Below are 230,686 nucleotides of genomic sequence, written 5' to 3' on the forward strand. Positions count from 1 at the left end.
GCGATGCCGGCCATCTGTTTATCGGCCTGGAATACCAATATTGGCATAACAAATACGGGATCAAGGGTTTACACGACAATGTGCCGCAAGCTCTACTGGTTTGGAAATTCTAAGCGATTCAACGTTTCAGCCTGATCAAAGCCCGGTTGAACCGAATGCCGGGCCATTTATCTCTAGCCCGCGAGACCGCGATCAATCCCGCCCTGTCACGCAATCGCAATAGCACGCCCCGGACCGAGCATGTAAAATGCCGCCAACTTGTTACCGCTTGCGAACGCCATGCTGAAAAATCCTCAACCGAAACGCCACCGCGGCATCTACCTGCTACCCAATCTTTTCACCACGGGTGCGATGTTTGCCGGTTTTTACGCGATCACGTCGGCCATCAACGGCCGCTTCGAAACTGCGGCAATTTCGATGTTCATCGCGATGGTGCTCGACGGCCTCGACGGCCGCGTCGCCCGCTTGACCAATACCCAGAGCGAGTTCGGCGTGCAATACGACAGCCTGTCGGACATGGTCTCGTTCGGCGCGGCGCCGGCCATCGTCATGTATCTGTGGACCTTGTCCAGCATGGGCCAAGCCGGCTTGTTCGCCGCTTTCGTGCACATGGCCGGCGGCGCATTGCGGCTGGCGCGCTTCAACACCCAAGTCGAGGTGGCCGATAAACGCTACTTCCAAGGCCTGCCCAGCCCGGCGGCGGCGGCGATCCTGGCCGGCGGCCTGTGGTTTTGCGTCGAGAACGGTTACGACGTGGAAAACTTCAAGTATCTGGTATTGCTGACCACCATTACCACCGGCCTGCTGATGGTCAGCAATTTCCGCTATTCCAGCTTCAAGGAAATCGATCTGAAAAACAAAGTGCCGTTCATCGTCGCCATTATTGCGATGCTGTTCATCAGCTTCGTGATGGCCCAGCCGCAACGCATGCTGTTCCTGCTGTCGGTCGGTTACGCCGCTTCCGGCCCGATCATCACGCTGGTAATGCGCAAACGCCGGCTGCAAAGCCGTAAAAGCTAAACGATGGGCGACGCCGCCGGCGGTAACTTGCCCGGCGCCGCGCTTAACCGCCATTGGCGCTCATATCGCAAACGCCTGAAAGCCTGCTGCCAAACTTGCAGCGAAGAGCATGTCCACAACTTGCGTACCGGCATCCGCCGCTTATTGAGTACGATCGGACTGTTACGGCAAATCGCCCCTTGCCGGGCGCTGACAGCGTTACGGCAAGCGCTGAAGCAGCAACTCGACGGTTTCGACGAACTGCGCGACGTGCAAGTCATGCTCTACCAAGTAGCCGGAAAACTGCCGCAACTGCCGGAGCTGAGCGATTTCCTGGATCATCTGCACCGGCGCGAGCAACAACTATTGCAACGGCTACCGGCCTTCGTCGCCGGCCTGCGCCAAGCCAAACTGCGCCGAAAAGTCGATAAGGCGGTACGTAAATTTCGGCACGTCGTATCCTGCCAGGACCAAGTTTCCACCGCAATACTCAGCGCGCTGGACCAAACGTATGCGGAAGCGGCGGCGCGCTATGCGGCGGTTGCGGCCGACGACCTGCACAGCATCCACCGCCTGCGTATCGCCGTCAAAAAACTGCGTTATGCCCTCGCCGCCGTCGCCGACACCGTCCCGCACTTGCCGGCCGACCACGACAAACGCCTGCAAAGCTATTTGACCGCCATGGGCGACCTCCAGAACAGCGTCGTCATGCTCGACGCGCTGCACGCCTTCTACAGCGGAAATCCGCCGGAATCCGCGTCGCAACACTACCGGCAACAGCAAAACCAACTGCTTGGCGAATTTATCGCTCGCCGCGAAGAACTATTCGATTTCTGGCGCCCGGCTCCCGACCGGGCCTTTCCCTGGCGATAAACGCCGCCGGTATTGCCGCGGGCGGCTTTATAGTACAATTTCAGCCAATTTTCGGCCGCAACGGCAGCGCACGATTTTTTAACAGAACGGGTTCAACACATGGCAACGATGGATGATAGAGACGGGTTAATTTGGCTAGACGGCAAATGGGTTGACTGGCGCGACGCGAAAGTCCACGTCCTGACCCACACCCTGCATTACGGCTGCGGCGTGTTCGAAGGTCTGCGCGCCTATAAAACCGATGCCGGCACTGCGATTTTCAAACTGGCCGAGCACACCGACCGTCTGTTCCGTTCCGCGCATATCATGAACATGAAAATGCCGTATTCCAAAGACGAGATCAACCAGGCCCACCGCGACGCGGTCGCCAAAAACAATCTGGACTCGGCCTACATTCGCAGCATGTGCTTCTACGGTTCCGAAGGCATGGGCTTGCGCGCCGACAACCTGAAAGTCCATGTCATGATCGCGGCCTGGACCTGGGGCGCCTATCTGGGCGCGGAAAACATGGAAAAAGGCATCCGCATCCGCACCTCGTCTTACACCCGTAACCACGTCAACAGCACGATGTGCAAGGCCAAGGCCAACGGTAACTACATCAACTCGATTTTGGCATTGCAGGAAGCCTTGTCCACCGGTTATGACGAAGCCTTGCTGCTGGACCACGAAGGTTTCTGCGCGGAAGGCAGCGGCGAGAACTTGTTCATCGTTCGCAACGGCAAGTTGTACACCCCGGAAACCACCTCGGCGCTGGAAGGCATCACCCGCGACACTTTGATCACGATTGCCCGCGAACAAGGTTTTGAGGTGATCGAAAAACGCATTACCCGCGATGAAGTGTATGTGGCCGACGAAGCCTTCTTCACCGGTTCCGCCGCCGAAGTCACGCCGATCCGCCAATACGACAACCGCGATATCGGTTGCGGCAGCCGCGGCCCGATTACCGAAAAACTGCAAGCCTTGTATTTCGATTACGTCCACGGCCGCCGCGCCGACCACAAGGAATGGTTGTCGTTGGTTTCCTAAGCCCGCGTGTCTTCCCCGCATAGCATCTTGGTCGTCGGCCCGTCCTGGGTCGGCGACATGGTGATGGCGCAAAGCCTGTTCATCGCCCTCAAGCAACAAACTCCCGATTGCCTTATCGACGTGCTGGCTCCGGCCTGGTCGTTGCCGTTATTGGCAAGAATGCCGCAAGTGCGGCAAGGCATAGCGATGCCGCTGGGCCATGGCCAATTCGGTCTGTCCGCCCGGTTTCGCCTGGGCCGCCAACTACAAGGCCGTTACGACCAAGCCATCGTCTTGCCTAACTCCTGGAAGTCGGCGTTGGTGCCGTTCTTCGCCGGCATCCCGCTCCGCATCGGCTATCTCGGCGAATTACGCTGGGGCTTGCTGAACGATGCCCGCCGCCTCGACAAAAAACGGCTGACCATGACGGTGCAACGTTTTGTGGCACTGGGTTTAGCTGGCGAAGCCAAGCTCCCGCCGGACTGTCCGATCCCGCAATTGGCGATCGGCACAGAGCAACGCCAACAAGCCCGCGAAAAATTCCGCATCGATGCCGAAAAAAAAATCCTGGCGCTGTGCCCCGGCGCCGAATACGGTCCGGCCAAACGCTGGCCGGCCGGGCATTTTGCCGCCGTTGCCAACGCCAAAATCGGCGAAGGCTGGCAGGTCTGGTTGTTCGGTTCCGATAAAGACCGGCCGGTCGCCGACGCCATCGTTGAATTGACCGGCGGCGTCTGCCGCAATTTCGTAGGCGAGACCACGCTGGCCGAAGCGGTCGATTTGCTGGCGCTGGCCGACGCGGTGGTCAGCAACGACTCCGGCCTGATGCACGTTGCCGCCGCATTGGATAAAAAAATCGTCGCGGTTTACGGTTCGTCCGATCCTGGATTCACCCCGCCGTTAAATCCGGCCGCGCAAATTCTGAGCCTGAAACTGGCGTGTTCGCCCTGTTTTAAACGCGACTGCCCTTTCGGGCATACGCGCTGTCTAACCGAACTCGGCCCCGAGCAAGTCCTGGCTGCACTCGAAGCCGACAGATGAAAATCGCGATCGTCAAATTATCGGCATTAGGCGACATCGTGCATGCGATGGTGGCTTTGCAATTCATCAAAGCCGCGTATCCGGAGTTGCAGATCGATTGGGTAGTCGAGCAGCGCTTCGCCGGGCTGCTGGCCGATAATCCGCATATCGACCACGTGCTGCCGGTTAATTTAAAGGCGGTGAAAACCGACAAACTGCGGCTATTCGGCGAAATCGGCAAAGTCCGCGGTTACGCCGAACACGGTTACGATCTGGTGATCGACGCGCAGGGGTTGATTAAATCGGCCTTGGTCAGCCGGCTGTTGGCAGCCAATTGCGCCGGCTTCGACCGTAATTCGATCCGCGAGAAGTGGGCGGCTTGGTTTTACGCGCAAACGGTCGCCTACCCTTACGATGCCAATACGATAGACCGCAATGTCGCGGTACTGACCCGGCCGCTCGGACTCAAGGTCGGCAGCGAACAAATTCTGGCAAAACGGCCGTTTCTATTTTTTCGGCCGCCGCAAATCGAGCTGGCGGATTATTTTTCCGACACACAAGCCAATATCCTGCTGGTGATCGGCTCGACCTGGCCCAGCCGCAATTATCCGCTGGAAAAATATTTGCAGGTCATTTTCGGCGTGGAAGCCAATTTTTTGATCTGTTGGGGTAACGAGAAGGAACACTGGATGGCACAGTGGCTGGCGGAACGCAGTCTGGCGCGGGTGTTGCCGCAAATGAGTCTGAACGACTTGAAAGCGGTAATAGCCAAATCGGATATGGTTATCGGCAACGATACCGGACCGACGCACATGGCCTGGGGCATGAACCGGCCTTCGATTACCTTGTTCGGTCCGACGCCGATCAGCAGGGTCTACCAGACCAAAACCAACAAAGTGTTGAAGTCGCCGTCGCCGGTCGATCCGCTCAAACTCAACAAAAACGATTTTTCGATCGGCGAAATTCCGGTATCCGCAGTGGTGGCACTTGCTAAACAATTGCTGCCGGCGCCCGCGGCCGAAACGCCGCAGCCTTAAAGCCGTTCCAGCGCGGCAAAAGTAGCCAGCAATTCGATAAACGGCTCGTCGCGCGCCAGCACCCGCGCTATAGCGAGATGCTTATGCGCGGCGTCGCTCAAATCAAGGCGTTGTTCCTGAAACAGCAACTGCTTCTTGGCATCGGCAATCAAGCGGCACGGCGGCCGGCTTAGGTCGTTAGCCGGTTCGGCGCCGACCAACGCCAACTCCCCGCTGACCAATTCGACGATACAACCTGGCGGATAGGCGTGCAACACCTCGATCAAACCGGCCACCACGGCGGCGTCGAATTGTGCCGGGCTGGCCGCGTACAAATAACCGAGCGCATCGAGCTTGGTTTGCGCCGGCCGGTCCGCGCGATCACTAATCAACGCTTCGTAAACCGACGCCACCGCCACCAGTCGGGCCGGCAGGCCGATTTGCCCGGCGACCAAGCCGCGCGGATAGCCGGCGCCGTCCGGACGTTCGTGGTGGCCCCAGACCGCCTCCAGCACTTCGGCGGGCACGCCCGGCACGCCATGCAACAATGCCAGGCCGGCAGAGACATGTTGCCGTAGCACCGAACGTTCCGCGCCGGTCAGCTCGGCGGCTTTGCCGATAATCGATTGCGGCAGGCCGAGCAGCCCCAAATCGTGTAGAAGCGCGGCGATTGCCGTGTGCCGCAGTAGATCCGGCGCCACGGCCAGGTGCCGCGCCAAGCCCAGCGCCAGCAAGCAGACACTGACCGATTTGTGCACCAACGCCGGATCGGCCAGACTCCGCCCGGCCACCCGGTCTAGCGACACAGCGCCGTTATCCAGCGCAACCGTGAGGTCGGATGCGATTTCCGCGACAGCGCCGAAGTCGATGCCGCCACCGGCGCGAACCGTCTCCAGAACCGACTCGAAGCGGCGGTAAAATTGCGGCAACGGCCCGGATTCGGCCGCGGCCGCCAGCGCGCTGGCGGGTTCGTTATCGTCCGGTGCGGCAACATCCAAGCCCTTTGCCAAATCGATGAACACTTCGCGGCAATACTCGCGCAAGGTCTCGATTTCGGCATCGGAGCTGATCAGAAACTTGGTGGTTAAAAACGGTATGTCCCACCATTTGCGGTCGGTGCCGCACAGGTACATTCCTTGGCGAAGTTGACTGACGCAGATTTTTTTGACCATGGGAGACATTGCCTAATACAAGCCGGGCCGCCGCGAGCGGACTTCAGGAAACCACTGGGTAAGCTTGGCTGAATTTACCGTCCCGGCAGTATTGGCTCAAATCGATAGCGTAATCCTGCGGCCGGATAACCTGCTTGATCCCGTAACGGTTACCGTTCATGTCGGTGCCGGTCACCGCCAGATCGAGGATGCGTTCCGCCATCGGCTGGTTGTTATGGTCGCGGATCAGCAGGATTTTCGGCTTCAGCCGGTCGGCCTTGTTCTGTTCGACGATGATGCCGACTTCGCCACTGCTCAGCTCGACCAAATTGCCTTGCGGGTAAAACCCGATGCAGTTGATGAACTGGGTAACGAAATTGGCTTCGTAATGCTGGTTCATGCCTTTTACCAAAATGCCCAGCGCCTCCAAATGCGGCTTGCCTTTTTGGTAGACCCGGTCGCTGGTAATTGCGTCGTAGGTATCGACCACCGCCACCAAACGCGTGAACAGCGACAACGCGCTCTTGCCCAGTCCGCGCGGATAGCCGGTACCGGCCAAATGTTCGTGGTGGGCGTAGGCCACGTCCACCGCGCCGGGATAGGCGTTGCGTGCCGACATCAGCACGTTGCGGCCGTGCAGCGTATGTTGGCGCATGACGGCCATTTCGTCGTCTTCCAATCGCCCCGGTTTGTTCAGAATTTCCAGCGGAACTTTCATTTTGCCGACATCGTGCATCAAGCCGCAGAATCCAAGTTTATTTAGTTCGTCGCGCGAAAGTTTCAACTCGCGTCCGAGCAATATCGACAACACGCAGACATTCATCGAATGCTGGGCGGTGTACTGGTCTTGATCCTTCAGCTGGGTCAGCAACAGCATCGCATCCGGATTCTCCATGACTTTGTCCACCGTTTCCGCCACGGCCTGTTTCACCGCACTGACGCTGAACTGGTTGCCGAAGCGAATGTCGTCCAGTACGGTTTTGATCAGATTGCCGGTCCGGTGAAAGGTATTCGCGGTCTGGTTGAACGAACGGGCGAAACTCAGATGCTTGATGGAATCGGTGCCCCGGGTCGGAATCGCGCCGGCCGACGCCTTCTGCCACTTCACATCGATATAAACGTAATCGCAAAGATCCTGCAGCGTTTTGATATCGGCCTGGTTCTCGATCACGATGCGGTCGAACAGGAACGGCGAGTCTTGCCGCGGATCTTCCAACCGGCATACGCACATGCCGACTCTCAATTCGTAGACGTGAATCCGCAACCAGCCGTCGTCTTTATCTTTCATATCCGCCAAAACGTCCCGATGTTTCGAAAATTAATCAACCGCTAAAGCTTAATACAGTCCGCCGCCTTACCCTATAGCCATTCGCCACTTAACCCGCAAAATTGCGCCAATAACTATGCGGCCAGTCACAATTAGCGCCCGATTTTTCGGGTAGCGCCAGCGGTAATAATTCAATTGCCAGATTTTCAGAAAGGTTTACACTGCATCCGCCGACATGCAGCAACCTCCCGGCCGCCGCTGCGTACGGCGACTCGGCGCGGCATGCCTGCGAACAATAAGAATAGCGCCAGACCGGCCATTTCCGCGGAGAGAATCGTTATGCTGCTGAACCACAACGATTTCCACATCGACACCGACGATTTTTTCATTCCGGAACCGGCACCGAAACGGTTGCGGCGCCGATACCTGTTTTTTTTGGTGTTGCTACCGGCGTTGGCAGCCACCGAAACCTACGTCTTTCTGCAACCGCCGGTCTACCAGAGCCAGGCGCTGGTGCTGACCACGGCGGCGGGCGAGATCGACCAAGCCCACGCCGCGGCGGATCTGGAACACGTCAACATCCAGAAACAGGTATTGCTCGGCCAGAACGTACTGGAAACCACCGCGGCAGTCTTGAATAAGGCCGAAAACGCCGAACCCGTCGGCGTCAACCAACTCAAAGCGCTATTTCAGGTCAGTCCGGTCGCCGATACCAACCTGGTACAGCTCAGCGCCGAAGGGCAGGATCCGCATTTTCTGCAACTGGCCTTGAACACCTGGATCAGGGCCTACCAACAAACCCGTAGCGAATACATAGCCGAAATCAGCGATAAAGCCACGGCCGACATCAACGCCGAATTACAGCGCCTGGACCGGCAAGTGCAAGACCAGCGCCGCGGCGTCGAAACCTTCCGTCGCGAGCACAACATCGTCTCGCTGCAAAGCACCGATAACGAAGCCCACGCCCGACTGCAAGGGTTGAACAACGCCTTGAACGCTGCCGAGGAGGAGGAAGCCAAGGCCAAAGCCAAACTCGAAGCGATCCGCGACGCGCTGGCGGCCGGCAAGACCGTGGTAGCCGACGCCGATTCGCAAAGCCTGGCGGTGTTGACCGCTCAAGCCGAAAAGTTGCGGGAAACGCTGGAACGCCAACGCAGCCAATACACCGACGAATATATCGATTTCCATCCGACCTTGCGCACGGTGAAATCGCAATTGGCGGAGCTGGAACGTAAAATCGCCGAAAAGGAACAAGCCGCCAGCCGCTTCGCCGAACAAGAGGCCGAGAACGCCTATAACGCGGCCCGCGGCGCCGTAAAAAACCTGCGCCAGGACCTGGAGCGCCACCAACAGCGGGCGGCCGATTACACCAACCGCTTCGCCCAGCACCAAACCATGCTGGAGGAATTGGCCAAGCTGGAGGAGTTGCAACGCCAAACCCGGCAACGCCTGGTCGAAATCGAAGTCAAACAGCGGCAAAGCAATCCGCAGCTGGATGTGGTGGATTGGGCCTCGTTGCCGGATAGCCCGATCCGGCCGGATTATCCGCTGCAAGCCGCAATCGCCGGCGCGGGCTGCCTGGCGCTGGCCTTGCTGGTCGTCTGGTTACGCGATTACCTGGCTAAAGAACCGGAGCTGGCGACCATCAACAGCGTCACCGAATTCCAGCTCTACCAGCATGCCAGTCCGGAACTGGCCGAGCAGCACGCCCCAACCCACGTCGAGTTCGACGAAGTCAAACAGCTCAGGCGCTGGGACGACCCGAAACCGTTGCCGGACGATCCCTCCCATTCCTAGGCGGCACCGGCGCATCAATGCTAGAATCCGGCATTCGTTCAACTTAAGCCAACAAGGAATTTCATGAGCCTGATTACCGTAGAGCACAACCCCAGCGCAGAGCGTTTGCAGGAACTCGGCGTCGCCAGCTGGCCGATCTGGGAAAAAGAGATCTCTACCTTCACCATCGATTTCGACGAAACCGAAACCGCCTACGTCCTGGAAGGCGAAATCCTCGTCACGCCGGTCGGCGGCGAGCCGGTCAGAATCCTGCCGGGCGATTTGGTCATGTTTCACGCCGGCCTGGACAGCCAATGGGAAGTCGTCAAACCGCTGCGCAAACATTACCACTACGATTGACCCTCGCCGCCAGCAGGCATGGTTCGAAAAGGCATCCTAGGATGCCTTTTTGCTTTGAACAGGCCCGAGCGACGCTCCGCACCGGACAGGCACTCAAGCACGACCGAAAACAATGCAACAGACACCACACAATCCGGATCGCCGGCGTAGCAAAACCGTCTGGCTATTAGCCGCGGCCCTTGGCGCGGCCGGCGCCGCCTACTGGCTGGCGGATCGCCCCGGCCGGCAGCAGGAATCCGGCCAAACCGGCAAACTCGAGCCGCAGCCGGTCAGCGTCGCCACCGGACAAACCCGACGCGGCGACATGCCGATTTACCTGCACGGCCTCGGCAGCGTCACGCCGCTGCAGACCGTGACGCTGCGCTCCCGCGTCGATGGCGAATTGGTCAAAGTCGCGTTCAGCGAAGGCCGCAACGTGCGCCAGGGCGAATTGCTGGCCGAAATCGACCCGCGCCCGTTTCAAGTCCAGTTGGAGCAGGCCCAGGGCCAATTGCTGCGCGACGAGGCGCTACTGAAAAACGCCGAACTCGACCTGGCCCGCTACCAGACCCTGCTGGAACAGGATTCGATCGCCGCCCAACAAACCGCGACCCAGGCGGCCCTGGTCAAACAGTACCGCGGCACGGTCGAAATCGACCGGGCTCAGGTCGAAAACGCCAAATTGCAACTGGCTTACACCAAAATCAGTGCGCCGATTTCCGGCCGCATCGGCTTGCGCCTGGTCGACCAGGGCAACATGGTCCGCGCCAGCGACGCCAACGGCCTGGCGGTGATCACGCAAATGCAACCGATTTCGGTGGTGTTTACGCTGCCGGAAGACCAGGCTCCGGCCGCGATGGCGCGTTGGCGTTCCGGCACGGCGCTGGAAGTGGAAGCATACGACCGCGCCGGCCAGCAAAAACTTGCGGTCGGCAAATTGCTGGCGATAGACAACCAGATCGATCCGGCCACCGGCACCTTGAAACTGAAAGCGATCTTCGACAACCCGGACCATACCCTGTTCGCCAACCAGTTCGTCAACGTCAAAATGCGGCTGGATATACTGCGCGATGCGGTGTTGGCGCCGAATGCGGCTATCCAGCAAGGCGCCGGCGGCGCTTACGTCTATGTGGTCAATGCCGACAATACCGTCAGCGTGCGCCAAGTCAAAACCGGAGCGGCGTCTGGCGAAACCGTCTCGATAATAGATGGTCTGGATGCCGGGCAAACCCTGGTCGTCGACGGCGCCGACCGCCTGCGCGAAGGAGCGGCGGTCAATATTGCCGAACGGCCGGCGCCGGTGGCCGCCGCACCCCAGCCGTGAGCGAAGCCGAGGGTTTTAATCCGTCGCGCCGGTTCGTCGAACGCCCGGTCGCGACCTCGCTGATCATGCTGGCGCTGCTGCTGGCCGGCGTGCTGTCTTACCGGCTGCTGCCGATTTCGGCCTTGCCGCAAGTCGACTACCCGACGATACAGGTTACGACGCTATACCCCGGCGCCAGCCCGGAAGTTGCCACGTCGGCGATCACCGCACCGCTGGAACGCCAATTCGGCCAAATACCCGGCCTACGGCAAATGTCGTCGTCCAGTTCCGGCGGCGCCTCGCTGATTACCTTGCAATTCGATTTGAGCCTGGCGCTGGACATCGCCGAACAATCGGTCCAGGCCGCGATCAACGCCGCAAACAACTTTCTGCCGACCGACCTGCCGTTGCCGCCGATTTATAACAAAGTCAATCCGGCCGACGCGCCGATCCTGACGCTGGCGCTGAGCTCGCGCAATCTGCCGTTGATCAAGGTCCAGGATTTGGCCGATACCCGGCTGGTACAGAAAATCTCGCAACTGCCGGGCGTCGGCGCGGTCACCATCAGCGGTGGTCAGCGGCCGGCGGTCAGAATCCAGGCCAACCCGCAAGCGCTGGCGGCTTACGGTCTGAGCCTGGACGATCTGCGCCAAGCCGTCGCCGCCGCCAACGTCAACCAACCCAAAGGCCTGTTCGACGGCCCTACCCGCTCGGCCATCATCGACAATAACGACCAATTGCGCTCGGCCGCGGAATACCGCGACTTGGTGGTCGCCTACAAAAACGCCGCCCCGGTCAGACTGGGCGACGTCGCCAGCACGGCGGACGCCGCCGAAAACGCCAAATTGGCGGCCTGGGCCGACGCCGCCCCCGCCGTCATCGTCAACATCCAACGCCAGCCCGGCGCCAACGTCATCGAAGTCGCCGACCGCATCGTCCGGCTGTTGCCGCAATTGCAGGCGACGCTGCCGGAAAGCGTGGAACTGAAGTTATTGAACGACCGCACCGCCACGGTACGGGCTTCGGTGCGCGACGTGCAATTCGAGTTGATGCTGGCGGTGGCGCTGGTGGTGATGGTGATTTTCCTGTTTCTGCGCAATCTGCCCGCCACCGCGATTCCGGCCGTTGCCGTGCCGCTGTCGTTGATCGGCACCTTCGCCGCAATGCATCTGGCCGGTTTCAGCATCAATAATTTGACGCTGATGGCGTTGACCATCGCCAGCGGCTTCGTCGTCGACGACGCCATCGTCGTCATCGAAAACATCTCCCGCTACCTGGAGCGCGGCGCTTCGCCGCTGCAGGCGGCATTGAAAGGCTCGGCCCAGATCGGCTTTACCATCATCTCGCTGACGGTTTCGCTGATCGCGGTACTGATTCCGCTGCTGTTCATGGGCGACGTGGTCGGCCGCCTGTTCCGCGAATTCGCGATCACGCTGGCCGTGGCGATTCTGATTTCGGCCGTGGTTTCTCTGACGTTGACGCCAATGATGTGCGCGAAAATGCTGCGGCCGCTGCCGGCCGAAACCGGCAGCGGCCGCGATCCGATCGGCAGGACCATCGCCGCCTACGGCCGCAGTCTGGAATGGGTATTGCAGCGCCAAGGCCTGACGCTGTTGGCCGGCGGCGCCACGCTGGCGTTGACCGTCGCGCTATACCTGGCGATTCCGAAAGGCTTTTTTCCGATTCAGGATACCGGCCTGATCCAAGGCGTTTCCGAAGCGCCGCCCAGCATTTCGTTTTCGGCGATGGCGGAACGGCAAACGGCGCTGGCCGAACGGATTTTGGCCGATCCGGCCGTCGCCAATCTGGCTTCGTTCATCGGCGTGGACGGCAATAATCCGACCTTGAACAGCGGCCGGTTTTTAATTGCATTGAAGCCGCAAGGTCAACGCGACAGCGCCGCCGAAGTTATCGCCCGGCTGCAAGCCGGCGCGGCCGGCGTCGCCGGCATCGGCTTGTATCTGCAGCCGGTACAGGATATGACCCTGGAAAACCGGATCAGCCGCACCCAGTTCCAGTTCACGCTGCAAACCGTCGATGCCGGCGAGTTGGCGCTTTGGACGCAACGCCTGCTCGACCGCCTGCGCAGCAAGCCGGCGTTGGCCGATGTCGCCAGCGACCTGCAAGAGCGCGGCTTGCAAGCCTATCTGGAGATCGACCGCAGTAGCGCCGCGCGTTACGGCGTCAGCGTCGCCGCGATCGACAGCGCCTTATACAACGCCTACGGCCAACGCCTAATTTCGACCATTTTCACCCAGTCCAACCAGTACCGGGTGGTGTTGGAAGCCGCGACCGTAGAGTCCGGCGGGCCGGAACAATTGCTGCAATTGCGGGTGCCGTCCGCCAGCGGCGAACAGGTACCGCTGACGGCGCTGGCCCGGCTGTCGGAGCGGCAAGCGCCGCTGGCCGTCAACCGCCTCGACCAATTTCCGGCAACGACAGTGTCGTTCAATCTCGCGCCCGGCGCCGCTTTGGGCGATGCGTTGCGGGAGATCGAAGCCGCCAAACGCGAAATCGGCCTGCCGCTGGCGATCCAGTTCGATTACCAGGGCGCGGCCCTGGCCTTCGATGCGTCGCTGGCCGATACGCTGTGGCTGATACTGGCGGCCGTGGTCACGGTCTACATCGTCCTCGGCGTGCTCTACGAAAGTTACATCCATCCGCTGACCATCCTGTCGACGCTGCCGTCGGCCGGCGTCGGCGCCCTGTTGGCCTTGCTGCTCGCCGGCGACGATCTCGGCATCATCGGTGTGATTGGCATCGTACTGCTGATCGGCATCGTCAAGAAAAACGCGATCATGATGATCGACTTTGCCCTGGACGCCGAGCGCAATCAGGGTTTGCCGGCGCGGGAAGCGATTTTCCAGGCCTGTCTGCTGCGTTTCCGGCCGATTCTGATGACCACGCTGGCCGCGCTGCTCGGGGCGTTACCGTTGATGTTGGGCGGCGGCGTCGGTTCCGAACTGCGCCAACCCTTGGGCACCGCCATGGTCGGCGGCCTGCTGCTCAGTCAATTGCTGACCCTGTACACCACGCCGGTGGTCTACCTGAGCCTGGACCGCTGGGCCCGTCGCCTGCGCGGAGACAACCGGTGAATATTTCGGCGGCGTTCGTGCGCCGCCCGGTCGCCACGACCTTGTTGACGCTGGGCTTGGCGCTGGCCGGCCTGTTGGCCTTTTGGCAATTGCCGGTGGCGCCGTTGCCGCAGGTCGATTTCCCGACCATTTCGGTCAGCGCCAGCTTGCCCGGCGCCGCGCCGGAGACCATGGCGGCAACGGTGGCGACGCCGTTGGAGCGGGCGCTGGGCCGGATCGCCGGCATCAACGAAATAACTTCGGCCAGCTCGCTCGGCAACACCCGCATCACCTTGCAATTCGATTTGAGTCGCGACATCGACGGCGCTGCCCGCGACGTGCAGGCCGCGATCAACGCCGCCGCCAGCCTGTTACCGAGCAATCTGCCGAACCGACCGAGCTACCGCAAAGTCAATCCGGCCGATTCGCCGATCCTGATTCTGGCCCTGACCTCGACCACGTTAAGCCGCGGCCAAATGTACGACGCCGCCTCGACCGTATTGGCGCAGAAAATCGCGCAATTGCCCGGCGTCGGCCAGGTCACGGCTGGCGGCAGTTCGCTGCCTGCGGTCAGAGTCGAGTTGAATCCGGATGCTCTGGCCAAATACGGCATCGGCCTGGACCAGGTCGCCGGCACCATCGCTGCCGGCAATACCAACCGGCCCAAAGGCGCGCTGGAATCCGGCGGCCGCCACTGGCAAATACAAACCAACGGCCAGGTCGAGCACGCGGCGGATTATCTGCCGTTGATCGTCGCTTACCGCAACGGCGCGCCGGTCAGGATTGCCGATCTGGGCACTGCGGTGGATTCGGTAGAGGACTTGCGCAGTACCGGCCTGAAAAACGGTGAGCCGGCGGTATTGTTGATCGTCAACAAACAGCCCAGCGCCAATATCATCGAAACCGTGGATAGGGTCAAAACGATGCTGCCGCAACTGCGCGCGCTGCTGCCGGCCGCCGTCGAACTGTCGGTGGTCTCCGACCGCTCTCAAACCATACGCGCCTCGGTGGCCGAAGTGGAGCACAGCCTGCTGATCGCCGTCGCGTTGGTGATCATGGTCGTGCTGTTATTTCTGCGCCGCCTGCGCACCGCGCTGATTCCCATCGTCGCGGTGCCGGTGTCGCTGATCGGCGCCTGCGGCGTGATGTATTTGTGCGGCTACAGCCTGGATAATTTATCGTTGATGGCGCTGACCATCGCTACCGGATTTGTCGTGGACGATGCGATTGTGGTGCTGGAAAACAGCAACCGCCATCTGGAACAAGGCCTGCCGCCACTGCAGGCCGCGTTGCGCGGCGTCGGCGAAGTCGGCTTTACCGTGCTAGCGATGAGTTTGTCGTTGATCGCGGTGTTTACCCCGATCCTGCTGATGGGCGGTATCGTCGGCCGCTTGTTCCGCGAATTCGCCGTGACGCTGTCCGCGGCGGTTTTGGTGTCGCTGGTGGTTTCGCTGACGGTGACGCCGATGCTGTGCGCACACTGGCTGCAAGCGGAACCGCCGCGGCCGCCAAGCCGAGCGTCGGCGGCGACGGCGGAACTGTTCGGCAAAATCCGCACCGGCTACCGGCATAGCCTGGCCTGGGCGCTGCACCACCCGCGGCTGATGTTGGCGTTGCTGGCGGCCTGCATCGCCGCCAACGCCTATCTGTACGTCATCGTACCGAAAGGCTTTTTTCCGGTGCAGGACAACGGCCGGCTCAGCGGCACGATCCAGGCCGACCAGAGCATTTCCTTCCAGGCCATGCAGCGCAAGTTGCGCGATTTTGCCGAAATCCTGCGCCAGGACCCGGCGATCAACGACGTGGTCGGTTTTGCCGGCGGCATGCAGAACAGCAACAGCGGCCTGATGTTCGCGATCTTGAAGCCGCCGGAGCAGCGCGACCGCCCCATCGCCGAAATCAACCGCCAGTTGCGGGAAAAGCTGGCCGACGAACCCGGCGCCAGCCTGTTTCTGCAACCGGTGCAGGACCTGCGCATCGGCGGCCGCGGCTCGGCGGCGTTGTACGAATTCGCCTTGCAATCGGACGATCTGAATCTGCTGCGGGAATGGACGCCGAAGATCGTCGCCGCGTTGGCGGCGCTGCCGGAACTGGCCGATGTCAACACCAACCAACAAGACAAAGGCCGGCAAATCGCACTGCAGGTGGGCCGGGACAAGGCCGCCCGGCTCGGCGTCAGCCAGGCGGCAATCGATAGCGCGCTGCACAACGCCTTCGGCCAGCGCCCGGTATCGGTGATTTACAAACCGTTGAACCAGTACCGAGTGGTGATGGAACTGGCGCCGCAGTATTGGCGCGATCCGCAAACGCTAAGGCAACTCTATGTCGGTTCCGCTGCCGGAACCCAAATTCCGCTGGCGACGCTGGCCGAGTTCCGCCCCGGCAACACGCCGCTGACCGTCAACCACCAAGGCCAATTCGCCGCGGCGACGGTGTCCTTCAACCTGAAACCCGGCGTTTCGTTATCGGACGCTACCCGCTTGATCGAGCGCACGCTGCGCGACATCGGCACGCCGGCGCAGGTGCGCGGCAGCTTTCAGGGGTCGGCCAAGGCGTTTCAGGAATCGCTGCGCAACCAACCCTGGCTGATCGCCGCGGCGCTGTTCAGCATCTACATCGTGCTGGGCATTCTTTACGAAAGCTACATCCATCCGCTGACCATCCTGTCGACGCTGCCGTCGGCCGGCATGGGCGCGTTGTTGGCGCTGATGGCCTGCGATACCGAATTCAGCATCATCGCCCTGATCGGCGTGGTTTTATTGATCGGCATCGTCAAGAAAAACGCGATCATGATGATCGACTTTGCCCTGCACGCACAACGCGAACAGGGCTTGGACCCGGAACAAGCCATCTTCGCCGCCTGCCTGCAACGCTTCCGGCCGATTATGATGACGACGCTGGCGGCCCTGCTCGGTGCGTTGCCATTGGCATTAGGCTCGGGTTACGGCGCCGAATTGCGCCAGCCGCTGGGGATTTCCATTGTCGGCGGCCTGTTGGTCAGCCAACTGCTGACCCTGTATACGACGCCGGTGGTGTATTTGGCTCTGGACCGGCTGAGCGGCCGGCGGCGGAAAAATCCGGCGGTCTCAGCCAACCGGCCATCTCAGGATTTGGCGTGAGCGAAGCCTTTTTGCAATACGCCCTGGCGGTAGTATTTGCCGATGTCGATACCGTAATCCTGCGCCCGGACGATGCTCCTGATGGTTAACACCTGGCCGAGCCGGTCGAGTTCCATGTCGGCCAGATTGACCACTTTTTCCTCGACTGGCTGCCCGTCCGGATCCAGCAAAATGATGACTTTAGGCCGCAGCCGCACCAGTTCGTTGACTTCGACCACAATCGCCACCGCACCGTTGGTCATCTGCACCAGACTGCCCGGCGGATAAACGCCCAACGCTTCGATGAATTTGACGACCAGGCGCCCGTCCAACTGGCTGCCGCTCAAATCGGACAGAATGCCGGTCGCATCCAGATGGGTGCGGCCTTTCTGGTACACCCGGTCGCTGGTCATTGCGTCGTACATATCCACTATTGTCACGATCCGGGTAAACAGCGAGATACCCTTGTCCTTGATCCGCCGCGGATAGCCTTTGCCGTCCAGCGTTTCGTGGTGAGCCAGCGCCGTGTCGATCGCTCCGGTGTACATATCCGTGCTGGATTTCAGCAACTCGTAGCCGAGCGAGGTATGCGAACGCATGATTTCCATTTCGGCGTCGTCCAGTTTGCCCGGTTTGTTCAGAATCTCCAGCGGAATCAACATTTTGCCCATGTCGTGCATCATGCCGCACAGGCCGACCAGGTTCAGGTTGGACACCGAAAAATTCAGGTGCCGGCCCAGTACGATGGCCAGGGCGCAAACGTTAAGACTGTGCTGAGCGGTATATTGGTCCCTGTTTTTCAGTTGGCTCAACCACAAAAACGCATCCGGCGAATGCAGGATGCTGTTGACGCATTCGGCCACCGCCGCCTTGGCCGCCTTGGTATCGACACCCTCGCCGCGGGCGATGCGCTCCATGAAATCGGAAACCAGCACGCCCATTTCCTGATACACCGCTTCGGCGCGTTCGATCTCTTTTTCGAATACGCTCAATTTCGGCGGCGGCGGAAAATCGGCGATGCTGTCCAACGACAGGTTGTCTTGGCTGCCTTTGTACTCGACCACCTTCTTCCGGCTTTTGGTGACATCGATGTAGACGTATTCGCAGACCTCGCGCACCTTGCGGATGTCTTCTTCGGTTTGCAATTCGAACCCCTGAAACAGAAACGGGCTGTCCAGCCAGGGCCGGTCCAGTTCGATCACGTACATGCCTAGCTTGAGCTGGGCCACCGGCGTATAGACCCGCTGGTTAACGTCGTAAACGTTGACGTTACTCCGCTGCGATTTTTTCTTGCGGCGGCGGAACGGCCACCAGTCTGCTATAGCCATGGGATTCGATTCATTCAAACGTTTAGATTAAGCTTCTTTGCCGCCGGGGCGGGCCGATAAACAGGCGGCGGCCGGACAGCGGTTGGCACAATGATAGTCAGTTTCCCGCATTCGAAAATTGCCGCCGCACCCCAAGTCCGGTTTCCGCGACCCAGTTCCAACATTGGACAAACGCCTTTCCCTTGAAACCGGCCGCATCCGCACCGCCGAACCGAGGCCCTACCGGCAAACTTTACCAAGCTTTACCTAAATTAAGTTTTCCCCGGCTTGCCAAGCAAAAATCCGGATAATACACTGAAACCCGTCTGCCGCCGCAGCTTGCCACCAGCCGCTTCGGTTGGGCGGAACCGGCGAAACAGCCCCAGCCCTGCGCGGTCGCAGCCATCGCCACTGCTGCCCGGCCGGATACCGCCAACCGCCACGTTATTCAAAACCTGACCTTTACCCCACATGCTTTGGCCCGTTAAATCGAAACCTGGTTCCGCCCGCCGGCGGACCGCTATTTTGGTGTTGGCGGCTGCCGTGGCCGCCGGCGCGGCTTACCGCTATCTGCAGCCGGAACGGAAAGCTGCGGTGCCGGGCGAAACCGTCAGCGTCAGCCTGGGCGACATTGAAGAAAACGTCACGGCCCAAGGCAAACTGGAACCCAAAGAATACGTCGACGTCGGCGCTCAGGTTACCGGCCAATTGCAAAAAATCTACGTCAAGATCGGCGACGACGTCCGCGCCGGGCAATTGCTGGCGCAAATCGATCCGCGGATTTATGCGGCGCGGGTCGCGGCCGACGAAGCCAATATCAAGAATCTGCAGGCGCAACTGGCCGGCCAGCAGGCGCAAGTGGTGTTTGCCCAGCAGCAATACGACCGCAACCGCGAGCTATTACAAAGCCAGGGCGTCAGCGTCCAGGATTTTCAAAACAGCGAATTCACTTTAAAAAACGCCAAAGCTACCGCCGCCGCGATCCAGGCGCAGATCGAACAAGTGGAATCGACCTTGAACGGCGACAAGACCAATCTCGGCTTCACCAAAATCTTCGCTTCGATGGACGGCACCATGGTCGACCAGAAAGCCCGCGAAGGCCAGACCCTGAACGCCAACCAAACCACGCCGACCATTCTGCAACTGGCCAAACTCGACACGATGACGGTGCGGGCCCAGGTAGCCGAGGCCGACGTGATGCGGCTGAGCCGGGACATGGCGGTGTATTTCACCACGCTGGGCTCCGGCGAGCGGCGCTGGCAAGGCAAGGTACGGCAAATCCTGCCGACGCCGGAAGTGATCAACAACGTCGTGCTGTACAACGTCCTGGTCGACGTCGACAACCGCGACCGGCAATTGATGACCGGCATGAGCACGCAGATGTTTTTCGTACTGGGCAAGGCCGAGCAAGTACCGTTGCTGCCGGTCAACGCGCTGGGCCAACGCCTGCGCGGCGAGGACCAAGGCCGGGGCCAGGCCTACAAAGTCAAACTGGTTAGCGGCGCGGACGTGCAGGAAAAAACCGTGCATATCGGCCTGCGTACTCGCCGTTTCGCCCAGGTGTTGGACGGCCTGGCGCTAGGCGACCGGGTACAGGCCAACAGCGACAATGGCGACAAAGCCAAAAACCGGCGCAAAGATCCGCTGCCCGGCGGCGGAGTGCCCCGGCTATGAGCGCCGAACCGCTACTGGAACTCCACGGCATCCGCCGTTTTTATCCGAACGGCGACAACGTGGTCCGGGCGCTGGACGACGTGTCGCTGAGCATCTGGCCCGGAGAATTCGTCGCCATTGTCGGCCAGTCCGGCTCCGGCAAATCGACGCTGATGAATCTGATCGGCTGTCTGGACCGGGCCGACACCGGCAGCTATCGGGTGTTGGGCCGCGACGTGGCCGAGCTCGACCCGGACCAACTCGCCGCCTTGCGGCGGGAAAGCTTCGGCTTCGTGTTCCAGCGTTACAACCTGCTGAATAGCGCGACTGCCGCCGAAAACGTCGAAATTCCGGCCTTGTACGCCGGCTTGGCCAAGGCCGAGCGCCACCGGCGGGCGCTGGAATTGCTGGCCAAACTGGGCTTGGCCGAACGCGGCGAACACAAACCGATGCAGTTGTCCGGCGGCCAACAACAACGGGTCGCGATCGCCAGGGCCTTGATGAACGATCCGCCGGTGATCCTGGCCGACGAACCGACCGGGGCGCTGGATAGCCAAAGCGGCATGGAAGTCATGGCGCTGCTAAAACGGTTGCACGGCGAGGGCCGGACGATTTTGCTGATCACCCACGACGACAAAGTCGCGGCCCACGCCCAGCGGGTGGTGCATATCGCCGACGGCAAAATCGTCCACGACGGCCCGGCCCGGCGCGACGGCCGCTGGCTGGCGCCGCCGGCCCAGCGCGGTATCGGCGGCGCCGGCTTGCTGGCGGAGTTGGCCGAAGCCGGCAAAACCGCACTGCGTTCGTTGCGCGCGAACTTGTTCCGTACCGCATTGACCTTGCTCGGCATCGTGATCGGCGTCGCCGCGGTAGTGACGATGCTGGCGGTCGGCCAGGGCAGCCAGGAAAAAGTGCTGGAACAGATGCGGGCGATGGGCACCAACATCCTGTCGATCCGCCCCGGCGTCCCCGGCTTTCGCGGCGGCGGCGACGTTGCCACTTTGACGTTGGCCGACGCCGAGGCGATCGCCGAACTGGACAACGTGGCCTGGGCCTCGCCGGAGCGCAGCAGTCGGCTTACCGTGCGTTACGGCGCGGTCGATTACGCCACCAGCGTGCAAGGCGTGGCGCCGAGCATGCCGCAGGTGCGGGACTGGCCGCTGGCGCTCGGCGACTTTTTCGACGAACGCGACCAACGCCGCTACGCGCCGGTCATGGTACTGGGCGAAACGGTGCGCAAACTGCTGTTTACCGACGGCGAAGACCCGCTTGGCCGCTACGTGATGATCGGCAACATTCCGTTCGAGGTGATTGGCGTGATGGCCGCCAAAGGCGCCGACGCCCAGGGCAGCGACCGCGACGACGGCGTGTTCGTGCCGATCAGCACCGGTTTGGTCCGCCTGTTCGGCCAGAAATACCTGGGCGGCATCACGGTGCGGGTCGAGGATGTGGCCCAAATCGACGCTACGCAAAAGGCCATTACCGATTTATTGGTCGCCCGCCACCAAACCGAGGATTTCCGGATACGCAACATGGCATCGATCATCGAATCGGCCACCGAAACTCAGAATACCTTGACGCTGATGCTCGGCATCGTCGCGGCGATTTCGCTGTTGGTCGGCGGCATCGGCGTAATGAACATCATGCTGGTCAGCGTCACCGAGCGCACTCGGGAAATCGGCATCCGCATCGCCACCGGCGCCCGCCGCCGCGACATCCTGCTGCAATTCAATACCGAAGCCGCCGTGGTCTGCACCTTGGGCGGCGTGATGGGGGTTCTGCTCGGCTTCGCCGCCGGCCAGGTCTTGGCCTACTTCGGTATGGCGGTGTTGTTTTCGCCGCTGCCGGCTATCTTGGCGTTTTGCTGCGCCTTCTCCACCGGCCTGCTGTTCGGTTACTTGCCGGCGCGCAAGGCGGCGCTACTCGACCCGGTCGTGGCGTTGGCGGCGGAATGAAAAGGCAGGCACGAATCGGCGGATTGGCGATGGCGTTGGCAATTGCCGGCTGCAATTTGCAAACCGACTACCGCCGGCCGCAGGTCGACACGCCGGACGGTTGGCGTCAGGCCGCGGCCACCGGCACCGCGCCGGTCGATCCGCAGTGGTGGCGGGCATTCGCCAGCGTGGAGTTGGACCGGTTGATGGCACAGGCCCTGGCCTATAACAACGATCTGGCCGCCGCAGAACAACGCATCGCCCAAGCCCGCGCCCAGGCCCGGATTGCCGGTGCCGGGTTGTGGCCGGCGGCCGGCCTCAACGCCAGTTATACCGACAACCGCAACGAGCTGACCGATAGCCAGAAAGCCAGCGGCCAGTTCGACATTGCCTACGAAGTCGATTTATGGGGCGCCAACCGCGCCCGCCGCGATGCCGGCAGCGCCCGGATGCTGAGCCGAATATTCGCCCGCGATGCGTTGCAACTGGTGGTGATGGCCGATGTCGGCCAAACTTATTTCACGCTGCTGGCGATCCGCGAGCGCCGGCAAATCGCCAGCGATTTTCTGGATACGGCCACGGCCATTCTCGGCATCATCGAAGCCCGCCAGCGCGCCGGCGCCGCCTATGCGCTGGAAGTGGCCCAGCAAAAAACCGTGCAGGCCAACGCCCGCGCCAGCCTGGACTTGCTGGTGCAACAGCAGATTCTGGCGGAAAACGCGTTGGCGATATTGCTCGGCCAAGCGCCGCAGCAACTGGCGTTGGCGCCGGCCGCGTTCGCCGATTTACAGATACCGCAGATCGGCGCAGAACAACCGGCCGCACTGCTGCAACGCCGCCCCGACATCGGCCAGTTGGAAATGGAATTAATCGCCGCCAATGCCGACATCGCCGCCGCCCGCGCCGCGTTCTATCCGAAACTGCAATTGAGCATGAACAGCTTGCTGTCCTCGCCGCAGCCGGGCGGCGTGGCCGTGGCATTGGCGGCCGGCCTGGCCCAACCGCTGTTTCAAGGCGGCCGCCTGCAAGGCGCTTTCGACAACGCAGTTGCCGTGAACGCGGAATTGGCGGAAACCTACCGCAAGACGGTGTTGACGGCATTCAAGGAAGTGGAGGACGCCGCGGCGACCTACGCCAACTCCGGCCGCCGGCTCGAAGCGCTGCAACTGGCTACCGAACAAGCCAAGCTGGCCTTACAAATCTCCCGCGACCGCTACCGCCTGGGCGCGGTGGACTACCAAGCCCTGCTCAATGCGCAAAGCAGCTATTTGAACGCCGAAAACAGCCGGGTGCAGGCACGGCTGGAAGTACTGCTGGCGCAAGTGCTGATGTACAAAGCCCTCGGCGGCGGCTGGTCCTTGGCAGACCAAAATACCGACCTGGCCGACCGCGCACCGGGGCCTTGAACGCCCGCATCCAAGGCGGGGCCTCGCGGCGAATTGCAGAAGCCCCGGCCGGCTCCATCGGTTTAGCATCGGCGCCGCTGGCGATAAACCGGTTTAAATTTTCAGCTTGCCGAGCTTGGCTTCGAATTCTTCCAGCGTCATCGCTCCGCTTTTTGCTTCGCGTTGGTGGGCGGCGTCGAAAAAATAGGTTCTGGGTAGTTCGCCGTACCAGGCCGGATCGATTTCGTAACGCAGTTTTTCCGGGTTATCGCCGCTAAAGGCCCAATTTTCCAGGTTGCCCAGTTTATGCGTGTCGACGATGCGTTGAATCTCCGGCATCGCTTCCGCCTCGTCGGCCGCCAGCATCACGATCTTCAACGTGGGGTGTTTGTCGTGCAATTGGTTGATGACCGCCATGTCCTTCAAGCAGGACGGGCAATCCACCGACCAGATTGCCAGCATCAACGGTTTGCCGGCATTCGCCGCCAAAATTTGCTGGTAGCTGCCGGGGACGAAGGGTTTTATCGGGGTTTGGTCGGCCTGGGCAGCGCCGTTCAGGCTGGCGACAACCAAACTCAAAAACAGGATCAGGGTTTTCATCTTTACTCATCCGAAAATTCAAATTTTGGGCCGGGCACATTAGCGCCTATGGCGCCGCCATTCAAGTTGAGACTGCAGCGGCCAGCAGCGGAGTTGTCGCAATAGGTCATTTAACATAGTTTTCACAGCGAAACGACCAGACCTGGTTGCCGGATTACTCGAAATTTCCCCGATTCGGGCCACCGAACGGGCGGTCTCAGCCAGCGTTATGTGCTTGGATAACGGCGAAGCATTCACGAACAAATCCATCGCACAATAACCTGCTACCCAAGCGCAGCCACCCGATTCAGGCGGCTTAGCCAACGAATATCCTGCGACCCAGCACGCATTTTCGGCAGTATGGTCCGACGCTCTACCCCAAACGACGAGCGTAAAACCGAGGCAAACGCGGCATATCCCATATTTCCTTGATGGAATTAAGTTATTTAACATAGTTTAGTTATTTAGAAATCGAAATAACCAATAAAATCAATATCCTAATCCCTGGCGCCACTCTTGCTGCACAAAACGATTACACTTAGCCGGTTTTGTTTCCTGCCGGATTGGCAGCCTTCAGACTTTTTGAACCCATGCGCAGAAAAACTAAAATAAAGTCAGCCTTATTGTTATTCCCCGGCTTCGTCGCCTTGCCGGCTAGCCTGCTCGCAGCCGAAACGGCCACGACGTTATCGGATGTCGTGGTTTCCGATGAATCCGAAGACGGCCGCCCGGAAACGCCGTCCAAGACCGATTTCGCCACGCCCAAAACCAAAGTGACCAAAGCGGCTATCGAGAAAACCAATGCGGTAACGACGGTGGACGCGGTGAAATTCGAATCCGGCGTGTTTGCCCGGCAACGCTACATCGGCGACCAAAATGCGCCTATCGGCATGCGCGGTTCCAACCCTTACCAAGGCGGCCGGGTCATGGTGTTCATGGACGGCATGCCAATCTGGAATCCTTTGCAAATCAGCTTCAACGGTTCGCCGCGCTGGGGCTTGATCGGACCGGGCGAGGTCAAATCGATAGACGTACTTTCAGGGCCGTTTTCCGCCGAATACAGTGGCAACGCGATGGGCGGTGTGCTGAACTACAACACATTGATGCCGCAAAAGCGCGAAATCTACACCGAAGCGACCTATTTCGTGCAGCCTTACGAATTCGAAGGCACCAAAACCAATCTGCAAGGCTTTAAAACGTTTGCCTCTTACGGCGACAAATTCGGCGATTTCAGCACTTACTTCTCGTACAACCATATCGAGAACGAAGGTCAGCCGATGACGCCGCAATTCTCCGGCGATAAAGGCTTCAATCGGAACACGGCCTTGGCCGGCTTGCCGAACGGCGCCTTTCTGGAAAAAAATCCGCGAACCGGCCAGTACCGTTACAACTACGGCGACGACGGCATCCAACATTCGGTCGACGACCTGTACAAATGGAAAGGCAGTTATGCGATAAACCCGGAGTTGGAGACCAATTTCGTCATTGCCTTCCAAAATTTCGAACGGACCAATACCGGCCAGTCCTTCATCGAGCGCGCCAACGGCACCACCGTCTGGCCGGGCAGTACCGTAGCCAATTCCGGTTCGTTATGGCCGGCCTCGTTGGGCGCATCGCCGACCACGCTCGGCACCAGCACCCAAACCCGGCAAACGCTGACGCTGGGCTGGGGTTTGAAAGGCCGAATCGCCGGCGACTGGTACACCAATACTAATATTAGCTTCTTCGATATCCTGAAAGATCAAACCATCAGCTCCAACTACAATCCGCAAGACCCGAACCGGGTCATGACCGGCAGGGACAGTTCGTTCGACGATTCCGGTTGGTTCAACATATCCACCAAGCTCAATAACGAACAATTCCTGGGCCGCAAGGATTTGTCGTTCGCGACCGGTTACGAATTCCAACATGCCAGGATTTTATTGAGCCAAAACAATTTGAGTAATTACAGCAACATAACCAACGCACCTGGCAACCCACTGGTTACCAGAAGTGGCGGCACTACCGATACTCACGCGCTCTTCGGTCAATTAAGTTGGCGATTCATAAAAGACTGGGATGCCACCGTTGGCACTCGCATCGAGCGTTGGAATACTTATGATGGAATATATTTAAGTTCAACTGCACCCGCAGGAAGCGGATTGACCAATGCCCAAGCATTAGCTGGCGCTTTGAATCCGGCAGACAGACAAGTATCAAGATGGTCACCAAAATTCTCGTTGGGATATGAACCAGGTCGCTGGAAATTCCGTTATTCCGTCGGTAAAGCTTATAAGTTTGCGCTTCCCGAAGAGTTATATGGCAATTCGAACGGGGTTAGCGGTAACGGTTCGATCTCAGATTCCACTTTAAAGCCGGAAGATGGCACCCACCACAACCTTTTAGCCGAGTATGACTTCAATAACGGTTATGTGCGTTTAAATCTATTCCACGAAAACGTAAGAAACGCTATTTACAGCGTACCTGTATTAAATAGATTTATAAATCCAGCCAGCATCAATCCAAATGGAACAACCAATCTAACGTCATCGATAGGCGAAGTTGAAACAGACGGTTTAGATTTTACCGTCAATCATGATCGGATATTTGGTAGCGATTTTGATATAAAACTCAATACAACGATACTTAACGCCGAAATCATTGAGAATCAGAAGAACCCTGCTTTGGTTGGAAAACAATTTCCGTTAATGCCAAACTACAGAGCCAACCTCTTAACTACTTATCATGTCGGGAATGATGTAGACCTTTCTGTTGGTACTAGATACTCAGGAAGACAGTTCTCTCAACCAGATAATTCCGATTTGCAACTGCCCTACTACAGCGCATTTACCGAATCGGTTTACGTCGATTTGAAAGCCACATACCGCTTCAACAAAGCCGGCCACGTCTCCGCCGGTATCGATAACATCAACGACTACCAAGCGTTTTACAACCATCCGCTACCGCAAAGAACCTTCTTCGCCCAGGTCGGTTACAAATTCTAGCCCTACGCTACCGCTTGCGGAGCCGGTTATCGACACCGGTTTCGCAAGCCGAAAACTTTAATCCTCCGGCCCAAAGCACTGCTGGTAGTCCTTACAGACTTCGCAGGACGGCGCTCGGCAGACGTACAGACCCTCGGCTTCGCAGAGCTGTTTGTACAAAAATTTCTTCCATTTCATATCCTTGCTGTTGCGTGCGACCAGGTCGGGGAAGTTGTAGGCCAGCATCGCCGACAGGTCGGCGCGCGACCATAAACCCAAATCCTGCCACAAATGGTCGCTGCCCAGGCAGGCGGCGACGATCAGCGCAATCAGCCATTCGGTATCGGCGCCCGGTTGCGCGGCGAATTGGCGCAATAGCGTTTCCAGATCCTGTTTTTCCAGCATCCGGCTGAAATCCAGGTTATGGCCCGACACAGCAGTTTCGGCCAACACGTAGCCGGGGAAATGGCTGGCCAGCAACGCGGCGAATTGCTCCGGCGCCAAACCCAGCCGATCCGGCAACGCCCCCTCTCCCACCGCCCAACTGGCGATGATTTGCGCCAGCCAGACGCTGTTGGGCGACCAGCCGGCGCACGCCGCGAGTTCCTGATAAATCTGCTGCCGTGGCTTTGGGGTAACCGCTAGACTCGGAATGGTTTGGGTCGGTTCTATAGCAGGCATGCAATTCATCTTCGGTCCTCCGGCGTTTAGTGGCGGAACGGATTAGTACTCGACGCGGATGTCTTCGTCCCTAACGATCATCTGGCAAGCCAGACGCCATTCGCAGGGCAAATCGTCGACGATCATTTTCTCCAGCTCTTCGCCGGTGACCTTGCCGAGCTGTTTCAGCACCGCTTTTTCCTTCTCGGTCAACGGGCCGCCCATGCGCTGGTTTTTTTTGTCGATACTGGTGACTTTAACCAGGCAGGTACCGCATTCCCCGTCTTCGCACTCGAAGTTGATGGGGATTTTATTTTCCAACGCCAGCTTCAACACGGTCTGGGTGTGGCTGCCGGCGACGGCGTAAACGGTTTTATCCCGGTATTCCGGGCTTGAAAATGTGACTAATGCCATGTGTGGTCTCCTTGAACGGCTTACACCGGTTTGACGGAAATCTCGCCGCCCAGCACCTGCGCCTGACAGGCCAGACGGTTGTGCTTGCCGGCCATGTTTTCCCGCAGAATTTTGTCTTCCAATACCGAAGGTTCGGTCAGATGATTCCAGCCTGACGTCACTTTCATGATGCAGGTGCCGCAATCGCCCTCTCGGCAGCCGTAGGTAATGCCGGAACCGACCTTCTCGGACACTTCGATGATTCGGGTGCCGGCGGGTACGGTGACGGTGACGTTGATGTCTTCGAATGTAATGGTCGCTTTGGCCATTGAAAAAACTCCTTACGCTATTTAAGTGTCATCTCGGCAACCTCCAATCTGAGGACTGCCGTTTTGGAATCCGCAAAGATTCCCGATTCCCGCCCACTCGAAAGCCGGCGGGGTTCGCCTATCCATCCGGGGATCGGCTTAGCCGGCCTTACTGCGCCGGCTCAACGCGTGACGTATGTCTAAAACTGTTGCTGCGGTCCGGCTCAGGCCAGATCCGCAAAATTAAGCACTTTCGATAACCGGGCGCCGGTCAGCTCTTGGGCCAGCTCCAAACCGAAGGCCGTGCATTCCAATATCTCGTCGTCGGTGGGGATCAATTTCACCCGCAAGCCCGGAATCGGCACCCGTAATTTCAGGCCGCGCAGGCGGTCCTCGACCAGACGCACGCCCTCGCCGGTCCAGCCGTAGGAACCGAACACGCCGCCCAGTTTGTTCTTCAAATTGACCACTGCCAGCGACGACAGCAGGTCCCAAATCGGCTTGACCGCATCGCCGTTGATGGTCGGCGTGCCCAGCACCAGACCGTCGGCTTCTTCAATTAAATCGACGAACGGCCCCACCTCGCCGCCCTCCAGGTCGTACAGCGATACCCGCACATCCTCGACCTGCATCGCGCCCTGGTAAATCGCTTCGGCCATGCGCCGGGTGTTGCCGTAGGAACTGATGTAAAAAATCAGCAGGGTTTTCTGGTTGGGGCTGAGTTCGTTGTGCAGAGCCGGACTGGAGAGTTGCCGGTAGCGCTGGATGTAATGCTGCGGCCGGTCGCGCAGAATCGGGCCGTGGGTCGGGGCGATCAGGGTTAGCGGCAAGGGTTCGATCAATTCCAGCGCCCGCACCACGTATTCCTTGAACGGCCGCATGATGTGGGCGTAGTAATACTCGAACGAGAAGCGGAAATCGCCGACGCGGTCGTTGAACAGGCGTTTGTCGCAGAAATGGCAGCCGAACACGTCGCCGGAAAACAGCATCTTTTCTTCCGGGGCATAGGTGCATTGGGTATCCGGCCAGTGCAGATAGGGCGTGTGCAAAAACTCCAGGCGGCGGTCGCCCAGCGACACCGAATCGCCGGTCACCACCGGCGTGAAGCTCAACGTGTCCTGCTTCAGCAGGCCTTTCAACATCGTTTGGGCTTTCTGGGAAATGAACAACTGCGCCTGTGGCGCCCGCCGCATCAGCTCCGGCAACGCGCCGGTGTGGTCCGGCTCCAGGTGGTTCAACACGATGACTTTGATTTCGTTGTAGTCGGCGACGCTTTCCAGCCGGGCAAAAAAATCGGCGGCGAAGCCTTCCTTGACCGTGTCGATCACCGCGACGCCTTCGCTGCCGCGGATGACGTAGGCGTTGTAACTGGTGCCGTTGGCGGTTTTTAAAATGATGTCGAAGATGCGCAGATTGGGATCGAAGGCGCCAACCCAATGCACCCGCTCGGACAGCGGCACGGCAAGCGGAGTGCCGTCGTCGCCTTCCAGCTTGACGCCGTTCATGGCCCGCCCGCCTCGGCTCGGGCTTGGCGCGGGCAGGTTTCCAGGTCCTTGGCGTTCGCCGGCAATTTCAAGCCCAGCCAGGCATCGACTTCGTTTTCGTCGAAACCCGACAACCGCCGCTGGTCGGCTTCCATCAGCGGCCGCCGGATCAATAACGGCTGCTCGACCATCAAGGCAATGGCCTGATCTTCGTCCAGCATTTCCGGATCTATCAAGCCCTGCTTGATCGCCGGCGCGCTGCGGTTAAACCATTCCGCGACCGGCTTATCGCCGAAAAACGAACGCAGTTTGGCCTGCTGCTTGGCCCAGGGCTGTTGCAACAAGTCGTAGACCACCAGCAAATGGCCGGCCGCGCTCAATAGCTGTTTCTGCCGGGTGTTGTTCAAACATCCCGGCTTCTCGTAAAAGTGGACGGTAGCCATAGCCGTCAGTGGGCTTGCAGTTCCGCCATCACCTCGGCCATTCTTTCCGGTGGAATACCGGTCAACGAACCGGGCGGATTGACGGCGATACCGTTCGCATCCAGGATCGCGCCCTCGATCGGGCAGATGCTGGCGCATTGGGTATCCTGGTAATCGCCTTCGCATTCGGTGCATTTGTTCGGATTGATCCGAAAATGCCCGGCTTTGCTGGACATAAAAATCGCCTTGCTAGGGCACAAGGGCTCGCAGGCGTAACAGTTGACACAGGATTCTATGATTTGTAGAGCCATGACGTTACCTTTGAATTCGGTGGTGAATCATTCAGAACAATCGCTCTCCGCAGAGCTGTCGCACAAGCGCCCTCTCCTGATGGAGAGGGCCGGGGCGAGGAGAATTAAAAAAAAGATTTCCCCCCTCACCCTAGCCCTCTCCCGGAGGGAGAGGGAATGTTTAAAAGCCCCTTAACTTTGCGACATTGCCCCACCGGAGAGGAGATTCTCACTGGGTGCCTATGGTTTAGGCTGTCGCCCGTTTATCGGCACTAACCTCATCCAGCTTGCCGGCCGCGGCCATTTCCTTGTAAACCGCCATGACCGCGTCCTCGATCGGTTCCATCGCATGCTCGCCATTGGGCTGGATACCGGCTTGCTCCAGCATGTCCCAAGGCTCGTAACCGATCTTGGAGCACAGCACCACTTCGCAGCCTTCCAAAGCCCGAATCGTGCGTTGCAACACGCTTTCGCCGTCGCCGCAAGTATCATCGCCACTACAGTACAGATCGGTTTTGCGATGGCTCATGAAGCGCACGCCATCCGGCGAGGCTTCGTAGATCAAAAACTCTTTGGCATGGCCGAAGTGTTGGTTGATCACGCCTTGGCCGCTGGTGGCGATGGCCATCAACACCGGACGGGTGTTCAGCTTGGGCTCGTCGGCATGGCTGGCGGCTTTTTCGACTTTGGCGGCGCGCTTGCTGTGCATTTCCTCGGCAATCGCTTCGTGGATGACCTTGCGTTTTTCCATCGCCGATTGGTAGTCGATCTCCATCGCTTCGATCTTGTCCATCGTGAACTCGTCGCCGCGGTCTTCGCCCAGCAGACCGACCGCGTCGGCCCGGCATTGCCGGCAGTGGCGCATCATGTTCATGTCGCCGGAACAGGCATCTTGCAGGTCCATCAATTCGTCCTGGGTCGGACCGCGCTGGCCCATCACACCGTAGAACGTGCCGTGTTCGGCTTCGGCGATCAACGGCATCACGTTGTGCAGGAAAGCACCTTTGGCTTTGACGATTTTGCTGACTTCCGCCAAGTGCTTGTCGTTGACGCCGGGAATCATCACCGAATTAACTTTGACCAGGATGCCTCTGGCCGTCAGCATTTCCAGGCCTTTTTGTTGCTGCTCGATCAAAATCTTGGCGCCCTTCACGCCTTTGATGCGTTTGTTTTCCCAGAAAATCCACGGATAGATTTGGGCGCCGATTTCCGGATCGACGCAGTTGATCGTGATGGTGACGTGGTCGATGTTGTGTTTGGACAACTCCTCGACCGATTCCGGTAGGGCCAGACCGTTGGTGGACACGCACAGTTTGATGTCCGGCGCATCCTGGCTCAAACGGCGGAAGGTTTCGAAGGTACGTTCCGGGTTGGCCAGCGGGTCGCCGGGGCCGGCGATGCCGAGCACAGTCATTTGCGGGATGTTGGCCGCCACCGCCATGGTTTTCTTGACTGCCTGTTCCGGCGTCAGCAATTCCGAGACTACGCCCGGCCGCGATTCGTTGGAGCAATCGTATTTGCGGTTGCAGTAATGGCACTGGATGTTACAGGCCGGCGCCACCGCTACGTGCATGCGGGCGAAGTAGTGGTGGGCGTCTTCCGAGTAACACGGATGGTTTTCCACCTTGGCCCGTATTTCGTCGGACAAATGGCCTAATTGGTCGTCCGATGAACCGCAGGAGTGGGATGAGCAGCCGCCTGCGCTGGCCGCGGGAGTTTCGTTCAAAACTGGCAATTCCATGATCTTCACCTCGCTTAAATGGGTTGCAAGAGAGATAGCACAGGCCATGCCAGTTATTTTTTACAGACAAGCCTATGATTTTTATAGGCTTTACAATCCGACGCAGGCCAGCTTGTCGGATATATCACATGCCGATGTTTGTAAGAGCACAAACCGCCGCGCCGAATTGTCGAAATTTCGGAAAAAATGGCCGCTCGTTATCGAAAACCGCCAGGGCGGACACGGCGGCTTCGCCCTGAAAACCCTACTGTTTTTAAGTGTGAGACTATAATGCGTGTGATAGACTTCACATAAATCGACATTTTCTCTACCAGTGCAGCGGGCTGCGCCGCAGCCAACGGATAACGCGTCTTAGACCTTAAATATGGAGCTGGGCCAACGCTTATGAACAGGTTTCGTTCTCCCGCCGCGATCAGCGTTTTACGATTTTCTTTTCGGTTAGGCCTAGCGTTTCTCGCCGTGCCCGATCCGGCCACTGCTGATGTCTGTAACTGGGAAGGCGGCGACTCGGTCTGGTCCAGCGACGGCAACTGGAGCTGCGGCGCCGTGCCGGGCAACACCGACGACGCGGTACTGAATACCGACGACAACCTGAATCTGGACGTTGCCGCCGGCGTCCAAAAATTCACGCTGTCTTCCGCCAACGCCGTGCTGCAAGGCACGGGACCGCTGACCTCGAATAGCGCATTCGACTTGCAATCCGGCACGGTCAGCGCGATTCTGGCCGGCGACGATGGTGCCAATAAAACCACGGCCGGCAGCGTCACGTTGAGCGGCGCCAATACCTATACCGGAGTTACCACAATCAGCGCCGGCACCCTGGCCTTGGGCGCCAACAACGTATTCGACAACAACTCCAGCATCGTCGTCGACGGCGGCACGCTGGCAATGGGTGCGTTCAGCGATACCGTCGCCGGCGTCACGCTGCAATCCGGCACGATCAGCGGCAGCGGCGGCGTGCTGACTTCGGATAGCAAGTTCATACTGCAATCCGGTAACGTCAGCGCCATTCTGGCCGGCGACGACGGTGCCGATAAAACCACAGCCGGCACCGTCACACTCAGCGGTACCAATACTTACACCGGCGCGACCACGATCAGCGCCGGCACCCTGGCCTTGGGCGCCAACAACGTATTCGACAATAACTCCAGCATCGTCGTCGACGGCGGCACGCTGGCAATGGGTACGTTCAGCGATACCGTCGCCGGCGTCACGCTGCAATCCGGCACGATCAGCGGCAACGGCGGCGTGCTGACTTCGGATAGCAAGTTCATATTGCAATCCGGTAGCGTCAGCGCCATTCTGGCCGGCGACGACGGTGCCGATAAAACCACAACCGGCACCGTCACACTCAGCGGTACCAATACTTACACCGGCACCACCACGATCAGCGCCGGCACCCTGGCCTTGGGCGCCAGCAACGTATTCGACAACAACTCCAGCCTCGTCGTCGACGGCGGCACGCTGGCAATGGGCGTTTTCAGCGACACCGTCGCCGGCGTCACGCTGCAATCCGGCACGATTAGCGGCAACGGCGGCGTGCTGACTTCGGATAGCAAATTCGTATTGCAATCCGGCGAAGTCAACGCCATTTTGGCCGGCAGTCAAGGCGCCGAAAAAACCACAGCCGACACCGTTACCTTAAAGGGCGCCAATACCTATACCGGCGCCACCACGGTCAGTGCCGGTACGTTGGCCTTGGGCGCCAACAACGTATTCGACAACAACTCCAGCCTCGTCGTCGACGGCGGCACGCTGGCAATGGGCGCGTTCAGCGACACCGTCGCCGGCGTCACGCTGCAATCCGGCACGATCAGCGGCAGCGATGGGGTGCTGACGTCGAATAGCAAATTCGTATTGCAATCCGGCGAAGTCAACGCCATTTTGGCCGGCACCCAAGGCGCCGAAAAAACCACAGCCGACACCGTTACTTTAAAAGGCGCCAATACCTATACCGGTATCACCACGGTCAGTGCCGGTACCTTGGCCTTGGGCGCCAACAACGTATTCGACAACAACTCCAGCCTCGTCGTCGACGGCGGCACACTGGCAATGGGCACTTTCAGCGACACAGTGCTTGGCGTGACGCTGCAATCCGGCACAATCAGCGGCAGCGGGGTTTTAACCTCCAACACCACCTACAATTTGCAATCCGGTTCGATCGATGCCTTGCTGGCGGGTAACGTCGGTATCAACAAAACCACCGCCGATACGGTTACCCTGAACGGCGACAACACTTATACCGGTACGACCCAAGTCAATGCCGGTATCTTAATTTTCAACGGCAGCGGCAACCACACCCTTACCGGCAGCTATACCGGCGCCGGCACGTTGGAATTTGCCGACGGCACCAACCAGTTCGCGACCGGTGCGACCATCGCCACCGCCAACCTGATCTTGAGTGGCGGTACCAACCAGATCACCAGCGGCGCCAGCGTCACCTCTTCCAACGTGACCTTGAGCGGCGGCACCAACACCATCGACAAAGCCTTATCCGTTACCTCGTTCGCTGTTAGCGGCGGTAGCAACACCCTGAACGCGGCGCTAACCGCCACCAACGCTACCTTCGACGGCGGCCTCACCGACACTACCGATATCAATGCAAGTTACAACGTCAGCGGCACCACCACAGTCAACGGCGGCAACGTCAATTTCGCCTCATCGACTACGGCGGTATTGGGGCAGACTCTAGTGATTAACGGCGGCCAGGTCAGTTTCGCCGCGGCCGTCACCGAAGTCGACGAGTACATTCAAACCGACGGCATTTTGTCCGGACCGGGGGAACTCAGAGTGTCTTCCGCCACGTTGTCGGGCGGCTCCATGCTCGGCCCCGGCAAATTTATCATCGACGGCAACGGCGGCACCTCGACCAATCTGCTGCTGAACGGCAATTTCCAGTTGGACAACCAATCCACGTTGATTAACAGCGGCAACGTGGTAGTCGCCGCCAATGCCGCGCTGCAAGGTAGCGGCACTTACCGGCAGACCGCCGGCACCACCCGGGTCGACGGCAACTGGAGCCAGGCCCTGACCGAGATCCAGGCCGGAGTTTTTCGCGGTAACGGCAGCATCGGCGGCGACTTCGTCAACCAGGGCACGGTCGGTGCCAATGGCGACAACCTAATTTTGAACGGACCGGTCGTCGGCAGCGGCGCCTACGCCGGCGGCGTGCAGTTCAACAATAGCTTTGCCCCCGGCCCTGCGCCGAGCGGTGCCGGCATCGCCCAAATCGACGCCAGCAATGCCGACCTGGTATTCGGCAGTAGCAGCAAATTGATTATCGAATTCGGCGGCGACCAAAACGGCCAATTGGTTTCCGATTCGATCACCGCCCGCAGCATTGCGCTGCAAGGCGCGTCGTTGGACTTGCGGCGTCTGGCGAGTCAACCCAACTTCACCCCGCAGCAGTTTTTCGCCCAAACCGCCATTCTGACCACCACTACCGGTAACATCAGCGGCGCCTTCAACAGCGACGTCGACTGCCCGACCGGCTCCGACGACCTGTACGTGTTGTCCCAACAGGAAAAGCAATTTTTGCTGACCATCGTTCCGCGGTTGCCGAATCTGGTTCCGGCCGACGTGCAGTCGCTGGCCGGCGCCCTGCAACAAGCCGATTGCAACCCGAACACGCCGGCCAGCCTGCAAAACCTGCTGAACGGCCTGAAGCCGTTTCTGTCCGCGGGCACATCCGAAACCGACAAGGTCAACCAATTCGTCAATGCCTTGCGCCAGATCAGCCCAAAACAACTGGCGGCCGAGCAGACCCTGACCAACCGGGTCGGCAAACTGCAGGTTGCCAATCTCAGCCAGCGCATGGACAACCAACGCCAATTTTCCGCGGTCGGCAGCGCCGCGCCGCAAACCAACTTCTCCGCCAACGTCGGCAGCCCGGCGCCGTCGGCTCCGCCTACCTCCGGCGCATCTCCCGGCGGCGGTGGCGCCGCACCGGCAACCAGCGGCGAACGTTCCGGCCAGGCACCCGCCGCCGCACCCAGCTCCGGAGCGCTGTCGATCAATTTGCAAAGCGACCCGGACAGCCCGCCCGATCTGTTGTCGTCGTTCAAGAATCTGGGATTTTTTCTGAACGGCCAGTTCGAATGGGTGGACCGTACTTCGACGCTGGTGCAGCGCGGCTACCGCTCGGCGCTTTACGGCGTCACGGCCGGGGCCGACTACCGTTTCAGCCAACGCTTTCTATTGGGCACTTCGCTCGGATACGGCAACACCTACGCCGAAATCGCCAACAACGGCGGCGACCAGTCCATCGGCGGCTACACCGCATCGCTGTTCAGTTCGTTGAACCTGACAGACAACTGGTATATCGATGCCGTCGCCAATCTGAGTTACAACCAATACCACACCAACCGCACCACGGCCTATACCGACGCCAACGGCAATGCGGTCAACGAAACTGCGAAGAGTAAAACCGACGGCTGGCAACAACAGTTCAGCCTCTCCAGCGGCTACGATTTGCCGATGGGCGAATGGACCTTCGGTTTGCGCGCCCGCGGCGAATACGCGCATATGTCCATCGCCGGACGTAAGGAACACGGCGCCAATCTGGGCATGAATCTGGTGATCGACGACCAGAAATACGACTCGCTGACCAGCGCGGTCGGCGCGGTGGTCATGCGCAGTTTCAGCCTGCCGTTCGGCGTGCTGGTGTCGCAAGTCAACGTCGAATACGAGCGGCAATGGATAGACAAGTTGCCCAGTATGAAAACCGGCTTTGCCGACCAGCCCAACGTCAAATTCACGACCGCATCCTACGTGGTCGACCAGGATTATCTGAATGTCAGGGCGGCGGTTTCGGCGCAATTGCCTTACGGCGGCTCGGCCTTCTTACAGTACGATACGACCTTGGGCCTGGAGAATACGTCCCGCCACGCGATCAACGCCGGGGTCCGTTTCGAGTTTTGAAGCCGGGGCCGGGCAAGATGCGGTTCGCATCCGCCGGCACCTGCCGGCTGTAGCAGCGGGGTTGAGAGGAGATTTGTTTGAAAAATTTCCCCTGCCCCGTGTCGGCTAAATGGGGAGTTTGACTGCAGCGCCGGCCCTCACCGGCGTTCGTCGGCTTCTTCGCCGATTTCCCATTCTTCGGTGGCAGTCTCGATGATCTTGCCGCTGGCCGCATCGACTTCGATCTTGGTTTCGACGCCTTTGTCGTTGACGATGTCGAATTCATAGGAGGCGGCACCGTTCTCTTCCACCTCGTACTCGACTTCCTCTATCGTGCCCGGATTGGCTTTCAAGGCAATCGCGGCGGCGTCCTCTTCCGTGATTTTGGCATTCTTTTTGAAGGCCTGGCTGGCAGGATCGGCGACTTCCGATTCGCGCTCGGTTAACTTGCCGCTATCGGCGTCGCACATGAATTCCCATTCCTGGCGATTGTTGTCGCGCAATTCGAGTTCGTAGGCTCCCTTGCCAGCCACGTTCAACTTCTCGAGCTTGATCAGATCGCCGGATTTTTCTTTTTTAACGGCCTGAATACAGCTTTCCAAGCCGTGGTCGGCCGCAATCGCGCCCAGCGACAGCAAACCCAAACCGGCCAGTACCGCAGTTTTTACCGATATCTTTTTCATAACTCACCTCGCATAAAAAAAAGGAAAAATTCCCGAACAACGGGAATCATACCCTTCCGGCCGAGATCAGGCCATGGCTTTCGGCAAATTTTTTCATCGCCGACCGGTCTTCCAGCCCGAGTTTCAGCTTCAGCGAGGTCTGGCAATTGGAAACGGTCTTGCGGCTGATGCCCAATTGCTCGGCGATGTCTTGTAAAGCAAAACCCTCGGCCAACATGCAAAACACGTCGAATTCGCGCGAACTCAATGCGCTGAACGGCTCCAACAAGCGTTTGACGTGGCGGATCGCCAGCACTTGGGCGATATCCGGGTCCAGGTAATAGCTACCGTTTTGGACTCGATGGGCGATGTCGGCCAGGCGCCGGTGGTCGCTGCCGAAATCGGCAACGCCGACCACGCCGGCTTGCAAGTAAGCCAAGGCCCGACTACCGCAGGCACCGGCTACCACCAGCGCCGGGCAATCCGGCGCGATTGCCCGAATCTCGGCGATGCGCGGCATGGCGCCGCATTCGGCCCTGTCGGCAAACCAGACCACGTCCGGCTGTTGCCGACAGGCGACCGGAGCGGCGGATTCGGCCACGTCGGCCAGCACGCCCTGTGCCGCCAACGTAGCGCTATCGAAACGGTTTGTTACGGATTCTAAATCGACGACCAATAATCGGATAGCCACAACCGGACCTTGCGGATTGCGATGAAAAAAAAACCGGGACGGAAACCGCAGATGCTACCGCCGCGAAACCTTACCGGCCGGAAATCCCGAATCTGCCGGCCTCAGAACTGTAAGCCTTGACTCGGAGCGGACTAGCCGAATACTGACAAAATTTCCGAAAAATTCCGTAGGAATTCGGGACTTATCGCTCTACTCGCACTAAAACCGGGACATTACAATGTTTAGTATCGCCCGATAACGGGAAATTTTCCCGGCCAAATTTAGGCTTTATTCCCTAATAGCCAAAATTCCTCTCCGCTTAGAATGTGACCCGGTTAACGGATTGCCCAGGAGCAGTAACGACAAGGACGTTTCAGGAGTTTGTTTTTGAATTAATTGTGTTCCCTTCGTTGTTTTCAAAATCTGCGTTGCGACCCTCAGTTGCTCCGCGGATTTTTTTGGGCGTACCCGTGCGGATCAGGCCGCTCCGCCCAGCGAAAACAGCCAGGCAACGCAAACCTGCGTAACCCGCTTCCCGGCGGCTAACAAAAATAACAAAGGATGCTTGGCTTGTTGGACAAGTTCACGAAGTGCATACCCCTATTGGCGATTATGGTACTGATGATTAGCACGCCGGCGCTGGCTGCCAGCAACGGTTTCATCATTGAAGAGCTGGAGTTCAAAAACTCGCAGGTCGCCGACATCATCCGCGTGCTGTCCGAGGACGCCAAAGTCAACATCGTCGCCACTCCGGAAGCCGGCAAAAAAGAAGTCACCATCTTTCTGAAAAAAATCGCACTGGAAGACGCGATTCGCGCCATCTGCCGCATCAGCGACCTATGGTACCGCCAGGACGAAGGCGGTCCGGGCACCTACCGGCTGATGACCAAGGACCAGTACAGTATGGACTTGATGCTGGGCCAGGACGACAACATCAAAGTCTTCCAACTGCGCACGCCCAATGTCATCGCCATTGCCATGGCCATTCAAAACCTCTATGCACCGCGGGTGCGGGTCAGCTTCAACCCGGTTATGGGCAGCGGCATGGGCATGGGCATGCGCGGCAATATGGGCATGGGCGGCGCCAACCGCGGCCGCTTCGGCGGCATGAGCGGCATGAACAGTTTCGGCGGCGGCATGGGCGGCATGGGCGGCTACGGCGGCATGGGCGGATTCGGTTACGGCGGTGCCGGTGGCGGCTACGGCGGCGGTTTCCTGGGTTCCGGCGGCGTGCGCGGCAGCAATGCTTACGGCTTCAATCGCGCCTACGGCTACCGCGACGGCCGCAACAGCCAGATGGGCGGCATGGGCAACCTGACCTATCAAGACCAACTGCCCAACAACATGAGCGTCGACCAAATAGAACAGTTGTCGGCAAACTCCCAAGACGGCAAACAAATCGACAGCGAAAAACTGGCCGAAGTCGCCGGCGCCAACAAAGTCGTGTTCGTTACCGTCAACCAGGAACACAACCAACTGATCGTCAAGACCAGCGACCAGAACATCCTCAAATCCATCGGCGAACTGGTACAACAGATGGACATTCCGCAGACCCAGGTCATGCTGGAAATGAAGATCATCGACGTCAAGGTCGGCGAAGACTTCTCGTCGCTGTTCAACTTCGAAATCAAAAACACCGCAGTGCAGGGCAACAGCACCAATCCATTGATTCTGGGCGGCGCGGCGGCGCTGACCGGCGGCGGCAGCTTTGTTTACGAATTCGTTAGCGACAAGGTCAAGGCCAACATCGAGTTTCTGGAAAAAAACAACCGGGTCAACATCGTCTCCAACCCGATGCTGGTGGCTTCCAACCATCGCCCGGCCACGCTGTTCGTCGGCGAGGAACGGGTCATGGTGCGCGGCTACGCGGTCAGCAGCGTGCAAAACACCAACACCGCCACCACCTTCTCCAGCCCGGAAACCGAATTGCTGGACATCGGCACCACGCTGGAAATCATCCCGCACATCAACGACGACGGCAGCATCCACATCCAGATGAGCCAGGAGAACTCCACGCTCAACGAAGGCGCCGCGACGATACCGATCACCAGCAACAACAACGACAAAGTCCTGGATTTGCCGATAGACACCGTCACCACCGCCCGCATGCAGGGCGAAATTTTCGCCAAGCACGGCCATACCGTTGCTGTCGGCGGCTTGATCCGCGACAGCTTTTCCCGCAACCGGCGCAAAGTGCCTTACCTGGCCGACATCCCGCTGCTGGGCAACGTGTTTCGGCAAACGGAGGACGCGGACAGCAAATCGGAAATGGTGCTGCTGATCACGCCTTACATCCTCAACGAAAAGGACGAGCGCCACCAGCAATACGACCCGACCGTCAAATACCACCAATACGCCCCGGACACCGCAATGCAATCCAAACCGGTGCCCCAACCCGAATACCCGGAAGATTCCGCCTGCGGCGAAGCCTGCGCCCCGGACCGGCTGAGGAACAGCGAGCGATGAGCTTTCCAGGCCACCGATTTCGGGCTTTATCTCCGCTTGCCAGGCTTGCGCTGGTTGAGCGCCCATCGGCTAGCGCAGGGCGAACGCTATCCACCTGCCGGTTGCCGCACTCCCTTGTAGGAGCCCATACCGCCTTGGCCCTGGCCGCCCTGCTCTGCAGCGCCTGCCAGCCGATCCACATGGGCATCGATTCCGACTACACCGTCGCCGTCGAAAACTGCTACGCCTACCGTTACGGCGACAAACTGCGCAAGATCAACTTCACCCAGGCCTTCGACTGGTGCCACCGCGCCGCGCAATGGGGCGACGCCAATAGCCAGACTTTGCTCGGCGAACTGTATTACCTGGGACTGGGCGGCGAGCAGGATATGCGCCACGCCGAAGTCTGGTTCGAGAAAGCGGCGCGCCAGGGCCAACCCCATGCCCAATACATGCTGTACCGCATCCATGCCGCCAGCAACGACCTGGCCCGCCAGGAACGAGCCGACTACTGGCTGAAACAAGCCCGGCAAAGCGGCTACAAGCTGGCCCAGCCCCGTTAAACCTTAAAGCTACAGGCACACTTGCAACCCAAACATCATGAGCAAACGTACCGACATCCACGCGCAACCGGTCAAACACAAACTGCTGCAGCTACTCGACGACGTTTTGCTGCACGACGGTTTTGGCGACATCCGGGTCGAAGTCAAGATACTGCGCCGCCGGCAAAAGGAAGTGATCCTGCATTGCGGCAAGCAATACCGTTTCATCGTCGATGCACCGGGGCAAGGCGAAGAGGAATAAGGAAGGATTCGGCGCCGCAGGCCGAACCCCGGTTCCCAGTTATGCCCTTCTGGTACGGTCCTCCGGAGGAAACAGAGCGCGATAGGCTACCCGGCAAGATTAAGCTACCCCGCCAGCCGCGGGAGAGCGTGTAAAAAAGAGTGTGAGGGGTCACATCGAGACATTTAAAAACCCAATAGCCGACAGGCCGCGCGAGGCGGTTGAGGCGTTGAAACTTGAGCTAACAACATGAAAATGAAACAAATGAATAAACTGCGCGCCGACCAAGGCGGTTTTACCTTACTCGAATTGCTGGTCGTGATTACGCTGATCGCCGCGCTGGCGGTAGGCGCGTTGATCGCATACGACGGCGTCGGCGATAAGGCCCAAGCGGCCGCGGCAGCCGATTCCAACGTCAAAATCGACAACGCGATTCGCCAATACAAAGCGGTGAGCAACGCCTATCCCAACCAATGGGACAACCTGGTGGCGCAAGACGCGTCTATGATCGACGCGGTACCGACTCAATTGCTCGACGTCGTCACAAGCTGGAGTTTGGGCGCGGCCGCGTCCAACGTGACATCGTCTTTGGGTAGAGCCGGTATCAATGAACTGCAAAACTGGACGGCTTCAACCAGAGCAACCAATACCACCGGCGTGATCCCGAATCTGGCGCATAACGAAAGCTTCAACCCAGCGAATGCAACCGAATCCGAGCACTTCGAAGACGGCAGCATCGGCGACGACGGCCCGATCGCCAACATTGCCGTTATTCCGGGTTTGACCGCGTGCGCGGCGAACGGTGTCACGGTGCCGGCGGCTCCGGCAGGTGGCGGAAACGCAGCCGGTACCAACTGGATTCAAAACAAATTCAGCGACTCGCTGGAAGGCGACGAATGCCACTTGGTAGTGGCGTTGGGCTTCGGTAGCGATGCCGCCGCCAGCACCACCAACAGCTCGGTCTCGATCGGCAAAGCCCCCAGCTTCAGCAAAACCGATACCGCTAACCCTGCCAACAACGTCGATCCGAACCAAAATTATTCGCGCTACATCGGCTTGTTCCTGGTCGGCTCCGACAGCGACGATAGCGGCAACATCACCGACGGCGAATATTTGTCCAAAGCCAAGTTGCTGACCATCATCGCGCCGGACGGCACGATTGCCGACCAAAACCTGGCGACCGCGGTAAGAAACTAATCGCTTGAGCCGGTAACGGCCTCAGACATTTGCAGCTTCCCGCGCTCAGGCGCGGGAAGCCATCGCCGCGCTAAGCCTGGGCTTTCGAGTAGAGCCCAGCCTTAGCAATGGCAATGGCAATGGGCACCCGATAGAAGACTTAGCCAGCCCATAGTTGCCCCGGCAAGCTCGAGCGTGGGAACCCATCGGCTCCGGCCTTTGCTTGCCGCGCCCGAAGCTGGCAGGCCTTGCCGGGCTGCCGCCGCACTCCGAACCGGGAGACCGGCGGCCAAAACCTTAACCGTATTACCAACATCGTAAATTCGTTTTACTGCCAGCCATGTCCAACCTCAGATTCCCCACGTTTCAGCCCGCATTGATACTACTGGCGGCATTGCCGGTATTGCCGCTGTTCGCGCCCTGGCAGTTATTCCCGATAACCTCGTTCCACCAAGAATGGCTGGCAATCGCCGCCGGGCTGCTGGCCTGCCTGTGCGTACTGCCCTTGCTGGGCCGGACGCCGACCCTGATTCTGCCGGCGAGCATCGGACTGCCGCTGGCTCTGGCCGGCTTCATCCTGCTGCAAACCTTGTTATTGCCGCACGTCGTGGCTCAACACGCCGGTCTCGCCGTCGCCTACTTGCTATGGGCCGCCTTGCTGATGGCTTTGGCGGGCCTTCTGCAGCAAACCATAGGCCGCCAGCGCCTGGCGAACTGGCTGGCCGGCGGCTTGCTGGCCGCCGCACTTTGGGCCGCGGGGCGGGAGATGGCAGCGCGGCTGTGGGTCGAAACCGGCCTGTGGGGCGGCACCGGCCAACCCAACCATTACGGCGATTTGCTGGCCTTGGGCGGGGTGTCTTTGTTGTATTTACGTCACGCGGTTCCGCTGCGTGCCGGCGGCTTCGCGGCGGCAGGATTGTGGCTTGCGCTCGGGCTGAGCCTGTGCCCGTCGCGAAGCGTCTGGCTATATTGGCCGGTGTTGGCCGCAATAGCCTGGCGCTACCGGGCCGATTGGCTGAAACCTTTGGCCTGCGGTCTGGCCGGCTATTTTCTGTTCCAAGCCGTTTGGTCGCTGGACTTGCTGCCCGGCCCCGAAACCACAGCCGTGCACCGGGTCGTGACGGAGTCCGGCGGCACCTCGGCGCGCTGGCACGTCTGGTCCGTGGCCTGGGATTTGTTTTTACAGCGGCCGCTACTGGGACACGGCTTCGGCGAATTCGATTGGGCCTACTACCAAGCCGGCCGCTTCGCAGCCGAACAAGCCACCCGCATCGAACACGCGCATAACATCGTCATGCATCTGCTGGTCGAGCTGGGCCTGCTGCCGGCGCTGTTGCTGGCCGGTTCGGCCGCACTCTGGCTGCGCGGCTTGCTGGCGGCAACCGGCACCGGCGCCGAGTCGGATGCCGCGGACGTTCGCCCCGCCGCTGCAAACGACGGCATGCGCGCCTGGATCTTGATGCTGGCGGCGGTGCTGACCATACACAGCTTGGTGGAATATCCGTTGTGGCACGCGCATTTTCTGGGGATTACCGCCTGGTTGCTGGCAATCGGCGACCGGCATTGCTGGCGGCTACCGTTAGCCAAACCCGGAGCGGCCGCGGCCGGCGTTCTGGTCTCGCTGGCACTGGCGCTGGCCGTCGTCCACGAATGGCAATACACCCGCATGGAATTGGCCTTGATGAATGCGTTGGCGCGGCAAGACCTGGAAAGCGAACAGCATCTGGTCGATATCTGCCAACAAATCCCGGACACTGCGCCGCTGCTGCTGCCTTACGTGCCGGTAGTCTTCACGCTGACCGGCCACCCGGAAAATCCGGCGATGCGCGAACAGTTGGCTGTGCTGTCAGAGGCTGCCGTGCGCTTCACGCCGACTCAGAGCCTGGTGTACCGGCTGGCTTTGCTGCAGGCATTAAACGACGACAAGGCCAACGCCCGCCGCACCATCGACAAAGCCCTGGCCGCCTACCCGAACGGTGCCGCAACCTTTGCCGAGGAACTGTTACGCATCCAGGCCTACGCCGGCCCGCGCATCGACGTCCTGATGGCGCAGGTGCTGCCGATAGCCAACCGGCAACTGCAAGCCAACTTGCCGGCCGGACTCAAAGCCAAGGTCAAGCAGGTGCTGCGTTGAAAGCGGGCATCTTTTCCCGGTTCCCGCGCTCCGCCGTGGCAACCCATACCAGTCTCGGGGGGGTGCATGCCTACCCGCGCAGGAACCTGGGATCGCCAGCAAACCAGTCCGGTTTTACCCTACTGGAATTGCTGACCGTAGTGGCACTAATGGCGGTGCTGGCCAGCGTCGCGATATCGGCTTACGACGGCACGCAGGACCAAGCCCGGCTGGACGCCACCCGCTTTGACATGACCGAGCTGCGCAAGGCCCTGCTCCAATTGCGCCGCGACAGCGGCAGCAACGATTTGCCGGGCGCAGGCGTTTACGATTGCACCGACGCCGCCAACGGCAACCCGGCCAACGCCAATCCCGACTTCAACTTTCCGGCCGAAGCCGGCAGCAACGATGCCGACAAGATCGCCTGGTGCCAGCATCCGGCCAATTTCTGGATGCTGTTTGCCGATCCGTTCGGCACCGGCTGGAACCCGGATACTCATCGCGGCTGGCGCGGCCCGTATTTGCAACGCAAATCCGGCTTGCGAAACTTCGGCGCCATTAACGGCGTCTGGGTGGTCGACGACGCCTACGCCACGCCATTCGAGTTGCAAATGTTGACGCCCGATTATGCCCGCATCGTCAGCGCCGGCCCCGACCGAATCCTGCCCGCCGCCGCCAACGCCTGCGAACCGGCCACCGGTGCCGACGACATTGTGTTGTGCCTGCTGCGATGAGTTGCTACCCAGAGCGATACGAGATGGAGGTAAAAGTCGGTATGCGTTCCGATTTACGCCCTACCGGGTCCGCGGGAGCGAGGGAACGAGCTCGCGCCTACGGCATCGGCATTCAGCGAGGCTTCACCCTGCTGGAAATGGTCCTGGTGCTGTTCCTGATGGCGCTGGTCGCGTCGGCCGGTCTGATGCTGACCGAGGGCGTGGAGGACCAAGCCAAATACGACGAAACCAAGCGCCGCATGGAATTGATCCGTAAAGCCATCGTCGGCGACCCGACCCGCACAATCAACGGCGCGCCGGAGATCGGCGGCTTTGTGGCGGATATGGGGCGCTTGCCACTGTGCGTAGCGGAATTGCTGGACCTGGGCGATGAAATCATGTCAGCCACCATTCCCAGGACCTTTCAATCGCCGTGTACAGATACCGTGGTCATTCCGGAAGCCCACGACGACGCCAATTCCGGCCTGACGTTTGGTTGGCGCGGCCCCTATGTCCAACTACTTACCGACAGCGACGGTCAACGCCGCTTGCGCGATGGTTACGAAAACGATGACGGCAGCGTGAACTTCGGTTGGGGATTTAGCAACGATAACTTGGAAATCAAAATGCAGAGTCCCGGAATGAACGGTCGTTTCGACGGTGGGACGCCAGTAGACGATTTTCCCCAGGCTCCCAGCGTGGCAACCGCTCCGGCTTTGGTCAATGAGCGTGATTACCGCGCCCGTTTTCAAAATTGGAACGTTATAAAAATCAGTCTCGAAAACAGCGGGACCACCACGATAACCATCGATCCGAACGATTTGCGCCTGGTTCTGAGTTTTGCGGACGTATCTCAGCCCAATGCCATTGGTACCGACGAAAGCGCGACATTCCCGTCGGCCACCATTGTGATGCCTTCTACTACTTCGGCCGGATCAATAGCCGTGGCATCGGGCAATACCCTAACTGTTCCTGCCGGTACTACCTTGAGCGGCGGCAATAGCCTGAGTTTCGCATCCGTGGGCGTAGTGCGCTGTCCAGCCGGCGAGTTTCCGGTGTCGCCCAACGACACAGTGACGGTTCCGACCGGAAGCAGCCAGACAGGGTCTTCTGTGAATATTGGCGCAAACGGTACGGTATCGGTTCCGGTTGGTTCGGCCGTTACGTTGAGCACGTCACTAACGAATCCGCCGGACGTGATCGGTCAATATTCGTTGATCCTGGCATGCAACGATCCAGCCAATCCCAATGCCGTGGACGGCAAACGTTACGACGGCGATTGCACGCGTTACGGCACCGATGCCGCGCCCGTTGCCTACACGCCGACTAACCAGCCTTATCTGTTCCGGGCTGCACCGCGCGGCACGCCGATACTGCCGCCGTCACCGCTAACCTGGACGATCAAATAATGAAGCCGTTAACAAGCCGGCCCTTTCATAGCGTTCGCCCTGAGCCTGCCGAAGGGCGGCTCCCATGCTCCGCCGTCACCGCCACAAACGGCATTCGCACGCTGAACAGGGCATGGGGCGCTATTCACCGGGCCCTTAAATATCGTCGCCCCCGCGTAGGCGGGGCCCAGTTTTCACGGTGGATTCCCGCTTCCGCGGGAATGACGGCAGCAGGGAATTTAAGGACCGGGTTAATAAAAAACATCATGCCGCCATCTCTCAACCGCGAAACCAATGAAATTTAACCGCTTTATCCCTTTCGCCGCGCCGTCGCAGCTTTTGGTCTGCGAGACCGACGGTTTTTCGTTGCGCGCGGCCGTGTTGCGCCGGGCCGACCACGATCTGAACGTGTTGTACCGGGCCCAGACCGAGCAGGTGGACATGGCCGAGGGCCTGGGCGACGTGCTGGCGGCGTTGAAAAACCAGGGCTGGCAAGGCGGCGGTGCGGCCATCCTGCTGTCGCCGGCGGTGTTTTCCACGCTGGTGGAACTGCCGGTCAATCCGAAAAAGCCGCGGCCGCTGGCGCAAATGCTGGAGTTGGTGCGCTGGGAGGCCGAGCCGCTGTTGCTGCAACACGTGACGCGCTGGTCGGTCGGCCATTTGCTGGTCGGCCAGGGTTACATGACCGAGGAACAAGCCCGGGCGGTGATGGACTTGCAGCAAGGCAAGCCCTCGGCAAACGGCAATCTGGCGATGGCGGAGCAGTTTTCGCTGCGCCGTTTCGGCGATCTGGCGGTGGAAATGGGCTACATCAAGCGCAGCCAGCTCAACGCCTGCCTGACCGGCCAGGAATGGCTGAAATCCGGCGACGAAGCCATAGAGTGCGGCTGGGCCGCTCAGGGCGCCGTCGAGGACATTCCCGGCACCCACAACTGGCTGGTCAGTTGCGTGCACCGCAGCCTGTTGCAACGCTGGACCGACGCCTTCGCCCGCCACGGCGTGAAACTGCGGGCCATGTATCCGCTGACCGGATGCAGCGCCGCTCTGCTGCCCGCTGCCGAGAGCAACGCCGTGCTGCTGGAAACTCAGCCCGGCCTGGGCTTGGGCGCCCGGCTGGCCGGCGGCAGCTATACCGCCCTGCGCCATTATCTGCATCCGAACAAAGCCGCGCTGGACATTTGCCTGGAAAGCTACCACGCCCTGCATGCGCCGCCGCGCGAGCCGGTCTGGCTGGCCTGCTGGCCGCCGGCGCCGGAACTGGCGGCCGAACTGGAACATATGCTGGAAGTGGACATACAGCGTCTGCCCCACGCCGCAGCCGGCGACGGGGTTTCTCCCGGCATGTGCGGCGCGGCCTACCATGCCCTGGGGCTTGGCGAAGCTACGCGTTGCGCCGGCGTGCGGGTCGGCGGCCCGCTGCCGCCGGTCGCCGACCGGCTGGAGGTGCGGGCGGCTGCACTGGCGCTGGCGTTGTTCGCGCTGTTGGGTGTCGCCGAACTGTCGTTGTGGGTGCGCAAAAGCAGCGTCGACAGCTACAAACAACAGGTGGACGCCAGTTGGCGCAGTATCGACGAGGCCGTTAAACGCATCAACGCCAAGACGGCGGAGATCGGCCAAATCAAGGACAAAATCAAAAGCCTGCGCGGCGAACAATCCCGCCTGGAAAGTCTGGCCCATTTTTACGACCAGGATATTCCGGAGCGCATGTATTTGGTTAAGGGCGTGCTGGGCATGCTGCAAACCGTGGTCGACGATGAGGTGGTAATCGAACGGCTGGACGAGCCGGACAAGTCGGCCGCGAAACCGGCCGCGGCCGCCAACTCTGCCCCGCCTGCCGGCCCGCTGGACGCTAAACGCATCGAAGCCGAACATTTCGAGCTAGAAGCTTGGGCGCTCAGCGACAGCGCCGCCCAGACCTTTGTCAAGCGCGTCGGGGACGCCGCCGCTAATTGGGATTTGCAGGTAACCGAATCCAAAGTGGCCTTCGGTAAAGGGCCGTTGAACGCTAACGGTTTTACTATCAAATTACGGCTGGTCAAATTGGCCGAACCGGACGGCAAAATCATTCGTTTATCCAATCCGAAAAGCTATGAAACTCCCACCTTTGAGTAACCGCGAACAGCTATTGTCGGCATTGGCCATCGGCTTCATCGTAATCGGCGCCTACGCCTGGCTGCGCTGGGTGCCGGCCGACCGCGAAATCGGCCAGTTGCAGCAAGCGGCGGAAGCCACGGACAAACGCAGCAAAACCGCCACCATTCCGGACGAGCCGGACGAGGATATCGAGCGTCTGAAAAGCCAATTGGCCGCTCAAGAGCAAGCGTTCAGCACGCTGAAACAGCAGTCGGAAAACATAGAACAACGCTTGGCGCCTAACGATACCCAGTTTCTGGTCGTCAAAATTTCCAACGTCGCGACTGAAGCGCAAATTCGGGTGCGCGCCAACGAAGTTTACCAAGCGGCAACGCCTGCGGCCGAAGTTGCCCTGGCCGCAACAGCGCCGGCGGTCGGCAAAAAAAGCCGCAAGCACAAAGCGCCAGCCGCGCCGACCGCCCCGGCCGCACCGAAGGAAGCGACGATTCCGCCGCTCAGCGCCGGGTGGATCGCACGGATGTCGCCAGATTCATTGCTGGAGCGGCCGTTGCGCCGCCTGGAATTGGAAGGCTCGTACAAGTCGTTGAACGACTTCATTCTGGCACTGGACCGGCTGCCGTTTAAGGTAGCGGTGCTGCGCTTGAGTATAAAACGCATGCCGGTGCTATCGCTGCCCGGCTACCCGCAGCCGCTGCTGGCCGAAGTTATTTTGGCGCTGTAAACCATGGCGATCAACGACGAACATTTGCTGGAAGCCGGCCTTCGCTGCGGTTTGGTCGAGGCGGCGCTGGTGGAACGGCTGCGGCTGGAAGCCCGGCGCCAACGCCTGAGCCTGCTGGCAATGGTGCAAGCGCATTACCGATTTCCGTTGGCGGCGTTGTACCGGGCCGTGGCCGAACAATACCGAATCCCGTACATCGATCTGGACGCGATGCAGGTGGAGACCGCGCTGCTGAAAAAAATTCCGCCCAGCCTGGTGCAACGCAAACTGCTGCTGCCGGTCGGCAACGGCGAACGGGTGCTGCTGGCCTGCGGCGATCCGGGCGACCGGGCCGGCATCGATTCGGTGCAGCGTTTGCTGGGGCAAACCTTGCCGCTGGCCATGGCCGACCTGGATTTGCTCCGGCTCAAAATAGCGCGGGCGCTCGCCGCCAAGAACGCCCCCGATAGCGACGCGGCGGCAACGGCGGCAGCCGACTCCGACCTGGTGGCGGTGCTGGACGGCATCATCCGCGAGGCCTATTTTCACCGCGCCTCAGACATCCATTTGCTGCCGGATGCCGAAGGGCTACGGGTAAGGCTGCGGGTGGACGGCAAATTGCGCGATTTTCCGCTGGCGGCCGGTCCGGGGACCGCGGCGGCGCTGGTGTCGCGGGTCAAGGTACTGGCCGGCCTGGATATTGCCGAGCAACGCATGCCGCAGGACGGCGGCTTTTCCTACCATTTGCCGCGGCCGATCGATAAGGGTTTCAACATCCGGGTAGCGACCGCGCCGACCCGGTTGGGCGAACGCATCACGCTGCGTTTGCTGGGCCAGGAAACGTTCGGCCTGACCCTGGCCGACCTAGGCATGATGGACGAAGACTTGCTGCATTTCCGCAAAATCATCCACCGCCCCTACGGCATGGTGCTGCTGACCGGGCCGACCGGCAGCGGCAAATCCACGACCTTGTTCGCCGCGCTGCAGGAAATCAACCGGCCCGACATCAACATCATGACCGTGGAAAACCCGATCGAGTACGTGATGCACGGAGTGTCGCAAGTTCAGACCGGGCCGAAGATCGGCTTTGCCGACGCCTTGCGTTCGTTTCTGCGCCACGACCCGGACGTGCTGATGGTCGGCGAGATCCGCGACCACGAGACCGCCGACGTCGCGGTCAAGGCGGCGATGACCGGCCACCTGGTGTTTTCCACGCTGCATACCAACAACGCGGTCAGCGCGGTCACCCGCTTGATCGACATCGGTTGCGAGCCGTTTCTGATCGGCTCCACCGTCGCGGCGGTGATCGCCCAGCGTCTGGTACGGCGGCTGTGCCCGCATTGCCGGCGGCCGCGCCAGGCCACGCCGGCGGAACAGGCCGAGTTGGGCCGCGACGGCGATGCCGTCGACCTGTACGAGCCTGGCGGCTGCGTGCACTGCCAGGGCAGCGGCTTCCGCGGCCGGCTGGGCTTATTCGAAACCCTCTGGCTGGACGAACCTCTGGCCCGGCTGGTGGCGCGCGGCGCCGACGAGGAAACCCTGGAGGCCGGCGCCGGCGAACGTCTGAGTTTCATGTGGGAGGACGGCTGCCGCAAGGTGCTGCTGGGCATGACCACGCTGGACGAAGTGCGCGACGTGGCGGTGCGCAAAACCCGCGCCCCTAACGGAGTAAGCTGAGATGGCGGAATTCGTTTACACGGCGCTCGACGAGCGCGGCAACGAAACCGGCGGCAGGATACAAGCCGACGATGCCGGCAGCGCCGCCGGCCAATTGCGCCGGCGCGGCCTGCGGGTATTGGAATTGCGGCCGGCGCGCGGCAGCGGCGGCTTTCTGGGCCAGGCCAATTTCAGCGACTGGCTGGCCTCGCAGCGTTCGGTCACCACCACCGCGCTGATTTTTTTCTTCCGCCAAATGAGTTTCATGCTGCATGCCGGCCTGCCGGTGGCACAGGCGCTGGAACTGGCCCAGGCCCAGTTGAGCAATCCGCGGCTGAATTTAACCTTGCGCTTGATGTTGAAAGACATTCAGGCCGGCCAGTCGCTGTCGTCGACCATGGCCAAACACAAGGCGGTGTTTCCGGAAATGGCCGTCAACCTGGTGGTGGCCGGCGAAACCACCGGCGACCTGGACCAGATCATGGAACGGCTGGCGGCGCATCTGGACAAAAAAGCCGCCCTGCGGGCGCAAACCGTCAACGCGATGATTTACCCGGCCATCGTCGTGCTGGCGGCAATCGGCGTCGGCATTTTCATGGTGGTGAAAATCATCCCCAAGTTCAGCAAGTTTCTGTTGGGCAAGGGTAAGGCGCTGCCGCCGTCGACCCAGTTGCTGGTCGACATTTCGGACTACGTCCGCCTGAACGGGTTTTACCTGGCCGGCGGTGCGGCCGCCCTGGTGGTGTTGGTATTGCTGGTTTACCAGACCCGCAACGGCCGCTTGTGGATCGACCGTTTTCTGTTGCGGCTGCCGGTAATCGGTTCGCTGCTGGTGACCGGCTCGATGGCGCAGATGAACTGGGCGCTGTCGATTCTGCTGCGCAGCGGCGTCACGGTGTTCGATTCGTTGAAGATTACCGCCAACCTGCTCGGCAACCGGGTTTACGCCGACCAGTTGCACTACGCTTCGAACCTGATTCTGGAAGGCCGCGACATTGCCCGCAGCATCGAGCATCCGCGCATGCCGCCGCTGGTGGTGCAGATGGTCGCGGTCGGCGAAGGCACCGGCGCGTTGGACGAGGTGTTGCAGGAACTGGGGATTTATTACGAAAAACTGCTGGAAATCGCGATCAAGCGTTTGTCGGCTTTGATCGAACCGGCAATGATTCTGGTGATCGGCTCGATGGTCGGCTTTGTCTATTATGCCTTCTTTCAGGCCTTATTCTCTTTGGTATCGGGGCGTTAAATGAAGTTGTCCAATTCGGTCGGGCCGCTGGCCGGCTCAGTATTCTCGTTGCTCGCCGCAACTGTGCAGGCGTTGGAAGCGCCGGCCGTGCCGCTGCCGGACAATCCGCCAGCCGCTACCGCGTTGCGCGATCCGTTCACCCCCAGCGCGCTGATGTACGAGACCGCAGGCGCCCAGGGCAATGCCGCCGGCGGTTACGGCTTTCTGCCGAACCAGGAAGCGATGAAAGTGCCGAAGTTGAAGTTGCGCGGCCTGCTAAATCCGTCCGGCAAGGCCTTTATCGCCTTGCTGGAAGTCGGCGGCGTCGGCACCTTCATGGTCCGTGAGGGCGACGAGTTCAATTTCGATCCGTCGCAACCCAAGAATGCGATCCGGGTCAGCAAGATTACCCGGCTCAGCGTCACCGTCGAAACCGGCACGCTCGGCTCGATCCGGGTACTGCGCTGACGGCCGCCCTTAATACAGGCGGCGGCGAAACAACCAGCCGGCGCAGCTCAGGCAGAACAGGCCGATGATAGCCAGCGGCCAGTATTGGTCGAGCAGATCGGCCGTTTGCAAGCCTTGCAGGAACACGCCGCGGATGATGACCAGAAAATAGCGCAGCGGGTTGATCAGCGTGAAATGCTGCACCAGTTCCGGCATGTTTTCGATCGGCGTGGCGTAGCCGGACAAAATCACACCGGGCACGATCACCAGAAAGCCGCCGAGCAGGCCTTGTTGCTGGGTCAGCGACAGCGACGAAATCATCAGACCAACACCGATCACCGAAAACACGTACAGCACGATCCCCAGATATAGCGCCGGCAGACTGCCCAACAGCGGCACCCGGAACCAGAACACGGCGAAAAAAATGCTGAGCGAGGCTTCCAGCACGCCGATGATCAGGCCCGGTATCGCCTTGCCCAGCAGAATTTCGGTCGGGGTAAACGGCGTCACCAGCAACTGGTCGAAGGTGCCCTGCTCCCGCTCGCGCGCCACCGACAAAGCCGACACCGTCATCGTCACGACCAAGGTCAACAGGCCGACGATGCCCGGCACGATAAACCAGCGGCTTTCCAGATTCGGGTTGAACCAGGCCCGCAGCACCAGTTCCGCCGGCGGCCCGGCCTGACCGCGGCTGGCCGCCCAATCGCTATTGAACCGGCTCAGCACCGAACGCAGGTAACCCTGGGCGATTTGAGCGGTATTCGAATCGCGCCCGTCCAGCAACACCTGCAAACTGGCCGGCTGCCGCCCGCCGAGCAGATCGCGACTGAAATTACGGCCGACATGCAACACCAGCAGTACCTGCCTGCTGTCCAGCGCCGCGGCGATCTGTTCCTGCCGGGTAATCCGCAGCTCTTCGCGAAACGCCGGGGCGCCGGTAAAGCGGGCGATCAAATCCCGGGAGGCTTGCCCAGTGTCTTCGTTGTAAATCGCAATCGGCATCTGGTTCAAATCGAAGGTGGCGGCGTAACTGAGCACGAACAATTGCACCAGCGGCGGCACGATCAGCACGAAGCGGCTTTTCTTGTCGCGCAGCAAATTCAAAAACTCCTTCGCCAACAACGCATAAACCCGCCACCACATGGCTTACTCCAAGCGGCGCGGCGCGCGCCACAAGGCCAGGGCCAGAAAGGCCGCGGCCATGACCAACAAGGCCAGCGCATTGGGCAGGATCACCTCCCAAACGTCGCCGGCCAAAAATACCGTTTGCAAAATCGCGACGAAATAACGCGCCGCCACCAGATGGGTAATCAGTTGCACCGCCGGCGGCATGCTGTCGATGTTGAAAATGAAACCGGACAAGATGAAAGCCGGTAAAAACGTAACGATGATTGCAATCTGGCCGGCGACGAACTGGTTTTTCGCGGCAATCGAAATCAGCAGGCCCATGCCCAGCGCCGCCAACAAGAACAAGGTACCGGCCAGCAGCAGCACCCACAGCGAGCCGGCCAGCGGCACCTGAAACAAAAACACCGCCATGCCGATAGACAGCAACATGCCACCCATGCCCAGCAGGTAATACGGCAGCAGTTTGCCAAGCAAGACTTCGCGCACCGTCACCGGCGTCGAAATCAGCGCTTCCATCGTGCCGCGCTCCCATTCCCGCGCCACCACCAACGCGGTCAGCAACGCGCCGATCAGCGTCATGATCACGGCAATCAGGCCCGGCACCAGAAAATTGCGGCTGCGCAACGCGCTATTGAACCAGACCCGCGCTTCCAGTTGCACGGCGCGGTTGCCGGCTTGGCCGTTGCGTTCGGCGTGGGCGGCCAGCCATTTATCCCACACCCCCTGCACGTAACCGGACACCAGCCTGGCGGTATTGGCGTCGACGCCGTTCAGAATCACTTGAATCGGCGCCGGCGCATTCACCTGCAAGCGCCGGGCAAAGTCGCTCTGCAGATGAACGATGCCGTTGATTTGCCGGGCCAACAAGGCCGCTTCGGCCTCGGGCAGATTGGCGAAATAACGCGGCGCGAAATAGTCGGATTGCTCGAAGCCGCCGGCGAATTCGCGCGCGGCCGGCGACGTTTGCTCGATGACCAGTCCGATGGGCACCTGCTTGGCGTCGAGCGACACGCCGTAACCGAACAGCAACAGCAGAAATACCGGCATCGCGAACGCAATCGCCAGACTGCTGGGATCGCGCCAGACTTGCAGGAACTCCTTGCGCATCAAACCGCGCAAACGCAATCCAAAACCGTTCATCCGCTTTGCCCGCCGCCGGCTTCGACCAGCCGGATGAAGGCGTCTTCCATCGTCGCCACCGGCTCGGCACCGCCCATTCGGCTGCGTTGCTTGATCTCGGCCGGCGTGCCGGCCGCCAAAATGTCGCCTTCGCGCATGATCAACAAGCGGTCGCAATATTCGGCTTCTTCCATGAAATGGGTCGTGACCAACACCGTCACCCCCTGCGCCGCCAATTGGTTGATCCTGGCCCAGAATTCGCGCCGCGCCAGCGGGTCGATGCCGGAAGTCGGTTCGTCCAGAAACAGAATTTCCGGCTCGTGCATCAACGCACAGGCCAAGGCCAGGCGCTGCTTGTAACCCAGCGGCAGATCGGCGCTGTTGTGCGCCAAAAAGTCTTGCAAACCGAACTGGGCCACCGCCCAAGCGATCCGCTCCCGCCGCCGGCCTTGATGCAGGCCGTAGGCCTGGCTGAAGAATTCCAGATTCTGTTGCACCGATAGTTGGCCGTACAACGAGAATTTTTGCGACATATAGCCCAGCCGCGCCCGCGCTTGCGACGCGGCGCTGCGCAAATCCAGCCCCGCCACCCGCAAGCGGCCGTTGCTGGCAGGCAGCAGGCCGCACAGCATGCGAAAGGTCGTGGTCTTGCCGGCGCCGTTGGCGCCCAGCAAACCGAAGATTTCGCCGCGGCCGACCTGGAACGACAGTTTTTTCACGGCCTGGAACCGGCCGAACCAACGGTCGACCTGATCGACTTCGATCACCGGATCTCGCATGCCGTCAAGCTTGGCGCCTGCTCCGTGAGGGTTGAAACAAACCGTCTCCGCATCCGGTGCGTTGCTGCGGCGCCGGGTCAGCAACAAAATGAAGGCATCCTCCAGACGCGGCGCCACCGCCCGGCTGGCCACGGTCTCGGCGCCTGGAAACAACTTGGACCAATCCGGCCGGCGACCCGGCCTGACCACGGTGCGTACAGCGCCGCTTTGCACCACGCTGTCGACCACGTCGGGGTGCGCCGTCAAGCGTTGTTGCAAGGCCCGGTTCGAGGTGCGGGGGCTGGACAGCAGGAAACTGCAATCCCGGGCCAGTGCGTGGAATGCGGCCGGCGCGTCCTGATGCAGAATTTCGCCGCGATCCAGCAACACCACGCGCTGGCAGCGTTCGGCTTCGTCCATGTAAGCGGTGCTGAGCAACACCGTGGTACCGAATTCGGCCACCAGCGTGGCAATGATCTGCCACAACTCGCGGCGCGAGACCGGATCGACGCCGACCGAGGGTTCGTCCAACAACAGCAAGCGCGGCCGGTTCAATAAGGTGCAAGCCAAGCCCAGCTTTTGCTTCATGCCGCCGGACAAGCGGCCGGCCAAGCGGTCGCCGAACTTGGCCAGATTGGTCATCCGCATCAAATCGGCGAAGCGGTTGTGGCGTTCGTGTTGCGGTATGCCGTATAGATCGGCATACAGTTGCAGGTTTTCTTGTACGCTGAGGTCTTCGTACAGCCCGAAGCGCTGCGGCATGTAACCGATCAGGCTGTGCAACTGGCCGCCGGCCGTTACGCTATCCAAACCAAAGCTTTCGATACGGCCTTTATCAGGCAACAACAAGCCGGCAGCCAAACGCAACAAGGTGGTTTTGCCGGCGCCGTCCGGTCCGACCAGGGCGGTGATGCCGCCGGCCGGCAAGGCCAAATCGATGTCGCGCAGGGCCGGGCCGGATTCGGCAAAGGTCTTGCTGACCGCCGCAAAGCGCAGTGCAAAGCCGCTAACGGGCGAATTCACGGCCGCGGGCCGCAGCCCGGTTGCGCCAACGGTTGCTGCCGGGTATCGATAGTGACGCTGATCGGCATGCCCAGCCGCAATTGGTCTTGGCTATCGCAGACGAAGACCCGGATTTGGTAGACCAGGCTGGTGCGCAATTCGCTGGTTTCGACGCTTTTCGGGGTGAATTCGGCGGTCGGCGATATATAACCCACCCAGCCGGGATAGGCTTTGTCGGGGAAGCTGTCGCTATAGACGCTGGCCGGCGCGCCTTGGCGGACCTTGCCCAGATCAGTTTCGGCCAGATAGGTTCTGGCCCACAGCGGCTGCGTCAGCGCCAGCGTCAACACCGGCGTCTGCGCGCCGGCCATGTCGCCCGGTTCCAGGATGCGGTTCTGCACGACGCCGTCCTGCGGCGCGTACAAGTGGGCGTCGTTCCAGGCTTTCTCGGCCAATTGCAATGCGGCGCGGTCGGCCTCGACCTGAGCCTGGGCCGCCCGGATATCTTCGCGCCGAGGCCCGATCTCGGTCAGTGCATATTGCTGCTGCAAGGCCTGCAGATTCTCCCGCGCCGAGTCGTACTGGGCTTTGGCCTTATCGACCGACTCCACCGAACCGAGTTTGCGCGCGACCAGCGATTTCATCCGGGCCAATTCCTTTTCGGCCAGCACCACCGCGGCTTCGGCGGCTTTGACGTCGTTGCCGGCTTTGCGGATTTCCTGCGGCCGGGAGCCGTGCAACAGTTTGTCGAGTTGGTGTTGGCGCACCGCCAGCGTCGCGGCCGCCTGATCCTTGGCATATTGAAAGCGCTCCAGCGCTTGCGTTGCCAACAACTGGCCACGTGAGACCCGCTCGCCCTCCTGCACCTCGACTCGTTCGATCCGCTCCGGGTCGCGAAAACTCAAATCGACCTGGCGAATATCGATATTGCCGTGCAACAGCAACAGCTCCGGGTCGGCGCCGTTGCGTTTTCCCTGCCAGCCCAGGCCGACTGCGCCAACGGCGATTAACCCACCGATAATCGCCAACCTTCGTTTCGTCGCCACGCTCCGTCCCCGCCTGTGTCCCAATGTCGTTAAGTTAATGATGGTAGGAGCGGGCCATGCCCGCGACCAATCGCCTTCGGTCGCAGGCATGGCCTGCTCCTACCGGATTTGAACCAGCCGGCCCGATCCTTAACTTAACGGCATCGGCCTGTGTCCTAAAGCCAGCAGTATAGCCAATGCCTAAGCCCAGGTTAAGCCGCCGGCCGGGTCGAGCGGGCACGCGCCGTTCCGCCTTGTTGCGGTTAAAGCCGGTAATTGCCTGCGAGTCTTTCGAAGCCAAAAACCGCATCTTGGGTTTTGCTTGGCGTTGATCCGCCAAAAACTGACCGCTAGCTTAGAATTGCGAACGGCCGAATCCGAATCGATAACAGCTAGTCAGCGCTTATATGGATTAATAACTTGTACATGTAACAAAATTACCAAGAACAGAGCAATTAGTAGTTCTTATAGGATTGGTAACAATATATGTAGGTTGATTTGCGGAATAGACAACGATCGCTTGAGCTAACTCAAGTTCGGCTTTTGCTATCTCACCAACCGTTTCAAAAAATGATTGAGCTAACTTTTTGCTAACCCTGCCAACTTCAGAAATAAAAGCACTATCCGAGTCGTTTTCCTCCTTTTGTGCAAGACGCCGTTCTAAGTCATCAGCCCATTGTTTGACCTCAATTTTTAGGTCGTTTCGCATTTGCAATATTTTGTTATTAACATGTCCATATGTAGGACGAGTCGAAACAACTTCATTTACTAACGAAATTTGTTTTTTGAGCGCGTGAGACAACGCGATTGCATAGCTGGGGTCTACATTTCCAGCATCTTGAATTTGCTTGGCCATGCAATATTGATATTCGCCATACCAATCAATACCTAATTGAATATCTGATTCAGACATTGCTTCTTGATCATGCAATTGGGTGTCGCTTGGCATTTGACCAAATGCGACGGCTAACTTATCGTAAATCCGGCTGAATTTAGGATTTTTCTGGATAGGAGACCTGCAAGCTTCCGCTTTTTCAATTACATCTTTAGCTTTAATACCAATACGGATACGTTCAGACTGAGTTTTTATTGTTGAGCATCCTGCAATAGCGAAAAATAGGGATAAGGCCAATAATATCTTTATTGCCTTTTGCATTGATACTCCTTGAATACCTTTGATTATTAAGATGACAGCGACAACAAATACTTAATTTGATAAAAACGCCCGAGAGTAACTTATTGTGATAAATTTGCCATCAATCCTGCCCAATCAACATGATCCTTCATCATATTGAAATAATTTAGATCTAGATACCGACCTTTAAATTTACACTCACATAAATTTACAGCAGCCTCTATTGCTTCTTTAAGCTCTGATTTAGAGCCTCGATCTTTGATATTTATTTCTTCAATAATTTTCGGGTTCTTTCTACAGCACAACCTTTTCCTTGACTTCTTTATTCTCTTAACATCATGCTGCCAATATTCAACACGGATTTGACTGTGATATAGATATAAACGTAAATAACCAACTATTTCGTTGTACAACCAAGGGCCACCAAATTCTCGACAACACACTCCGACTAATGATAACTCTGGATGAATATTTCCTGGATTTTTCAAATTATATTGAAGCAATTTCTCGTAACCTTCGTAGGTCGGCACGCTTTTTCGGATAAAATCATCCATCTGCTCGTTATATTTGACTTCAGAAATTCGATATACAGGGATTTCAAAAAAGTAATTGTTCATTTGATATTATTAATATGTTTACCTCAACTCAATCAACTCTTTGTTAGACATATAATTTTTCCGTATAGCATGGATCGCGTCACTCTCTCCCCGCTATCTTCGATAAGTCGATTTCATGACCTCAATTCTCGGCATAGAAGCCCAATTTCACATAACGATGAAAGGCTGGGTTGAACAACCTGAAACCCAACGATCATTCCCAGCACGTAGGATGCGGTGAACAACGTGAACCGCATCGATCGCGTCACTCTCTCGCCGCTATCTTCGATAACTCGATTTCATGCCCCCAATTCTCGGCATACAAACCTAATTTCACATAACGATGAAAGCTGGAATAAGGCCAATCTTTGACTAACTGAACCCATCCATGTTTGACTGGGTTCCAATGAATATAATCGATATGCTGCCGGTAGTCGGTTTCATCGCGAATCAGATGCTCCCAGAATCGTCTCTGCCATTTATGCCCTCGGGTACACACCCCGTTCGCCTCGTTTTTCTCGACTTTTCGATATTCTCTCGCCTTTGGCGACTCGCCGGGAAAAATTGGCTTTGATTAATCCCCAGCGGGTAGAAAAATCGGAATCGCCAACCGGCAAGGTCAAAATGCAATGTAATGCTCTGGCAGCACAACTATCGCGTCAATTTCAAAAGCGTGGCGGCTTTTAACCTGGGCGAAGGCGGTTCGTAGTGGATCGATCTGGTCTGTCAACAATCGATTGCCATGACGCTCAGCCAGATTGACCGTAAAAAACCACGTGGCTCCGGGATATTGAAAGCGGCGGTAGTCTGTCATCGTTGTTATTTAGCTCCTTTCTTGATCGATGCGGTTGTTTCTTCACCGCATCCTACAGGGACTGTCTCGGAAATCGAATAGCCAAAGCCATTTAGTTGCGCATACACTGTGCGCATAAAAAATACGTGAGGTATCGTCATGCAAACCGCCGCCAACAAAATTGCCACCAAAAAAGCCGCCAATCTCAGCATCAACAGCGAGCTGTTAAACCAAGCCAAGGCTTTGCATATCAATTTATCCGCCACGCTGGAGCGCGCCTTGGCCGAAGCCATACGCGAAAAGCAACGGCAGCAATGGCTCCAAGAAAATGGCCAATCCATCGAAGACTACAATCAGCGCATCGAAGCGGAAGGTTGTTTCAGCGACAGCTTGCGGAATTTTTGATGGCGCAGTGCTCCCTGTATCGCAATGCCAACCGGCAAACCCAAAGCCGTTACCCATATCTGCTCGATATCCAGAGCGACTTGCTCGACACGCTGAAAACCCGGCTGGTGATTCCTGCCATCAAACTGGCCGAGCAAAAGCCCATTACCCGGTTGAATCCGGTTTTTGAATTCGAACAACAGCAATACTTTTTGGTGGTGCAGGAAATGGCCGCCATTCCGGTCAATAATCTCGGCGCCAAAGTGACTGAGCTGGAAACGTTACGAGGCGAAATTTTGGCGGCGGTGGATTTGTTGATTACCGGGATTTGACTGAGAAGTGTCGCGGTCGCAACTGAAAAATTTATTGCGCGTGCGTTTTCCGGTTGGTTTGGCTTGAAACTATAGGCAGGCTGGCGAGCGGGCATTCATTTCAACCAATCGTCGGCATGTTCCACAAATTTGTCGCGCAGGAAGCGGCCGTGGACCAGCAAGCCTTGGGCGTCGTGCCGATACAGGCTGGTCAGCATGTCGCGCAGAGTCCGGTCGAGCACGTCCAATTGTTCCGCCAATAAGGCATGCGCGGTTTTGCCCTGGCTCACCGGTTCGGTGCGGGCCAATGCTGGCGGCAGCGCCAGGTAGCGTTCGATGGCGCCCGGCAAGTAGTCGTGGGCGATTTGCCGCAGATTGTAAAGATTGGGATCGCTGGGGTCGGCGTCCTGCGGCAGGCGGGACAATAGGATCAGCAAGGCCTCGACGATGCCGGAGATTTTGCTGGCCACGGCGACGTCGACCCTGCCGGCCACACGGCGTTGCAGCGACTCCAGTTGTTGGCGGACCGGCAACGGCACTGCGTGCTGTGCTGTAGCCTCGGGCGTGCCCGAATTTGCCGCGGCTGCCTCGATCCGCTGGTAAAAGCGTTGTTCGGCCACGCCGCGCAACAGGTTTTCCAGCCGGTTCAATTCCTGCGCCAACCGTTCCTCGGCCCCCGTTCCGCCCGCCCCCTCCGCATAGGCCGGCGGCAGCCGCAGATAGTGTTCGAGGAGGGTCGGCAACTGTTCCAATACGGCGCGTTTGGCCGCGGCCAGTTCGTTACCATCGCGACGGGACAGGCCATCGAAATCCGGCAGCAGGCTCAGCACGAGTTGATGGATCTGCTCCAGCGCCGACCGGGCCGCAGGCTGGCTCAACCGCGCCTGGGCGTTATCGATCAATTTTTCCAGGTGCCGGGCCTTGCGCCGCAGGCGCCAGGACAATTCCGAAACCGAAGAGCGCCGCCCCGGCAGTACTATCCACAGTACCAGGTAAAGCCAGAACGTCAGGCTGAAACTGAAGAAGACGGAGCCGAGGAAAATGAAGCGGACGGCGCTGACGCCGATACCGGTATAACGCGCCAAACCGCTGCAGACGCCGCCCAGCCGGCGCCGGTCCAGGTCCCGCTCGAGTTTGCGGGTTGCGGAAGATTCCGGGAAAAAGCGCATGTAGCCCTCGAAACAAACGGTGTTCCGCTGAGCATGGCAGAAACGCGCCGAGACTGCAATTTGCCGCAGGAACCGCGGCCGATGGCAAGACGGCGCCGAAAGGCCCGAAGCTAATGGGTTATCATATTCGCCGCGGCCGCTCGCCGATCCTCGCCGGCGCTGCAAGCTTCGATTGCCGTTCCGAACCGGCGCGCGGATAACGACAGAACCCTGGAGATTACGATGAGCGACATCCCCGAATTGACCCCGCCGGAAACCCTGGCCGCACCGGCCCCGGTGCCGCCTATCGCTAAGGAGCAGGCGGTTGCCATGGTTAAACTGCCGGCCGAGACCGTCGCCAAGCTGGATGTGCGCGTCGCCGAATTCATCGATACGGTATTGGCCGAATCCAGCCAAAGCCCGGCCTTCAAAGCCAAAGTGGAAAGCGTTCATAATCTGGGCGCCAGCGAAATCAGGGAGGCTGCCGCCATTTCCAACCGGCTGCTGGCACGTCCGACCCAAGCGCTGGATGCCGGCGTGTTCAACGACGGCTCCAAAATTTCCCGTTCGCTGGTCGATCTGCGCAATCAAGTGGAAGCGCTCGATCCCAACCGCCAGGGCGACTTGCTGCAACCGCGCAAATTGCTGGGATTGATTCCGTGGGGCAACCGGCTGCACGATTATTTCCAGCAATACCAATCGGCGCAACAGCATATCGACGCCATCATCGTCGCCCTTTACGGCGGCCAGGACGAGCTGCGCAAGGACAACGCGGCCATCGAAGAAGAAAAAGTCAACGCCTGGCACACCATGGAAAAGCTGGAGCAGTACATCCACGTCGGCCGCGGCATCGACGCGGCGCTGGAGGCTAAGCTGGCCGAAATCGAACCGGCCGATCCGGAAAAAGCCCGCATCATTCGCGAAGAAATGTTGTTTTACTTACGGCAGAAGGTGCAGGACCTGATGACCCAGCTCGCCGTGACCATCCAGGGCTATCTGGCGATGGACCTGATCCGCAAGAACAATCTGGAACTGATCAAGGGCGTGGACCGGGCCACCACGACCACCGTCGCCGCCTTGCGCACCGCCGTGATCGTGGCGCAGGCGCTGGCCAACCAAAAACTGGTGTTGGATCAAATCGGCGCGCTACGCTCCACCACCGGCAACCTGATCGAAGCCACCTCCGTGCTGTTGAAGCAACAGGCCGGGCAAATCCACCAGCAAGCCGGCACCGCCGCCGTCAGCCTGGACCAACTGGCCACGGCGTTCAAAAACATCTACGACACGATGGACATGGTGGCCAATTACAAACTGGACGCCCTCGCCAACATGAAACAAACCGTAGCGGCGCTGAGCACCGAAATCGACAAGACCAAAGCCTATCTGGACAAGACCCGCGAGAACACGGTGCAGGAAACCAAACAGAGTTTACAGATCGCGGCCGACGACGACATCGTGTTGTGACGGCCGTTACCGGCGCGGCGCGGCCGACTCCAGCCGCCGCGCCCGTGCCAGCAACTGGCCGGTCGTGAACGGCGGCGGCCAGCCCATGGTGTACCCCGCGGACTCCAGGGCAGAGGCTACCCAGGTATTACAGTTGTTGAACAGGTGGAATCCGCCGCCGGCGGCATAAAATAGACTGTCAGCCGCCAAGCCGCGCCGCAGCGCCAGGGCTTTGGCCATCCCTGCTTCGCGTCGGAAACTGCCATGGATGAAGGCGACCAGTTTTAAGAAGCGATCGCGCGGAACCTGCAACCGAACCATCTCGACCCCGGCAAAGCGCTCGCCGACGCTGCCGTGAATGCCCTCGACATGCAGCACTCCGGCAGCGGAACAGCATGCGGCGTGCAATAACAGCCAAACGCCGGGGTCGCTCGCTTGGTAATAATCCCGGTCGCCCCAGCCCAATTCCAGATAATCCGCGCCGGGAAAATCGGCGCTTTCCGGCAGCAAGCCGGTTCGCGGCAATGCAATACCGGCATGCCAGCCGTGGCCGACCAGATAAACCGGCAGTGTGGCTTCGCCAACTGCGGGCGGTGGGTTTACCGGCCCGGAGCATCCAGCGCAAAGCAGTAAGGCCGCCACCAGGCGGGCACTACGCCGCAACATGGCTCTGCAATCCGCGGACCGGATTTTCAAGTGCGGCGCCTAACGCGGCAAGCTCAAGGATTCGTGCGACTTGGGAAAATCGGAGCCGATGCTGACGACGAAACTGGTGACGTCCTCCAAATTCAGTTCCGATTTCACGACCTTCGATTCGTCGACGATGACGGTAAAGCCGTTGGTCGGATTCGGCGAAGTCGGGATATACAGCACATATCGATTGCCTTCGCGGTTGGTAACGTAGGCCGGCACCCAGACGCCGTCCTTGGGATATTCCACGTAAACCACCTCGCGAATCCGGTTATCGCCCTGGCCGCGAAACATCTCGATCACCTTCTTGCTGACCCGGTAAACGCCGCGCAGGAACGGCACCCGTTCGATCAGCATATCGAATATGGAGATGACCAACGACTGCCGATGCTTGGCAATCTCATTGCCGATGTACGCCAACAGGGCGTAGACCGCGGCGAAAACGACCGCGGCCAGCCAGTAATGCCCGATCCATCCCCTGATATCGAAGACGGTCTGGAGCACAAAATCGACCAGCCAGACGAAAATCTGCACCACGATGTAAACCGGCAAAACCGCCAAAATCCCGATCAGGACGTGGTTGAACGAGGTTTTAACCAAAGCCAGGCTTTGGCGAATCAAGGTTTGTGAGTTGGGTTGTTGCGACATATTGCGACCCTCCGCAATCGACTATAACCATAAACCGGCCGGATTCGCGGCCGGTTCCCCGAGCGCTACTTTTTGGGACGAGAAGCATGCTCGCGAACATTAGGGCATTGGAAACAATAAATGTTCCGTTAGGGCCGCCCTCTGGCTCTCGGCCTCAATCGGCCGCGGCCGGCGTTGGCCTTTGCGGTTTATCTCTAGTACACTGCGGTTAACCTAATGTTTCAGACTCTGCGCTCATGACTTACTGTATCGCCGTCTCTCTGAAGGACGGCTTGGTATTAACCTCGGATTCCAGAACCAACGCCGGCATCGACAACGTCAGTACCTACGGCAAGATGCATGCGTTCACCACGGCCAGCGACCGCAAGATCATCTTGCTCAGCGCCGGCAATCTGGCCACCACGCAGGCGGTGATCGACCAATTGAAGCGAGACATTAAAGAGCAGGCCGAAGTCAACCTGGACAGCGTTACCTATTTGTCCGAAGCGGCCGACTACCTCGGCCACATCAGCGTCGAAAAACAGCGCCGCCACGCCGATTCCGGCCAAAGCAGCTTTAACCCGTCGGCCACTTTTATCCTGGCCGGACAGATCGGCCAGGAGCCGCACGGCGCCTATCTGGTCTATCCGGAAGGCAATTGCATCACGACCTCCCGCCAAACCCCTTATTTGCAGATCGGCGAAAACAAATACGGCAAACCGGTGCTGGACCGGTTTCTGAAAATCGATACCTCGCTGCACGAAGCCGGCCGCTGCTGTCTGATTTCGATGGACTCGACCATGCGCAGCAACGCCAGCGTCGGTGCGCCGGTGGAACTGCTGATTTACCACAAGGACAGCCTGGCCTTGGACGAGTATTACTGCTTCCAGGAAGACAACGAGTATTTGATCCAACTCCGGCGCATGTGGCACGAAAAACTGAAGGAAGCATTCGCCACACTGCCGCAATTCAGCAAGGACGATTCCCGGCCGCTGCCGGTGAGTTGCTGACCGGCCAATCCGGGCGCCGGCTGGCGCCCGCCGCTACCGCTCCGCCCAACCGAATATTTGCCCGCCCCGCACCCGGCCCAACCTACAGTTAGCCCGGCTTGTCCGCCGCACTGACGGCCGAAAAAAAATTTCCGAGAACCCCTACGCAAATCGAAAAATTTGCCTATACTTTTCCGTGCGTTACAGGCCGTTTTTTAAGCCTTTTACACTGTAGAACTCGTGATCCAGGCCCTCCGGGCTTGAGGAGAGTGTCATGAACACACTACCTGTTTCCCGCCCCGCCGGACTGTTGGCCGCCATCGTTCTGGCCGCAGCCTGCCCTCTCGCCGCCCACGCCGCCCCCAAATCGGCGCCGCCAGCGGAATCGCGCCCGGAATTGATTCTGAGCATGCCGTCGGACCGCTGGCTGGGCGAACAGCCGCAAAGCGGCCCGACATTGGCCGATAACCGCGAGCAAAACCTGATTGCCGCCGGTAAAAACCGCAAATCCAAGGTCGACGTCGCCTGCAATATGGATTTGAACGAAAATACCGTCGGCGGCACCGCGCTCAGCGAGCGCCTCGGCGGCAATTGCGAATTCGGTTACCGCTACTGAAACCGGAATAGCCGCACCCGGCGGCAACCGCCGGATCGCCCCGATCTTGCGCGTAGCGGTCCGGATTGGCGCAGACTTGGCAAGACCACGCATCGCCGCTGCGGCCGCCGGCCGCGATGCCTATACCCCACCGCGCCGACATCTGCCGCTTATGGTGCGCCGCGCGCCAAAGCCGTGCAAACATCCGCCATTGCCGCCGACTCCCGCCCCGCTCGCTGCAACCGGCTTGCCCCCTCCGGCCCCGCACAGCCAGCGGCTTCCTGCCCTGGCCCCGTCAGCGAAATCCGTTCCGAAGTCGGCGCGCGGCACGGCTCTTGCTGGCGATTTTGGCGGTACCGGCCAGCACGCCGAGCAGGCTACTATCGATTGCGTAATTTGCGCTAAACCGGCAAACTCAAAACATGACCACTTTCAGCCTGCCAGAATCTTTCGCATCCGAATACCGCCTGGAGCCTGACGGCTACGACGAAATGCTGGACGAAACCGGCCGGATTCGCGCGCATTGGCTGCATCTAATGCAAGCTCTGATCCAGCTCGGCCCAGACGAAGTTTCCCAGCGCCACCGCGAGGCGCTGCGGCTGTTGCGGGAGAACGGCGTCACCTACAACGTCTACGGCGACCCGGACGGCGCCAGCCGGCCCTGGCGGCTGGATCCGGTGCCGCTGCTGGTCTCCAGCGACGAATGGTTCGACATCGAAGCCGGCCTGTTGCAACGCGCCGAATTGCTGAATCTAATCCTGGCCGACCTGTACGGCCCGCGGCAACTGGTCAAAAAAAATCTGTTGCCGCTGGAGCTGGTCTACAACCACGGCGGCTTCTTGCGGGTGTGCGACCAGGTACGCCTGGCCGGCCAGCACCAACTGATTTTGTACGCCGCCGATCTGGCGCGCGGCCCGGACCGGAAGATGTGGGTACTGGGCGACCGCACCCAAGCTCCGTCCGGCGCCGGCTACGCGCTGGAAAACCGGCTGGCGATGTCGCGGGTACTGCCCAGCCTGTTTCGCGACAACCAGGTACACCGGCTGGCGCGTTTCTTCCAATCGCTGCGCGCCGGCCTGAACGCGGTGGCGCCGAAGCGCAGCGAATTGCCGCGGGTCGTGGTATTGACGCCGGGGCCGTTGAACGAAACCTTTTTCGAACATGCCTATCTGGCCGCCTACCTGGGCTATGCGCTGGTGCAGGGCGACGACCTGACCGTACGCGACGGCTGCGTCTGGCTGAAATCCTTGACCGGTCTGCAGCGGGTGGACGTGATCCTGCGCCGGGTCGACGACAATTACTGCGATCCGCTGGAACTGCGCGAGGATTCCCGGTTGGGCGTGCCCGGATTATTGGATGTGGTGCGGCGCGGCAACGTCGCCATCGCCAACCCGTTGGGCAGCGGCGTATTGGAAAACCCGGGCCTGATGGCCTTCCTGCCCGGTATCGCCGAATACTTCCTGGGCCAACCGTTAAAATTGAATTCGATTGCGACCTGGTGGTGCGGGCAAAGCCGCGAATTGAGCTACGTGTTGGCCAATCTGCCGCGGCTGGTGATCAAGCCGATTTACCGCAAACCCGGCGAGCACGCCGTGTTCGGCCATAAATTGAGCAAAGCCGAACTCGCGGCCTGGCGCCAGCGGATCCAGGCCCGGCCGGCCTTTTACGTCGGCCAGGAATACGAAAGCTTTTCCACTGCACCCAGCCTGGCCGACGGCGGCTACCAGCCGCGGCAGTCGTTATTGCGCTGTTTCATGGTGGCCAGAGCCGACGGCTATACCTTGATGCCGGGCGGCTTGACCCGCAGCGCCCGCAGCTACGGCGAAATGTTGATCACGAACCAAATGGGCAGCATCAGCAAGGATACCTGGGTCATCGCCAGCGAACCGCAGCTCGGCTCGCTACCGCAAGCCGGCGATAGCGGCCTCAGCGGCCACGCCAGCGCGCTGCCCAGCCGCGCCGCCGACAACATTTTCTGGGTCGGCCGCAACGCCGAGCGCGCCGAAGGCGGCATTCGGTTGATGCGGGCCACGATCAAAAAATTATTCATCAACCCGGAACGCGACAATCCCGATTACCAAAGCAGCATGCATACCCTGCTGCGCTGCGTGACCGGCACCACCGGCGCCTACCCCGGTTTCTTCGGCGAAGACGCCGAAGACTTGTTGAAGGCGCCGGAAGCCGAGTTGCTGGCCCTGGCCACCGACGCCGAGCGCATCGGCAGCCTGCCCGACACCATCAACCGCATGGCGCAGTCGGCCTATGCCGTGCGCGACCTGTGGTCGTCGGATACCTGGCGGGTGGTCGACGAAATCGAAGAACAAATCGCCGCCGCGCAACGCCTGCGCAAGTCCGGGCTCTGGTCGATGCAGGAACAAATGGACCAACTGGTCACCACCTTGTCCGCGTTCAGCGGGCTGGCGATGGAAAGCATGACCCGCGGCGACGGCTGGCTGTTTCTGGATATCGGCCGCCGCCTGGAACGCGGCCTGCAACTGGTATCGCTGTTGCGCACGGCCTTTGCCCAAGCGCAAAGCGAAGCCGCCGAAACCCGGCTGATCGAATCCTTGCTGGACAGCAGCGACAATTTGATTTGCTACCGGCAACACTACCGCGCCAACCTGGAGCTGGCGCCTTTCCTGGAATTGTTATTGCTGGACCCGAACAATCCGCGTTCGCTGGCCTACCAAATCGCCCGGCTGCAGGAGCACGTCGGCAAGTTGCCGCGCGAGGCCGGCAACCGCCGCATCAGCGCCGAGGAACGGTTGTTGCTGGAAGCCAGTTGCATTCTGCACATTGCCAACGTCGAAGAATTGCAGACCGTCGCCGAAAACGGCAGCCGCGAAGCGCTGGACAGCCAACTCGGCAAGATATACGGGCTGCTGGCCAACCTGTCGGAAACGCTGACGGCAACCTATTTCCGCCACGGCGCTGCGCCGCAATCGCTGTCTTGAGGGCTTGCCATGCGCTACCGGGTTACCCATACCACCGCTTACAACTACCAGCAAACGGTAGGCCTGTCCTACAACGAAGTGCGGATGCTGCCGCGGCCGAGTCCGAACCAACAGGTCATCGACACCAAATTGCAGATTTCGCCGGCGCCGTGCGACTACCGGGTACGCACCGATTTTTTCGGCAACCAGGTGGCCTGGTTTTCGATCCGCGAACCGCACCTGACCTTTCAAGTCACCGCGGTCAGCGAAGTCCGGGTCATTCGCCAGCCGGCGCAAACGGACCTGGGCCACGGCATCGGCTGGGAAACGGCCAGGGAGATACTGCGTAGCGCCACCGGCGATTCGGCCGTCGACGCCCGCCAGTACGCGCTGGATTCGCCGCTGGTCAATGCCGATCCCGATCTGGCAGCCTACGCCCAACCATCGTTTGTGCCCGGCAGATCCCTGCCCGAAGCGATACACGACTTGATGCAGCGCATCCACCGCGATTTCACTTTCGATCCGGAATTCACCAATTTGGCTACGCCGCTGGCGACGGTGTTGGAGCACCGCCGCGGCGTCTGCCAGGATTTTGCCCATCTGGCCATCGGTTGCATCCGCTCGCAGGGGCTGGCGGCGCGTTACGTCAGCGGTTACATCGAAACGTTACCGCCGCCCGGCCAAGCCAAACTGGTCGGTGCCGACGCTTCCCACGCCTGGTTTTCGGTGTATTTGCCGGACCTGGGCTGGATGGACTTCGACCCGACCAACAACCAGACGCCCGGCGACCGGCATATCGTCGTCGCCTGGGGCCGCGACTACAGCGACGTCACGCCGTTGAAAGGCGTAATTTTCGGCGGCCAGGACCACGAATTGAGCGTCAGCGTCGAAGTGGAAAATCTCGGCCTCTAACTTAAGCGCCACCGCCGCTGCCCGGACCCAGCGCGCAGCAAACCGCTCAAATCGTAGCGTTTCGACACCTATAGCTGGCGCCGCCCGACTAACGTGCGCCCTGCCGGCCGCCGCGTCCGCCGATTTTCCTCCGGGACGCCCTGCAGATTTACCGCTGCGGCCGATGGCAAAACCTTGCGGTTTATGAGATAAACGACGGGCTTCGGCAATCCGGGCCTCGGCCTCTCGCTTTAACCCAAGGTAATTGTTTGCAACGTCTAACCCTCTCATTTAACGGCAATCTGGCCGCGGCAACCGGCCTGGCACTGGCGTACGCGCTGGCAGCAAAACTGGCACTCGATTTTTTTACGCTCCACCGCGCGGTTGCCGTCATCTGGCCGGCCAGCGGCATTGCCTTGGGCGGTTTATTGCTGGGCGGCAAAAAATGGTGGCCCGCCGTCTTCGCCGGCTCACTGGCCGGCAATATTTGGGCCGGCTGCCCGGCACCGGCGGCATTTTTCATCGCCGGCGGCGCGACGCTATCGGCACTGGCCGGCCACGCTTTGCTGCACAACCCTGCGACGACCTGGTTGCAGACGCCGCAGGATTATTTACGGTTAGTGCTGTGCGGCGGTCTGGCCTCGGTCATCTCGGCCTTCTGCGGCGCTACCACACTACGGATTTTCGGGCTGGTTCCGCCCGCACAATGGGCGGACAATTGGCTGAACTGGTGGTTGGCGGACGTGCTCGGCATCGCCATCGCCAGCCCGATCCTGCTGCTGCGGCACTACCGGCCCGCCACGGGCTGGAGCGCATGGCGCTTAGGCCACGCCGCGGCTTATCTGGCCGCCGCCATTATGGCCGGCCACATTATTTTTCTGCATTGGCCGCTGCACCCCGGCGATTTCGGCAAAGCGTTCTACCTATTCGCCTTCATCGGTTACGGCGCGTTGAATTTCGGCCTGCCCGGCGTGTTGCCGTTGGTTGCGGCAATGGCGCTGCAAGCGGCATTCAGTGTCGCACTGGGCATCGGCTATTTCGCGGATACCGACCCGCATAGCGGCCTGTACCTGGAATGGTCGTACTTATTGATCACCGCCGTGCTGGGCATCCTGTTGGCTTTAGCCATCGAAAACCACCAACGCGCCGAGCGGGCCGCCAAATCGCTGGGCGAATTCAACCGGCAGATTCTGGAGTCGCTGCTGGAAGGCGTAATCGTCTACGACGAGCACGGCCGCTTCAAACTCTGGAACCGTTTCATGCAAGCCATGACCGGCATCACGGAAGCCGACTGCCTGGGCCGAACGCCGCTGGAAATATTCCCGTGGCTGGCGCGCACCGAGATTCCGGCCGGGATAACCCGCGCACTGCAAGGCGAAACCGTCCACCACGCACCGTTCCAGTCCACAGACGGTCGCTGGCTCAGTTCGGTGCAGACGCCGCTACGCGACGCGGACAATAGCATTGTCGGCGTACTGGAATTGGTCAAGGACGAATCGTCTCAAATCCAGTTCGGCCAATCGCTGTCGGCCTCGGAAGCGCGTTTCAAAAGCATATTGGACAACACCCCGACCGTGATTTTCACAAAGGGGCGGGACGGCATTTACCAAATGGTCAACCGCCAATTCGCCGCTATCTTCGGGATGAACGAAGCCGATATCCGCGGCCGTTGCGACAACGATCTGTTCCCGGCCGACATCGCCCAGACTTTGCGCAACAACGACCGCATGGTGCAGCAAACCCGGCAGCCCTTGATATTCGAAGAAACCATCCAGCATCGCGACGGAACCGAACACATTTACCTGTCGCACAAGTTTCCGCTACTCAATCCCGAAGGCGACCTTTACGCAGTGTGCGGCATTTCTACCGACATCAGCGAACGCAAGGCCGCCGAAAAGTTGATCAAGGAAAGCGAACGCCGCTGGAAATTTGCACTGGAAAGCGGCGGCGACGGCGTCTGGGATTGGGATCTGACCAGCGGCAAAGTGTTTTTGTCGCCGCGCTGCATGGAGATTCTGAACTTCAGCGAACAGGACAGCCGCAACAATTTCCGCGAATGGGAAACCACGATCCATCCGGAAGACAGTCCGAAACTGATGGCCGATTTACAAACGCATCTGGACAATTTGAGCGAACGCTTCAGCAACGAGCACCGGGTCCGCTTCGGCGACGGTTGGCGCTGGATCCTGACCCGCGGCTTGGTCATCGAGCGCGACGCCAACGGCAAGGCGTTGCGCATGATCGGCACCCAGACCGATATCTCCGAACGCAAGCAATTGCAATGGCTGCAAATGGAAAGAATCGTCAGGGGCTCACCGGAACCGACACTGCTGGTCGCCGCCGACGGCTCCATCCTGCTCGCCAACCAACCGGCGGCGACGGTTTTCCGCTACACGCTCGATGGTTTGCTCGGCTGTAACGTCGACGATTTGGTGCCGTTTCCGGCCAGCCTGAACCATGCCGCGTTGCGCGAAAAATTCATGCGCGAAGACAAAGCCCGGCCGATGAGCGCGAACCGCTTACTGTGGGCGCTGCGTGCCGACGGCAGCCAGTTCCCGGTCGAAATCAGTCTGAATCCGCTCGAGGTCAACAATCAGCGCACCGTCTTGGTTTCGGTACACGACATCAGCGAACGCAAACGGCTGGAACGGGATATGCAATTGATGGCAATGATCCACAAAGCCATCGGCGAAGCGGTGATGGTGGCCGACGCCGACAACCGGATTCTAGCGATCAACGACGCCTTCACCCAACTGACCGGATATACCGAGGAGGAAGTGGTCGGCAAATCCACCGATATTTTGAAATCCGGCCGCCACGGCCCGGATTTCTACCAGCATATGTGGCATTCGCTAATGCAAACCGGCCACTGGCAAGGCGAAATCTGGAATAAACGCAAGAACGGCGAGATTTACCACGAATGGCTGGTAATCAACAGTATCTATAGCGAACGCGGCGAACTGGAGCGGCGGGTAGCGATGTTCTCGGAAATCACCGAGCAAAAGCACATCGAGCAAGCCATCTGGCGCCAGGCCAATTTCGATCCGCTGACCGATCTGGCCAACCGCCGCATGTTCCAGGACCGGCTGAACCAGGAAATCAAAAAAGCCGCGCGCGACCGCAACAGCCTGGCGGTGATGCTGCTGGACCTGGACCGGTTCAAGGAAATCAACGACACCTTGGGCCACGGCATGGGCGACGTGCTGCTGAAAGAAGCCGCCAATCGCCTGCTCGGCTGCGTCCGCGAAGTCGATACGGTGGCGCGCCTAGGCGGCGACGAGTTCACCATCATCCTCGGCGAACTGGAATCGGAATCCGATACCGACCGGGTGGCGCAGGCGATTCTGCACAGCCTCAGCGAACCGTTCCGCCTCGGCGAGGAATTGGCCTATATCTCGGTCAGTATCGGCATCACCCTGTATCCGCAGGACGCTGCGACTCCCGAGCAATTGATGAAAAACGCCGACCAGGCCATGTACAACGCCAAGCAGCAGGGACGCAACCGCTACAGCTACTTCACCGCCGAAATGGAACAAGTCGCACAAAACCGGATGCGGCTGACCAACGATCTGCGCCTAGCCTTGGTCAACGGCGAATTCGAATTGAACTACCAACCGGTGGTGGACCTGGCCACCGGTTTCATGCACAAAGCCGAAGCGCTGTTGCGCTGGCACCATCCCAAGCGCGGCATGGTCAGTCCGGCCGAGTTCATTCCGTTGGCCGAAGAAACCGGCCTGATCGTCGACATCGGCGACTGGGTGTTCCGCGTCGCCGCCCAACAAATTGCCCTCTGGCGCGCGAGCCATGCGCCGGATTTCAAAATCAGCGTCAACAAATCGCCGGTGCAATTCGCCCGCCACAACCGCGGCGACAGCCAATGGCTGGCTTATATGCAATCGCTGGGGCTGGCCGGCCAGGCCATCGTCATCGAAATCACCGAGGGCCTGCTGCTGGATGCCGACCACGCGGTCCGCGACCATTTGTACGCCTACCGCGACGCCGGCGTACAGGTGGCGATCGACGACTTCGGCACCGGTTATTCGTCGCTGTCTTACCTTAAAAAATTCGACATCGATTATCTGAAAATCGACCAAAGTTTCGTGCGCAACCTGGATTCGGACACCAGCGACCTGATTCTGTGCGAAGCGATCATCGTGATGGCCCACAAACTGGGCCTGAAAGTGGTCGCCGAGGGCATCGAGACCCAAACACAAATGGAGCTGTTGCGCGCAGCCGGTTGCGATTTCGGCCAGGGCTACCTGTTTTCCAAACCGTTAGCGGCCGCAGAATTCGTGCACCTGTTCGGCACCAACCTGTTGGCCGGGCAAACAGCGCCCGCCGCCCGCGCCGATTCCAGCATCGCCAAATTGTTCGGCGGCGAACAACGCCGCGATTGACGGTTGTCAAACTGCGGCCGATGGCCGACACTTAGCGCAGAAACGGGCGGCAACCCGGCGCCCGGCCGCAAAGGAGCTTACATGCCGATTATTCCGATCAAAACGCCAGTCGTTGCCGTAACGCTACTGGCCAGTTTTCTGGTTGCCGCACCGGCTGCGGCCCAGGATGCGCCGTCCCCGCAACAGGCCTTGCAGAGTTTCGGTATCGGCGCCGAACAGATCGTCCAGTTGCAACGCGGCGAAATCGTCGGTTACGACGTCAGCGAAACCAGCCAAAAAGAATTGGCGATAGGCGTGGCGATGCTGTTGCCGGTGCCGTTGGCGCAGATTGCCGATTACATCAAAAAAGGCCATATGAATGCGATCGAAAGCGACATCGTAGCCAGCGCCACGCTCGGCCCGAACCCGAGCAGCGACAGCTTTAAAAAATTCGCCTACACCGACAAACAACTCGACGAAGCCAAAGCCTTTCTGGCCGCCGAAGCCGGCGACGAATTCAATCTTTCCAACGCCGAATTGGCCAGCTTGAAAAGCCTGCAAGCAGAACTGGAAGACGCCGACGACAAGACGCTGTTGAAAACGGCAAACCAGAAGTACCGCGAATTCTTGCTGCAGCGTTTGTCGGCGTACAAGAAAAACGGCCTGAACGGCATAGCCCCATACGCCCGCGATGGCGGCAGCGCCGATCCGGCCGCCGAATTGCGCACCGATGCGGTCAACAGCAAGGCCTGGGCCCGTTATTTTCCGGAACTGCAACAAGCCTGGCTGAACTATCCGGCCGCGTTGCCGGGCAACGCATCCGAGCAATTCATCTGGTTGAACCGCCGGGTCGAAGACCGGCCGACGCCGATTTTGAACCATCGCGTCATCGCCGTTGGCGAAACCGGCGGTATTGTCATCTCCCGCCAGTTTTACGTCGGCCATTCCTATAACTCCAGCCAGGTCGTCGCCGGCGGCCTGCCCTACCAAGACGGTACCCTGGTGTTTTATTCGATCCGCAGTTCCACCGACCAGGTGGCCGGGATCGGCAGCAGCCTGAAACATTCGATCGGCCGCGAGCAAATGAAAAAGGAGATGGTCAAACGCCTGCAGCGGCTGAATAAAGATTTGAAGCGCAAACCGGCCACCGTCGCCGCCGAATAAGCCGGCCGGGTCAGGTTTATCGGCAAACCGCACCAACATTCGCCGGCTGCAGATTCTCCCTATCCGGGCGAATCTGCCAGGCGACCCGTTTCCCCCTAGCCACAAAACCCTGATGAACATTAAACACAAAGCACACCCCTGGCACGGCATCCATCCCGGCGACAATGCGCCGGACATCGTCACGGCCTTCATCGAAATCGTGCCGTCGGACACGGTCAAATACGAAATCGATAAGGAAAGCGGTTACCTGAAGATCGACCGGCCGCAGAAGTTTTCCAACATGATTCCGACGCTATACGGCTTCATTCCGCGCAGTTATTGTGCGGAACGGATTGCCGAATTTGCCGCCAGCCGTTCCGGCCGCGAAGTGACCAAGGGCGACGGCGACCCGCTGGATATTTGCGTATTGAGCGAACGTAGCGTGACCCACGGCGACATTTTGCTGCAGGCGATTCCGATCGGCGGCTTCCGGCTGCTGGACGGTGGCGAGGCCGACGACAAGATCATCGCCGTGATGAAAGGCGACGAGTTTTACCGGCAATGGCGCGACGTGTCGGACTGTCCGGAGTCCTACATCAACCGGCTGAAACATTATTTTCTGACCTACAAACATTTGCCCAGCGAAAAGAACGTCTGCGAGATCACCCACGTCTACAACCGCGAAGAAGCCCATGAAGTGATCAAGCGAGCCATAGCCGATTACCAATACCACTTCGGCTGCCAGGACGACGAATAAACCGGGCCCGGTTCGGCCGGCAATATAGGGTTTACAGGCTGGCGGCCTTGGAAAACACCCGGATCACGACCACGCCTGACACGATCAGAAACATGCCGGCCAGCGCCGGAATATCCAAGCGCTGGCCGAACAACAGCCAACCCAGCGACGCAATCAAAACGATGCCGACGCCGGCCCAGACCGCGTAGACGATACCGATCGGGATAGAGCGCAAGGCCAGCGATAGGCAGAAAAAAGACACCGCGTAGCCGGCCACCACGATCAGCGCCGGCCAAAACCGGGTAAAACCGTCGCTGGCTTTCAGCGCCGAAGTCGCCACCACCTCGCTGCCGATCGCCACGGCTAATAACAACCACGGGTTCATATTCACCTACCTGTTTATGGAACGTCCCCGACATTATTAGCCCGAATTGGCTGGCCCGGTCAACGCCGAGCAGGTCGGCATGGCGCGCAGCAATACGGAAGGCAAAGGCCGCAGCAGTTCCAAACCGACATATAGTCTATTGCCGAATTCGCTGGTTTATTAATGGCGCCGATTTCGATAAATTGTCCGTCGGGCCAACCTGGGTTAGCGCCCGCTTGCCGCGACGCCGGACCCGGCCTTGATCTGGCAAACCCGTTTCACACGCGATGGCCGTTAACAGGAAGTAAAACTGACAATGAAAACTTTTGTAGACAAGGTTCTGGCGCAGGCCGAATTTCAGCCGGCCCGATTGCTGGAGGTTTTACGCGCGGTGCAAGCCGAATTCCGCCACATTCCGGAACCGGCCATCGAGTTGATCGCCGTCGGCTTGCAAATTCCGCGTACGCAGATCATCGCGGTGGCCGAGTTTTACAGCTTCCTGCATCTGGCGCCGCAAGGCCGCTACGAACTGTACATCGCCGATTCGATCACCGACCGCATGCTCGGCAACCAGCAAGTACTCGAGGCGCTGGCCGCGCGGCTGCAAGTCGCGGTCGGCGGCGTGCGCGGCGACGGCCTGGTCAGCCTGAACCGCACGGCCTGCACCGGCATGTGCGACCAGGGGCCGGCCGGCTTGGTAAACGGCTACCCGCTGCCGCGCCTGACCCCGGCCAAAATCGATGCGCTGGCGGCGCTGATCGAAAAGCAAGTGCCGCTGAACGCGTGGCCAACCGAGATGTTTCGCGTCGAAGAACCGATTTGCCGGCCGGACCTGCTGCTAAACCAAGCCTTCGTAAACGGCGCGGCGATCCAAGCCAGTTTCGCCCGCGGCCTCGCCGAAACTCTGGCCGAACTGGATGCCTCGCATTTGCGCGGCCGCGGCGGCGCCGGGTTTAAAACCGCATTGAAGTGGCGCAGCTGCGCGCAGCAAGCCGCCACGCCGCGCTACGTGATTTGCAATGCCGACGAGGGCGAACCGGGCACCTTCAAAGACCGCATGCTGCTCGACCTTTACCCGGACCAAGTGTTCGAAGGCATGACCGTGTGCGCCGCGATTATCGGCTCCAACCACGGCCTGATTTACCTACGGGCGGAATACCTGTTTCTGCGCGACAAGCTGCTGGCCGTGCTGCAGGCGCGGCGCGAGCAAGGCTTGCTGGGCCAGGCCATCCTGGGCCGCGACGGCTTCGATTTCGACATCGAAATCCGCATGGGCGCCGGCGCCTACATTTGCGGCGAGGCTTCGGCGCAAATCGAGTCGTTGGAAGGCAAGCCTGGCATCCCGCGCACCAAGCCGCCCAATTCGGTGGTCTGCGGCTACCAGCGCAAACCCACCGTGGTCGATAACGTGGAAACCTTTTTCGCCGCCACCCATATCGCCATCCAAGGCGGTCAGTGGTTCGCTGCGGTCGGCACGCCGCAATCGACCGGCACCAAACTGCTCAGCATCAGCGGCGACTGCCAACGGCCGGGCATTTACGAATACCCGTTCGGCACGCCGGTCCGCACCATTCTGCAAGAGTGCGGCGCCGAGGACGTGATGGGCGTGCAAGTCGGCGGCCCGTCCGGCACCTTTATCTCGAACCGGGAACTGGATCGGGTGGTGGCGTTCGAAGACCTGTCGACGGCCGGTTCGTTCATGGTGTTCAACCGTTCGCGCAACCTTTTCGCCATCGCCCAAAACTTTACCGATTTTTTCGCTCACGAGAGTTGCGGCTTCTGCACGCCATGCCGGGTCGGCACTTCGTTGCTGAAAAACCAGTTGGCTAAAATTGCCGACGGCCTCGGCGCCGCCGAAGACCTGACAGAACTCAGCGCGTTGTGCGAGGTCGTTAAAAACAATAGCCACTGCGGCTTGGGCGAATCGGCCGCCAATCCGATATTGACCACGCTGCTCAGCTATCCGGAGCTGTATTTACAACAACTGCAATACCAAGAGTTCGCGCCGGCTTTCGATCTGGATGCAACCTTGGCAGCGGCCCGCCGCCTGGCGCAGCGCGAGGACCCGGCGGCGCATTTGAATCAAGTGGAGAACTGATATGAGCGGCACGCTGACCATAGACGGCAAGACCATTCCGTTCGCGGCAGGCCAGAGCGTGATCGAAGCCGCGCGTTGCGCCGGCATCTACATCCCTCACCTGTGCCACAAGCCGGGCTACGCGCCGCACGGCAGTTGCAAACTGTGTACGGTGTTCGTCAACGGCCGTAAAACTTCGGCCTGCACCTATCCGGCCGCAGCCGACCAGAACGTGGTCAGCGACACCCCAGAACTGCAACAGGACCGGCTGCGCCTGACCCAGATGCTGTTCGTTGAAGGCAACCATTTCTGCCCGTCCTGCGAAAAATCCGGCAATTGCCAACTGCAAGGCGTGGCCTACCACCTGCGGATGCTGGACAATCATTACCCGCATTTCTACCCGCAACGGCAAGTGGATGCCTCGCATCCGGATATTTTGCTGGATCATAACCGCTGCATTTTCTGCAACTTGTGCGTGCGGGCCAGCCGCGATCACGACGGCAAGAACGTGTTCGCCATCGCCGGGCGCGGCATCAATAAGCGGTTGATCGTCAATTCGGCCAGCGGCCAGCTCAAAGACAGCGACATCAGCATCGACGACCAGGCAACCCAGGTTTGCCCGACCGGGGCGATTCTGGTCAAACGCACCGGCTACCAAGTACCGATCGGCGAGCGCTGGTACGACCGGCAGCCGATCAGCGAACTGGCGCTGGGCAAGGAAGACAGCCATGAGCGCTAAAATCAAAATCGCCACCACCTCGCTGGCCGGCTGCTTCGGTTGCCATATGTCGTTTCTGGATATCGACGAGCGGATTACCGAGTTGGCGGAAGTGGTCGAATTCGACCGCTCGCCGCTGACCGACATCGAACATTGCGGGCCGTGCGATATCGGCCTGATCGAAGGCGGCGTTTGCAATTCGGAAAACGTACATGTGTTGCGCGAGTTCCGCAAAAACTGCAAAACCCTGGTCGCGGTCGGCGCCTGCGCCATCAACGGCGGCCTGCCCGCGTTAAGAAACTTCGTTTCGGTCGAAGAATGTCTGCTGGAGGCCTACCGCGACGGTATCGGCATCGACAACCCGCAAATCCCCAGCGATCCGGAATTGCCGTTGTTGCTGGACAAAGTGCATCCGATCCATGAAATCGTCAAAGTAGATTACTTTATGCCCGGCTGCCCGCCGTCGGCCGACGTGTTCTGGACCTTCCTGAGCGCGCTGATCGCAGGCCGCGAACCGAAATTGCCCTACGAACTGGTGCATTACGACTGATAAGGACCCCTTATGTACGAACATCTGGAAACCGCCGCCAATCCCGCCGGCCTGAAGCGGGTCGTCGTCGATCCGGTATCCCGCGTCGAAGGCCACGGTAAAGTCACCTTGTTGCTGGATGCCGAGAACCGGGTGCAGCAAGCCCGGCTGCACATCGTCGAGTTTCGCGGCTTCGAAAAATTCATCCAGGGCCGGCCCTATTGGGAGTTGCCGGTGCTGGTGCAACGCTTGTGCGGCATCTGTCCGGTCAGCCACCATCTGGCCGCGGCCAAGGCCATCGACCAACTGGTCGGCATCGATCCGGCCGATTTGCCGCCAGCCGCCGACAAATTACGCCGCCTGCTGCACTTCGGCCAGGTGCTGCAATCGCATGCGCTGCACTTTTTTTATCTATCCAGCCCGGATTTGCTGTTCGGTTTCGATAGCGAAATCGGCAAGCGCAGCGTCGTTGCAGTGCTGGCCGACTATCCCGATATCGGCCTGCAGGGCGTCAAGTTGCGCAAATACGGCCAGGAAGTGATCCGGATGGTGTCCGGCAAACGGGTGCACGGCACCGGCGCGATTCCGGGCGGTATGAACAAGGCGCTGAGCCGCGAAGAGCGCGATTATCTGCTGCAGGACATCGGCCAAATCGTCGACTGGGCGCAGGCCGCGGTGGCCCTAATCAAACGGGTGCACGGCGCCGACCGGGCCTTCAACGACGCCTTCGCCACAATCCGCAGCAATTACCTGAGCCTGGTTAAAGCCGACGGCGCGCTGGAGCTTTACCATGGCGGCATTCGCGCCAAAAATGCCGACGGCGCGACGCTGTTCGACCATTACGATTATTGCGCCTACCCGGAATTGATCCGCGAGGAAGTCCGTTCCTGGACTTACATGAAATTTCCTTACCTGACCGCGCTGGGCAAGGCCGATGGCTGGTACCGGGTCGGGCCGCTGGCCAGAATCAACAACTGCGACTTTATCGACACACCGTTGGCCGAGGCGGCGCGGGTCGAGTTCAAACAACAGCTGGCCGACCAGGGGTTAGTACACAGCACGCTGGCCTTCCACTGGGCGCGGATGATCGAACTGCTGCACTGCGCCGAAAGCATTCAAGCTTTGTTGCACGACCCGGATTTGCTCAGTGGCGAACTGGTAGCCCAGGGCAGCAAACGTTACGAAGGCATCGGCGTCATCGAAGCGCCGCGCGGCACCTTGTTCCACCATTACCAAATCGACGACAACGACATCGTCACCAAAGCCAATCTGATCGTGTCCACCACCAGCAACAACACCGGCATGAACGAGTCGGTGCGCCAGGTCGCCGCCGCATACCTGTCGGGACGGGAATTGACCGAACCGCTGCTGAACCAGTTGGAAGTGGCGATCCGCGCTTACGATCCCTGCCTGTCCTGCGCCACGCATGCGGTCGGCAAGATGCCGCTGCAGGTGGAATTGGTCGATGCCGCCGGCCAGGTCGTCGATCGCTTGACCCGGCACGGCAACGGCGAATTCGCCCGCGGCGACGCCGGTTGATGGCGGTCACGCCGATATTGTTGCTGGCCTGCGGTAACCCGAGCCGGGGTGACGACGCCTTGGGGCCGCTATTGCTCGACGCGCTGGCGGACCAGCTCGATCCGCAAACCGTTGAATGCATCGTCGACTTTCAACTGCACATCGAACACACGCTGGACTTGCAAGGCCGGCAATGTGTCATTTTTGCCGATGCGTCGGTGCGCGACGTGACTTTCCAATTCACCCGACTGACGCCGACAGCGTCCCTCAGCCATACCACCCACGCCCTGAGTCCGGCCGCACTGCTGGGCGTGTACCGCTCGCTCCACGGCGAACCGCCACCGGCTTACCTGCTCGGCATCGGCGGCCTTAGTTTCGAACTGGGCGCAGCGTTGAGCCCGGCGGCCCAAACCAATTTGGCCGCCACCACCCGCTTTGCGCGGGCGCTGTTACAAGGCACACCGGCCGCTATCGCCGCTTCCGCCGCTGCCTCGGCCCGCATGCCGGACTGAAGTGCTCCCCAATCGTTTGAACAGTAGAATCCAAAATTAACGTGAAATCCCTGCTGTTGGTTAGGCTGCCTTTGTAACGATTGACAGTAACTCGTAATACGCCTGATGCGGCCAGAACTTTGCGATTGACCCAATCGGCTACAGCAATCAGGTACGCGAAGCCTTTACCGATCGGAATATAGGTCTCGTCCAAGGTCCACACCTGACGAGCCCGGTCAACGGTGATGCCGAACAGCAAGTAAGGATAAATCCCGTGCCCTGGCATTTTCTTACCGGTATTGGGCTGGCAATACACCGCGTCGATGTCCATACCTTGCATCAAGGCGTTCACCTTTTATTTCGATCCTGCGCTTCCGCTATAATTGGCGCCCCGCCGCTACGGCGCCAGCGTCTACCTGTCTTCCGCACTATGGCCCACCCCTTCATTCTTCGCCGTTGGAGCGCCTGGGCGCCGGGCTTGCTGGACCAGACCGACTGGCAATCCCCGGCGGCCGGCCGGCGGCCGGCGGAAGATCAGGCGCCGCCTGCGCTGCAATACACGCCTAAGCCACTGCAACGTCGGCTCAGCCCTCTGGCGCGGGCGGCGTTTTTCGTCATCGAGCAATGCCTGGCGCCCGGCGAACGGCTTGCTGCCGTGTTCAGTTCGTCGCACGGCGAGATCGGCAGTTGCCTGGACATGCTGCAAGACTTACAGGACGGCGAGGAATTGTCGCCAACCGCCTTCAGTTTGTCGGTGCACAATGCGATTGCCGGCCTGTATTCGATCGCCTACGCCAACCAACTGGAAATCAATTGCCTGGCACCGGCCGCAGCCGGGCTTGGCCCCGGCTTTATCGAAGCCCTGGGCTTGTTGCACTCCGGCCACGACGAAGTGTTGTTGGTGTTTTACGATACAGTGCTGCCGAATTTTTTTCCGACGCCCGGTTACGCCAGTTCATTAGCCTACCCTTGTGCGGCGGCATTGCGGCTGGCGCTGGACGGGCCGGGGCTGGCGTTGGCGTTTGCGCCGGCAGACTCGACTCGTCAGGACGGCGAGCAGCCGCTACAATTGCCGGCCTTTATCGAATTCCTGGCCGGCGACCGAAGCCATTTGGATTTGGGCAACGGCGGCCGCGGGTGGCAATGGCGAAAACTCTGATTCACAACATCGACTACCTTTGGCGGCTAACCGCGACCGCAATCAGTTTCGCCTGTTTCGGCATCGGCGGCGTACTGTTGTGGCTGGTGGTGTTCCCGTTGCTGGCGCTGGCGCCCGGCGACCGCCGCCGAAAAGCCTGTCGGGCGCAAACCATGGTGCATCTGAGTTTCTATGCCTTCATCGGCTTGATGCACAGACTGGGCGTGATGAGTTACCAAATCTGCGGCGGCGAAAAACTGAACCGCCCCGGCCAACTGGTCGTCGCCAACCATCCGACGCTGGTGGACGTGGTGTTTCTGCTCAGCCGCATCGAACAAGCCAGTTGCATCGTCAAGGCCAGCCTGTGGCGCAATCCGGCCATGCGCGGTTCGATCCTGAATGCCGGCTACATCAGCAACGCCGACTCGGCAACCATGATAGAAGATTGCGCAGCCTGGCTGAACGGCGGCGGCGGCCTGATCGTATTCCCGGAAGGCACCCGCACGGTGCCGGGCCAAGCCTACCGCTTCCAGCGCGGCGCCGCGGCGATTGCTCTGGCCGCCGACTGCGTGCTGACGCCGGTGACGTTGACCTGCACCCCCAGCACGCTGACCAAAAACCTGGCCTGGTACCGCATCCCGCCGCGGCGGTTTCATTTGCGGATGCAGGTCGGCGACGACATCGATCTTGCCCCTTACCGGCAAATGCAACCGCATTCGATTGCGGTGCGCCGGTTGACCCAGTCTTTATTGGATTACTTTACCGAACAACGCCTACGCTATGAGCAACACTGAATCTGAATTAAAGCGCCTGATCGTCGATACCCTGGCTTTGGAAGACGTCGCTCCCGACGACATCGACAGCTCGGCACCGCTGTTTAACGCCGGACTGGGACTGGATTCCATCGACGCGCTGGAACTGGGCGTAGCGATACGCAAGCAATACCGGGTTAAAATCGACGCCGAGCAGGACGACGTGGCGCAGATCTTTGCATCGGTGGCGGCTCTGGCTCAATTTATCGATTCCGCGCGCAGTTAATACCTTATGAAAAATCGTGAACAAATTTTGGCCGCCATCCAAGACATCATGGTGGAGATGTTCGAAATGGACCCGGCCAGCATCAAGCCGGAAGCCCGGCTTTACGAAGACCTGGATTTCGACAGTATCGATGCGGTCGATATGATCGTGCGCCTGAAAGAGTTGACCGGCAAAATGGTAAAACCCGAGGACTTTAAAACCGCGCGCAGCATCGGCGACGTCGTGGAGGCCGTGTACCGCCTGATGCAGGACTGACATGGCGCGGGGTTTGAATGCGCTGATCGGTCTGTTAACCGCTTTGTATCCGGCGGCAGTGTATTTCGGTTTGCAGTACCTGCAACCCCGGCTGATCGCGCTGGCGCTGGCTGCGATGTTGCTGTTGCGCTTGGCCTTGCTGCGCACGGATTGGAGCAAACCGTTATTGTTGGCCGGCGTGGCCTACGCCGGCTTCGCGGCCTGGAGCAACCAGGCCATTGCCTTGCGTTTTTATCCGGCCTTGGTCAATGCGGCAATGCTCACCATTTTCGCCGCCAGCCTGTTTTATCCGCCCACCATCGTCGAACGCCTGGCGCGGCTGCAGCAACCCGATTTGCCGGCGCAAGGCGTGTTGTATACCCGGCGCGTGACCCAGATTTGGTGCGTTTTTTTTGTCGTCAACGGCGCTATCGCCGCCGCCACTGCGCTGTGGAGCAGTTTCCAGGTCTGGAGCCTGTACAACGGCCTGATCGCATATCTGCTGATGGGATTGCTGTTTGTCGGCGAGTATTGGCTCCGGCAACGCGTGATGAAGCCGGAATAAAGTCGTGACCGACCTCGCCGATTTACTCAACGCCGAGCGAAGCGGCGCAGTGGCCCGCCACGGCGGCCGCGATTACGGCTTTGCCGAGTTTCGGGCGGCGGTCGGCCATTGGTGCGAATTATTGGCCGACCAACCCGAGATCCGATACGCGCTGTTCTGCCACGACGCCTACCCGTTTGCGGTGTTGTTGTTCGCTTTATGGCACTGCGGCAAACAGGTTACGCTGGCCGCCAACAACCGCCCCGGCACCGCACAGCAATTGCAACAAGCCGGCTGCCGCTTGATCGGCGATTGGGAAGCCGGATTCGATTACCGGTTGGAGCAAAATCCAAACTTCCGGCCGGCATTTTCGCGTTTGCAAACGCAGCCAGTACGGCTGGAGATTTTTACGTCAGGTTCGACCGGCGCGGCAAAATCGATAGTCAAAAACCTTGGTCAGTTGCAAGCCGAAGTCGATACGCTGGAAAAGTTGTGGGGCAAGACATTGGCCGACAGTCGGATTCTGGCGACCGTCAGCCAGCAACATATTTACGGCCTGTTGTTCCGGGTGCTGTGGCCGTTGGCGGCCGGCCGTTGTTTCCACAGCCAAACCGCGCTCGACGCCGAACATCTGGTCGCGCAAGCCGGCGCCGGCCCGGCCTGCTGGGTTGCCAGTCCGGCCCACTTGAAGCGGCTGGATCCTGCTGCGCCGTGGGCCGGTCTGGCCGGACTTTCCGCCATTTTCAGCTCCGGCGGCCCGCTGGCAGCCGATGCAGCCGCGCACATTGCCCAAGGCTGCGGCCAAGCGCCGTGGGAAATCTACGGCAGCAGCGAAACCGGCGGCATCGGCTGGCGCCGGCACCCCGAGCCGCTTTGGCGCCCGTTCGCCGGGTTGAGTCTATCGATAGCCGACGACAAAGCTTATCTGAACTCACCTTACTTGCCCGACGACAAACCGATGGCGTTGGACGACGACCTGGCATTGGCGGCCGACGGCCGGTTTAGCTTGCACGGCCGCCGCGACCGCATCGTCAAAATCGAAGAAAAACGCCTGTCGCTGAACGAGTTGGAAATGCGGTTAACCGCCACCCCATGGCTGAGCGAGGTCCACACCCTGACTTTGAGCGGTAGCCGCGATCTGTTGGGTGTATGCGCGGTGTTGTCGGAAGCCGGCAAAACCGCAATGGCCGAGCGCGGCCGCAAAGCTTTGATCGGTCATTTGCGGGAGACTTTGCAGCCCTGGTTCGAAGCGGTACTGATCCCGCGCAAATGGTTGTTTCTGTCCGCCTTGCCGACCACGGCACAAGCCAAGCTAAACCGCCTGTTGCTGCAAACCTTGATGCGCAGCGGCGACGCCCGGCTACCGCTGCTGCAGACGGCGGAATTGACAGCCGAGCGCGCGGAACTCGGTTTGAAAGTACCGCAGCAGCTTATCTATTTTGCCGACCATTTCCCCGGTTACCCGATTCTGCCCGGCGTGGTGCAGATCGGCTGGGCCGATTATTTCGGCAAGCTGCTATTTGCCATCGATGCGCCATTCAACCGGTTGGAGACAGTCAAATTCGTCAAACCGATCCAACCCGACTACGAGTTGCAATTAACGCTGGATTGGCGTAGCGGCAGCAACAAGCTGAATTTCCGTTTTAGCCACGCCGAGCAAGTCTACAGTTCCGGACGTCTGGTCTACACGGCGGACGTAGCGTGAAACCCTGTTTGCTGATACCGGTTTATAACCACGAGCGCGCCATCGTGCCGTTACTGGCGCAATTGCAAGCCTTCGGTTTACCCTGCATTCTGGTGGACGACGGCAGCAGCCCGGCCTGCCGGCAAGTCCTAAACGACTGCGCCGCCCGGCACGGTAGCTGGGTGTCGCTGCTACGGCGGCCGGCCAACGGCGGCAAGGGCGCGGCAGTGGTCGACGGTTTTCGCTGGGCAATCGACCAAGGCTACAGCCACGCGCTGCAAATCGATGCCGACGGCCAGCATCGGGTCGACGACATTCCCAAGTTTTTGCAATTAGGCCGCCAGCACCCGGAAAAGATGATACTGGGAGCGCCGCAATACCAGGCCGACGCGCCGAAAAGCCGGGTCCATGGCCGAAAAATCACCAACTTCTGGGTTGCGGTCAATACCTTGTCGCGGGCGATAGGTGACGGCATGTGCGGATTCCGCCTCTACCCGTTGGCAGCGGTCGCGCAATTGCTGGCCGGCAGCCGGCTCGCACCCGGCATGGCATTCGACATCGACATTGCGGTAAGGCTTTACTGGCAGGGGTTGGACGCGGTCAATCTGCTAACGCCGGTACGCTATCCGCTGGACGGGGTTTCACATTTCGATCTATGCCGCGACAACGTCAAGATTTCGGCGACCCACGCCCGCCTGTTCTGCGGCATGCTGCCGCGCATTCCCCGCCTGCTGGCTCGGCATTGGCGATGACCGGCCAACGCCACTGGTCGCAAATGCAGGACTGGAGCCTGGACTGGGGCATGCGTCTGCTGTTTGCGGTATATCGGCGGTGCGGGCGGCGGATGCTGCAAGTATTTCTCTATCCGGTCGTAAGCTATTACTGGCTGGCAAACGCCGAGGCCAGGCGCGCCAGCCGCGATTATCTGGCCAGATTGGCAGCGTTCGAGCCCGATCTAAAGTTATCGGCCAGCCTGTTCCATAGCTACCGCCATTTTCTAAATTTCGCCAACGCCATCATCGACAAACTGGCCGCCTGGTCGGGCTTGATCGATATAAACGATGTCGAATTCGCGGGCCGGGAACAACTGTTGGCCGACCTCGGCGCCGGCCGCGGCGCCTTATTGCTGGCCAGCCATCTGGGCAATCCGGAAGTCTGCCGGGTCATGGCCGACCGCGACGCGGCGGTGAAGATTACGGTATTGGTGCATACCAAGCACGCCGCAAAATTCAATCGCCTGCTCCGCCGTTACAATCCGGGCAGTGCGATGAATTTGCTGCAAGTCACCGAAATCAATGCCGCCACGGCGATGTTGTTGGCAGAAAAGATCGAGCAAGGCGAACTGGTCGTGATTGCCGCCGACCGCACGCCGGTCAACGGCGGCCGTACGCTGAGCGTCGATTTCCTGGGCGCAGCGGCGAAACTACCGATCGGGCCGTTCGTGTTGGCCGGCCTGCTGAAATGCCCGGTCTATTACCTGTTTTGCATAAAACAGGATAACCGGCACCGCATCGTATTCGAGCGGGCCGGCGATGCGCTGAGTTGGCGACGCGAGCAGCGGGATGCGGCCGTCCGGCAAGCCGCCTGCCGCTATGCCCAACGTTTACAGACGTATACGGTTAGTGCGCCGCTGCAGTGGTTCAATTTTTACGATTTCTGGCAAACATAAAAAAGCCGCCGTTCTTACAAACGGCGGCCGGGTTGCTTGCCAAGCCGACCGACCTGAACACCGATTCCGGTGTCCAGGCGGCAAAGCCGGTTACCAAGTCATAGTAAATACCGATTTAACGTTTTTCGCCGGCGCATAGGTATAACCGGTAGCGGAAATGCTGTTCAAGGTATAAACCCCGGATGCGGCTTTGACTTGTTTCGACGGTTTGGAGGTGTGTATCACCACGCCGTCGGTTCCGGTTTTGGCAACGGAAGTACCGGACAAAGCGCCCGACCAGGTTCCGGTCACCACAGCATTCGGTACCGGACGGCCTTGAGCGTCGACCACTCTGAGCAATATCATGCCGGTCGCGGTCGTACCTCTGGCCACCATCATGCTGGCGGAGCCGGCGGCTACCGATTTCACCGGCGGAGCCGTGACGACAACTTGTACCGATTTGGTATCGGTCAAATTGTACTGGTTGGTCACGGTCAATTTTGCGGTAAAAGTACCGGCGGTTTTGTAGGTGTAGACCGGGTTGGCGCTGGTCGAACTGCCGCCGTCGCCGAAGCTCCATTGGTACTTGGTGATGTTGCCGTTACCGACCGATTTGTTAGCCGAGAAATTCACGGTCAATGCGCTGGGGCCGCTCAATGTGGAAGCGCCGATTACCGCTGCCGGTGCCGCAGCGCCGGCATTGGCAACCGGAAACGAGCCGGTAACGCTGTATTGGCCCAAGCTGGCGTAGGCCGGATAGCCGTAGTCGGTTCCGGCAGCGGCATGGGCGCTGGGGCTGACGGCCAAATAGTAAACGCCGGCAGGTACCGTGCTGCTGATCGTAGCCGCCAATGAAGTTTCCGCGGCACTGGTCGTAACCACGCTGCCGTCCGCTTTGAATAGCGTAGCTTTAACGTCCAGATTCGGCCCTTTCGCCGCCGGTTTAACGCTCAGATTCACCAAACCGCCGGCGGTATTGACGATAAACATATCGACATCGGCAGCCGTTTCGATCACGCCGAACGTGCTGATATTTGCCGTTGCGCCGGTTGCGGTGTTATTCAAAGAGCTGGCCGTGCCGAACGCATTGCCGAAGTCGTCGGCTCGCTGGGTGAAACCGGCGGATGCCATCACCGCCAAATCGTTTTGCTGGTTATTCGCTCCGGGATAAACGCCAGCGCTCCATTGGGTGACATTTTTGTAGTAACCAACCCCCATGATCGGCGCCCAGCCGGTATCTCCGCTACCGTGGCCGCTGTAATAACCTACCGTGGTCGTGCCGGTTTTTTGGCCGTCGTGCAGCAAGCCCAAAGTATGGCCGGCCTCGTGCGATACCGCTTCGGCGATGTATTTTTCGTTGTTGGCCAGCGATTGTTGGAACACCCATGCCGGTTGGTAAGAGGTGTTGTTGACCATCGATACCACGCCGACGTAGGCAATACCGCCGCAGTTGCAGCTAATGGTGCCGGTTTTGGTGATCACCACTTGGGTGCCGTAACTGGTATCGGCCGAACTGGTGCGGAGCAACGCATCGCTGCTGGGCGGTTCGGTGGTAACGTCGACGTCGAAGGCAATGTAATCCTCGGCTACCCGATTCCAGATGCTGATGATATTGCTGCGTTCGTTGTCGTCGAACACCGCCGGGTTTCCGCTTAAATCGTAGGCCGGCGCAGCGATGGTCGAGCTACTCCAAGCGGTTTTGCTGGCCGTGTAGCCGACGAAGTTCAGATAAATGGTTTTGCTGGCGCCCGGTTTGCTGTGCAATTTAAAGGCATTCGCCAATTGGGCGGTGGAAGCGATCGGTACCGTGGTATTGCTGGTAGTCGCGGTCGTGGCGCCGCCGGCGGTTTCCGGTTCGCCGGCGCCGGGATTGCCGGAGTCTTGGTCGACGTAGAACATGCGGTTATTGCCGTCGATCCGCAACGAATCGTCGCTGAGCAACATTTCCCGCAATTTTTCCGGCGCCAAGCCGTAACCGCCGGCCACTTTCGGCAATTCAGCACCTAAAAAATCGATGGCTTGTTGCCCTTCGTAATTGATCGGCAACTCGACGGAAGCGACGGCGACATCGGCCAGCACCGCATTGGCAGCAGCCGCCGGTTGTAATGGATCGCTGCCGTCGCCGTTGGCACCGGTATCGATGATTTGCTTGATTTTGCCGGTCTGGTCCACTTGAACCATGTAGTTGCGGCCTTGCATGACGCTATTGACCAGCTCGCGGTTTTGGTCGAGATCTTTGCCAAGCAACTGGGAGGTATCTGCGGCGAATGTCAGAGAGGCGGAGCTTGCAGCAATGGCAATAATGCCCGCTGCTATCTTATTGAGCGTTTTCATATCGGTCACCTTATATATCATGCGAACTTCAACAGGCACACCAACCGATCCAACCTGTCGAAGTGACGGCTTTACGTTATTGCCGTCAAGTTAATGGAATGCACGGAAAAGCCAAAACCCAGGGTTTGTTTTCAGCACGCCTTATTGTTACGAGGCAAACGCCCGGATACTTTGAAATAGCTCTAACTTCCGCTGATGCCGGAACCGGCTGCGGCCTTTTAGTGAGTCGGTCTGCAAAACCGGCCGTCCGCTGCCGCAGGCAAAGTTCGTTAAACCCTGGGCCGTGGGATGTGCGAAAATTCCGGACGTTTTGATTTCCGCACCCGGCATGCCTATTTCATCGCTACGCTATCCGGCCGGTTTCCGGCTGAACTCCTCCGATCGATCGACACCGTGACCGAACAGCCCCCCATCATTTTTGACGATTCGCCGTTAACCATCGAACGGATTGCCGAACTGGCGCGCCGGCGGCGGCGCGCCGCGTTGAGCGACAACCCGGATTTCGGCGCCCGCATCGACCGCGGCGCCGCCTTCGTCGAGCAACTGTTACGGGAAGAAGGCTGCGTCTACGGCGTCACCACCGGCTACGGCGACTCCTGCACGGTCGCCATTCCGGCCGACCGGGTCGGGCAATTGCCGATTCATTTGTACACCTTCCACGGCTGCGGTCTCGGCGATCATTTCGATCAGGAACAAACCCGCGCCATCATCGCGGCGCGCCTTGCCAGTCTGGCCCAGGGGTATTCCGGAGTCAGATTCAAACTGTTGCAACAAATCGCATCGTTGCTGCAACACGACGTCTTGCCGTTGATCCCGCAGGAAGGTTCGGTGGGCGCCAGCGGCGATTTGACGCCGTTATCCTATCTGGCGGCGGTACTGGCCGGCGAACGCGAGGTTTGGTACAGCGGACAAAGGCGTGCAACTGCCGAGGTGTTTGCCGAATTGGGCATCGAATCCTTACGTTTCCAACCCAAAGAGGCGCTGGCGATCATGAACGGCACCGCCGCGATGACCGGCCTGGCCTGCCTGGCTTTCGACCGCGCCCGCTATTTGGCCGAATTGTGTACCCGCATCACCAGCTTGGCGGTGGCGGCCTTGCAGGGCAACGCCTACCACTTCGACGCCAAATTGTTTTCGTTGAAGCCGCATCCCGGCCAGATGCAGGTGGCGGCACGCATTCGCGCCGATTTGCAAATCAGCGGCGAAGCGCCGCGCAACGACAACCGCCTGCAGGACCGTTATTCGCTGCGTTGCGCGCCGCATGTGATCGGCGCCCTGGCAGACGCCCTGCCCTGGCTGCGGCAACTGATCGAAACCGAATTGAACAGCGCCAACGACAATCCGCTGATCGACGCCGACGGCGAGCATGTGTTGCACGGCGGCCATTTTTACGGCGGCCATATCGCGATGGCGATGGATACCTTGAAAACCGCCGTCGCCAACTTGGCCGACCTGATGGACCGGCAACTGGCGCAACTGGTCGACCCCAAATTCAACCACGGCCTGCCGGCCAATCTGAGCGGTGCGCAAGGCGACCAAGCACCGTTGCACCACGGCTTGAAAGCGCTGCAAATCGGCGTTTCGGCCTGGACCGCGGAGGCTTTGAAGCTAACCATGCCGGCCAGCGTGTTTTCCCGTTCCACCGAATGCCACAATCAGGACAAGGTCAGCATGGGTACCATCGCCGCCCGCGATTGCATCCGCATTCTGGAACTGGCCGAACAAGTCGCAGCGGCATTGCTGATTGCCGGTTGCCAGGCGCTGGAACTACGCGGCGATGCGGTGCGAGCCGGGCCGGCATTGCACGCCACGTTAAAGCAGGTGCGGGAACAATCGGCGTTTCTCAGCGGCGACCGCGGGTTGGAACCCGATTTGCGCCGCTGTCTGGAATCGATTCGGCAGCAACGTTGGCAACTGTACCCTTAACGCCATGCCCGAGAACTTGCACCGCGAAGTCGAACTGCAGATTCCGTTCCACGACGTGGACATGATGGAAGTGGTGTGGCACGGCCACTATTGCAAGTATTTCGAGATCGCCCGTTGTGCATTGCTGGAAAGCATCGATTACGACTACCGGCAAATGCGCGACTCGGGTTATTTTTGGCCTATCATCGACCTGCGCCTACGTTTCATCAAACCGGCACGCTTCGGCCAAAGCATTGTGGTGCGGGCGACGCTGACGGAATGGGAAAACCGGCTGAAGATCGACTATTTAATCCGCGACGCAGCCAGCGGCGGCCGGCTGTGCAAGGGCCACAGCGTGCAGGTGGCGGTGGCGGTCCAAACCGGCGAAATGCGCTTCGAATCGCCGCCGGTTTTGTTCGGCAAACTCGGAATCGCTAAACCATGAAATCCTTACCAGTTTTAATCCTGTGGCTGTACGCCGCCGCAACCCAAGCCGAGGATGCATTGGCAGCCATCAAATCCCGGCTGGCGCCGGCGGCTATCGTCCACGGCCATTTCCGCCAGGAAAAACATCTGAAGTTTCTGAGCAGGCCGTTAATTTCGGAGGGCGAATTTACCTTCCAACAGCAGCGCGGCGTGATCTGGAAAACCGTCAGCCCGGTCGAATCGACACTACTGGTCGGCGATAACCGTTTATTGACCAGCCAGGGCGAACAAGCCCTGCCGGCCAGTTTCGGCCGGGTGTTTCCGGCCATGCTCGGCGGCGACTTGGCGGCGTTAAGCGAAGACTTCAGCACCAGCGCCGAATTGCAATCCGATTCCTGGCGACTAACCCTACTACCGAAAGATGCGCTGCTCGGCAAAGCCATCGCCGCCATTTACTTGGCCGGCGACAGCGAATTGCGCAGCGTGGAAATCCGGGAAACCAACGGCAACAGCTCGATGATCGGCTTCGACCGCATCAGCCACCCCGTCCAACTCAGCCCGGAACAGGCGGCCGAATTTGCGCGTTTATCGCCCTAAACTGTACGCGGCGCTGTGGCTGCTGGGCATGCTGGGCCTGGCCTGGCTCAGTCTGCAAAACCTAAAGCGCGATTGGCTGGAGACCGGCTTTCTGGCCTTACTGCCGCAAGCCGAACAACGCCCGGAGATGGCAAACGCCATCGAACGCCATAACCAGGCCGTCAACCGCAAAGTAGTCTGGCTGGTCGGCGCCGCCAACGCCGGCCAAGCCGTAGCGTTGGCCGAAACCGTCAAGACCGGCCTCGCCGCCAGCGGCCTGTTTGCCGATTTAACGCTGCAAATTTCGCAGCAGCAGTACCGGCAAAGCTACCAACAACTGTTCGCCTACCGCTACCAACTGTTGGACAGCCGGACCCGGCAAAGCTTGCAGCAAGACCCGCAGCGTTTGGTGCAAGAAAATCTGGAAACGCTATACAGCCCGCTCGGCCAGTGGCAGGCCGCCAATCTGGAACGCGACCCGCTATTGCTGTTCGGCCGTTACTTCGCCGCGCAAAACCCGCTGCAACTGAATATCGAACACGATGCCGTGGTGGTGCATGACGGACCACGAGCCTGGGCGCTGCTGATCGGCGAATTGCCCGACCGGGACTTGAAGCTGGATAAACTCGAGCAATTGCTGAGTCTGAACCAAACGCTGCAACAGCAAGCGCGTCAACAAGGCGGCGAGCTGCTGGCGACTGGCCTGCCCTTGTTTACCGCGTACGGCGCCCATTCCGCTCAGCAGGAAATATCGACCATCGGCATCGGTTCGACGCTGGGCGTGGTCCTACTGCTCTGGCTGACCTTCCGCAGCCCCCGGCCCTTGCTACTGTGCTGCCTGGCGGTCGCCAGCGGCTTGCTGGCAGCCTGGAGTCTGAGCCTGCAAATTTTCCCCAAACTGCACATCATGACCTTGGTGTTCGGCTCCAGCCTAATCGGCGTGGTAGTCGATTACGCCTTGCATTTTTTTTGCGACGGCCTCGGCCTGCCGCACTGGACTCCGCGCCGGGGCTTGAGTTACGTGCTGCCGGGCATCGGCTTCGGTTTGCTGACCAGTTTATTGGGTTACGCCGGCCTCGGCTTTTCGCCGTTTCCGGGCTTGCGGGAAATGGCCGTGTTCTCGGCCCTGGGCTTGGTCGTATCCTGGCTGACCGTGGTCATGCTGTTTCCGGTTCTGCTGGCCCGCTTCCAGCCACAGCACCAATTCGGCATGCTGAGTCTGGCCGGATACTGGCAACGCAGTTGGCCGGAACGGCTAAACCGCCATCGCCTAAGCCTGTCCGCCGCTTTCGCCCTGCTGCTGATCGGCGGCCTGAGCCAGTTGCAGGCCCAGGACGACGTTCGCCTGTTGCAAAGCGCCCCAACGGCCATTACCGCGGCGGACGCCGAAATCCGGCGGCTGTTACCTATCGGCCGCGATAACCAATTCTTCCTGGTCACCGGTGCCAACCCCAGCGAGTGGTACCAAAACGAGCAGCGCCTGCTCGCAGACTTGGCGCCGCTGTGCGAGCAAGGCAAGCTCAGGCAATACGACGCCGTCAGCCGACACTGGCCCGACCCGGCCCAGCAAGCCGCCGATTACCGCTTGCTGCAAACCGGGATTTACCGGCCGGATTTTTTGCAAGGCTATATGCGGAATCTGGGATTCGAGCAATTGGCCATCGATAACGAAATCCGCAGCTTCGCGGCCGCGGCCGGCCAAACCCTGAGCCTGGACGACTGGCTGGCAAGCGCCAACGCCAATCTGCGCCAGCAATGGCTGGGCTGCAACGCCGAGGCTTGCCGCAGCATCGTCAGTTTGACCGGCATCGCCGACCTGGCGCCGCTCAAAGCCCTGGCGGAATTGCCGGGCGTGACTTGGGTGGATCATGTGTCGCAGTTGTCGGAGTTATTCCAACGCTACCGGCAGCGGGTGACGCTACTGCTGGCCGGGGTATGCGGCTTGATCCTGAGCATTCTGATTTACCGGCTGGGCTGGCGCCACGGCTTACAGGTGATGGCGGTGCCGGTGTTGGCGATGCTGACCGCCTTGGCCACCTTAGGCTGGCTCGGCGAATTGTTCACGCTGTTCAATTTGTTCGCATTACTGCTAGTACTGGAAGTTGCGGTCGACTATGCGGTGTTTTTTCAGATGGCGGCGGCCTCCGCCGATACTATCGGCAAACGCGACACCACCACGCTGGCGGTGGCCTTGTCGGCGTTCACGACGTTGCTGGGTTACGGCTTGTTGGCAACCAGCTCGACCGCCATCGTCCACGCCTTCGGCGTAACTTTGGCCGCCGGCGTCGGCAGCGCGTTCCTGCTGGCACCGCTAATCGGTTTTAACGACAAACCGGCAGAGCGATGAATCCCGTGCCCGAATCGCCGTCAACCCGCAAACCTGGCAAACGCTACAGGCGGCTGCTTGTGCCGGCGCTACTGATAATTGTCGGGGCCACGGTCTGGAGCCAGCGCCATCCGCTTGGCGAACGGCTATTGCTCCACGCCTTGCAATTTAGTCCGCTGGCCGGGCCAGAATTGTCCGGCCTGAGCTTCGACGGCAAGCAGGTGCAACTGGAACGGTTCGGTTTTAGGCTGGAAACGGCCGCCGGCCCGCTGCAAGTCACGCTACAAAACGTCGCCGCCGGCTATCGGCTCGAACCGCTAAGCGTGGAAGCCATCGACATCGGCCACGCGGTATTGAAACTGGACTACCAAGCTGCCGATACCGCAACCGACGCAGCTGCGGACGAGAGCACCGGCCGCTTGCCGTTGCCGCCGCTGCGCGTCGCCAACCTGGACTTGCAAATCGCCACGCCCTGGGGCGACAGCCGTTTCAACGGCCGCGCTCAGTTCGGACCAAGCCCGCAAACGGCGTATCAATTGACGCTCGAAGACGGCCGGCACAGCCTGACCCTGAATGCGGCCGCCGACGCCGCCGATTTCGGCTTGGCTTTAGCGAGCGCGAACGGCGCCCGGATTCTGGCGCTGGACGGCTCCGGCCTCGGCGGCCCGGACGCCAAGCTGAACCTGAGCGGCAAACTCGGCGACATCGCCGCCTGGCTGCAAAGCACGCCGCTGCTGCCGGCCACGCTCAGGCCGACCGGCGCGCCGGCGGCCTTGGCCGCGCAACTCGGCAATAGCCGATTAAACCTGGAATTGCATAGCGCCGACGGCTTCGCCCACAGCCAGGCCAAGTTGTCGCTGGCCCGCGATAAAAACGTTCTGGCGGCAGCCAAAGCCGCGATCAGCCTGCCACCGCAGCCCGCCGCCGACATTACCGGCCGATTGGCGCTATCCGCCGGCGAAGCCTTCGACTTGACCAAACCGTGGCTACCCGAAACCGCCCGCAGTTGGAGCGTCGCCTCCGGCCAGATCGAAGCCGCTTGGCAACTGCATTGGCAAACGCAGCTCAAGCGCGGCACAGCCAAGCTGGATATCGGCGATCTGTCGTTAACCGCGGGACCGGCGCGCTTGCAGCACAGCGATATCCATTTGGCCATCCCGGAACTTGCCGACGGCACCACCGAACTTAGCGCCCGGATTCGGACGCTGGAATTGGGCGAGGGCTTGACCGGCCGCGACCTGGAACTCGACGCCGCCTACCGCGAGCCCGAGTTGGCGCTGAAGCGGGCGCGTCTCGCCATCTTCGGCGGCCAACTGGAACTGGTGCCGGGTACGTTCGACATCAGCCAAATGCCGTTAGCCTTGACCCTGAAAGCGCAGCAAATCGATCTGGCGCAACTGTTGGCCAGCCTGCATTATCCGCAACTGTCCGGAACCGGCAGCGTCGACGGCGAACTGCCGTTAAAACTGGCGACCGGCAGCATCGAACTGCAGGACGGCGCGTTGCGCGGCACCCGTCCCGGCACCTTGCGTTACCAAAGCCCGGCCGACGACGGCAACCTGGCGTTTCAAGCGTTGCGCAACCTGGTTTACCATCGCTTGCAAGCTCAATTAAACTACCAGCCCAGCGGCGATTACCGGATCGGCCTGCGTCTGGAAGGCCACAACCCGGAAGTCCTGTCCGGCCACCCGCTGGCTTTTAACCTGAACATCAGCGGCCAATTGCCGGAGCTGCTGCGCCGCGGTCTGGTGACCGGCAATTTCGAACGCGCGATACTGGAACAAGTCGGCCAACAACCGGCCGAAACGCCACCCGCCCAGCCCGCTGGGAAACCATAACCATCGCTGCCGCCGGCGGCCGAGAGGAGAGATAACATGAAATTCGCAACGCAGTACCTACTGCCGATCTGGGCCGTCTGGGCACTGGCGGGATGCTCGCCGTCCGTCAAACTCGAAGCCCCGGACAAACCGATCGAGATCAATATGAACGTCAAGATCGAACACGAAATCCGCTTGAAAGTGGAAAAAGACGTCGACGATTTAATTTCCAGCCAAAAAGGCCTGTTTTAAGGAGAGTCCCATGTTAGGTAAATTCGCACGTTCCCTGGTGTCCGCCCTGGCTCTGAGCTTACTGTTGCTTAGCTCAGCCACCGCCGCCGATCTGGCGCAACTGAAAGCCGCCGGCGTTGTCGGCGAACGCAGCAACGGCCTGCTCGGCTTAGTCAAACCCGACGCTCCGGCCGACGTCAAAGCCTTCGTCGACAACATCAACGCCCAGCGCCAGGCCGAATACCAACGCATCGCCGCCAAGAACGGCGTCACCGCCGACGAAGTGGCAAAACTGACCGCGCAAAAAGTCATCAACCAAGCCGCGCCGGGCCAGTTTGTCGATACCGGGGCGGGGTGGCAGCAGCGTTGACGTATCGCGATGGCGGCGATAAGACGATTAGACTCTAAAGTCACCTTGTAAACCTCTATGGCAGCGACAAACACCCGTCGCGTTTTAGATTGGCTAAACACCGCTCGCCGCGACCGCAGCGCCGAATGGCGGGCGCAAGCAGACGCGGCCAAAACCGCTCAAGACGAAACACGGGAGACGGCGCTGTCGGATGCCAAGGCCTTGCTCGACGATTCATCACAGAAGAACCGCAATCTGTTCGTCGGCTTTCTAGGCGTGCTGCTTTATACGCTGGTAATGACCCTGGCGATTACCGACCAGGATTTGTTGATGGGGCGGATGTCGATGAAAATCCCGCTGATCGACCTGGGCCTACCGCCTTTGGCCTGGTTCAGCGTGGTGCCGGTGTTGTTTTTGTTGCTGCATATCGATCTATTGCACAACCTGGACGAACACCTCAACAAGCTGCTGCAGTGGCGGGAACTTAACGGCGGAACACTGGACCGCCGGCAAATGCAACCCTTCTTTTACGACTTTGCCTTTGCCTACCCCAACGAGCGCATCATCGGCAAATTGCTGGACTGGTTCGTCTGGTTTCTGATTTATCTGCTGCCGATCTTTACGCTGCTGGTGGTGCAGGTGCGCTTTGGTGCCTATCAAAACCAATTGTTGTCGGCGGTGCATTGGGCCTTGGTGATGGCGGACATTGGTGCTTACGGTTTGTTTTACCACAATTGGCGGGTTGCCAATGGCCGGCGGCTTGAAAGCCGCGTTGCCAAACTGCGCCAAAAGCTAATCGATACATTTGTTTGCCTTCTATTGCTACTGTTGCTGCTTTGGCAAGCCGAGGGCGGTTGGAACAATATGCCGAACGAAGTACCCAGCGAACTTAATGGTGATCAAGTTTATCGGGCGTTTAGAACGTTAGGCAACGCGTTAAAATTTTCCGATCATTCGTATTTTGTTATCGCGGCTTATGCCGTCGTCGGCGTGATACCAACCATCGCCGCAGTGTTTGTGCCACAGTTGCGCGGAGGTTGCTTACGCGCCTTGCTTTGGCTCAGTGTATTTTGCCTGGGTCTGACCAGCTGGTTTTGCCAGGCCTGGGCCTTGTCAGCTACTAACAAAATTATTCGAGATACCATAAACCAACCCTTGGCAGCGCTACTGCCGCGCCTTGTTGTGACTAGCCATATTCTCAGTTCGGTGGACGATAATGAAAAGCGTATGCTGCAAATGGTGGCGGACTATCAAACAGCCGAAAACTTGCCAGACAACAAAAGAGCCAAAGCTAGCGATATTAACTCAGCGGTCGAACAAGCAGGTCGTAACTCACTAGCCAGACAATGGTGGCAGCAAGGCGCTCGACTGGATTGGCGCGAGCGGTCATTCAATTTCGCGGATTTTAGCGGCAGTATGATGGCGCGAGCAGACCTATCGGGCTCCAGTTTACAGGGTGCCGTCCTCTTTGAGGCGCATCTCCAGGGTGCTCGCCTTCGCAGATGTAAGCTTCAAAATGCTAACCTTCTTGGAGCTCAACTGCAGGAAAGTACATTCGACGAAGCCCTATTAGTAGGCGCTTCTCTGAGAGAAGCCAATTTGCAAAACTCCATTTCAATCAGTGTTCAAATGCAATTCGCAGACCTCGCAAATGCGTCTCTAGAAAACGCTGATTTTGTGCTCGCAAAACTACAGGGCGCGATTCTTACAGGAGCTCAATTAGAGGGTGTACTTCTTCTGAGCGCAAATTTGCAAGGCGCAGATTTAAGTCATGCCAGCCTAGAGGGCGCATCGTTAACTAACTCGTTGTTAACAGGAACAGATTTCTTTCAGGCTCAACTTCAAGGCGCTAATCTTGCGGGAGCCAAACTGTCTGGAGCTAATTTCAAGAGAGCTCAACTTCATGGTATAAGCTGCGATTGGTCTTCTGTAAGGGCTCTGCAACGAGAAAATTTTGGCGCGCGAAAAATATCCACTGATGAAGATCGATATTGCTTTTTCAGTATAACCAATCAACCCAACTTTCTTCATCAAGCCATTTGCGGCGAACTAACCGAAAACATGGCTAAAGCCATTCGCGAGCATTGGTACGACAGGGTCCCTTACGAATTGGTCCAGAAATGGGCCAAACAAGGCCATCCGTGCGCCGAACCACCTAAAGCGGCGGAGCCGGCCAGCGCCCCGGGGGAGACGCCAAGGGCAAATCCGAAGAAAAAATCCAAAGTTGGATAAAGCCAACAACGAGATTCTTACGGCTTGCTAGGCGGTGTACCTAAGCTAATTGAGCGGGTTCAAATCCCACAAAACGGCAAAGCCTCGAGGTTCAAAAATACCTTTCCAGAAGAGTAGGCAATCCTCAAAGCACTGAATCGCCCCAAAAACCCCGCAATCCATGTTGGTTAAATAACAAGACCCTACAAACAATGTTGCCAACCCCACCAAGCCAAAAACGGAATTTCAGGATTTTTCATATTTAATTTCAATGATTTAAAACAAAAAACCCACATTGGCACGGCCATTGCTCTTATCAGGTTGTTATTAACAACACCCACTCAAGAGGAGAAGACCATGGCGAAACTACGTCAATGCGCTATTTACGGTAAAGGTGGTATCGGTAAATCCACCACTACCCAAAACCTGGTTGCCGCTCTGGCGGAAGCCGGTAAAAAAGTGATGATCGTCGGCTGCGACCCTAAAGCCGACTCTACTCGCTTGATCCTGCACTCAAAAGCTCAAACCACCATCATGCACTTGGCTGCTGAAGCCGGTAGCGTCGAGGATTTGGAATTGGAAGACGTGTTGAAAGTCGGTTACGGCGATGTCAAATGCGTTGAATCGGGCGGTCCTGAGCCAGGAGTCGGTTGCGCCGGCCGTGGCGTTATCACCGCGATCAACTTCCTGGAAGAAGAAGGCGCTTACGACGAAGACCTCGACTTCGTGTTCTACGACGTATTGGGCGACGTAGTCTGCGGCGGTTTCGCGATGCCTATCCGCGAAAACAAAGCCCAAGAAATTTACATCGTTTGCTCAGGCGAGATGATGGCTATGTACGCGGCCAACAACATCGCCAAAGGTATCGTCAAATACGCCAACTCAGGCGGCGTGCGTTTGGCCGGCTTGATCTGCAACTCTCGCCAAACCGCTCGCGAAGACGAACTGATCATGGAGTTGGCAAGACAAATGGGCACGCAAATGATCCACTTCGTACCGCGCGACAACGTTGTACAACGGGCCGAAATCCGTCGTATGACCGTTATCGAGTACGAACCCACCGCGAAACAAGCCGACGAATACCGCGCCTTGGCTCAAAAAGTTCTGCACAACAAAAACCTGGTGATCCCTACTCCGATCAGCATGGACGAGTTGGAAGAGTTGTTGATGAACTTCGGTCTGATGGAAGAAGAAGACGAGAACTTGGTCGGTAAAACCGCCGCCGAAGAATAGGCCTTACGCGTTAGCGGCGGACGGTCCAGGCCGTCCGCCTTTCATTCCCAAACACTGTCAGTTGGGGGATTGCCCACGACATTAGGAGGAACCATCATGGCAGCCATGACAAGAGAAGAGACGGAAGCGCTGATCGCAGAAGTGCTGGAAGTCTATCCCGAGAAAGCCAAGAAAGACCGCGCCAAGCACTTGGCGGTCAACGATCAAAGCTTGGAAAAATCCAATAAATGCATTACCTCTAACCGGAAATCCCTGCCGGGCGTAATGACCATTCGCGGTTGCGCTTACGCCGGCTCGAAAGGCGTGGTTTGGGGCCCGATCAAGGACATGATCCACATTTCCCACGGCCCTGTCGGTTGCGGCCAATATTCCCGCGCCGGCCGCCGTAACTATTATGTCGGTACCACTGGTGTCAACACCTTCGGTACGATGAACTTCACTTCGGATTTCCAAGAGAAAGACATCGTCTTCGGCGGCGACAAAAAGCTGGCCAAATGTATCGACGAGATCGAAGCCTTGTTCCCGTTGCACAAAGGGATTTCCGTGCAATCCGAGTGCCCGATCGGTCTGATCGGCGACGACATCGAGGCCGTTTCCAAAAACAAAGCCAAAGACATCGGTAAAACCGTGGTTCCGGTGCGTTGCGAAGGTTTCCGCGGCGTATCCCAATCTTTGGGCCACCATATCGCCAACGACGCGATCCGCGACTGGGTGCTGGACAAACGCGACGGCGACGATAGCTTCCCGACCACCCCGTACGACGTAGCCGTGATCGGCGACTACAACATCGGCGGCGACGCTTGGGCCTCGCGTACCTTGTTGGAAGAAATGGGTCTGCGCGTCGTAGCGCAATGGTCCGGCGACGGCACCATCGCCGAGATCGAAAAAACTCCGAAAGTGAAGCTGAACCTGATTCACTGCTACCGTTCGATGAACTACATCGCCCGCCACATGGAAGAGAAGTACAGCATCCCCTGGATCGAGTACAACTTCTTCGGCCCGACCAAAATCGCCGAAAGCTTGCGCAGAATCGCCGCCCACTTCGACGACACGATCAAAGAAGGCGCAGAACGCGTGATCGCCCGCTACCAAGCCGAGTACGAAGCGGTTATCGCCAAGTACAAACCGCGCCTGCAAGGCAAAAAAGTCATGCTGTACATCGGCGGCTTGCGTCCGCGCCACGTCATCGGTGCCTACGAAGACTTGGGTATGGAAGTGGTCGGTACCGGTTACGAGTTCGGTCACAACGACGACTACGACCGTACCATTAAGGAAATGGGCAACGCGACCTTGTTGTACGACGACGTCACCGGCTACGAATTCGAAGAGTTCGTCAAAAAAGTTAAACCCGATTTGGTCGGCTCCGGCATCAAAGAAAAGTACATTTTCCAAAAAATGGGTATCCCATTCCGGCAAATGCACTCCTGGGATTATTCAGGCCCTTACCACGGCTACGACGGCTTCGCCATCTTCGCCCGCGATATGGACATGACCCTGAACAACCCTTGCTGGAAACAAATTCAGGTGCCCTGGAAAAAAGCCGAATCCGAAAGCGAAGCGGTTAAAGCAGTCGCGTAATGTGCCGGGTGGGCGGTGCGCCGTCCGCCTCAGCCATCGAAAATCGTTCGGGCTTCGGCCCGAGCAATCCAATCAACGCCGGACCACAGATTAGTGGCGCGTTTAGGAGATTATCATGAGTCAACAAGTCGACAATATCCAACCGAGTTATCCTTTATTCCGCACCGACGAATACAAGGATAATCTTGCCAACAAACGGGCGCTGTACGAAGAGCGCCATCCGCAAGAGCAAATCGACGAAGTATTCCAATGGACTACAACCCAGGAATACCAAGAGCTGAACTTCAGCCGCGAAGCGATCACGATCAACCCGGCCAAAGCCTGCCAACCTCTGGGCGCGGTACTGTGCGCACTGGGCTTCGAAAAAACCATGCCTTACGTGCACGGTTCGCAAGGCTGCGTCGCTTACTTCCGCACTTACTTCAACCGCCATTTCAAAGAGCCGGTATCTTGCGTTTCCGACTCGATGACGGAAGACGCGGCGGTATTCGGCGGCCAGAAAAACATGTTCGCCGGCCTGGAAAACGCCAAAGCCTTGTATAAACCGGACATCATTGCCGTGTCGACGACCTGCATGGCGGAAGTTATCGGCGACGACTTGAACGCGTTCATCAACAACGCCAAGAAAGAAGGCCACGTCGACCAAGACTTCCCGGTACCGTTCGCCCACACTCCGAGCTTCGTCGGCAGCCACACCACCGGCTGGGACAACATGTTCGAAGGCATGGCGCGTTACTTCACGCTGAACCACATGGAAGGCAAGGCACCGGGTAAAAACGGCAAAATCAACTTCGTGCCCGGCTTCGAAACCTACTTGGGCAACTACCGCATCATCCATCGGATGATGAAAGAAATGGGCGTGGGCTACACCCTGCTCAGCGACCCGACCGAAGTATTGGATACCCCGGCCGACGGTACTTTCCGCATGTATTCCGGCGGTACCACGATGGACGAAATCAAGGACGCGCCGAACGCGATTACCACCGTGTTGCTGCAACCTTGGCAATTGGAAAAAACCAAAAAGTTCGCGGAAAACACCTGGAAACACGAAGTGCCGAAGCTGAACATTCCGATGGGCCTGGAGTGGACCGACGAGTTCCTGATGAAAATCTCCGAACTGAGCGGCAAAGCCATTCCGGAATCGTTGGAAAAAGAACGCGGCCGTTACGTGGACATGATCACCGACTCGCACGCCTGGTTGCACGGCAAAAAGTTTGCTTTGTACGGCGACGCCGACTTTGCCCTGGGTATGACCAAAATGCTGCTGGAATTCGGCGCCGAGGTCAGCGACGTGCTGGTTAACCACGCCAACAAACGCTGGAAAAAAGCCTGCGAAGCGATCCTGGCCGAGTCTCCTTACGGCCAAAACGCCACGGTGCATATCGGCCGCGACTTGTGGCACTTCCGCTCCTTGATGTTCACCAACAAACCGGACTTCATGATCGGCAACAGCTACGGCAAATTCATCCAACGCGACACCTTCTATAAAGGTGAAGAGTTCGAAGTGCCGCTGATCCGCATCGGTTTCCCGATCTTCGACCGCCACCACCTGCACCGGATGACCACTTTGGGTTACGAAGGCGGCATGTACGTGCTGACCACGCTGGTCAATGCGGTTCTGGAGCAGTTGGATAAAGAAACCAAAGGCATGGGCACCACCGACTACAACTACGATTTGATCCGCTAAGATCGAAGCGCGTAGGGTGGGCGCCGCCAGGCGCCCACCGCCATTCCTGCCAGGCGGGCAATTGCCCGCCTCACGCTATCCCAAAGGAGAATCTCCATGCCCAGCGTCATGCTTAGAAAGCGCGAAGACGGTAAGCTGTTGTTTTACATTGCCAAAAAAGATTTGGAAGAAACCATAGAATCCCTGGAGTTCGATAGCGCCGACAAATGGGGCGGCGAAGTCCTGCTCGGCGACGGCTCGAAATATTATTTCGAACCGCTGTCCCCGGCGCCGAAAATACCCACCACGTTACAAGCGAAACGTTTAGCGGAGGACTAATGCCATGTCCCTTTACATCGTAGCCGAAGAGTGTATTTCCTGCGGCGATTGCCTGCCGGTCTGTCCGACCGACTCGATCAAGGAAGGCGCCATCGTCTTCGAAATCAACAAAAAAACCTGTACCGAATGCAACGGCGATTTCGACGAACCGCAATGCGTCAAAGTCTGCCCGATCGACAATTGCATTCTGCCGCTAGCGGCGTAGCGCGATGAACCGGTCGAGCTTAAGCCGGGAACTGGCTCTGAGGATCGGACTGGCCGCACGCGCCCTGCCCGATACCTCGCCGAAATTGTTCGTTTCGGTGCTGCGCGCCTGCGCCGGCCCCGTGCTCGACGAACGCAAAATCGCGCAACTCGGCGAGGCGCAATTGCAGCAAGCGCTCGGCAATTTCGGCGTAAAAGCCGACGCCGGGACGGTGCGCAACGCGCTGGGTTTGCTGCAAAGCCCGGCGACGCAAACGCAACCGGCTCCGCAACCGCGTCTGGCCGACCTGCCCGGCTCGATATTAGTCGCCGTCGGCAGCGACGACCCGCAACAAGTCGTCGGCCATTTCGGCTCCTGCCGCCAATTTCTGGTGTACCAGGTTTCGGCCGGCGAAGCGCGCCTGATCGACGTGCGCAGCGTCGATAGCGAGGCCCAGCGCCGCCACGACGACAAAAACGCCTACCGCGCGCAATTGATCGCCGATTGCCGCGTGCTTTACGTCGCCTCGATCGGCGGACCGGCCGCGGCCAAAATCATCAAGTACGGCCTGCACCCGATCAAAACCGAGCAAGGCGAAGCGATCAACCAAGTCATCCACCAACTGCAAAGCGTGCTGAGCCAAACGCCGCCACCGTGGCTGGCCAAATCGATGGGCATCGCCCCGGCAGCACGCATTTGTTTCGAACAGGAATCCTAACGATGATCAGTCCAGACCAACTGCAAACCATTGCCGAGCGCATTAACGGCACCACGCTGAGCGAAAGCGTGGTGACCCAATTGCGCGGCGAATTTCCGGGCATCCACTTCACCTATTGCATGGAAGACGACATCCCCAACCACGAACCGTTGCTGGAAGGCAGCGGCTTTAATCTATATCTGGTCGACGGCCGCGAACATTGCCTGTGTCTGACCCGTAACTACGAACACGCGTCAGGCATCGTCATCGCCGAAGTCATCCCGGAATAGGGTGGCGGCATGAGCGACGCGGACCGTCCCGTCAGCCTACCGATTGCCGATTGCAGCCTGTGCCCGTTCCGCGGCAAAACTTTGCTGATGGGGCGCTGCATGCCCGGCGATACCTGCGTGGCCGCCCAAAGCGGCCGCCAAATCGACCGTTTTTTTCGGGTCAACCCGGTCTATGCGGTCAATTTTCTGCGCGACAAATTCTGGGAACGCCGAGCCATCGCCGTACGCTATTCGCCGCTGAAAGCCCTGCTGCCGTTAATTTCCGACGAGGACGAAGTGGTGCGCCGCGCCGTAGCGTTTCGCCTGCCGGCGCAACAACTGGTCGCGCTGATCGACGACCCGGACCGCGAAGTGCGGATGACGGTGGCCGACCGCATCGATGCCGGCAATCTGGAACGGCTGGCCGACGACCCGGACTACATCGTCCGCCTCACGGTCGCCAAGCGCCTGCCGCCCGGCCGCCTGTTCCGCTTTATCAAGGACGAGGATTTGCAGGTGCGCAAACGCGTCGCCGAACGCCTGCCCGAGGTCAGTTTGGGGCTGATGGCCAACGACCCGGCGCCCGACGTGCGCCGCATCGTCGCCGAACGCATGCCGGCGGAGGATGCGGCATTGCTGCTGCACGATAGCGACTGGGTGGTGCGCTACACGGCGGCGCTGAAAGCCGATCCGGCCAAACTGGCCGCGCTGGCGGACGACCCGGAACCGGACGTGCGCGACCTGGTGCGGCAACGTTTACAATCAACCTCTACTCCAGAAGCCGATCATGACTGAAGCCAAACTCAATCTTGCCGGACAAGACATCACCGACTGCTGTAAAAAAGTTATTCCGGGGCAGAACGACGACTTGCTGCTCAGCAAGTTGCAAGCGCTGGTGCCGGATTACCCGATTCGCCTGGCGCTGATCGGCGACGAATGGTACAAGCTCGGCGGCGTGGTCGACATGAACGGCTCCCGCATCGCCAACGACATCATCGAATGGGCCGAACGCACCTACCTGGAGTGCGGCCAAAACCTGCAAACCCTGATCGACCATGCTCTCGAATTGCAGTTGATCGCCACCCGCCAGACTGGGAAAACCCTGTATTTCGTCGTGCAAACCGGCGACAAGGCCGAAGATTTCACGCTGATCGAAATCGACAAAACCCACGAAGTGTCGGACCGGATGCTAATCGACGAAAACAACCCGCCGGCCGACCTGGAAGAGTTGATCGATCCGATCCAGCCGTTCTGCATCGAAAGCTACGGTTTCGGCCACTCCCGCTACACCTACCGGCGCAAGACCGACGTCAAGCTATTCATGGAAGTGATTAACGAACGCCATCCCGGCGAACATCCGGCTCAGCGCTTCATGGACGACTGGAACCGCAGCAGCGCCGGCCAAAAACACCGGATGAGCGACGACTGGATCATCCGCCCCTACCGCCACACCGGCCGCTTCGGCGAACAGATCGTCAACGTCGAAATCGTCAACACCCACAAAAACCACCTGCCGCATCTGGAAGACTTCGCCGGCAAGAAAGGCAGCTCGCTCAGCAACGTGCTGAGCCGCTTCGACCGCCAGGCCGGCTACCCCTTCGCCTGGTTTTTTTACATGCTGAAAGGCAAACTGGTATCCACCCACAGCGCCGAGTCGGTCTACAAAGACATTTCCGGGGATTTCGCCTACTTGCCGGAGCGGGACGAGGCGGTGCTCAGGGATTGGATTTCTACGCCGTATAACGTTTGAGGCGTTGTTTCGTTAATTCTGGATTGGCCGTCATCCTGGTGAGGCGTAGGGTGGGCACGGGTTTTTGTGCCCACGCGGTGATGTTTGTTGTGTCGCTGACGCGACGGTTATTTCAATGTCGGTTCGCGGACCGACAACCGCGATACTTTTCTTTGCTTGTCCAAAGAAAAGTATCCAAAAGAAAAGACACCCGGACGCCGCTTATTCCCTGTGCTCCTCGCTTTTGAACGGGGTTGCCTGAAGGGGCTTCCCAGCCCCTGCATGCAACGCGCCGCATCCCTGCGGCGCCCCTACCGGGCTGATCCGTTCAAAAGCTCCGGTGCTCGGCGCGGCATACGGGAGGAAAACCTCATCCCGAGATCAGAGGGCAGCTCAAAAAGGTACGCTGTGCGTACACTACCTAACTTTAAATCCGGCTTCGCGTAGCGTTTCATCGTTCATAGCACTTCAATTTGAATCGCTCCCCAATACTTCTCAACTTTCGCCAGATTAATGCAAATCAGATACCATCCAAATCAGTAAGATATACGGAAACCATTCAAAGAGATGTTAGCTACCCATGACCGGACGCCGCGATACACAACAAGCACACGAACGAGCTCAAGTCGGAGCGTTCATTGTATGGTTGAATACAAGATATCGAGCCAAATATAAAGTCGTGGCCGAACCCAATCCGCCTGAGGCGATCATTCGCTCTGGTCGTACTACCAGATGGGTCGAGGTGACTGATGCGTTTTGGAGCGATGCCTTTGCGCAGGACGAATACTCCTACGCGACACCCGGAGAAAAGCACAGGTCAATTGGTAACGGGCCGTTCATGGCGCCCGATGCACAATTTGCCGAGCGGTTTGTTGACGTAGTACGAAAGAAACTTGAGAAAAAGTCATACGTTCCAAGCATGCAGGATTACGGCCCAGGCTACCTTGTAGTCCCTATCATGTACCCGCTGTTCAATTCGCAGTCGCTCTGGCACATGAAGAAGGTTTGGTCACAGACTCGTATCGAAGACCTTGGTTGCTTTCGGGGTATCTACATGTCCATGCAGATGGGGCGAGGTCCCATCGTAAGATGGTCCGAATATGGCCGTAGCCAACATGGAAGTCTACGGTCTTAGAATGTGCTGCAGCCCTTGAAGCGCATGATTATCTCGTTCCCACGCGCCGCGTGGGAATGCAGCCACACCGCGCTGCGGTCAACTAAAACCAATCCCGATAAACCGGCAATAATCCTTCTTGCCCCGCATAATCCCGGGCACTCGAATAACGCCAATGCTCCGGCAAATCCACATAACCGCGTTTGACCGGGTTCAGATGGATGTAATCCAATTTCTGCCGCAAGACCTCGGGGTTATCGATCAATTGCGGATGGCTACCCTCTTCCCAACACTGATACTCCCGGTCGGTTTTATGCGCTTTGCGGAACCAACTCAATTGCTGCAATAAACGCTCGGCGTTGATGGATTGCAGATAGTCGATCAACTGTCTTGCCGTGTAGGATTTAAAGTGGGCCAACTGATTGGGCAAGTCGTCTGCTTGTACTAGCAAGTGCAAGTGGTTTTCCAGAATGACGTAGCCGTAGATTAACCAATTATGCTGCTGTTGGCGGTAACGCAAAGCGTCCAACACGATTTGCACAGTAGCCGGACGGGTGAATAACGGTATCCAGTTCAGCACGGTGCAGGTCAAGAAATGTGGGTGTTGGGATTGGAGAATGCGGTAACGGCTGCGGCCCATGAACTTGACCTCGTTTGATAGCTTTGTCGTATGTTACCGCTGGCGCGGTTAGTCTGCATTCCCACGCGGCGCGTGGGAACGAGGAAACATCCCCCTCCACCGCTTGCCCCGCAACTGCGCCGCCTTATAATGGCCATCAAGTTCACTGGGAGTTTTTATGCCGAAATTTTTACGCCTGTTTTTAATCTGCTCGATACTCGCGACCGCCGCCTGCTCCAAGATCTATTACAGCGGCCTGGAAAAAATCGGTATTCCGAAGCGGGATGTAATGGTGCATCGGGTGGAAAAGGCCCGCGACACTCAGGAAGAAACCAAGCAGCAATTCAAATCCGCGCTGGAGCAGTTCACCTTCGTCACCAACTTCAAAGGCGGCGACCTGGAAGCGACCTACAACAAGCTGAACAGCGAGTACGAAGCCAGCGTAGCCAAGGCCAACGAAGTCAACAAGCGGATAGCGGACATCGAAGACGTATCCGCCGCGTTGTTCAGCGAATGGGAAACCGAGTTAAGCCAATACAGCAATCCGAGTCTGCGCCGCGACAGCCAGCAAAAGCTGACGGCCACCAAGGCGCATTACCAACAACTGATTACGGCGATGCGTAAAGCGGAAGCCAAAATCGAACCGGTGTTGAGCGTGTTCCGCGACCAGGTGCTCTACCTGAAACACAATCTGAACGCCCAAGCCATCGCCTCGTTGAAGGGCCAATTGGACTCGGTCAAATCCGATGTCTCGGCATTGGTAGTGGAAATGGAAAAATCGATTAACGAGGCCGACGCCTTCATTAAAACGATGGAAAAGCAGTAATTACGGCTCTACCGCCGGAGCTGTGGCGAAAGCCAAGCACCGGCGGAGTCGAATCAAACCAGATGGGGCGAGTACGACAACACGTAATAACCGTAATAGAGGACGATGAAAAACAGCAACGCATTCAATAACCGCTCTATCCTGCTGCAACTGCTGTGGATTTCTTTCCTGGCTTTGCGGGCTTTCAAGCGCCCTTCCAATACTCTGTGCGACATTCCGACTCCTGTGCTATTCCGCCACGTTAAAACCGATTCCGCCCGGTTCTAAATGGATTCCGAAACGTACCGACATCCGGCCGGGCGTGCCGGAGCCATAGACGGCGCAGCGAATCCGGGCTCCACAGACCGATAGATGCTGACCTTCCATGGCAGTGGCTACCCGCGCTTGTGCCCTTTGGGTAGCCCGGCGGGCATGACGGCAATTTTCGAAAGCGGCAAACCAATTAACGGCTCATGCCGTTACCCAGCCAGGCTCCCGCCGCCGCGCCGATGCCGGCGCCCAACGGATCGCCTTTACTCATTTCATAACCGGCCATGCTGCCCAGCGCGCCGCCGACCAAACCTTGGGTGGAACGCTGGTCGTAACTTCGCTGCCGCGGTGCCGGCTGCGGCGCCGGCACGTACTGGACCACACGCTCCGGATAATAAACCCGCTCGACTTCGACGTAGTGGTCGTGATGGTGGTGCCGATGATGGCCATGTTTATGACCGTGGCCGTGACCATGGCCATCCGCCAATGCGGTCGAACCAGCCAATAACCCCGCAAACGCAACAGTTGCTGCTCTGAACATAAAACGCTCCTAATAAAATTCCGTTGCTAAGAATTTTAGTGGGCGTAATTGAAGTCCCGATTAGGAACAAATTAAGAATTGATGAAAATCGCACAGCCGCAACAAGGACCGCAGCCGACCGCCCCCGTCCGACCTAAACTTTTAGCCGATGCCGTTCGAGTAGGCCCGGTCCTCAACTACCGTCGCTCCGGCCTGGGCGGGAGCCCTGTTTCCCTACTGGATTCCCGCATTCGCGGGAATGACGCCGGAGCAGGTTAGGAGATTCACACATGAAACGAGGATTCCCGCATTCGCCGGAATGACGCTGCTAGGAAGCTGGAACGCCGACGCCATCCTTAGCGCCCGCCCCCGGCATGCTTACCGGGGCAACCCAACATGTTTGGCTTAACGGCATTTCCCCGTTATTTGCCGGCCAGCTCCGCCAAATCCAGCACCTGCCATTGAATCGCCAAACGCGTCATTTCGATGTCGCTGCCGACACCGAGTTTGCGCTTGATCAGATAATGGCAATTGCAGACCGTTTTCGGGCTGATGTGCAAGCTGGCCGCGATGGACTCGACGCTGTTGCCGGCCACCAGCAAGCGCAGAATTTCGAACTCGCGTACCGTCAGATTGCGCAGGGCCGGGTTGCCGTCGCCCAACTTCTCCAAAGCCATGGCCTGGGCGATATCGGCGCTTAATACGCGGCGCCCGGCATCTACCTCGCGCACCGCACGCAGCAATTCCTCCGGCGGGCTGCTTTTAGTGACGTAACCCAAGGCGCCTGCGCGCAGAGCCTGCTCGGCGAACAACGGATTTTGATGCATGCTGAACACCAAAATCCTGGCGTCCGGCTGCAACTGGCGCAAGCGGGCAACCAGTTCCAAGCCGCTGCTGCCGGGCAGGGAGATGTCGGTAATCACCAAATCCACCGGCTGCTGCCGATATCTGCGGTAGGCTTCGGCCGCATCCGCCGCTTCGGCCACCACTTGCAAGTCGGCCTGTTTCGCCAGCAAGGCCCGGTATCCGGCCCGCACCACGGCATGGTCGTCGACCAACAGAATTCCGATCATTGCGCTGCCGCCGCCGGAGCTAGCGGCAGGCTCACCGCGACTTGCAGCCCGTGCGGTTCGGCGATGGCCAGGCTGAATTCGCCGTTCAAGGCCGCGACCCGCTCGCGCATGCCGAGCAAACCCAGGCCGCTGCCGGCAAACGGCAATTCCCGCGCCACGCCGTCGTCTCGAATCTGCAGCGATGCCCTACTTTCCTCGATTTGCAACACCAGCGCCACGTTGCTAGCCGCGGCGTGTCTGGCGATGTTGGTCTGGCATTCTTGCGCAATTCGGAATAAAGCCAGCGCTTGGTCGTCGGCCAACCGGCGGCAGTCGCCGGCCACTTGCAAGCGGTATACGGCCTTGCCGGCGGCGCGCCGATTCCAGTCCGTCACCGCGCTGTGCAGACTGGCCGCCAGCCCCAAGGTTTCCAATTCGGCCGGACGTAAGCGCTGCAACAAGCCGCGCAACCGCTGCAACATGCCACCGGCAATTTCGCCGATCTGTTCGGCTTCGGCGGCCAGTTCCGGCGCCCGCTCGGCGGCGGCGAAGCGGACCGAACTGGCCACCGCATTGATGCCGGCCAGACACTGGCCGAATTCGTCGTGCAGTTCGCGGGCTAAGTAACGCCGCTCGTCTTCCTGTAATTGGATCAGTTTCGCCGCCAGTCTGCGCCGCTGCGCCAGCAACTGTTGCTGGGATTCGGCTAAGGCATTGACCGCGATGCCGATCCGCCGCCACTCGTCGAGTTCGAAGCCGGGCAAGCGATGCGCCAGCTCGCCGCTCGCCAGCGCGCCCAAGCCGCGGACGATGGTTTGCGCCGGCCGTAACGCCCGGCGCACGCTCCAGTAAACCAGCCCGCAAACCGCAAATAAGGTTACCGCCGACAAGGTCGCCAAGTCGCATACGTTGCGCCAAGCGGCGGCGATTTCGGTTTCCGCGCTGGCGGTAAAGCTCAGCACGCCGAACACCGCGCCCTGGCGGAACACGCTGCGCGTTACCGGCAAGCCGGGTTGAAACAGGCTGCGGTATAAAGACTCGAAGCCGGACGGCCAGATGCGCGCTATCGGCTTGCCGCCGTAGCACAGGCTGCGCGGGGTACCGCCGGCTTGCGGCAGGTAGGCCAGACAGGTACCGGCCTGGCCGCCGGCCTGTTTCCATAATTCGAAATCCGGAAAGCTACTGCCCCGTCCCAGGCCGGACTCGATCAGCAGCAGTTGCGTCTGCAACTGCCTGGCCACGCCGTCGGCCACCTCCACTGCGTTCCGCTGCGCCAGGCTATGGCTTTGGTACAGCGCGTACGCCAGCACTGCCAGCAAGCTCAGCCCGCCGGCCAGCACGATTCGAGTTAACAAATGCCAATGTAATGCCATATTCCGCCGGCCCGGCTCGCCAAAAGTCGCTTCATTCTAAAAGCCAAGCCGGCGACGGCAAAGCCCAGCTAAAACGTCGGGCAATTTGCCCGTATCCGCCGGGCAAATTTCGGCTTACAGGCGGTTACCCCACCGCTAAGCTTTGGCCGCAGTTATCCGCTGCTATTTCGCCACCCCCATTGGAGAGCACTATGACCGCGTACTTATTCGACGACCGCCGTATCCGCTGGCAAACCCTGGCCGGCTTCGAGCATTTGACCTATTCGATCCTGAACTTGGACGAGGCGCGCGGCAGCGTCGATGTCTTGTTCAAATTCGCCGCCCAGCGCCAGATTCTGTTGCATCGGCACAAGGTATTGAACAAAACCTTCGTCGTGCAAGGCGAACACCGGCTGTACCACGCCGACGGCTCGATCAAGGAAATCCGGGCCTGCGGCAGCTATACGGTCAGCCCGGCCAAGGAGGAACCGCACCGGGAAGGCGGCGGCGAAATCGATGCCGTGGTGCTGTTCCAGATACTCGGCGACGGCGGCGTGTTTTACGAGATTCTGGACGACGCCGGCCAAATCGTCGCCAGTTTGGGCATGGCCGACTTCGCCGAGTTATACCGCGCCCAATGCGCCGCCGATTCGGCCGCGGCTTGAACGGAGGTGCGCCATGTTAAGACCGATCTGCTGCGCTGCATGCTTGTTGCTAAGCCCGTGCGGCTATAGTGCGCAACGGCTGGCGATTTTGGACTTCGAAGCCAACGACCTAACCTCGCTACCGAATACGCCGGCCGAATTGGCTCGCACCGGCAGCATCCGCCCCTTGCTGGCACAGGCGTTGAGCCGGGACGGCGCCATCGAAATCGTGCCGATTCCGCCGCAGCAACAAGCCGCGGCCAACGCCGGCTTCGGTTACCTGTTCCGTTACGCCGACCAGGCGGCAAAATTGGGCCGCCTGGTCGGTGCCGATTGGGTGTTGGTCGGTCAGCACAGCAAACCCAGCTTTATGTTTTCGTATTTGATCGGCGATTTGGTGAACGTCAAAACTGAAACCGCCGTCGGCCAATTCGATATCGAACTGAAAGGCAATCATCGCAAAGTCACCGAACGCGGCGTCGCCGCGCTGGCCGAGAAAATAAAACGGAAGTTGAGCCGGCCTTAGAGTTGCCTTTACCGGCGCCATTCTGAATAATCGCCGGCCTGACGTCATTTTTAGGCAAGCACTATGTACGAACTTTATCTGGACAGCGCCGATGTGTCCGAAATCCGGGCGCTAGCGGCGATTCTGCCTTTGGCCGGCATTACCACCAACCCGACGATCATGGCCGCCGGCGGCTTGGGCTTGAACGCGCTGCTGCCGGCGGTTACCGATATTTTGGGTCCGGCCTGCCGGTTGCATGTGCAGGTGCTGAGCAATACCACCGACCAAATCGTCGCCGAAGCCGAACGCCTGCATGCGCTGCCGTTCGATATCGTGGTCAAGATTCCGGCCCACGCCGCCGGCCTGGCGGCGATCAAACGCCTGAAACAACTCGATATTCCGGTGCTGGCGACGGCGATTTACAACGTACAGCAAGGCGTATTGGCGGCGATGAACGGCGCGGATTATCTGGCGCCTTACTTAAACCGGATCGACAACCTGGGCTGCGACGGCCTCGGCGTGGTCGCCGATTTGCAGCAGTTCGTCGAGCGTTACCAATTGCCGACAAAACTGCTGGTCGCCAGCTTCAAGAACGTGCGTCAGGTATTGGAGGTGTTAAAACTGGGCGTGCATTCCGCGACGTTGCCGCCGGACATTGCCCGACAAATGTTGCAGGTGCCGGCGACCGATGCCGCCGTCGATAAGTTCGAGCAGGATTGGCGCGCGGCTTTCGCCGAAAAGCTGCCGTTCGAGACTTGAGGCCAAACTCGGTTAGAAATCGATCATGCCGCTTAATCGGCGTTGTCGAGTTCGAAAAACACCCATTTCACCCGCGGCTGGGCGGCTTTGATGTTTTTCTCCAGCGAATTGCTCAGCGACACCGCCTGCGACACGGTCAGATCCGGCAATAATTCGACCTTGACCGCCAGCATCACGTCGTTGCCGTGGTTGATGGCCCAGACGTTGAACACCTGCACTACGACCGGTTGCTGGCGCAGATAATCCGTGACCGCATCGCGAATTTCGCGGTCCGCCTCGCCCAGCAACAAGGCATGCACCTCGTAGCCGACCGCCAGCGCCACCAGAATTAGCAAAGCGCCAATCAGCATCGAACCAATCGCGTCGTAAATGGCGTTGCCGGTCAACAGCGTCAAACCCAACATCACCGCGGCGACGACCAGACCGAGCAAGGCTGCCAAGTCCTCGCCTATTACCACCATCAGCTCGCTGGAGTAAGTCTCGCGGAACCAGCGCCACAAACTGCGCGAACCCTGTTCGCCGCGCATTGCCCCCAACGCGCCTTTCAACGACAGCGCCTCCATCACCACGGCGGCCAACAGGATGCCGATCGCAATTTCGGCGTTTTCCACGGCATGGTTATCGTGCAAGCGCTCCAGGCCTTCGTAAATCGAAAACATGCCGCCCACCGAGAACAAGGTGATCGCCACCATCATCGACCAGATGTAGGATTCCCGGCCGTAGCCCATCGGATGGCGCGCGGTCGGTTGCTTTGCGGCCCGCTTCATGCCGATGAACAGCAACACTTGGTTACCGCAATCGGCAAAGGAATGCACCGCCTCGGCCACCAGCGAACCGGACCCGGTCCAAACCGCGGCCGCGGTCTTGGTCAGCGCAATCGCCAAATTGGCGGAGAAGGCGTAAAGAATGGCTTTGCTTGAGTGGTGGTCGGACATGGCAGCTCAGTAAAGTAAAATCACGAAGCCTGATTATAGACAATGCATTTTCTTTAGCCGCCGCAGCGGACGGCAACCGGGTTTTAGCCCAATAGCCGGCATTGCGGCGGCCGCTTAAACCACGGCGCGCAGTAAATTGCCGTAATACAAGCGGTTGCCGGTCCGGCTGCGCGCCCACAGTTGCCTGGTTTCGCTTTGGGTCTGGGCAAAATGCGGCCCGGCCGCGGCGGCCAATTCCTGCAGGCCGACTTTCGGCGAATAGGTATTCAACACCAGGAAGCCGCCGGGTTGCAGCAGGCCGCGTGCGGTTTCCGCCAGCCGCGGCAACTGGTTTTCCAGCTTCCATTTCTCGCCGTTGGCGCCCAGGCCCCAAGCCGGCGGGTCCATGACGATGCCGTCGTAGCGCTTGCCGCGTTTCAGTTCGCGGCCAGCGAATTTCAACGCATCTTCCAGCACCCATTTAATGTCGGTCAGGCCGCTCGACGCTTGGTTGGCATTGGCCCAATCCAGCATTTGCCGGACCGAATCGACGTGGGTGACTTCGGCGCCGGCGGCCCGCGCCACCAGCGACGCCGCGCCGGTGTAGGCAAACAGGTTCAAAATCCTGGCGCCGGCTGCGACCCGTTCGGCGATAAAGTGCCAATTGGCCTGTTGTTCCGGAAACAGGCCGACGTGTTTGAATTGAGTCAGCTTCAAGTTAAAGCGCAGTTGCCGGTAAGCAATGCTCCAACTTTCCGGCGCATCGGGCCGCAACTTTTGCCAACGGCCCTGGGTCGGCGAGGTTTCCACAAACTCCCAATGCGCCAGTTCCCGCCATTGGGCAAGCGGCCATAACGCCGCGCCGGCGGCGTTGATCTCGGGCCGGATCGTCAACACTTCGCCCCAGCGTTCCAATTTGCGGCCACCGCCGGCATCGAGCAGTTCGTAATCGTTCCAGGCTGCGGCGTATTCCCGCAGGTTTTCGGGCTGCGCTGCTTGAGTGCTTTTAGACCGGGCTGGAGGCCGGCGGCGCTGGGAAACGGAAGATGGGGGCGGCATGATCGGGTCGGCGGGTGGGTTAGGATAGCTCGGTTTTAATGCTCCGATTCGGCGGAGCGGACAGCGGCTATTCTATCGCGGCGACCGCGAAAAATAAGCCGCCAGCCAATCCGACACGAATGCCGTCAGGAGAAACCTTCGCCGGCGCGGTATCAGGCTTCGCCGGCATTTGTAATACGTTTCACCAAATCTTCATCAAATAATCATAAGTCCATCACAAAAAATCCCTATTGTGCGCAGCGTGCCGGCCACTAACGGACTGTTGCGGCACACCCAATACGATTTTTGTTTTGTGGCGAGGAGATCGGACGAACCTTTGTTGCTGCAGTGTCCCCCATTCACTGCGGCGGCCGCCACTAAGCACTAACCCGCAACCGGAGCCGCTTAAATGTTCAATAAAAAATATCTTCTCAGCGCCGCCTTATGCGCGGCACTGTCCGCCAATGCCGACGCCGCCACGCTGGCTGCCGACGGCCAATGGCATGCGTTCGACATCGACGAAACCAGCTCGGCGTCTGCCGGCTTGGAATGGATAGACCTGGACGGCAACGCCTTGAGTTTCGACTTTAGCCTGACCGGCTCGGCAATTTTAAGAATCGTCGACGGCGGTTTTGCCGGCGACCGGTTCGACGTATTCAACGGCAATCTGCTGCTGGGCCAAACCTCGGCGGCAACCAACAACTACCCGGAATCGCTGGGTCTGGATTTCGACGCGGCGTTTGCCGACGGCCGTTACAGCCGCGGCGTCTTCCTGCTGGGGCCCGGCAGTTACAGCATCAGCGGCTTACTGAGCCTGTCGGCGTTGGACGATAACGCCGGCGCACTCAATGCCACGGTCGGCGCGATCAGTCTGACCGCGGTGCCGCTGCCGACCGCCGCCTGGTTGTATCTGGCCGGCACCGGCCTGCTGGGCTTGACCGCCCGCCGCCAATCGAAATCGGGAGTTTAAGACCATGAAACTGCAAACATTAGCTAGTGCCATTGCTTTGGGCTTCAGCGCGGTAGCCGCACACGCCGTTACGCTCCCGGCCACCACCATCAAAATCGTCGCCTTCAACGACTTCCACGGCCAACTGGAATCGCCGGGCAATTTCCGCAACCTGCCGACCGATGCGGCCTCGACCATTCCTCTCGGCGGCGCCGACTGGATGGCCGGCTACGTTGCCGACCTGAAGGCGCAGAACCCGAGCACCATCGTGGTGTCGGCCGGCGACATTATCGGCGCCACGCCGCTGGTTTCGGCGCTATTCCATGACGAACCGACCATCGAAACCATGAACCGGCTGGGTCTGGAATTCAATGCAGTCGGCAACCACGAATTCGACGAAGGCAAGGACGAATTGAAGCGGATGCAAAACGGCGGCTGCCATCCGAGCGATCCGAATAGCTGTAAAGGCGCCGAAGTCGGTACGCCGGTGCCGTTCGAAGGCGCCAAATTCAAATTCCTGGCCGCCAACGTGGTGGAAACCGCCAGCGGCAAAACCCTGTTTCCGCAATATGCGATTAAAACGGTCGGCGGCGTCCGGGTCGGCTTTATCGGTATGACCTTGAAGGAAACCCCGACCATCGTCACGCCCACCGGCGTCGCCGGCCTCAGCTTTACCGACGAAGCCGCTACCGTCAACGCGTTGATCCCGAAACTGCGCGCCCGCGGCGTCGAAGCGGTGGTGGTGTTGATTCACCAAGGCGGTACGATACCGGTCACGCAGAGCGTTGCCACCATCAACAACTGCGACGGCGGCCTGGCCGATTCGCCGATCAAAACCATCGTCAACCAGTTGGACGACGAAGTGGATTTGGTGATTTCCGGCCACACCCACCAAGCCTACAACTGCCAGATCGCCAACAAAGCCGGCCGCTTGATCTCTGTGACCAGCGCCAATTCGCAAGGCCGGGTGTTGACCGACATTGACGTCACGATCAACATCGCTAACGGCGAGGTCAGCGCGGTCAGTGCCGAGAACATCGCGGTGGTGCGCAACAACCCGGCGATCACGCCGAACGCCGGCATCAAAACCATCGTCGATAACTACAAAGCCCTGGCCACGCCAATCGCCAACCGGGTAATCGGTTCGATCAGCGCCGCGATTACCCGCACCGCAACGGCCGCCGGCGAATCGGCGCTGGGCGACGTGATCGCCGATGCCCAATTGGCGGCGACCAACCCGGCCGGTTTCGGCGAGGCCGTGGTGTCGTTCATGAATCCGGGCGGCATCCGCGCCGATTTGACGTATCCGGGCAGCAGCGCCGGCGAAGGCGACGGCAAGGTCACTTACGCCGAAGCCTTTACCGTGCAACCCTTCGGCAACACCTTGGTGACGTTGACTCTGACCGGCGCCCAAATCCATACCTTGCTGGAGCAACAATTCACCGGTTGCACCGCGGGTTATCCGGTCGGTGCGCCCGCTAGCGGCCAGCCGTTCAACCGCATCCTGCAAGTCTCGGCCGGTTTCAGTTACGAGTGGAGCGAAAAAGGCACGCCTTGCGATAACGTCGATCCGGCCAGCATCAAAATCAACGGTGTCACTATCGACCCGGCCGCCAGCTATCGGGTCACGGTCAACAACTTCATGGCTGACGGCGGCGATCAGTACTACGTGTTGACCCAAGGCAGCAACCGCCTGGGCGGCGCATTGGATTTGGACGCCCTGGAAAGCTATTTCCTCGCCAACGGCAGCGTCAATCCCGGCCCGCGCAACCGGATCTTGTTGGCACCCGCACCATAAGTTTCAGGCTAAAGCTCTGCAGCACTTGGCCCGCCGGTAGGTTTACGGCGGGCTTTTTTTTGCAATGCACATTCTAAAGTTGGATAGCCCAACACCCATCCGCAGCGATAATTACCCGAGTTGTGCAATATAGGGTTGACACACTACCTGATTCGCAGGGTCTTATTCGCGCAAACTACGGTTGGAATTCAACGAGGGCCGCTTTGGTCGAACTCACGAATTTAGCTCGGTCAATGGATGACGTTCCAGCTTTTGCTTATGCGGATGAGTAAAACGGCCCGTTGCGGTCTATCGCCTAATCTGATTCAATGGCCTCCGCGTGATGTTTACCAGCCATACCTACTAGGTTCCGATGATATACAGAAGGGAAACCCATATGCTGATCAAAAATTTATCGTTTCGAGGATCATTTTTCGGTAGATATGCTGTTAACAGCTTAATAACTTGTTAGACGTCATGTCTCAGGCATCCTCGCAAGCATGGGCGTTCTATCGCGATGTCGCTAAGACTCGCACCGTCTGGACCGTGCGCGACGCCGGCGGATATCCGGCTCCGAAAACGCAAAGCGGTCGTAGGGCGCAACCTTTTTGGTCGACGCGTTCGCGGGTGGAGCGCATCATCAAGTCTGTTCCGGCTTATCAGGGCTTCGTGCCGGAGGATATCTCCTGGGAGGTTTTCTGTTCCGCTTGGGTTCCTGGCCTCACGCGCGACGGATTGCTGGTGGGTGTCAACTGGAGCGGCAAGCGTGCTGCGGGCTACGACATGGAGCCGGCGGAACTGCAGAGAAACGTCGAGGCAGTGGTGGCGGAGCCGCAATGACGTCTAACAAGCAGTTCGAGCGGACCGTCATGCGGCATCGCGTGCGCGCCGCATGTGCGTCACTTCATTGTGCACACGCGGCGCGCTGGACACGTAGTCGCGCGGCCGCTCACCTGCGGCGTTGGGCATCATGAAACCAAGCGCTGAGTTAGCCATCGCACGACAAGCTATTGCCGAAATAGCTGCTCGTTTTCCGTCCCTCCAAATGATTGAGGAACCCGAGGCTCCCGTCGAACTAAGCATTCTCATGCCCGTGCAACCTGGGCTTAATCACAAAGTGTGGCTTGCGCTTCAAAACAACGATGAACTGCATTTCTCTGTCGGAAATTTTTGGCTTGAGTGGTTTCCTTGCACAAAGCCATCGCGCGTAGCCGAATATGTTGCGGCGGTTATTGGCTTTCTATCGGGCGAGTATCGTGTTCTGGAGCACTATCGTGGCACGCGATGCGTGAAGGCAGAACTCCAAGCCCGGTAGGGTACGCAACGCGTACCTTCTGGCTTTCGCCACCATGACGGCCTTTTAATGGTACGCGATGCGTACCCTACGTCTTATGATCCGAACACCGGACACTGGTTGTCTAGGGACCCGATTGCGGAGGATGGCGGGATTAATTTGTACACCTATGTCGAAAATAACCCGACCAATGTAACTGATCCAACAGGCGAGTTTGGAGTTATTGGAGCCCTGGTTGGTGCGGGGCTTGACCTAGCATTTCAAACAATGATCGAAGGAAAATCATTTGAATGTGTTAATTGGATGCAGGTTGGGGTTTCTGGTGCCTTAGGAGCATTGGGTGGCGCCGGCCTAGGAGGCACCTTTAAATTAACGTCAGGCTCTATGAAATGGGCTAATGTTAGTCGCCGCTATAGAAGACTTCACGATGTAAAAGCCTCCCAAGATGTTCATCATTGGGCAATTGAGAGGGGTAGTGCGCTGGGAAAACTGTTACCGGATTCTATTGTTAACCATCCAGCTAATTTAAACCCCATAACAGGCTGGTGAAAAACCCACTGATATTTCCCCTTACCCACGGTTTCCGTGATTTTTTCGTGTTGAAATCGGTCATGACATCGAGTTTCAACCGTTTTGCCCCTGTTTCAAGGGCTTTTTATTCGCCTGAAGCCGTCTGTGGACGGTTTTCAGGCGCACTTCGCCCTAGGTGGGCGCACTCCACGCCGGTTTCGGCGTGAACACCAATAGGTTGAGCAAGCGCGTCAGGTTGTAGGCGGCAAAGCAAAACAAGGCCTGACCTGCGACTTTGGCTAAGCCGATGTGGCGGGTTTTACGCAGGCCCCCGACGGTCTTGATCCAGCCGAAGGCTTCTTCGACGATTTTGCGGCGCTTGAGGCTTTGAGCGTACGCTTTGCCGCGCGCGGTGCGGCCATCGACGGCACTGCCGGTCTTTTTGCGAGCAACATGGGCTTTGATGTCTTGCGTCTTGAGTTTGTTGACGAACGCCGGTTGGTCATAGCCTTTGTCGGCACCGACGCTGCCGCCTTTGGGAACACGGCGTTTGATCATTGTTTGCGCGGCTTCGATTTCAGCGGTGCCGGTGGCTTGGGTGGTTTCGACATCGACAATCAGGCCGTTACGATTCTCGGATAGGGCATGGGTGATGTAACGCAGTTTGGCCTCGGTGTATTCGCCTTTCTTGTAAAGCCGCGCTTCGGGGTCTGTCGTGCTCTGATGCGTGGCATTGCTGCGCTTTTCGCCGCTGAAGTCGACCTCGGGATTGCGGCCGGCGGGTTTATCAGGACCGCTGCCGTCTTTCTTCACGAAGCTTTTGTGCGAGGCCCAGGCTTCGATCAGGCTGCCGTCGACACTGAAGTGTTCGTCGGACACCAGGTTTTGCCATTCGGCAATGGCCAAGACCCGCTCAAAAAACTCGCGACTCAGTGCTTCGGACAGCAGGCGCTCGCGGTTGGCGCTGAACACGCTGCGTTCCCAGACAGCATCGTCGATACCCAAACCGACAAACCAGCGAAACAGCAGGTTGTAGTCCAGCTGTTCCATCAACTGGCGTTCGCTACGAACGGTGTACAGCACTTGCAATAGCAAGGCGCGCAGCAGTTTTTCGGGCGCAATCGACGGGCGGCCAGTATGGGAGTAGCATTCGGCAAAGACCGCATCCATAGAGGCCAATACGCCATCGACGAGTAGCCGTAAACGACGCAACGGATGCTGTTTGGGAATACGGTCTTCCAGGCTAACGTAGCTGAACCAGCTATTTTGAATGGCATCGTGTCCGCGCATGGGGGGCTTCTCCAATTTAGATGCGCTATTTTACTTGTTTGCTGAGGCTATGCGCCTTGATGACTGCAGCTTTGGGAGTTTTTCACCAGCCTGATAAAGCGAAGTATCCATCAACAAATTCACAATGAATTTAACGCAATTGAAAGATGGTGGTATGGAACCCCAAATTGGGCTAAAGCAGCGGAGGGTTCTTTAGTAGGAGGCGGAGCTAGTAGCTCTCTATCTTCCAATAATTGTGAATGCCAACAATAAGGAAATGAAACTACCATGAAGTATCCATTGCTGCGACTTAACAAATTTCATATTAGAAAGTTTCAGTCGGAAAATGAACTAAAATTGATGTCTCAAAAATATTTTGATGAAGGAAACTTTAAAGTTGATACTTTTTTCATTGATTCCAGTGGCTTCAGATACGCCTTAATTGATGTGCGAAAGGAAAGAAATAGCTTAAATCCGTTTCGTTGGTTTCGATCCTCTCCAGCCATTGTAGTTGATATTATAGTAAGTCAACCCGTACAGTTGTCACTTGATAATATGAAAAAAACTATTTTTGAATTAGTGGTGAAAAATGAATGGCATCGCCAAGGATACCAAAATGAGTCGGAGTTTCACGATATGATTTATGCTGCTAAAAGCTATAGAGATATTATAGATATGATAAGTTTTTATGGTAAATGGCAGGGATAGGATCGAAGGTTGAGATGCGACTCAGAAATGTCCACTTCTGAATTGCAGGGATGAATTAGGGAATATTACTACAAAGCGGACATTCGAACAGATTAAGCTACAAACGCCAATGACCGCAAATGGCCGGCAGGAGCCTAACGACCGAAAATTCCAACCAATCCTAGGAAAGTTATTGACGCCAAATTCTCAACGATTTCAACCGAGCCTGCTTTAACCGGTTGCTGCGGCTTTAACGCGTCTTGAGATCATTCCCAACCATTAAATGCACATAGCCCTTTTTGCCGTCGCAAAAAAACCGGGCCTGCCAATTTTGGCAGACCCGGCTAGACCAGCGAGGAACTGGGATCGGTTTACCGACTGTTAATCAGAACACTTCCGTAAACAGATTATTAGCCCACGCCAACATCATTTGGTAGTTGTCGGAATTGATCTGTTCGGCTTCGCCGGAAGCAGCCGCTATTTTTTCCATCGCATCCAGCGCCGGGTTGTAGCGGTAACCGGCCGTCGAAAACGACGCGGTGTTGGCGGTGATCGGGCTGAAGGCGGAAACGGCGTGTTGGCGTCGGTCCAACCGGACTGCAACATGCCGCGCGGACAATCGAAATCGCTGCCCGGCGACAGCACCAATTTGTCGAAGTAAACTTTATCGCCGCCGGCCAGCGTGATATAGCGGCTGCCTTCGCGTTCGGCACCCATGCCGGCAACTGCGAAAACGGCTGGGCCTGGAAACGAATCGCACGCAGACGGTCATCATTCCGCCATATTCGCCGGCTAATCTCGACCGAAACCGCTATCGAGGGAGGGTTGCCATGCTCGATTTTTCCGGATACGGCACGACGGGTATGGGTTCGAATCCGCCCGCCGTTCGCCGCCGTAGCACCAAGATTCCGATGTGCCTGCTGCTATTGCTGGTACTTGCTTTGCCGCCGGCCGCCGCCAAAAACCGGCATAGCGACGTCATCGTCGTCGGCGCCGGCTTATCCGGGCTCAGCGCCGCCTACTATTTGCGCCAGGCCGGGAAAAGCGTGACCGTGTTGGAAATGAGTCCGCATATCGGCGGCCGGATTCGTACCGCACACTATGCCGACGCCGCGCACGCCGAAATCGGCCTGGAAGAATTTTGGAGCAACAACCCGGCCGTCGAATTGTTTCGCTCGCTTAAGATCCCGTTGGAAACCTCGTACAGCAGTTTTTCCAGCTTTTATTACCGGGGCCGTCTGTATCCGTTTACCCAGGATTCCAACCGGGCGTTTCTGGCAGCTGTCCTCGACCCGGCGCAAATGACGCTTTACCACGCCTGGGATAGCCGCGTCGCCGAGCTGCAGCAGCAATTGGCGCAAAAACCGTTAAGCGCCGAATTGCGCGCCTTGCAGGATATTTCGTTCGCCGACTGGATCGAAACCCAAAGCGGCTTACCGGAAACGGCGCAGCAACTGGTGCGGATCGAGACCGAACCGGAATTCGCCACCTCCTGGCGGAAAATCAGCGCATTGGAAGGCATCGCCGAATGGCGTTTGTTCTCCGGCGACGGCATGACGCCGTTCCACGTCGTCGGCGGCAACCAGCGCGCCGCAGACAAGCTGGCCGATGCGGTCGGCCGCAAGCGGATTCGGTTAAACCAATTGGTAACGCATATCGCTGCCGACGCCGACGGCGTGGCAGTCACCGCCGTCGACCAGAGCGATTTTCGGCAGCGGGTTTACCGCGCCGACTACGCGATTACCGCAATTCCGTTGTTCCGCTTGAACGACATCCAGTTCGAACCGGCGTTGAGCGCCGAACGCAAACAAGCGATTCACACCCAATCCGCCGGCGCTTATTTCACGGCCCACGTGTTTGTCGATCCCGGCGCCGAGCGGTTCTGGACCGTGCAAGGCCAGAGCGTGTTGCCCATCCTCAGCGACGGCCCGCTGGGCGTGATTTACGCCGGCCGGTCGCAGCCCGGCCGCGATATTTTGTTGAACCTGCTGGTCAAAGGTGGTACTGGTACAGGAAACGGAAGCCGATGTACAAGCCGGAACCTTGATATACGTGCCGGTCTATCGCAACAATTTGGCTCACGATACGGTCGAGCAACGCCGGGCGGCGCTGATTGGATGGGTCTATAGCCCTTATCGGATGAATGACCTGATGATTGGCATCTTGGGCGACTGGGAACATCGCGAAGGCCAAGTAATCAGCCTGCAAATCTACGATGGCCAAGAGGTAGCGCCATCCAGTCTGCTGTACGCCACCAAAACGGTTACAGGCCCGAATGTGCGCGCATTGCTGCAGCAGCAGCGGATTATCAGATTCAACGGCCACGAGTGGTTGCTAAAGTTCGAGCGGGTCGGCTCGACAAGCAGCATCGGCTACGGACCCGCATGGGCTACTTTGCTGGGCGGCATTGCGATCAGCGTGCTGTTATTCGGCTTGATGTTGTCAGTGGCCAATACCGAAGCCAACGCCGCCCGCCTCGCCAACGACCTTACCAAAGAGATCCGACGCCGCGAGGAATTGTTGACGGAAAGCGAATATCGCTGGCGATTCGCGCTCGAAGGCGCCGGCGATGGGGTGTGGGATTGGAATCTAGCCGAGAACACCGTGTTCTATTCCAAACGCTGGAAGGAAATGCTCGGCTTTGCCGAAGACCAAATTTCCGACAGTCAGGACGAATGGGAACAGCGCATACATCCCCACGACAAAAGCAAAACCCTGGCCACCGTTCAAGCCTACCTTGACGGCAAGTCGGCGGCCTATACCTGCGAATATCGGCTCCGTTGCAGCGACGGCGATTGGAAATGGATACTTGGCCGCGGCATTGTGGTCCGCCGGAGCGAGGATGGCAAACCATTGCGCATGATCGGCACCCTCACCGATATCCATGAGCTCAAACAACTGAACCAGGAGCTAACCCAAAGCAGAGCGGAACTGCAAGAAGCGCAACGTATCGCTCAGACCGGTAGCTGGCAACTGGACTTGGCTACCGATCGGGTGGCTTGGTCGCCGGAACTTTATCGAATATTCGGTTTGTCGCCCGATATGCCGCCACCCAACTACCGCGAGCAAGCCCGACTGTTCACCCCGGAAAGCTGGGATCGGTTGCAAGAGGCAATACTCGATACCAAGACGGCGGGAACGTCCTACAAGCTTGAGCTTGAAGTGGTCAAGACCGATGGCACGCATGGTTGGATGTTGGCAAGTGCTGAGGCTATACGCGATGAAAACCAAGCCATCATCGGTCTTCGGGGAGTGGCCGGCGACATCACCGAACGTAAACGGGCCGAATTGAAATTGCTCGCCGCATACGCAGAAACTCGCCGCTTTCGCGAGGCCCTGGATTATGTGACCTCGTTCGTCTACATGAAAGATACCCAATCCCGATATGTATACGCCAACCGCACCACATTGGAGTTATTCGGCGTTTCCGCCGCGGAACTGGAAGGCTGCGGCGATGCCCGCTTTTTTCCGCCGAATACTGTGAAGCGTTTGCGGGAGATCGATTCGCGTGTCTTCGCCGGCGAGCAAACCACGGAAGAAGTCGATGTCGTCTTTGCCGACGGCAGCCACCGAGTCTATCTGGAAATCAAGGCGCCCATCTATTCGGACACGCCAGACAAGGCGATCTGGGGATTATTAGGCATCTCCACGGACATAACGCCGATCAAGGAGCATGAACAATATCTGGAACATATCGCCCACTACGACGTACTTACGGGCCTACCGAATCGAGTATTGTTAGCCGATCGCTTGCAGCAAACCATGGCGCAAACCCAGCGCCGCGAGCGCTTACTCGCAGTGGCCTACATCGATTTGGATGGATTCAAGACCATCAACGACAGCTATGGCCACGATGCAGGCGACCAATTGCTGATGATCGTGGCGTCAAACATGAAACAAACCTTAAGAGAAGGCGATACGCTGGCGCGCTTGGGCGGCGACGAATTTGTCGCAGTGTTGCTCGATCTTGAAAACATGGCGGCCAGCGTACCGATGCTATCCCGCCTGATGGCCGCTGCGGCCGAACCGGTGGATTTTGATGAATTGCGGCTCCAGGTATCGGCCAGCATTGGCGTCACCTTCTTTCCGCAAGGCGAAGACGTCGATGCCGACCAATTGCTTCGCCAGGCCGATCAGGCAATGTACCAGGCCAAGTTAGCCGGTAAAAATAATTACTATATCTTCGATACCGATAAGGATCGCCTGACGCGTGGCCTACATGAAAGTGTGGAGCGGATTCGGCGGGCTTTGTTCGACGGCGAATTGGTTTTGTATTACCAACCCAAAGTCAATATGCGTTTGGGCACGGTCATCGGCGTCGAGGCTCTGATACGCTGGCAACATCCCGATAGAGGGCTCTTGTCGCCAGCGCTGTTCCTGCCGGTGATTGAAGACAACCCACTGGCTGTCGAAGTTGGCGAATGGGTGATCGCAACCGCGCTAGCCCAGATAGAACGTTGGCGAGAAGACGGACTTCATATTTCGATCAGCGTTAATGTCGGCGCTTACCAGCTACAACAGTCTAATTTCGTCGAACGGCTACGCGCTCTGTTGGCTGCGCATTCTCGCATCACGCCGTTCTCGCTGGAGATCGAAGTCCTGGAAACCAGTGCACTTGCAGATTTGGCGCAAATTTGCCGCGTGATGAACGAATGCCGCGAAATTGGCGTACGCTTTGCGCTGGACGACTTTGGCACGGGTTATTCCTCTCTAACCTATCTGAAACGCCTGTCCGCGGATCTACTCAAGATCGATCAGAGCTTCGTTCGCGACATGTTGGACGATCCCGAAGACTTGGCGATTCTGGAAGGCGTACTGGGGCTGGCCACCGCATTTCGCCGACATGCTATTGCCGAAGGCGTTGAAACGTTAGAGCACGGCAGCATGTTGTTGCAACTGGGTTGCGAACTGGCCCAAGGTTACGGTATCGCTCGCCCGATGCCGGCCGCTGAGCTGCCAAATTGGGCAAATGTCTGGCAACCGGCGCCTGGCTGGCTTGGGCTGGCTGCGTTAAACCGTAGCGAGCTGCCCTTGCTCTATGCCGGGGTCGAGATACGCGCTTGGGCCCGGGCTTTCGAGGCATCCTTGAGCGGCGTGCATGATACGCCCCCGCCTTTGGAATATCACCAGTGCCGTTTCGGCGCCTGGCTGAACGCAGGCGGATTAGCCGGGCGGGTCTCGCCGTCCAGCCTACAGGCGATTGACGCGTCGCATCGCCAGTTGCATGACTTGGCCACCGAGCTTATCGACATCAAGGCTCAAGGCCGCAATCAAGAAGCTTTGGCCAGACTCAGCGAGTTTTATTGCTTGATGGACGCTTTGCTCGAGCATTTAAAAGCGCTAATGAACCTGGGCTAAACGGCCGCAGGAAATCGTAGAGTACGGGCTGATTCCCCCATACGCGTTTCGTCATTTACGCCATTGAGGCATGGCCGGAAGCAGATGGGCTATTTTCCAAAAACTGAATTTCGCCCGATGGAAACCACGTTGATTGAATCCTTGTCATTTACTCCTTGTTTTTTGAGTCAAAAACCAACGCACCGCCAGTTCCTGATGTTTGGAGATGAATCCCTCTTTGTGCGCGTTGTAGTCGAGCGGATCGGAGAAATCGATCTTGACGATTTCGAGCTTTAGCCGTTCATATTCGATCCGGACATCGGGGTGTGCCAATAAGTAATCCCGAAAGGCGATGTGGCGCATCCAGTGGTAACTGCCTTGCTCTATCGCATGAATATTGACGACCGTGTTGTAATCGACGCCGAAACTCAAAACATCGTTTGTTGCAAGGATGCTAGGCAGCGGCTTGCCCGAGAGTGGCGTCAGTTTCACGAAGAATCGCCGATACGGCATACCGGGAGTGAACTTCTCGATGTAGGTATAACCGGCATTGAGTATCGGTTCAATGGTTTCGTCAAGCAGGCTTTGATCCGTTATGCCAACCAGAACGTCGATTATGGGTTTGGCGGCGATGTCGCCTAAAGATGTGCTGCCGATATGATCAACCGAACCCAATAAATGACCGATCGCAGACTCGATAGTCAATTTGTGCCGACAGAAGTCGCCCTGCCATCTTGGATTGTAGGGTTCGATAGTTACCTTCAATTGTCCTCCTGCGGATCGGGTTCCATCTGAGTGCAAGGCGACGTCTGGCCTGAGTCCGCTTTCGCATGGCGCCAATAATCGCGCATCAATTCGCCGGCCCAGTTTGGCTGGCAAACTTGCTCCCTAGGCAGAAACTCCCGCATGACCGGCTTGATGTCGATCACCGGGGTGCCGGCGATGGCGTCCAATTCAACCACGGTTAGGCATCTATCTTCGACCTTAACTAAACGGCAGATGGTACTACCGATTCTGTTGGGCCTATTTTTTGCCCGCTGCGCGAATATCCCAACCTGGGGCCAAGCCGGGTTATTGCGCGGATGCCGAGCACCGGTGACGATATTCGATTCTGCTACTTGATGAAAAAGAAACAAGACTTCGACGTGCGAGAATGCGTCGAGGCCTGCCAATGCTGCGGAGCAAAACTCCGGGGCGATGACGATGCGCGATTGCTGGGCTCCCCAAAAGTCGTCTTGCTTGCTATCGCGATTGCTTTCGACCAAACCAATCGGATTTATGAAATAGGACATAGCTTGCTTTGTATTTGCGCTGGTGAAGCCATAGACCCCGCCCCTTGTAAACAACCATAGGCGCCCTGTCGGCGGCTCAGGTTGATTGCGGCGACACCGCCGAAGGGTCAATCTTACCGCCGGCCATTCTAAGCAAATCTCGCGATCAAATCCAAAACCCGGCCTCGTCCCGCATTGGCCAACTAATCGTTCCGGCCAATCCCACCCCCTTAACCGATAACCGAACATAGCGGCAGGACTCGCGTTGTTTCAGGCTATCGCCTGGCTCGGCCGAAGCGGCGAATAGTTGTTATGCCGGTTTGTTTCCTTTTACCCCACTCCACCGTCATTGCTTTATTCCGCATCCATGGAACTCTACGCATTATGTGCCATGATTTTTGCGCCCGTCCCCATAACCGTCGAGCCGGCCGACCGGCTTGTTCGAGCAGCTCGGTCGGCGAAAGCGCGAAGTCCCGGTAGTTCAATCACCTGAGCGGAGAATAATTATGAACAGCCCTTTGAAAATTAGTTTGGACGATCAATTGCTGACCCAAATAGTCGACGTTTGGTACGCCAAAATGCGCGACGACTACCGGGCGAACCGCTATTTTTACGACAGGCCGTTGGCGGAGCAAACCGCGTCATTGAAGCAGCTACTGCGGGCGTTGCTGGCAAACGAAGCGGTGGCTCCGCAAAAGCTATCCGAACTTGCCGATGCGGCATTGGCTGCGGCTTTCGCCCGTGGCAACGCCAAGCCGAGCTTGGTCAACAATCGCGATTTCGCCTTTTTGGGCACGTTGATGAACGGTAACATCGTCGGCGACGACTCGGAGATTCCGCGGCTGACCCTGTTATGTCCGGCCCATTCTCACTTTTTGCGGCTCAACCCTATCGACGATGTCTACGACGTAGCCTTGGAGTTGTTGCGGGCAACGCTTGCCCAACTCAACGTTGCCGCCGAAACGGCGACGCCGTTGGTCAATTTTGTCGCGGCGGGTAAGGACAGCATGATGGGCAGGGGCCAACCGATTTTCGATGACGAGGAACACACCAGCCGTTTCAGTACCCATGGCTGACAGCCGCCGGCATTCGTTCGGCGCATGCCAGGTTGCCGATGCGCCGAACGGTTGCAGCCCTTGACCGCCGATCCGCCCCCGCCTGAATTCCGGCGGGCCTTGCTGGAATCGGCTAAGCTCGATTCGGCGTCAGTGGTGGTGTTCGTGCCCCATTTGTCTCTGGACTTTAATGACGAAAGGGTCGTATTCCTTGTCGCCCAGATCGGAGTAATCGATGATCTCGTAAGTCTCGCTGGCGGTTGGCTGCCAAGGCGCGTCGCTCAGCGGGTATGCATTCAACAGCTCGGTATGCTCGGCTGTACCGTGCGCGGTACGTTCGATCAGAACCGGCAGGCCCAGATCCAACCTGATAACGACATGCCATTCGGCGCCGGCGGCGGTGCCGCGGTATTCGCGTACCGGCTTGCCGTCCAGCCATTCCTCGCCGCCGCCGGTCAGACGTGCCAACACCGCCGGATCGACCAATAACGCCAGCTTTTGCCAGGCAGGCTTGCCGCCCAACATTTTCAAATCGTCTTCCTGAAATTCTATCGCCCGGCGGTCGTTGTGGTACAGCTTGCGGTGAATCAAAGCCTTGCCGTCGCGTTGCCACAGCTCGCCCAAACCGAGTTGCGGCCGTTCCATGACGATTTGCCGGCCGTCGCGCCAAAACCGCCAAACCACGGCTGCCGCTGCCGCGGCGGCGGAATCGTGTTGGTGGCCTGCGGTGTCGGCGGTCAGCGTGGTTTTATACTCGGCCGCCGCCGGCGGCAGATTGGCGCTGGCCAAATCGGCCATGCCGGCCGGCGCAGCCCGGTAGTGGGGATTTTGGCTGCAAGCGGTCAGGATTGCCGCCGCAATGAAGACGGAGATTCGCTTGAAAAGCGGGTTGACGAGTGATGCCATGAATAAACCGATGCGGGATTGACGAAAACGCCGGGGACATTAACCGCCCCCGGCCAACTAACTGCGGCGGCTGTTAGCGGCGGCCGCTCCAGCCCAACGCTTCGGCCATGATGTGGTAAATCGCGTTTTGCTCCAGCGTGCCGCGCACCAGGTAGGCGCCCGGACCGTCGGCATAAATCGCCACGTCTTCGCCGGCGTGGGTTTCCGAGCCCATCGGCACGCTCGCTTCCTGCATGTAATTCGGATTCTCGGTATCGACCGCGCTCAAATCCGGGCGCAGCTTGCTGCCGGCATAGGGTGCGGAAACGGTGCCTTCGTTGGCCGGATTGAATTCCTTGCGCTGCCAGCCGCCGGTCCAGCCGGGACCGTTGGCATAGGCCAAGGTGGTATACGGCAAGCCCAATGAATCTTCCGCTTCGACGCCGTCCACGGCAGTTTTACCCAGAATCGGGTTGCCGCGCGACGGGTAGCCGGCGATGGTGAACACATGGCTGTGGTCGGCGGTAACCAGGATCAAGGTGTCCTTGTCGTCGGTCAGTTGCTTGGCCTTTTTCACCGCTGCCGACAGTGCCACGGCATCGGTCAGCGCCCGGTAGGCGTTGCCGGCGTGGTGGGCATGGTCGACCCGTCCGCCCTCGACCATCAGGTAATAACCTTTGCGGTTCTTGCGCAAAATCTTGATCGCTTTTTCGGTCATGTCGGCCAGAGAGGGCTCGCCGGCCGCGTCGTCTTTACGGTCGGCTTCGTAACGCATGTGCGAGCGTTCGAACAGGCCCAACAGGTGGTCGGTTTTGGCCGGATTCACCGCATCGAATTGGCTTTGATTCCAAACGTATTCGGCATTGTTGTATTTAGCCGTCCATTCCGCGGCCAAGTCGCGGGCGTCGCCGCGGCGGCCTTTTTGGGTCGGATATTCCGGATCGGCGGCCGTATTCGGCATGAAATAGCTGCGGCCGCCGCCCAGGGCAACTTCCAAGCCGTCGCCGTAGGGAAATTCCAGCAGTTGGCGGGCGATATCTTTCACAGTGGCGCCGGCCGGCAAGTTGGTATCCGCTTCCCAATCGCGGTTGGAAATATGGGCGTAGTTGACTGCCGGCGTGGCGTGGGTAAAGCGGGCCGTCGTCACGACGCCGGTGGACATGCCGCGTTCTTCGGCGCGCTCCAGAATGGTTTTGACGCTTTTCGCCGCGGTAACGTCGGCACTGGTTTCGGTGCGGACAATAGTTTGGTCCACCGAGATCGCACCGTCGTTGGTTTTGATACCGGCCACCATTGCGGTTGCGGTCGGCGCCGAATCGGAGGTCTGCTGATTGGCGCTGGCCGTGACCGAGAATGCGGTATTGGCAAATTTTTCGAAACTGAGCCGGTTGAATTCGCCGTCGCGTCCGTTCAATTGGCCTTCCAGAATGCGGGCGGCCGTGACGGTGGATACACCCATGCCGTCGCCGACGAACAGAATCACGTTTTTGGCTCGGCGCAGATTCGGCAGATCGTATTTGTTGACTCTGACCGCCGCCTGGCCGACTTGGAACCATTCGCTGGCCGACTCCGGAACCTGCGCGGTCGACATGTGTTGATGCCCGTGGCCGCCGTCGGCGACCGCGGCAATTGAAAGCGTCACACCGAAGGCAGCCAAGGCCGCGGCTAATTTGTCTGGTTTTGGGTGTTTCATGGGTTGGCTCCGACAATGAATTCTGGAGCGGGCAGCATAGCCGCGGCACATGACAGATTCGTGAAACGGGTTGACTTGTTTTTATATTTCGACTAATTTTGAAATATGGAAAACAAAACCGCCGTTACCGCCCTCGCCGCCCTGGCGCAAGAAACCCGTTTATCGCTGTTCCGCGCCCTGGTCCAAGCCGGACCGGCCGGCTTGGCGGCGGGCAAGATCAGCGAGATGCTGGGAATCGCGCCGTCTTCGTTGTCGTTTCATTTGAAAGAACTGGTCCATGCCGGCTTGATCGAGTCCCGCAACGAAAGCCGCTTCGTGATTTATTCGGCCAATTTCGCGGCGATGAATCAGCTATTGGCGTTTCTGAGCGAGAACTGCTGCGGCGGACACGACTGTTTGCCGGCCGCCCGCCCGGCCTGTACGCAAGCGGAATAAGGCCAAGCGGATTTTCGGCGATTTCGGTTTTACTTCGAACCCACAACTACAGGAAGCCCGATGAACGACAACGTTTTGAATGTATTGTTTTTGTGTACCGGCAATTCCGCCCGCAGCATCATGGCCGAGGGCATATTGGCCAAATACGGCGGTGGCCGCTTCAGAGCGTTCAGCGCCGGCAGCCATCCGACCGGCCAGGTCAACCCCTATGCCTTGGAGCGATTGAGTCTGGAAGGCATAGCGTTGGCCGACGCCCGCAGCAAAAGCTGGGAGGAATTTACCGGGCCCGACGCCCCCGCCATGGATTTCGTGATTACCGTCTGCGATAACGCCGCCAACGAAACCTGTCCGGTTTGGCCCGGCCAACCGATGACTGCGCACTGGGGCGTGTTCGATCCGGCCGCCGCTGCCGAACCGGAAAAGCGCATCGCGTTTGCCAAGGCCTTTGCGGTACTGGAACGGCGGATCGGCCTATTCGTCAACTTGCCGATGGCCAGCCTGGAACGCATGGCCTTGCAACGCAAAGTGCAGGACATCGGCAAGTCGGAATGATGGCCGATTTCGAGCCAGCACTTCCCCGATGCGATTAGCGACTCAACCCAACGGATTTTCGATGAACATACTATTTCTCTGTACCGGCAACTCCTGCCGCTCGCTGATGGGCGAAGCGATTTTCAACCACCTGGCGCCCCCGGACTGGCATGCCATCAGCGCCGGCAGCAAGCCTTTAGGCCGCCTGAATCCCGGCGCGGTGGCCTTGCTGGAGGAAAAAGGCATCTCCACCGCGGCTTACTACAGCAAGTCCTGGAACGATCTGCCGCTGACGCCGGACATCGTCATCAGCGTCTGCGGCAACGCCGCCAACGAAACCTGTCCGGCCTATTTGGGGCAGGCGCTGCGCAGCCATTGGGGAGTGGAAGATCCGGCCCATGCCGAGGGCAGCGAGGCCGAAATCAAGGCCGCGTTCGAAACCGCTTACCGGATTCTGTGCCATCGCATCGAACAATTTCTGGCACTACCTTTGGCCGAACTCCAAAACGATCCGGCACGCTTGAAAGCGGAAATGGATAGGATCGGCGTATCGATGCCGCAGCCCGAATCCGAAACTTGAAATGGCGCATCCGGCAGCCGCAGCGGCAAACCGGGCCAACCTCCAACCCACCCGACCAGTGAGTAAGCCCATGAAACGTTTTCATATCCACATCGCCGTCGACGACCTCGACGCCAACATTCATTTTTACAGCGGGCTGTTTCAAGCCGAGCCGACAGTTCGCCATGCCGATTACGCCAAGTGGATGCTGGACGATCCGCGCATCAATTTCGCGATTTCCCAGCGCGGCGGCAAAGCCGGGTTGGACCATCTCGGTATTCAGGTCGAATCGGCGGCGGAACTGGCAGCGGTGCAACAGGCGCTGACTGCCGCGGCACTGCCTGTGGTCGAGCAAAAGCAAGCGGCTTGCTGCTATGCCGAATCGGATAAATACTGGAGCGTCGATCCGCAAGGCATCGCCTGGGAGGCCTTCCATTCCCTGCACAGCATTCCGGTGTTCGGCGCCGACGGTGTCGTAACGCCGGAGCCGGCCGGGTCTTGCTGCGGGCCAAAATCCGCTTGTTCCCCCCAGTAAAGTTAGCGCCGCCCACATCCGCCGCCGAGAGATCGACTATGACCACAGCACCCTGCGCCAATCCGCGTTTATCGTTTCTGGACCGTTTTCTGACCTTGTGGATTTTTCTGGCAATGGCCGTCGGAGTTGGCGTCGGTTTCGCCGTACCCGAGCAGGTCCAAGCCTTCAGCGCCGCAGTTTCGCTCGGCACCACCAACATACCGATCGCGGCCGGCCTGATATTGATGATGTATCCGCCGCTGGCCAAAGTGCATTACGAGGAATTGGGCGACGTGTTCCGCAACTGGCGGGTGTTGGGCCTGTCACTGTTGCAAAACTGGGTGATCGGTCCGCTGCTGATGTTCGCATTGGCCGTATTGTTTTTACGCGATTATCCGGAATACATGGCCGGTCTGATCATGATCGGCCTGGCCCGCTGCATTGCGATGGTAATCGTCTGGAACGAACTGGCGCGCGGCGACAACCAATATTGCGCGGCGTTGGTGGCGTTCAACAGCGTGTTTCAAGTGCTGTTCTTCAGCGTCTACGCCTGGCTGTTCGTCACGGTGTTGCCGCCGTTGTTCGGTTTGCCCGGCAGTCTGGTGGCCGTAACCATAGGCGACATTGCTCAAAGCGTATTCGTTTATCTGGGGATTCCGTTCATTGCCGGTTTTACCAGCCGCTACGTTCTGGTCAAAACCAAAGGCAAAGATTGGTACCAAAGCTTCTTCGTCCCGAAAATCAGCCCGCTGACCTTGATCGCGCTGTTGTTCACGATTGTCGTGATGTTCTCGCTGAAAGGCGAACTGATCGTGCAGTTGCCGCTGGATGTGTTGCGTATTGCGCTGCCGCTGATGGTTTACTTCGTCGTGATGTTCCTGCTGAGTTTTGCCAGCGGAAAATGGATAGGCGCCGACTACGGCCAAACCACGACCTTGGCCTTTACCGCGGCCAGCAACAACTTCGAACTGGCGATTGCCGTGGCCGTGGCGGTGTTCGGCATCAACAGCGGCGCCGCCTTCGCCGCCGTGATCGGCCCCTTGATCGAAGTACCGGTGATGGTGGGCTTGGTCAACGTGGCGTTTTGGTTCCGCAGCCGATTGTTCCGCGCCGGCGGCCGGTAGCTCGACTCGGTCCGGCTCAGGCAAGGGTTGCAGTTATTTTTAGCTATGTTCGCATTTACGGCTTATGCCGGAATGACGGCTTTGACGATCTGTCAACTGCTAATGCAAACATAGCCTTATTTTTGTTGCAGCCGGCTCAGGTACTCCACCAAGGCCAAAATCCGGCTACGCACCAGAGCCTCGCCGCTCTGTGCGGCATCCCCGTCGAAATGGGCCGAAGTCGCGCTTTTGAAAGCAGCCCCCCAAATCGGCATTTCACGGCTACCGTGCGCCGCGATTTCCCGGCGGCCGTCGATGATTTGGTAAACCGTGTCGAACGGAAACGTGCCATTGTGGTTGCGCGACAATAGGGTCAAATCCGGCACCGGCTGCGCTGACGCATCCTTCCCGGCCGCAGCGCCGCCCTGCGCCGTAGCGCCGTGGCAGGCCGCGCAGTGGCTGTCGTACTCGATTTTGCCGAGGTCGGGATTGCCTGCGGCAGCGGCATTGACGGCCACACCGAGCAACACGATACCGATTGCACTCATGATTGCCACACGGTTATTTCGGTCAAATTTCATAGGTCCTCCTTTTTTATTGATACGGCAAACCCGCAGCATTCCGTCTTATGACGACATACGGACTGTTCCTGCATTTTGCCAAATCTTAACGCTAGCGCTTACGACAGGAAATAGTTTGACTCGCTCAAACTTTGCCGAATTAAGCCATATGCCGCAGATCATGTGTGAAATGCCGCAAAAAATACTGATAGCTCGACCGTAGCATGGCGATTCAGTCCTCAATCCGCTGGATTACCCCTCCAAAAAGCTTGGCACGAAAATTGATAACAACCTGTCGGCAAATCGCCAAATGCAAATATACTAATAACCAAACTTACAGTTCAATTTATGAAACCAATCTCGATTAGACACATGATATTCGGAGGTGTAATTCTGGCACTGTCCGGCACGACCCAAGCGAGCGTCTCCTACAATCTCACCGGCTGGGACGATTCCGGCACGGGCGGCCTCGACGGCAGCGCTCCGGCGTCGTGGACAGGCACCTCGGCTCCGAACTATACCGGGGCATTGAACGCGATGTGGTTTGCAAACCTGGAGTCGGATAATGCTTCCGAGACTGTGTCGTCATTAAGCGCTCGTAGTCAAGGTGCTGACCCGAACTTTGCACTTGCAGTCGGCCCCAGAGCTTGGAGCGCAAATGCTACCGGTACTTTAGGCAAAGGCCATGGTTCAGACTTCGGATTGATTACACTTACCAGCGCTACGAATTTAACCGTAACCGTCAGTGCCGACACCGATTTGGGTTCGGTATTAAAACCCGGCTTTTCGTTATTTCAAGGATGGGATACCAGCACCACGGCGGTTCGGGTCGCGGACTACCAGAACAACCAAGACAATCCGCTACTTAGCCAAGGCTTAGATTTTATCGACAGCGCTGCCAGCACGATTGCCGGCGGTTTTGCCAGTTTTACCTTCAATAATTTGGGTGCCGGAAACTACACGCTGTTTGTGGGCGGAAACGCCACACTAAGTGCCGGCAGCCAAGGCAAATACACTGTCGCTTTGGCTGCATCGCCGGTACCGGTGCCGGGCGCAGTTTGGCTGTTTGGCACTGCATTTTTCGGCGCGGTAGGCATCGGGAAAGCTAAACGCGGCAACTAACCAACGTACGCCTTGCGTTGTGTTTCAACACAAGGCGTTGTCACAACGTCGTGTTTGTCGATGTTTATTTACGCTGCAAGCGCAAGGAATTCAGCACTACCGAAATCGAGCTCAGCGCCATCGCGCCGGAGGCGATCATCGGGTTGAGCTTGCCCAGCGCCGCCACCGGAATCGCCACGCTGTTGTAACCCAAGGCCCAGAACAAGTTTTGTTTGATGATGCGTAGCGTCGCACCGCTCAACTCCATCACCTCGGCGACCTTAGCGATGTCGCCGCTGACCAGGGTCAGATCCGCGGTCTCGATCGCGACGTCGGTCCCGGTGCCGATCGCAAAACTGACGTCGGCGGCGGCCAGCGCCGGCGCATCGTTGATACCGTCGCCGATCATGCCGACTCTGCCGCCCTTTTCCTGCAGCTCGCGCACGATGGCCAATTTTCGCTCCGGTTTGGCTTGCGCAACCACGGTATCGATGCCGACCTGCGCGGCGATGTAACGGCCGGTGGCTTCGGTGTCGCCGGTTGCCATCAACGGCTCGACGCCGAGCCGGCGCAGGCGTCGAATCGCCGCCGCCGCGTGCTGGCGCGGCTGATCGGCGATAGCAAACAAAGCCGCCGCCTTGCCGTCCACTGCCACAAACACCGGGGTTTTGCCCTGCGCCGAAAATTGCAGCGCCTTTTTATCCAGGGTTTTAAAACGTATGTCCAGACTGCGGAACCAATCGGCGTTGCCGACCAATACCTCGCTGCCATCGACCGTGGCTTTGATGCCGCAGCCGGGAAGGTTTTCGAAACCGCCGACCTTGCCGGGTTCCACTCCGCGCGTCTTGGCATAGGCAACGATGGTCCGAGCCAAAAAGTGTTCGGAATCTTCCTCCACCGTAGCGGACAAGGCCAGCACCCGCATTTCGTCCTGGCCGGCGGCCAGCAGAAAATCGGTGACTTTAGGCTTGCCTTCCGTAATCGTGCCGGTCTTGTCGAATACGATGTAATCCAATTGGGAGGCCGTTTCCAGGCTGCTACCGTTACGAATATAGACTCCGCTCTTCGCCGCCTGGCCGGTGCCGACCATGATCGCCATCGGCGTCGCCAGCCCCAGCGAACAGGGACAGGCAATCAACAGCACCGCAATCGCGTTGGTAAAGGCAATGCCGAAACCGGCACCGGCCAACAGCCAACCGCCCAGCGTCAAGGCCGACAAAGCCATGACCGACGGCACGAACAGCGCCGAAATCCGGTCGACGGTTTTTTGAATCGGCAGCTTCGACGATTGCGCCTGGTCGACCATGCGGATGATATTGGCCAGCACCGTATCGTTACCGACGGCGGTAACCCGCATCTGCAAGGCACCGTTGGCGTTGATGCAGCCGCCGACCAGTTTATCGCCCGTTTTTTTCACGACCGGCAGGCTTTCGCCGGTGACCATGGACTCGTCTACGGTGGACAGCCCCTCCAGCACGACGCCGTCGGTCGGAATTTTTTCGCCGGGCCGCACCAGCAAAATATCGCCGATAACAACTTCGTCCAGTCCGACCACCAACTCGTGGCCGTCGCGCAGTAAGGTTGCGTGTTGCGGCTGCAAATCGACCAATTTGCGGATCGCTTCGTGGGCTTTGCCCTTGGCTTTTTCTTCCAGATAACGGCCGACCAGAACGAAGGACAAAATGCCGGTCGCCGAATCGAAGTACAGCCCGCGGCTACCGGACAGCAACGAATACAAGCTGTAGCCGTAGGACGAACCGACGCCCATCGCGATCAGGCTGTCCATGTTGGTCGCACCTTGGCGGGCCAATACGGCCGCTTTGGCGAAGAACGGTTTGCCGGCCCAAAATACGACCGGCAATGCCAGCAAATGCTGCGCCCAATGCCAAAAGCGGGAAGCCGGCACGGCCATGCCGATAGCCATGACCGGCACGCTCAGTGCCGCCGCCAGCACCATACGGTTGCGGGCGTCGCGCAGGCGGCGCTTTTCGTTGGCGATCAACATTTGCCGCTGCGCCAGACTGTCGAAACTGTGCGCCTTGTAACCGGCTTTCTCGACGATGGCGGCGGCGATGTGTTTGTCCAGCCGGCCCTTGACCACGGCCGATTCGGTCGCGAAATTGACTTCGGCTAGGCTGACTCTCGGGTCGCGTCTGAGCAACATCTCGATCAGCAACGCACAAGATGCGCAGGTCATGCCCTCAATGGACAGATGGTGTTCCTGCTCCGGCTGGTTCGGATCGACTTCGCCGACGGTAGCAGCTTGCGCCGCAGCTTTAGCGCGCCGGCCGAGATTGCCCAGCATCAGGTCCAGCGCCGTCAGCAACTGGCTGCCGGGCAGTTTCTGCGGATCGAAGCGGACCACGACACAGCCGATGCTCGGCACGCTACGCACGTCGCTAACCCCGGGACGCTTTTTCAGCAGGATTTCCAGGATGTAACACCGCTCCGGGTCCTTGGCCAACAGCGGCGACACGAAGCGGACCCGGTTGTTGAGCTGGTGCAGCAACCGGCCATGGGTCAAAGTATTTCCATTATCGTTCTGGGTCATGGCGCTTCCTGTTTAGGTATGGCGAATCCATAGCCGGCTTTTGCGCAGGCGTCCGGCGGATTTCGGACGCTTTACTCGGCGTGCTCCTGTTTTGCGGCCAATTCCCGCCGGTACTTGTATGCCGTAATGCCCAGCGCCACACCGGCGCCGAATAAAACCAGCGGATGCAGCAGGATTTTCCGGGCCAGGCCGGCTTTGCCGGTGGCGACCGCACCCGCCACGGCGCCGGCCACCGCCGGATGCATCATGCCTTCTCCCATCTTCATTGCCGTTCCGACCATTTTGCTGCCGGCCTCGACAGCCGCTTTTGCTCCGTGTACGTGTGCCATGTCAATCACCTCGATCAATATAAAAATTCAAGTAATGCAAACCCGATTTGCTCTGCCGCCTGGCTCGAGCCGAACGGTTTATGCGACGGGGCCGAAATGTCGGCTTCATTCGGATCGATCGCTGCCGGCCGCATATTCGCGGCTTTCGGCGACCAAATCCAGCAGATTCTCGCGTTGCCGCAACAGGAAATTCTTGCTTTCTTCTGCGGTGCGGCTGCCGACAATAATAATCTCCTTGCGGTATTTGTGGGTCAGGTAACCGCCGACCACGCCGGTGGCGAACAAGGCCAACGGGTGGCGGACCAGGGCGCCGCTAATGCTTTTGCTGGCGTGGGTCACGCCGGAAATGACAATGCCCATGAATACGCCCTTAACCAAGGCCTCGCCTCGGGTCGGCGGAGGCATCCGTTTAGTTTTGCGGCCGCTGCTGCCGTTCTTTTTTCGGGTTTCGTGGTGTGTGCTGGTAGCAATGTTGTTGTCGCTCATAACTGTCTCCGTGTTGGCAACGGGAATTGGCCGGCGCCGGCGGGTCGACACCGGGGCCGGCGGCTGGTATCGTGCTCGCGCTTGGCCACTATATCAGGCTTCACTAATCTTCCTCCTGTTTCGATAGCCGGTCAATTACCTTAAATTTAGCCTTTAATTTCAATCACACGAGACTCCAGTATGACGTTAGGCAGCACCTCGCCGGGTTCGGGCAACATTTTCAGAAAAATCCTAACCGTCGGTTTTGCGTTACTGGGCATCGGGCTGATCTTGTGGCTGGACAGTTGGTTCATGGATCACGCGGGCATGCCGGATTTGACCGGGGACCTGAATTTCGGCCTGCTGTTTCTGATCGGCTTTTTGACCAGCTTCCACTGTGTCGGCATGTGCGGTCCTTTGATCCTGGGTTATATCGCCAAAAATGCCAAAGCCGGACAGCATTCGCATACAGCGCATTTGCTGTACGGCGTCGGCAAAACATTGTCTTATTCGACGATCGGCGCCCTGTTCGGTGCGTTCGGCGCGATCGTCGCCTTCACGCCGTTTACCCAAGGCGCTATCGGCATGGCTGCCGGCTTTTTCCTGGTCCTGTTCGGCATCCACATGTTGGAAATATTTCCTGCGTTGCACCATTTCCAGTTCAAAACGCCGGGCTTTGTCATGCGTTTCGTCGGCAAAGAATACCGCAAGCACAGCAACCCGTTCGTGATCGGTTTGCTGAACGGCCTGATGATCATTTGCGGCCCGCTGCAAGCCATGTACGTGATGGCAGCCGGCAGCGGCAGTTGGTCGCAAGGCGCGACTATTCTGTTTTTCTTCGGCCTGGGCACCTTGCCGCTACTGATGGGTTTCGGCTTTTTGACCAGCCTGTTGTCGGCCAACTTAACCCCCAAATTGCTGAAAGCCTCCGGCGTGATCGTGATGGCTCTGGGCGTCATCATGCTCAACCGCGGCTTGTCCGTCACCGGCAGCGGCTGGGACTTTAATACCGTGGTCGCCCGTGTGTCGCTCGAATTTGCGCCGAAGGGTCCCGAAGTACCCTACTGCGAAAACGAACAAACCATTCGCATGGATGTGCTTAAAAGCCGTTTCGCGCCGAACAAATTCACGTTGCGTAAAGGCATTCCGGTGAAATGGGTGATCGATGTCAAGGAATTGAACGAATGCAACAAAGAGATAGTGGTGCGCGATTACGGGCTGGATATCAAATTGCAGAAAGGCTCCCAGGTAATCGAATTCACGCCGAAGGAAGCCGGAGTCGTGCCGTGGAGTTGTTGGATGGGCATGATTCCCGGCACCTTTATCGTCGTGGAAGAGACTTCGCCGCCGGCGACCGAAACCGCCGCGCCAGCCGCAGTGGCGCCCGAGGAGACCGCTGCGCAACGGCTGCTGCGCCAATTTCGCGAACAATGGCAAAAACTCCTGGGCTAACGGTAACAGGACATGCCGCACAAGCCCCAACATCCGACGCCGAGTTGCGCCCGGCTCATCAATCACGCTGAATCAAGCCGCCATAACGGTATGAATTGCCCGAATTCCGGCCGCAACGTTGCGATTGGCGTCATCCTTGCCATCCCAGCCACGGGCATTTCCTGTCGGGGTAACGCTCTGTGTTTTACGACATTGCCCCATCCCCAATGCCCTTGAGTTAAGCCGTTCGTCCTGAACTTGTCGAAGGGCGAACGGTTAACCCTAAACTTAAGGAAACGATGATTTATTCATTTTCGTCGTTCCCGTGAAAACGGGAACCCCAAAAAATCAAAGATCTGGATCTCCGCTTTCGCGGAGATGACGATTTAGTCAGCGATTCCTTAACGGCATTGCTCCCATTCCGCCGGGTGCCGTGACGGCTGTTACGCGACGCTCCAAACCCAAGGTATTCCGGACAAATCCGCCGCGGTCTAGCTGTTGCAAACCGGAAGCCGCCTAGACTTCACGGCCCTGCCCCGCTTTCGCGATAAAACCTGGATGAAATATTTTCGGCCGGCGCAAACAGAGATTTGCGGCAAATGCCACAGGCTTGATAAGGCAAATAACATAGTTACCACAACAAAACCGGAAACGATTTTTTTATCCGATTGATTTAAAGCCGTTTATCAATTTATGTCTTGATTTTGCTTGGTTTAGAAAAACGCGTCCGAGATAATTCAGAAAATCGTCATATAGCAATATTTAATCTTGTAAAGCGTTTATATCTTCCCAATAATGTCTAAAAACGCTACGAAATGTCGGCTTTATCCGACACCCTCAGTCGGCATTGAATTACAACTTTAGTCCGGCCAAGCCACTACGGAGAGGCTGTAATGCGATATTCCTCGCTATGGTTTTTAAATGTTCTCGTTCAAGTTTCGCTGTTGAGCCTACTGCTGTTACATGCAAATTCAGCCGCCGACGGTCGGCATCCGCAGCTCGACCGTAAAGCCGCATTGGTAACCAACCTGCGCCTGACCGACCTGTGCCTGTTCACCGAAGCCCGCTACACCCGGCATTTGTCGCAAGCGGATCTGAACACCGCCTTTCAAGACCACCCGCTATCGCTGGAGCATTTTCCGTCCGGCTCGTTTACCCAACCCACCCTGCCGCGCGAGGCGCTATGAACGCCTGGATCGAAAAACAACGTTACATCATCGATTTCACGATTTCGTCGCTGCTGCGGCGCAAGGTGAAAAACCTGGGCTTGCTGGCGCTGTATACCTTGATCGTGTTCATCCTGGCCTCGACGATGTTCTTCACCTACTCGATCAAGCGCGAAGCCAAGTTGATCCTGCAAGGCTCGCCGGAAATCGTGGTGCAGAAAATCGTCGCCGGCCGTCACGATCTTTTGCCGGTGGCTTATCTGGACCAAATCAAGGCCATTCGCGGCGTGGCCGAGGTCGAGCCGCGGCTGTGGGGCTATTACTACGACAGCCTGGTGCAGGCCAACTACACGCTGTTGGTGCCGTCCAAACCGGTGGACAGCAATGCCTCAAAAGCCCGAACCACGGTCGTGGTCGATCCCAACGACCCGCACGCCGCCGATGTCAACAAACCGCTGTACGAATACGACGGCGCGCCGCCGGAGCCCAACACCATCGTGATCGGTAACGGCGTGGCGCGAATGCGCGAAATCGGCGCCGGCGATTTCATGCCGTTCATGAGCTTCGACGGCCAAATCATGAACCTGCGCGTCGCCGGCGTGCTATCGGCCGAATCCGAGTTGGTGTCGGCCGACTTGCTGCTGGTCAACGGCGAGGATTTCCGCAAATTGTTCGGCATCGCGCCCGAATTCGTTACCGATGCCGTCGTCACGGTGAAAAACCCCAGCGAGGTGGCGACTGTGGCAGAAAAAATCAAGAAGAAGTTGCACAGCTCGCGGCCTATCGTCCGCGACGAAATCCTGCGCACCTACGACTCCATCTTCAACTGGCGCGGCGGCATGATGATCGTGGTGTTTTCCGCAGCGGTGCTGGCTTTCGTGATCTTTGCCTGGGACAAGGCATCCGGCCTTAGCGCCGGCGAGCGGCGCGAGATCGGCATCCTGAAGGCCGTGGGCTGGGAAACCTCCGACGTGATTCTGATGAAATTCTGGGAAGGCGCGATGGTCTCGCTGACCGCGTTTTTCAGCGGCGTGATCCTGGCTTACATCCATGTATTCTTCTTGGGTTCTGCAGTATTCGAGCCGGCCTTGAAGGGCTGGTCCGCACTGTATCCGCAGTTCGCTTTGACGCCGTTCGTCAATGCCGAGCAGTTGACCACGCTGTTTTTCCTGACCGTGGTGCCTTACACCGTTGCCACCATCGTGCCGACCTGGCGGGCGGCGACGATCGATCCCGACAGCGCGATGCGCCATACCGGAGAATAGCCATGATCGAATTGTTCAATGTCCGCAAAGTGTTCAATGCCGGTAGCCCTAGCGAATATTCGGCCATCAACGGCGTCGATCTGCGCATCCACGAAAACAAGGTCACCGTGCTGAAAGGCCCGAGCGGCTCCGGCAAAACCACGTTATTAAGTATCGTCGGCTGCATGAGCCGGCCGTCGGCCGGACGGGTGAAATTGCAAGACCGCGAGATCACCAGCCTGCCGGAGCGGTTTTTGACCGATATCCGCCGCAAGACCTTCGGCTTTATATTCCAGCAGCCGAATCTGATTAAAGGCATTTCGGTGCTGGAGAACGTAATGTTGCCGGCTTATCCGTTAGGCGAGAAACGCTCGCTGCTGAAAGCCAAGGCTTTGAAAGGCCTGGACGAACTGAGTTTGGGCCACAAGGCGGTGTCCCATGTCGAATGGTTGTCCGGCGGCGAAGCGCAACGGGTGGCTATTGTTCGCGCCTTGATCAACGACCCGCAAATCATCATCGCCGACGAACCGACCGCGCACCTGGATACCAAGCTGTCCTACCGCTTCATGGAAATCGTCGACCAGTTCAAGGCCCGCGGCAAGACCGTGATCATCACCAGCCACGATCCCCTGGTTTACGACTCGCAAATCGTCGACCACGTGGTCAACTTGCGCGACGGCAAACTCGAGAGTCCGGCGTGATCCTGAACCCCACCGTCATCGCCAATCTGCTGGCCTCCTACACCTCTAGCGGCATGTTGGTGTATGCGGCCTACTACGGCGTGCAGATTCTGAAGCACTGGAATATTGAGAGCGGCGACGAGTTGCAACTGGTGTTGGAGCGCAAGACTTATTTGATTTCGACAGTGCTGAGCTTCGTATTCGGTCTGCAGTTGCTGTCGCTGTTTTTGTACATCTTCACCGCCGACGCTTTGTGCCCACTGTTCGTCGGTGCGATGTGCGCGGCCGGCACCTTGAACGTCAACGGATTCGGTTATCCGACCCTGGAACTGAAAATCCTCAATTTTCTGCTGGCCGGGCTGTGGCTGGTGCTGAACCACGCCGACAACCAAGGCTACGACTATCCGTTGATCAAGAAAAAATACCTGCTGCTGACGCTGATCACGCCGTTCATCGTGCTGGAAACGGTGCTGGAAAGCTTTTACTTTCTAGGCATGCAGGCCGACGTGATCACCTCCTGCTGCGGCAGTTTGTTCAGCAGCGAGAAACAAGGCGGCCTCGGTTCGGAAATTGCCGCGCTGCCGGCCAAGCCTATGTTGTGGGTGTTCTACGGAGCGATGACGATCACCTTGAGCGGCGGCCTGTGGCTTTACCGCACAGGCCGCGGCGGCTTTCTTTACGCCGGCTTGAGCCTGGCGATGTTCGGCACTGCCTTGCTGGCGATCATCTCGGCGATTTCGCTGTACATCTACGAGCTGCCGACCCACCACTGCCCGTTCTGCATCATCATGGAGGATTACCACTACGTCGGCTATCTACTGTATGTGCTGCTGTTCGGCGCGGCGGTGACCGGCATCGGCGCCGGCTTGCTAACCGCATTCGGTAACGTCGGCAGCCTACAACAAGAACTGCCGGGCTTGATCCGGAAATTGACATTGGCCTCGCTGGCCTTGTTTGCACTGTTCACCGCCCTGGTCAGTTACGAGGTTGCCACTTCGAGCCTGGTGCTGAGTTACGAGGTGGTTTATTAGTTTCGGGGGAAACGATGAAAACAAAGTTTGATTCGACTCAATGGCTGCTGGCCGCACTTTGCTTAGTTTGGTTACTGGCGGTCTCAGAGAGCCGCGCCGACCAGAAGATCGAAATCACCAAGCAGGACCGCTGCCCGGTATGCGGCATGTTCGTTTACAAATACCCGAAATGGGTCGCGCAAATCTATTTCAACGACGGTAGCGCCTATTTCTACGACGGCGCCAAAGACATGTTCAAACATATCTTCAACACCCAGCAATACACGCCGGGCAAAACCGCCGAAATGATGACTGAGGTTTGGGTGACCGATTACTACGAGGTGGAGTTGATCGACGCCAAGTCAGCCTATTACGTGATCGGTTCCGACGTGCTGGGGCCGATGGGCCACGAACTTTTGCCGTTCAGGGATCAGGCAGCAGCGCAGGAGTTTATGGAAGACCATAAAGGCAAATCGATCATGCGTTTCCAGGAAGTGACGCCGGCCGTGATCGAATCGCTGGATAGAAAGGGCTAACGATGCATCGCCTCTGGTTTCCAACGTTGCTGGTGTTTATCGCGCTGGGACTAGGCGCCTGCAAACGCGGCAGCGGACCACAGCTCGACGATCCGGCGCCGCAAGTCGAGCTGCCGGATTTTCGGGGCAAAACCTGGCAATTGCCGGGCGACCTGCGCGGCAAAGTCTGGCTGGTACGGTTCTGGTCGCTGGACTGCCACCTGTGCGACAAGGACATTTTGCTGGGACTAGAAACGCTCCGGCAAAAATACCAAGACCGCGGCTTCGTGCCGGTTGCGGTCAATGTCGGCGAATACGACGCCAACGACGAACGTTGGCAACGCTTCGCCAAACTGAGCTACCCGATGCTGAGCGACGCACGCGGGATTGCCGCCAAAAAATTCGGCGTGGTTGGGTTACCGACCACCTTCGTGATTGATGCCGACGGCATATTGCGGGAAAAGCGAGTCGGCGACGCCGGCTTGGACGGCTACGAGCAGCTTATTACGACAATCGTGAAGTAAGGAGAACGCAATGAAGACGAAACTTATAATACGGATAGTGTTGTTATGCCAATGGCTATTGCTACCGGCCTGGGTTTGGGCAGAATCGCCGCAAATGACCCCGGTCGTGGTATCGCCGCACGAACACGAACATAAAGAACGCCCGAGCTGCCGGGTATGCGGCATGTGGATAGACCAATACATCAAAACCGCAGGCGTCATCACCTATAAAAACGACGACAAAGAATACACCTGCGGCGTGGCCTGTTTGCTCAGGGAAATCGACGATGTCGGCGGCATTTCCGAATTGAAGTCGGCCAAGGTCACCGATTGGGTGTCCGGCAAACTGGTCGACGCCGAGACGGCAACTTACGTCCTGGGCAGCAAGGTGATTCCGGACATGCTGCCCAATTACATCGCCTTTGCCGAACGCTCCGAGGCCGAAGCCTTCGCCGCCAAAGAAGGCGGCGAAATCATCGACTTTGCTGCCGCTTTCGCGGACGTGTCGCCGGTCGGCACCACCGCGCCATTCCGGATTCGGACCGCGGTCACGCCGGGCGCCGGCAACTTCAGCGTCGGCATGGTGTATGGTTACATGGAGAAAAGCGCGGTCAAAAACGGCTCCAACGGCGTCGATCCGAGCACCTTCATCCACGGCAACCGTGGCCAGCGCCAAGCTCCCGAGGAAGTCAAAATCCACAATCAGGCCTTCACCTTGAACTATTCGCCGACCGACAGTTTGGCCTTGTTCATGAACATTCCGTTCGCCGAACGCCGCACTAAAACCCTGAACCAATCGGCGCCAACCGCAGCGCAAAGCTTCAGCGAAACCGTGCAGGACGAGAGCGGCATCGGCGATATTACATTGGAAGGCCGCTACAACTTCTGGCACAGCACCCATTACGACAAATTTGCCAGCTTGTTGCTGGGTACTACGTTACCGACCGGCGATTTCAACGCCACCCGCGCCGCAAATGCGATCGTCGGCAGAAATCTGGTGGCGATGGGCCCGGCGCTGCAATCGGGCAAAGAGGTTGCCACCTTCACCGGCGGCTTACTGTATTCGCAACGTTGGAAAGATTTCTGGCTGCACGCGTCCGCACTCTACAACGTAAATCCGGAGAACGACGAACAATTCAAATTCGGCGACGTGTTGACCGGCGGCTTGGCGCTGCATTACACGCCAAACTATGACGTGATGGTCGGTATCGAACTGGATTCCAGCTACACCCAGAAAAACGAGGATATGGGGTACAAGATCGGTAACAGCGGCGGCTTGGTGACGAACTTGGCTTTCGTCGGCGACTGGCGCTTCATGAACGCCTTCGGCGGCAACTTTAAACTGCGCGGCTCGGTCGGCCTGCCGATCTACGAGGATTTGAATTCGTTCCGGGTTGCCTACGGCGCCAACAACCGCTTTAACCTGACCCAGGTGCAGCCCGGAGACGGCTTCTTCGCCAACTTGGCGATCCAGTGGACGTACCGCGAAGCGCCGAATTACTGACCTTATGCGCACAACGGCCGGCTCGGCGAACCTTAGCCGAACCGGCTATTTACAAATAGTCTCGCCGATTGAGGTCCTGTAGCGATATGTTTGCACCAGCCCGATCAGCCTTGGCGCTCGGCCTTGCGTTTGCGGCCTTGGCTGCAACCTGGGCCGAGGATACGCAACCGTTGCTACACCCCGACGAGGCCTTTCAATTTTCCGCCGAACTGGTTGGCCGCGATACGCTGGCGCTGTCCTGGGATATTGCCGACGGTTATTACCTGTACCGGCAAAAATTCAAATTCGCTGCGCAAACCGCCGATATCGTAATTGATGCGCCGTCGTTTCCCACCGGCCAAAACCGGCAGGACCCGCAATTCGGCAATGTGGAAATATTTCGAGAACGCCTGGAACTGGTATTGCCGTTTCAACGCCGTTCGGCCGCTGCGGAGACATTGAATCTGGAAGTCACTTATCAGGGCTGCGCGGATATCGGCGTTTGTTACTTGCCGATACGGAAAACCATAGGTTTCGATTTGCCCGAAGCTGCAGCCAGGCCCGAATAAGGCCGGTCCGGTTTTGCCTGGCAGACAAAGGCCCTGCCAGCGTATCCGCTAATGCGGGATTGCGCGCCAGCTTCCGCTATCGCAGCGCGCAAAAAAACGGCGGCATGCCGAACATGCCGCCGCAGTTTGCTAAGTCCACGTCCCTGCGTCGTTTTTTCCAAATCAGGCTTTGCGGCGGGAAACGCCCAAAAACCCCGCCAGTGCGGAACCGAACAACCAAACCGCGCCCGGCACTGGCACGGCGGCGACCGAGAAGTTTTCGGTGTTGGGTACGCGCGCTGCGAAGCTACCGTCGCCCAGATTGGTCCAGTTGGCGTTAGCGTTGACCAATAGCCGGTAGTCGGCGAAAGCCGCTTCGCCGCTGCGCGGGCCGGCGTATTCGGCATAGTCGGTGCCGCTGTTCAATTGCACCGCGCTGCTGCCGACCGCCAGTCCGGTATTGGCCAGGGTACCGTTGCTGCCGAAGCCGCCGTTGGAAATGGCCGCCAAAAAGGTGGTGGGCGTATTGGCGTTGCTGCCTAGCAGCGCGTAAATCGTTTCGTTGCTGGCATTGATGCCGTTGTCGCCGCCAGCGCCGAACAGGGAGCCGACCGATACCGACCGCGAGGCTTGGTCGTATTTGCTGAAGCGAATCACGGTGCCGGCCAAAATCGGCGCGGCTCCGCTATTCCAGGACAGCACGCCTTCGCCGCTGTTGAACGCGCCGCCGGCACCGATGGTATTGCCGTTCCATTCGTTGTCGTTGAAATGGATGGTGGTATTCGCGCCGATCTCGACGAAAGCCACCAACGAAAATCCGTCTTCGTCGGCATTAAACGAGGTAAAGGCGATATCGCCCGTGGTCAAAGCCGCGTGGGCATTCGCGCCGGCCACCAGCAACAGGGCCGAAACAATTGTGTTGCGAAACATCGAGTTCTCCTGGTTCAAAATTGGGATTGGCTGAATTCGAGGCTTAAACCTCTACCGAATCGGCCGGCCGCTGCAGCGGCCGCATCGACTTCGATATCGCCCAATGTTAACCAGCTCACAAGAATGTAAAGCGTCAACTCGGTTAAGGTTTGGTGAAATGTAATACGCGGCTAACCGGCCGATGCGAAGCAACGCTCGCCTGCGGCAACCGCTAACACCAATAGCGCGATGGCAGCAAATGCGCCGCCGTCGCCCGAATACAGATACGGGGTAGCGCCGCGCATCGGCACGATGCTGTCGCTGATGGCAACGCTATTGAACAACGGCGCCTGGCGTTTGACCGCTCCGTCCGGAGCGATGAAAGCGGTCACGCCGGTGTTGGTGGCCCGCACCAGATAGCGGCCGGTTTCCAGCGCCCGCATCTGCGCCATCTGCAGATGTTGGTGGGGTTGGGCCGAATCGCCGAACCAGGCGTCGTTGGTCATGTTGACGATATAGCCGGCCTCGGCCGCCTGGCGCGCGACCAATTCGCCAAAGGCATCTTCGTAACAGATAGTCGCGACGAAGGCATGGCCGCCGGCCCGCAACAGCGGCTGGCGGGCGCCGCCGGCGGCGAAATCGCCGAGCGGGATGGCCAGTTGGTCCAACACCCAACCCGACAGCGGTTGCAACGGCAAATATTCGCCGAACGGCAGCAGATGGATTTTGTGATACAGCGCTTGCGTTTCGCCCAGCGCCAACACGCTGTTGTAATAGTCCCTACCCTGGCCGCTGCTGGGCAAACCGAGCACGATATCGACGCCGCGGGCGCGGGCTTCGGCTTGCAATGGGTCGATAAAAAACGGCTTCACATCCTCCAAAAACGCCGGGATCGCCGTCTCCGGCCAGATGATGACGTCGGAATCCCAATGCTGTTCGGTCAGCTTGCGGTACAAATTCAAAGTCGCCAGTTGCTGGTTAGCCTGCCATTTTTCGTCCTGGCCGATGTTGCCCTGCACCAGCGTGACGGCGATCGGCGCGCCGGCCGGCTCGGTCCAGGCCACTGCCCGCAAGCCGGCGCCGGTGCCCCAGATTGCCAGCAGCAGCGCCAGGCCGGACCGCCAACGCACTGTTTTTTGTGCCATTTCGGCCGCAGTAAATGCGGAAAATGCCAACAAAAAACCGACTGCGTAAGCGCCGCCGAGCGCAGCGAAGCCGGCCAGCGGCGTGCCGGTCTGGCTGTAGCCGATTTGCAGCCAGGGAAAACCGTTCAGCACGTAGTTGCCGCGAAAATATTCCACCGCCACCCACAACAAAGCGGCACCGGCGGCGCGGGTCCAAGCGCCCGGCCAAGGCACCATTGCGATCAACCAAGCCGCCAAGGCCGGAAACCCAGCCCACGCCGCCACCAGCAGCGCGGCCAACGCCGCGGCGCTGGCCGGATCGGCGCCGCCGAAATCGTGAATGCTGATATACACCCACCAAATACCGGAACCGAACAGGCCCAATCCGAAACAATAAGCGGTCGCAGCCGCCCGCCGCGGCGTCTGCCGTTGCCAAGCCAGATAAACTGCGATCAGCGCGACAGGCGCCAGATAGGGCAAGGCGTAGGGCGCGAAAGCCAAGGTCAATAAGCCGCCGCTGCACAGTGCGGCGAGTTCGGAGCGGTACTGCAGGATTCGGGACATGGGCCAACCGGTCGGACAAATGGAGCGGCATTTTATGCAGCCGCGTGCGCTTATTCAAAATCCGTAGCTGTTGAAGCGGTTAATCTGTTCTAAACTTGCCGAGGTTTCCTTATGCACATCGACTCGCCGTTCATGACCGACAACGCATCCCTGCCCTTCCAATTGACCCACGAATCGATGGCGAGCTGGTTGAAATCGCTCAGCTCGCTGGCCCCGGCCGTTGCCGCCAACCGGCTCAATCTGACGTTGAAAGAACTGGTACGCACCGATGCCGACGCGAATGCGTTGTTGCCGTTGTTGATCAATCTGTGCCCGCTAGCGCTGCACCTGTCCAACAGCCTGGCCAATCTGGCCCGCACCGAACAGCAAGGCAAAGCCCATAAAATCGCCAAATTGGCGGTGCAACTGCTGCGCCATTTGAGCCTGGCACTGTGCCGGGCGATCGAATCCAAGCAATTGGCAACCGAAACCGTACCGACCGCGATCTTCCACGCCCTGCACCTGATCGGTTATTGCCAACGTAACAGCGCGTTGTTTTACGAACCGCCGTCGGCCACGCTGTGGAAAAAAACCGCCCTGCTCTACCAAATCGCCGAAAAAAAGAATTGGCTGCAGCAGGAGATCGCCGGCAAATTCGCGGATTTTAAGCAACCGAATTCGATTGAAGGAGTTGTAAAGCGCAATTTGTTATTCGCAATTTTCGCCCCCAACCGCTACGCCGTCGCCGAAATCGAACAGTTGTTCAAACTTGCCGCCATCACCCAACCCTTGCTGGAAACGTCGATGCAGCCCAGCCAGGGGCCGGATTTCTATTGGGAACTGAAAGACAGCGAACCCTGTCCGGCTAAACGCGGCCATTGGCAGACCTCGCGCGGCATGATGGCCATCCGCACCCAACGTCTCGGCGGCGCTTTGCGACTCGGCGAAATTAGCAGCGAATTGCCGCAAACCGCCTTAAGCAAACTGACGCAACACCTGTGCGGTTACGACCAATTGTTCGCCTCGGTGGATTTGAAGCCACCGATACTGCCGGCCCGCTTTTTCCCCGGCTTGGGCAGCGTCCTTGCTTATTTATCGAGCCAGGATAAATTGTCGAAAATCATGCGCCTGAGCGGACAAACGGCGAGCAAAAACGTGCTGCGCGATATGAGCTTGGTGCCGTTGGAGCACGAAAAAAACTTTTACAAACCCAGTACCGGCCACGTTTCCAACTTTGCTAAACAACCCGGCTTTCCGGTCACATTGCTGCGTAACCACAGCAAACAATTCGTCGTGGCCGAAAGCAGCGAAGGCGCGTTCTGCACCGGCGACATCGGCATGTTGAGCCGGGAACAGCAAGCACCACGGCTGATGCTGGTGCGGCGCCAGGCCGCGTTCGAAGACACCTCGCTGATCGCCTTCGAACCGGTCATCGGCGAATTGTCCATCCACGACATCGCCGGCGACGGCGGAAAAACCGTACAGGCGGTGCTGGTCACCGACGAAAACCATAGCGAAGTATTTCTACCGAAAGGCAAATATGCGCTGGAGAGCAAAATAGCCCTGCCGAACGGCACTACCCTGCTTTTGAAAAGCTGTCTGGAATTTAACGAATACTACGCCCGCTTCCGCGTCACGCTTGATTCGTAACGCCGTGCGGCACGTGGGCGGCCGCGACCTGGTGCTGTTCGGCCGAATCGCAATGGCCTTTCTGGTCGTCGAAGAAAATATCGGCGCCGAACGCCTTCAGAAAGGCACCCTTGGGCATGCCGCCCAAAAATAATGCCTCGTCGATCCGAATCCCCCAGGCGCGCAAGGTGCGCACCACCCGCTCGTGGGCCGGCGCGGCGCGGGCCGTGACCAGCGCGGTGCGGATCGGCGAGATGTCCTGATCGAAGTGGGTCTGGATCCGGTGCAACGCGCTGAGAAATTCCTTCAACGGCCCCCCGGATAACGGTTTATGCGCTTCGCTGCGTTCGTTGGCGGCGAATGCGGCCAGGCCGTGTTGCTGGTAAATCCGCTCCGATTCGTCGGAGAACAGCACCGAATCGCCGTCGAAGGCAATGCGCAATTGGGGCGACGGGTTGGCTACCGCACCGGAGACGATGGTCGCCGCCGCATAGCCGGCTGCCAGCGCTTTGCGGACGTCTTCGTTGTTGGCGGACAAAAACAAATGGGCACCGAAAGCCGGAATGTATTCGTAAGGCGACACGCCGCTGGTGAACGCGGCGCGGGTAATCGCCAGTTCGTGGTGGTTGATCGAATTGAAGATGCGCAATCCGGTATCGGCGCTGTTCTGCGACAGCAGAATAATTTCGACCAGCGGCGAACCGGGAAAGGCCTTGTTGATATCGAGAAATTTCTTCACCAGCGAAAAGCCGAAGCCGGGTTGCAGGATTTCGTTTTCGTGTTCGATCTGGTACCGGCAGAAGGCTTCCTTGCCTTGGGTTTCGAAAATCGTGTGCGATTCGTCCAGGTCGAATAAGGCCCGCGACGACACCGCGACCACCAATTTCTGGTTATTCATGGCGCCGGCCTTATTCCTTGACCCGGGTGACCCACACCGAATCCAGATTCAGCGTTTTCTTGACTTTGGCCGCGTAGGCTGCCGCCTCGTATTGGCTTTTAAAACCGTCGACGCTCAGGCGGTACCAGTTTTCGCCCTTGGTTTCGGTCTTGCTGACCTTGGCCGGCACGCCCTTGCCGGCGAATTCCTGAGCCTTGCTTTTGGCGTACCAGTCCTGCTTGAACGCCACCAGATTGACCGCCCAATTTTCCTCGACCGGCGCAGGTTTTTTCTTTTCCGGTTTCGGCGCCGCCGCCACCGCGGCAACCCGGCCTTTTTCCAGGGCGCTGACTTTGTTCTGCAACGCTTCGAGCGCCGCGCCGATTTGCAGGTTTTGGTTGGCCAATTCGACCAGTTTGCCTGCTTGGTCGCCGCTGGGCGCGGCAGCATTCGCACTAGCACCGCTGGCGTGCGGCGCCTTGCTCAATTCCGCGATCTGGGTCGACATCACGCCGGTGCTGACCGTTAGTTCGTCCAATTGCTTGTGCAGCATCGCCATCTCGGCGGCATCGTTGGCCGGTGCGGCATTAACCTGTTCCTGCAATTTGCCGATGATCGCCGCCAATTCGCCTACCTGGGATTTGGCGATCATGCCTTGCACGCCCAATCCCACGCCGGCCAGCAGGGCCACGCCGGCGACGCCGGCCGCGGCATAGGCCGCCACCGGCTTTTTGGCGTTCAACGCATCCAAACCGCGCTTGGCTTTCTTTTGTTCGACCTGCAAACTTTCCAGGCCGGCCTGGCACTCGCTGAGTTGGGCCTTTTCCGGTTTTTCGGCCAGTTCGTGCTTCAACTGCTGCTGTTGCCTTTTCAGCTCGGCGATTTGCCGGTTCAGCGCAGTAATATCGCCGCTGTAGTCGACCGCCGGCGCCGGCGGTGGCACGGCGGCAGCTACGGCCGTGGCCGCGGCGGCAACCGCGACGTTCTCCAAACCCGCTGCGCCGCCGACCACCAGCGCATCGCTATCGTCGTCCAGCTCCGGCTCTGCCACGATTCGAGCCGCTGCATCGGGCTCAGGCTCGGGCTCGCCGGGTTTCGCTTCGGCATCACCGGCTACCGCCTCGATCGCATCGGTATCTGCCAGCGGGTTTCCGATGTCCGCCACGATCTCGTCCGCGGCGGCAACGCCTGGCACGGCAACATCCTCGTCAGCCGAGATATCGAAATCCGCCATCAGAAAATCGGCAGTGCCATCGGCCATTTCCGGCTCATCGCCAAATTCGTCGATTTCCGCCATGTTTTCCAAATCGCCGCCGGACGGTGCAGCAACTGCTGTGGCAACGACCGTTTCCGCTTCGGTTTCCCCGAATTCATCGATATCGCCGACCTGTTCCAATTCGGCCACTTCGGCTATAACCTCATCCGCCGCCAATTCGCGTTCGATGTCGGCACCGACGGAATCGGCAAATTCGTCGGCCAGCGCCTCGGCCTCCCGGCCGGGATTGATCGGAATATCGGCAATTTCGCTATCGAATTCGTCGCCGAATTCGTCGATATCGTCCAGCGGCCGATTCTTCCCCGCCGGCAAGTCGATTTCCAGCAAGTTGTCGAAATCGCCGAATTCGTCGATTTCTTGTTCCGCGTCGCGGCCCAGGGTTTCTTCGCCGACCAGCAACCGGTCTATCGCTTCGTCGTCGTCGATTTCGCCCACTTCGCGCCCGGCCGGTTCGCTGATGTTCAACATCGCATCCAGATCGTCGGCGAAGGCATCCAGAGTTTTTTTGCTTTTACTGCCAGTCGGTTCAGCCATGAGTCTTCTCGGTTCGGTGGGGCGGCCGCTCGCTCGCCCGAATTACGCTATTATGGTCCGGCGCCTACCCGGCTTCCTTGACAGCGGTGACCAGAGCATTGACGTCGATCCGCCGCTTCAGTTGAATCCGGCCGAATCCGGCCTCTGCCATCTGGGCCAGAGCGACCGATTCGCGCATCACATGGTTTTCGGACTCGTCGCTGAACAGATGAATGATCCAATGTTCCAACAAGTCCAGGCGGTCGATGCCGATCAATGCCCTGAAGTAACCGGCCACTTCCCGTTGCGTGGCCCGGGTGTGTTCATCGATGTCGTCCAAGGCGTAACGGTCGCCGTTGACGAATTTGCCGCCCGGTTTCAACACCCGGTAAATCTCGGCCAGCACCTGGCGCCGGTAACCGGCTTCGAAGTTATGCAGCGTGTAGGCGGATGCGACGACATCTGCGCTGTGTTCGGGCAAATCGCGCAACGCGCTCAAAGCGTCTTGTCCGGAAAATGCGAGTCGTCCTTGGTTGGCCCAGTCTTGCAAATTCTGTTTGGCCTGGTTTTGCATGGTCGGCTCGCTGTCGACGCTCAGTACCCGGCAATTCTCCGCCGCCGACAAAATCGCCAGCGTGGTAATCCCGGTACCGCCGCCCAACTCGACTACTTCCGGTGCATTGTCGCGGCCCCGGCAAAAATCGGCGACTTCGAGCCCGACCAAGCGGCTCATTTCCGCGGCAAACGGGCAGATCAGCTTCAGCATGTCGTATTCGCGGCCGATCACGCCGGAGAACATCGCATCGAACGGGTTATCGGCGCTCATGGACTCTCCTTGAGTTTTTGCCGGGCCTGGTAGGCTGCCAATTGTTCCGGAGTAGCTTCGCGCTGGTATTTATCCTTCCATTCGGCGTAGGGCATGCCGTAAACGATCTCGCGGGCTTGCTCGTAATCGACGCCGATACCGCGTTCGGCCGCCGCCGCCGCGTACCATTTCGCCAGACAATTGCGGCAGAAATCGGCAAGTATCATCAATTCGATATTTTGAACTTCGGTGTGCTGTTGCAAGTGGGCAAGCAGTTGCCGGAAAGCAGCGGCTTCCAACTCGGTACGATCGGTATCGACCATGAAATCCTCCTTTAAATTCGGCATTTTAGCAGCAAAGCCGCCCCGCTCATGTACAATTGCAAACAAAGATTCTACAATTAAGCATCGTTACTTCGGCCCCTAGCGTCACCCCGTGAACACCATACATAGTTCATCATTGGCATTCTATCCGGTCGGCTATCAATACCGGCAAACCGGAGCCGCGGACGCCAAGCCTGAACAGCCGCCGCTAGCCGATACCGACGCTGCATTAAAAAACCGGCAACCGCAAAGCCAACCCTCGTCCACCGAGCAAATCGAGGCGGCACTGGCCGAAACCGAATTGACGATAGAAACCCGCAACGCACCGACCAATTCGCGCGCCTTGAAAGCCCTGAACGCCTACACCGAAAACCGGAACCAATCCGCTCAGGCACGGCTTCACCAAACACTTTCCGGCATCGATCTATACGCCTAACCTTTCCGCTAAACCGTCCATCATGAAACCGCTTTTAGAGTTTTTCCCCATCGTTTTGTTTTTCGTCGCCTACAAGCTGTACGACATCTATGTGGCGACCGGCGTCGTGATTGCCGCGACGCTAGTTCAAGTCTGCATTTACTGGCTGCTCTACCGCAAAGTCGAAACGATGCAATGGATTACGCTGGGTTTGATTCTGGTCATGGGCGGAGCCACGCTGTATTTGCAAGACGAGCAATTCATCAAATGGAAGCTAACCATTATCGAATGGCTATTCGGCGGCGCCTTCTTGGTCAGCCAGTTCGTCGGCAATAGAACCTTCATCGAACGCATGATGGGCGCCAATCTGGAATTGCCGGCCCGTATTTGGAAGCGGCTGAACCTGAGCTGGTCCTTGTTTTTCATCGGCGTCGGTTTTTTGAACTTGTACGTGATGAGCCATTACAGCACCGACGATTGGGTCAGCTTCAAGACCTTCGGCGTACCGGGTTTGATGGTGCTTTTCATCGCGGTGCAAATGGTTTTCTTATATAAATACGTGCCGTCTCCGGAAGCGAAAGAGTGATGCTGTACGCGATAATTGCCGAAGATACTGCCGACAGCTTGAGCAAACGCCTGCAAACCAGGCCGGCTCATCTGGCGCGGTTACAAGAATTGCAAGACCAGGGCCGGTTGGTTCTAGCCGGACCGCATCCGGCAATCGACGCCGAAAATCCCGGCGATGCCGGCTTCAGCGGTAGCCTGGTGGTCGCCGAATTTGCCGACTTGCAGGCCGCCCGGACCTGGGCCGACGCCGACCCGTATTTAGCCGCCGGCGTTTACGCCCGCGTTACCGTCAAACCCTTTAAACAAGTATTTCCCCAATGACCGCCGATATCATCAGACACAAGCTGGAAGAGGCTTTTAAGCCGGAATTAATAGAAATTATCGACCATAGCGCCGCACATGCCGGGCATGCCGGAAACCAAGGCGGCGGCCATTACCACGTTACACTGGTTTCAACGCAGTTCGAAAACAAATCGTTGGTGCAACGCCACCAACTGGTCTACCAAGCCTTGGGCGACATGATGAAGGCGGAGATTCACGCCTTGAGCATTAACGCCTTAACTCCCTCTGAAAACAGCAAAGGAAATTCTTGATATGAAATTGAAACTTGTCCCCCTGGTTCTGGCCGGCGCCGCTTTGTTACCGGGCTGCTTCGAAGAAAAAGCCAAAGAGGCAGCTCCCGCAACTCCGGCCGTCAGCAAGGAAGATGCGGTGGCCTCGGTCAACGGTACCTACATCAGCAAAAAAACCTTGGAAACGCTGGAAAAAGAGATTTCCGAACGCAGCCAAGGCCAAACCTTTCCGAAGGAACAGTTGCTAGAGGAATTGATTCAACGCGAGTTGTTGATTCAACAGGCTTTGCAAAAACAATTGGACAAATCGCCTGAAGTGATCGAGCGGATGGCAACCGTCAGAAATTCCCTGCTGTCGCAAGCAGCGTTACAGGATTACCTGAAAGCCAACCCGGTCACCGACGAAGAGATCAAAGCCGAATACGATTCGAAAATGGCCAACATGGGCAGCGAATACAAAGCGCGCCATATTCTGGTCAAAACCGAAGACGAGGCCAAGAAATTGATTGCCGAGCTGGATAAAGGCGGCAACTTTAACGAACTGGCTAAAAAACATTCGATCGACCCGATGGGCTCGGAAGGCGGCGACCTAGGCTGGTTTACCGCCGACCGGATGGTGCCGCCATTCTCCGAAGCGGTCGTTGCTCTAGAGAACGGCAAATACAGCAAACAACCGGTGCAGACCCAGTTCGGCTGGCATGTCATTCTGCGCGAAGACTCCAGAGCCTTGACCCCGCCACCGCTGGACACCGTCAAAGAACAAATCCGGCCGATGCTGCAAAGGCAAAAAGCGCAAGCAATGATCGAAAGCTTGCGTAAGAACGCGAAAATCGAAGTGATGCTGCCGCCGACACCGCCTAAACCGGAAGAAGCTCAGCCGGCAGCACCGGCGGAATCCCAAGCGGCGACTCCTGGCGAACAACCTGCCACGGCACCGGCCGAGCAGGCAGCCCCATCCCCATCCGAACCTACCGCCCCCGCAGCGGAAACTAAACCTGCGGAACCGGCGGCCGCAAAATAACCAAACGGCCTGACTTGGCAATGCAGGGCGGACATCCGCCCTGCTTCACCGAATCCACTGCAGCGGGCTAAGCCGCTTGCGCCCTCATCGCCCGATTTTGGCACTTTTCATCCAGCATGGCCTTAATGCTGGACGAGCATTTGCCGCAAACGCCTCCCGCACCGGTACATTCCATTACCTGTCTACGACTGCAAAGGCCCTGGTTAATCGCCTGAGCGACCTGCTTATCGGTAACCGCTTTGCACACGCACACGTACATATAACAACCTCCAAACGATTTTGGATTAATGATAACAATTATCATTTAAAAGTAAAGCGGTGTCATCGGCATTTTTCAGGTTCCGAACTAAGCCAAACATCATTGGTCCAACCGCGATATTACCCTGCGATGCTTAGGAAATTCGCGGGATTCAGCCATGATTCCGAATTGCGCTTCCGGGTTTTTTCGTGCTTAAATACCGAGATAACCTTTTCGTCATATATAGAGCCAATGATGCAAAACTATCAAACCCAACAATCCACTGTGCTGGAAATACTGGACGCTCACCGAACGATGCCGGGCAGCTTGTTACCGATACTGCACGGGATTCAGGACACCCTGGGCTACATTCCTCCGGCCGCAGTCGCGGATATCGCAAGTTCTCTGAATTTGTCGCAAGCCGAAGTGCATGGGGTTATTAGTTTTTATCATTACTTCCGCGACACTCCGCCGGGCAAGCATACCGTACGCATCTGCCGCGCCGAATCCTGCCAATCGATGAACAGCAAAGCCCTGGAAAACCACGCCAAACAGGTGCTAGGCATCGATTACCACGAAACCACCGCAGACCAAACCTTCTCGCTGGAACCGGTTTATTGCCTGGGCAATTGCGCCTGCTCACCATCGATTACGATAGACGACCAAGTATTCGGCCGCGTCACGCCGGATAAATTCGACAGTCTGCTTGCCAAATTCAAAGGTGCTTAACATGACCCGCCTGTTTATTTCCCGCGACTCCACCGCGCTGTCACTGGGCGCCGAGCAAGTCGCCGACGCGTTTACCCAACACACCGCCGACCGGGGCCAATCGGTAGAAATCGTTCGTAACGGCTCGCGCGGCCTGTTCTGGCTGGAACCTCTGGTGGAAGTCGAGACCCCGCAAGGCCGCGTCGCTTACGGCCCGGTCCAAGAGGAAGACGTTGCCGCACTGCTCGACGCCGGATTACTGGAAGGCAAACCGCATCCGCTTTATCTGGGCAATATCGAAGAACTGCCCTATTTCAAAAACCAAAATCGGCTGACTTTTGCTCGCGTCGGCATCACCGACCCGGTTAGCCTGGGCGATTATTTGGCCAACGACGGCTATAAAGGCCTGAAAAACGCATTGGCGTTGCAGCCGGCCGAGATCGTCAAACACGTCACCGACTCCGGCCTGCGCGGTCGCGGCGGCGCGGCGTTTCCGACCGGCATCAAATGGAATACCGTACTGAACGCCTCCGGCGAACAAAAATACATCGTCTGTAACGCCGACGAAGGCGATTCCGGCACCTTCTCCGACCGGATGATCATGGAAGGCGATCCTTTCGTTTTAATCGAAGGTATGACCATCGCCGGCATTGCGGTCGGCGCGACTCAAGGTTACATCTATCTGCGCGTCGAATACCCACATGCCAAAATCGCGTTGAACCAAGCCATTGAAGCCGCCTACAAAAACGGCTATCTCGGCGAAAACATCCAAGGCAGCGGCAAAACCTTCCACCTGGAAGTACGCAGCGGCGCCGGCGCATACGTCTGCGGCGAAGAAACGTCATTATTGGAGAGCCTGGAAGGCAAACGCGGCCTAGTGCGCTTCAAACCGCCACTGCCGGCCATCGTCGGCCTGTTCGGCAAACCGACCATCGTCAACAACGTGATTTCGCTGGCCTCGGTGCCTATCATTCTGGATAAAGGCGGCGAATTCTATAAAAACTACGGCATGGGCCGCTCGCGCGGCACGCTGCCGCTGCAATTGGCCGGCAACATCAAACACCCAGGCTTGTTCGAGGCCGCATTCGGCATGACTTTGCGCGAACTGCTGTACGACTACGGCGGCGGTTCCGCCAGCGGCCGACCGATTCGCGCCGTGCAAGTCGGCGGCCCGTTGGGCGCCTACATGCCGGAAAGCCAATTCGATACCCCGCTCGACTATGAAGCCTTCGCCGCTATCGGCGCGGTATTAGGCCACGGCGGCTTGGTCGTCCACGACGACACCACCAATCTGGCCGACATGGCCCGCTACGCGATGGAATTCTGCGTCGAAGAATCCTGCGGCAAATGCACGCCGTGCCGGATCGGCTCGACCCGCGGCGTCGAAGTCATCGATCGCATCGTCGCCGATGTGGACAAAGCCAAAAACACCGAATTGCTACGCGACCTGTGCGACACGATGCTGTGCGGCTCGCTGTGCGCGATGGGCGGCATGACACCTTATCCGGTGTTGAGCGCGTTGAACCATTTTCCCGAAGACTTTGGCCTACACCCCACCAAAGCCTGATCTATCCTCCCGGAGGTAGCTATGTCATTAAACAACGAAATCGACTACGGCACGCCGGCCAGCGCATCGGCCGAACCAGTCTCCCTGGAAATCGACGGCCACAAAGTGACCGTCAATGCCGGCACTTCGGTAATGCGCGCGGCCGCCGAAGCCGGCATCAGCATTCCGAAATTATGCGCCACCGACCACCTCGACCCATTCGGCTCATGCCGGATGTGCCTGGTGCAAATCGAAGGAGCGCGCGGCTACCCGGCTTCCTGTACCACACCGGTGGCGGCCGGCATGAAGGTGACTACGCAGAACGAAAAATTGGCAAAACTGCGTAAAGGCGTCGCCGAACTGTATATCTCCGACCATCCGCTGGATTGCTTGACCTGCTCCGCCAACGGCAATTGCGAACTGCAAGATACCGTCGGCGCGGTCGGTCTGCGCGAAGTGCGTTACGGTTTCGACGGCGACAACCATTTGAAGGCCGAAAAAGACGAAAGCAACCCCTATTTCTCGTTCGACCCGTCCAAATGCATCGTCTGTTCGCGTTGCGTCAGAGCCTGCGAAGAGGTGCAAGGCACGTTTGCGTTGACCATCGACGGCCGCGGCTTCGAATCCAAAGTCTCTCCCGGCCAAAACCAGCCGTTCATGGAATCCGAATGCGTCTCCTGCGGCGCTTGCGTGCAAGCCTGCCCGACCGCGACTTTGATGGAAAAAGCCGTCATCGACCACGGCCAACCCGAGCATAGCACTATTACCACCTGCGCCTATTGCGGCGTCGGCTGCTCGTTCAAAGCCGAAATGAAAGGCGAACAACTGGTGCGCATGGTGCCGGACAAAAACGGACTGGCAAACCATGGCCACTCCTGCGTCAAAGGCCGCTTCGCCTTCGGTTACGCCACCCATAAAGACCGTATCACTACGCCAATGGTACGCGACAAAATCACCGATCCATGGCGCGAAGTCAGCTGGGAAGAAGCGATTCAAACCGCGGCCAGCCGTTTGAAAGCGATTCAAACCAAATACGGCAAGGATGCGGTTGGCGGCATTACTTCGTCCCGCTGCACCAACGAAGAAACCTATCTGGTACAAAAATTGATCCGCGCCGGCTTCGGCAATAACAATGTCGACACTTGCGCCCGCGTTTGCCATTCGCCGACCGGTTACGGCTTGAAAACCACCTTCGGCGAATCGTCCGGCACCCAGACCTTCGATTCGGTCATGCAATCCGACGTGATTCTGGTAATCGGCGCCAACCCGACCGACGGCCATCCGGTTTTCGGATCGTTGATGAAACGCCGTCTGCGCCAAGGCGCCAAATTGATCGTGGTCGACCCGCGCGAGATCGACTTGGTTCGCAATAGCCCGCATATCAAGGCCGACTATCACTTGAAATTGCGTCCCGGCACCAATGTCGCCGTAGTTACCGCGCTGGCCCACGTCATCGTCACCGAAGGCTTGGTCGACGAAGCCTTCGTCAACGAGCGTTGCGACGTCGAGAGTTTCAACAAATGGCGCACCTTCGTCGCCAAACCGGAAAATTCGCCGGAAGCCGTCGCCGAACTGACCGGCGTACCGGCCGAACTGCTGCGCGGCGCGGCGCGTTTGTACGCCACCGGCGGCAACGGCGCGATTTATTACGGCTTGGGCGTCACCGAACACAGCCAAGGCTCTACCACCGTGATCGGCATCGCCAACTTGGCAATGGCGACCGGCAACATCGGCCGCGAAGGCGTCGGCGTCAACCCGTTGCGCGGCCAGAACAACGTGCAAGGCTCCTGCGACATGGGTTCGTTCCCGCACGAATTCGTCGGCTACCGCCACGTTTCCGACGGCGCCACCCGCGCCCAATTCGAAGCCGAATGGGGCGTCAGTCTGGCGTCAGAGCCCGGCCTACGGATTCCGAACATGTTCACCGCAGCTATCGAAGGCAGCTTCAAAGGCCTGTACGTGCAAGGCGAGGACATCGCCCAATCCGATCCGGACATCAACCACGTTCACCATGCCTTGCGCGAACTGGAATGCTTGATCGTGCAAGACATCTTCCTGAACGAAACCGCCAAGTTCGCCCATGTGTTCCTGCCGGGTTCGTCGTTCCTGGAGAAAAACGGCACCTTCACCAACGCCGAACGCCGGATTTCGCCGGTGCGCAAGGTCATGAAGCCGTTGGCCGGCAAGGAAGATTGGGAAGTCACTCAAGACCTGTCCAATGCCTTGGGCTATCCGATGAACTATACCCATCCGTCGGAAATCATGGACGAGATCGCTCGCCTGACCCCGCAATTCGCCAGCGTCAGCTACGCTAAAATCGACGAAATGGGCAGTATTCAATGGCCTTGTAACGAGGAACACCCGGACGGCACGCCGATCATGCACGCCGACCAGTTCGTGCGCGGCAAAGGCCGCTTCCTGTTGACCGAGTACGTGCCGACTACGGAGCGCACCAACAGCAAATACCCGCTGATCCTGACCACCGGCCGGATTCTGTCGCAATACAACGTCGGCGCCCAAACCCGGCGTACCGCGAACGTGGCTTGGCACGAAGAGGACCGCTTGGAGATCCATCCGCACGATGCCGAAGTGTTAGGCGTAGCGGACGGCGACTGGGTCGGCGTGAAAAGCCGTTCCGGCGAAACCGTATTGCGCGCACGCGTCACCGACCGGATGCAACCGGGCGTGGTCTATACCACGTTCCACTTCCCGCATTCCGGCGCCAACGTGATTACGACCGACAACTCCGACTGGGCCACCAACTGTCCCGAGTACAAAGTTACGGCGGTACACGTAGCCAAGGTGGCGAAACCGTCCGAGTGGCAAAAGGAATACCAAGCCTTCTCCGACGACCAGCAATCGCTGCTGGATAACCGCATCGTCACCGCCGGCTAAATCCTGGCAAAACCGCGCATGGATCCAGTACCCGCGGAACTAGGCTGGACCAGCTATCGGACCGGAACGTTCGATAGCTGGCGCGGTCCGGAGCACAGCCGCAAACAGGACTACGTCGCCGAAGAGGTGCCGGTAGTCCTGGTCTACAACACGATACCCCACGTCGTTATGCTGACCACGCCGCTCAATCTCGAGGATTTCGGCCTGGGTTTCAGCCTTACCGAAGGCATCATTCGCCATCCGTCCGAAATACTGTCCATCAAAACTGTTCAGCGCGCCAAAGGCGTCGAAGTACGGATGCAAATTCCTGAGGAACGCTTCAACAATCTGCACGGCAAGGGCAAGAACATGACCGGCCGCACCGGCTGCGGCCTATGTGGCGCCACGACGCTGGAACAGGCGATCCGCCCAACACGAAAGGTTGGAACAGGCTTGGTATTGGATGCACATCGCCTGAGCGCGGCATTCGAAACCATGCGCCAACAACAAGCTTTGAATTTATTGACCGGCGCCGTGCACGCCGCCGCTTGGCTCGATCCCGAACACGGCATTACCGCAGTACGCGAAGACGTCGGCCGCCACAATGCGTTGGACAAGCTGATCGGCGCGTTGGCCAAAAGCGGTTGCGACTTCTCTGCCGGCTGGCTGCTGGTCACCAGCCGGGCCAGTTACGAGATGGTGCAAAAAGCCGCCAGCGTTGGCATCACCTTGCTGGCCGCGATTTCGGCGCCGACCGCATTGGCGATCAGCCTGGCGGAAGATTGCGGGCTGACTCTGGTCGGTTTCACCCGCAACGACAACCATACGATTTACACCCATCCCTTCCGTTTACAACATTTTCAAGAATCAACCGCATAGACCCATGGATAACAGCAATCTGATCAAAATGGCCAACAACATCGGCGCCTTTTTCAAATCCGAGCCGGAACACGATGCGGCCGTGGCCGGTGTGGAACAACACATCCGCAATTTCTGGGAGCCCAGAATGCGCAAACAAATCGTCGAATATATCCAACACGGCGGCAACGAATTGCTCGACATCGTCGCCGAAGCGGTCAAACGCATCGCGCAAAAGCCGTGAGTCAAATATTCATGCGAATGGAAAGATAGAGGGTTCAGCCACGGCCATTCGTATTAGGCTTGTGGCTCGGATCATGGCTGAACGTTTTTGCGGGTTAGCGGCATATGTTTTGTGCAGCAACCAAACAAAAGCCCTCTAATAATCAAAGTTAATCAGTTGGTTACAGCTGCCGATCAGACTTCGTTTACCGAGGCGACAATTGGCTTGAGCTGCTCCGCAACATAGGGCATTGGCCTTTGTGTTTTGATTCGGTTGATACAGCCGGATTGCAAAGCGGATATTGCGAACGCAAAACAGAACACATCAGCAGCCGATCCGACAAAACCTGGAAGGAAAATCCCGCCCATCTTCCGCTGAATCAGCCTTTACACCCGCTCGGCGAAAGCCGGTAGAGTGCAAAGGCTGGCCGAATTTATGCCAAGACAGTCGACTTGCGGCGCCCTTTAGCCAAAAAGCCGAGCACAGCCGTCATCATGAACCACGCCGTGGCTGGCAGAGGAACCGCCGCCGGCGTGCCGCCGGAGCCCGGATAGTCCGAGCTAGCCTGGGAAGCCTTAATGTCGAAGGCGAACAAGCGGTGTTCGTTACCGGCGCCCTGGTTAGTCGGATCAACAAATGCCAGACTCCAGGAAGTTTGACCCAGCAGACTGATCATGCTGCTAGAGCTTTCGGTGATCCAGCCGGTCGGAGACCACCAACCCAATTGAAAATTGCTGGAACCGAGCAGTGCGCCGGTCGAGTTGCCGGCCTTGATGTCGACATTGACGCCGTTTTGGGTAAAGGTCACAGTCGCCGCATCGAAAAAGCTCAACACCGGATTAATAATGGCGTTGCCTATAGAGCTGCTCAACAAAGCAGTGTCTTCGAAAATACCGAACTTCTCTCCGCTAGGCATGTTCAGCAGCAATGCGTAAGTATTAGCGAACTGGCTGTCGTTATCGGTAGGCGCCCAGACGCTTGCAGAACTAGCATCCGACATGGCCAGCAGACCGGCCACTACGCCCGCTTTGAAAACTTTGGTCACTTGCATGTTATCCATTTCCTATATTTGTTGAAGAGGTTCGCAAATCTTAATTTTTGAGCCATTTCGTTCAATGGTACTGAGGTGTCATGACAAAATTGTCAGACCGCGACGACTCCGAAATACCCGCCGATAGCCCACCCGACTCAACAGCCCGATAACGCCAAATATTTACGAAAATTTTATCGATCTGTTCGTAAACTGGACCGACTTCGGCACATGCCTTGATTTTCGGAACCCATATGCAACATATCCGCCCCGATCCCGATGCACTGTTAGCCCGCGTCGAGCGCGACCAGGCCAGGGCCAAACGCGGCCGGTTGAAGATATTTTTCGGTGCCGCGGCCGGCGTCGGTAAGACATTTGCGATGCTGTTGGCGGCCCGGGAGCGGCGTGCCGACAATCTGGACGTGGTGGTCGGCGTCGTCGAAACCCACGGCCGCAAGGAAACCCAGGCACTGCTGACCGGCCTGGAAACGCTGCCGCTGCGTCGGATCGACTATAAAGGAACAGTGCTGCACGAATTCGATCTGGATGCCGCATTGAAGCGGCGGCCGGCCATCATTTTGGTCGACGAATTAGCGCATTCGAATGTCCCCGGCTGCCGCCACCCGAAACGCTGGCAAGATATCCACGAATTGCTCGAAGCCGGTATCGATGTCTACACCGCGCTGAACGTGCAGCACCTGGAGAGTTTGAACGACGACATCGGCCAAATCTCCGGCATTCGGGTCTGGGAGACTGTGCCGGACACGGTGTTCGAAGACGCCGACGAAGTCGAACTGGTCGATCTGCCGCCGGACGAATTGTTGAACCGGCTTAAGGAAGGCAAGGTTTATCTGCCGCAACAAGCCCAGGAAGCGGTCAAGCATTTCTTCCGCAAAGGCAATCTGATCGCGCTGCGGGAATTGGCTCTGCGCCAGACAGCCAGCAGGGTCGACGCCGAAATGCTGGATTACCGCGAAGACCACGCCATCCGCGAGGTCTGGCAAGTCAGCGAACGGATTCTGGTCTGCATCGGCCCCAACGCATTGGCCGAGCGCCTGGTTCGCGCCGGCAAACGCCTGGCGACCAGCCTGCGCGCGGAATGGATCGTAGCCTACGTCGAAACCCCGCAGTTGCAGCGTCTGCCGGCCGAAAAACGCGACGGCGTGTTGCGCATTCTGCGCCTGGCCGAACAGCTCGGCGCCGAAACCGTGACCCTCAGTGCACCGGACATGAGCGACGCCTTGATCCGCTTTTCCCGCCAACGCAACATCGGCAAAATCGTGATCGGCAAACCCAGCCGGCGCGGTTGGCGGCGCTGGCTATTCGGCTCGGTGGTCGATACTTTGGTCAGCCGGGCCCACAATATCAACCTGTATCTGCTCGGCAGCCCGCAAACGCGGGAGCGCGGCCAAGCTGCGCCGGAACTGGCGTTGTTCGGCAAAAGCCCCCTACCCGGCCTGAAGCAACGCATTCCCAGCAAAACCGCTCGGCGTTACCTGGGCTACCTTTGGGCATTTGCCGTCAATGCGTTGATTACCGCGGCGGGCTATTTGCTGCTGGGCCGGCTGGAACCGGCCAACCTGATAATGGTGTATTTGCTGGGCGTGATTTTCGTCGCCAGCCGCTTCGGCCGCGGGCCGTCGGTGCTGGCCTCGGTGCTCGGAGTCGGCTGCTTCGACTTATTGTTCTTGCAGCCCTACTACAGCTTTTCGGTGGCCGACAGCCAGTATCTGATCACGCTGTCGGCGATGCTGGCAGTCGGCATCGTCGTCAGTAACCTGACCGCCAACGTACGCTCGCAAGCCAAAGTGGCCGCGCATCGGGAGCGCCGGGCCGCGGCGCTGTATTCGATGAGCCGGGAGCTGGGCAGCAGCCAGAGCGAAACCGACGTGGTGCGGGTTGCGGTCAAGCATTTGTATGCCGAATTCAGCAGCCGCAACGTGATTCTGTTTCCGAACGGCAACGGCCGCATGGTATTTCCGGCAGGAAAAGCCCTAGCCGAATCGTTGTTGGGTGCCGATTTGAGCGTGGCCCAATGGGTATTCGACCATAACGAAATCGCCGGACAAGGTACCGATACCCTGCCCGGCGCCTCCGCCGTCTACTTCCCGATACATGGCGACGACCAGGTATTGGGCGTACTGGCCTTGCTGCCGGTTAACCTGCGTCGGGTGTTTTTGCCCGAGCAGCAAAAACTGCTGGAAACCTTTTTGCGCCAGATCGGCCAGGCCATCGGCCGCATCCGCTTTTCCGAACGCGCCCGTTCCACCCAGATGCAAATGGAAGCGGAGCGTCTGCGCAACTCGCTGCTCAGCGCGATCTCCCACGATTTACGCACGCCGCTGGCGACCATCATCGGTTCGGCCAGCACCATCGCCCATAACCAGCAAAAACTGGCGCCGCAGGACCTGGTCGAACTCGGCCAAGGCATCGTCGACGAAGCCGAACGTATGGCGAATCTAGTCAACAACATCCTCGACATGGCCAAGCTCGAAGCCGGCGTGCTGGAGTTGAACAAGCAATGGTATCCGCTGGAGGAAATCGTCGGCACCGCATTGACCCAGTTGCAAGCCCAACTGGCCGGCCGGCCGGTCACGGTCAAGCTGCCGCCGGGCATACCGATGGTGCTGGCCGATTCGGTCATGATCGAACAGGTGTTGATCAATCTGCTGGAAAACGCAGTACGCTATACCCCGGAGGCCAGCCCGCTGGAAATATCGGCCGAATTCGGCGACAGTTCGGTCGAAATCGCCGTCGCCGACCGCGGCCCCGGCATTCCGCGCGGCATGGAGGAACGCCTGTTCGAGAAGTTCTACCAAGGCCGCCAGGAAACGGCGCAAAGCGGCGTCGGCCTGGGGCTCGCGATCTGCCGCGCCATCGTCGAAATTCACGGCGGCACCATCAACGCGCGCAACCGGCCGGACGGCGGCGCGCTATTCGCCTTCAGGCTGCCGCGGGACCAGCCGCCGCCCGAAGTCGAACCCGAGGAATAACGCTCAACGGAAACCCGCACCATGTCCAAAACCGACCCCGTCATCATCGTCATCGAAGACGATCCGGCCATCCGCCGCTTTCTGCGCACCAGTCTGCACAGCAACGGCTACAAGGTGTTCGATGCCGAGACCGGCAGGCAAGGCCTGGTAGAATTGGGTGTGCGCAAGCCGGATTTGCTGATCCTGGACTTAGGACTACCGGATATGGACGGCGTCGATGTAATCAAGGCGGTACGCGCCTGGTCTGCGCTACCGATCATCATCCTGTCGGCCAGAAGCGGCGAACAACAGAAAATCGACGCGCTCGACGCCGGGGCCGACGATTACCTGACCAAACCCTTCGGTTTCGGCGAATTGCAGGCGCGGATCCGGGTAGCGCTGCGCCACGCCGTGCGGCCGTCGGACTCGGCGCAAGAGCAAGTATTTACCACCGGCAATTTGCAGGTCGACCTGATCAACCGGGTAGTCAAAGTCGACGACCGGGAAGTACACCTGACGCCGATCCAGTACCGGCTGCTAACGGTATTGGTCAAACATGCCGGCAAGGTGTTAACCCACCAGCAAATCCTGCGCGAGGTCTGGGGTCCCAATTACCAGGAACACGCCCACTACCCGCGGATTTACATGAGCCAACTCCGGCAAAAACTGGAAGCCGACCCGGCCCAGCCCAAACTGCTGCTGACCGAATCCGGGCTGGGTTACCGGCTCAAAGTCTGGTAACCCGGCTTAAAAGGTCACCACCACGTCGGCACCAAAGATAAACTGGCTGTCCTTGTTACGCTCGTCGTATGCATCGACGCCTTCCGACCAGTCGTAGCGCGCTTCCGGCCGCAGCATCAACCATTTCGCCGGTTTCCAGTTTACCCCTAGCGTCGCCGCATAATAATTGGCTGGCCCGGTCGCCAGTACCGCGCAACTCGGGCACATTTGGCCCACCCGAACGCCATCGTCGTCCCTAAACCATTCCCCGCGCAGGCCCACGCCCACCGTATCGGATACGTCGTATTTCAGTTGCGAGTGGATGCCGTACCATTCGGCGTCGGCGAAATTGTTCAACGGATGTTGTTGTTCGATGCCGTGGTCGTGTTGCAACACGTAATGCCAGCGCTCGGTAAAGTTATGTTGGAGAACCAGACTGTAAAACGTGCGGTTGTCGCGCTTATTGATACCGGTCTGGCGCTGAAATTCGCGCAGATTGTTATCGCTGTTGACGTCGCCGGTAATCAGCGTCGCGGTAAACGAGGTCGCCGCATCATCGCTGGTCCAGGTCGCGCCGCCCAGAAAATTCCAGTTTTCCATGTTTTTATCGAACCCGTCCCAGGCGCCGTTGCCGTCCAGCACGCCGTTCAATTTGCTATGGCCGCCGGTGACCGCACCCAGCGTCACGCTCAGATTTTGATGGACCGGATAGGTGGTGGTCATGCCGAAATGGGTAAATGGCTCGCCGTATTGAAAAGTATAGGGGTGGGTGTAGAAAAAATTATCCGGCGACAAGCCGGTCTCGTAACCCATGATCGTATAAAACCGGCCGATGCGCGTGGTCAGGCCCTTGCCTATCGGCGTAAAAATATCCAGGTAAGCATTCGGAATCGCCAGTTTGTAAAAACGCTCGTCGGAACCGATCAAACGGTTGTCCCAATGGCCGCCGCCGTAGGGATTGATGGTATTGAAGCGGGCGTCGCTGCCGTACATCAGCGTCAACTTGCCGCCGACATCCCAATGGTCGCCGCCGGTATTGACGTCGCGGATCAACTCGCCGCCGAGCTGGTGCAGATTGAATTCGTTGGCCCGGTCGGCAAACACCACGGGGCCGTTGTAGCCGTCGCCAGGATCGTTGGCGTTGTAAACGATACCGGCATCGGCCCAACTGTGGACGCGCAAACCGGCGGCTTTCATCCAGGGCAAATCGTTGATCAGCGACAAGCCGTTCAATAAACCGGCGCGTTCCTCGGCCGGTAACGGCGACATCGCCATCAATAACGGTGCGGCATATAGCCATTCGCGGGTTCGGAAAGATGAGTGTGGCATGGTGTTCTCCTGTCGAAAAATGAATCGTCGAAGTTTTTCGGGCGCAAGCGCTCCCGCCAGCCGGAAAATCCGGCTTGAATGGTTGGGAGTATGGAAATTTAAACGGCTAAAACCGGCGGCTTAGTCGGGGCGGGCAAGATAGGCGCGCCAGCCGCCGTAATCGGTAATATCCAACGCCTCGCGCACGGCGGCGGCTTCGCAAACGAAGCCCTGCACGCTGTTGCCGTCTTGCAATTGCACGCTGCCGATACCCAAGGGCGGCGGGATTTCGGCGACGAATTCGCCGTAACGGCTGACCGGCAAGGCCCACACCTCGACGGCAATCGCCGCGCCGGTTTCGTCGCGCACCATGCCGGGCCGCTTGCCGTCCGGCAATGCGTAAAGCCGGTAGGTCGGCGCGGTCAACGTACTTTGCAGCAACACGCCGCCGCGGCCGGTCAACAGACGGTTCAGCGGCAGGCCGGACAGATGCGCGCCGCACACCGCGACCCGGATGAAGCCGAAGGAGTCACCATTGCTCGCGTCGGGAAATTCCGAGCTTAAGGCTGCGGAGATGCCCAATTTATGCGGCACCGATTGCTCGCGCCGTTTCGCCAACGCCAGCAAAGCCCGGTCGGCAAAAGCCGGCGCGCACAAGGTGATGCCGAACGGCAGGCCATTGCCCCGAAAACCGGCCGGCAGCGCAATGGCGCTGAGGTCGAGCAGATTCATGAAATTGGTGTAATAGCCCAGCCGACTGTTCAATTCGATTGGCTGCTCTTCTACAGCAGCAATCGGATAAATGGTGCCGGTGGTCGGCGTGACCAGCACATCGACCTGACGCCAGATTTCTTCGCTTTTCACCTTCAAATCTTGCAAACGGTAAAACGCACGCCAGGCGTCGGCGGCCGACAAACTGGTGCCGTTGGCAATGATGGCGCGCGTCACTGGAAATAAGGCTTCGGGCTGGTTTTGCAACAATTCGCCGGCCACCAAATAACGCTCGGCCAGCCAGGGCCCGGCGTAGAGCAAGCCGGCGGCGTCCAGCAAGGGCTGAATGTCCACTTCGACGGCGCTGCCGCCTTGCCCGACCAGATCCACAACCGCCTCGGCAAACAATTCCGCAGCGGCAGCGTCGCCGAAAAATTGCAGTTGCTCCGGTTTCGGCACGCCAAAACGGAAACGGCCGGCAAAGCCCGGCGGCACCGGCAAAGGCTGGTCGGGACGGTTATAGGCGTCTTCCGCATCGTAAACGTTGGCGACCCGCATCACCCGTTCCGCGTCGGCGGCCGTCAACGCGAAGATCGACACGCAATCCAGGCTGCGGCAGGCCGGCACCACGCCGGACGTGCTTAACAAGCCCCGCGTCGGCTTGACGCCGACCAGGTTATTGAACGCCGCCGGCACCCGGCCTGAGCCGGCGGTGTCGGTGCCTAACGCAAAGCTGGCCAGACCGGTCGCCACCGCGACCGCCGAACCCGAGCTGGAACCGCCGGCGATGTAAGCCGGATCGAAGCTGTTGCGGCAAACACCATAGGGCGAGCGGGTGCCGACCAAACCGGTCGCGAACTGGTCCAGATTGGTCTTGCCGACTGGAATCGCCCCGGCGGCGATCAATTGCCGCACCACGAAAGCCGATTGCTTGGGTTGATAGGCATAGGCCGGACAAGCTGCTGTGGTGGGCAAATCGGCCAAATCGATATTGTCCTTGATCGCAAACGGAATGCCGTACAAGGGCAAGTCGTCCGGCGACTGCTCCGCCAGCGCCGCGGCGTAAGCCAGCATGCGTTCGAACGGCAAACGGCTAATCCAGACGCCGCGCGCCGACTCGGACTCCAAGCGTTGCCAAAGCATTTCGACCAGCGCCGTCGGCGTCAGCGCGCGCTCCCGGTAAGCCTGGCTCAGGCTGGCTATGCTCAGGACTTCCGGCAATTCGGTCCAGGTCTTCATGCATCCTCCCCGGCCTGCAGCACCAGCAAATCCTGGCCGGCGCTGATTTGGGCGCCTTCGTTGCAAAACACTTTCCAGACCGTGCCGTCTGCCGGCGCCGTTACCGGGAATTCCATTTTCATCGATTCGACCACCACCAAGGCGTCGCCTTGCTTTACGCTATCGCCGGCGTGGACCAAAACCTGCCAGACGTTGCCGGCGATATGGCTGGCCACGGCGCGGGCGCCGGCCGGCAAATCAAGTTCGGTGTCGATGGCCGCCGCCGCGACCGCCTGATCGTCCGCATATACTTGCCCGGCTTGCTCCCAGCGTTCGCGTTCGGCGTCGAAGGCCGACTGTTGGCGCTGTTTGCACGCGGCTATCTCGCCGGCGTTTTGGCGCAGAAAGTCGTTGTATTGGCGCAGGCTGAAGGTTTCCTCGCGGATATCCAGCTTGGCCTTGCCGCTGATCACGTCCTGCCGGTAACGCAGCAATTCCTCGGCGGATACCGGGAAGAAGCGAATTTGATCGAAAAAGCGCAGCAACCACGGCTTGCCGTCGCGAAAATCGGCGGTTTGCCGGTAACGGTTCCACATCGGCACGGTGCGGCCGACGAACTGGTAGCCGCCCGGACCTTCCATGCCGTACACGCACATATAAGCGCCGCCGATGCCGACCGCGTTTTCCGGGGTCCAGGTCCGGGCCGGGTTATATTTGGTCGTCACCAAGCGGTGGCGCGGATCGATCGGCGTCGCCACCGGCGCGCCGAGGTAGACGTCGCCCAAGCCCATCACCAGATAGCTGGCGTTGAACAGGATGTCCTTGACCTGGTCGATACTGTCCAGACCGTTGATGCGGCGGATGAATTCGATATTGCTCGGACACCACGGCGCGTCCTTGCGCACCGACTGCATGTATTTTTCGATGGCCAATTGGGTGGACGGGTCGTCCCAGGACAACGGCAGGTAAACAATGCGGGTCGGCACTTCCATGTCCTCTATGGCCGGCAGTTCGGCTTCGGCTTGCGCCAAGATCCGCATTAATTCGTCCAGCGGCAGGCGACGGTCATAATGCACCTGCAACGAGCGGATGCCCGGCGTCAGATCGACGATGCCGGCGATGCTGCGTTGTTGCAGCCAGGTCATCAAGGCATGTACTCGAAAGCGCAGATTGATGTTCAGCATCAACGGCCCGTATTCGACCAGCAGATTGCGGTCGCCGGCCTGGCGGTAGCTGACGGCCACCCGCTCGCCATCCTTCGGCAGTTGAGCCAGGATACAGCTTTCCAGGGCAACCGTTTCCGCCGGCAATTCGGGCAAAGCCGCATCGGCAGGATGGTCTAGGACCCGTTCCACTTCGGCATCCAGCTTCGCCGCCTGTTCGCGGTTCAGGCGGATAAATCGCACGGTATTACCTGGCTTTAATTGGCCCAGTTTCCACAATTCCGCCGCGACCACCGTGGCCGGACAGACGAAGCCGCCCAGGCTGGGGCCGTCCGGACCCAGGATCACCGGCATGTCGCCGGTGAAATCCACCGCGCCGATGGCGTAGGCGTTGTCGTGGATATTGGACGGATGCAAACCGGCCTCGCCGCCGTCGCTACGGGCCCAGCGCGGTTTCGGGCCGATCAGACGGATGCCGGTACGGTTGGAGTTGTAATGCACCTCCCAGTCGGTCGCGAAGAATTCGGCGATGTCTTCGTCGGTAAAGAAATCCGGCGCACCGTGCGGACCGTACAGCACGCCGATCTGCCAGTGCTCGGAATAAACCGGCAGCGCGGCCGGATTCGGCAGGACTTCCTCGGCCATGGCGGCTTCCGCCGCGACCGGCAACACGTCGCCGACCCGCAGCACCCGGCCGCCGTGGCCGCCGAACTGGCCCAAGGTAAAGGTGGCGCGGCTGCCCAAATATTCCGGCACGTCGAAGCCGCCTTGGATCGCCAGATAAGCACGGCAACCCTGACCGGCGATAGTGCCCAGTTTCAATACGTCGCCGGCGGACACCGCTGTGGCTTGCCAGAATGCGACGGCCTGGCCGTTCAATTCGGCCTGCATCGCCGCGCCGGCCAATACGATGCGGGTAGCGAAATTGAAACGCAGACTGGGGCCGTTGATGGCCATTTCCAGACCTGCCGCGTGTTCTGGATTACCCAAAATCCGGTTCGCCAAGCGAAAGGCCAACATATCCATCGGCCCGGACGGCGGCACGCCGACATCCCAATAACCCAGGCGGCCCGGATAATCCTGAATCATGCTTTGCGTGCCGGCTTCCAGCACGTCCAGGGTGCGCGGCCGATAAGCCAGTCCGGCCAGGTAAGCGGTAATCTGGCGGCCGCTACGGAATACGTCGTCGGCGACGATCTGCCGCAAATAGGCCAGATTGGTTTCGATGCCGGCCAAGCGAGTGTCGGCCAAGGCCGCATCCATTTGCGCCAGCGCCTGTTCGCGGTCGGCGGCGTGGACGATGACTTTGGCCAGTAAGGGGTCGTAATTCGGGGTGACCTCAAGGCCGTTCTCCAGCCAATGATCGACCCGGACGCCGGCCGGGAAACGGCAATCGGTCAGCAGGCCGGCCGAGGGCTGGAAGTTCTTATTCGGGTCTTCGGCGTAAACCCTGACCTGCATAGCCCAGCCCTGCGGCGCGTGCCGGTACTGATCCAGAAACGTACTATCGCCGGCCGCCAGCCGCAGCATCCAGGCCACCAAGTCGGTACCGGTGACTTGCTCGGTCACGCCGTGTTCGACTTGCAGCCGGGTGTTGACCTCCAGGAAATAAAATTCGTCGCTGTCCTGGTCGTAAACGAATTCGACGGTGCCGGCGGAACGGTAATTCACCGCCTCGGCCAGCGCCAGGGCATGGCGATAGAGCGCTTCTCGCGTCGCCTCGCTGAGGCCCGGCGCAGGAGTTTCCTCGATTACTTTCTGGTTGCGGCGTTGTACCGAACAATCGCGCTCGCCCAAATGGATCACCCGCCCGGCGCCGTCGCCGAAAATCTGCACCTCGATATGGCGGGCGCGTTCGATGAATTTCTCCAGATACAGGCCGCTGTCCTTAAAATTAGCCGCGCTCAAGCGCTGCACTACGGCAAATGCCTCTTGCAGTTCGGCGTCGTTGCGGCACAGCCGCATACCGATGCCGCCGCCGCCGGCCGTGCTTTTCAGCATTAATGGGTAGCCGATAGCGGCGGCCGCCTGCACAGCCTGCTCTATGTCCGCCAATAGACCGGTGCCGGGCAGCAGCGGCACGCCGCAAGCTTGGGCGATTTCGCGGGCGGTATGTTTCAAACCGAAGCGGCGCAACTGTTCCGGCGTCGGGCCGATGAAGACAATGCCGGCCGCGGCGCATTGCTCGGCGAATTCGGCATTCTCGCTCAAAAAGCCGTAACCGGGATGGATGGCCTGGGCACCCGTTGCCAGCGCTGCTTCTAGAATTCGCTCACTGCGCAAATAGCTGTCTGCCGCCGCCGCCCCGCCGACGCAAACCGCTTCGTCGGCTTGTTGCACGTGCTGGGCGTGGGCGTCGGCTTCGGAATACACCGCGACGCTGGCGACACCCAATTGATTTAGGGTCCGAATGATGCGGCAGGCGATTTCGCCGCGATTGGCGATCAATACCTTGTTAAACATGAATCCTCTTCTGGCGGGCCGTCCCGCCTTGCTTTGCCAACGCCGGGCCGTCCCGGCGCGGATTACGGGTCAGTCCCAGATCAACAGGCGCACCGGCGTCGGGTTGTAGGCGTTGCACGGATTATTCAATTGCGGGCAGTTGGAAATCAGCGCGATGACGTCCATCTCCGCTCGCATTTCGACATACTTGCCTGGCGCGGAAATACCGTCGGCAAAGGTCAATTGGCCGTCGGCCGTGACCGGCACGTTCATGAAGAAATTGATATTGCTGGCGATGTCGCGCTTGGCCAGGCCACAGTCGGCGTGGCCGACGGCCAATAGAAAACTGTCGCGGCAACTGTGCATGTGTTTCTTGTCCAGCGCGTAGCGGACGCTGTTGCTCTCGGCGGCGCAAGCCCCGCCCAACGTGTCGTGGCGGCCGCAGGTGTCGGCGACGATGGTCAGCAATACCTTGCCCTCGCCGGACATCAGCTTAGTGCCGGCGCTCAAGTACAGATTGCCCTGGTGGCGTATCGTGTCGCTGGCGCTGTAGCGTTCTTCATGGTCGGCGGCGCTGTAAAACAGAGTATCGACGGCCTGGTTACCTTCCATGTCCAGAATGCGGAAGGTCTGGCCGTGCTTGATGGTATGCAGCCAGGGCTCGCCGGCCGGCAAGGTGTAATCGTAAATGGCGGTGCTCGGATCGAGCGTGCTCTCGACGATGGGCATGGTTTCGTCCTCTTAAGATCGGTGATTACAGAAAATAGCGTTCGGTATTGCTAAAGCCGCGGCCGTTTTCCGGGCGGAAATTGCGGCATTTGTCGTCTTGGTCAGGCAAGGCGCCGCGATAGGCTTGCAATAACACCGGTTTGGGCTGGTAATGCGGATTGGGATCCAATGGATGCGGGCAACTGCTCAGCACCACCAGCGTGTTCATTTCGAAGCGCAATTCGACTTGGCTGTCCGCAACGGAATGGCCGGATTGAAATTTCAGGTTGCCGTCCACGTCGGCCGCGATCTTGCTGAAGAAATTGACGTTGGCGACCAAGTCGCGCTTGCCCAGCCCCCATTTCTCCAGTTCGATCAACAAACTGTCGCGGCCGTTGCGGTACATCGCATTGCGATGGCTTTGGTAATTGGCCGTGCCGTATTTGGCCAGTACTTGCGCGGCGTCGGACACGCCGCACACCGTGTCGTGCCAACCCAGCGTGTCGGCGGTAAGCGAGCACAACACCCGGCCCATGTCCGAGTAGCAAACAAAGCCTTCGGTCAGATGAAACGTGTGTTGCGCTTTTAAAGTGTCCGCCATGTTGTAGCGTTCGCTGCGTTCGTCGTCATTGATGAACAAAGCCGACAAGTTGGCGCCGCCTTCGCTGTCGGTCAGGCGCAAGCGGTTGCCGCGCCGCATCCGAAACGAAGTGTGGGTGCCGGCCGGCAGGGTCTCGCTCCAAAGCAGGTCTGCAGGATTGATTGCCGCTAAAGTCATGTTGGTCTCCTAATAGGTTTATGGCGCCGGAACCTGGCCCAGGCGCTCGAGCAGTTCGTAGTCGGTCTGCATGCCGGACGTGTCGCGGATGCCGGCCAAAATTTGTTTTTTCAAAGCGATAAAGTCCGGGGTCTGCTTCATGTCCTGGTCGCGGTGGTCCGGCAACGGTACGGTGTGGACCGCGGCGATGCGTCCCGGCCGCGGCGCCATCAGCACCACCCGGTGCGCCAGATAAATCGCTTCTTCCACGTCGTGGGTGACGAACAGCACCGTGGTTTTTTCCAGGATGGAAACATGCAGGATCAGATCGTGCATGACCTCGCGGGTTTGGGCGTCCAGCGCGCCGAACGGCTCGTCCATCAACAGAATGCGCGGCCGCGCCATCAAAGCCCGGGCAATGGCCACCCGCTGCTGCATGCCGCCGGACAACTGATTCGGATAGGCGTTGGCGACGTGGCTCAGGCCCATCAAGCGGATCAGGGCGTCGGCCCGGCCCTCGGCGGACTCGACATCGCTCAGGGTCGATACGTCGCGATGCACTTTCAATTGCCGGCAGAATTTGATGTTCTCGGTCACGCTCAGCCACGGATACAGGCTGTAATGCTGGAACACCATGGCCCGGTCGATGCCGGGGCCGGCGATCGGCTGGCCGTCAACGTCGACACTACCGCCGCTGGCCGGCTCCAGACCACCGACGATGCGCAACAAGGTCGACTTGCCGCAGCCAGATGCGCCGACCAGCGTAACGAACTCGCCGGGCGCAAGGTCGAGATCGGCATCCTGCAAGGCGACGATGTCCGCGCCGTTAGCGGCAAAGCGTTTTTGCAATTGGCGGATTTGTATGATGGGATTCGTCATCGGCGCTATCTCCGGTACAGCCAGGGGAAGCTGCGGCGATGCGCCCAGCGGAAGCATTGGTCGGTAGCCAGCCCGAACAGGCCGATCAAAATGATGCCGGCGAAGATTTTGTCGGTTTGCAAAAAGCGTTGCGCCTTCAGCACGGCAAAACCCAAACCGGAGTTGGCCGCCACCAGCTCGGCCACCACCAGATAAGTCCAGGCCCAGCCCATTGTCACCCGCAAGGTATCCAGGATGGCCGGTTTGGCCGACGGCATGATCACCCGCATCACGATTTCGTCGCGGTCGGCGCCCATGGTCTGTGCAGCTTCGATTTGCTCCATCGGCACCCGCCGCACATCCTCGGCGATCATCAGCAGCATTTGAAAGAAAGTGCCGATGAAAATAATCGCGATCTTGGCGCCCTCGTCGATGCCGACCCACAGCATCACCAACGGGATGAAGGCCGCCGCCGGCATGTAGCGGATGAAGTCGGTCAAAGGTTCGAACAGGGCTTTGACCGGCGCATAGGTGCCGACCAGCACGCCCAAGGGCAAGGCCAATACCGCGGACAATAAAAACCCGGCCACGACCCGGTAAACGCTGATCGCCACGTCGCCGAGCAAATCGCCGTCGCGCAGCCATTCCCAGGCACTGTCCAACACCAAAGGCGGTGTCGGCAGGAACACCGGATCTATCGCGCCGCCGGCAGAGGCCCACCACCAACCGAGTAGCACCGACAGCAAACCGCTGATTGCAATCAGCCAATGGGTGCGCCGTTCCAAACTGCCGCGTATCGCCCACAGCGGTCGTCGCGGATTTAAATTGCCAGTCATAGTCGCCACCTTACGCTAGTGAGCGGCGAGCGCTTCGGCTACCAATGAGGCATCGACGCCGACCGCCAAATCCGGCACGTTTTCTATCAAACGGTTGTCTTTCAAAAACGCGGCGATGGTCGGACCCACCGCCGCTAACGAGGCCGGTTCGCTGGCCGGTCCCAAGGCTTTCAGGTTGTCTTCCAGTGTGAAGAAGCGGGTGCCGGGCAGAAACACTTTGTAGGCATCCGGTTTCATGCCGACCACTTTGGCCATGACGGTAACGGCTTGGTCGGGCTGCTCGCGAATGAAGCGCTGGGTATCCCGCCAAGCCTTGATCATGCCGACCAGTTCGGCGCGGTGGGTTTCGATGGCTTTCACCCGAGCTACCAGCAAATCCGGGATCAGGCCGGGCATGTCTTTGGACGTGAACAAGGCCGCGCCTTTGCCGCTGGCCTGGATGTTGTTGACCCAGGGATTCCACACCACGGTCGCATCGACGCGGCCGCTCAGAAACGCCGCCGCTGCGTCGCCGGCCGACAGGTTTACGGTTTTGACGTCGTCGAAACTCAGGCCGTTTTTGCTCAAGGCGGTGGCGAGCACGAAGTGGGAAATCGAATATTGTTCGAGTGCGATGGTTTTGCCTTTCAGATCGGCAAAGCTTTTGATGGCGGGATTGACCATCAACGCGTCGTTGCCGTCGGAATTGTCGTTGACCAGGATGGCTTTGACCGGGACATTCTTGCTGAGCGGCGCCATCGTGTCGGACCAGGTCTGGCAATTGGCATCCAGTTGGCCGGCGGACAGGGCCGAGATCGAGTCGGTGTAATTGGCAAACCAGACCAGTTTGACCTTGGCGCCGTATTTTTTGAAATAGCCGTTGTGTTCGGCGACGTACCAGGCCACCCAGCCGGGCCAATCGCTGACGCCGACTTTGATTTCGGCACGGGCAGGAATGGACAAGCAACAGAATGCGGCGGCCAGAAACAGCGCCGAAAATCGGGGGAAGATGCGGGGAAAGGTTGAGGTCATGAGTAGCTCCAGTCGGGTTGAAAAGCTACACGTAGAGGCGGACCGGTTTATAAAACCGTCTGACCTCCCGGGCTTTTATCCCGCCGTGTAGCTCCCCGAAAGAAGCCGGCAACTCTCGGTCGCTGACGTTCGAAATCGAACCGGAACCCTAGTCACCATTTTGCTAAGGCGCTTTTTAAGATCGCGCCTCACGTGTTTCGTTGTAATCTATAACATTAATTGCGCCAACATACGGTGCCCTTATAAATCAATTGGTTAGCCTAAGCACCGGTTAACCGCACCCAATTTTTCGCTCGATTATGGCGCAAAACTCTACCAGATTGGTGCAAGCCGTCCGCCGCCGACTAATTTCAGATCGCCTGGCGAACAACGCCAAAGCCAAGCCGATTCGCGCGCAGACTTGGCAACGCCCGAATTTAGCGTATAAATCAAAGGCCGTTGCCGATCAGGATGAAGGGCGCCCAATAGTAAGGGTGTTTAAAGGAAACCGAGCCGCCGCCGTCCAGCTCCACACCGCGCCCGTCCCCGGCTTGGCCGCCGGCCGCGCCGGCAATCATGGCCAACTGCGCGTGGCGCAAGGCTTCGGCTTTGCTGGCGCCTGATTGTTTCAAGGCCCGGTAAAACCGGTTCATCAAGGCTTGGGTGCCGCCGTCGTCGACCGACCACAGCGAAGCCAGCGTGGCGCGCGCGCCGGCGCTTTCCATCAAAAAACCCAAGCCCAAAATTTCCTCGCCCTGGCCCAACAACGATCCCACCGCCGTTTCGCAGGCGCTGAGCGCGATCAGATCGACATTGCGTAGCGACCATTCGTACTTGACCTGGTCGACCGTGACCCGTTCGCCGTTGCCGAACAGGATGAAGGATTCGTCGGGCTTGCCGGAAACCAGCGCGGCATGGGTGGCGAAATGCACGATGTTGTAACGGTTCAGTTCCGGCACCACCGCGTCGGTGCTGAAATTGCGGTCGACCAATTTCAGCGCTCCCGGATAGAGCGCCGCCAAGTCGTTGACCTCCGCGCCGGCAAACGGCAATCCGGCGAAGGCGAAATGGCGGTCTCCCAGCGTGAAGTCGTAATCGCCGCTGGCGAAGGCCGCGGCCAGCAACTTAGGCTCGCGAATCGGCCGCGTCTCCAGCTCGGCCAGAGAGAATGCGGTAATGTTGACGCTGTTGAAGCGTTCGGCCAGCCATTGGCGGCCGTCGTGCAAAGCGGCCAACGGGATGTAACGCAACACCCCGTCCGGGGCATACAGTACGGTTTTGGCGCCGATTTGCTGCAGGTGCCGCTCTATCGGTTTTACCAGCCAAGCGTATAAGGCTTGCGCGCGTTGCTCGACATCCGCCTGGCGCCGAGACAAAGCGCTGCGAAAATCCGCGACCGCCCGGTTCAAGACTTCATGCCTCACCGGCACCGAGACATGCAACGGCGGACTGAATGCATTGGCCAGCACGATTTCCAAACGGTCCGGCAACACCAACGGGTAAAGCAATACCGTCTGCCCTCCCAGGCGGGCCAGATTGTCCTGCAGCGGCCGCAATTGGGCCAACGCCGGCATCTGGCTGCGCGCCTCCCGGCCGAGCTGGCCGACCAAGGCGCGGATGTCGTCGCTGTCGATGAAATTGGCGAAGGCTCTTTGCAGACTGCGTTGTTGCCGATCCAATTCCTGCCATTGTTGTCGCTGCTCCGGGCTCCAGCGGGCGCGGTCGAGCTTGTCCAAGGCCGCCAGAGCCTGCCCGGTCGTTATGGCCTGCCGCTCCAACGCGGCGTAGTTTTTCAGAATGTCTTGTTCCGCCGGCAATTCCGCTACACCTTGACCGGTGGTTTGGTTACCGCGCACCGGGCCGAGAAAATCCGCCGCTTCCTGCACTTTCAATAAATCCAGTACCTGCTGGGCTTCGATAACGCGATCCAGGCGCAATAATAAATCGGCCAGACTCCGGTAAAACCCCTGCACTCGGGCCAGATAGGCTTTTTGGTCCTGTTCGGGCAGGGCCTTCAAGTCATTGCGTATCCGTTCGCTGATATTGACCGATTGCTTATAGAACGCAATAGCCAAGGCCGGCTGGCCGCTGCGTTCGAAAAGAGCGCCGATGTTGCCCAACGTAATGCGCGCATTGTCCCGGTCGTCGGTTTCGCGCCAGATTGCCAGGGCTTGCAGATAGGCGTTAAACGCCGCCGCGAAATCGCCGCTGCGGGCGGAGACGCTGCCGATGCTGTCGTAAGTGGCACCGATCGGCTTGCGGGTGCCGAGCTGCTGCAATACCTCAAGCGCACTCGCCAGCACGGTCAAGGCTTGCTGGTGGTTTTGCCGGTCGCTCAGCGCCAGCCCGAGATTGTTGCGGGTTTCCGCGACGCCGAAACGGTCGTCGAGTCGGTTCCGAATGGCGATGGCGCGCTCGAAGGCCTCGATGGCGGCCTGATGGTCGTTCTGCTCGGCGTACACGTAACCGAGGTTGTGGTAGGCGGCAGCGATATCGGCCTCGCCGCCGGCGCTTTGAAACAGCGCCAAGGCTTGCTGTTGGTAGGCCAACGCCTTGCCGTATTGGCCCATTTCGGCATACACCGAACCGATATTGTTGAGGATGGTACCGGCATCGTGCGCCGGCACCCGATCCAATTCGGCAAACCGTTGTTGGGCTTGGCGGTAGATTTCCAGCGCCTTGGCGTAACGGCCCTGAGCCAGATAAGTCAGACCCAAATTGCCGAGGGTCCTGGCCTCGCCCAAGCCGTCGGCCACTCGGCGCCGCAGCGCCAACGCCTGGTCCAAATGCGTCCGGGCTTTATCGATCAGACCTAACTTTCTATAAGTGGTCCCCAACATGTTGTGCAATATCGCCAGCTCGCTGTCATGCGTGCTATCGAATTGCTGCAGGCCGTTTTCGAAGGCGGCGGCGGCCTGTTCGAATTGTTGGAGTTTTAGCTGGGCGCGGCCGACTTTGTAAAACAGATCGCCGGCGAATGCGGCAGACTCGGTGTTAGCCGCCAAATCCAGCGCTTGCCGATAATGGCCCAACGCCAGAGCATAGTTTTGGGCTTGATATTCCAGATAGCCGCGGTCGCGCAGACGTTGCGCCGGGCTAAGCCAGACGCTTACCGCAACTGCGGGCGCATCCGCATCGTCCGGATAATCGGCGTTGTCGCTGGTTTGCAGCAAATTACAGCCGCTGGCGAGCCAGCATAGCGCCAAGGCCAATAAGGCGCGAGGCAAACCGGACCGGCCGAGCGCGGCGGACATTGCGTCGGTCAGGCCGCGGCGGTAACCGCCGGTTTGCGCTGAAACTTAAACCAGACCGCCGGCACCAGCATCAGGCTCAATAAAAATAGCGTAGGGTGTTTCAGCGCGGCGACCAGCGGCCACAGCAGCATCCGCGCCGCGATCCGGGCGGATTGGTGTTCGGCTATATAACCGGCCAGCGGCGGCGAGTATTCGTAGTAAAGCGCCACGAACGCGCGCCCCAACGGATACGGCAGCAAATACCGGTCCCGAAAGCGTTGCAGCGTCACCACCTCGGATGCCAGCGGGCTGCCGTAAGCCGCCGTGGCGATGAAACACATGTTTTGCCGGCCCTCCGGATTCCAGCGCTTGGGGTCTGCGCCGCCGGTCTGATGGTCGGACGATAAATGTTCGGCATCGTCCTGATAGTCGCTGCTGTCGGTCATTTGCATCATCAGGGTTTGCCTTTCTTGGTCCAAACCTTCCAAGCCCCGTTGCAGATCGATCAAATGGGCGTTGAGCTGATTTATCTGCAACTGCAACCTTTGTTTGAGCTGCGGCTGGTTGGCTTGCTGCAATTGCGCATGCTTTTGATCGAGCTGGATTCTGGAAGTCGAGGCTTGTTGTTCCAACAACTTTTTCCGCCGGTTCAGTTCTTCCAGTTGTTTCCTTAGCTGGAACTGTTTTTGCGACAACTGCGGCGCTTGCACGGTGGCTCGTTCCGGCAAACGCTGAATCGCGGGTTGCGACACTTTGTCCCCTAACCGCGGCGCCGCTTGGCTCGCCGCCGGTTGCGGCTGGTTCTGGCCGGGTTGTTGGGTTTCGGTCGTCAAAGGCTGCACCCGCGGCGCCAACGCCCGTTGCCTCAAGCTCGGCTCCTGGGCATAGGCTGCGCCGCCGCACCACGCCATCAGCAAAATCGCAAAAACCTGAAACCGCATCGAGAAATCCGGTTTCGGTTGACCGTCGCTATGACCGTTCATGCCCGCCCCCTTGCACCACTGCCGCTGCATTAAAAGATTCGCGCCGGAACATAATTTGGCCCTGGTTCGGCCGAAAAACGTTACAAAATCGTCACGATGGCGCAACGACGTTAACACAGAGGCTGAGCCTGCCCAAGGTTTTTATCGGTGCCGAACCGGTGCCATCGTTCATCGGCAGCTTATCGTCCGCGGCAGAGCCAAACAATTCGGGTAACTACGCCTGAACGGCGCGAGCGCGGCCGCCGCTAAGCCACTTCCTCCGGTAAGAAGCCGCCGGCCTGCATAGTCCACAACCGGTAATAAAACCCCTGCTTATCCAGCAATTCCTGGTGGCTGCCGTCCTCGACGATGCGGCCCTGGTCGAACACCAGAATCCGGTCAAGATGGGCGATGGTCGACAAGCGGTGGGCTATGGCGATGACGGTTTTGCGGCCCATGACCCGATCCAAATTTTCCTGGATGGTTTTTTCGGTGACCGAATCCAGGCTGGACGTGGCTTCGTCCAGAATCAGAATCGGCGCGTCCTTCAACATGACCCGGGCGATGGCGATACGCTGGCGCTGGCCGCCGGACAATTTGACGCCGCGCTCGCCGACTAGAGATTCGTAACCCTGCGGCATGGCATCGATAAATGCGTCGGCATGCGCCAGGCGGGCGGCCTCGGCGATCTCGGCCATATCGGCGTCCAGCCGGCCGTAGCCGATGTTCTCCCGCAAACTGCGGTGAAACAGGCTGGGATCTTGCGGTATCAGACTGACCTGCTCGTGCAGCGAGTCTTGGGTGGCGTGCAAAATATCCTGACCGTCGATCAATATCTGCCCGCTCTGCGGTTCGAAATGGCGCAGGATCAAGTTGACGAAGGTGGATTTGCCGGAACCGGAGAAACCGACCAAGCCGACGCGTTGGCCCGGTTCGATGGCCAAATTCAAGCCTTGAAACACCGGCCGGCCGGGTTCGTAGCAGAAATCGACGTTCCTGAATTCGATTCGGCCGCGGCCTATCTGCAAAGGTTTGGCGTCGGGGCTATCGACGATCTCGTGGCTTTTGACGATGGTCTCGACGCCGTTGGCAACGTTGCCGACGTACTCGAAGAATTCCAGAAAGCGCCGGCTCAGGTTGCGGGCGTCGCCGATCACCAACAGCGCCAGGCCGGTGCTCATCGCAAACGCGCCGACGCTGATTTCGCCGGCTTGCCACAGTTGCAAGGCATAGCCGATCGTGCCGATTTTCAGGACCGCGGCGGCGGTAAACTGAAACCAGCGCACCCGCTCCATGTACCAGAAAGTACGGCGCGCGCTTTTCAGTTCGGTCGCCAGAAAGCCGTCCAGGTATTCGCGCTCGTGGTGCAAGCGGGCAAACAATTTGGCATTCAGGATATTGGTCACGGCATCAACGATCTTGCCGTTGACCATGCTGCGGGTGGCGGCGAATTCCTGGGCATAAGGTTGGCAGCGCGTCGCCAGCCAATACGAAATCAACACGTAAGCGGCGACCCAGCCGGCGACAAACAAGCCCAGACCCTGGTGTTCGTTGAGCAGCAACACCACCGACACCGAAAAGGTCACGCCGATCGGCCAAAAATCGCAAATCACGGCCCAGGTGGTGTGGTTGACGCTAATCGCCGTTTCGCTGATGCGGTGCGCCAGCGCGCCGGCAAAGTGGTTGCCGAAATAACGCGGCGCGTGGCATTGCAGATAGGCAAATAACAGCCGGGTGGTGCGTTGGCGCAAGCGCGGCCCCATCATAATCAACACTGCGCCGCTGGCCCGGCTGGAAATAATCTCGGCCACGTTCAAGCCCACCAGGATCAACAGCGGCTGTTTGAACGTTTCCAGCCAATCGCCGACCGGCGCCGTCTGCGCAGCAACCGCGTCCATTAACGCTTTGATCGCATACGGCACCAGAATGCTGCCGGCAGCCTGGCCGGTTTCCAAGACCAGCATCAACAGCAGCAGCCAGCCGAACGGCTGCAGACAAAACAATACGAAACGCCAGGGGTGGCAAGGCAAAGGCGGCGCCTCCGCCGCACGGCGGATATCCTGGTCTCTGGTGGAGTTGGGCATGAAAAAGATTTGTTTTAGAAAGCAGGCCCGCATTATAGCGAATTGGCGGAAGCGGCAATTTCGTGCGCGCTGCCTTAACCGCGCCCATCTCCTGAGGATGTACACAAAATTAAATCGCCCGGCTCACCCCGTCTGCACTGACTTTGGCCAACCCGCTGCTATTACCTTGCACCAACAACGCCGCACATGCCCGCGGCCGGGGATTGATACTGGTCAGTAATAACTTGCTGGAATTCGAGCGGGTACCGGGATTATTGATGGAGAATTGGTTGGGATGACTTTTTAGTGGGTAGGATGTGCTGAGCGCTAGCTAAGCGCATCAATCGCGATGCGGTGTACGTTGTTCAGCTCGTCCCTGTTTGGGGTTGATGTGTTTTGGTGTCGCTGGCGCGACGGCTCGATTTTGATGTCGGTTCGCGGACCGACAGCCGCGATGCATCCTCGCATCGCCCCTGACAGGCAACGCCGCTCAAATCCTCCGGTGCTCGGCGCGGCATAACCGGAGAAAGCCCCGCCATGAAATCGGAAGCGCCTAATATTTGCGAAGTTTTGTAGGGCGCCTTCGCAATAGCGTCACGCGCCGAATGCTTGAAGGCCAACATACGGCGCAATACGGCTTACGCCTATTGACACCCTACGGACTGCGACTTACGGTCTTGCGCGGTACTGTGGCAACCGCAGGCGGGAAAAGGGCCTGAAGCAACTGGGGAGCTGGAGCGGGATTTGGTGGTGGTAGGCCGATGACGGGGCTGCGGTTTTTTGCTATCGCTGTTTATGGGATGATTCGCGCCATAGCGCAGGTTTTGGTCCAAAGGAAATCCCATCAACGCATTTCAATTCGGAGTTCGTACCATGAGCGTTTTTACCCAACAAATTCTCGAAGATATTGAAAACCTACCGCCGGAAATGCAGGCGGAAGCCTTGGGCTTTGTACACTTTCTAAGATCCAAATGGATTAGAACCGAAGCGGCCTCGAAACTTCGAGCAAGCAATAGCGGCGAAGCGGTCGCCGTTATGGCGGAAATAGCGGCTAGAGCGACTGCATTTCAAGGCGTTGATACGCCGGAGGCTTGGCAAAGAGAAGTTCGCCAGGATAGGCCTCTGCCGGGAAGAGACTGATGCTGCTGGACAGCAATATCTTAATTTATGCAGTACTACCGCAATATGCGTCGTTGCGGCAATGGTTTGCCCAACAAGCAAACTTAGGCGTATCCGAAATCAGCCGCTTGGAAGTGCTTGGCTATCATCGGCTCACCGAGAAGAATAAACGGGATTTTCGACGGATGTTTAATACGTTGTTGGTCTATCCGATTTCCTCCGTCGTTATCGACTCAGCCATTCATTTACGTCAGCAACGCAAAATGTCGGTGGGCGATGCCAATCGCCGCGACAGCATTGGAAAACCGTCAAACGTTAGTGACCCGAAACATCCAGGATTTCGCTTGGGTGGAGGGATTGAAGGTGGTCAACCCGTTATCGGACTTGGATATTGAGGGTTGACCAGTCAAACCCGATAAGGCGCGCTAAATTACGGTGGCCGACAGGATTCTGCCGACGCAAGGAGGTGCATCGATCACGACTGTTGCGCCCCGCCATGAAATCGGAAGCGCCTAATATTTGCGAGGTTTTGTAGGGCGGGTTAGCGATAGCGTCATGCGCCGAATGCTTGAAGATCAACATACGGCGCAATACGGCTTACGCCTATTGACGCCCTACGGATTGCGAATTACGGTCTTTCGCAGGCTTGATTGACGTGATACGGACGCGGGGATATATTCCTTGTATATAGCATTCCGGAGACGCCCATGGCGACCAGTACCGTATTTACCAACAACCGCAGCCAAGCCGTGCGCCTGCCCGCCGACATGCGTTTTCCCGACAGCGTCAAAAAGGTTGAGGTTCGTGCCGTCGGGCAGGAACGCATCATTGCCCCGGCGGACGCGGCGTGGGACAGCTTTTTTCTCGATGGCCCGAGCGTCAGCGACGATTTTTTAAACGAACGCCCGAGCCAGCAGCAAGGCGAGCGCGAGAGTTTTTAAGCGCGCATGTTGAAATATCTGCTCGACACCAACATCGTCATCTATGTGATCAAACAACGGCCGATCGAAGTATTGGCGACCTTCAACCGGCATCACGGCCGCATGGCGATTTCCGCGATTACGCTGGCTGAGCTGATCCACGGCGCCGAAAAGAGCCAATTCCCCGCCCGCAACCTTGCTACGGTGGAAGACTTTTGCAGCCGTTTACAAGTATTGCCTTACACCGACAACGCCGCGATGCATTACGGCGGCATACGCGCGGCGTTGGAGAAAATCGGCCAGCCGATAGGTGTCAACGACCTGCACATCGCCGCTCATGCCCGCAGCCATGGCTTGATATTGGTCAGCAATAATCTGCGAGAATTCGAGCGAGTGCCGGGGTTGTTGATGGAGAATTGGTTGGAGTGATTTTTTAGCGCCCTCTCCTTGCGGGAGAGGGTTGGGGTGAGGGGATAAAATGTGTCGCTGGCGCGACGGCTTGATTTTGATGTCGGGTCTCGGCCCGACAGCCGAGATACTTTTCTTTGCTCCGCCAAAGAAAAGTATCCAAAAGAAAGGCGGCCCGGATGCCGCTTTCTCCCTGCGCTCCGAAGGATTTGAACGGGGTTTTCCGAAGGGGCATCCCAGCCCCTGCGGAAAACGCGATGCATCCTTGCATCGCCCCTGACGGGCAACGCCGCTCAAATCCTCCGGTGCTCGGCGCGGCAAAACGGGAGAAAACCCCGCCGCGAAATCGGAAAGCATCTAATATTTGCGAGTTTTGTAGGGTGCATTAGCGATAGCGTCATGCGCCGAATGCTTGGAGGCCAACATACGGCGCAATACGGCTACGCCTATTGACGCCCTACGGATTGCGTCTTACGGCCTTAATATTTATTCTTATACACAAGGAGCAAATGTGTCCCATATTAAAAAATTAGAATTTGGAAATTACACATTAAAGTTTGGCTCAGAAAAGGTATTGCTAGATTTATTTGATGAAGTGGTAATGCCATCTTTCTTCGAGATGAAATATATTAGGCGTCTCGAGGGAAAGTGCGATTACTTTTTTCTGGACACCAAGTTAGTTAAACTCAACAGCGACGAGAGCAATCCGGTAATTGGCATTTCTGGACGAATTGTCAAAAACACCAAATTGAAACGAGACCAAATTTTCAGACCCGAAGGCGGGTTAATCGAAGACAAGAGCGAACTGGAAACGGCACCAAGCTCAACCTTTCTTCTAATACTAAATAATCACAGACTTATACTGTGCAAAGAGGTCTCGGGCGGACCGACCATACAAAATTTTCAGAGCACTAGCGAATATTGCTTAAAGGCACGACATAAAGAATTTATAGACGAGCTATTTAATAAATTCAAAGAAGAACGAGACTTAAATCCAAACTTAGAGCGCATAACAAAATTATCTTTAATTGAAAAGAGTCCATATCCAAGCCTGAGAATTACTCCTTTATCCGACAAAGAAAGTTTAAAAACTTTTGTCTCTAGATTTGATCACATAGACAAGATAACAATTACACTACTTTCAACCAATAGCGAAGAAATTAATAACGATGACTTCTGGTCGGATTTTAGAAAAAAAGGCGAAGACATAAACAGTATTGCGGCTAAAGTCGAGTTCTCGAACTCAAAAAAAGGGCTCGATAATAACAGTGTATATACTCAAGCAATGTCTGCATCTAAGCTTGGAAACTCTGAAATTAAGTTAAAAGGCTATGACTCGCAAGGAGACACCATTAGAGGCACAAACGACGACTTTAGCCTAAGTGTCGATTTATTAGAGTTACCTAAAAAACCAGAAAAAGCTGCGACCGTAAAGTACAATCAATTTATGGCCTTAGCTGAGGCAGGAGTAATCACATTACCCGCAGTGCCGCAAAATATAATCGGCAAAATAAAAGAAATTTTTGGAAGGCTATAATATGCCATACAAATTTGATGACTCGTTGCTCACTAATGAAAAATCACTTTGGGACATTTACAAATCAGCCAGAAAAATACAACCAAATAAATTTCAGCTACTTTTGGTTTTATTAGTTATGCTCTTTCTTGGTATTAATGCATTCATCTTTGAAAGTAACGTGCCAATCATGTTGAGCGATGTACGCGTTTGGGCTGCAAATGGATTTAATTTCTCAATAACAACTCTTGGATTCTTAATAGCAGGATTTACTATTTTTGCGACCCTGTCTAAGCCAGAAATGATGCTTGCCATGATGGAGCATACAAACAAAGAAACAGGACTTCCAACGCTTAAATACAACTTCTTTACTTTCATGAATGTATTTATAGCCTATATAGCCCTCGCGTTGTTTTATCTGTTAATAATTCTGCTGGGACAGCCTCATGGATTTATGAGCAATTTTTTGGCGTTACTACCAGATGAAAGTTATTTTAAAGCTACGCTTATTAAAATCAGCTATGTTCTCGTTGGGACTAGTTTTGTTTATTTGCTACTACTTCTAAAATCATTCATATTTAACATCTATGCTATTGTGATGAATTTTCTTAGATGGGAATATCATGCAAACAATTAACTTGATGAAATACACGCCCTAATAGCCCGCATAGGAGTGCTGAGTGAATACGAAGCGCATCGGTCGCGAACGATGCGCCTCACGTTGTGAGGCACATCCTACGAAATTTTTTCCGATTTTCAGCCATCAATGAATGGTTGCGAAGTCAAATTGGCGATGGTTTTCTCCCCTGATGCCGCGCCGAGCACCGGAGGGTTTGGGCGGATCAGCCCGTTAGGGGCGATGCAAGGATGCATCGCGTTTTTCGCAGGGGCTGGGATGCCCCTTCGAAAAACCCCGTCCAAACCCTTCGGAGCACAGGATCAAAGCGGCATGGGGTGTCTTTTCTTTTGGGTACTTTTCTTTGGACAAGCAAAGAAAAGTACCTCGGCTGTCGGGCCGAGACCCGACATTTAAAAACGTCGTCGCGACAGCGACACCAAATAATCAATAGCTCTCAACCCCGGATTCCGCCCCGCTTCCCCCAAGCTACGCGTCAAACAAAAATATAACCATCACCTCATTCATAACGACTCCACAACCGCAAAACCTTGACCTGTTTTTTGCCGTTTAAAACTTGGTAAATCAAGCAGCCAGCGTAGCCTGGATGAAATGCAATGAAATCCAGGGAATACGGACTTCATCTCCGAATTCCGCCGCTACTTCCAGACTACATTCCCAATTTCGTCAAGACTGTTCGAACGGGTTTAATAAGTTGACCCCAAAACCGCGAAAGTCGGCCACGTTGCGGGTAACCACCGTCAGGCCGTGTATTCGGGCGGTAGCGGCGATCATTGCGTCTTCGTACAGCGTGTCCGAGGTCTTATGCATTAACTTGGCCCAACAGCGGAACACGGCGGCGTCCATCGCCAGCACTTGGTAAACGCCGGCGAGTAAATCCAGCCAGCGTTCGATTTGGCGGGCTTTTTCTTGATCTTGGTCGCGCGTCAATTCGATGCCGGCCTGAATTTCGCCGATGGTGACCGCGGAAATAAACAGTTGCCGGTCGTCGATGGCTTGTAACCAGGCGACCACGCCGCCGTGCGGTTTAGGTTTGCGCAGTTCCGATACGATATTGGTATCGAGCAAGTACATCGAATTAATCCGCTTCGGCGACCGGGCGGCGGCGGGCTCGGCCGCGCGCGGGCAATATCAATTCGGCGCGGGCTTCATCGGATAGCAGCAGTTGTTTCAACGAGGGTTGAGCGTTGGCTTGCAGACGGTTCCAGATTGCCACCGGCACTAGCACGGCGGTTTGTTTGCCGCGCTTGGTGACCATTTGTGGGCCGTCGTGTTGGCAAGCATCCAATAATTCGCTGAAGCGCGCTTTGGCATCTTGTACGGGCCAGGATTGCATAAACCACCTCTTCTGACTAACTGGCTGACCAGTATAGTAGCCAATCGGTTAAGGCTCAATCACGGAGAGGCCTGTTGTTAGCGGCCTGTGCCTATATGCAAGCAAGCCAAAAGCGACGGGCCACCGGCGAGACGCGATAGCTAAAACCGAAAAATTATCCCCAGCCCATTTGCAGCACAAACACTCCGCCTAACAAAGCGGTGGAACGAAGAAATGCACCACTCGCCCCCTCGTTTGCGTAACCGGGCCTGAGCGAATGGCAACGGATCGTCTTCACCCTGCACCGCTGCGCTTCCGGCAAGCGCCTGCAACATCACCAACCCTCCGGTAACCCGCGCGAAAAATTTGCCCACCGCCCGAATTCGGCGCATGATCCGGGCCGCACGCCACCCCATTCAGCCACCAGACCGGGCGCCGAGCGTACCGGCCGCAAATCCTGCAGCGAGGTTGTTATGTCATTGGGATATCACCGCTACATCAAAGGCCGCCTTGTGGTGCGGCAACGGCAATCGCCGGACGGCGACAGCATGCGTTTCATCGCCGACGACATGGCGCTGTTCAAGGGCCTGCCCCGCTTCGCCCGGCCCAGCGAGGCCGGCGGCGAGGAAAGCTACCAATTGCGCTTTCAAGCGATAGACTCGCCGGAACTGCATTACGGCGGCGCCGAACAACCGCACGGCCTGGAAAGCCGTAACGGCCTGCTGGAATGGCTGGGCGTCGATCCCGCCGGCTGGGACTGGGCCGTCGCTCCCAGCGGCTTTGCCTGGGAAACCGAGGCCGCGATATTGTGCGACGGCTTCGAGGGCCACGGCCGGCCGATTGCGTTTGTGTTGCCTCGGCAGAAAATCAAGGACGGCGCAGACGTAAAACTGACCAAGGCGCTACTCGGCAAAACCTACAACTACCACGCTGCCGCCAGCGGACTGGCCTATCTGGGCTTGTATTCTGGCGGCCTGTCCTTCGACACCCAAACCCGGCTAATTGCCGCCTACCAACAGGCCAAAACCGCACGGCTCGGCATCTGGCGCTTGGACCGTAGCAGACGCTTTACCGTCTCGACGCTGGACGACCTCGGCCCCGAAACCGGCGTGTTGGTGTATCCGAAAATCTTCCGTCGCTGCGTGGACGCGCTGCGCTGGGTCGGCGGAGAATTCGAACCCGGCCGCGACCTGGACAATTTCCTGGCCGAGCGTACCGGCGAAGACGACCAACTGTTGGTGCGCTCGATCTACGGCGGCCAGGTCAAAATCCGGCTCAGCCAAGTGCTGGAGCAGCTCAACAGCCAGATTAGAATTGAGTTGGATTTGAATACGGTGGAGTTCGTTTCCAAGTAAATCGGAATATCCAAACGATTTGGGACGGTGGCAGCTTGCTCCGGATCGGCCACCGGGCAATTGTTGACGCTGTCTCACCCCGTAGGCCGGAATAAGCACAAGCGTTTCCGGCACGCTTTGCGTCGGAAACACCTTCCGGCTGACTCCAGTCTACGGGAATTAGCATTCCTTACAAACCCGCCGCGACACCGCCAATCAAAGCGGTGCCGCGGTATTCGCCATTAGGCGTAGGTCGGCTGGAAGGCTTGCTCCGGATCGGCCACCGGGCAATTGTTGACGCTGTCCCAATACGGCGACAGCTTACGCAGGTTGGCGACGATGGTCGGCATCACTTTCAACACCTCGTCCACTTCGCTCATCGTGTTGTAACGCGAGAACGAGAAGCGGATCGTGCCGTGGGCGGCGGTGTAGGGAATGTCCATCGCCCTCATCACGTGCGACGGCTCCAGCGAGCCGGAAGTACAGGCCGAGCCGCTCGACGCAGCGATGCCGGCCTTGTTCAGCAGCATCAGGATCGCCTCGCCTTCGATGTATTCGAAAGCGATATCGGTGGTATTCGGCAAGCGGTTGTTCAGGTCGCCGGTGATGAAGCAGTGCGGAATCGCTTCGACGATGCCTTGCTCCAACTTGTCGCGCATGGCTTTGACCTGGGTGTTTTCGAATTCCATATGCTGCAGCGCCAGTTCGCAAGCCACGCCCAAGCCGACAATAGACGCGGAGTTCTCGGTGCCGGCCCGGCGGCCGCGTTCCTGGTGGCCGCCGCGCAATAACGGGCGAAAACGGGTGCCGCGGCGCAGATACAACACGCCGATACCTTTCGGCGCATGCAGTTTGTGACCGGACAGGCTCAACATGTCGATCTTGGTATCGGCCAGCATCATCGGAATCTTGCCGACCGCCTGCACCGCATCGGTATGGAACATCACGCCGGCGGCGTTGGCCATTTCGGCCATTTTCTCGACCGGGAAAATCGTGCCGGTTTCGTTGTTGGCCCACATCACCGAAACGATGGCGACGTTATCCGACAGCATGGCTTGGTAGGCTTCCAGATTGATCCGGCCACGCTTGTCCACCGGCAGGCGGTGGATGGTGTAGCCTTCTTTTTCCAGGTTGTCGACCAGATTCAAAATCGCCGGATGCTCGACCGCGGTGGTGATGATTTCCTTGCGGTTGGGCTGGCATTTGATCGCCGACAGAATCGCGGTCGAATCGGATTCGGTGCCGCACGAGGTAAAAATAATCTCCGAATCGTGCTCGGCGCCGAGCAATTCCTGCACCTGGCTGCGGGCTTTCTTGATCGCCCGCGCCACGCCGTCGGCGAAGCGGTGGATCGACGACGGGTTGCCGAAGTATTCGGTGAAATACGGGATCATCGCATCGACGACGGCCCTATCCACCTTGGTGGTGGCGTTATTGTCCAGATAGATATCAGGCATGGCCGGCCTCCTGGATATTGACCAATTTCGGCATCTGCGACGCCGGCACGACTTTGATGAACTCGCCCATCACTTCGATCAAACGCTGCTGGATTCCGGCAATCGTCATGGCCGACATTTGGCAACCGTTGCAGGCGCCGGTCATGTTGACGTAAGCGGTTTTATCGACCACTTCCACCAACTCGACATCGCCGCCGTCGGCCATCAATTGCGGCCGGAACGACATGATCACTTCCTCGATTTTCTTGATCCGCTGCAAGTTGGTCATCGGCCCTTTCTCGGCCACTACCGGCGCCGGTTTGGCGGCTGGCGCGGCGTTCGGATCGAAGCTTTCGCCGCGCTCTTTCAGGACTTTTTCCAGGATACCTTCGATATCTTCATGGCAGGAAGCGCAGCCGCCGCCGGCTTTGGTGAAGTTGGTGACGTCCTCGACGGTACGCAGCTTGTTGGCCCACACCATTTCCTCGATCATCGCCGCGTCGATACCGAAGCATTTGCAGATCAGCGCGCCTTCTTCGTGGTCGTCCTTCCATTCTTCGCCGCGGTAGTTGGCGACGGCGGCTTGCAACGCTTCCCGGCCCATTACCGAGCAGTGCATTTTTTCCGGCGGCAGGCCGTCCAGTTCGGCGGCGATATCCTGGTTGGTGACTTTCAAGGCTTGGTCCAAGGTCATGCCTTTGATGATTTCGGTCAACACGGAAGACGACGCAATCGCCGAACCGCAGCCGAAGGTTTGGAAGCCGGCGTCTTCGATCACTTCAGTGTCTTCGTTGACCTTCAAGGTCAAACGCAAGGCGTCGCCGCAACTGATGGAACCCACTTCGCCAATCGCATTGGCACCGGCGACCGCACCGGCATTTTTCGGGTTGAAGAAATGGTCTTTAACTTTTTCTGAATAATCCCACATGGCAATAACCTCGCAAACTTAAGAACAGGATTTAGGGGCGCCGCCGTTGTCGCCGGTGGTAAACGACGAGCCGCAGGCGCAGCTTTTCACCGCGTTGGGATTGGTAAATTTAAAGCCGGAACCTTCCAGGCTATCGACGAAATCGATAGACATGCCGTCCAACTTGGGCATGCTCAACGGGTCGACGAAGACTTTGACTTCGCCGCAGTCGATCACGGTATCGGCTTCGTTTTCTTTCGCTTCCAGGCGCAGGCCGTACGATAGGCCGGAACAGCCGCCGTCGGTCACTTCGATGCGCAAACCGCCGGTAGGCTTGTCGGAACTGCTGATAAAACGGCCCACGGCTTTGATGGCGCTTTCGGTTAATGTAATCATCTTCAACTCTCCTGAAACGGTTTGGCATTGATCTTGTAATCAGTTAAAGCAACCAGCATGCCATACGCGTTTTTTTCGGTTAACGCGCTGAAATTAATGGGGTTGCGGCTGCCGGCCAACTATCCGCGGCGAGCCGTTTCCCAACAATGCATCGGACTTTGTCGGCTTTGCTACAAAACATTCACAGGAGAAAATGTATGAACGTAGAAGATCTGGATTTGGGCGACGTGGTGTACGCGGCGCACGAGATTATCGACGACGGCAGCATGCCGGAAGGCGAGGAAGGTGCGGTATTGGCCGAAGCCGGCGCCCGCGGCGTGATCGTGATGAAGGGCCACGTCGAGGAAGACCCGGCGTTGACGGTGTTTCTGGTGCGGTTCGAAGACCGCGAGCTGAATCTGGGCCGGCCGATCGGTTGCTGGACCGAGGACTTGGTGGCGCCGGATATGGAACCGGTAACGACGCATTGACCCGGCGCCGGCAAACCGGCCGCAGACCGGGTATAGTCATACCCGCAACGCCGGCAGCCCCGGCCTCATTTAATACCGTATGAAATGGCTATGAGCGACGATTCCGGCGCGGTACTCGATTACCACCAGCGCACCAAACACCAACTGAACGGCTACGCCAAGGGCCCGGCCTCGCTGGATTGGGACGACCAGCCCAGTCCGTTCCGCCGCTTCGACGGCTGCGAAACCGTGGCGCTGCCGCAGCCGGGCGCGGAACTGGACTGCCGCTACGCCGATCTGGACCGGCCGGCAACGATCCCGGCCCAGCCATTGACGCTGGCCAACGTCGGCCTGCTGCTGGAGTTGTCTTTCGGCTTATCGGCCTGGAAGCAATTCGGCCCCGACCGCTGGGCCTTGCGTTGCAATCCGTCCAGCGGCAATCTGCACCCGACCGAAGCCTATCTGCTTTGCACCGATCCGGGACTATTGGCGGCCGGCGTTTACCACTACGTCAGCCACGACCACCATCTGGAACGGCGTTGCCGGTTCGATGCTGCGGATTTGCCGGCGGGCTTGTATGTTGGCTTGTCGTCCATCCACTGGCGGGAAGCTTGGAAATACGGCGAACGCGCCTTCCGTTACTGCCAGCACGACATCGGCCATGCCCTGGCAGCGTTGAGTTATGCCGCCGCTGGCCTGGGCTGGCGCGTCGAACTGCTCAGCGAGGCCGGCGACGCCGAGATCGGCGCCTGGCTGGGCTTGGATCGCGCCGCGGATTTCGTTGCCGACGAGCGCGAGACGCCGGACCTGTTTTGCCGGATCGATACCGGCGCCGGCGCCGAGGGCGAATTTTCCGGTCCGGCATTGTCGCAATCTTTACAAAGCGGCGAATGGTTCGGCAGCGCCAAGCGTTTGAGCGGGCGCCACTTTTACCGCTGGCCGATCATCGACCAAGTGGCCGAACATACCCTAAAACCGCCAACGCCGGCCGAACGGCTTACCCTGCCGGCCCTGGAATTGGCGCCGCCCAGCCAGAATCCGGCGGCCAGCCGCTTGATCCGCCAGCGGCGCAGCGCGCAACATTTCAACGGCAAATCGGCGCCGCTGCCGCTGGCCGACTTTTATCGAATCTTCGCCGCACTGCTCCCCGCTGCCAAGCCGCCGTTCACGGCCTGGAACTGGCCGGCGCAGGTACATATCGTCTTGTTCGTGCACCGGGTCGACGGCATCGAGCCGGGCTTGTATTTCCTGCCGCGCAGTGCGGAAGCCGCCGACCGAATCCGCCCCGCCTGTGCCGCCGACTACGTCTGGCAGCGCGTCGATGCGCCGTTCGAGCTTTACCGGCTGCAAGCCGGCAACGTGCGCCAGGCGGCGAAAACCTTGTCCTGCCACCAACCGATTGCCAGCGACAGCGCCTTCAGCCTGGGCATGCTGGCCCGCTTCGCCGACAACGTCTCGGCCGAGGCTTGGCGTTACCGACGGCTGTTTTGGGAGTGCGGACTATTGGGGCAGATTCTGTATCTGGAAGCGGAAGCGGCCGGCGTGCGCGGCACCGGCATCGGTTGTTTCTTCGACGATGCGGTACACGGCGTGCTGGGCTTGCAGGACCAAACCTGGCAAAGCCTGTACCATTTCACGGTCGGCGAGCCGCTGGAGGATAACCGGCTACAGACGCTGCCGGCCTATGCGCATCTGGCGCAATCGGCGTCGCCTGCGCCCGAAAACGGATAGAGCGTCCGGGAAATATTTCGCGGCCAAGCCGGTCGATAGCGATTAGAATCGTCGGCTTAATTTCGTCCACCGTCGCAGGCACCCTATGAGCATCGCAGCCAACATCATCCGCTTCGCCATCAAAATAACGCCCAACTCGCTGATCGTTTGGGTCGCCAACCACGTCATGAAAGGCATCGCCGAATTGACCCAGTTCAATTTCGATTTGGATGCGCGCAAGGTTTACGTGCAGAGCCGTTTGTACGGCGAGGATTTCACGATAGACGTGGTGTTGGAGGATTTTGCCGTGTTCAACGACGGCGAAAGCTACCGCTTCATTCTGCACAGCGCGCGCTCCGACCGGCCCTGGTTGCAGAACATCCTGACCAAATTCGTCGGCAAGGCCTGGAAAATTCCGGCGTTGCCCGGTTTCGCCAAACCGCTGGAATTGATGGCCGAAGTGTTCGCAGCCCGCCCGCCGGTCCTGGAAGCGATCGTGCACGACAGTTCCGCCGAGTAATCCCCCCACCGCGCGCCGGGCCCGCTCGCGGCCGGCGCGCCATCGCTTACCCGCGAGCGGCTTACCCCGGCGCCGCTCCAATCCGTTATACACATCCTTGTCCGCTAAGCGCCATCTTGCCGGAATAGACGAAACCCTAACCGCGTAGCGCATCCAGGCGGCAAGGCTACCGTCCATGGCGCTGGATGCCCGCGTCCGGCGGGCACGACGGTACTATGATGCCGCCGCTCCCGCCCTATTCGCCCCAGACCGCCAACGCTCCGCAGCAACAGCAGGCAAACGGCCTTGCCTGCTATCACGATTTCAACCCGCCAACAAGCCGTCTATTCCACGCTAAACCTATTTCTTAGTCCATCGCCGCCCGACTCGATCGAACGGACAATTGCAATCGTCGATTTATTATGTTTGACAATCGTCAAATCGGGACTACCATAACCAAGCGCGACACTGCGGATTAAATCGTTGTCAAGGGGGAAACATGAATACCATCGCTTGGCTCAAAAAATTTATCCGGCTTCTGCCGGCCTGCTTCACATTGGTTCTTGCCGCAGTACCTCAGAGTGATGCCGATAGCGGTATTAGCGGCGGATCATTCAATCCACCACTTACGCCAATTGCTAACGGTAGCCTAGGCCAGCAAGCCGTGTATCGGGCTATATCCGCCGCTTGCTTTACTGCTAATCCCCTAGGCGCCTTATGCGGCAGCGGCAACTCATCAGACTTAGCCGCTCAGCAACTATCGCCTCAGGCCTCGATGCAAGCCGACTCGATCGCGATTTCGTCTCCGTACGATTTCGTCAAGAAAATCAACAATCGCATTCAACGCATAAACGATTGCGACGATACCAATAAATCGGCCAAAAGCCGGGAAGACTGCCGAAAAAAAGGTAACGGTAGCGGAGACAGCAGTAACATCGGCCCGTTCGGCATTTCGATCAGCGGCGGCGGCGGCTTCGGCGACCGCAACGACGCCGGCGGCCAAACCGGCTTCGACATTAATACCCAACACGCGAACGCCATTCTGGATTACCGGTTCGACGAGCAATTTGCCGGCGGCCTGTCTTTGGGCTATCTGCACGCCGACCGGGACTTGAATTTCAATAGTGGCTATTTGAACTCCGATGCCTACCGAGTCGCTCCGTTTTTGGTTTACTCGCCATCCGCTAAAAGCTACGTCAGCCTTCTGGCCGGCTATAGCCGGCTGGAGTTCGATTCCCTGCGCAATGTCAACGCCGGACTCGCTGACAATTCCATATCGATTAGCGGTGCGGCGGCCAGCTACGGCGCGGACCAGTTTTTCACCAGTCTCGGCACCGGTTACGTTGAGCAAATGGAATGGTTCAATTTACGCGGGTTCATTCGCGGTGATTACAGCCATACCGAAATCGACGGTTACCAGGAAACCGGCGGCATCATGAGCAGCACCGGTAGCGCGACGATCAGCATGAACGGCCAAACCATAGATTCGTTTACCACCACGGTCGGTGCCGAAATCAGCCGCGCCTTTACCGTGCCTAGCTTATACACCGTATTCATACCGCGTTTCCGGGCCGAATGGGTGCACGAATTCGAAAACCGCAGCCGGCAAATCGACGCTTCTTTAGCAGGCATTCCGTTGATAGGGCTGGCGACGGCAGCACCGGAACGCAACTGGCTCAACCTGGCCACCGGCCTGCAAATGCAGCTGCCGCAAGACATCGTCGCCTTCATCGACTACGAAGCCTTATTGATCGAAAACGGCAGCAACCAGATCGTCTCCGGCGGCGTAAAAATTCGGTTTTAAGCCTGAACCGCGGGCCGGGTCGGAATCGGCACCAAGCCGCCGGCCGGAGCCCTGCCGACAATAACAAAGGTCCGGTAAGCCGTTACCGGCCACTAAATCGAGCGTCAACGCTGCAGGGGGAATCATGCGCAACCAAGCCATTCGGCCGGCCGAGCCACGGGCCGGCAAATCGAAATCTGCCGCCTTGGCAATATTCCGACACACCGCTGCGCCCAAAATGTTACTGCCGCTGGCGCTGATATTCGGCATCGCCGGCTGTGCCACCCAACCCCAGGAATGGGCCGAAGACGAAGAAAAAATCACGGCCGGCATTTTCCTGGAACCCGAAGAAAGGGCAGTTTTGCCGCCCGGCATGGAACTGCGGCCGATTTACGACAAGGGCCTGGACCTGACCAAATTCATGGAAGGTTTCAGAAGCCTGCCCTACCATGACGTGGCCCACTTTTGCACCATCGGTTACGGCCACTTGATCAAGCAAGCCCGCTGCAACGGCAGCGAACCGGCCGAATTCCGCAACGGCATCAGCGAACCGCGCGGCTCGGAAATATTGGTTAACGATATGGAGCAAGCGCAAATTGCGGTGCTGACCAAAACCAAAGTGCCGTTGTCCGAAGGCCAATACGCCGCGCTGTGCGATTTCGTCTACAACGTCGGCACCGGCAACTTTGCCAAATCGACGCTGTTATCGGCGGTCAACAAGCAGCAATTCGACCGGGTACCAGCCCAATTCCGCCGCTGGAGTAAAGCCAACGGCCGGGTCATCAAGGGCTTGAAGATCCGCAACGAGAAACGGATCGATCTGTTTTTCGACGGCATCGGCGTGCCGCGCGCCCTGCCGGAAGCCGAGGCGGAATTACCGGAAATCGATATTCGCGTCGGCGAAACCCGGCAGTAACTCCACTTTTCATTCAACGCTTGCACTGCGCCGCGATAACGCGGGTTAGGAGAATCCCATGGCAACCACCCATTTCAAATGGCTGATCTTAGCCGCCGTTACCGCACTGGCCGGCTGCGACCTGTTTCCGTCCTGGATCAACGTCACGGTGAATTTCAGAGACGCCAAAACCATCAAACCCGACGATCCGGTCGAATTCAACGGCGCCGTGATCGGCAAAGTCAGCGGCTTAACCCCGATCAGCAACGGCGTGACCGTTGCGCTGGCGCTGGAAAAAGCCAAAGCCGCACCGGTACAAGCCAATGCCCAGGCCGCTATCGCCGTCGAGCCGCCGCCGGCCAAAATCGTCATCAGCAACCCGCCGGAATCGGCACCGCCCGTCGTTGACGGCGGCGTACTGACGGCGCTGGAACCGAGAACCGGATTCGACGCGATTTTGGGGGCGATTTCCAACGTGAAACAAGCGGTCAGCCAAGCCGCCAAAGACTTCGGCGACTATTTCAAAGACGCCAACCAGGAATGGGCCGACTCGAAACAGAAAATGAACGAGTCGCTGGCGGCATGGCAGCAGGACGCACAAACCACCGAAACCGAAATCCGCGAACGCTACCAAAAACTGGTTCAGGAGATGGAAGCGATCCGCGGCGAAGCCGGCGAGCAAAGCAAACAGATATTTCAAGATTACGACGAGATCGAAAAGGAATTGCTGACCAAGCAGCAAGCGCTGCGCGAGCAAGGCCAAGCCAAAGCCGCCGAAGCGCTGCAAACCTTCCGCGACGAACTTAAACACAACGTCGACAAGTTGAAATAAGCCGATGCCGGGCGCCTGCCCGGCACAGCCGCCGACCACCGTTTTTGCCGGGAGTCACACCATGAAACGCTGCAACCGCCTCGGGTTCGGGATTTGTTACGGCCTGCTGGGCTTAGCCCTGGCGCCGGCAAGCCCATGCCAAGCCGCGATCCCACAGCTTCCGGGCTGCGCCATCGAGCAAACCACGGAAACCGGCGGCATCCGAAAACTGGCCGTCGTCGTCGGCGTCGGCCAATACATTTCCGACAAGGTGCCGGATCTGGCCGGCCCGCCGGAAGACGCCCGCCGCATGCTGGAAATATTGTCCGGCAAGAACGGTTACGGCTTCCCGAAAGAAAACGTCTGCCTGCTGCTGGACGACCAGGCCACGCTGCAAAATCTGCAGGACGCGTTCGACAATTTTTTGTTGCCGCGTTTGAAAGAACAGGACATCGTCGTGTTCTATTACGCCGGCCACGGCTCGCAAACCGCCGATAAAAACGGCGACGAACCCGACGGCCAGGACGAAACCTTGGTCTTGCACGATTCGCGTACCGAACAGAACGGCCGCAAACTCGGCGATTTCATCGACGACCGCTTGAACGGCCTACTGGCCAAGGTCTATAAAAAAAGCAACAACGTCACCGTCATTCTCGACTCATGCAATTCCGGCACCGCAACCCGCGGCGACCGGGAAACCATGGTGGCCCGCTTCGTCGAGCCGGCTGCCGATCCGGTCGAAGACCTGCTAGCCGAGGGCGTCGGCGACGGTGCTGGCGAACTAGCGCCGGAATCGATGCCGAATCTGATCGCGCTGACCGCGGCCAGCGACGGCACCAGCGCGCTGGAGCAAGGCGGACGCGGCGTCTTTACCGACGCGCTGCTGCAGGTGCTCGGCCAGGGTAGCAGCCAAGCTCTGACTTACGCCCAGGCCGCCCGCCAAATCCCGGCCCTGGTCGCCGCCCGCAGTTACCAAATTCCCTATTTCCAAGGCAACCTGGAGCGGCCGGTGTTCGGCAATAGCTTGCGCACGGCGCCGGTGGCCTGGGAAGTCACCGAATTGGGGCCGCCGCTGACGCTGGCCGGACCGCCGTTGCCGGGCCTGGGCGCAGGTGCCGAACTCAGAATTTACGACGGCGCGCTGAGCGGCGCCGATACCCGCGATCCGGCCAAAGCCAAGGCCAGCGTGGTGCTCGACAGCCTGACCGGCTTGACGGCGACAGCCAATGTCGTCGGCAAAAATGCATCGGCTGCCGCAATGGCGGTCGGCGACATCGCCGTGCCGGTACGTCCGGCCGACGACTACGTGCGCATCAATGTCCGCATCAAACCCGAATCCGAACCCGGCGGCGTGCCGCCGGACCGTGCCGCCGCGATCAAACAAGCGATAACCGACGATCCGGATGCCAAATCTCTGCTCAACGTAAGCGACGGTTCCGGCGACTTCGAATTGAGTTTGACCTCCGACGGTTTATTGCAACTGAAAGGCCCGGAAAACCGGGTGCGCAACGTGTTCGGCCAGGATAGCGACGCCGCCCACAACCTGTGGCAGCACGCCCGCCAAAAAGGTTTGCTGCAATTGCGCGGCGAAGGCGGCAGCGAGTTTAGCGACAACCAGAGCCTGCAAGTCGAAGTGGTTCCGTCGGCCAGACAAGACGACTGCGCCAAAGGCGTTTGGGAGGCGGCCGCGCCGAATGCCGACCAAATCATGCCTTTGTGCCACCGCTGGAACGTCAAAGTTACGCTGGACAAGAACGCTCCCGCGCCGCTGCTGGTCGGCGGCGTGGTGTTATCCACCGACGGCAGCAGCTACGGTTTTCCGGCCGACGGCCGCCGCGAACTATTGAAACCGGGCGAGTCGACCACGTTCAACGCCAGCGGCGAAACCTTCCGCGCCGGTTTGCCGCTGGACGTTTGGGACCAATTGATCGTGTTCGGCACCAAGGAAAAAAATCCGGTGCGCTGGGACTTGTTGACGCAGAGCGCGCGCACCCGCGCCGCGGACCCGGCTAAAACCGGTTTATATCGGGCGCTGGACCGCTTTCTGACCGGTACCCGCGGCCAGGCGCTGGATAGCGACAGTGCGGAAGATACGACCTGGACCTTGAGCAAAATCAAATTACGGGTCGAGGCCAATTCCCGCTTTCAAAAATCCGGCGACCGCGGCCTGGCCGGGTTCAGCCGGACCCGCGAATTCACGATCCCGCATTTCGACATTCGCCCTTACCTGCCCGACGACAACCAAACCGCACTGTACAAAGTCCTGCAAAAAGCCGACTGGCTGGCGCAAGCGGCCGCCGGCGACGGCTTCGGTTACAAAGGCCACGCCTGGAACGCGGCAAGCGATCTGGACAATTTGAAACGCGGCATCGATTGCTCGCGGGCAATCTGGTTTGCCTTCACCCGCGCCGGCCTGCCCTATAACGCCGGCGACAAATACCTGAACACGGCCGATATGGTCAAATCCGCCAGCCCGCTGGCCCAGCATTTCGAACGCTGCGACAGCGAACCGCTGCAAACCGGCGACCTGTTGGTCTACCGCGATCCGACACGCGGCGACGGCCACGTGGTGATGGTGGTCGATCCGCAAAAACGCATCGCCTGGGGCTCGCACGGCTACGACGGTAACGCCAAGGAACTGAAAGTCAAACCCGATATCGGCGTGGAATACCAGTTAATCAAATACAAAAAAGACTGGGAGCGCTGGGACCGCAAAACCATGCGGCAAAAGGCTTGCTGGCGCTACCGCAAATTCGGCGAGGAAGCCCGCAGCGCCCGCGGCCTGCCCGGCATCAAAGCCCTGGCCAAAGCCTGCGACATCAAGAGCCGCTGCGGCAACTGAACGGACCAGAACCATGAGCCCCAGCCCACTCTCTCTCGACCGGCGCAGCTTTCTGAAATACGCCGCCGCGCTTGCCGCGTATGCCGGCAACGTCGCGCTATGGGGCTGGCAGACGGCAATGGCCGACGCGCTCGACGCGGCCGGATCGCTACCCTTGGCTTCCATCGTCTACGCCGAATTCAAAGACGATTTCGCTCAAGCCAGAGCGCAAGCGGAAAGCCAAACCGCCGCCGCCAGGCAAGTAGCCGATCCGCAGCGGCTGGCCGACGCTTTGCTGGCGTTGGGCGTCGTCAGGTTGTTGCAAGGCGAACCGGCCGCGGCCGCCGCCCATTTCCGCGAACTGGAAACCTTGCTGCCGGCCGATCCGCTGCGCCAACTGCGCGCCGCCACCTTTACCGAGATGGCCGCTTACCAACAATACAACCACTTTCCGAACGACAGCGGCGGCAGCGTCGCGGATATGGAAACCACCCAAACTCAACGTTTCATGGCGCTATTGGCGGAAACCGGAAAACGTAAAGCGGCACTGCGTGCCCAAGTTTCGGCGCAGCCGGCTTTGCAGGAAAACGCCTTCGTCGGCGAAGAGCTGGACGGCATCAAATCGTTGCAATCGACGCTGGATTCGGCGGCCACGCTACCGATGAGCCCACAACAACGCGTGCAACTGCTCAACCAAGTCGTAGGAATGCTGACGTCGGCCGCGGACAGCCAAACCGCTTACCCGCCGGCATGGCACGCCGCGGCCTTGCGTAACCGGGCCGATCTCTACCGCCGCGGCGGCGACCGCCAAACGGCCTTGGTTTATCTGGAGCAAGCCAAACAACGTTATTTACAGATCGGCGATAAAGCCGGCGCCGGCGCTTGCTGGCTGGCCGAAGGCGACGCCTATGCCGCGCCGTTATCGTCGCCGCTGGTGTTCAACGCCGCGCTGAACCCGCCGCCCAACGCCGAAAGCAGCCTGTCATCCTCGGTAATGGATCGGGAACTGGACCGTTCCACCGTCGATAGCCGGCGGGCGGCCGAAGCTTATAGCGAAGCCGAGGCTTTATATGCCGCCGCCGGCGACTGTCCCCGCGCCGAAGCCGCATTGGCATTGCGCCGTTCCTATCTGGCCGGGTTGGCAAACGGCACGGCCGATGCCTTGGCCAAGGCGCGTAGCGCAACCGAACAATTTCAAGCTGCCGGCGACTTTTACGGTTATTGGACCGCCGCCGCGCATTCGGCATTACTGAAAATCGCCGACGGCCAAGTACCGGAAGCGCGCGACGTGGCCGCCGGCATCGGCGAGTGGGGTAAGACCGCCGGTTCGTTCAGTTACGCGCTGGGCCTGGGCTTTATGCACAGCCGCATCGGCTGGCACTGGCTGTTGCGCGATGCCGATTTCGAACGCGCGCTGGCCTGCTTTCGTTTGGCGGAAGCGCTTCATGCCGGTTTGGGTTCGACGCCGCGGCAGGCGCAAAGCATCATGGACCAAGGCTACGTGATGCGTAAGCTGGGCGAACGCGATGCCGCCGTCGTCAAACTGGAACAGGCAGTGGCATTGCAATCGGCGGCGCAAACTTCGGCCGCGCTCGATGCCAATGCGCCGTTGCGCTTGCTGCTGTCGCTGCACGGGCTGTGGCAAGCCTATCTGGACGGAATGGATGCCGACGGTATGGAAAGAATCGCCGGCAAACTGCAAAGCCAAATCGAGTGGCTGAAAACCCATCCGGCGGCCGACATCCCGGGCGGCAACCTGTTGGTGACGCAACTGGGCCAGGAAGCCATCGAATACACCCGAGTCAACGCCCCGTGTTACCGGGCAGTCAGCGCGCGCAACGCCGGCGACCGGGCCGAAGCGGAGCGTCAGTTTGCCGCGGCGCTGGCGGCCGCCAAAAACACAGCCGGCCATCACCGCGACTTTCAATTGGCTATTGTCCATGCCCAGCGCAAAGACTATCCGGCCGCCGCCGCTGCCTACCGCCGCTATTTGCCGCAGCAGAACGCGGCCTCGCCGCTGAGCCAAACCATCGAATCTCTGGCAGCGCAATTAGGCAGCGAAGCGCTCGTTGCCAACGCCCAACAACAATGGCGCTACAGCCAGCAACAGGCCGCGAGTTTTTTCTGCGCGGTCAAGGCTTACGCCGACGCGGCCAGCCACCTGCGCCAACTGGAAAACCGCTTCGGCGCAAACTGGTGGCAAAGCGAAGATAAGCCCTGGGAAAGCCTGCAAACCTACGGCGAGGTGGCCGAAGGCTTGCAGAATTATCCGGAAGCCGCCGCCCACTACGCGCAAGCGCTGGACCATTTCGAACGTTCCCGGCAATTGCTGCGGCGGGATAACTTCAAAACCGCCTTATCGTCCGGCTCCAGCTCGCAATACCTGTATTTTTTGCCGGCCAGAAACGCTCTGAAACTGGCAGCGCTGCAACCGGCGGCGGCCAGCGAACATCAACAAACCGCCTACCGCTATGCCGAACGCGGCAAAGCCCGCGCACTGCTGGATTTGATGGCCGGCGGCGCCAACCGCACCGACGCGGTTGGCGACGAAAGCGTCCGTCTCTGGCTGCAGGACGCGGCCAAATTAGCGACCTGGGGTAGCCTACTGGCCGCCGAGCGCGGCGCGCAAACGCCGGATGCCGGCCGGATTTCCTATCTGGAACAAAAAATTGCCGCGGCGGAAACTCAATTACGCCAGACCGAAACCCAACTGGCCGCAACCAGCCCGAATTTCTACCGCTCGGTCAACCGCCAGGCGCCAATCGCCGACGTCGGCCAAATAGCCGGATTGCTGCCGGCCGGCACAGCCTTGCTGCAATACGCCTTTCTCGGCGACGACCTGTTGGCCTGGGCCATAGGCAGCCAAGGCCTGCTGGCGGCGGAGCGGCAACAGTTCAACGCCAAGCAATTGGACTTATTAGTCCGCGACTTCCATACGGCCTGCGAACACCGTGGCGATTACCGGCAATCCGGCGAGCAACTCAGCGCACTGCTGCTAAAACCGTTTGCGGCGGCGCTGGCCGAGCACAGCCAACTGCTGATTGTCCCCTACGGCACGACCCACGGCCTGCCGTTCCATGCTCTGCCCTGGCAAGACCGGCCGCTGATCGCCAGCCACCGCGTGTCCTATCTGCCCAGCGCCAGCATCCTGCAGTTTCTGGCCCAGCCCGGTAACAGTCCCAAAGCGGAAGCGGCGGTATTGGCAGTCGGCAATCCGTCGAATATGGCCTACCAAGCGCCGTTTGCCGAGACCGCTACAGCGCAACCGGCGCTGCCGGCGGCGGCCACCGAAGCGGCCTACATCGCCAGCTTATTCGACAAAAGCCAAGAGCTGATCGGGCCGGAGGCGACGCTGGCGGCGGTAAGGCAGGCCTTACCCGATTGCAATGTGCTGCACTTTGCCACCCACGGCATCTTGGCGGAAACCGCGCCGCTGCTGTCGTCGATACTGCTGGCCGACGGCGCCGCCTTGACGGTGCAGGATTTGATCGGCTTACGCTTGAACGCCGATTTGGTGGTGTTGAGCGCCTGCCGCACCGGCCAGGGCAAAACCGCCGGCGGCGACGATGTGCTGGGTTTCAGCCGCGGCTTGCTGGCGGCCGGTGCCCGCGCCGCAATCGTCAGCCTGTGGCCGGTGGACGATTTGGCGACCAGCTTGCTGATGGCCGAGTTTTACCGTCAGCTAAAGGCCGGTGCCGCGCCTGGCCTAGCGCTGCAGGCCGCGCAAAATTATTTACAGGCACTCGAACCCGAGGCGATTAAAACCGGCCGGCTCAAGGCGTTAAGCAGCCGCGGCGTATCCGTCGACAGCGACGCCGCGCCGGCCGATTACCGCCACCCGTACTACTGGGCGCCTTTCGTGCTGGTCGGCTGACATGGACTCGAGCGAATTTAGGAGAGCAAACATGCGGCGGCAAATTTATCGTTCGATGTCGGCAAACACCGCGGGAATCGGCCAATTCGCGGTGTGGCTAGGCTGCGTTGCGCTGCTGGCCGGTTGCGCCGGCGGCATGTCGCGTAGCGGCGGCATGCAACTGGCCGGCTGTCCGGTCAACGCCAGCCGCAGCGTCGATCCGGCGGCAGGCAGCACCCGCAGCGCCGAAGAGCAGATCATTGTCGATTGCGAACTGCCGGGCATACAGTACGAAATCGGCGACGGCATTTTCTACACCTCGCCGCCGCGCCCGGCCCGGACCAGCGTGTGGCAATGCCGGGTCGGCGGCGGCAAACAAATGGCCTTCGACGCCGCCAACTTGCAGAAGGTGGAAAACGTCTGGAAAGGTTGTGCCGAAGCCGGCGATAAGATTGCCCAAACCTATCTCGGCGAGTTCTACGAGCGGGTCGCCGATTACGCCAATGCCGCCATTTGGTACCGCAAGGCGGCCGAGCAAGACTATCCGCGCGCCCAGGCCAACCTGGGTTTCCTGCTGGCTAAAGGCCTGGGAGTTGCCAAAGACCCTGCTGCGTCGGACGAATGGTACCGCAAAGCCTCGGGTTTACCGGCCCAAGCTCCCGCAGCGAACGAGAGCGCCGAAACGGCCAAATTGCGTACTGAACTGGCCCAGGCAAATCAATTGCTGGATAACGCTCAAGCCAACTTGAGGCAGAAGATCTGGGAGAAAGAGTCTCTGATGGCGCAGATGATGGCACAGAGAGAACAACAAGCGTCTCACCCCAATCGGGCCGAACAGCTGCGCGAACAGCAATTACGGCAGCGGATTGCCGAACTGGAACAAATAAACAAAGCCGACCAAGACACGATCACCGACCTGCAAAGCAAGATCGCCCAAACCAAAACCGAATTGCGCGGCCAAGGCGTGGAATCCGAAACGACAGCCTCTGCACCGGTCGGCCGTTATTTTGCACTGGTGATCGGCATAGACGATTACACCGCGATGAACCGATTGCAAACCCCGGTCAACGACGCCAAAGCGGTAGCCGAACTACTGCAAAGTAAATTCGGCTTCGCCTCGGTCACATTGCTGCTGAATCAACAGGCCACCCGCGTCCAAATCTGGCATGCGCTAATCGGACTGCGCCAGCAACTGACCGAAAACGACAACCTGTTGATTTATTTTGCCGGCCACGGCCAAAAGGAAGATAGGGAAGGTTTCTGGTTGCCGGTGGATGCCGACAAACCGCCGCACAAATACACCTGGATCAGCGATTACGAAATTGCGGTAAACACCGCCTGGCAAGACATGCGCGCCAGGCACGTGCTGATCGTGGCCGACTCCTGCTTTTCCGGAACGATACGCAACACCGGATTGGTATCGGCAGCGCAACCGACCGTCGCGGCCGGCCAACCCAGAACTATTATCGAGCTGAAATCGTCGTCGATATCGCGCAAATTCCTGACCTCGGGCGGCGACGAACCGGTGCTGGATAAAGGGCGCGGCAACCATTCGGTGTTCGCCGCCGCGTTCATCGATTTTCTAAAAAACTACAACAAGCCCGAACCGCTCTCGGCCGACACGATTTACGGCCAGATCGAAGCAGCGGTTTACGACCAATCGTCCCGGCTCGGCCATCCGCAACGGCCGCTGTACGGTCCGATTCAAGGCGCCGGCGATGCGGATGGCCAATTTTATTTTCGGCCCAGCTTGCGGACTGCAGAGAACCGGGCCTTAGCCGGGTCGGGGAGGTACTGAATGTTCGAACAAAGCGATCAAAAACTCTCGGCCTGGGTCGGCGCCGTCGCGGCCGGCGCCAAGATTTCGTTCGAACCGCCCGGCGCGCCGGCCGCCGAACCGACCGTGGTGCTGTACCTGCTCGATTTCAAACGCCTGACCTCGACGCCGGCCGCACGCAGCCCGCAGCCGCAATTGCTGTTGAACTATCTGGTCACGGTACAGGCCGCCGATCAAGCCGCGGCGCATAAATTGTTGGGAACCTTGGTCGCCGCGGTCGTACAACAAACCGAATTCGAATTCGAGCTGGCGCCGCCGTCGCTGGAGACCTGGCTCGCTTTCGCCGCCAAACCGGCGCCGGCCTTTACCATCAAACTACCGGTGGCGCTGCCGGTAACCGAGCGGACGCCGCCGCGCATCAAAGCGCCGCCGCAAGTCAGAATGGGCCCGGTCGCCACCTTCAGCGGCCGCCTGCTCGGCCCCGGCGAGATTCCGTTGGCCGACACCGACGTCGAATTGGTCGCCGCCGGCCGTTACACCCGCACCGATGCCGCCGGCAATTTCAGCTTTGCCGGCATCGACCCGAACCAACACAAACGCGGATACCTGATCCGCGCCAAACGACGCGAGTTGCTAGTGGACACCGCTAATCCGACTCAAGACCCCGTAGTAATACATTTCGAGCAATTGGAGATCTGACATGGCTACCTATCTGACACCGGGCGTTTATATCGAAGAGCTCTCGACCGGATCGAATTCTATCGAAATGGTGGGATCCGAAGTCGCCGCTTTCCTGGGCGTGGCACCCGCCGCCAACAAACACCTGAACGAAGCCTTCGCTTGCAACAACTGGCAACAGTTCGTCCGCGAATTTACCGCCGAGGACAGCGAGAGTACCGACCTGGCCCGGTCGGTTTACGCCTTCTTTTGTAACGGCGGTTCGCGCTGTTATGTGGTCAATGTCGGTAAAGGCGGCTCGGTGGTCGGCGACGCCCGCAAGCGCACCGGCCTTTATTGCCTGGAACCGATCGACGAAATCGCCATCGTCGCCGCGCCCGGTTACACCGACAAAACCACGCAAGAGGCATTGAAAACCTTTTGCGAAACCCGGCAAGACGTAGTGGCCATCCTCGACGCAGCGCGCGATGCCGAAAAGAACATCGACGCGCTGAAACAAGTCGGCAGCGAAGAAGCCAGCGACGCCGCCGCCAAACCGGCCGACGCCCCGGCCGTGAAAGGCCTGTTGCCGAGCGGTTCCGACCGCGGCTTCACCGCACTTTACTTCCCGTGGGTGGTCGCCGCCGACCCATTGAATCCGGCGCAAAAAGTGGCGACGCCGCCGTCCGGCTTCATGGCCGGCATCTACGCCAAAACCGACGTCCACAAAGCCCCGGCCAACCAGGTCTTGAACGGCGCGCTGGGGTTGACCTACATGCTGACCCACCAGGAACAGGGCGAATTGAACCGGCTCGGCGTCAATTGCATCCGCTCGTTTCCAACCTCCGGCATCCGGGTCTGGGGCGCCCGCACCTTGAGTTCGCGCAGCGAGTGGCGCTACGTCAACGTCCGCCGCCTGTTCAACTCGGTCGAGGAATCACTGGCCAAAGGAACGCTATGGACCGTGTTCGAACCCAACGAACGCATTCTGTGGAACTCGGTGGTACGCAACGTTTCGGCCTTTCTGACCCGGTTGTGGCGCAGCGGCGCCTTGAAGGGGGCGACACCGGAACAGGCCTTTTTCGTCAAATGCGACGCCGAAACCAATCCGCAGGAAGTCATCGACGCCGGCCAACTCATCATCGAAATCGGCATCGCGCCGGTCAAGCCGGCCGAATTCATCATCTTCCGCATCGGGCAATGGGCCGGCGCCACGCCGGTAGAACCGCAAAACGCGGCATAGATCAACAGCGACTAAGCAACCAGGAGAACGACCATGGCAGAAGCGGAGATTTACCGTAATTACAACTTCATCCTCGACTGGGGCGGCCAGAACGGCGCTTATTTCACCGAAATCGACGGCCTCAGCATCGATGTCGAGACCATCGACTACCGCGAAGGCGGCGCCGCGCCGGCGGTGCGCAAACTGGAAGGCCGGGTCGCCTACGGCAACGTGATACTGCGTTGGGGGGTGTCCGAAAACAAGGATGTGTGGAACTGGCTGATGCAATCGATGCGCGGCAAGGCCGACCGTCGGGAAATATCGATCATTTTGCTGAAACCTTACGGCCAGAGCGAGGAAGCCACCCGCTGGAACCTGCATAACGCCTGGCCTTGCAAATGGAAAGGCGCTCGGCTGGAATCGTTGGGCCAGGGCGTGGCGATCCAGACGCTGGAAATCGCCCACGAAGGCTTGGAACAACGCTAAACGGGAACGGCTATGCGACGCACGCTGCTGATTCATCTGGGACATTGGCTGCAAAGCTGGGGCAATCGCCTGGTCGAGCGCTATCAGCCGGCCGGCGAGATGCCGGTTGCGCCGGAGCCGGAATCGGCGGCGACAGGTTCTGCCGGCGCTGCGCCTGCGCATTGGGTGGCGCTGGTCAAAGACGAAGCGCCATGGTTGCTGGAAGATTACGCTTGGCCCGACACCGACGCTTACCAACCCCCGACCGCACCCGGCACCGAATCTCTGGCCGATCCGGTGCGAAGCGAAGCCGAAACCGGCCCGGTTCCAAGCCACCGCAAACCGAGCCGCGCCGCAACGCCCGCGGCCAGCCAAGCGCCGCAATCGCCGGTTTCGCCAGCGTCCGCCACACCGTTAGCCGGCCACCGGCCGCCGGCGGCAACGGCAGCCGCGCATCGCCGCAGCCAACCGCAGCCGGTGCCGGCATCGGCCAACCCCTGGTTGCATTGGGACGAGCCGGCCAACCGCGCCGAGCGATCCGCACTGCCGGTCGCGCATGCCGCAGCGAACGCCAATCGGGCCCGGCCAAGCGAAACGGCGCGGCCCCGCCCGCCGGCCGGCTCCAAATCCGAACCCATTTCGGCCAAAACGGATGCACCAGAGCAGACAGCCGCCGCTCGGCAGCGGCTCGAAAGCCGCACGCCGCAGACGCCGGCTGCGGACCGCAAGCAACGCCTGCTGGCCGGCGCTCGGCTCGGCGCGCAACCGGCGCCGCACCCGAATCCGGTCGCAACGGAGCCGACGCCGAATCCCCGGCCATTCGCCGGCCCAGCGCAAGCCGAAGGCAACCCGGTAAGGCAAAATCCACCGGCCGGCCACCGCCGCTTGATTGCCCGGGCCGCACCGCCGCCACGTCCGCTACCGACCGAGCCGCCCCGGACCGGTGCCGTACAGCCGGCGCACCCGGCCGCATTCGCTCACAAGGCACCGCCGCTAGCGCGGCCTAGGCTTAACCCCGCCGTTCCAGCCCAGCCGGTACAACCGCGCATCTCGGAGAGTATCGAAGCGGCGAAACCCACAGGCTGGCAGCGCCAGCGCTGGCCACAATTACCGGACGAAGCGGCGGATCGCGGGCCAACCCAAGCCCGGCACTGGCCGGAATTGCCGGATCAACAAGCCGCAACCGGCCCACAACCGCAGCAATACGCCGAGCCATTGGCCCGCGAACTGGAGCGTAACCGGCGGCTGGCGCGCGAACAAAGGGGGTTGGCATGGAACGAGTAGCGTTTGTACTGGAACACAGCGGCGAACAACTGCGTTGCCTGTTAAACCCGGAAACCCTGGTGATGCGCCGCAAAGCCGGCATTCAGCCTCGGCAATCCTCGGCCGCGATCCTGACCGGCCACGGCCTGGCCGACGATTGCTATATCCAGACCGGCGGCGGCACCACCACCTTGGAGCTGGACTTGCTGTTCGACATTAATATCGCCGGCTCGACTATCGGCAGCGAGGACGTGCGCGACCTGACCCGGCCGTTCTGGAATCTGGCCGAAAACAACGCCAAAGCCGGCGGCAGCGGCCAAGTGCCGGTGTGCCGCTTCGTCTGGGGCAAAAGTTGGAACATTCCCGGCGTGGTTACCGCGGTGGCCGAACGCTTGGAACATTTCAACCAGGACGGCGTGCCGCAACGCTCCTGGTTGCGGCTGCGGCTGTTGCGGGTCAACGAACCGCCGGCGCCGGCCGACGCCGATTTTTCCGAAGCGATGGATATCGAGAATTTCACTTATCCCGGCAACGCGCCGCTGGCCGAAGGCGGTTTGCAAGTCTTGATCGCCGCGGCCGAAACCGAAATCGAAAACGCCGAAGCCGGCGATAGCGGCAGCGAGCGGCCCGACCTGCTGTCGTTCCAATATTTCGGCGATCCCGGCCGCTGGCGGGAATTGTTTAGCCATACCTTCGTCGCCGACCCGTTAAACATCGCCCCCGGAACCGCGCTGGAAATCGGTCCGGCCGCCGCCGAGCAATAGCCATGGAAGCGCTGCTGACGCCGCCGCAAGTGCAGATCGAATTGGCCGGCAAGCCGTTGGCGGCCGGCGACGCCCAATATCTGACCGAATTGAAAGTCAGCGAACGCCTGTCGCTGCCCAGCCAGTGCGAACTAGCGTTTCAAGGCCTGCCGGATTTGCTCGGCGAGCTGGCCGCTACCGCCGCCGGCAGCGCGTTGACCGTCCGCATCGGCCGCGACCGCAGCTTGTTTCAAGGCAGCGTAACCGCGCTGGAATACGAATTTGCGCCGGCCAACCATCTGGGCCTGCGCATCCGCGCTTACGACCAACTGCATCGTTTACGGCTGCGCCAGGCGCCGCGCAGCTACGTCGATCTGACCGTGACAGAGTTAGCCGCCACCTTGGCCGCCGATCTGGACCTTAGGGTCGCAGCCGACGAAACCGGACCGGTGTGGCGGCTGATCATGCAACACGAGCAATCCGATCTGGAGTTGCTGGCCGAATTCGCCGAACGCGCCGGTTTGTATTTCCATTTGCGCGATTCGGTATTGCAATTCTCCAGCCTGGCCGGCCGCCCCGCCACGGCGGTGTTAAAACTGGGCGAGAATCTGTTCGAGGCCAGAATCGAAGCCAATAGCGGCCAACGCCGGCAGGCGGTCACCAATCTGGCTTGGGATCCGTGGCAGGCCGCCGCCCGCAGCGGCCGTGCCGACACGGCCCGCCGACCGGCCGGCGCCGAATCCGATTTTCACGCCGAACCGGGCCCGGAATTCACTTCGACCGACGATAGCGTACAGGACGACAACCAGGCCGAAGCCTTCGCCCAGGCGCAGTTGGACCACAGAACCGCGTCCGCAACGACGTTCCGGGGTGTCGCCGCCGGCGATGCCGAGTTGATGCCCGGTCTGGCGGTACGGCTCGACGGCCTGCCGGGATCGGTAAACAGCCAGTACGTGCTTAGCGCCGTGACCCACCGCTTCGACAGCCGCCAAGGCTACATATGCGAACTGGATTCCGCGCCACCGCCATTAAGGCCGCGCAAACGCGCCACGCTGGCCACGGTCGGCGTCGTTACCAGGGTCGACGACCCGGACGGCCTGGGCCGGATCAAGGCCATGCTGCCGTCCTACGGCGACTTGGAAACCGACTGGATCGGCGTGGCCTGCGCCGGCGCCGGCAAAGGCAAAGGCCTGCTGCTGTTGCCGGGGCTGGGCGACAAAGTGTTGTTGGCGCTGATTCGGGAAGACCCGGCCCAGGCCATTGTCATCGGCGGTTTTTACGGCGACAGCCCGCTGCCGGACGACGCTGTGGTCGACGCCGATATCGGGCGTTATTTTCTGGCCACGCCTGGCGGCCAACGCATCGCGCTGGACGATGCCGAGCGCTCGATTCGCTTGCACACCGCCTCCGGCCAACGGGTGGAACTGCAGCCGGACAAAATCCGCTTGCAACTGGATTCCGGCAGTTTTTTCGAACTGGCCGACGACGCTACCCGGCTGCACGCCGCGGCCGACCTGGAAATCGAGGCACCCGGCCGCACCGTGACGATTCGCGGCCGCGCCATTAATTTCGAGCAGAAATCATGAAACTGTTAACCGAAGACGCCACGCTGGTCTGCGCCCACGAACTGGGCTTGGTCGGCATTGTCCCGACCCAATCTTTCGTGACGGTCAACGGCCGCCGCCTGCTGGTCGAAACCAATCCCGAGCAGCGGCCGATCGTCGGTTGCCCGAATGCCGGCCCGGCCATCAAACCCTGTACCAGTACGCTGGCGGTCAAACACGGCTATTCGAGCTGGATCAGAGTCGGCGGCAAACGGGTTTGCCTGGACAGCGTGACCGGTTTGACCGACGGCACCCCGCCCGGCACCGTGTTATACAAAGTGCGCCAGCCGGGCCAGAACTTTGTGGAGGAACGCTGATGCCCAACGCAGCCAGATACCGGGCCTGGAGTTTCGCCCATCCCGATTTCCAACAAGCCGACGAGCCGGCCGGCCTGGAAATCGCCGCCGGCGGCGGCATCCGCATGGTCAGCGAGGATTTGTCGGTGCGCCAAGCTATATTGCTGCTGTTGACCACCATCCCCGGCGAGCGGGTGATGCGCCCCGACTACGGTTGCAGCTTGGACAAACTGGCCTTCATGCCCAACGACGCCACCACCCACGGCCTGGCGATCCATTTCGTGCGCCAGGCCTTGGAGCGCTGGGAACGGCGCATCGAAATTCTGAAACTGGACGCCGGCAGCAATCCGGACGACCCGACCCGCATCGACATCGTGCTGGATTACCGGGTACGGCGGACGCTAGGCCGCGACCGATTATTGTTCGGCTACCCACTCGTGGCAGGTTAACCATGACTTATTTGACGCCGCCCAACCTAGACGACCGCCGCTTCGCCGATTTGCTGCAGGAAGCCCGCGACCGCATTCGCCAGCAATGCCCGGACTGGACCGACCTGAGTCCGAGCGATCCGGGCATGGTGTTGCTGGAAACCTTCGCCCATCTGACCGAGATCATGATCTACCGCTTGAACCGCTTGCCGGAAAAAGCCTACATCGAGTTCTTGAACCTGATCGGCGTACGGTTACAACCGCCCGCCGCTGCGGTCACCAGATTGGTGTTTTCCTTACCCAAACCGCTCGGCCATGCCGTGGAAATCCCGAAAGGCGTGCGCGTGACGCTGGGCCGGGCCGGCTCCGGCCGGGAACCGCCGATTTTCACCACCAGCGAGGCGGTGACCATTCCCGCCGGCGCCACCAACGCCGAAAGCGTGGCCTACCACTGCGATTGGGTGCGCGGCGAATTGGCCGGCAAAAGCAGCGGCCTGCCGGGCTTTTTCGTCAACGCCAAACGGCCGCCCATCGTCGCTCCGAACCGCGACGGCCTGGATCTGGTGGTGGCCGTGGAGGCCGGGCCGGACGAAATCGAAGACCATACTGCGGCCCTGGAGTACGACGGCAAATCCTACATCGTCTGGCGCGAAGCCGAGAACTTCGCCAATCCGGGTTCGGACGGCCGGGTTTATCTGGTCGACCGCCTGACCGGGAAAATCATGTTTACGCCGGCGCTGCGGCTGCCCGATCCGGCCGGCGGCATGACGCCGCTGCAAACCCTGGCGCAAATCCCGCCGGCCGGCCGGGAAATCCGGCTTTGGTACCGGCGCGGCGGCGGCGCCGAGGGCAATCTGGCGGCGAACACGTTGAACACGCTGAAAGATCCCATCGTCGGCGTTGCGGTGACCAACCCGGAACCCGCCGCCGGCGGTAAAGCCGCGGAAACGCTGGAAAACGCGTTGATCCGCGGCCCGCAACAAATCCACTCGCTGGAGCGGGTGGTCACGGCGCGCGATTACGCCTTGCTGGCGGTGCATTGCTCCGGCGCGGCCAACCGGGCCAAAGCCTTTACCCGCGCCGACATCTGGAGCCACGCCCGGCCCGGCACCGTCGAAGTCTTGATCGTGCCCAACCTGCCGGCGCCGGACGACTACAGCGCACCGCTGACCGCCGAACAACTCTATGCGCTGGAAAGCGAGGAAGCCAGGCTGCGGATTCAAAACGCACTGGCCGAACGCCGGCCGCTAGGTACCGAATGCCAGGTCAGTTGGGCGCGCTACAAAAACGTCACAGTGACAGCGCAAATCGTCACCCACCGCGAGGAAGATCCGCAAAACTTAAAAGACCGCCTGCTGCGCAAACTGTACCGCGGCATCAATCCGATAGAAGCCAACTCGGCGCAACCCTGGCCGTTCGGCCAACCGTTACGCGTGTTCGACGTTTATAAAATCCTCGGCGACGACCCCGGCGTCAAATCGGTCAACGATGTGCGGCTGTCGGTCGAACATGCCCCTAATGCCGATGTCGGCGCGCTGTGCGCCGACGCCTTCCAGAGTAGGACCTGGTATTCGGCCACGCCGGCCGGATTGTTCCGCTCGTCGAACGACGGCGAGGGCTGGGAATTGATCGAAGCGTTTGCCGGCGAAAAAATCGACGCGATCAAGGCCTGGCCGAAAGAAGCCGGCGCCGACCCGAGCCATGCCGGCTTGCTGGCGATCAGTTCGCGCCTGCACGGCAGCGCCAGCCGGGTCAGGGTCTCGCTCGACTGCGGCGAAAGCTGGCTGGATTACGTGCAGACCAATTTTTTGGTGGAAGACATGGCCTGGGTCGAGCGCGACGCCAAGCTGGCGCTGTTGCTGGCCACCGAGAAGGGTTTGTTCGAACTCGGCGTGCCTTGGGACCCGGCGGCGGGTCCGAAACCGGTTCAGTTCGATGCCGAGGACAACGAAATTCCGTTGTACGCCGTCACCGTCTCCGCCGACCCGTCGGGCTTGGTCAACGTGGCGCTGGCGGCCGGCAATAACCGCGGCATTTACCTGTCGAACAACGGCGGCCGCGCCGGCAGCTTCAGCGCCATCGGCTTGAAAGGCGAGCTGGTCCGGCTGCTGGCGGTGCAAAACCAGGGCGGACATAGCTATTTGTGGGCCGGGATCGGCGCACCGGGGACAGACCCCGGCAAAGGCTGCTTCCGTTGGCGGCTGACCGGTACCAGCGATAACAACGAAGGCTGGAAAGGCTTTCAGGCCGGCTGGCAAGCCGGCAGTTGCAACGGCCTCGCCTTCGTCGGCGAAGAAGTATTCGCCGCCAGCCAGCGCCTGGGGGTATTGAGCCTGAACACCAATTCCGCCGCGCCCGCCTGGAAAGCGCCGGACGCCAAATGCGGCCTGCCGGTGCGCGATGTGGGCCGGTTCCAGGCTGTCGACGCAATTGCCGCCGCGCCGGCCGGCAAAGCGCCGTTAATGTGCGGCGGCGTGGAAGGGCTTTATCTGCGCGGTGCGGCCGGCGACTTCCGCAATTGTTCCGCCGACAGCTTTCCCGACATCGTCACCGTGCCGTGCAATTGGCTGCTGTGTTCCGGCGCCCACGCACTCGAAGTGGTCAGCGAAGATGAAACGTCAAGCGATTGAACGCCTGCTGCCGGGCATATTCCAGCGCGGCCTGGCGCCGCAGACGCCGCTGTTCGCCATTCTGGAGATCATGGAAGCGCTGCATGCGCCGGCCGAAGCGATGCTGGAAAACGTCGAAACCTGCTTCAACCCGTATCTGGCCGACGAACGTTTCGTGCCGATGCTGGCCGCTTGGGTCGATCTGGACCGGCTGGCGCCGTTGTCCGCCGCCGGCCGCCCGAACGGCGCAGCGCCGATTTCCACCGGCTTCGAGCGCTTGCGCGAACTGATCGCGTCGGCCACCTTGCTGTCGAAATGGCGCGGCACCGCCTACGGCCTGAAATTGTTTTTACAAACCGCGACCGGCGACGCCGGCTTCGAATTGCGGGAAAACGCAACCGCTGACGGCAGCGTGCGGCCGTTTCATTTGTGCGTGTTGGCGCCGGAGCGGTTGCGCCGGCACCGCGGATTGATCGAAAGAATAGTGGACCAAGAAAAGCCGGCGTATGCGACCAGCGAAGTCTGTTTTGTCGCCGACGGCGACGCCTGATGCCGCAATCGGGGAAACGCGCTTGAATCTGCCCGCCACGCCGATGTTGGCAACGGCCGGGCCTTATTCGCTTTACATCAACATCAGTGGAGATAACTACAATGACCGCAATCGTCAGTATCAAACAAGCGTCAGACAAGGTGGGTTGCGACAGCAACGGCAACGGCAGTTGCAAGTTTTTCGTCACCAATGCCTACAACGACCGGCAATTGCTGCTCAAAGCCCGGATCGTCGCCGGCAGCGGCGCGGACGAAAAGTGGTTCAGCTCGATTCAGGCCGGGGCCAACGCCAAACCTACCGCCGGCGCAATTTCCACCGACTGGAAACTGGCGCCGAGCGCGACCGAGGAAGTCTCGGTCAATTTTCAAGTCCCGAAATCGGTGGCCGACGGCAAATACAGCTTCCATTTGCAGGTGTTTTCGGTGGACAGGCCGGACGACGACTTCAAGGACGGCGAGCCGGTTTATTTGCAAATCCAGAACGCGGTGGCGCCGCCGCCCCTGCCCAAACCGTTCCCTTGGTGGATCGTGGCGTTGGTGCTGGTGGTGCTGTTGACGGTCGGCATCGGGGCTTGGCTGATGATACCGACCGACGACAACGGCCCGGTGGTCGAAAAAGCCAAAGTTCCGGATTTGAAAGGCATGATTTGGGACGAAGCTCAGCAACGCCTGAAGCAGGCCGGCCTCAGTAAATTCGAAACCAGCTTTAAATTCGATCCAAGCAAGCGCGATCCCATCGTGCTGGATCAATCTCCCGCGGCGGGTTCGGCGGCCGAAGCGGAAACGACGGTATCCGTGGTGTTGAGTTTTCCAGGTATCGCGGTGCCGGACCTGAGAGGCAAATCGCTGCTTGCTGCAGCGCAAACCCTGTCCAACAACAACCTGGCGCTCGGCGAAGCCAAATCGCAACCGACCGATGCCAAACCGGAGCAAACCGTGATCGATCAAAACCCTGCACCCGGCCAGGCGGTCGACAAAGGTACGCCGATCACATTGACGGTGGCAACCAAACCGACCAACCCCATCATCCCCTGGAACCCCAAACTGTTCGAGTTGATGACCAAACAAAAGCAAATCTTCAAAGTCATGCCGCGCGGCATCGAACCGGCGGAACAGTAAAACGGATTGAATTTCGGAGTCTCGATCGATGGAGCAGAACAAAGGCGTGATTATTGGCTTGGTTTTGTTGCTGTGCCTGTTTGCGCTGGCGTTGGCTTTGGGGTTTCGCCCGCGAGCCAACGACAAACCGGCCGACGCCCGCAGCCGAAACCAGGAGGCCTCGCGCCTAAGCAAGGACAGTTGGCTAAGCGGGATGGACGACCTGCTGGCGCCGTTGGCGCCGGCGGTCAAGCCGGCCGAAATTCAGGCGTTGGATAACCATTGCCGGCGCGACGGCGGTACGTTGTCGCTCAGCGCCGGCTCGTCCTGTCTGATCAAAATTTCCCCGGCCAAAGCCGAACGCAGAACCTTGCATCTGCGCGGCGCCAACAATTACCAATTGTTGATTCCGGTCGACGCCGGGGAGGCTTGTCCGCAAAATTCGGCGCCGGTCCGAGTCCGGGTCAAATTCGAATTGAACGAAGCCGATTCGAAGTGGGAAGAACCGCTATGTTGGAAACCGGCCCGTGATCCGCAGCATTTCAAGGCGCCGGTGTTGGCGAAAGGCGCCAATTTGACGCTGACCTGCGAAACCTGTAGCGATGGGCAAACCGCGCGCTTGGCCTTGGAATAAGCTCAGGCCAGCGCCCGGTCCACCCGCAAGGCCTTGACGATGGCCGGCAGCGAACCGATCAGCAACACCAGGCTCCAGATCGCACCCAGCACGCCGATCACCAGCGCGGCGATGCAATCGGTGATGCTGACCAGAAAACTCGGCACCAGGCCATGCAGGAACGTGACCAGGAAATTCGCCAGCAACGCGGTCAGTATCAGCAGCACCAAGCCCTTGTTCTGTAGGAATTGCTGTTGGGCAGCGACCAGAAATCCGCAAAAACCCAGCTTCAACAGCATGATCAGCGCCAGGGTGGAGGCCGCTGCGGCCTTGGCAAAATCGGCGAATCCGGCGAAATACAGCGCGGTGCCGAACGGCACCGCCAACAGCAGCGATACCATGATCCCTAACAAAGCGATAGCGGACATAATCATCCCAATCGATGCGATCAAACTGAGCAGACCGACGATGAAGGTTGCGATCCCTTGAATCCGGCCGTGGATGCGTTCCGGCACCAACAGCGACACGCCGATCAAACCCACGGTGTACAGCAACAGGCCGTCGACCAAGGCCAAGTAGCGAATGCCCAGCCCCGGCCGCGCCAGATCGCCCAAGGGTTTCTGCCCGTCGGCCTTAGCAAAATCCAGAAACGACGCACCGATGTCGATAAAAAACGCCAACGCCAGCAGCACCAGCGCGACGGCAAAAAACGGCTTTCTCATGGTATCCAGCATAGCGTCACCTCGTTAGCGTCTGCGCCCATTCGCGTACAGGCAATATACACCCAAACCGGCGAGTTTAAGGCGGCTTTGCCGAACGCGTTTTCCAGAACCTTACCGCTCCAGGCATGGTGAATATGCACCGGCCCAGGCAATCCCGCCGGCGAAATCAACCAAGTGCCGCCGGGATATTAAGCGGAAGCCGCGGGTTGCAGCTCATTCGAATCGGGCATTGATTTTGCCTCTCGCTTGCTAGCAGGGCATTTACTGCGCATATTTATCGCTAAAAACCGGCGGCTTCTGACGCTGCCGGCCTTTCCACCACTCGATACAATCCATATCGCACCATGGCCATAATTACCGAAACCGAGCTAAAAGCTAAGTTACATTCATCCGGCTGGACATTTCACGACATCTGCGCGATCAAGTGCGTAAATGCGCCATTCGAAGTCTTGGATTCGCTGATGCCGAAACTTTACGCCGCCACCGGATTCGATAAGTACGAACTGTTCCTGGAGGATATCGACGACAGCAGTACGTCCGATCCGGGAGAAATTATCTTCGATTACACCTGCTGGGACGTCTATGTAAGAAGGAACGCGGACTCGGAAACGGCCATTAGCCAAGCCTTGGCGGTGTTATGCGATATCGATGGCTTTCTCGCGCGCCACTGTTAGCCGAAGCGACTAGGGCAATGCATTCAATGCCGAAGTTTGGATACTGCCCAGCAACTCCGTGATTTGCTCGTCCAGCATAAAGCGCAGTTCCCATTCCAGCACCCAATCGGCCGGCAAGCTGTCGATCCGATGATGTTCGACATAGCTTTGCTTGAGCTGGGCTTGGCGTTGCGCCGCCTGTTTGGCGCTATCGTGCCGCTCGCCTTGCAATATCTGCGCAGTCTGCTCCAGCGCCTGCGCCAGCGCCGCATCGAAACCGAGGCTGTGCTGCTGCAGTTGCTCCGGAAACCGGCCGAATTGCTGGCCGCTTAACAAGCGGTAGCGTTTTCTGATCTGCAATAAAGACGACAAGCGCTCCGCATCGCGAATAATCGCCCGCAATGCCGCGCGCTCGCGCAGCTTGTCCGGCAGGCGGGCGTCCGGTTCCAACACGGCGTGGGCCAGCAGGTCCTGCGCTGCGGCCAAATCCTTTTCCGCCGCCAAGCGTAGCGGCAGCGTATAACTGATCAGATGGCCGGGATCGGGCAGGCGCACCGTGAATTTGGCCAAGGTGCGCAATGCGCCGATGCAATGCCGCCGCGCCAATACCGACGAGCGTCGCGGCCACAGCGCATAATCGAGCACGCCCATCACCAGCAAGCCCAGCAATATGCCGATGACCCTATCGCGCGGCAAATACAAATCGGTGACGGCGCCGAAATCGTGCAACACGAACAAGGCAAAGGAAAAACCGAGCTGGCGGCCCAGATAAGCGATGCGGTCGCTGCCGGCGGTGATCCAGGCCGCCAGCGCCCAGAACGGCGTCGTCGCCAAGGTAAAACCGATCACGGTGTCGAACTGCGCTTGCAACACCAACACGTAAACATAGGCGCACAGCCCGCCGATCGCGGCGCCGGAGATGCGCAACAACGACAGCCGATAATCGGCGCCGAGACTGGTCTGCGCCGCGACCAGGCAAGTTGGGATCGCGGTGTTGATATCCGGCCAGTCCAAAGCTTGCACGATCAGCATGCACAGAATCGCGCCCAGCGAGAATTTGATGCCGTATTGCAGACTGTCGGCGTGCTCGGCCCAAAATGAGTAATCGAGCCAGGCCGGCCGCCATTGCGCTATTGCCTCGTCGCCGATTTCGGCGGTTTTGCGGCCGGTATCGGCTTGGTCGCGTTGCAATTGGCCGGCCAATACCGCTATCCGTTGCAAGGCGCGCCAGAAAGCGGTCATCAGCGACGGCTGGCCGGCTTGGGAATAGCCGGCCAATATGGCTTCGTCGAGCGCGACTGCGTCGGGATTGGCGCCGGAACCGGTCGCCGCCGCCAAGCTATGTCGCAGCCCAACGCAAGCGTTTTGCAACGCCAGATACACCGCCAATTTTTCCGGGCTGAGCGGTTGGGCGCGATAATCGGCCGTGAGGCTTTGATCCAGCCAGACCGCCAACTGGCGTAGGCCGTCGATCTCCAACAGCAAGGCCAGGTAGGTGTCGTGCTGTCGGCGCATGGCCGGATGCAGCAGTTCGGCATGGCCGAGCAGCGCTCTCAGCTTGGCGAACTGGCCGCCGGCCGCCGGCTTGTGCGGCGGTTTTTGCTGCCCGGCGACGCCGGCATCGGCCAGACGGCCGCCGAATATCGCGGCCACCGCCGCCAGCTCCTCGGCAAGACCCGCAACTAATAATCGGCGCGGGTCCTGCGGTTTGATGCTCAGATGCACCAGCGTCCAAGTGCCCAACCCGAGCATGCCGATGATCGGGATATTCCATAAGGCACTGTGGATGGCGGCGGCGGGCGCGGTCGGGCTGTATAACACCGGAATCGAATACCACAACGCAATCCCGGTCGGCCAAGCGATCAGCCGGGCATGGAACAAGGCCAGCGCCATGACCACGAACGACAGACTCAGCAGCAGCCAGGGATCGTTGCCGGCCAACACCAAAGTCAATACCGCGATCAGCACGGTAACGAACAGGTAATACAACTGGCGCAAACCGAACGCCAACGATTGGCCGGCGTTGGCATAGGCGTCGTAGCTAAGGCAGACCAGAATCGCCAATGCCCCCAACGGCGGAATGTGCAGGGTCTGGCTGGCCAGTGCGATGATCAGGGTTACGGCAAACAAGCGGGCCGCCGCGACCCGGCGGCCGGGAAAGTCTTTCAGTTCGGCGCTCAGAAATTGCGCCAGACCGGTACCGAACCAAAACCGGCTATGGCCGGAATGGCCGTCGTGTGGCCTCATTGCGGCGTTTGCGCGGTTTGGCTATCGCTAGCCGCCGGGCGGTCCAGCACGGTGACGAAGGCGGTCATGCCCATCCGCAACGGCCGCGCCGGGTCGCGCTCGAGAATTTCTATCCGCACCGGAAACCGCGAGGCCAGCATCACCCAATTCAAGGTCCGCTCTACCTCTGGTAACACGCCCTGCTGTTTGACGTTGTCCGGCGAGTT

The 230,686-nt window shown here is 59.0% G+C and carries 208 protein-coding genes, 1 pseudogene and 1 riboswitch (2 of these 210 only partly in view); of the genes and pseudogenes, 139 read left to right on the forward strand and 70 right to left on the reverse strand.

The features are described 5' to 3' along the window. From MKFW12EY_RS16700 to waaC, 6 genes are all read left to right on the forward strand, one after another. Positions 1-113: the final stretch of an outer membrane protein OmpK gene (locus tag MKFW12EY_RS16700; RefSeq protein ID WP_054759845.1), read on the forward strand. It extends 661 nt beyond the left edge of the window; the window shows 113 of its 774 coding nt (coding positions 662-774); its start codon lies off the left edge, out of view; it ends in the stop codon at positions 111-113. A 166-nt stretch (positions 114-279) separates the two neighbouring features. Next, positions 280-1,020, forward strand: coding sequence for a CDP-diacylglycerol--serine O-phosphatidyltransferase (gene pssA, locus MKFW12EY_RS16705; RefSeq protein ID WP_054759848.1), 741 nt, complete (start codon positions 280-282; stop codon positions 1,018-1,020). Between the two features lie 3 nt (positions 1,021-1,023). Then, entirely contained in the window at positions 1,024-1,872 is an 849-nt protein-coding gene (locus tag MKFW12EY_RS16710) for a CHAD domain-containing protein (RefSeq protein WP_054759850.1), read from the forward strand. Positions 1,873-1,971: 99 nt separating this feature from the next. Beyond that, positions 1,972-2,898, forward strand: a complete 927-nt coding sequence (locus MKFW12EY_RS16715; RefSeq protein ID WP_054759852.1) for a branched-chain amino acid transaminase — start codon at positions 1,972-1,974, stop codon at positions 2,896-2,898. A gap of 6 nt (positions 2,899-2,904) precedes the next feature. Next, a complete protein-coding gene (gene waaF, locus MKFW12EY_RS16720; RefSeq protein WP_221053405.1) occupies positions 2,905-3,918 on the forward strand; it encodes a lipopolysaccharide heptosyltransferase II in 1,014 nt (337 codons plus the stop codon). Further along, positions 3,915-4,934, forward strand: coding sequence for a lipopolysaccharide heptosyltransferase I (gene waaC, locus MKFW12EY_RS16725; protein ID WP_054759854.1), 1,020 nt, complete (start codon positions 3,915-3,917; stop codon positions 4,932-4,934). Before waaF ends, waaC begins: the two co-directional genes overlap by 4 nt. Here waaC and MKFW12EY_RS16730 read toward each other — a convergent pair. Both MKFW12EY_RS16730 and MKFW12EY_RS16735 read right to left on the reverse strand, forming a co-directional pair. Beyond that, on the reverse strand, positions 4,931-6,085 hold the full coding sequence (locus MKFW12EY_RS16730; RefSeq protein ID WP_221053406.1) for a cyclic di-GMP phosphodiesterase: 1,155 nt from the start codon (positions 6,083-6,085) through the stop codon (positions 4,931-4,933). The two genes, waaC and MKFW12EY_RS16730, sit on opposite strands and share 4 nt — an antisense overlap. A gap of 43 nt (positions 6,086-6,128) precedes the next feature. Then, positions 6,129-7,352, reverse strand: coding sequence for a cyclic di-GMP phosphodiesterase (locus MKFW12EY_RS16735; RefSeq protein WP_054759858.1), 1,224 nt, complete (start codon positions 7,350-7,352; stop codon positions 6,129-6,131). Positions 7,353-7,670: 318 nt separating this feature from the next. Here MKFW12EY_RS16735 and MKFW12EY_RS16740 point away from each other — a divergent pair, with 318 nt between their 5' ends. The 5 genes from MKFW12EY_RS16740 to MKFW12EY_RS16760 all read left to right on the forward strand — a co-directional run bounded on the left by MKFW12EY_RS16740 (position 7,671) and on the right by MKFW12EY_RS16760 (position 16,942). Then, positions 7,671-9,128 (forward strand): GumC family protein, encoded by a 1,458-nt coding sequence (locus MKFW12EY_RS16740; protein WP_221053407.1) that lies wholly within the window; start codon positions 7,671-7,673, stop codon positions 9,126-9,128. A 63-nt stretch (positions 9,129-9,191) separates the two neighbouring features. Continuing rightward, a complete protein-coding gene (locus MKFW12EY_RS16745; protein WP_054759866.1) occupies positions 9,192-9,467 on the forward strand; it encodes a cupin domain-containing protein in 276 nt (91 codons plus the stop codon). 112 nt (positions 9,468-9,579) lie between these two features. Further along, entirely contained in the window at positions 9,580-10,770 is a 1,191-nt protein-coding gene (locus MKFW12EY_RS16750) for an MdtA/MuxA family multidrug efflux RND transporter periplasmic adaptor subunit (RefSeq protein ID WP_054759868.1), read from the forward strand. Further along, the gene (locus tag MKFW12EY_RS16755) at positions 10,767-13,844 is read left to right on the forward strand and encodes an MdtB/MuxB family multidrug efflux RND transporter permease subunit (protein ID WP_221053408.1); all 3,078 of its coding nucleotides are present in this window, start codon (positions 10,767-10,769) and stop codon (positions 13,842-13,844) included. Before MKFW12EY_RS16750 ends, MKFW12EY_RS16755 begins: the two co-directional genes overlap by 4 nt. Beyond that, a complete protein-coding gene (locus MKFW12EY_RS16760; RefSeq protein ID WP_221053409.1) occupies positions 13,841-16,942 on the forward strand; it encodes a multidrug efflux RND transporter permease subunit in 3,102 nt (1,033 codons plus the stop codon). The genes MKFW12EY_RS16755 and MKFW12EY_RS16760 overlap by 4 nt, the downstream gene beginning before the upstream one ends. On the opposite strand, the gene MKFW12EY_RS16765 is transcribed toward MKFW12EY_RS16760, so the two are convergent. Beyond that, positions 16,927-18,249 (reverse strand): cyclic di-GMP phosphodiesterase, encoded by a 1,323-nt coding sequence (locus tag MKFW12EY_RS16765; RefSeq protein ID WP_054759876.1) that lies wholly within the window; start codon positions 18,247-18,249, stop codon positions 16,927-16,929. The two genes, MKFW12EY_RS16760 and MKFW12EY_RS16765, sit on opposite strands and share 16 nt — an antisense overlap. Before the next feature lie 507 nt (positions 18,250-18,756). Here MKFW12EY_RS16765 and MKFW12EY_RS16770 point away from each other — a divergent pair. From MKFW12EY_RS16770 to MKFW12EY_RS16780, 3 genes are read left to right on the forward strand one after another with little or no spacing between them, the layout of a single operon-like run. Continuing rightward, positions 18,757-19,902 carry an efflux RND transporter periplasmic adaptor subunit gene (locus tag MKFW12EY_RS16770; protein ID WP_245006341.1) on the forward strand — a complete coding sequence of 382 codons (1,146 nt, stop codon included), beginning with the start codon at positions 18,757-18,759 and terminating at the stop codon, positions 19,900-19,902. Beyond that, on the forward strand, positions 19,899-21,836 hold the full coding sequence (locus tag MKFW12EY_RS16775; RefSeq protein WP_221053410.1) for a MacB family efflux pump subunit: 1,938 nt from the start codon (positions 19,899-19,901) through the stop codon (positions 21,834-21,836). Before MKFW12EY_RS16770 ends, MKFW12EY_RS16775 begins: the two co-directional genes overlap by 4 nt. Beyond that, positions 21,833-23,221 carry an efflux transporter outer membrane subunit gene (locus MKFW12EY_RS16780; protein ID WP_221053411.1) on the forward strand — a complete coding sequence of 463 codons (1,389 nt, stop codon included), beginning with the start codon at positions 21,833-21,835 and terminating at the stop codon, positions 23,219-23,221. Before MKFW12EY_RS16775 ends, MKFW12EY_RS16780 begins: the two co-directional genes overlap by 4 nt. Before the next feature lie 93 nt (positions 23,222-23,314). On the opposite strand, the gene MKFW12EY_RS16785 is transcribed toward MKFW12EY_RS16780, so the two are convergent. After that, entirely contained in the window at positions 23,315-23,800 is a 486-nt protein-coding gene (locus MKFW12EY_RS16785; protein WP_221053412.1) for a TlpA family protein disulfide reductase, read from the reverse strand. A 569-nt stretch (positions 23,801-24,369) separates the two neighbouring features. On the opposite strand from MKFW12EY_RS16785, the gene MKFW12EY_RS16790 reads away from it, so the two are divergent. Then, positions 24,370-26,763: a TonB-dependent receptor gene (locus MKFW12EY_RS16790; RefSeq protein ID WP_054763157.1), complete on the forward strand. Its 2,394-nt coding sequence runs from the start codon at positions 24,370-24,372 to the stop codon at positions 26,761-26,763. Between the two features lie 57 nt (positions 26,764-26,820). On the opposite strand, the gene MKFW12EY_RS16795 is transcribed toward MKFW12EY_RS16790, so the two are convergent. From MKFW12EY_RS16795 to nifB, 7 genes are all read right to left on the reverse strand, one after another. Then, the gene (locus tag MKFW12EY_RS16795; RefSeq protein WP_221053413.1) at positions 26,821-27,423 is read right to left on the reverse strand and encodes a nitrogen fixation protein NifQ; all 603 of its coding nucleotides are present in this window, start codon (positions 27,421-27,423) and stop codon (positions 26,821-26,823) included. A gap of 42 nt (positions 27,424-27,465) precedes the next feature. Continuing rightward, on the reverse strand, positions 27,466-27,816 hold the full coding sequence (locus MKFW12EY_RS16800; RefSeq protein ID WP_054763156.1) for a 2Fe-2S iron-sulfur cluster-binding protein: 351 nt from the start codon (positions 27,814-27,816) through the stop codon (positions 27,466-27,468). A 20-nt stretch (positions 27,817-27,836) separates the two neighbouring features. Next, the gene (locus MKFW12EY_RS16805) at positions 27,837-28,124 is read right to left on the reverse strand and encodes a 2Fe-2S iron-sulfur cluster-binding protein (protein ID WP_054763155.1); all 288 of its coding nucleotides are present in this window, start codon (positions 28,122-28,124) and stop codon (positions 27,837-27,839) included. 203 nt (positions 28,125-28,327) lie between these two features. Continuing rightward, positions 28,328-29,608: an FprA family A-type flavoprotein gene (locus MKFW12EY_RS16810; protein WP_221053414.1), complete on the reverse strand. Its 1,281-nt coding sequence runs from the start codon at positions 29,606-29,608 to the stop codon at positions 28,328-28,330. Beyond that, on the reverse strand, positions 29,605-30,030 hold the full coding sequence (locus tag MKFW12EY_RS16815; protein ID WP_221053415.1) for an ArsC/Spx/MgsR family protein: 426 nt from the start codon (positions 30,028-30,030) through the stop codon (positions 29,605-29,607). The genes MKFW12EY_RS16810 and MKFW12EY_RS16815 overlap by 4 nt, the downstream gene beginning before the upstream one ends. A gap of 5 nt (positions 30,031-30,035) precedes the next feature. Beyond that, a complete protein-coding gene (locus tag MKFW12EY_RS16820) occupies positions 30,036-30,320 on the reverse strand; it encodes a 4Fe-4S dicluster domain-containing protein (RefSeq protein WP_054763154.1) in 285 nt (94 codons plus the stop codon). Positions 30,321-30,546: 226 nt separating this feature from the next. Next, on the reverse strand, positions 30,547-32,040 hold the full coding sequence (gene nifB / locus MKFW12EY_RS16825) for a nitrogenase cofactor biosynthesis protein NifB (RefSeq protein WP_054763158.1): 1,494 nt from the start codon (positions 32,038-32,040) through the stop codon (positions 30,547-30,549). Between nifB and MKFW12EY_RS16830 the strand changes: the two genes are divergently transcribed. Further along, positions 32,039-32,311, forward strand: coding sequence for a hypothetical protein (locus tag MKFW12EY_RS16830; protein ID WP_221053416.1), 273 nt, complete (start codon positions 32,039-32,041; stop codon positions 32,309-32,311). The genes nifB and MKFW12EY_RS16830 overlap by 2 nt on opposite strands. A gap of 188 nt (positions 32,312-32,499) precedes the next feature. Then, positions 32,500-36,960 carry an autotransporter domain-containing protein gene (locus tag MKFW12EY_RS16835; RefSeq protein WP_221053417.1) on the forward strand — a complete coding sequence of 1,487 codons (4,461 nt, stop codon included), beginning with the start codon at positions 32,500-32,502 and terminating at the stop codon, positions 36,958-36,960. A 137-nt stretch (positions 36,961-37,097) separates the two neighbouring features. Here the strand turns inward: MKFW12EY_RS16835 and MKFW12EY_RS16840 are convergent, their stop codons facing one another. Both MKFW12EY_RS16840 and MKFW12EY_RS16845 read right to left on the reverse strand, forming a co-directional pair. After that, on the reverse strand, positions 37,098-37,622 hold the full coding sequence (locus MKFW12EY_RS16840; protein WP_054763738.1) for a PepSY domain-containing protein: 525 nt from the start codon (positions 37,620-37,622) through the stop codon (positions 37,098-37,100). Positions 37,623-37,668: 46 nt separating this feature from the next. Next, a complete protein-coding gene (locus MKFW12EY_RS16845; RefSeq protein ID WP_157199676.1) occupies positions 37,669-38,292 on the reverse strand; it encodes a LuxR C-terminal-related transcriptional regulator in 624 nt (207 codons plus the stop codon). A gap of 591 nt (positions 38,293-38,883) precedes the next feature. On the opposite strand from MKFW12EY_RS16845, the gene MKFW12EY_RS16850 reads away from it, so the two are divergent. The 12 genes from MKFW12EY_RS16850 (at position 38,884) to MKFW12EY_RS16905 (ending at position 53,032) form a co-directional block, all read left to right on the forward strand. Continuing rightward, positions 38,884-40,737 carry a type II secretion system protein GspD gene (locus MKFW12EY_RS16850; protein WP_221053418.1) on the forward strand — a complete coding sequence of 618 codons (1,854 nt, stop codon included), beginning with the start codon at positions 38,884-38,886 and terminating at the stop codon, positions 40,735-40,737. A 134-nt stretch (positions 40,738-40,871) separates the two neighbouring features. Beyond that, positions 40,872-41,279 carry an SEL1-like repeat protein gene (locus MKFW12EY_RS16855; protein WP_054763697.1) on the forward strand — a complete coding sequence of 136 codons (408 nt, stop codon included), beginning with the start codon at positions 40,872-40,874 and terminating at the stop codon, positions 41,277-41,279. 37 nt (positions 41,280-41,316) lie between these two features. Continuing rightward, positions 41,317-41,520: a hypothetical protein gene (locus tag MKFW12EY_RS16860; RefSeq protein ID WP_054763696.1), complete on the forward strand. Its 204-nt coding sequence runs from the start codon at positions 41,317-41,319 to the stop codon at positions 41,518-41,520. A 228-nt stretch (positions 41,521-41,748) separates the two neighbouring features. Continuing rightward, a complete protein-coding gene (locus tag MKFW12EY_RS16865) occupies positions 41,749-42,696 on the forward strand; it encodes a type II secretion system protein (protein WP_221053419.1) in 948 nt (315 codons plus the stop codon). A gap of 319 nt (positions 42,697-43,015) precedes the next feature. Next, positions 43,016-44,809: a PglL family O-oligosaccharyltransferase gene (locus tag MKFW12EY_RS16870; protein ID WP_221053420.1), complete on the forward strand. Its 1,794-nt coding sequence runs from the start codon at positions 43,016-43,018 to the stop codon at positions 44,807-44,809. Positions 44,810-44,844: 35 nt separating this feature from the next. Then, entirely contained in the window at positions 44,845-45,522 is a 678-nt protein-coding gene (locus tag MKFW12EY_RS16875) for a type II secretion system protein (protein ID WP_221053421.1), read from the forward strand. A gap of 41 nt (positions 45,523-45,563) precedes the next feature. Next, entirely contained in the window at positions 45,564-46,910 is a 1,347-nt protein-coding gene (locus tag MKFW12EY_RS16880; RefSeq protein ID WP_221053422.1) for a type II secretion system protein, read from the forward strand. Between the two features lie 273 nt (positions 46,911-47,183). Next, positions 47,184-49,001 (forward strand): hypothetical protein, encoded by a 1,818-nt coding sequence (locus MKFW12EY_RS16885; RefSeq protein ID WP_221053423.1) that lies wholly within the window; start codon positions 47,184-47,186, stop codon positions 48,999-49,001. Next, complete coding sequence (locus MKFW12EY_RS16890) at positions 48,979-49,704, forward strand: hypothetical protein (protein ID WP_157199690.1); 726 nt, start codon at positions 48,979-48,981, stop codon at positions 49,702-49,704. The genes MKFW12EY_RS16885 and MKFW12EY_RS16890 overlap by 23 nt, the downstream gene beginning before the upstream one ends. A 3-nt stretch (positions 49,705-49,707) precedes the next feature. After that, complete coding sequence (locus MKFW12EY_RS16895) at positions 49,708-51,360, forward strand: GspE/PulE family protein (RefSeq protein WP_221053424.1); 1,653 nt, start codon at positions 49,708-49,710, stop codon at positions 51,358-51,360. A gap of 1 nt (position 51,361) precedes the next feature. Continuing rightward, a complete protein-coding gene (locus MKFW12EY_RS16900; protein ID WP_221053425.1) occupies positions 51,362-52,585 on the forward strand; it encodes a type II secretion system F family protein in 1,224 nt (407 codons plus the stop codon). Then, positions 52,586-53,032, forward strand: a complete 447-nt coding sequence (locus MKFW12EY_RS16905) for a hypothetical protein (RefSeq protein ID WP_198402730.1) — start codon at positions 52,586-52,588, stop codon at positions 53,030-53,032. It begins immediately after the preceding gene. A 9-nt stretch (positions 53,033-53,041) separates the two neighbouring features. Here MKFW12EY_RS16905 and MKFW12EY_RS16910 read toward each other — a convergent pair whose 3' ends face one another. From MKFW12EY_RS16910 to MKFW12EY_RS16940, 7 genes and pseudogenes are all read right to left on the reverse strand, one after another. Next, entirely contained in the window at positions 53,042-54,154 is a 1,113-nt protein-coding gene (locus MKFW12EY_RS16910; RefSeq protein WP_054763665.1) for an ABC transporter permease, read from the reverse strand. A gap of 3 nt (positions 54,155-54,157) precedes the next feature. After that, a complete protein-coding gene (locus tag MKFW12EY_RS16915; RefSeq protein ID WP_221053426.1) occupies positions 54,158-55,279 on the reverse strand; it encodes an ABC transporter permease in 1,122 nt (373 codons plus the stop codon). Continuing rightward, positions 55,276-57,039, reverse strand: a complete 1,764-nt coding sequence (locus MKFW12EY_RS16920) for an ATP-binding cassette domain-containing protein (protein ID WP_221053427.1) — start codon at positions 57,037-57,039, stop codon at positions 55,276-55,278. The genes MKFW12EY_RS16915 and MKFW12EY_RS16920 overlap by 4 nt, the downstream gene beginning before the upstream one ends. Beyond that, entirely contained in the window at positions 57,036-58,064 is a 1,029-nt protein-coding gene (locus MKFW12EY_RS16925; protein ID WP_245006342.1) for an HlyD family secretion protein, read from the reverse strand. Before MKFW12EY_RS16925 ends, MKFW12EY_RS16920 begins: the two co-directional genes overlap by 4 nt. Before the next feature lie 391 nt (positions 58,065-58,455). Further along, complete coding sequence (locus tag MKFW12EY_RS16930; RefSeq protein ID WP_054763414.1) at positions 58,456-59,199, reverse strand: hypothetical protein; 744 nt, start codon at positions 59,197-59,199, stop codon at positions 58,456-58,458. 80 nt (positions 59,200-59,279) lie between these two features. Then, positions 59,280-59,732, reverse strand: a complete 453-nt coding sequence (locus tag MKFW12EY_RS16935; protein ID WP_157199573.1) for a hypothetical protein — start codon at positions 59,730-59,732, stop codon at positions 59,280-59,282. Between the two features lie 307 nt (positions 59,733-60,039). Beyond that, a pseudogene (locus MKFW12EY_RS16940) lies at positions 60,040-60,588 on the reverse strand (REP-associated tyrosine transposase). 138 nt (positions 60,589-60,726) lie between these two features. Between MKFW12EY_RS16940 and MKFW12EY_RS16945 the strand changes: the two are divergent. Both MKFW12EY_RS16945 and MKFW12EY_RS16950 read left to right on the forward strand, forming a co-directional pair. Further along, a complete protein-coding gene (locus MKFW12EY_RS16945; protein WP_054763415.1) occupies positions 60,727-60,972 on the forward strand; it encodes a type II toxin-antitoxin system CcdA family antitoxin in 246 nt (81 codons plus the stop codon). After that, positions 60,972-61,283 carry a CcdB family protein gene (locus MKFW12EY_RS16950; RefSeq protein ID WP_054763416.1) on the forward strand — a complete coding sequence of 104 codons (312 nt, stop codon included), beginning with the start codon at positions 60,972-60,974 and terminating at the stop codon, positions 61,281-61,283. The genes MKFW12EY_RS16945 and MKFW12EY_RS16950 overlap by 1 nt, the downstream gene beginning before the upstream one ends. A 95-nt stretch (positions 61,284-61,378) precedes the next feature. Here MKFW12EY_RS16950 and MKFW12EY_RS16955 read toward each other — a convergent pair whose 3' ends face one another. Continuing rightward, positions 61,379-62,431 carry a PspC domain-containing protein gene (locus tag MKFW12EY_RS16955; RefSeq protein WP_221053429.1) on the reverse strand — a complete coding sequence of 351 codons (1,053 nt, stop codon included), beginning with the start codon at positions 62,429-62,431 and terminating at the stop codon, positions 61,379-61,381. Between the two features lie 222 nt (positions 62,432-62,653). On the opposite strand from MKFW12EY_RS16955, the gene MKFW12EY_RS16960 reads away from it, so the two are divergent. Further along, on the forward strand, positions 62,654-63,874 hold the full coding sequence (locus MKFW12EY_RS16960) for a toxic anion resistance protein (protein WP_221053430.1): 1,221 nt from the start codon (positions 62,654-62,656) through the stop codon (positions 63,872-63,874). A gap of 6 nt (positions 63,875-63,880) precedes the next feature. Here MKFW12EY_RS16960 and MKFW12EY_RS16965 read toward each other — a convergent pair whose 3' ends face one another. After that, complete coding sequence (locus MKFW12EY_RS16965; RefSeq protein WP_221053431.1) at positions 63,881-64,519, reverse strand: DUF2459 domain-containing protein; 639 nt, start codon at positions 64,517-64,519, stop codon at positions 63,881-63,883. Positions 64,520-64,558: 39 nt separating this feature from the next. Continuing rightward, entirely contained in the window at positions 64,559-65,191 is a 633-nt protein-coding gene (locus MKFW12EY_RS16970) for a DUF502 domain-containing protein (RefSeq protein WP_054763762.1), read from the reverse strand. Positions 65,192-65,427: 236 nt separating this feature from the next. On the opposite strand from MKFW12EY_RS16970, the gene MKFW12EY_RS16975 reads away from it, so the two are divergent. From MKFW12EY_RS16975 to MKFW12EY_RS17005, 7 genes are all read left to right on the forward strand, one after another. Next, positions 65,428-66,180 carry a proteasome-type protease gene (locus tag MKFW12EY_RS16975; protein ID WP_064022523.1) on the forward strand — a complete coding sequence of 251 codons (753 nt, stop codon included), beginning with the start codon at positions 65,428-65,430 and terminating at the stop codon, positions 66,178-66,180. Between the two features lie 253 nt (positions 66,181-66,433). Then, positions 66,434-66,775: a hypothetical protein gene (locus tag MKFW12EY_RS16980; protein ID WP_157199687.1), complete on the forward strand. Its 342-nt coding sequence runs from the start codon at positions 66,434-66,436 to the stop codon at positions 66,773-66,775. A 401-nt stretch (positions 66,776-67,176) separates the two neighbouring features. Next, positions 67,177-69,708 (forward strand): circularly permuted type 2 ATP-grasp protein, encoded by a 2,532-nt coding sequence (locus MKFW12EY_RS16985; protein ID WP_221053432.1) that lies wholly within the window; start codon positions 67,177-67,179, stop codon positions 69,706-69,708. A gap of 9 nt (positions 69,709-69,717) precedes the next feature. Next, positions 69,718-70,599, forward strand: coding sequence for a transglutaminase family protein (locus MKFW12EY_RS16990; RefSeq protein ID WP_221053433.1), 882 nt, complete (start codon positions 69,718-69,720; stop codon positions 70,597-70,599). 248 nt (positions 70,600-70,847) lie between these two features. Then, positions 70,848-74,975, forward strand: coding sequence for an EAL domain-containing protein (locus tag MKFW12EY_RS16995; protein ID WP_221053434.1), 4,128 nt, complete (start codon positions 70,848-70,850; stop codon positions 74,973-74,975). Positions 74,976-75,056: 81 nt separating this feature from the next. Next, entirely contained in the window at positions 75,057-76,118 is a 1,062-nt protein-coding gene (locus MKFW12EY_RS17000; protein WP_054763227.1) for a hypothetical protein, read from the forward strand. A 112-nt stretch (positions 76,119-76,230) separates the two neighbouring features. Next, a complete protein-coding gene (locus MKFW12EY_RS17005; protein ID WP_054763226.1) occupies positions 76,231-76,854 on the forward strand; it encodes an inorganic pyrophosphatase in 624 nt (207 codons plus the stop codon). A gap of 31 nt (positions 76,855-76,885) precedes the next feature. On the opposite strand, the gene MKFW12EY_RS17010 is transcribed toward MKFW12EY_RS17005, so the two are convergent. Further along, a complete protein-coding gene (locus MKFW12EY_RS17010; protein WP_064022529.1) occupies positions 76,886-77,218 on the reverse strand; it encodes a DMT family transporter in 333 nt (110 codons plus the stop codon). 295 nt (positions 77,219-77,513) lie between these two features. Here MKFW12EY_RS17010 and MKFW12EY_RS17015 point away from each other — a divergent pair, with 295 nt between their 5' ends. The 5 genes from MKFW12EY_RS17015 to MKFW12EY_RS17035 are packed head-to-tail and all read left to right on the forward strand — an operon-like array spanning position 77,514 to position 82,551. Beyond that, the gene (locus MKFW12EY_RS17015; protein WP_221053435.1) at positions 77,514-79,295 is read left to right on the forward strand and encodes an NAD(P)H-dependent oxidoreductase subunit E; all 1,782 of its coding nucleotides are present in this window, start codon (positions 77,514-77,516) and stop codon (positions 79,293-79,295) included. Position 79,296: 1 nt separating this feature from the next. Beyond that, on the forward strand, positions 79,297-80,013 hold the full coding sequence (locus MKFW12EY_RS17020; RefSeq protein WP_054763390.1) for a 2Fe-2S iron-sulfur cluster-binding protein: 717 nt from the start codon (positions 79,297-79,299) through the stop codon (positions 80,011-80,013). Continuing rightward, a complete protein-coding gene (locus MKFW12EY_RS17025; RefSeq protein WP_064022531.1) occupies positions 80,003-80,542 on the forward strand; it encodes an NADH-quinone oxidoreductase subunit B family protein in 540 nt (179 codons plus the stop codon). Before MKFW12EY_RS17020 ends, MKFW12EY_RS17025 begins: the two co-directional genes overlap by 11 nt. Positions 80,543-80,554: 12 nt before the next feature. Continuing rightward, positions 80,555-82,060: a Ni/Fe hydrogenase subunit alpha gene (locus tag MKFW12EY_RS17030; protein WP_221053436.1), complete on the forward strand. Its 1,506-nt coding sequence runs from the start codon at positions 80,555-80,557 to the stop codon at positions 82,058-82,060. After that, positions 82,060-82,551 carry a hydrogenase maturation protease gene (locus tag MKFW12EY_RS17035; protein ID WP_221053437.1) on the forward strand — a complete coding sequence of 164 codons (492 nt, stop codon included), beginning with the start codon at positions 82,060-82,062 and terminating at the stop codon, positions 82,549-82,551. The genes MKFW12EY_RS17030 and MKFW12EY_RS17035 overlap by 1 nt, the downstream gene beginning before the upstream one ends. On the opposite strand, the gene MKFW12EY_RS17040 is transcribed toward MKFW12EY_RS17035, so the two are convergent. Next, a complete protein-coding gene (locus tag MKFW12EY_RS17040) occupies positions 82,508-82,882 on the reverse strand; it encodes a hypothetical protein (protein ID WP_221053438.1) in 375 nt (124 codons plus the stop codon). The two genes, MKFW12EY_RS17035 and MKFW12EY_RS17040, sit on opposite strands and share 44 nt — an antisense overlap. A 78-nt stretch (positions 82,883-82,960) precedes the next feature. On the opposite strand from MKFW12EY_RS17040, the gene MKFW12EY_RS17045 reads away from it, so the two are divergent. Genes MKFW12EY_RS17045 through MKFW12EY_RS17080 form a run of 8 tightly spaced genes read left to right on the forward strand, consistent with a single transcriptional unit; the run spans position 82,961 to position 88,837 of the window. Further along, positions 82,961-83,689 (forward strand): beta-ketoacyl synthase chain length factor, encoded by a 729-nt coding sequence (locus MKFW12EY_RS17045; RefSeq protein WP_221053439.1) that lies wholly within the window; start codon positions 82,961-82,963, stop codon positions 83,687-83,689. Beyond that, entirely contained in the window at positions 83,674-84,462 is a 789-nt protein-coding gene (locus MKFW12EY_RS17050; RefSeq protein ID WP_221053440.1) for a lysophospholipid acyltransferase family protein, read from the forward strand. The genes MKFW12EY_RS17045 and MKFW12EY_RS17050 overlap by 16 nt, the downstream gene beginning before the upstream one ends. Next, positions 84,449-84,706 (forward strand): phosphopantetheine-binding protein, encoded by a 258-nt coding sequence (locus MKFW12EY_RS17055; protein ID WP_054763392.1) that lies wholly within the window; start codon positions 84,449-84,451, stop codon positions 84,704-84,706. Before MKFW12EY_RS17050 ends, MKFW12EY_RS17055 begins: the two co-directional genes overlap by 14 nt. A gap of 6 nt (positions 84,707-84,712) precedes the next feature. Further along, entirely contained in the window at positions 84,713-84,961 is a 249-nt protein-coding gene (locus MKFW12EY_RS17060; protein ID WP_054763393.1) for an acyl carrier protein, read from the forward strand. A gap of 1 nt (position 84,962) precedes the next feature. Next, positions 84,963-85,505, forward strand: coding sequence for a COG4648 family protein (locus MKFW12EY_RS17065; RefSeq protein ID WP_054763394.1), 543 nt, complete (start codon positions 84,963-84,965; stop codon positions 85,503-85,505). Positions 85,506-85,509: 4 nt separating this feature from the next. Further along, positions 85,510-87,189 (forward strand): ApeI family dehydratase, encoded by a 1,680-nt coding sequence (locus MKFW12EY_RS17070; protein WP_221053441.1) that lies wholly within the window; start codon positions 85,510-85,512, stop codon positions 87,187-87,189. Then, positions 87,186-87,920 carry a glycosyltransferase family 2 protein gene (locus MKFW12EY_RS17075; protein WP_054763242.1) on the forward strand — a complete coding sequence of 245 codons (735 nt, stop codon included), beginning with the start codon at positions 87,186-87,188 and terminating at the stop codon, positions 87,918-87,920. Before MKFW12EY_RS17070 ends, MKFW12EY_RS17075 begins: the two co-directional genes overlap by 4 nt. Then, positions 87,917-88,837, forward strand: a complete 921-nt coding sequence (locus MKFW12EY_RS17080) for a lysophospholipid acyltransferase family protein (protein WP_054763241.1) — start codon at positions 87,917-87,919, stop codon at positions 88,835-88,837. Before MKFW12EY_RS17075 ends, MKFW12EY_RS17080 begins: the two co-directional genes overlap by 4 nt. Positions 88,838-88,927: 90 nt before the next feature. Here the strand turns inward: MKFW12EY_RS17080 and MKFW12EY_RS17085 are convergent, their stop codons facing one another. Further along, positions 88,928-91,150: a PKD domain-containing protein gene (locus MKFW12EY_RS17085; RefSeq protein WP_221053442.1), complete on the reverse strand. Its 2,223-nt coding sequence runs from the start codon at positions 91,148-91,150 to the stop codon at positions 88,928-88,930. Positions 91,151-91,543: 393 nt separating this feature from the next. On the opposite strand from MKFW12EY_RS17085, the gene MKFW12EY_RS17090 reads away from it, so the two are divergent. The 17 genes from MKFW12EY_RS17090 (at position 91,544) to MKFW12EY_RS17170 (ending at position 108,707) form a co-directional block, all read left to right on the forward strand. After that, positions 91,544-93,076 carry an HAL/PAL/TAL family ammonia-lyase gene (locus tag MKFW12EY_RS17090; RefSeq protein ID WP_245006343.1) on the forward strand — a complete coding sequence of 511 codons (1,533 nt, stop codon included), beginning with the start codon at positions 91,544-91,546 and terminating at the stop codon, positions 93,074-93,076. A 4-nt stretch (positions 93,077-93,080) separates the two neighbouring features. Continuing rightward, entirely contained in the window at positions 93,081-93,500 is a 420-nt protein-coding gene (locus MKFW12EY_RS17095; protein ID WP_054763243.1) for an acyl-CoA thioesterase, read from the forward strand. Next, entirely contained in the window at positions 93,497-94,078 is a 582-nt protein-coding gene (locus tag MKFW12EY_RS17100; RefSeq protein ID WP_245006344.1) for a LolA family protein, read from the forward strand. The genes MKFW12EY_RS17095 and MKFW12EY_RS17100 overlap by 4 nt, the downstream gene beginning before the upstream one ends. Beyond that, positions 94,059-96,404: an MMPL family transporter gene (locus MKFW12EY_RS17105; protein ID WP_245006345.1), complete on the forward strand. Its 2,346-nt coding sequence runs from the start codon at positions 94,059-94,061 to the stop codon at positions 96,402-96,404. The genes MKFW12EY_RS17100 and MKFW12EY_RS17105 overlap by 20 nt, the downstream gene beginning before the upstream one ends. 59 nt (positions 96,405-96,463) lie before the next feature. Beyond that, a complete protein-coding gene (locus MKFW12EY_RS17110) occupies positions 96,464-98,221 on the forward strand; it encodes an intermembrane phospholipid transport protein YdbH family protein (RefSeq protein WP_221053444.1) in 1,758 nt (585 codons plus the stop codon). 36 nt (positions 98,222-98,257) lie between these two features. After that, the gene (locus MKFW12EY_RS17115) at positions 98,258-98,452 is read left to right on the forward strand and encodes a YnbE family lipoprotein (protein ID WP_054761846.1); all 195 of its coding nucleotides are present in this window, start codon (positions 98,258-98,260) and stop codon (positions 98,450-98,452) included. A gap of 10 nt (positions 98,453-98,462) precedes the next feature. Further along, positions 98,463-98,801, forward strand: a complete 339-nt coding sequence (locus MKFW12EY_RS17120; protein WP_054761844.1) for a YdbL family probable chaperone protein — start codon at positions 98,463-98,465, stop codon at positions 98,799-98,801. A gap of 57 nt (positions 98,802-98,858) precedes the next feature. Further along, the gene (locus tag MKFW12EY_RS17125; RefSeq protein ID WP_221053445.1) at positions 98,859-101,012 is read left to right on the forward strand and encodes a pentapeptide repeat-containing protein; all 2,154 of its coding nucleotides are present in this window, start codon (positions 98,859-98,861) and stop codon (positions 101,010-101,012) included. Positions 101,013-101,348: 336 nt separating this feature from the next. Next, entirely contained in the window at positions 101,349-102,224 is an 876-nt protein-coding gene (gene nifH / locus MKFW12EY_RS17130; RefSeq protein ID WP_054761838.1) for a nitrogenase iron protein, read from the forward strand. A gap of 96 nt (positions 102,225-102,320) precedes the next feature. Next, a complete protein-coding gene (gene nifD, locus MKFW12EY_RS17135; RefSeq protein WP_054761836.1) occupies positions 102,321-103,802 on the forward strand; it encodes a nitrogenase molybdenum-iron protein alpha chain in 1,482 nt (493 codons plus the stop codon). A gap of 115 nt (positions 103,803-103,917) precedes the next feature. Further along, positions 103,918-105,489 carry a nitrogenase molybdenum-iron protein subunit beta gene (nifK, locus tag MKFW12EY_RS17140; RefSeq protein WP_054761834.1) on the forward strand — a complete coding sequence of 524 codons (1,572 nt, stop codon included), beginning with the start codon at positions 103,918-103,920 and terminating at the stop codon, positions 105,487-105,489. Between the two features lie 96 nt (positions 105,490-105,585). Beyond that, complete coding sequence (gene nifT / locus MKFW12EY_RS17145) at positions 105,586-105,807, forward strand: putative nitrogen fixation protein NifT (protein ID WP_054761832.1); 222 nt, start codon at positions 105,586-105,588, stop codon at positions 105,805-105,807. A gap of 4 nt (positions 105,808-105,811) precedes the next feature. Next, the gene (locus MKFW12EY_RS17150; protein ID WP_054761830.1) at positions 105,812-106,012 is read left to right on the forward strand and encodes a 4Fe-4S binding protein; all 201 of its coding nucleotides are present in this window, start codon (positions 105,812-105,814) and stop codon (positions 106,010-106,012) included. Positions 106,013-106,016: 4 nt separating this feature from the next. Next, the gene (gene nifX, locus MKFW12EY_RS17155) at positions 106,017-106,709 is read left to right on the forward strand and encodes a nitrogen fixation protein NifX (RefSeq protein ID WP_054761827.1); all 693 of its coding nucleotides are present in this window, start codon (positions 106,017-106,019) and stop codon (positions 106,707-106,709) included. Between the two features lie 2 nt (positions 106,710-106,711). Then, positions 106,712-106,978 carry a DUF6129 family protein gene (locus tag MKFW12EY_RS17160; protein ID WP_054761825.1) on the forward strand — a complete coding sequence of 89 codons (267 nt, stop codon included), beginning with the start codon at positions 106,712-106,714 and terminating at the stop codon, positions 106,976-106,978. A 9-nt stretch (positions 106,979-106,987) separates the two neighbouring features. Then, entirely contained in the window at positions 106,988-107,752 is a 765-nt protein-coding gene (locus MKFW12EY_RS17165; RefSeq protein ID WP_054761823.1) for a 4Fe4S-binding leucine-rich repeat protein, read from the forward strand. Beyond that, positions 107,745-108,707, forward strand: coding sequence for a hypothetical protein (locus tag MKFW12EY_RS17170; protein ID WP_054761820.1), 963 nt, complete (start codon positions 107,745-107,747; stop codon positions 108,705-108,707). The genes MKFW12EY_RS17165 and MKFW12EY_RS17170 overlap by 8 nt, the downstream gene beginning before the upstream one ends. Positions 108,708-109,903: 1,196 nt before the next feature. Here MKFW12EY_RS17170 and MKFW12EY_RS17175 read toward each other — a convergent pair. Continuing rightward, the gene (locus MKFW12EY_RS17175; RefSeq protein ID WP_054761816.1) at positions 109,904-110,440 is read right to left on the reverse strand and encodes an REP-associated tyrosine transposase; all 537 of its coding nucleotides are present in this window, start codon (positions 110,438-110,440) and stop codon (positions 109,904-109,906) included. 157 nt (positions 110,441-110,597) lie between these two features. On the opposite strand from MKFW12EY_RS17175, the gene MKFW12EY_RS17180 reads away from it, so the two are divergent. After that, positions 110,598-111,245 carry a DUF2959 domain-containing protein gene (locus MKFW12EY_RS17180; RefSeq protein WP_054761813.1) on the forward strand — a complete coding sequence of 216 codons (648 nt, stop codon included), beginning with the start codon at positions 110,598-110,600 and terminating at the stop codon, positions 111,243-111,245. Positions 111,246-111,298: 53 nt separating this feature from the next. Here the strand turns inward: MKFW12EY_RS17180 and MKFW12EY_RS17185 are convergent, their stop codons facing one another. From MKFW12EY_RS17185 to MKFW12EY_RS17200, 4 genes are all read right to left on the reverse strand, one after another. Next, positions 111,299-111,460 carry a hypothetical protein gene (locus tag MKFW12EY_RS17185; protein ID WP_157199382.1) on the reverse strand — a complete coding sequence of 54 codons (162 nt, stop codon included), beginning with the start codon at positions 111,458-111,460 and terminating at the stop codon, positions 111,299-111,301. 227 nt (positions 111,461-111,687) lie between these two features. Then, a complete protein-coding gene (locus tag MKFW12EY_RS17190) occupies positions 111,688-112,035 on the reverse strand; it encodes a hypothetical protein (RefSeq protein ID WP_221053446.1) in 348 nt (115 codons plus the stop codon). Between the two features lie 401 nt (positions 112,036-112,436). Next, a complete protein-coding gene (locus MKFW12EY_RS17195) occupies positions 112,437-113,087 on the reverse strand; it encodes a response regulator (RefSeq protein ID WP_221053447.1) in 651 nt (216 codons plus the stop codon). Beyond that, positions 113,084-114,439, reverse strand: a complete 1,356-nt coding sequence (locus MKFW12EY_RS17200; RefSeq protein ID WP_054761811.1) for a histidine kinase — start codon at positions 114,437-114,439, stop codon at positions 113,084-113,086. The genes MKFW12EY_RS17195 and MKFW12EY_RS17200 overlap by 4 nt, the downstream gene beginning before the upstream one ends. 191 nt (positions 114,440-114,630) lie before the next feature. On the opposite strand from MKFW12EY_RS17200, the gene MKFW12EY_RS17205 reads away from it, so the two are divergent. The 3 genes from MKFW12EY_RS17205 to MKFW12EY_RS17215 all read left to right on the forward strand — a co-directional run bounded on the left by MKFW12EY_RS17205 (position 114,631) and on the right by MKFW12EY_RS17215 (position 116,326). Next, entirely contained in the window at positions 114,631-115,083 is a 453-nt protein-coding gene (locus MKFW12EY_RS17205) for a cupin domain-containing protein (RefSeq protein ID WP_054761854.1), read from the forward strand. 13 nt (positions 115,084-115,096) lie between these two features. After that, the gene (locus tag MKFW12EY_RS17210; protein ID WP_054761809.1) at positions 115,097-115,588 is read left to right on the forward strand and encodes a DUF2380 domain-containing protein; all 492 of its coding nucleotides are present in this window, start codon (positions 115,097-115,099) and stop codon (positions 115,586-115,588) included. A 63-nt stretch (positions 115,589-115,651) separates the two neighbouring features. Further along, positions 115,652-116,326, forward strand: coding sequence for a transaldolase family protein (locus MKFW12EY_RS17215; RefSeq protein WP_054761808.1), 675 nt, complete (start codon positions 115,652-115,654; stop codon positions 116,324-116,326). A 32-nt stretch (positions 116,327-116,358) separates the two neighbouring features. Here MKFW12EY_RS17215 and MKFW12EY_RS17220 read toward each other — a convergent pair whose 3' ends face one another. After that, complete coding sequence (locus MKFW12EY_RS17220) at positions 116,359-117,261, reverse strand: cation diffusion facilitator family transporter (RefSeq protein WP_054761806.1); 903 nt, start codon at positions 117,259-117,261, stop codon at positions 116,359-116,361. Positions 117,262-117,375: 114 nt separating this feature from the next. Beyond that, complete coding sequence (locus tag MKFW12EY_RS17225; protein ID WP_221053448.1) at positions 117,376-118,299, reverse strand: class I SAM-dependent methyltransferase; 924 nt, start codon at positions 118,297-118,299, stop codon at positions 117,376-117,378. A gap of 388 nt (positions 118,300-118,687) precedes the next feature. Here MKFW12EY_RS17225 and MKFW12EY_RS17230 point away from each other — a divergent pair, with 388 nt between their 5' ends. The 5 genes from MKFW12EY_RS17230 (at position 118,688) to MKFW12EY_RS17250 (ending at position 122,847) form a co-directional block, all read left to right on the forward strand. After that, the gene (locus tag MKFW12EY_RS17230) at positions 118,688-119,248 is read left to right on the forward strand and encodes a hypothetical protein (protein WP_221053449.1); all 561 of its coding nucleotides are present in this window, start codon (positions 118,688-118,690) and stop codon (positions 119,246-119,248) included. Positions 119,249-119,252: 4 nt separating this feature from the next. Then, positions 119,253-121,025, forward strand: a complete 1,773-nt coding sequence (locus MKFW12EY_RS17235; protein WP_054761802.1) for a bifunctional metallophosphatase/5'-nucleotidase — start codon at positions 119,253-119,255, stop codon at positions 121,023-121,025. Positions 121,026-121,481: 456 nt separating this feature from the next. Then, positions 121,482-121,844 (forward strand): DUF2750 domain-containing protein, encoded by a 363-nt coding sequence (locus tag MKFW12EY_RS17240; protein WP_054761852.1) that lies wholly within the window; start codon positions 121,482-121,484, stop codon positions 121,842-121,844. 130 nt (positions 121,845-121,974) lie between these two features. Further along, complete coding sequence (locus MKFW12EY_RS17245; RefSeq protein WP_172680294.1) at positions 121,975-122,319, forward strand: hypothetical protein; 345 nt, start codon at positions 121,975-121,977, stop codon at positions 122,317-122,319. A 48-nt stretch (positions 122,320-122,367) separates the two neighbouring features. Continuing rightward, positions 122,368-122,847, forward strand: a complete 480-nt coding sequence (locus MKFW12EY_RS17250) for an RHS repeat-associated core domain-containing protein (protein ID WP_280637578.1) — start codon at positions 122,368-122,370, stop codon at positions 122,845-122,847. Positions 122,848-123,000: 153 nt separating this feature from the next. Here the strand turns inward: MKFW12EY_RS17250 and MKFW12EY_RS17255 are convergent, their stop codons facing one another. After that, positions 123,001-124,098: an IS5 family transposase gene (locus MKFW12EY_RS17255; protein ID WP_221053058.1), complete on the reverse strand. Its 1,098-nt coding sequence runs from the start codon at positions 124,096-124,098 to the stop codon at positions 123,001-123,003. 267 nt (positions 124,099-124,365) lie between these two features. Between MKFW12EY_RS17255 and MKFW12EY_RS17260 the strand changes: the two genes are divergently transcribed. Next, a complete protein-coding gene (locus tag MKFW12EY_RS17260; protein ID WP_157199356.1) occupies positions 124,366-124,785 on the forward strand; it encodes a hypothetical protein in 420 nt (139 codons plus the stop codon). A gap of 364 nt (positions 124,786-125,149) precedes the next feature. Here MKFW12EY_RS17260 and MKFW12EY_RS17265 read toward each other — a convergent pair whose 3' ends face one another. Next, entirely contained in the window at positions 125,150-125,356 is a 207-nt protein-coding gene (locus MKFW12EY_RS17265) for a hypothetical protein (protein WP_221053451.1), read from the reverse strand. A 238-nt stretch (positions 125,357-125,594) separates the two neighbouring features. Here MKFW12EY_RS17265 and MKFW12EY_RS17270 point away from each other — a divergent pair, with 238 nt between their 5' ends. Beyond that, on the forward strand, positions 125,595-126,893 hold the full coding sequence (locus tag MKFW12EY_RS17270) for a flavin monoamine oxidase family protein (protein WP_157199357.1): 1,299 nt from the start codon (positions 125,595-125,597) through the stop codon (positions 126,891-126,893). Continuing rightward, entirely contained in the window at positions 126,817-130,122 is a 3,306-nt protein-coding gene (locus tag MKFW12EY_RS23100) for an EAL domain-containing protein (RefSeq protein ID WP_245006525.1), read from the forward strand. The genes MKFW12EY_RS17270 and MKFW12EY_RS23100 overlap by 77 nt, the downstream gene beginning before the upstream one ends. Before the next feature lie 144 nt (positions 130,123-130,266). Here the strand turns inward: MKFW12EY_RS23100 and MKFW12EY_RS17275 are convergent, their stop codons facing one another. Next, positions 130,267-130,866 (reverse strand): GrpB family protein, encoded by a 600-nt coding sequence (locus tag MKFW12EY_RS17275; protein WP_172680284.1) that lies wholly within the window; start codon positions 130,864-130,866, stop codon positions 130,267-130,269. Next, a complete protein-coding gene (locus MKFW12EY_RS17280) occupies positions 130,863-131,393 on the reverse strand; it encodes an SAM-dependent methyltransferase (protein ID WP_082409807.1) in 531 nt (176 codons plus the stop codon). The genes MKFW12EY_RS17275 and MKFW12EY_RS17280 overlap by 4 nt, the downstream gene beginning before the upstream one ends. 485 nt (positions 131,394-131,878) lie before the next feature. On the opposite strand from MKFW12EY_RS17280, the gene MKFW12EY_RS17285 reads away from it, so the two are divergent. Then, positions 131,879-132,448 carry a hypothetical protein gene (locus tag MKFW12EY_RS17285; RefSeq protein ID WP_054761519.1) on the forward strand — a complete coding sequence of 190 codons (570 nt, stop codon included), beginning with the start codon at positions 131,879-131,881 and terminating at the stop codon, positions 132,446-132,448. A gap of 129 nt (positions 132,449-132,577) precedes the next feature. Here MKFW12EY_RS17285 and MKFW12EY_RS17290 read toward each other — a convergent pair whose 3' ends face one another. Both MKFW12EY_RS17290 and MKFW12EY_RS17295 read right to left on the reverse strand, forming a co-directional pair. Continuing rightward, positions 132,578-133,333 (reverse strand): hypothetical protein, encoded by a 756-nt coding sequence (locus MKFW12EY_RS17290; protein WP_221053452.1) that lies wholly within the window; start codon positions 133,331-133,333, stop codon positions 132,578-132,580. A 73-nt stretch (positions 133,334-133,406) separates the two neighbouring features. Then, positions 133,407-135,005, reverse strand: coding sequence for an alkaline phosphatase (locus MKFW12EY_RS17295; RefSeq protein ID WP_221053453.1), 1,599 nt, complete (start codon positions 135,003-135,005; stop codon positions 133,407-133,409). 105 nt (positions 135,006-135,110) lie between these two features. On the opposite strand from MKFW12EY_RS17295, the gene MKFW12EY_RS17300 reads away from it, so the two are divergent. The 5 genes from MKFW12EY_RS17300 to arsB all read left to right on the forward strand — a co-directional run bounded on the left by MKFW12EY_RS17300 (position 135,111) and on the right by arsB (position 138,168). Further along, a complete protein-coding gene (locus tag MKFW12EY_RS17300) occupies positions 135,111-135,440 on the forward strand; it encodes an ArsR/SmtB family transcription factor (RefSeq protein WP_054761523.1) in 330 nt (109 codons plus the stop codon). Positions 135,441-135,500: 60 nt separating this feature from the next. Then, entirely contained in the window at positions 135,501-135,992 is a 492-nt protein-coding gene (locus tag MKFW12EY_RS17305; RefSeq protein ID WP_054761525.1) for an arsenate reductase ArsC, read from the forward strand. A 61-nt stretch (positions 135,993-136,053) separates the two neighbouring features. Next, positions 136,054-136,551 carry an arsenate reductase ArsC gene (locus MKFW12EY_RS17310; protein WP_054761527.1) on the forward strand — a complete coding sequence of 166 codons (498 nt, stop codon included), beginning with the start codon at positions 136,054-136,056 and terminating at the stop codon, positions 136,549-136,551. A 70-nt stretch (positions 136,552-136,621) separates the two neighbouring features. After that, positions 136,622-137,065 carry an ArsI/CadI family heavy metal resistance metalloenzyme gene (locus MKFW12EY_RS17315; protein WP_054761546.1) on the forward strand — a complete coding sequence of 148 codons (444 nt, stop codon included), beginning with the start codon at positions 136,622-136,624 and terminating at the stop codon, positions 137,063-137,065. 38 nt (positions 137,066-137,103) lie between these two features. Beyond that, positions 137,104-138,168 (forward strand): ACR3 family arsenite efflux transporter, encoded by a 1,065-nt coding sequence (gene arsB, locus MKFW12EY_RS17320; RefSeq protein ID WP_221053454.1) that lies wholly within the window; start codon positions 137,104-137,106, stop codon positions 138,166-138,168. A 116-nt stretch (positions 138,169-138,284) separates the two neighbouring features. Here the strand turns inward: arsB and MKFW12EY_RS17325 are convergent, their stop codons facing one another. Continuing rightward, on the reverse strand, positions 138,285-138,728 hold the full coding sequence (locus MKFW12EY_RS17325) for a c-type cytochrome (RefSeq protein WP_221053455.1): 444 nt from the start codon (positions 138,726-138,728) through the stop codon (positions 138,285-138,287). A 351-nt stretch (positions 138,729-139,079) separates the two neighbouring features. On the opposite strand from MKFW12EY_RS17325, the gene MKFW12EY_RS17330 reads away from it, so the two are divergent. Continuing rightward, positions 139,080-139,829: a hypothetical protein gene (locus MKFW12EY_RS17330; RefSeq protein WP_221053456.1), complete on the forward strand. Its 750-nt coding sequence runs from the start codon at positions 139,080-139,082 to the stop codon at positions 139,827-139,829. 64 nt (positions 139,830-139,893) lie between these two features. Here the strand turns inward: MKFW12EY_RS17330 and MKFW12EY_RS17335 are convergent, their stop codons facing one another. From MKFW12EY_RS17335 to MKFW12EY_RS17345, 3 genes are all read right to left on the reverse strand, one after another. Next, positions 139,894-142,359 carry a heavy metal translocating P-type ATPase gene (locus tag MKFW12EY_RS17335; protein WP_221053457.1) on the reverse strand — a complete coding sequence of 822 codons (2,466 nt, stop codon included), beginning with the start codon at positions 142,357-142,359 and terminating at the stop codon, positions 139,894-139,896. A gap of 71 nt (positions 142,360-142,430) precedes the next feature. Continuing rightward, a complete protein-coding gene (locus MKFW12EY_RS17340) occupies positions 142,431-142,688 on the reverse strand; it encodes a hypothetical protein (RefSeq protein WP_157198222.1) in 258 nt (85 codons plus the stop codon). 105 nt (positions 142,689-142,793) lie between these two features. Then, on the reverse strand, positions 142,794-143,174 hold the full coding sequence (locus tag MKFW12EY_RS17345) for a hypothetical protein (RefSeq protein WP_245006347.1): 381 nt from the start codon (positions 143,172-143,174) through the stop codon (positions 142,794-142,796). A 180-nt stretch (positions 143,175-143,354) separates the two neighbouring features. Here MKFW12EY_RS17345 and MKFW12EY_RS17350 point away from each other — a divergent pair, with 180 nt between their 5' ends. The 9 genes from MKFW12EY_RS17350 (at position 143,355) to MKFW12EY_RS17390 (ending at position 151,754) form a co-directional block, all read left to right on the forward strand. Then, positions 143,355-144,605, forward strand: a complete 1,251-nt coding sequence (locus MKFW12EY_RS17350; protein WP_245006348.1) for a sulfite exporter TauE/SafE family protein — start codon at positions 143,355-143,357, stop codon at positions 144,603-144,605. Positions 144,606-145,528: 923 nt separating this feature from the next. Next, the gene (locus MKFW12EY_RS17355) at positions 145,529-145,771 is read left to right on the forward strand and encodes a hypothetical protein (protein ID WP_245006349.1); all 243 of its coding nucleotides are present in this window, start codon (positions 145,529-145,531) and stop codon (positions 145,769-145,771) included. Next, positions 145,768-147,015, forward strand: coding sequence for an ABC transporter permease (locus tag MKFW12EY_RS17360; RefSeq protein WP_221053458.1), 1,248 nt, complete (start codon positions 145,768-145,770; stop codon positions 147,013-147,015). Before MKFW12EY_RS17355 ends, MKFW12EY_RS17360 begins: the two co-directional genes overlap by 4 nt. 2 nt (positions 147,016-147,017) lie before the next feature. Next, positions 147,018-147,695 carry an ABC transporter ATP-binding protein gene (locus MKFW12EY_RS17365; protein WP_054761552.1) on the forward strand — a complete coding sequence of 226 codons (678 nt, stop codon included), beginning with the start codon at positions 147,018-147,020 and terminating at the stop codon, positions 147,693-147,695. Then, on the forward strand, positions 147,692-148,705 hold the full coding sequence (locus tag MKFW12EY_RS17370; RefSeq protein WP_054761536.1) for a hypothetical protein: 1,014 nt from the start codon (positions 147,692-147,694) through the stop codon (positions 148,703-148,705). Before MKFW12EY_RS17365 ends, MKFW12EY_RS17370 begins: the two co-directional genes overlap by 4 nt. 14 nt (positions 148,706-148,719) lie before the next feature. Next, on the forward strand, positions 148,720-149,220 hold the full coding sequence (locus tag MKFW12EY_RS17375; protein ID WP_221053459.1) for a nitrous oxide reductase accessory protein NosL: 501 nt from the start codon (positions 148,720-148,722) through the stop codon (positions 149,218-149,220). A 2-nt stretch (positions 149,221-149,222) separates the two neighbouring features. Beyond that, on the forward strand, positions 149,223-149,723 hold the full coding sequence (locus MKFW12EY_RS17380) for a peroxiredoxin family protein (RefSeq protein WP_221053460.1): 501 nt from the start codon (positions 149,223-149,225) through the stop codon (positions 149,721-149,723). A gap of 10 nt (positions 149,724-149,733) precedes the next feature. Further along, a complete protein-coding gene (locus MKFW12EY_RS17385; protein ID WP_082409809.1) occupies positions 149,734-151,206 on the forward strand; it encodes a nitrous oxide reductase accessory protein NosL in 1,473 nt (490 codons plus the stop codon). 86 nt (positions 151,207-151,292) lie between these two features. Next, on the forward strand, positions 151,293-151,754 hold the full coding sequence (locus tag MKFW12EY_RS17390) for a protein-disulfide reductase DsbD N-terminal domain-containing protein (RefSeq protein WP_082409810.1): 462 nt from the start codon (positions 151,293-151,295) through the stop codon (positions 151,752-151,754). A 162-nt stretch (positions 151,755-151,916) separates the two neighbouring features. On the opposite strand, the gene MKFW12EY_RS17395 is transcribed toward MKFW12EY_RS17390, so the two are convergent. After that, on the reverse strand, positions 151,917-152,663 hold the full coding sequence (locus tag MKFW12EY_RS17395) for a hypothetical protein (protein WP_054761554.1): 747 nt from the start codon (positions 152,661-152,663) through the stop codon (positions 151,917-151,919). Positions 152,664-152,833: 170 nt separating this feature from the next. Continuing rightward, positions 152,834-154,330, reverse strand: a complete 1,497-nt coding sequence (lnt, locus tag MKFW12EY_RS17400) for an apolipoprotein N-acyltransferase (protein WP_221053461.1) — start codon at positions 154,328-154,330, stop codon at positions 152,834-152,836. Positions 154,331-154,441: 111 nt separating this feature from the next. Here lnt and MKFW12EY_RS17405 point away from each other — a divergent pair, with 111 nt between their 5' ends. After that, positions 154,442-155,959: a hypothetical protein gene (locus MKFW12EY_RS17405; protein ID WP_221053462.1), complete on the forward strand. Its 1,518-nt coding sequence runs from the start codon at positions 154,442-154,444 to the stop codon at positions 155,957-155,959. Here MKFW12EY_RS17405 and MKFW12EY_RS17410 read toward each other — a convergent pair. The 4 genes from MKFW12EY_RS17410 to MKFW12EY_RS17425 all read right to left on the reverse strand — a co-directional run bounded on the left by MKFW12EY_RS17410 (position 155,943) and on the right by MKFW12EY_RS17425 (position 159,732). Next, positions 155,943-156,836 carry a 5'-nucleotidase gene (locus MKFW12EY_RS17410; protein ID WP_054763682.1) on the reverse strand — a complete coding sequence of 298 codons (894 nt, stop codon included), beginning with the start codon at positions 156,834-156,836 and terminating at the stop codon, positions 155,943-155,945. The genes MKFW12EY_RS17405 and MKFW12EY_RS17410 overlap by 17 nt on opposite strands. 10 nt (positions 156,837-156,846) lie before the next feature. Further along, positions 156,847-158,625 carry an SPOR domain-containing protein gene (locus MKFW12EY_RS17415; protein WP_221053463.1) on the reverse strand — a complete coding sequence of 593 codons (1,779 nt, stop codon included), beginning with the start codon at positions 158,623-158,625 and terminating at the stop codon, positions 156,847-156,849. A 64-nt stretch (positions 158,626-158,689) separates the two neighbouring features. Then, on the reverse strand, positions 158,690-159,430 hold the full coding sequence (locus MKFW12EY_RS17420; RefSeq protein WP_221053464.1) for a class I SAM-dependent methyltransferase: 741 nt from the start codon (positions 159,428-159,430) through the stop codon (positions 158,690-158,692). Continuing rightward, a complete protein-coding gene (locus MKFW12EY_RS17425) occupies positions 159,427-159,732 on the reverse strand; it encodes a DUF1244 domain-containing protein (RefSeq protein ID WP_054762780.1) in 306 nt (101 codons plus the stop codon). The genes MKFW12EY_RS17420 and MKFW12EY_RS17425 overlap by 4 nt, the downstream gene beginning before the upstream one ends. A gap of 112 nt (positions 159,733-159,844) precedes the next feature. Here MKFW12EY_RS17425 and MKFW12EY_RS17430 point away from each other — a divergent pair, with 112 nt between their 5' ends. The 5 genes from MKFW12EY_RS17430 to MKFW12EY_RS17450 are packed head-to-tail and all read left to right on the forward strand — an operon-like array spanning position 159,845 to position 162,307. Next, positions 159,845-160,168, forward strand: a complete 324-nt coding sequence (locus MKFW12EY_RS17430) for a hypothetical protein (protein WP_054762772.1) — start codon at positions 159,845-159,847, stop codon at positions 160,166-160,168. 22 nt (positions 160,169-160,190) lie between these two features. After that, entirely contained in the window at positions 160,191-160,733 is a 543-nt protein-coding gene (locus MKFW12EY_RS17435) for a septation protein A (RefSeq protein ID WP_054762770.1), read from the forward strand. Then, complete coding sequence (locus MKFW12EY_RS17440; protein ID WP_054762768.1) at positions 160,733-161,035, forward strand: YciI family protein; 303 nt, start codon at positions 160,733-160,735, stop codon at positions 161,033-161,035. The genes MKFW12EY_RS17435 and MKFW12EY_RS17440 overlap by 1 nt, the downstream gene beginning before the upstream one ends. Continuing rightward, positions 161,032-161,307 carry a BolA family protein gene (locus tag MKFW12EY_RS17445; protein ID WP_054762766.1) on the forward strand — a complete coding sequence of 92 codons (276 nt, stop codon included), beginning with the start codon at positions 161,032-161,034 and terminating at the stop codon, positions 161,305-161,307. The genes MKFW12EY_RS17440 and MKFW12EY_RS17445 overlap by 4 nt, the downstream gene beginning before the upstream one ends. A gap of 1 nt (position 161,308) precedes the next feature. Next, complete coding sequence (locus MKFW12EY_RS17450) at positions 161,309-162,307, forward strand: peptidylprolyl isomerase (RefSeq protein WP_221053465.1); 999 nt, start codon at positions 161,309-161,311, stop codon at positions 162,305-162,307. Between the two features lie 67 nt (positions 162,308-162,374). On the opposite strand, the gene MKFW12EY_RS17455 is transcribed toward MKFW12EY_RS17450, so the two are convergent. After that, complete coding sequence (locus MKFW12EY_RS17455; protein WP_310749825.1) at positions 162,375-162,611, reverse strand: (2Fe-2S)-binding protein; 237 nt, start codon at positions 162,609-162,611, stop codon at positions 162,375-162,377. 189 nt (positions 162,612-162,800) lie between these two features. Between MKFW12EY_RS17455 and MKFW12EY_RS17460 the strand changes: the two genes are divergently transcribed. From MKFW12EY_RS17460 to MKFW12EY_RS17480, 5 genes are read left to right on the forward strand one after another with little or no spacing between them, the layout of a single operon-like run. Beyond that, entirely contained in the window at positions 162,801-163,274 is a 474-nt protein-coding gene (locus MKFW12EY_RS17460) for a formate dehydrogenase subunit gamma (protein WP_054762776.1), read from the forward strand. Position 163,275: 1 nt separating this feature from the next. Next, positions 163,276-164,820: a formate dehydrogenase beta subunit gene (locus MKFW12EY_RS17465; RefSeq protein ID WP_221053466.1), complete on the forward strand. Its 1,545-nt coding sequence runs from the start codon at positions 163,276-163,278 to the stop codon at positions 164,818-164,820. A 21-nt stretch (positions 164,821-164,841) separates the two neighbouring features. After that, entirely contained in the window at positions 164,842-167,694 is a 2,853-nt protein-coding gene (gene fdhF, locus MKFW12EY_RS17470) for a formate dehydrogenase subunit alpha (protein WP_221053467.1), read from the forward strand. An 18-nt stretch (positions 167,695-167,712) separates the two neighbouring features. Then, on the forward strand, positions 167,713-168,552 hold the full coding sequence (gene fdhD / locus MKFW12EY_RS17475; RefSeq protein ID WP_082409886.1) for a formate dehydrogenase accessory sulfurtransferase FdhD: 840 nt from the start codon (positions 167,713-167,715) through the stop codon (positions 168,550-168,552). Between the two features lie 4 nt (positions 168,553-168,556). Then, entirely contained in the window at positions 168,557-168,775 is a 219-nt protein-coding gene (locus tag MKFW12EY_RS17480) for a formate dehydrogenase subunit delta (RefSeq protein WP_054762763.1), read from the forward strand. Between the two features lie 412 nt (positions 168,776-169,187). Here MKFW12EY_RS17480 and MKFW12EY_RS17485 read toward each other — a convergent pair whose 3' ends face one another. After that, positions 169,188-169,805 (reverse strand): hypothetical protein, encoded by a 618-nt coding sequence (locus MKFW12EY_RS17485; protein WP_221053468.1) that lies wholly within the window; start codon positions 169,803-169,805, stop codon positions 169,188-169,190. A 233-nt stretch (positions 169,806-170,038) separates the two neighbouring features. On the opposite strand from MKFW12EY_RS17485, the gene MKFW12EY_RS17490 reads away from it, so the two are divergent. Continuing rightward, positions 170,039-172,777: a sensor histidine kinase gene (locus tag MKFW12EY_RS17490; RefSeq protein WP_221053469.1), complete on the forward strand. Its 2,739-nt coding sequence runs from the start codon at positions 170,039-170,041 to the stop codon at positions 172,775-172,777. Between the two features lie 21 nt (positions 172,778-172,798). Beyond that, positions 172,799-173,497, forward strand: a complete 699-nt coding sequence (locus tag MKFW12EY_RS17495; protein WP_054762757.1) for a response regulator — start codon at positions 172,799-172,801, stop codon at positions 173,495-173,497. Between the two features lie 6 nt (positions 173,498-173,503). Here MKFW12EY_RS17495 and MKFW12EY_RS17500 read toward each other — a convergent pair whose 3' ends face one another. The 11 genes from MKFW12EY_RS17500 to MKFW12EY_RS17550 all read right to left on the reverse strand — a co-directional run bounded on the left by MKFW12EY_RS17500 (position 173,504) and on the right by MKFW12EY_RS17550 (position 190,746). Continuing rightward, complete coding sequence (locus tag MKFW12EY_RS17500; RefSeq protein WP_221053470.1) at positions 173,504-174,805, reverse strand: porin; 1,302 nt, start codon at positions 174,803-174,805, stop codon at positions 173,504-173,506. Between the two features lie 120 nt (positions 174,806-174,925). Continuing rightward, entirely contained in the window at positions 174,926-176,734 is a 1,809-nt protein-coding gene (atzF, locus tag MKFW12EY_RS17505) for an allophanate hydrolase (protein ID WP_221053471.1), read from the reverse strand. Then, the gene (gene uca, locus MKFW12EY_RS17510; RefSeq protein ID WP_221053472.1) at positions 176,731-180,339 is read right to left on the reverse strand and encodes an urea carboxylase; all 3,609 of its coding nucleotides are present in this window, start codon (positions 180,337-180,339) and stop codon (positions 176,731-176,733) included. Before uca ends, atzF begins: the two co-directional genes overlap by 4 nt. A 69-nt stretch (positions 180,340-180,408) precedes the next feature. After that, positions 180,409-181,047: an urea amidolyase associated protein UAAP2 gene (locus MKFW12EY_RS17515; RefSeq protein ID WP_221053473.1), complete on the reverse strand. Its 639-nt coding sequence runs from the start codon at positions 181,045-181,047 to the stop codon at positions 180,409-180,411. Between the two features lie 25 nt (positions 181,048-181,072). Then, a complete protein-coding gene (locus tag MKFW12EY_RS17520; RefSeq protein ID WP_221053474.1) occupies positions 181,073-181,804 on the reverse strand; it encodes an urea amidolyase associated protein UAAP1 in 732 nt (243 codons plus the stop codon). Between the two features lie 18 nt (positions 181,805-181,822). Beyond that, positions 181,823-182,662 (reverse strand): ABC transporter ATP-binding protein, encoded by an 840-nt coding sequence (locus MKFW12EY_RS17525; protein ID WP_221053475.1) that lies wholly within the window; start codon positions 182,660-182,662, stop codon positions 181,823-181,825. Between the two features lie 5 nt (positions 182,663-182,667). Beyond that, on the reverse strand, positions 182,668-183,477 hold the full coding sequence (locus MKFW12EY_RS17530; protein WP_064022626.1) for an ABC transporter permease: 810 nt from the start codon (positions 183,475-183,477) through the stop codon (positions 182,668-182,670). A gap of 15 nt (positions 183,478-183,492) precedes the next feature. Further along, the gene (locus MKFW12EY_RS17535) at positions 183,493-184,488 is read right to left on the reverse strand and encodes an ABC transporter substrate-binding protein (protein WP_221053476.1); all 996 of its coding nucleotides are present in this window, start codon (positions 184,486-184,488) and stop codon (positions 183,493-183,495) included. Between the two features lie 62 nt (positions 184,489-184,550). Continuing rightward, positions 184,551-184,651, reverse strand: a riboswitch (guanidine-I (ykkC/yxkD leader). 265 nt (positions 184,652-184,916) lie between these two features. After that, positions 184,917-187,721 carry a CHAT domain-containing protein gene (locus MKFW12EY_RS17540; protein ID WP_221053477.1) on the reverse strand — a complete coding sequence of 935 codons (2,805 nt, stop codon included), beginning with the start codon at positions 187,719-187,721 and terminating at the stop codon, positions 184,917-184,919. 8 nt (positions 187,722-187,729) lie between these two features. Continuing rightward, on the reverse strand, positions 187,730-188,683 hold the full coding sequence (locus tag MKFW12EY_RS17545) for a CFI-box-CTERM domain-containing protein (protein WP_221053478.1): 954 nt from the start codon (positions 188,681-188,683) through the stop codon (positions 187,730-187,732). Positions 188,684-188,928: 245 nt separating this feature from the next. Beyond that, positions 188,929-190,746, reverse strand: coding sequence for an ABC transporter ATP-binding protein (locus MKFW12EY_RS17550; protein ID WP_221053479.1), 1,818 nt, complete (start codon positions 190,744-190,746; stop codon positions 188,929-188,931). Positions 190,747-191,598: 852 nt separating this feature from the next. On the opposite strand from MKFW12EY_RS17550, the gene MKFW12EY_RS17555 reads away from it, so the two are divergent. The 6 genes from MKFW12EY_RS17555 to MKFW12EY_RS17580 all read left to right on the forward strand — a co-directional run bounded on the left by MKFW12EY_RS17555 (position 191,599) and on the right by MKFW12EY_RS17580 (position 195,325). Beyond that, entirely contained in the window at positions 191,599-191,865 is a 267-nt protein-coding gene (locus MKFW12EY_RS17555; protein ID WP_054761995.1) for a hypothetical protein, read from the forward strand. Further along, the gene (locus MKFW12EY_RS17560) at positions 191,865-192,239 is read left to right on the forward strand and encodes a type II toxin-antitoxin system VapC family toxin (protein WP_221053480.1); all 375 of its coding nucleotides are present in this window, start codon (positions 191,865-191,867) and stop codon (positions 192,237-192,239) included. Before MKFW12EY_RS17555 ends, MKFW12EY_RS17560 begins: the two co-directional genes overlap by 1 nt. Before the next feature lie 312 nt (positions 192,240-192,551). Next, positions 192,552-192,785 carry a type II toxin-antitoxin system VapB family antitoxin gene (vapB, locus tag MKFW12EY_RS17565; protein WP_054761998.1) on the forward strand — a complete coding sequence of 78 codons (234 nt, stop codon included), beginning with the start codon at positions 192,552-192,554 and terminating at the stop codon, positions 192,783-192,785. A 6-nt stretch (positions 192,786-192,791) separates the two neighbouring features. Next, positions 192,792-193,193, forward strand: coding sequence for a type II toxin-antitoxin system tRNA(fMet)-specific endonuclease VapC (vapC, locus tag MKFW12EY_RS17570; RefSeq protein ID WP_054762000.1), 402 nt, complete (start codon positions 192,792-192,794; stop codon positions 193,191-193,193). Positions 193,194-193,683: 490 nt separating this feature from the next. Beyond that, the gene (locus MKFW12EY_RS17575; protein WP_221053481.1) at positions 193,684-194,709 is read left to right on the forward strand and encodes a hypothetical protein; all 1,026 of its coding nucleotides are present in this window, start codon (positions 193,684-193,686) and stop codon (positions 194,707-194,709) included. Between the two features lies 1 nt (position 194,710). Then, positions 194,711-195,325 (forward strand): hypothetical protein, encoded by a 615-nt coding sequence (locus MKFW12EY_RS17580; RefSeq protein ID WP_054762002.1) that lies wholly within the window; start codon positions 194,711-194,713, stop codon positions 195,323-195,325. 666 nt (positions 195,326-195,991) lie between these two features. Here the strand turns inward: MKFW12EY_RS17580 and MKFW12EY_RS17585 are convergent. Both MKFW12EY_RS17585 and MKFW12EY_RS17590 read right to left on the reverse strand, forming a co-directional pair. Then, positions 195,992-196,399 (reverse strand): type II toxin-antitoxin system VapC family toxin, encoded by a 408-nt coding sequence (locus tag MKFW12EY_RS17585; RefSeq protein ID WP_054762005.1) that lies wholly within the window; start codon positions 196,397-196,399, stop codon positions 195,992-195,994. 4 nt (positions 196,400-196,403) lie between these two features. Beyond that, the gene (locus MKFW12EY_RS17590; RefSeq protein WP_054762008.1) at positions 196,404-196,661 is read right to left on the reverse strand and encodes a type II toxin-antitoxin system Phd/YefM family antitoxin; all 258 of its coding nucleotides are present in this window, start codon (positions 196,659-196,661) and stop codon (positions 196,404-196,406) included. A 452-nt stretch (positions 196,662-197,113) separates the two neighbouring features. Here MKFW12EY_RS17590 and MKFW12EY_RS17595 point away from each other — a divergent pair, with 452 nt between their 5' ends. Continuing rightward, the gene (locus tag MKFW12EY_RS17595; RefSeq protein ID WP_221053482.1) at positions 197,114-197,995 is read left to right on the forward strand and encodes a hypothetical protein; all 882 of its coding nucleotides are present in this window, start codon (positions 197,114-197,116) and stop codon (positions 197,993-197,995) included. A 221-nt stretch (positions 197,996-198,216) separates the two neighbouring features. Here the strand turns inward: MKFW12EY_RS17595 and nifS are convergent, their stop codons facing one another. From nifS to MKFW12EY_RS17610, 3 genes are read right to left on the reverse strand one after another with little or no spacing between them, the layout of a single operon-like run. Then, a complete protein-coding gene (gene nifS / locus MKFW12EY_RS17600; protein ID WP_054762014.1) occupies positions 198,217-199,431 on the reverse strand; it encodes a cysteine desulfurase NifS in 1,215 nt (404 codons plus the stop codon). After that, positions 199,424-200,338 carry a Fe-S cluster assembly protein NifU gene (gene nifU / locus MKFW12EY_RS17605; protein ID WP_221053483.1) on the reverse strand — a complete coding sequence of 305 codons (915 nt, stop codon included), beginning with the start codon at positions 200,336-200,338 and terminating at the stop codon, positions 199,424-199,426. The genes nifS and nifU overlap by 8 nt, the downstream gene beginning before the upstream one ends. 18 nt (positions 200,339-200,356) lie before the next feature. Next, a complete protein-coding gene (locus MKFW12EY_RS17610; RefSeq protein WP_064022646.1) occupies positions 200,357-200,713 on the reverse strand; it encodes a HesB/IscA family protein in 357 nt (118 codons plus the stop codon). Between the two features lie 197 nt (positions 200,714-200,910). Here MKFW12EY_RS17610 and MKFW12EY_RS17615 point away from each other — a divergent pair, with 197 nt between their 5' ends. The 21 genes from MKFW12EY_RS17615 (at position 200,911) to MKFW12EY_RS17715 (ending at position 226,879) form a co-directional block, all read left to right on the forward strand. After that, positions 200,911-201,183: a nitrogen fixation protein NifZ gene (locus MKFW12EY_RS17615; protein WP_054762009.1), complete on the forward strand. Its 273-nt coding sequence runs from the start codon at positions 200,911-200,913 to the stop codon at positions 201,181-201,183. 90 nt (positions 201,184-201,273) lie between these two features. Next, complete coding sequence (locus MKFW12EY_RS17620) at positions 201,274-202,893, forward strand: SagB/ThcOx family dehydrogenase (RefSeq protein WP_221053484.1); 1,620 nt, start codon at positions 201,274-201,276, stop codon at positions 202,891-202,893. Between the two features lie 85 nt (positions 202,894-202,978). After that, positions 202,979-203,392, forward strand: coding sequence for a hypothetical protein (locus tag MKFW12EY_RS17625; RefSeq protein ID WP_054762011.1), 414 nt, complete (start codon positions 202,979-202,981; stop codon positions 203,390-203,392). A 754-nt stretch (positions 203,393-204,146) separates the two neighbouring features. Next, positions 204,147-205,175: an autotransporter outer membrane beta-barrel domain-containing protein gene (locus tag MKFW12EY_RS17630; RefSeq protein WP_221053485.1), complete on the forward strand. Its 1,029-nt coding sequence runs from the start codon at positions 204,147-204,149 to the stop codon at positions 205,173-205,175. Positions 205,176-205,299: 124 nt separating this feature from the next. Further along, positions 205,300-206,070: a lysozyme gene (locus MKFW12EY_RS17635; protein ID WP_054763652.1), complete on the forward strand. Its 771-nt coding sequence runs from the start codon at positions 205,300-205,302 to the stop codon at positions 206,068-206,070. 58 nt (positions 206,071-206,128) lie between these two features. Then, a complete protein-coding gene (locus tag MKFW12EY_RS17640) occupies positions 206,129-206,881 on the forward strand; it encodes an MlaD family protein (protein WP_054763651.1) in 753 nt (250 codons plus the stop codon). A gap of 61 nt (positions 206,882-206,942) precedes the next feature. After that, on the forward strand, positions 206,943-209,702 hold the full coding sequence (locus MKFW12EY_RS17645) for a caspase family protein (RefSeq protein WP_221053486.1): 2,760 nt from the start codon (positions 206,943-206,945) through the stop codon (positions 209,700-209,702). A gap of 13 nt (positions 209,703-209,715) precedes the next feature. Further along, positions 209,716-213,555 carry a CHAT domain-containing protein gene (locus MKFW12EY_RS17650; protein WP_221053487.1) on the forward strand — a complete coding sequence of 1,280 codons (3,840 nt, stop codon included), beginning with the start codon at positions 209,716-209,718 and terminating at the stop codon, positions 213,553-213,555. A gap of 31 nt (positions 213,556-213,586) precedes the next feature. Beyond that, positions 213,587-215,332 (forward strand): caspase family protein, encoded by a 1,746-nt coding sequence (locus tag MKFW12EY_RS17655; protein ID WP_054763282.1) that lies wholly within the window; start codon positions 213,587-213,589, stop codon positions 215,330-215,332. Next, positions 215,333-216,010 (forward strand): hypothetical protein, encoded by a 678-nt coding sequence (locus MKFW12EY_RS17660; protein WP_054763281.1) that lies wholly within the window; start codon positions 215,333-215,335, stop codon positions 216,008-216,010. It begins immediately after the preceding gene. A gap of 1 nt (position 216,011) precedes the next feature. Continuing rightward, a complete protein-coding gene (locus tag MKFW12EY_RS17665) occupies positions 216,012-217,211 on the forward strand; it encodes a phage tail sheath family protein (protein WP_221053488.1) in 1,200 nt (399 codons plus the stop codon). 33 nt (positions 217,212-217,244) lie between these two features. Continuing rightward, complete coding sequence (locus MKFW12EY_RS17670) at positions 217,245-217,676, forward strand: phage tail protein (RefSeq protein ID WP_054763280.1); 432 nt, start codon at positions 217,245-217,247, stop codon at positions 217,674-217,676. Between the two features lie 12 nt (positions 217,677-217,688). Continuing rightward, positions 217,689-218,939, forward strand: coding sequence for a hypothetical protein (locus MKFW12EY_RS17675; protein WP_221053489.1), 1,251 nt, complete (start codon positions 217,689-217,691; stop codon positions 218,937-218,939). After that, a complete protein-coding gene (locus MKFW12EY_RS17680; protein WP_221053490.1) occupies positions 218,927-219,682 on the forward strand; it encodes a CIS tube protein in 756 nt (251 codons plus the stop codon). Before MKFW12EY_RS17675 ends, MKFW12EY_RS17680 begins: the two co-directional genes overlap by 13 nt. 2 nt (positions 219,683-219,684) lie before the next feature. Next, entirely contained in the window at positions 219,685-221,247 is a 1,563-nt protein-coding gene (locus tag MKFW12EY_RS17685) for a contractile injection system protein, VgrG/Pvc8 family (protein ID WP_221053491.1), read from the forward strand. Then, the gene (locus MKFW12EY_RS17690; protein ID WP_054763687.1) at positions 221,244-221,582 is read left to right on the forward strand and encodes a hypothetical protein; all 339 of its coding nucleotides are present in this window, start codon (positions 221,244-221,246) and stop codon (positions 221,580-221,582) included. The genes MKFW12EY_RS17685 and MKFW12EY_RS17690 overlap by 4 nt, the downstream gene beginning before the upstream one ends. Continuing rightward, positions 221,582-222,010, forward strand: a complete 429-nt coding sequence (locus tag MKFW12EY_RS17695) for a GPW/gp25 family protein (protein ID WP_082410017.1) — start codon at positions 221,582-221,584, stop codon at positions 222,008-222,010. The genes MKFW12EY_RS17690 and MKFW12EY_RS17695 overlap by 1 nt, the downstream gene beginning before the upstream one ends. 2 nt (positions 222,011-222,012) lie before the next feature. Then, entirely contained in the window at positions 222,013-224,619 is a 2,607-nt protein-coding gene (locus MKFW12EY_RS17700) for a putative baseplate assembly protein (protein ID WP_221053492.1), read from the forward strand. Next, on the forward strand, positions 224,600-225,148 hold the full coding sequence (locus tag MKFW12EY_RS17705) for a phage tail protein (RefSeq protein ID WP_054763419.1): 549 nt from the start codon (positions 224,600-224,602) through the stop codon (positions 225,146-225,148). The genes MKFW12EY_RS17700 and MKFW12EY_RS17705 overlap by 20 nt, the downstream gene beginning before the upstream one ends. A 101-nt stretch (positions 225,149-225,249) precedes the next feature. After that, positions 225,250-226,266 (forward strand): PASTA domain-containing protein, encoded by a 1,017-nt coding sequence (locus MKFW12EY_RS17710; RefSeq protein ID WP_221053493.1) that lies wholly within the window; start codon positions 225,250-225,252, stop codon positions 226,264-226,266. Between the two features lie 28 nt (positions 226,267-226,294). Beyond that, positions 226,295-226,879 (forward strand): hypothetical protein, encoded by a 585-nt coding sequence (locus MKFW12EY_RS17715; protein WP_054763422.1) that lies wholly within the window; start codon positions 226,295-226,297, stop codon positions 226,877-226,879. A 2-nt stretch (positions 226,880-226,881) separates the two neighbouring features. Here MKFW12EY_RS17715 and MKFW12EY_RS17720 read toward each other — a convergent pair whose 3' ends face one another. After that, positions 226,882-227,592 (reverse strand): hypothetical protein, encoded by a 711-nt coding sequence (locus MKFW12EY_RS17720; protein ID WP_082409960.1) that lies wholly within the window; start codon positions 227,590-227,592, stop codon positions 226,882-226,884. A 332-nt stretch (positions 227,593-227,924) separates the two neighbouring features. Between MKFW12EY_RS17720 and MKFW12EY_RS17725 the strand changes: the two genes are divergently transcribed. Continuing rightward, the gene (locus tag MKFW12EY_RS17725) at positions 227,925-228,254 is read left to right on the forward strand and encodes a hypothetical protein (RefSeq protein WP_054763423.1); all 330 of its coding nucleotides are present in this window, start codon (positions 227,925-227,927) and stop codon (positions 228,252-228,254) included. Between the two features lie 9 nt (positions 228,255-228,263). Here MKFW12EY_RS17725 and MKFW12EY_RS17730 read toward each other — a convergent pair whose 3' ends face one another. After that, on the reverse strand, positions 228,264-230,480 hold the full coding sequence (locus MKFW12EY_RS17730; RefSeq protein ID WP_221053494.1) for an FUSC family protein: 2,217 nt from the start codon (positions 230,478-230,480) through the stop codon (positions 228,264-228,266). Further along, positions 230,477-230,686: the 3' end of an efflux RND transporter periplasmic adaptor subunit gene (locus MKFW12EY_RS17735; protein WP_221053495.1), read on the reverse strand. Its footprint extends 942 nt past the window's final position; only the last 210 of its 1,152 coding nucleotides appear in the window; its start codon lies off the right edge, out of view; the stop codon is at positions 230,477-230,479. The genes MKFW12EY_RS17730 and MKFW12EY_RS17735 overlap by 4 nt, the downstream gene beginning before the upstream one ends.

Source organism: Methylomonas koyamae (assembly GCF_019669905.1).
Taxonomy (GTDB): Bacteria; Pseudomonadota; Gammaproteobacteria; order Methylococcales; family Methylomonadaceae; genus Methylomonas; species Methylomonas koyamae.

Excerpts from the sequence above, each read along its gene's own strand:
- MKFW12EY_RS17720 (WP_082409960.1), bottom strand. The coding sequence starts at position 227,592 with ATGCTGGATACCATGAGAAAGCCGTTTTTTGCCGTCGCGCTGGTGCTG.
- arsB (WP_221053454.1), top strand. The coding sequence starts at position 137,104 with ATGACCACAGCACCCTGCGCCAATCCGCGTTTATCGTTTCTGGACCGT.
- MKFW12EY_RS17045 (WP_221053439.1), top strand. The coding sequence starts at position 82,961 with ATGGCCCACCCCTTCATTCTTCGCCGTTGGAGCGCCTGGGCGCCGGGC.
- vapC (WP_054762000.1), top strand. The coding sequence starts at position 192,792 with ATGTTGAAATATCTGCTCGACACCAACATCGTCATCTATGTGATCAAA.
- MKFW12EY_RS16945 (WP_054763415.1), top strand. The coding sequence starts at position 60,727 with ATGCAAACCGCCGCCAACAAAATTGCCACCAAAAAAGCCGCCAATCTC.
- MKFW12EY_RS17560 (WP_221053480.1), top strand. The coding sequence starts at position 191,865 with ATGCTGCTGGACAGCAATATCTTAATTTATGCAGTACTACCGCAATAT.
- MKFW12EY_RS17015 (WP_221053435.1), top strand. The coding sequence starts at position 77,514 with ATGAAAACTTTTGTAGACAAGGTTCTGGCGCAGGCCGAATTTCAGCCG.
- MKFW12EY_RS17455 (WP_310749825.1), bottom strand. The coding sequence starts at position 162,611 with ATGATAATTGTTATCATTAATCCAAAATCGTTTGGAGGTTGTTATATG.
- MKFW12EY_RS17185 (WP_157199382.1), bottom strand. The coding sequence starts at position 111,460 with ATGTCGCACAGAGTATTGGAAGGGCGCTTGAAAGCCCGCAAAGCCAGG.
- MKFW12EY_RS17225 (WP_221053448.1), bottom strand. The coding sequence starts at position 118,299 with ATGCCGCCCCCATCTTCCGTTTCCCAGCGCCGCCGGCCTCCAGCCCGG.
- MKFW12EY_RS16975 (WP_064022523.1), top strand. The coding sequence starts at position 65,428 with ATGACTTACTGTATCGCCGTCTCTCTGAAGGACGGCTTGGTATTAACC.
- MKFW12EY_RS16910 (WP_054763665.1), bottom strand. The coding sequence starts at position 54,154 with ATGTGGTGGCGGGTTTATGCGTTGTTGGCGAAGGAGTTTTTGAATTTG.
- MKFW12EY_RS17315 (WP_054761546.1), top strand. The coding sequence starts at position 136,622 with ATGAAACGTTTTCATATCCACATCGCCGTCGACGACCTCGACGCCAAC.
- MKFW12EY_RS16915 (WP_221053426.1), bottom strand. The coding sequence starts at position 55,279 with ATGAACGGTTTTGGATTGCGTTTGCGCGGTTTGATGCGCAAGGAGTTC.
- atzF (WP_221053471.1), bottom strand. The coding sequence starts at position 176,734 with ATGAAGACCTGGACCGAATTGCCGGAAGTCCTGAGCATAGCCAGCCTG.
- nifS (WP_054762014.1), bottom strand. The coding sequence starts at position 199,431 with ATGCCTGATATCTATCTGGACAATAACGCCACCACCAAGGTGGATAGG.
- MKFW12EY_RS17375 (WP_221053459.1), top strand. The coding sequence starts at position 148,720 with ATGAAAACAAAGTTTGATTCGACTCAATGGCTGCTGGCCGCACTTTGC.
- MKFW12EY_RS16980 (WP_157199687.1), top strand. The coding sequence starts at position 66,434 with ATGAACACACTACCTGTTTCCCGCCCCGCCGGACTGTTGGCCGCCATC.
- nifD (WP_054761836.1), top strand. The coding sequence starts at position 102,321 with ATGGCAGCCATGACAAGAGAAGAGACGGAAGCGCTGATCGCAGAAGTG.
- fdhD (WP_082409886.1), top strand. The coding sequence starts at position 167,713 with ATGGATCCAGTACCCGCGGAACTAGGCTGGACCAGCTATCGGACCGGA.
- MKFW12EY_RS16750 (WP_054759868.1), top strand. The coding sequence starts at position 9,580 with ATGCAACAGACACCACACAATCCGGATCGCCGGCGTAGCAAAACCGTC.
- MKFW12EY_RS17240 (WP_054761852.1), top strand. The coding sequence starts at position 121,482 with ATGTCTCAGGCATCCTCGCAAGCATGGGCGTTCTATCGCGATGTCGCT.
- MKFW12EY_RS17055 (WP_054763392.1), top strand. The coding sequence starts at position 84,449 with ATGAGCAACACTGAATCTGAATTAAAGCGCCTGATCGTCGATACCCTG.
- MKFW12EY_RS17035 (WP_221053437.1), top strand. The coding sequence starts at position 82,060 with ATGGCGGTCACGCCGATATTGTTGCTGGCCTGCGGTAACCCGAGCCGG.
- lnt (WP_221053461.1), bottom strand. The coding sequence starts at position 154,330 with ATGTCCCGAATCCTGCAGTACCGCTCCGAACTCGCCGCACTGTGCAGC.
- MKFW12EY_RS17245 (WP_172680294.1), top strand. The coding sequence starts at position 121,975 with ATGAAACCAAGCGCTGAGTTAGCCATCGCACGACAAGCTATTGCCGAA.
- MKFW12EY_RS17025 (WP_064022531.1), top strand. The coding sequence starts at position 80,003 with ATGAGCGCTAAAATCAAAATCGCCACCACCTCGCTGGCCGGCTGCTTC.
- MKFW12EY_RS17160 (WP_054761825.1), top strand. The coding sequence starts at position 106,712 with ATGATCAGTCCAGACCAACTGCAAACCATTGCCGAGCGCATTAACGGC.
- MKFW12EY_RS17380 (WP_221053460.1), top strand. The coding sequence starts at position 149,223 with ATGCATCGCCTCTGGTTTCCAACGTTGCTGGTGTTTATCGCGCTGGGA.
- MKFW12EY_RS16895 (WP_221053424.1), top strand. The coding sequence starts at position 49,708 with ATGGCGATCAACGACGAACATTTGCTGGAAGCCGGCCTTCGCTGCGGT.
- MKFW12EY_RS17310 (WP_054761527.1), top strand. The coding sequence starts at position 136,054 with ATGAACATACTATTTCTCTGTACCGGCAACTCCTGCCGCTCGCTGATG.
- MKFW12EY_RS17640 (WP_054763651.1), top strand. The coding sequence starts at position 206,129 with ATGGCAACCACCCATTTCAAATGGCTGATCTTAGCCGCCGTTACCGCA.
- MKFW12EY_RS17300 (WP_054761523.1), top strand. The coding sequence starts at position 135,111 with ATGGAAAACAAAACCGCCGTTACCGCCCTCGCCGCCCTGGCGCAAGAA.
- MKFW12EY_RS17150 (WP_054761830.1), top strand. The coding sequence starts at position 105,812 with ATGTCCCTTTACATCGTAGCCGAAGAGTGTATTTCCTGCGGCGATTGC.
- MKFW12EY_RS16930 (WP_054763414.1), bottom strand. The coding sequence starts at position 59,199 with ATGCAAAAGGCAATAAAGATATTATTGGCCTTATCCCTATTTTTCGCT.
- MKFW12EY_RS17675 (WP_221053489.1), top strand. The coding sequence starts at position 217,689 with ATGCGACGCACGCTGCTGATTCATCTGGGACATTGGCTGCAAAGCTGG.
- MKFW12EY_RS17390 (WP_082409810.1), top strand. The coding sequence starts at position 151,293 with ATGTTTGCACCAGCCCGATCAGCCTTGGCGCTCGGCCTTGCGTTTGCG.
- MKFW12EY_RS16810 (WP_221053414.1), bottom strand. The coding sequence starts at position 29,608 with ATGAACGGCGTCAAGCTGGAAGGCGACGACGGCACTCCGCTTGCCGTG.
- MKFW12EY_RS17405 (WP_221053462.1), top strand. The coding sequence starts at position 154,442 with ATGCACATCGACTCGCCGTTCATGACCGACAACGCATCCCTGCCCTTC.
- MKFW12EY_RS17730 (WP_221053494.1), bottom strand. The coding sequence starts at position 230,480 with ATGAGGCCACACGACGGCCATTCCGGCCATAGCCGGTTTTGGTTCGGT.
- MKFW12EY_RS17520 (WP_221053474.1), bottom strand. The coding sequence starts at position 181,804 with ATGACTTTAGCGGCAATCAATCCTGCAGACCTGCTTTGGAGCGAGACC.
- MKFW12EY_RS16880 (WP_221053422.1), top strand. The coding sequence starts at position 45,564 with ATGCGTTCCGATTTACGCCCTACCGGGTCCGCGGGAGCGAGGGAACGA.
- MKFW12EY_RS17610 (WP_064022646.1), bottom strand. The coding sequence starts at position 200,713 with ATGATTACATTAACCGAAAGCGCCATCAAAGCCGTGGGCCGTTTTATC.
- MKFW12EY_RS17480 (WP_054762763.1), top strand. The coding sequence starts at position 168,557 with ATGGATAACAGCAATCTGATCAAAATGGCCAACAACATCGGCGCCTTT.
- MKFW12EY_RS16900 (WP_221053425.1), top strand. The coding sequence starts at position 51,362 with ATGGCGGAATTCGTTTACACGGCGCTCGACGAGCGCGGCAACGAAACC.
- MKFW12EY_RS17350 (WP_245006348.1), top strand. The coding sequence starts at position 143,355 with ATGACGTTAGGCAGCACCTCGCCGGGTTCGGGCAACATTTTCAGAAAA.
- nifX (WP_054761827.1), top strand. The coding sequence starts at position 106,017 with ATGAACCGGTCGAGCTTAAGCCGGGAACTGGCTCTGAGGATCGGACTG.
- MKFW12EY_RS17170 (WP_054761820.1), top strand. The coding sequence starts at position 107,745 with ATGACTGAAGCCAAACTCAATCTTGCCGGACAAGACATCACCGACTGC.
- MKFW12EY_RS16985 (WP_221053432.1), top strand. The coding sequence starts at position 67,177 with ATGACCACTTTCAGCCTGCCAGAATCTTTCGCATCCGAATACCGCCTG.
- MKFW12EY_RS17190 (WP_221053446.1), bottom strand. The coding sequence starts at position 112,035 with ATGTTCAGAGCAGCAACTGTTGCGTTTGCGGGGTTATTGGCTGGTTCG.
- MKFW12EY_RS17100 (WP_245006344.1), top strand. The coding sequence starts at position 93,497 with ATGAAATCCTTACCAGTTTTAATCCTGTGGCTGTACGCCGCCGCAACC.
- MKFW12EY_RS17410 (WP_054763682.1), bottom strand. The coding sequence starts at position 156,836 with ATGAATAACCAGAAATTGGTGGTCGCGGTGTCGTCGCGGGCCTTATTC.
- vapB (WP_054761998.1), top strand. The coding sequence starts at position 192,552 with ATGGCGACCAGTACCGTATTTACCAACAACCGCAGCCAAGCCGTGCGC.
- MKFW12EY_RS17215 (WP_054761808.1), top strand. The coding sequence starts at position 115,652 with ATGTACGAACTTTATCTGGACAGCGCCGATGTGTCCGAAATCCGGGCG.
- MKFW12EY_RS16990 (WP_221053433.1), top strand. The coding sequence starts at position 69,718 with ATGCGCTACCGGGTTACCCATACCACCGCTTACAACTACCAGCAAACG.
- MKFW12EY_RS17285 (WP_054761519.1), top strand. The coding sequence starts at position 131,879 with ATGAACAGCCCTTTGAAAATTAGTTTGGACGATCAATTGCTGACCCAA.
- MKFW12EY_RS17085 (WP_221053442.1), bottom strand. The coding sequence starts at position 91,150 with ATGAAAACGCTCAATAAGATAGCAGCGGGCATTATTGCCATTGCTGCA.
- MKFW12EY_RS17250 (WP_280637578.1), top strand. The coding sequence starts at position 122,368 with ATGGTACGCGATGCGTACCCTACGTCTTATGATCCGAACACCGGACAC.
- nifT (WP_054761832.1), top strand. The coding sequence starts at position 105,586 with ATGCCCAGCGTCATGCTTAGAAAGCGCGAAGACGGTAAGCTGTTGTTT.
- waaC (WP_054759854.1), top strand. The coding sequence starts at position 3,915 with ATGAAAATCGCGATCGTCAAATTATCGGCATTAGGCGACATCGTGCAT.
- MKFW12EY_RS17125 (WP_221053445.1), top strand. The coding sequence starts at position 98,859 with ATGGCAGCGACAAACACCCGTCGCGTTTTAGATTGGCTAAACACCGCT.
- MKFW12EY_RS16970 (WP_054763762.1), bottom strand. The coding sequence starts at position 65,191 with ATGTCGCAACAACCCAACTCACAAACCTTGATTCGCCAAAGCCTGGCT.
- MKFW12EY_RS17500 (WP_221053470.1), bottom strand. The coding sequence starts at position 174,805 with ATGCCACACTCATCTTTCCGAACCCGCGAATGGCTATATGCCGCACCG.
- MKFW12EY_RS16795 (WP_221053413.1), bottom strand. The coding sequence starts at position 27,423 with ATGCCTGCTATAGAACCGACCCAAACCATTCCGAGTCTAGCGGTTACC.
- MKFW12EY_RS16955 (WP_221053429.1), bottom strand. The coding sequence starts at position 62,431 with ATGCGCTTTTTCCCGGAATCTTCCGCAACCCGCAAACTCGAGCGGGAC.
- MKFW12EY_RS17295 (WP_221053453.1), bottom strand. The coding sequence starts at position 135,005 with ATGAAACACCCAAAACCAGACAAATTAGCCGCGGCCTTGGCTGCCTTC.
- MKFW12EY_RS17060 (WP_054763393.1), top strand. The coding sequence starts at position 84,713 with ATGAAAAATCGTGAACAAATTTTGGCCGCCATCCAAGACATCATGGTG.
- MKFW12EY_RS17115 (WP_054761846.1), top strand. The coding sequence starts at position 98,258 with ATGAAATTCGCAACGCAGTACCTACTGCCGATCTGGGCCGTCTGGGCA.
- MKFW12EY_RS16780 (WP_221053411.1), top strand. The coding sequence starts at position 21,833 with ATGAAAAGGCAGGCACGAATCGGCGGATTGGCGATGGCGTTGGCAATT.
- MKFW12EY_RS17395 (WP_054761554.1), bottom strand. The coding sequence starts at position 152,663 with ATGTTTCGCAACACAATTGTTTCGGCCCTGTTGCTGGTGGCCGGCGCG.
- MKFW12EY_RS17255 (WP_221053058.1), bottom strand. The coding sequence starts at position 124,098 with ATGCGCGGACACGATGCCATTCAAAATAGCTGGTTCAGCTACGTTAGC.
- MKFW12EY_RS17695 (WP_082410017.1), top strand. The coding sequence starts at position 221,582 with ATGCCCAACGCAGCCAGATACCGGGCCTGGAGTTTCGCCCATCCCGAT.
- MKFW12EY_RS17490 (WP_221053469.1), top strand. The coding sequence starts at position 170,039 with ATGCAACATATCCGCCCCGATCCCGATGCACTGTTAGCCCGCGTCGAG.
- MKFW12EY_RS17010 (WP_064022529.1), bottom strand. The coding sequence starts at position 77,218 with ATGAACCCGTGGTTGTTATTAGCCGTGGCGATCGGCAGCGAGGTGGTG.
- MKFW12EY_RS17030 (WP_221053436.1), top strand. The coding sequence starts at position 80,555 with ATGTACGAACATCTGGAAACCGCCGCCAATCCCGCCGGCCTGAAGCGG.
- MKFW12EY_RS17465 (WP_221053466.1), top strand. The coding sequence starts at position 163,276 with ATGACCCGCCTGTTTATTTCCCGCGACTCCACCGCGCTGTCACTGGGC.
- MKFW12EY_RS17095 (WP_054763243.1), top strand. The coding sequence starts at position 93,081 with ATGCCCGAGAACTTGCACCGCGAAGTCGAACTGCAGATTCCGTTCCAC.
- MKFW12EY_RS16950 (WP_054763416.1), top strand. The coding sequence starts at position 60,972 with ATGGCGCAGTGCTCCCTGTATCGCAATGCCAACCGGCAAACCCAAAGC.
- MKFW12EY_RS17050 (WP_221053440.1), top strand. The coding sequence starts at position 83,674 with ATGGCGAAAACTCTGATTCACAACATCGACTACCTTTGGCGGCTAACC.
- MKFW12EY_RS17325 (WP_221053455.1), bottom strand. The coding sequence starts at position 138,728 with ATGAAATTTGACCGAAATAACCGTGTGGCAATCATGAGTGCAATCGGT.
- MKFW12EY_RS17660 (WP_054763281.1), top strand. The coding sequence starts at position 215,333 with ATGTTCGAACAAAGCGATCAAAAACTCTCGGCCTGGGTCGGCGCCGTC.
- MKFW12EY_RS17495 (WP_054762757.1), top strand. The coding sequence starts at position 172,799 with ATGTCCAAAACCGACCCCGTCATCATCGTCATCGAAGACGATCCGGCC.
- MKFW12EY_RS17220 (WP_054761806.1), bottom strand. The coding sequence starts at position 117,261 with ATGTCCGACCACCACTCAAGCAAAGCCATTCTTTACGCCTTCTCCGCC.
- MKFW12EY_RS16715 (WP_054759852.1), top strand. The coding sequence starts at position 1,972 with ATGGCAACGATGGATGATAGAGACGGGTTAATTTGGCTAGACGGCAAA.
- MKFW12EY_RS17020 (WP_054763390.1), top strand. The coding sequence starts at position 79,297 with ATGAGCGGCACGCTGACCATAGACGGCAAGACCATTCCGTTCGCGGCA.
- nifB (WP_054763158.1), bottom strand. The coding sequence starts at position 32,040 with ATGGAATTGCCAGTTTTGAACGAAACTCCCGCGGCCAGCGCAGGCGGC.
- MKFW12EY_RS17530 (WP_064022626.1), bottom strand. The coding sequence starts at position 183,477 with ATGACTGGCAATTTAAATCCGCGACGACCGCTGTGGGCGATACGCGGC.
- MKFW12EY_RS16965 (WP_221053431.1), bottom strand. The coding sequence starts at position 64,519 with ATGTTGCGGCGTAGTGCCCGCCTGGTGGCGGCCTTACTGCTTTGCGCT.
- MKFW12EY_RS17545 (WP_221053478.1), bottom strand. The coding sequence starts at position 188,683 with ATGAACGGTCATAGCGACGGTCAACCGAAACCGGATTTCTCGATGCGG.
- MKFW12EY_RS17485 (WP_221053468.1), bottom strand. The coding sequence starts at position 169,805 with ATGCAAGTGACCAAAGTTTTCAAAGCGGGCGTAGTGGCCGGTCTGCTG.
- MKFW12EY_RS16935 (WP_157199573.1), bottom strand. The coding sequence starts at position 59,732 with ATGGATGATTTTATCCGAAAAAGCGTGCCGACCTACGAAGGTTACGAG.
- MKFW12EY_RS17165 (WP_054761823.1), top strand. The coding sequence starts at position 106,988 with ATGAGCGACGCGGACCGTCCCGTCAGCCTACCGATTGCCGATTGCAGC.
- MKFW12EY_RS16775 (WP_221053410.1), top strand. The coding sequence starts at position 19,899 with ATGAGCGCCGAACCGCTACTGGAACTCCACGGCATCCGCCGTTTTTAT.
- MKFW12EY_RS16815 (WP_221053415.1), bottom strand. The coding sequence starts at position 30,030 with ATGGCTACCGTCCACTTTTACGAGAAGCCGGGATGTTTGAACAACACC.
- MKFW12EY_RS17365 (WP_054761552.1), top strand. The coding sequence starts at position 147,018 with ATGATCGAATTGTTCAATGTCCGCAAAGTGTTCAATGCCGGTAGCCCT.
- MKFW12EY_RS17665 (WP_221053488.1), top strand. The coding sequence starts at position 216,012 with ATGGCTACCTATCTGACACCGGGCGTTTATATCGAAGAGCTCTCGACC.
- MKFW12EY_RS17540 (WP_221053477.1), bottom strand. The coding sequence starts at position 187,721 with ATGTCCGCCGCGCTCGGCCGGTCCGGTTTGCCTCGCGCCTTATTGGCC.
- MKFW12EY_RS17685 (WP_221053491.1), top strand. The coding sequence starts at position 219,685 with ATGGAAGCGCTGCTGACGCCGCCGCAAGTGCAGATCGAATTGGCCGGC.
- MKFW12EY_RS17585 (WP_054762005.1), bottom strand. The coding sequence starts at position 196,399 with ATGTACTTGCTCGATACCAATATCGTATCGGAACTGCGCAAACCTAAA.
- MKFW12EY_RS17710 (WP_221053493.1), top strand. The coding sequence starts at position 225,250 with ATGACCGCAATCGTCAGTATCAAACAAGCGTCAGACAAGGTGGGTTGC.
- MKFW12EY_RS17230 (WP_221053449.1), top strand. The coding sequence starts at position 118,688 with ATGTTCAATAAAAAATATCTTCTCAGCGCCGCCTTATGCGCGGCACTG.
- MKFW12EY_RS16870 (WP_221053420.1), top strand. The coding sequence starts at position 43,016 with ATGTCCAACCTCAGATTCCCCACGTTTCAGCCCGCATTGATACTACTG.
- MKFW12EY_RS16905 (WP_198402730.1), top strand. The coding sequence starts at position 52,586 with ATGAAGTTGTCCAATTCGGTCGGGCCGCTGGCCGGCTCAGTATTCTCG.
- MKFW12EY_RS17000 (WP_054763227.1), top strand. The coding sequence starts at position 75,057 with ATGCCGATTATTCCGATCAAAACGCCAGTCGTTGCCGTAACGCTACTG.
- MKFW12EY_RS17445 (WP_054762766.1), top strand. The coding sequence starts at position 161,032 with ATGACCGCCGATATCATCAGACACAAGCTGGAAGAGGCTTTTAAGCCG.
- MKFW12EY_RS17550 (WP_221053479.1), bottom strand. The coding sequence starts at position 190,746 with ATGCCCAACTCCACCAGAGACCAGGATATCCGCCGTGCGGCGGAGGCG.
- MKFW12EY_RS17625 (WP_054762011.1), top strand. The coding sequence starts at position 202,979 with ATGAGCATCGCAGCCAACATCATCCGCTTCGCCATCAAAATAACGCCC.
- MKFW12EY_RS17280 (WP_082409807.1), bottom strand. The coding sequence starts at position 131,393 with ATGTCCTATTTCATAAATCCGATTGGTTTGGTCGAAAGCAATCGCGAT.
- MKFW12EY_RS17340 (WP_157198222.1), bottom strand. The coding sequence starts at position 142,688 with ATGGCACACGTACACGGAGCAAAAGCGGCTGTCGAGGCCGGCAGCAAA.
- MKFW12EY_RS17290 (WP_221053452.1), bottom strand. The coding sequence starts at position 133,333 with ATGGCATCACTCGTCAACCCGCTTTTCAAGCGAATCTCCGTCTTCATT.
- MKFW12EY_RS16735 (WP_054759858.1), bottom strand. The coding sequence starts at position 7,352 with ATGAAAGATAAAGACGACGGCTGGTTGCGGATTCACGTCTACGAATTG.
- fdhF (WP_221053467.1), top strand. The coding sequence starts at position 164,842 with ATGTCATTAAACAACGAAATCGACTACGGCACGCCGGCCAGCGCATCG.
- MKFW12EY_RS17195 (WP_221053447.1), bottom strand. The coding sequence starts at position 113,087 with ATGATCGGAATTCTGTTGGTCGACGACCATGCCGTGGTGCGGGCCGGA.
- MKFW12EY_RS16805 (WP_054763155.1), bottom strand. The coding sequence starts at position 28,124 with ATGGCCAAAGCGACCATTACATTCGAAGACATCAACGTCACCGTCACC.
- MKFW12EY_RS17065 (WP_054763394.1), top strand. The coding sequence starts at position 84,963 with ATGGCGCGGGGTTTGAATGCGCTGATCGGTCTGTTAACCGCTTTGTAT.
- nifK (WP_054761834.1), top strand. The coding sequence starts at position 103,918 with ATGAGTCAACAAGTCGACAATATCCAACCGAGTTATCCTTTATTCCGC.
- MKFW12EY_RS17450 (WP_221053465.1), top strand. The coding sequence starts at position 161,309 with ATGAAATTGAAACTTGTCCCCCTGGTTCTGGCCGGCGCCGCTTTGTTA.
- MKFW12EY_RS17260 (WP_157199356.1), top strand. The coding sequence starts at position 124,366 with ATGAAGTATCCATTGCTGCGACTTAACAAATTTCATATTAGAAAGTTT.
- MKFW12EY_RS16840 (WP_054763738.1), bottom strand. The coding sequence starts at position 37,622 with ATGAAAAAGATATCGGTAAAAACTGCGGTACTGGCCGGTTTGGGTTTG.
- MKFW12EY_RS17515 (WP_221053473.1), bottom strand. The coding sequence starts at position 181,047 with ATGCCCATCGTCGAGAGCACGCTCGATCCGAGCACCGCCATTTACGAT.
- nifH (WP_054761838.1), top strand. The coding sequence starts at position 101,349 with ATGGCGAAACTACGTCAATGCGCTATTTACGGTAAAGGTGGTATCGGT.
- MKFW12EY_RS16885 (WP_221053423.1), top strand. The coding sequence starts at position 47,184 with ATGAAATTTAACCGCTTTATCCCTTTCGCCGCGCCGTCGCAGCTTTTG.
- MKFW12EY_RS17650 (WP_221053487.1), top strand. The coding sequence starts at position 209,716 with ATGAGCCCCAGCCCACTCTCTCTCGACCGGCGCAGCTTTCTGAAATAC.
- MKFW12EY_RS17420 (WP_221053464.1), bottom strand. The coding sequence starts at position 159,430 with ATGAGCGCCGATAACCCGTTCGATGCGATGTTCTCCGGCGTGATCGGC.
- MKFW12EY_RS17180 (WP_054761813.1), top strand. The coding sequence starts at position 110,598 with ATGCCGAAATTTTTACGCCTGTTTTTAATCTGCTCGATACTCGCGACC.
- MKFW12EY_RS17595 (WP_221053482.1), top strand. The coding sequence starts at position 197,114 with ATGTCATTGGGATATCACCGCTACATCAAAGGCCGCCTTGTGGTGCGG.
- MKFW12EY_RS16800 (WP_054763156.1), bottom strand. The coding sequence starts at position 27,816 with ATGGCATTAGTCACATTTTCAAGCCCGGAATACCGGGATAAAACCGTT.
- MKFW12EY_RS17005 (WP_054763226.1), top strand. The coding sequence starts at position 76,231 with ATGAACATTAAACACAAAGCACACCCCTGGCACGGCATCCATCCCGGC.
- MKFW12EY_RS17120 (WP_054761844.1), top strand. The coding sequence starts at position 98,463 with ATGTTAGGTAAATTCGCACGTTCCCTGGTGTCCGCCCTGGCTCTGAGC.
- MKFW12EY_RS16710 (WP_054759850.1), top strand. The coding sequence starts at position 1,024 with ATGGGCGACGCCGCCGGCGGTAACTTGCCCGGCGCCGCGCTTAACCGC.
- MKFW12EY_RS17535 (WP_221053476.1), bottom strand. The coding sequence starts at position 184,488 with ATGACCTCAACCTTTCCCCGCATCTTCCCCCGATTTTCGGCGCTGTTT.
- MKFW12EY_RS17200 (WP_054761811.1), bottom strand. The coding sequence starts at position 114,439 with ATGGCATTACATTGGCATTTGTTAACTCGAATCGTGCTGGCCGGCGGG.
- MKFW12EY_RS17630 (WP_221053485.1), top strand. The coding sequence starts at position 204,147 with ATGCAAGCCGACTCGATCGCGATTTCGTCTCCGTACGATTTCGTCAAG.
- MKFW12EY_RS17270 (WP_157199357.1), top strand. The coding sequence starts at position 125,595 with ATGCTCGATTTTTCCGGATACGGCACGACGGGTATGGGTTCGAATCCG.
- nifU (WP_221053483.1), bottom strand. The coding sequence starts at position 200,338 with ATGTGGGATTATTCAGAAAAAGTTAAAGACCATTTCTTCAACCCGAAA.
- MKFW12EY_RS17440 (WP_054762768.1), top strand. The coding sequence starts at position 160,733 with ATGCTGTACGCGATAATTGCCGAAGATACTGCCGACAGCTTGAGCAAA.
- MKFW12EY_RS17335 (WP_221053457.1), bottom strand. The coding sequence starts at position 142,359 with ATGACCCAGAACGATAATGGAAATACTTTGACCCATGGCCGGTTGCTG.
- MKFW12EY_RS17645 (WP_221053486.1), top strand. The coding sequence starts at position 206,943 with ATGAAACGCTGCAACCGCCTCGGGTTCGGGATTTGTTACGGCCTGCTG.
- MKFW12EY_RS17080 (WP_054763241.1), top strand. The coding sequence starts at position 87,917 with ATGACCGGCCAACGCCACTGGTCGCAAATGCAGGACTGGAGCCTGGAC.
- MKFW12EY_RS17345 (WP_245006347.1), bottom strand. The coding sequence starts at position 143,174 with ATGAGCGACAACAACATTGCTACCAGCACACACCACGAAACCCGAAAA.
- MKFW12EY_RS17590 (WP_054762008.1), bottom strand. The coding sequence starts at position 196,661 with ATGCAATCCTGGCCCGTACAAGATGCCAAAGCGCGCTTCAGCGAATTA.
- MKFW12EY_RS17725 (WP_054763423.1), top strand. The coding sequence starts at position 227,925 with ATGGCCATAATTACCGAAACCGAGCTAAAAGCTAAGTTACATTCATCC.
- MKFW12EY_RS17210 (WP_054761809.1), top strand. The coding sequence starts at position 115,097 with ATGTTAAGACCGATCTGCTGCGCTGCATGCTTGTTGCTAAGCCCGTGC.
- MKFW12EY_RS17360 (WP_221053458.1), top strand. The coding sequence starts at position 145,768 with ATGAACGCCTGGATCGAAAAACAACGTTACATCATCGATTTCACGATT.
- MKFW12EY_RS16865 (WP_221053419.1), top strand. The coding sequence starts at position 41,749 with ATGAAAATGAAACAAATGAATAAACTGCGCGCCGACCAAGGCGGTTTT.
- MKFW12EY_RS16850 (WP_221053418.1), top strand. The coding sequence starts at position 38,884 with ATGGTACTGATGATTAGCACGCCGGCGCTGGCTGCCAGCAACGGTTTC.
- MKFW12EY_RS17555 (WP_054761995.1), top strand. The coding sequence starts at position 191,599 with ATGAGCGTTTTTACCCAACAAATTCTCGAAGATATTGAAAACCTACCG.
- MKFW12EY_RS17235 (WP_054761802.1), top strand. The coding sequence starts at position 119,253 with ATGAAACTGCAAACATTAGCTAGTGCCATTGCTTTGGGCTTCAGCGCG.
- MKFW12EY_RS17670 (WP_054763280.1), top strand. The coding sequence starts at position 217,245 with ATGGCAGAAGCGGAGATTTACCGTAATTACAACTTCATCCTCGACTGG.
- MKFW12EY_RS17415 (WP_221053463.1), bottom strand. The coding sequence starts at position 158,625 with ATGGCTGAACCGACTGGCAGTAAAAGCAAAAAAACTCTGGATGCCTTC.
- uca (WP_221053472.1), bottom strand. The coding sequence starts at position 180,339 with ATGTTTAACAAGGTATTGATCGCCAATCGCGGCGAAATCGCCTGCCGC.
- MKFW12EY_RS17330 (WP_221053456.1), top strand. The coding sequence starts at position 139,080 with ATGATATTCGGAGGTGTAATTCTGGCACTGTCCGGCACGACCCAAGCG.
- MKFW12EY_RS16960 (WP_221053430.1), top strand. The coding sequence starts at position 62,654 with ATGAGCGACATCCCCGAATTGACCCCGCCGGAAACCCTGGCCGCACCG.
- MKFW12EY_RS17460 (WP_054762776.1), top strand. The coding sequence starts at position 162,801 with ATGCAAAACTATCAAACCCAACAATCCACTGTGCTGGAAATACTGGAC.
- MKFW12EY_RS17690 (WP_054763687.1), top strand. The coding sequence starts at position 221,244 with ATGAAACTGTTAACCGAAGACGCCACGCTGGTCTGCGCCCACGAACTG.
- MKFW12EY_RS16830 (WP_221053416.1), top strand. The coding sequence starts at position 32,039 with ATGATCTTCACCTCGCTTAAATGGGTTGCAAGAGAGATAGCACAGGCC.
- MKFW12EY_RS17435 (WP_054762770.1), top strand. The coding sequence starts at position 160,191 with ATGAAACCGCTTTTAGAGTTTTTCCCCATCGTTTTGTTTTTCGTCGCC.
- pssA (WP_054759848.1), top strand. The coding sequence starts at position 280 with ATGCTGAAAAATCCTCAACCGAAACGCCACCGCGGCATCTACCTGCTA.
- MKFW12EY_RS17525 (WP_221053475.1), bottom strand. The coding sequence starts at position 182,662 with ATGACGAATCCCATCATACAAATCCGCCAATTGCAAAAACGCTTTGCC.
- MKFW12EY_RS17385 (WP_082409809.1), top strand. The coding sequence starts at position 149,734 with ATGAAGACGAAACTTATAATACGGATAGTGTTGTTATGCCAATGGCTA.
- MKFW12EY_RS17580 (WP_054762002.1), top strand. The coding sequence starts at position 194,711 with ATGCCATACAAATTTGATGACTCGTTGCTCACTAATGAAAAATCACTT.
- MKFW12EY_RS16890 (WP_157199690.1), top strand. The coding sequence starts at position 48,979 with ATGAAACTCCCACCTTTGAGTAACCGCGAACAGCTATTGTCGGCATTG.
- MKFW12EY_RS17635 (WP_054763652.1), top strand. The coding sequence starts at position 205,300 with ATGCGCAACCAAGCCATTCGGCCGGCCGAGCCACGGGCCGGCAAATCG.
- MKFW12EY_RS17425 (WP_054762780.1), bottom strand. The coding sequence starts at position 159,732 with ATGGTCGATACCGATCGTACCGAGTTGGAAGCCGCTGCTTTCCGGCAA.
- MKFW12EY_RS17715 (WP_054763422.1), top strand. The coding sequence starts at position 226,295 with ATGGAGCAGAACAAAGGCGTGATTATTGGCTTGGTTTTGTTGCTGTGC.
- MKFW12EY_RS17305 (WP_054761525.1), top strand. The coding sequence starts at position 135,501 with ATGAACGACAACGTTTTGAATGTATTGTTTTTGTGTACCGGCAATTCC.
- MKFW12EY_RS16765 (WP_054759876.1), bottom strand. The coding sequence starts at position 18,249 with ATGGCTATAGCAGACTGGTGGCCGTTCCGCCGCCGCAAGAAAAAATCG.
- MKFW12EY_RS17700 (WP_221053492.1), top strand. The coding sequence starts at position 222,013 with ATGACTTATTTGACGCCGCCCAACCTAGACGACCGCCGCTTCGCCGAT.
- MKFW12EY_RS16730 (WP_221053406.1), bottom strand. The coding sequence starts at position 6,085 with ATGGTCAAAAAAATCTGCGTCAGTCAACTTCGCCAAGGAATGTACCTG.
- MKFW12EY_RS17655 (WP_054763282.1), top strand. The coding sequence starts at position 213,587 with ATGCGGCGGCAAATTTATCGTTCGATGTCGGCAAACACCGCGGGAATC.
- MKFW12EY_RS17620 (WP_221053484.1), top strand. The coding sequence starts at position 201,274 with ATGAGCGACGATTCCGGCGCGGTACTCGATTACCACCAGCGCACCAAA.
- MKFW12EY_RS16745 (WP_054759866.1), top strand. The coding sequence starts at position 9,192 with ATGAGCCTGATTACCGTAGAGCACAACCCCAGCGCAGAGCGTTTGCAG.
- MKFW12EY_RS17680 (WP_221053490.1), top strand. The coding sequence starts at position 218,927 with ATGGAACGAGTAGCGTTTGTACTGGAACACAGCGGCGAACAACTGCGT.
- MKFW12EY_RS16860 (WP_054763696.1), top strand. The coding sequence starts at position 41,317 with ATGAGCAAACGTACCGACATCCACGCGCAACCGGTCAAACACAAACTG.
- MKFW12EY_RS17175 (WP_054761816.1), bottom strand. The coding sequence starts at position 110,440 with ATGGGCCGCAGCCGTTACCGCATTCTCCAATCCCAACACCCACATTTC.
- MKFW12EY_RS16740 (WP_221053407.1), top strand. The coding sequence starts at position 7,671 with ATGCTGCTGAACCACAACGATTTCCACATCGACACCGACGATTTTTTC.
- MKFW12EY_RS17705 (WP_054763419.1), top strand. The coding sequence starts at position 224,600 with ATGAAACGTCAAGCGATTGAACGCCTGCTGCCGGGCATATTCCAGCGC.
- MKFW12EY_RS17205 (WP_054761854.1), top strand. The coding sequence starts at position 114,631 with ATGACCGCGTACTTATTCGACGACCGCCGTATCCGCTGGCAAACCCTG.
- MKFW12EY_RS17615 (WP_054762009.1), top strand. The coding sequence starts at position 200,911 with ATGAACGTAGAAGATCTGGATTTGGGCGACGTGGTGTACGCGGCGCAC.
- MKFW12EY_RS16820 (WP_054763154.1), bottom strand. The coding sequence starts at position 30,320 with ATGGCTCTACAAATCATAGAATCCTGTGTCAACTGTTACGCCTGCGAG.
- MKFW12EY_RS16790 (WP_054763157.1), top strand. The coding sequence starts at position 24,370 with ATGCGCAGAAAAACTAAAATAAAGTCAGCCTTATTGTTATTCCCCGGC.
- MKFW12EY_RS16785 (WP_221053412.1), bottom strand. The coding sequence starts at position 23,800 with ATGAAAACCCTGATCCTGTTTTTGAGTTTGGTTGTCGCCAGCCTGAAC.